At 63.9% G+C, this 165,496-nt stretch carries 137 protein-coding genes and 5 pseudogenes; 48 read left to right on the plus strand and 94 right to left on the minus strand.

The window, feature by feature from the left end; translation table 11 throughout:
• Positions 1-771: 771 nt before the first annotated feature.
• The 13 genes from ACNQPL_RS12290 to ACNQPL_RS12350 form a co-directional block, all read right to left on the minus strand.
• A complete protein-coding gene (locus ACNQPL_RS12290) occupies positions 772-3,183 on the minus strand; it encodes a TonB-dependent receptor plug domain-containing protein (RefSeq protein ID WP_416466867.1) in 2,412 nt (803 codons plus the stop codon).
• Positions 3,184-3,217: 34 nt separating this feature from the next.
• Positions 3,218-3,712, minus strand: a complete 495-nt coding sequence (locus ACNQPL_RS12295) for a RidA family protein (RefSeq protein ID WP_416466868.1) — start codon at positions 3,710-3,712, stop codon at positions 3,218-3,220.
• A 19-nt stretch (positions 3,713-3,731) separates the two neighbouring features.
• Positions 3,732-5,294: a flavin monoamine oxidase family protein gene (locus tag ACNQPL_RS12300; protein ID WP_416466869.1), complete on the minus strand. Its 1,563-nt coding sequence runs from the start codon at positions 5,292-5,294 to the stop codon at positions 3,732-3,734.
• Positions 5,295-5,673: 379 nt separating this feature from the next.
• Positions 5,674-6,774: an LLM class flavin-dependent oxidoreductase gene (locus ACNQPL_RS12305; protein ID WP_279928991.1), complete on the minus strand. Its 1,101-nt coding sequence runs from the start codon at positions 6,772-6,774 to the stop codon at positions 5,674-5,676.
• Between the two features lie 30 nt (positions 6,775-6,804).
• Entirely contained in the window at positions 6,805-8,139 is a 1,335-nt protein-coding gene (locus ACNQPL_RS12310; RefSeq protein WP_279928993.1) for an LLM class flavin-dependent oxidoreductase, read from the minus strand.
• Between the two features lie 71 nt (positions 8,140-8,210).
• Complete coding sequence (locus ACNQPL_RS12315; RefSeq protein ID WP_416466870.1) at positions 8,211-9,833, minus strand: dipeptide ABC transporter ATP-binding protein; 1,623 nt, start codon at positions 9,831-9,833, stop codon at positions 8,211-8,213.
• The gene (locus tag ACNQPL_RS12320) at positions 9,830-10,744 is read right to left on the minus strand and encodes an ABC transporter permease (RefSeq protein ID WP_416466871.1); all 915 of its coding nucleotides are present in this window, start codon (positions 10,742-10,744) and stop codon (positions 9,830-9,832) included. The genes ACNQPL_RS12315 and ACNQPL_RS12320 overlap by 4 nt, the downstream gene beginning before the upstream one ends.
• 1 nt (position 10,745) lies before the next feature.
• A complete protein-coding gene (locus ACNQPL_RS12325; protein WP_346612436.1) occupies positions 10,746-11,696 on the minus strand; it encodes an ABC transporter permease in 951 nt (316 codons plus the stop codon).
• Positions 11,693-13,312 (minus strand): ABC transporter substrate-binding protein, encoded by a 1,620-nt coding sequence (locus ACNQPL_RS12330; RefSeq protein ID WP_346612437.1) that lies wholly within the window; start codon positions 13,310-13,312, stop codon positions 11,693-11,695. Before ACNQPL_RS12330 ends, ACNQPL_RS12325 begins: the two co-directional genes overlap by 4 nt.
• A 77-nt stretch (positions 13,313-13,389) precedes the next feature.
• A complete protein-coding gene (locus tag ACNQPL_RS12335) occupies positions 13,390-14,184 on the minus strand; it encodes a class II aldolase/adducin family protein (RefSeq protein WP_346612438.1) in 795 nt (264 codons plus the stop codon).
• 17 nt (positions 14,185-14,201) lie between these two features.
• A complete protein-coding gene (locus ACNQPL_RS12340; protein ID WP_416466872.1) occupies positions 14,202-15,146 on the minus strand; it encodes a D-isomer specific 2-hydroxyacid dehydrogenase family protein in 945 nt (314 codons plus the stop codon).
• Entirely contained in the window at positions 15,143-16,276 is a 1,134-nt protein-coding gene (locus ACNQPL_RS12345; RefSeq protein ID WP_416466873.1) for an acyl-CoA dehydrogenase family protein, read from the minus strand. The genes ACNQPL_RS12340 and ACNQPL_RS12345 overlap by 4 nt, the downstream gene beginning before the upstream one ends.
• A 169-nt stretch (positions 16,277-16,445) precedes the next feature.
• The gene (locus tag ACNQPL_RS12350) at positions 16,446-17,336 is read right to left on the minus strand and encodes a LysR family transcriptional regulator (protein WP_416466874.1); all 891 of its coding nucleotides are present in this window, start codon (positions 17,334-17,336) and stop codon (positions 16,446-16,448) included.
• Between the two features lie 197 nt (positions 17,337-17,533).
• Between ACNQPL_RS12350 and ACNQPL_RS12355 the strand changes: the two genes are divergently transcribed.
• Both ACNQPL_RS12355 and ACNQPL_RS12360 read left to right on the plus strand, forming a co-directional pair.
• Positions 17,534-18,499, plus strand: coding sequence for an ABC transporter substrate-binding protein (locus tag ACNQPL_RS12355; protein ID WP_416466875.1), 966 nt, complete (start codon positions 17,534-17,536; stop codon positions 18,497-18,499).
• 16 nt (positions 18,500-18,515) lie between these two features.
• Positions 18,516-19,472: an aliphatic sulfonate ABC transporter substrate-binding protein gene (locus ACNQPL_RS12360; RefSeq protein ID WP_416466876.1), complete on the plus strand. Its 957-nt coding sequence runs from the start codon at positions 18,516-18,518 to the stop codon at positions 19,470-19,472.
• 127 nt (positions 19,473-19,599) lie between these two features.
• Here ACNQPL_RS12360 and ACNQPL_RS12365 read toward each other — a convergent pair whose 3' ends face one another.
• The 3 genes from ACNQPL_RS12365 to ACNQPL_RS12375 form a co-directional block, all read right to left on the minus strand.
• Positions 19,600-21,207 (minus strand): MFS transporter, encoded by a 1,608-nt coding sequence (locus tag ACNQPL_RS12365; protein ID WP_416466964.1) that lies wholly within the window; start codon positions 21,205-21,207, stop codon positions 19,600-19,602.
• A gap of 246 nt (positions 21,208-21,453) precedes the next feature.
• Entirely contained in the window at positions 21,454-22,176 is a 723-nt protein-coding gene (locus ACNQPL_RS12370) for a pirin family protein (RefSeq protein WP_416466877.1), read from the minus strand.
• 164 nt (positions 22,177-22,340) lie between these two features.
• Positions 22,341-22,565 (minus strand): hypothetical protein, encoded by a 225-nt coding sequence (locus tag ACNQPL_RS12375; RefSeq protein WP_346612445.1) that lies wholly within the window; start codon positions 22,563-22,565, stop codon positions 22,341-22,343.
• Between the two features lie 282 nt (positions 22,566-22,847).
• Between ACNQPL_RS12375 and ACNQPL_RS12380 the strand changes: the two genes are divergently transcribed.
• Complete coding sequence (locus ACNQPL_RS12380; RefSeq protein WP_416466878.1) at positions 22,848-24,323, plus strand: MFS transporter; 1,476 nt, start codon at positions 22,848-22,850, stop codon at positions 24,321-24,323.
• Between the two features lie 505 nt (positions 24,324-24,828).
• Here ACNQPL_RS12380 and ACNQPL_RS12385 read toward each other — a convergent pair.
• Together ACNQPL_RS12385 and ACNQPL_RS12390 are read right to left on the minus strand one after the other, a co-directional pair.
• Complete coding sequence (locus tag ACNQPL_RS12385) at positions 24,829-25,653, minus strand: hypothetical protein (protein WP_346612447.1); 825 nt, start codon at positions 25,651-25,653, stop codon at positions 24,829-24,831.
• A 543-nt stretch (positions 25,654-26,196) separates the two neighbouring features.
• Positions 26,197-26,640: a MarR family winged helix-turn-helix transcriptional regulator gene (locus ACNQPL_RS12390; protein ID WP_416466879.1), complete on the minus strand. Its 444-nt coding sequence runs from the start codon at positions 26,638-26,640 to the stop codon at positions 26,197-26,199.
• Between the two features lie 80 nt (positions 26,641-26,720).
• Between ACNQPL_RS12390 and ACNQPL_RS12395 the strand changes: the two genes are divergently transcribed.
• Positions 26,721-27,887, plus strand: a complete 1,167-nt coding sequence (locus ACNQPL_RS12395) for a PLP-dependent aminotransferase family protein (RefSeq protein ID WP_416466880.1) — start codon at positions 26,721-26,723, stop codon at positions 27,885-27,887.
• Between the two features lie 174 nt (positions 27,888-28,061).
• Here the strand turns inward: ACNQPL_RS12395 and ACNQPL_RS12400 are convergent.
• Positions 28,062-28,634: pseudogene (locus ACNQPL_RS12400) on the minus strand (DUF1214 domain-containing protein); the annotation flags it as partial.
• On the opposite strand from ACNQPL_RS12400, the pseudogene ACNQPL_RS12405 reads away from it, so the two are divergent.
• The 4 genes and pseudogenes from ACNQPL_RS12405 to ACNQPL_RS12420 all read left to right on the plus strand — a co-directional run.
• Positions 28,625-29,377: pseudogene (locus ACNQPL_RS12405) on the plus strand (transporter); the annotation flags it as partial. The pseudogenes ACNQPL_RS12400 and ACNQPL_RS12405 overlap by 10 nt on opposite strands.
• A 457-nt stretch (positions 29,378-29,834) precedes the next feature.
• Positions 29,835-31,382 carry an AMP-binding protein gene (locus ACNQPL_RS12410; protein ID WP_416466881.1) on the plus strand — a complete coding sequence of 516 codons (1,548 nt, stop codon included), beginning with the start codon at positions 29,835-29,837 and terminating at the stop codon, positions 31,380-31,382.
• Between the two features lie 15 nt (positions 31,383-31,397).
• A complete protein-coding gene (locus ACNQPL_RS12415; RefSeq protein ID WP_416466882.1) occupies positions 31,398-32,561 on the plus strand; it encodes an acyl-CoA dehydrogenase family protein in 1,164 nt (387 codons plus the stop codon).
• Positions 32,562-32,625: 64 nt separating this feature from the next.
• On the plus strand, positions 32,626-33,936 hold the full coding sequence (locus ACNQPL_RS12420; protein WP_416466883.1) for an MFS transporter: 1,311 nt from the start codon (positions 32,626-32,628) through the stop codon (positions 33,934-33,936).
• On the opposite strand, the gene ACNQPL_RS12425 is transcribed toward ACNQPL_RS12420, so the two are convergent.
• Positions 33,921-34,883: a LysR family transcriptional regulator gene (locus ACNQPL_RS12425; protein WP_197897535.1), complete on the minus strand. Its 963-nt coding sequence runs from the start codon at positions 34,881-34,883 to the stop codon at positions 33,921-33,923. The genes ACNQPL_RS12420 and ACNQPL_RS12425 overlap by 16 nt on opposite strands.
• Positions 34,884-35,033: 150 nt before the next feature.
• On the opposite strand from ACNQPL_RS12425, the gene ACNQPL_RS12430 reads away from it, so the two are divergent.
• From ACNQPL_RS12430 to ACNQPL_RS12440, 3 genes are read left to right on the plus strand one after another with little or no spacing between them, the layout of a single operon-like run.
• Positions 35,034-36,371 carry a DUF1329 domain-containing protein gene (locus ACNQPL_RS12430; RefSeq protein ID WP_416466884.1) on the plus strand — a complete coding sequence of 446 codons (1,338 nt, stop codon included), beginning with the start codon at positions 35,034-35,036 and terminating at the stop codon, positions 36,369-36,371.
• Between the two features lie 3 nt (positions 36,372-36,374).
• The gene (locus tag ACNQPL_RS12435) at positions 36,375-36,764 is read left to right on the plus strand and encodes a YidH family protein (RefSeq protein ID WP_279923554.1); all 390 of its coding nucleotides are present in this window, start codon (positions 36,375-36,377) and stop codon (positions 36,762-36,764) included.
• On the plus strand, positions 36,754-37,053 hold the full coding sequence (locus tag ACNQPL_RS12440; RefSeq protein WP_416466885.1) for a DUF202 domain-containing protein: 300 nt from the start codon (positions 36,754-36,756) through the stop codon (positions 37,051-37,053). The genes ACNQPL_RS12435 and ACNQPL_RS12440 overlap by 11 nt, the downstream gene beginning before the upstream one ends.
• An 18-nt stretch (positions 37,054-37,071) precedes the next feature.
• Here ACNQPL_RS12440 and ACNQPL_RS12445 read toward each other — a convergent pair whose 3' ends face one another.
• Together ACNQPL_RS12445 and ACNQPL_RS12450 are read right to left on the minus strand one after the other, a co-directional pair.
• Complete coding sequence (locus tag ACNQPL_RS12445; protein WP_416466887.1) at positions 37,072-39,030, minus strand: alkyl/aryl-sulfatase; 1,959 nt, start codon at positions 39,028-39,030, stop codon at positions 37,072-37,074.
• 101 nt (positions 39,031-39,131) lie between these two features.
• Positions 39,132-40,031, minus strand: a complete 900-nt coding sequence (locus tag ACNQPL_RS12450) for a LysR family transcriptional regulator (protein WP_416466888.1) — start codon at positions 40,029-40,031, stop codon at positions 39,132-39,134.
• A 67-nt stretch (positions 40,032-40,098) separates the two neighbouring features.
• Between ACNQPL_RS12450 and ACNQPL_RS12455 the strand changes: the two genes are divergently transcribed.
• The 7 genes from ACNQPL_RS12455 (at position 40,099) to ACNQPL_RS12485 (ending at position 49,375) form a co-directional block, all read left to right on the plus strand.
• Positions 40,099-41,370 (plus strand): 3-hydroxyacyl-CoA dehydrogenase NAD-binding domain-containing protein, encoded by a 1,272-nt coding sequence (locus ACNQPL_RS12455; RefSeq protein ID WP_416466889.1) that lies wholly within the window; start codon positions 40,099-40,101, stop codon positions 41,368-41,370.
• Entirely contained in the window at positions 41,367-43,154 is a 1,788-nt protein-coding gene (locus tag ACNQPL_RS12460; protein ID WP_416466890.1) for an acyl-CoA dehydrogenase C-terminal domain-containing protein, read from the plus strand. The genes ACNQPL_RS12455 and ACNQPL_RS12460 overlap by 4 nt, the downstream gene beginning before the upstream one ends.
• 43 nt (positions 43,155-43,197) lie before the next feature.
• A complete protein-coding gene (locus ACNQPL_RS12465; RefSeq protein ID WP_416466891.1) occupies positions 43,198-44,361 on the plus strand; it encodes an iron-containing alcohol dehydrogenase in 1,164 nt (387 codons plus the stop codon).
• Positions 44,362-44,363: 2 nt separating this feature from the next.
• Positions 44,364-44,798 (plus strand): acyl-CoA thioesterase, encoded by a 435-nt coding sequence (locus tag ACNQPL_RS12470; protein ID WP_258656862.1) that lies wholly within the window; start codon positions 44,364-44,366, stop codon positions 44,796-44,798.
• 21 nt (positions 44,799-44,819) lie between these two features.
• Positions 44,820-46,004, plus strand: a complete 1,185-nt coding sequence (locus ACNQPL_RS12475) for an acetyl-CoA C-acyltransferase (RefSeq protein ID WP_416466892.1) — start codon at positions 44,820-44,822, stop codon at positions 46,002-46,004.
• A 174-nt stretch (positions 46,005-46,178) separates the two neighbouring features.
• Positions 46,179-48,032: a DUF1302 domain-containing protein gene (locus tag ACNQPL_RS12480; protein WP_416466894.1), complete on the plus strand. Its 1,854-nt coding sequence runs from the start codon at positions 46,179-46,181 to the stop codon at positions 48,030-48,032.
• Positions 48,033-48,052: 20 nt separating this feature from the next.
• The gene (locus ACNQPL_RS12485) at positions 48,053-49,375 is read left to right on the plus strand and encodes a serine hydrolase domain-containing protein (protein WP_416466895.1); all 1,323 of its coding nucleotides are present in this window, start codon (positions 48,053-48,055) and stop codon (positions 49,373-49,375) included.
• Here ACNQPL_RS12485 and ACNQPL_RS12490 read toward each other — a convergent pair whose 3' ends face one another.
• On the minus strand, positions 49,376-49,540 hold the full coding sequence (locus ACNQPL_RS12490; RefSeq protein WP_416466897.1) for a hypothetical protein: 165 nt from the start codon (positions 49,538-49,540) through the stop codon (positions 49,376-49,378). It lies immediately after the preceding gene.
• A 291-nt stretch (positions 49,541-49,831) separates the two neighbouring features.
• Here ACNQPL_RS12490 and ACNQPL_RS12495 point away from each other — a divergent pair, with 291 nt between their 5' ends.
• A complete protein-coding gene (locus ACNQPL_RS12495) occupies positions 49,832-50,527 on the plus strand; it encodes a 3-oxoacid CoA-transferase subunit A (protein WP_346612465.1) in 696 nt (231 codons plus the stop codon).
• 8 nt (positions 50,528-50,535) lie between these two features.
• Positions 50,536-51,177 carry a 3-oxoacid CoA-transferase subunit B gene (locus tag ACNQPL_RS12500; protein ID WP_346612466.1) on the plus strand — a complete coding sequence of 214 codons (642 nt, stop codon included), beginning with the start codon at positions 50,536-50,538 and terminating at the stop codon, positions 51,175-51,177.
• Positions 51,178-51,417: 240 nt separating this feature from the next.
• Here the strand turns inward: ACNQPL_RS12500 and ACNQPL_RS12505 are convergent, their stop codons facing one another.
• The 11 genes from ACNQPL_RS12505 to ACNQPL_RS12555 all read right to left on the minus strand — a co-directional run bounded on the left by ACNQPL_RS12505 (position 51,418) and on the right by ACNQPL_RS12555 (position 59,760).
• A complete protein-coding gene (locus ACNQPL_RS12505) occupies positions 51,418-51,729 on the minus strand; it encodes a DUF2388 domain-containing protein (protein WP_416466898.1) in 312 nt (103 codons plus the stop codon).
• Positions 51,730-51,809: 80 nt separating this feature from the next.
• A complete protein-coding gene (locus tag ACNQPL_RS12510) occupies positions 51,810-51,995 on the minus strand; it encodes a hypothetical protein (protein ID WP_346612468.1) in 186 nt (61 codons plus the stop codon).
• 39 nt (positions 51,996-52,034) lie between these two features.
• Positions 52,035-52,391, minus strand: coding sequence for a DUF1090 family protein (locus ACNQPL_RS12515; RefSeq protein ID WP_416466899.1), 357 nt, complete (start codon positions 52,389-52,391; stop codon positions 52,035-52,037).
• Between the two features lie 318 nt (positions 52,392-52,709).
• Positions 52,710-53,102: a hypothetical protein gene (locus ACNQPL_RS12520; protein ID WP_416466901.1), complete on the minus strand. Its 393-nt coding sequence runs from the start codon at positions 53,100-53,102 to the stop codon at positions 52,710-52,712.
• A gap of 65 nt (positions 53,103-53,167) precedes the next feature.
• The gene (locus tag ACNQPL_RS12525; RefSeq protein ID WP_416466902.1) at positions 53,168-53,968 is read right to left on the minus strand and encodes a winged helix-turn-helix domain-containing protein; all 801 of its coding nucleotides are present in this window, start codon (positions 53,966-53,968) and stop codon (positions 53,168-53,170) included.
• Between the two features lie 227 nt (positions 53,969-54,195).
• Positions 54,196-54,429: a hypothetical protein gene (locus ACNQPL_RS12530; RefSeq protein WP_416466903.1), complete on the minus strand. Its 234-nt coding sequence runs from the start codon at positions 54,427-54,429 to the stop codon at positions 54,196-54,198.
• Between the two features lie 120 nt (positions 54,430-54,549).
• Positions 54,550-55,092 (minus strand): NMCC_0638 family (lipo)protein, encoded by a 543-nt coding sequence (locus ACNQPL_RS12535; RefSeq protein WP_416466904.1) that lies wholly within the window; start codon positions 55,090-55,092, stop codon positions 54,550-54,552.
• A 289-nt stretch (positions 55,093-55,381) separates the two neighbouring features.
• Positions 55,382-56,632: an aspartate aminotransferase family protein gene (locus ACNQPL_RS12540; protein WP_416466905.1), complete on the minus strand. Its 1,251-nt coding sequence runs from the start codon at positions 56,630-56,632 to the stop codon at positions 55,382-55,384.
• 61 nt (positions 56,633-56,693) lie between these two features.
• A complete protein-coding gene (locus ACNQPL_RS12545) occupies positions 56,694-57,599 on the minus strand; it encodes a LysR family transcriptional regulator (RefSeq protein WP_416466906.1) in 906 nt (301 codons plus the stop codon).
• A 91-nt stretch (positions 57,600-57,690) separates the two neighbouring features.
• Positions 57,691-58,227: a 2,4'-dihydroxyacetophenone dioxygenase family protein gene (locus ACNQPL_RS12550; protein ID WP_416466907.1), complete on the minus strand. Its 537-nt coding sequence runs from the start codon at positions 58,225-58,227 to the stop codon at positions 57,691-57,693.
• A gap of 123 nt (positions 58,228-58,350) precedes the next feature.
• On the minus strand, positions 58,351-59,760 hold the full coding sequence (locus tag ACNQPL_RS12555; protein ID WP_416466909.1) for an amino acid permease: 1,410 nt from the start codon (positions 59,758-59,760) through the stop codon (positions 58,351-58,353).
• A gap of 246 nt (positions 59,761-60,006) precedes the next feature.
• Here ACNQPL_RS12555 and ACNQPL_RS12560 point away from each other — a divergent pair, with 246 nt between their 5' ends.
• Positions 60,007-60,258 carry a hypothetical protein gene (locus ACNQPL_RS12560; RefSeq protein ID WP_346612476.1) on the plus strand — a complete coding sequence of 84 codons (252 nt, stop codon included), beginning with the start codon at positions 60,007-60,009 and terminating at the stop codon, positions 60,256-60,258.
• 205 nt (positions 60,259-60,463) lie between these two features.
• Here the strand turns inward: ACNQPL_RS12560 and ACNQPL_RS12565 are convergent, their stop codons facing one another.
• The 8 genes from ACNQPL_RS12565 to nikA form a co-directional block, all read right to left on the minus strand.
• Complete coding sequence (locus tag ACNQPL_RS12565) at positions 60,464-60,730, minus strand: hypothetical protein (protein ID WP_346612477.1); 267 nt, start codon at positions 60,728-60,730, stop codon at positions 60,464-60,466.
• 90 nt (positions 60,731-60,820) lie between these two features.
• A complete protein-coding gene (locus ACNQPL_RS12570; RefSeq protein WP_346612478.1) occupies positions 60,821-61,540 on the minus strand; it encodes a Crp/Fnr family transcriptional regulator in 720 nt (239 codons plus the stop codon).
• A 54-nt stretch (positions 61,541-61,594) separates the two neighbouring features.
• Entirely contained in the window at positions 61,595-70,228 is an 8,634-nt protein-coding gene (locus ACNQPL_RS12575) for a GH36-type glycosyl hydrolase domain-containing protein (protein ID WP_416466910.1), read from the minus strand.
• A 96-nt stretch (positions 70,229-70,324) separates the two neighbouring features.
• Positions 70,325-71,137, minus strand: coding sequence for a nickel import ATP-binding protein NikE (gene nikE / locus ACNQPL_RS12580; RefSeq protein WP_416466911.1), 813 nt, complete (start codon positions 71,135-71,137; stop codon positions 70,325-70,327).
• Positions 71,134-71,904 carry a nickel import ATP-binding protein NikD gene (gene nikD / locus ACNQPL_RS12585; protein ID WP_416466912.1) on the minus strand — a complete coding sequence of 257 codons (771 nt, stop codon included), beginning with the start codon at positions 71,902-71,904 and terminating at the stop codon, positions 71,134-71,136. The genes nikE and nikD overlap by 4 nt, the downstream gene beginning before the upstream one ends.
• Positions 71,905-72,750: a nickel ABC transporter permease subunit NikC gene (gene nikC / locus ACNQPL_RS12590; protein WP_416466913.1), complete on the minus strand. Its 846-nt coding sequence runs from the start codon at positions 72,748-72,750 to the stop codon at positions 71,905-71,907. It lies immediately after the preceding gene.
• Positions 72,747-73,688: a nickel ABC transporter permease subunit NikB gene (gene nikB / locus ACNQPL_RS12595; protein ID WP_346612483.1), complete on the minus strand. Its 942-nt coding sequence runs from the start codon at positions 73,686-73,688 to the stop codon at positions 72,747-72,749. The genes nikC and nikB overlap by 4 nt, the downstream gene beginning before the upstream one ends.
• Position 73,689: 1 nt before the next feature.
• Entirely contained in the window at positions 73,690-75,261 is a 1,572-nt protein-coding gene (nikA, locus tag ACNQPL_RS12600) for a nickel ABC transporter substrate-binding protein (protein ID WP_346612484.1), read from the minus strand.
• Between the two features lie 228 nt (positions 75,262-75,489).
• Here nikA and ACNQPL_RS12605 point away from each other — a divergent pair, with 228 nt between their 5' ends.
• Positions 75,490-76,014 carry a cupin domain-containing protein gene (locus ACNQPL_RS12605; RefSeq protein ID WP_416466914.1) on the plus strand — a complete coding sequence of 175 codons (525 nt, stop codon included), beginning with the start codon at positions 75,490-75,492 and terminating at the stop codon, positions 76,012-76,014.
• Between the two features lie 121 nt (positions 76,015-76,135).
• Complete coding sequence (locus tag ACNQPL_RS12610; RefSeq protein WP_416466916.1) at positions 76,136-76,483, plus strand: hypothetical protein; 348 nt, start codon at positions 76,136-76,138, stop codon at positions 76,481-76,483.
• Between the two features lie 50 nt (positions 76,484-76,533).
• Here ACNQPL_RS12610 and ACNQPL_RS12615 read toward each other — a convergent pair whose 3' ends face one another.
• Positions 76,534-78,279, minus strand: coding sequence for an FAD-dependent oxidoreductase (locus ACNQPL_RS12615; RefSeq protein ID WP_416466917.1), 1,746 nt, complete (start codon positions 78,277-78,279; stop codon positions 76,534-76,536).
• Positions 78,280-78,462: 183 nt separating this feature from the next.
• Between ACNQPL_RS12615 and ACNQPL_RS12620 the strand changes: the two genes are divergently transcribed.
• The 5 genes from ACNQPL_RS12620 (at position 78,463) to ACNQPL_RS12640 (ending at position 83,832) form a co-directional block, all read left to right on the plus strand.
• Complete coding sequence (locus ACNQPL_RS12620; RefSeq protein WP_416466918.1) at positions 78,463-79,239, plus strand: IclR family transcriptional regulator; 777 nt, start codon at positions 78,463-78,465, stop codon at positions 79,237-79,239.
• A gap of 136 nt (positions 79,240-79,375) precedes the next feature.
• On the plus strand, positions 79,376-80,428 hold the full coding sequence (locus ACNQPL_RS12625) for a Gfo/Idh/MocA family protein (protein WP_416466920.1): 1,053 nt from the start codon (positions 79,376-79,378) through the stop codon (positions 80,426-80,428).
• Positions 80,429-80,461: 33 nt separating this feature from the next.
• Positions 80,462-81,277, plus strand: a complete 816-nt coding sequence (locus ACNQPL_RS12630) for a sugar phosphate isomerase/epimerase family protein (protein WP_416466922.1) — start codon at positions 80,462-80,464, stop codon at positions 81,275-81,277.
• A 244-nt stretch (positions 81,278-81,521) separates the two neighbouring features.
• Positions 81,522-83,063: a gamma-glutamyltransferase family protein gene (locus tag ACNQPL_RS12635; protein ID WP_346612491.1), complete on the plus strand. Its 1,542-nt coding sequence runs from the start codon at positions 81,522-81,524 to the stop codon at positions 83,061-83,063.
• 73 nt (positions 83,064-83,136) lie between these two features.
• Positions 83,137-83,832: a GntR family transcriptional regulator gene (locus tag ACNQPL_RS12640; protein ID WP_346612492.1), complete on the plus strand. Its 696-nt coding sequence runs from the start codon at positions 83,137-83,139 to the stop codon at positions 83,830-83,832.
• Here the strand turns inward: ACNQPL_RS12640 and ACNQPL_RS12645 are convergent.
• The 4 genes from ACNQPL_RS12645 to ACNQPL_RS12660 are packed head-to-tail and all read right to left on the minus strand — an operon-like array spanning position 83,801 to position 89,585.
• Entirely contained in the window at positions 83,801-85,048 is a 1,248-nt protein-coding gene (locus ACNQPL_RS12645; RefSeq protein ID WP_416466924.1) for an amidohydrolase family protein, read from the minus strand. The genes ACNQPL_RS12640 and ACNQPL_RS12645 overlap by 32 nt on opposite strands.
• Entirely contained in the window at positions 85,045-87,531 is a 2,487-nt protein-coding gene (locus ACNQPL_RS12650) for an ATP-binding cassette domain-containing protein (RefSeq protein ID WP_416466925.1), read from the minus strand. The genes ACNQPL_RS12645 and ACNQPL_RS12650 overlap by 4 nt, the downstream gene beginning before the upstream one ends.
• Positions 87,528-88,397, minus strand: coding sequence for a branched-chain amino acid ABC transporter permease (locus ACNQPL_RS12655; protein ID WP_346612495.1), 870 nt, complete (start codon positions 88,395-88,397; stop codon positions 87,528-87,530). The genes ACNQPL_RS12650 and ACNQPL_RS12655 overlap by 4 nt, the downstream gene beginning before the upstream one ends.
• A gap of 15 nt (positions 88,398-88,412) precedes the next feature.
• Positions 88,413-89,585 carry an ABC transporter substrate-binding protein gene (locus ACNQPL_RS12660; protein ID WP_346612496.1) on the minus strand — a complete coding sequence of 391 codons (1,173 nt, stop codon included), beginning with the start codon at positions 89,583-89,585 and terminating at the stop codon, positions 88,413-88,415.
• Positions 89,586-89,770: 185 nt separating this feature from the next.
• Between ACNQPL_RS12660 and ACNQPL_RS12665 the strand changes: the two genes are divergently transcribed.
• A complete protein-coding gene (locus ACNQPL_RS12665) occupies positions 89,771-90,169 on the plus strand; it encodes a nuclear transport factor 2 family protein (protein WP_346612497.1) in 399 nt (132 codons plus the stop codon).
• Between the two features lie 44 nt (positions 90,170-90,213).
• Here the strand turns inward: ACNQPL_RS12665 and ACNQPL_RS12670 are convergent, their stop codons facing one another.
• The 4 genes from ACNQPL_RS12670 to ACNQPL_RS12685 are packed head-to-tail and all read right to left on the minus strand — an operon-like array spanning position 90,214 to position 94,763.
• Positions 90,214-91,890, minus strand: a complete 1,677-nt coding sequence (locus ACNQPL_RS12670) for an FAD-dependent oxidoreductase (protein ID WP_346612498.1) — start codon at positions 91,888-91,890, stop codon at positions 90,214-90,216.
• A gap of 20 nt (positions 91,891-91,910) precedes the next feature.
• Entirely contained in the window at positions 91,911-92,231 is a 321-nt protein-coding gene (locus ACNQPL_RS12675; protein ID WP_346612499.1) for an NIPSNAP family protein, read from the minus strand.
• Entirely contained in the window at positions 92,216-93,949 is a 1,734-nt protein-coding gene (locus ACNQPL_RS12680; protein ID WP_416466927.1) for an FAD-dependent oxidoreductase, read from the minus strand. The genes ACNQPL_RS12675 and ACNQPL_RS12680 overlap by 16 nt, the downstream gene beginning before the upstream one ends.
• 4 nt (positions 93,950-93,953) lie before the next feature.
• On the minus strand, positions 93,954-94,763 hold the full coding sequence (locus ACNQPL_RS12685; RefSeq protein ID WP_346612501.1) for a shikimate dehydrogenase: 810 nt from the start codon (positions 94,761-94,763) through the stop codon (positions 93,954-93,956).
• 299 nt (positions 94,764-95,062) lie between these two features.
• On the opposite strand from ACNQPL_RS12685, the gene ACNQPL_RS12690 reads away from it, so the two are divergent.
• Positions 95,063-95,833 carry an IclR family transcriptional regulator domain-containing protein gene (locus ACNQPL_RS12690; protein WP_346612502.1) on the plus strand — a complete coding sequence of 257 codons (771 nt, stop codon included), beginning with the start codon at positions 95,063-95,065 and terminating at the stop codon, positions 95,831-95,833.
• An 830-nt stretch (positions 95,834-96,663) separates the two neighbouring features.
• Here the strand turns inward: ACNQPL_RS12690 and ACNQPL_RS12695 are convergent.
• The gene (locus ACNQPL_RS12695) at positions 96,664-97,068 is read right to left on the minus strand and encodes a MerR family transcriptional regulator (protein WP_346612503.1); all 405 of its coding nucleotides are present in this window, start codon (positions 97,066-97,068) and stop codon (positions 96,664-96,666) included.
• 73 nt (positions 97,069-97,141) lie between these two features.
• On the opposite strand from ACNQPL_RS12695, the gene ACNQPL_RS12700 reads away from it, so the two are divergent.
• The 3 genes from ACNQPL_RS12700 (at position 97,142) to ACNQPL_RS12710 (ending at position 99,964) form a co-directional block, all read left to right on the plus strand.
• Positions 97,142-98,206, plus strand: coding sequence for an SDR family oxidoreductase (locus ACNQPL_RS12700; protein ID WP_346612504.1), 1,065 nt, complete (start codon positions 97,142-97,144; stop codon positions 98,204-98,206).
• A gap of 194 nt (positions 98,207-98,400) precedes the next feature.
• Entirely contained in the window at positions 98,401-99,207 is an 807-nt protein-coding gene (gene dapF, locus ACNQPL_RS12705; RefSeq protein ID WP_346612505.1) for a diaminopimelate epimerase, read from the plus strand.
• 130 nt (positions 99,208-99,337) lie between these two features.
• Entirely contained in the window at positions 99,338-99,964 is a 627-nt protein-coding gene (locus ACNQPL_RS12710) for a VOC family protein (RefSeq protein ID WP_346612506.1), read from the plus strand.
• 180 nt (positions 99,965-100,144) lie between these two features.
• Here ACNQPL_RS12710 and ACNQPL_RS12715 read toward each other — a convergent pair whose 3' ends face one another.
• Positions 100,145-100,684, minus strand: a complete 540-nt coding sequence (locus ACNQPL_RS12715) for an XRE family transcriptional regulator (protein WP_346612507.1) — start codon at positions 100,682-100,684, stop codon at positions 100,145-100,147.
• A 196-nt stretch (positions 100,685-100,880) separates the two neighbouring features.
• A complete protein-coding gene (locus ACNQPL_RS12720) occupies positions 100,881-102,404 on the minus strand; it encodes an MFS transporter (RefSeq protein ID WP_346612508.1) in 1,524 nt (507 codons plus the stop codon).
• A gap of 103 nt (positions 102,405-102,507) precedes the next feature.
• On the opposite strand from ACNQPL_RS12720, the gene ACNQPL_RS12725 reads away from it, so the two are divergent.
• Both ACNQPL_RS12725 and ACNQPL_RS12730 read left to right on the plus strand, forming a co-directional pair.
• Complete coding sequence (locus tag ACNQPL_RS12725; protein ID WP_346612509.1) at positions 102,508-103,410, plus strand: LysR family transcriptional regulator; 903 nt, start codon at positions 102,508-102,510, stop codon at positions 103,408-103,410.
• A 741-nt stretch (positions 103,411-104,151) separates the two neighbouring features.
• Positions 104,152-105,501, plus strand: coding sequence for a DUF4303 domain-containing protein (locus ACNQPL_RS12730; protein ID WP_346612510.1), 1,350 nt, complete (start codon positions 104,152-104,154; stop codon positions 105,499-105,501).
• Between the two features lie 313 nt (positions 105,502-105,814).
• Here the strand turns inward: ACNQPL_RS12730 and ACNQPL_RS12735 are convergent, their stop codons facing one another.
• Entirely contained in the window at positions 105,815-106,099 is a 285-nt protein-coding gene (locus tag ACNQPL_RS12735) for a hypothetical protein (protein WP_346612511.1), read from the minus strand.
• Between the two features lie 90 nt (positions 106,100-106,189).
• Between ACNQPL_RS12735 and ACNQPL_RS12740 the strand changes: the two genes are divergently transcribed.
• Entirely contained in the window at positions 106,190-107,182 is a 993-nt protein-coding gene (locus tag ACNQPL_RS12740; protein WP_346612512.1) for a hypothetical protein, read from the plus strand.
• A gap of 332 nt (positions 107,183-107,514) precedes the next feature.
• On the opposite strand, the gene ACNQPL_RS12745 is transcribed toward ACNQPL_RS12740, so the two are convergent.
• The 5 genes and pseudogenes from ACNQPL_RS12745 to ACNQPL_RS12765 form a co-directional block, all read right to left on the minus strand.
• Positions 107,515-108,027, minus strand: a complete 513-nt coding sequence (locus ACNQPL_RS12745; protein WP_346612534.1) for an IclR family transcriptional regulator — start codon at positions 108,025-108,027, stop codon at positions 107,515-107,517.
• A gap of 54 nt (positions 108,028-108,081) precedes the next feature.
• Positions 108,082-108,285: pseudogene (locus tag ACNQPL_RS12750) on the minus strand (helix-turn-helix domain-containing protein); the annotation flags it as partial.
• 135 nt (positions 108,286-108,420) lie between these two features.
• Positions 108,421-109,740, minus strand: a complete 1,320-nt coding sequence (locus ACNQPL_RS12755; protein WP_346612513.1) for an MFS transporter — start codon at positions 109,738-109,740, stop codon at positions 108,421-108,423.
• A 177-nt stretch (positions 109,741-109,917) separates the two neighbouring features.
• Positions 109,918-111,120: a CaiB/BaiF CoA-transferase family protein gene (locus ACNQPL_RS12760; RefSeq protein ID WP_346612514.1), complete on the minus strand. Its 1,203-nt coding sequence runs from the start codon at positions 111,118-111,120 to the stop codon at positions 109,918-109,920.
• The gene (locus tag ACNQPL_RS12765; RefSeq protein ID WP_346612515.1) at positions 111,117-112,058 is read right to left on the minus strand and encodes a hydroxymethylglutaryl-CoA lyase; all 942 of its coding nucleotides are present in this window, start codon (positions 112,056-112,058) and stop codon (positions 111,117-111,119) included. Before ACNQPL_RS12765 ends, ACNQPL_RS12760 begins: the two co-directional genes overlap by 4 nt.
• A gap of 391 nt (positions 112,059-112,449) precedes the next feature.
• Here ACNQPL_RS12765 and ACNQPL_RS12770 point away from each other — a divergent pair, with 391 nt between their 5' ends.
• Both ACNQPL_RS12770 and ACNQPL_RS12775 read left to right on the plus strand, forming a co-directional pair.
• Complete coding sequence (locus ACNQPL_RS12770) at positions 112,450-113,382, plus strand: SMP-30/gluconolactonase/LRE family protein (RefSeq protein ID WP_346612516.1); 933 nt, start codon at positions 112,450-112,452, stop codon at positions 113,380-113,382.
• Positions 113,383-113,487: 105 nt separating this feature from the next.
• A complete protein-coding gene (locus tag ACNQPL_RS12775; protein ID WP_346612517.1) occupies positions 113,488-114,774 on the plus strand; it encodes a citrate:proton symporter in 1,287 nt (428 codons plus the stop codon).
• A 509-nt stretch (positions 114,775-115,283) separates the two neighbouring features.
• Here the strand turns inward: ACNQPL_RS12775 and ACNQPL_RS12780 are convergent.
• From ACNQPL_RS12780 to ACNQPL_RS12805, 6 genes are all read right to left on the minus strand, one after another.
• Positions 115,284-117,770 carry a TonB-dependent siderophore receptor gene (locus ACNQPL_RS12780; RefSeq protein ID WP_416466932.1) on the minus strand — a complete coding sequence of 829 codons (2,487 nt, stop codon included), beginning with the start codon at positions 117,768-117,770 and terminating at the stop codon, positions 115,284-115,286.
• A 114-nt stretch (positions 117,771-117,884) separates the two neighbouring features.
• On the minus strand, positions 117,885-118,853 hold the full coding sequence (locus tag ACNQPL_RS12785; RefSeq protein WP_416466934.1) for a FecR domain-containing protein: 969 nt from the start codon (positions 118,851-118,853) through the stop codon (positions 117,885-117,887).
• The gene (locus tag ACNQPL_RS12790; protein ID WP_387526213.1) at positions 118,850-119,353 is read right to left on the minus strand and encodes a sigma-70 family RNA polymerase sigma factor; all 504 of its coding nucleotides are present in this window, start codon (positions 119,351-119,353) and stop codon (positions 118,850-118,852) included. The genes ACNQPL_RS12785 and ACNQPL_RS12790 overlap by 4 nt, the downstream gene beginning before the upstream one ends.
• A 568-nt stretch (positions 119,354-119,921) precedes the next feature.
• Complete coding sequence (locus ACNQPL_RS12795) at positions 119,922-120,116, minus strand: DUF1737 domain-containing protein (protein WP_416466936.1); 195 nt, start codon at positions 120,114-120,116, stop codon at positions 119,922-119,924.
• 187 nt (positions 120,117-120,303) lie between these two features.
• Positions 120,304-121,851, minus strand: a complete 1,548-nt coding sequence (locus tag ACNQPL_RS12800; RefSeq protein WP_416466938.1) for a J domain-containing protein — start codon at positions 121,849-121,851, stop codon at positions 120,304-120,306.
• Between the two features lie 3 nt (positions 121,852-121,854).
• Entirely contained in the window at positions 121,855-123,549 is a 1,695-nt protein-coding gene (locus ACNQPL_RS12805; protein ID WP_416466939.1) for an Hsp70 family protein, read from the minus strand.
• Between the two features lie 656 nt (positions 123,550-124,205).
• Between ACNQPL_RS12805 and ACNQPL_RS12810 the strand changes: the two genes are divergently transcribed.
• A complete protein-coding gene (locus ACNQPL_RS12810) occupies positions 124,206-124,928 on the plus strand; it encodes a tellurite resistance TerB family protein (RefSeq protein WP_346616056.1) in 723 nt (240 codons plus the stop codon).
• A 27-nt stretch (positions 124,929-124,955) separates the two neighbouring features.
• Here the strand turns inward: ACNQPL_RS12810 and ACNQPL_RS12815 are convergent, their stop codons facing one another.
• Complete coding sequence (locus ACNQPL_RS12815; RefSeq protein WP_346616057.1) at positions 124,956-125,264, minus strand: chorismate mutase; 309 nt, start codon at positions 125,262-125,264, stop codon at positions 124,956-124,958.
• Positions 125,265-125,390: 126 nt separating this feature from the next.
• Entirely contained in the window at positions 125,391-125,939 is a 549-nt protein-coding gene (locus ACNQPL_RS12820; RefSeq protein ID WP_346616058.1) for a YdeI/OmpD-associated family protein, read from the minus strand.
• 435 nt (positions 125,940-126,374) lie between these two features.
• On the opposite strand from ACNQPL_RS12820, the gene ACNQPL_RS12825 reads away from it, so the two are divergent.
• Positions 126,375-127,295 (plus strand): NAD-dependent epimerase/dehydratase family protein, encoded by a 921-nt coding sequence (locus ACNQPL_RS12825; protein WP_416466940.1) that lies wholly within the window; start codon positions 126,375-126,377, stop codon positions 127,293-127,295.
• A gap of 17 nt (positions 127,296-127,312) precedes the next feature.
• On the opposite strand, the gene ACNQPL_RS12830 is transcribed toward ACNQPL_RS12825, so the two are convergent.
• Positions 127,313-128,557, minus strand: coding sequence for an MFS transporter (locus tag ACNQPL_RS12830; RefSeq protein WP_416466941.1), 1,245 nt, complete (start codon positions 128,555-128,557; stop codon positions 127,313-127,315).
• 86 nt (positions 128,558-128,643) lie between these two features.
• Positions 128,644-128,892, minus strand: a complete 249-nt coding sequence (locus ACNQPL_RS12835) for a CsbD family protein (RefSeq protein WP_346616060.1) — start codon at positions 128,890-128,892, stop codon at positions 128,644-128,646.
• Between the two features lie 185 nt (positions 128,893-129,077).
• Between ACNQPL_RS12835 and ACNQPL_RS12840 the strand changes: the two genes are divergently transcribed.
• A complete protein-coding gene (locus ACNQPL_RS12840; protein WP_416466942.1) occupies positions 129,078-129,773 on the plus strand; it encodes a GntR family transcriptional regulator in 696 nt (231 codons plus the stop codon).
• Positions 129,774-129,832: 59 nt separating this feature from the next.
• Here ACNQPL_RS12840 and ACNQPL_RS12845 read toward each other — a convergent pair whose 3' ends face one another.
• The 15 genes from ACNQPL_RS12845 to ACNQPL_RS12915 form a co-directional block, all read right to left on the minus strand.
• Complete coding sequence (locus ACNQPL_RS12845; protein WP_346616062.1) at positions 129,833-130,051, minus strand: YceK/YidQ family lipoprotein; 219 nt, start codon at positions 130,049-130,051, stop codon at positions 129,833-129,835.
• 108 nt (positions 130,052-130,159) lie between these two features.
• Positions 130,160-132,631 carry an alpha/beta fold hydrolase gene (locus ACNQPL_RS12850; RefSeq protein ID WP_416466943.1) on the minus strand — a complete coding sequence of 824 codons (2,472 nt, stop codon included), beginning with the start codon at positions 132,629-132,631 and terminating at the stop codon, positions 130,160-130,162.
• A 9-nt stretch (positions 132,632-132,640) separates the two neighbouring features.
• On the minus strand, positions 132,641-134,083 hold the full coding sequence (locus tag ACNQPL_RS12855; protein ID WP_416466944.1) for a TIGR01777 family oxidoreductase: 1,443 nt from the start codon (positions 134,081-134,083) through the stop codon (positions 132,641-132,643).
• Positions 134,076-134,561 carry a cell division protein gene (locus ACNQPL_RS12860; RefSeq protein WP_416466945.1) on the minus strand — a complete coding sequence of 162 codons (486 nt, stop codon included), beginning with the start codon at positions 134,559-134,561 and terminating at the stop codon, positions 134,076-134,078. Before ACNQPL_RS12860 ends, ACNQPL_RS12855 begins: the two co-directional genes overlap by 8 nt.
• Before the next feature lie 51 nt (positions 134,562-134,612).
• The gene (gspD, locus tag ACNQPL_RS12865; RefSeq protein WP_416466965.1) at positions 134,613-136,841 is read right to left on the minus strand and encodes a type II secretion system secretin GspD; all 2,229 of its coding nucleotides are present in this window, start codon (positions 136,839-136,841) and stop codon (positions 134,613-134,615) included.
• Between the two features lie 2 nt (positions 136,842-136,843).
• On the minus strand, positions 136,844-137,356 hold the full coding sequence (locus tag ACNQPL_RS12870) for a hypothetical protein (protein WP_416466946.1): 513 nt from the start codon (positions 137,354-137,356) through the stop codon (positions 136,844-136,846).
• Positions 137,353-137,964, minus strand: a complete 612-nt coding sequence (gspM, locus tag ACNQPL_RS12875; RefSeq protein WP_416466947.1) for a type II secretion system protein GspM — start codon at positions 137,962-137,964, stop codon at positions 137,353-137,355. The genes ACNQPL_RS12870 and gspM overlap by 4 nt, the downstream gene beginning before the upstream one ends.
• Entirely contained in the window at positions 137,948-138,985 is a 1,038-nt protein-coding gene (locus ACNQPL_RS12880) for a type II secretion system protein GspL (RefSeq protein ID WP_416466948.1), read from the minus strand. The genes gspM and ACNQPL_RS12880 overlap by 17 nt, the downstream gene beginning before the upstream one ends.
• Complete coding sequence (locus ACNQPL_RS12885; RefSeq protein WP_416466949.1) at positions 138,982-139,695, minus strand: type II secretion system minor pseudopilin GspK; 714 nt, start codon at positions 139,693-139,695, stop codon at positions 138,982-138,984. The genes ACNQPL_RS12880 and ACNQPL_RS12885 overlap by 4 nt, the downstream gene beginning before the upstream one ends.
• Positions 139,692-140,297 carry a prepilin-type N-terminal cleavage/methylation domain-containing protein gene (locus tag ACNQPL_RS12890; RefSeq protein WP_416466950.1) on the minus strand — a complete coding sequence of 202 codons (606 nt, stop codon included), beginning with the start codon at positions 140,295-140,297 and terminating at the stop codon, positions 139,692-139,694. Before ACNQPL_RS12890 ends, ACNQPL_RS12885 begins: the two co-directional genes overlap by 4 nt.
• Entirely contained in the window at positions 140,294-140,656 is a 363-nt protein-coding gene (locus ACNQPL_RS12895; RefSeq protein ID WP_346616072.1) for a type II secretion system protein, read from the minus strand. The genes ACNQPL_RS12890 and ACNQPL_RS12895 overlap by 4 nt, the downstream gene beginning before the upstream one ends.
• On the minus strand, positions 140,653-141,093 hold the full coding sequence (locus ACNQPL_RS12900; protein ID WP_416466951.1) for a GspH/FimT family pseudopilin: 441 nt from the start codon (positions 141,091-141,093) through the stop codon (positions 140,653-140,655). Before ACNQPL_RS12900 ends, ACNQPL_RS12895 begins: the two co-directional genes overlap by 4 nt.
• A 2-nt stretch (positions 141,094-141,095) precedes the next feature.
• Positions 141,096-141,518 carry a type II secretion system major pseudopilin GspG gene (gene gspG, locus ACNQPL_RS12905; protein WP_346616074.1) on the minus strand — a complete coding sequence of 141 codons (423 nt, stop codon included), beginning with the start codon at positions 141,516-141,518 and terminating at the stop codon, positions 141,096-141,098.
• Positions 141,519-141,528: 10 nt separating this feature from the next.
• Positions 141,529-142,728, minus strand: coding sequence for a type II secretion system F family protein (locus ACNQPL_RS12910; protein ID WP_416466952.1), 1,200 nt, complete (start codon positions 142,726-142,728; stop codon positions 141,529-141,531).
• 1 nt (position 142,729) lies between these two features.
• Positions 142,730-144,418: a GspE/PulE family protein gene (locus ACNQPL_RS12915; protein ID WP_416466953.1), complete on the minus strand. Its 1,689-nt coding sequence runs from the start codon at positions 144,416-144,418 to the stop codon at positions 142,730-142,732.
• 283 nt (positions 144,419-144,701) lie between these two features.
• Between ACNQPL_RS12915 and ACNQPL_RS12920 the strand changes: the two genes are divergently transcribed.
• Entirely contained in the window at positions 144,702-145,142 is a 441-nt protein-coding gene (locus ACNQPL_RS12920; RefSeq protein WP_416466954.1) for a hypothetical protein, read from the plus strand.
• Between the two features lie 75 nt (positions 145,143-145,217).
• Positions 145,218-147,872: a glycoside hydrolase family 3 protein gene (locus ACNQPL_RS12925; protein ID WP_416466966.1), complete on the plus strand. Its 2,655-nt coding sequence runs from the start codon at positions 145,218-145,220 to the stop codon at positions 147,870-147,872.
• Positions 147,873-147,880: 8 nt separating this feature from the next.
• On the opposite strand, the gene ACNQPL_RS12930 is transcribed toward ACNQPL_RS12925, so the two are convergent.
• Both ACNQPL_RS12930 and ACNQPL_RS12935 read right to left on the minus strand, forming a co-directional pair.
• On the minus strand, positions 147,881-148,525 hold the full coding sequence (locus ACNQPL_RS12930; protein ID WP_416466955.1) for a TetR/AcrR family transcriptional regulator: 645 nt from the start codon (positions 148,523-148,525) through the stop codon (positions 147,881-147,883).
• 60 nt (positions 148,526-148,585) lie between these two features.
• On the minus strand, positions 148,586-149,932 hold the full coding sequence (locus ACNQPL_RS12935) for an MATE family efflux transporter (protein WP_416466956.1): 1,347 nt from the start codon (positions 149,930-149,932) through the stop codon (positions 148,586-148,588).
• 376 nt (positions 149,933-150,308) lie between these two features.
• Between ACNQPL_RS12935 and ACNQPL_RS12940 the strand changes: the two are divergent.
• Positions 150,309-150,431 (plus strand): annotated as a pseudogene (locus tag ACNQPL_RS12940) (DUF6021 family protein); the annotation flags it as partial.
• A 282-nt stretch (positions 150,432-150,713) separates the two neighbouring features.
• Here ACNQPL_RS12940 and ACNQPL_RS12945 read toward each other — a convergent pair.
• The 3 genes from ACNQPL_RS12945 to ACNQPL_RS12955 form a co-directional block, all read right to left on the minus strand.
• Positions 150,714-152,567 carry an ABC transporter ATP-binding protein gene (locus tag ACNQPL_RS12945; RefSeq protein ID WP_346616080.1) on the minus strand — a complete coding sequence of 618 codons (1,854 nt, stop codon included), beginning with the start codon at positions 152,565-152,567 and terminating at the stop codon, positions 150,714-150,716.
• A gap of 139 nt (positions 152,568-152,706) precedes the next feature.
• Positions 152,707-153,882, minus strand: a complete 1,176-nt coding sequence (locus ACNQPL_RS12950) for a M20 aminoacylase family protein (RefSeq protein ID WP_346616081.1) — start codon at positions 153,880-153,882, stop codon at positions 152,707-152,709.
• Positions 153,883-153,885: 3 nt separating this feature from the next.
• The gene (locus tag ACNQPL_RS12955; protein WP_416466957.1) at positions 153,886-155,205 is read right to left on the minus strand and encodes an MFS transporter; all 1,320 of its coding nucleotides are present in this window, start codon (positions 155,203-155,205) and stop codon (positions 153,886-153,888) included.
• 379 nt (positions 155,206-155,584) lie between these two features.
• Here ACNQPL_RS12955 and ACNQPL_RS12960 point away from each other — a divergent pair, with 379 nt between their 5' ends.
• Complete coding sequence (locus ACNQPL_RS12960) at positions 155,585-156,718, plus strand: porin (RefSeq protein WP_416466958.1); 1,134 nt, start codon at positions 155,585-155,587, stop codon at positions 156,716-156,718.
• Here the strand turns inward: ACNQPL_RS12960 and ACNQPL_RS12965 are convergent.
• Both ACNQPL_RS12965 and ACNQPL_RS12970 read right to left on the minus strand, forming a co-directional pair.
• The gene (locus tag ACNQPL_RS12965) at positions 156,715-157,614 is read right to left on the minus strand and encodes a LysR family transcriptional regulator (RefSeq protein WP_416466959.1); all 900 of its coding nucleotides are present in this window, start codon (positions 157,612-157,614) and stop codon (positions 156,715-156,717) included. The genes ACNQPL_RS12960 and ACNQPL_RS12965 overlap by 4 nt on opposite strands.
• Positions 157,615-157,688: 74 nt before the next feature.
• The gene (locus tag ACNQPL_RS12970; protein WP_416466960.1) at positions 157,689-158,180 is read right to left on the minus strand and encodes a DUF1543 domain-containing protein; all 492 of its coding nucleotides are present in this window, start codon (positions 158,178-158,180) and stop codon (positions 157,689-157,691) included.
• Between the two features lie 471 nt (positions 158,181-158,651).
• Here ACNQPL_RS12970 and ACNQPL_RS12975 point away from each other — a divergent pair, with 471 nt between their 5' ends.
• A complete protein-coding gene (locus ACNQPL_RS12975; protein ID WP_416466961.1) occupies positions 158,652-160,067 on the plus strand; it encodes an NAD(P)/FAD-dependent oxidoreductase in 1,416 nt (471 codons plus the stop codon).
• Positions 160,068-160,146: 79 nt separating this feature from the next.
• Positions 160,147-160,644, plus strand: a complete 498-nt coding sequence (locus ACNQPL_RS12980; RefSeq protein ID WP_416466962.1) for a RidA family protein — start codon at positions 160,147-160,149, stop codon at positions 160,642-160,644.
• 36 nt (positions 160,645-160,680) lie between these two features.
• On the opposite strand, the gene ACNQPL_RS12985 is transcribed toward ACNQPL_RS12980, so the two are convergent.
• A complete protein-coding gene (locus tag ACNQPL_RS12985; RefSeq protein ID WP_416466963.1) occupies positions 160,681-162,342 on the minus strand; it encodes a M24 family metallopeptidase in 1,662 nt (553 codons plus the stop codon).
• 88 nt (positions 162,343-162,430) lie between these two features.
• Between ACNQPL_RS12985 and ACNQPL_RS12990 the strand changes: the two are divergent.
• Positions 162,431-163,912, plus strand: a pseudogene (locus tag ACNQPL_RS12990) (PLP-dependent aminotransferase family protein); the annotation flags it as partial.
• Here ACNQPL_RS12990 and ACNQPL_RS12995 read toward each other — a convergent pair.
• Positions 163,913-165,139, minus strand: a complete 1,227-nt coding sequence (locus ACNQPL_RS12995; protein ID WP_346616088.1) for an MFS transporter — start codon at positions 165,137-165,139, stop codon at positions 163,913-163,915.
• Between the last annotated feature and the right edge of the window lie 357 nt (positions 165,140-165,496).

Raw genomic sequence — 165,496 nt, forward strand, 5'->3', positions numbered from 1 at the left:
CCGGCTTGCCGGCGATGAGGCCGGTACTGACTACAGGGCGTTGGCACGGTGTCCGCCATGGGGCGTTTGCGGTCATTTACGACCGGCAGCTGTCGACCCGAAGCGGTCCCTACATGCCCTGGGGTTAGTGCGGTGTTCGGATGTGTTCGCCTTGAAATCTTCAGCGTCTGTGAGATCGAGCGCCGCCCGCGCGGCGCATCGCGGATAAATCCGCTCCTGCGTTTGCTTCAGGCCAGTAACGTCAGTGACAGACGCGCGCGAACCCTTGTTTGTACGACTCGATATTGCGTCATGCACCAAGGCGGTCGCGCGCACCCCTCAGACATAATTGGCCAAAAACAAACGTAGGAGCGGATTTATCCGCGATGCGCCGCGCGGGCGGCGCTCGATCTCATAGGCGCAGACGATGTCATGGCGGACATCCGAAGGCCGGGGCTGCTTCGCGGCCCATCGCCGGCAAGCCCGGCTCCCACAGGTACTGCGCAGGCCTGGAGGCTGGTGATATCTCTGTGGGAGCCGGCTTGCCGGCGATGAGGCCGGTACTGACTACAGGGCGTTGGCACGGTGTCCGCCATGGGGCGTTTGCGGTCATTTACGACCCGAAGCGGTCCCTACATGCCCTGGGGTGAGTGCGGTGTTCGGATGTGTTCGCCTTGAAATCTTCAGCGTCTGTGAGATCGAGCGCCGCCCGCGCGGCGCATCGCGGATACATCCGCTCCTACGTTTGCTTCAGGCCAGTAACGTCAGTGACAGACGCGCGCGGACGCCGTGTCAGAAGGTGTAGGTCAGTCGCCCGAAATAATACCCGCCGGTGAAGCCATACGGCGAGTACACCCCGTACCCCTTGACCATGGTCTTGCTGGCAGGGGCCTGGCGCTCGGGGTACACGTCGAACAGGTTGCGCGCACCGATTGCCAGCTCCAGGTCCTTGGTCAGCTGGTAGCCCACATCCAGGTCGGTGATCCAGCGCGCCTTGTAGTCGCGGTCCAGCGAACGGTCGTTGGCGGCATTCACTTCGCGCCAGGAACCGTAACGGGTCAGCCCCAGGTTGACCCGGTAGCGGTCCAGGCGCCAGTTGCCCCCCAGGATCAGCTTGGTGTGCGGTTGTACCTCGGTGAGCAGGTTGCGCGCCTGGCGGTTCATCAGCTCGTACGGCGTGCCGAGAATGTTCACGCTCTGCTTGTAATCGAGAATCTCGGTGTCGTTCCAGTTGAAAGCCGCCGTCCACTTCACAGTCCCGGCGCCACCCAGGTCCTGGTCATAACTGCCCACCAGGTCCAGGCCCTTGGTGCGGGTGTTGGCGCCATTGGTGAAATACTGGCCGCCCGAAGTCGAGTCGATGCCATTGGCCAGCAGGGCCTGGGTGACCTCAGGGCCGAGCAAGGTACCGGTGAGGGTGATACGGTCGCGTACGTTGATCAGGTAGGCGTCGGCGGTGAAGGCCAGGCGCTCGCTGGGCTGCCAGGCTAGCCCCAGGCTGTAGTTGGCAGATTTTTCAGGTTTGAGCGGCTCGGCACCGAGTGCCTTGGCGGCGGCCGAATCCACCGGCAACACGCCGTAGTTGATCGACTGGTACACCCCGTCGACCACGCCGTAGGTGGTGGAGCGGGCGCTGAACAGGCTGTTGGCCAATGAGGGCGCCCGGAAGCCGTTGCTCACCGTGGCCCGCACGGCCAGTTCGGGGGTCAGCTCGTAGCGGGTGGTGAGCTTGCCACTGCGGGTCGCACCGATGCCGCGATCATAGTGTTCATAGCGCAGGGCCGCGCCCCAGTACCACTGCGGGAGCGGGTTGAAACCCACGTCCAGGTAGCCGGCGTAGCTGTTGCGGCTGGCGCTGGTGGCCTCGGCCGGGGAGATGCCGTTGGTGACCTGCGCGCCTGAAGCCGCGCAATTGCCAGGTGCCGCGCAGTAGCCGCCGTCTGCCCAGCTGGCCCAGTCGCCGGCCTGCACCTGGTAAGTATCGCGGCGCTGCTCGAGCCCCCAGGAAACGTCCAGCGGCTTGGCCAGGCCTACCTCGAAGCTGCGGCGCAGGTCGAGGTTGCTGGTCAGCTGCGAGCTGACCCAGGTGCCGGACTCGAAATGGTTGGGCGTGGCTTCGCCCAGCGACGGGTTCTGGTTGTTCCAGGTGCCCTGTTCGGCCTCGTTGCGCCCGTAGGTGCTGGACAGATCCCAGTCCCACTCGCCAGCCAGGCCCCTGGCGCCGAATGCCGCCTGGTAGTCGTACTCCTCGATGTACCAGGTGGGTGTGTAGCCGGCCGGTCGCCCGTTGGGCCCGGTGGTGATGGTGTTGACGATGGTCGGCAGGCGGAAGTTCTGGCCCTGCTCGGCCTTGCGGTACGACCAGGTGCTGAACGAGTACAGGGTCAGGTCGTCCTGCAGCGGCAGTTCGGCGTTGTAGCCCAGGGTCAGCAGGTTGATCTTCGGCGTGCCGTAGCCGCCGTAGGTGACCTTGCCGGCGCGTTCCAGCGCTTCGGCCTGGCTGTAGCCGTTGGCGCTGGCCTTGTTGTCGTCGTTCTGGCTGCGGGCGTCGAGCGCCAGCTGGAGGATGCCCTCGCGGCCGATCTCCAAGCCTTTGTTCAGGCTTTGCTGCACGGTCTGTTTCTTGCCGTCGTAGCCCTGGCCCGCAGTGGTCACGGCAGTGCCGCTGGTATCGGCCTTGAGGATCACGTTGATCACCCCGGCGATGGCGTCCGAGCCGTACTGGGCCGCTGCGCCGTCACGCAGCACTTCGACATGGTCGATGGCACTGATGGGGATCAGGTCCAGGTCGCTTGGGGCGGCGCCGGCGTTGATGCCGCTGATGTTCAGGGTGGCGCTGGTGTGGCGGCGCTTGCCGTTGACCAGCACCAGCACCTGGGCGGCGTTGAGCCCGCGCAGGTTTGGCGCGCGGGCCATGCCGCTGGCGTCCCAGCCGGTCTTTTCCGGCAGGGTCAGCGACGGCACGCTGGCGCTCAGGGCTTCCATCAGGCCCGGCTTGCCGGTTTCCTGCAGCTGCTTGGCGCTGATCACGTCGATGGGCACTGGGCTGCTGGTGACAGTACGTTTTTCACTGCCACGGTTGCCGGTGACGATCACCGTACCCAGGGCCTGGGCAGCAGGTTCGTCGGCCAGTGCCGGCGCGGTATGCAGGCCGGCGGCGAAGGCCATGGTGAATAGCGGGGCAGAGGTAAAGGCTTGCTTCATGCACGCAGTTCCTTGTGTGGCTCGGCGGGCGCGCTCAGGGCGCCTTGGCCGCGATCGCGTCGATTTCCACCAGTGCGCCCGGCAGCGGCAGCGCCACCACCTGGATGGCCGTGCGGGTCGGTGTGCGGGGCTGCTCGGCGGTGGCGAAAAATTCGCTGTAGGCCGCTTGCAGCCCGGTGAAGTCAAGGGCGCCGCCGTTGGCCGGGTCGCCGACCAGGAACACCCGTAACTGGACGATGTCGCCTAGATCCAGGCCCTGGCTTCGCAGCGCCGTGCGCAGCTTGTTCAGCACCGAACGGGTTTGGCTTTCGGTGTTGCCGAACGCCGCGATAGTGCCTTTGGGCGCCTTGGCGTCGGCCACATCCGGCAAGGTGCCGCTGACGAACGTCAGTTGGCTGCCGGCCGGCACGGTGACCAGTTGCGAGATGGGGAAGTTGGAGCCAGGCGGGGCGACCCGCTTGATGCCATCGGCATGGGCATTGAGGGTCAGCGACATGAGCACTCCGGCAAGCAGAAGAAGACGAGGCATGCTGTGGTTTCCTTGACGATCAGGCGGCTGCGCCGCGGGTGGCCTGGTTGGCATGGCGGGCGATCAGGCCGACAACCCGGCGGGCGGATTCGGCCGCGCTGTTCTGCCAGATGCCCACGCCGCCATGGGCCAGGGCATCGCTGGCCAGCCAGGTTCGGCCCTGGGGCTGGTTGAGCAGGTCGTAGCCAGGCTGGGCGACTTCGTCGTGGACGATCCACGGGGCTTCGCTGAAGGGGATCTTCGACCAGTTCACCACCACCGGCCGGCCCAGCTTGTGGCTGTGGCCCGGGTGCAGCGATTCCACCGCCTGGCGCGACGAGGCAACCTGGGCCTGCAGCGGCTTGGTGGCAAACTGCTCGGCCACCAAGCCGGTGTTGTAGGTGGCGACCAACACACCTTGGGCGCTGTTGAGGTGGTCGCTGGGGTACCACAGGGTGCGTGCTTCGTGGTTGATGTAGCTGAGGCCGCCGTAGATCTGGTAATCCGTTTCCCAGAAGCGCGGCGATTGCCAGGCGACCTTGTTGGCCTTGTCGCCTTCGGCGGTGCCGATGGCCTGCTTGAATGCCGTGCTGAAATTGTTCGGCAGCCTGGCCAGCAGGGGCAGGGGCAGGGTGACGATGGCGTAGTCGGCCTGCTCGATGTGCTGCTGCCCGCTCTTGCGGTCACGCCAGACCACCTTGGCGCCGTTGTCAGTGGTTTCCACCCCCAGCACTTCGGCGCTCAGGCGCACGCTGTCCTTGACCTGGCGGTAGAACGCCTTGGGGATCTGGTCCATGCCACCGACCGGCTGGAACATGGTCGAGGAGAACTCGGGGATCTCGTCGAACACCAGCGGCAGCAGCAGGTTGCTGTCGAGCAACTGGTCCAGGGGCACCGGCTGGCGCTGAACCGGTGTCTGGTCCCCGGCGCCGGCAAAGCGGCTATAGCCGGCGCGCACCGAGCCGCGGTATTGCTGCTGGCTGTCGAGGTCGCCGTACACCTTGAGGAAGTCCAGCAGCGCCTTGCGCTGGCCGCTGCTGAGCTCGGCATCGAGGCTGTTGCGCTTGACACTGCGCGCCAGCAGCTCGCTGAAGTGCCCGCGGGTGTCGTTGACCGCCTGGCGCAGCAGCAGCGGTGGGCGTGCCAGGTCAGGCTGGGCCAGGGCGTTGCGGCTGCTGTTGACCAGCACCTGCAGCTCCACCCCCAGTTCGCGGCAGTAACCGAGGATGGTCAGGTGATGGCTTGGCAGGCGTGCGGCGCCAGCGTTGAAGAAGTGGCCTGGGTCGAACTCGACCGTTTGCGAACTGCCGTCGTTATGCTCGATGCGGTCGCCTTGGCGCAGGGTCCAGACTCGGCCACCGACGCGCTCACGGGCCTCCAGCACGGTGACCGAGAAGCCGGCCTTGCGCAGCTCGTAGGCGGATACCAGGCCGGAAATACCGGCGCCGACAATCACTACGCGTTTGCCGTTGCCACCGTTGGCGGCCAGTTGCAGGGGCTCGAAGGTGGCGGCCAGGGCATTCTGCCCCAGCGCGCCAAGGGCCGCTGAATAGCCGCCAATGGCGGCGAGGCGGGTGATCAGATCTCTACGGGACAATCCCATGTCGCATGCTCCGAAAAGGTTGAGTTCGGATGTGCGCAACGGGCAGGCGGATCGAAAGACGGACCGACAGCGGCTGGCACAAATCCATTTGCCTCCGCCATGTCGGGGTCGGTTGAAAGAACCTAATGGACTTTCACGCGGCTGTGAAAGGTTTTTTTGTTCTAAGTTAATTATGTTTATTGCTGATAATAGGCGGCTTTATAAATGCGCAAGCGTGATTTTGATGTGGTGTTGCCTGGGCAATGAAGGGCGCATGAAAGTTCACCACAAACACCCACGCGCCGTTGCACCAGGCCCGATGTGGGCTGGTGGTCTGAATACGGGTCAGGGAGGTCCGCAGGCCCCTTCGCGGCGCTAACCGTGAAAGGGCCGGTCCAGGTCAGGCGCTGCGGGTGGTGCGGCCATCTTGTTGCTGCGCAACCAGTGCGCGGATCCGTGGAATCAGTGTTTGCCCGTAGTCCACGGCATCGCGCAACTGGTCAAAACCCCGAAACAGGAAGGTGCTCACACCCAGTTGGTAATACGCCAGCGCCGCTTCGGCCACCTGCTCAGGGGTGCCCACCAGCGAGGTGGAGTTGCCGGCGCCACCGCCCAGCGCGGCGATCTCGGTCCACAGCCGGGTGTCGTGCACCTTGCGCTGGCTTGCCAGTTGCACCAGGCGTTCGGAACCGACGTTGCTCTTGCCGAAGTTCTTCTCGCGACGGCTGCCCTGGCGGATGCCGATGCGTTGCCTGGCGTCGGCCAGGATGCGCTCGGCCCGGGCCCAGGCCTCGTCTTCGGTAGCCCCCAGGATCGGCCGAAGCGACAGGCTGAAGCGGATGTGGTTCTCCCGCCCGTAGCGAGCCGCGGCCTTGCGTACCTGGGCAATGCGTTCGCGCACCTGCTCCAGGGGCTCGCCCCACATCATGTAGACATCGGCGTGCCTGGCTGCCACCTCCACCGCCGCATCCGAAGCACCGGAGAAGTAGACCGGCAGCTTGTCCACCGGCTTGACCAGGGTCAGGTTGTCCTCTACCCGGTAGTGCTCGCCGTGGTGGTCGAACGGCGTGGTCTGCGTCCAGGTCTTGTGCAGCACTTGCAGGTATTCGTCCGTGCGTGCGTAGCGGGCATCCTTGTCGAGGAAATCACCGTCACGCTGCAGGTCGCCGCTGTCGCCGCCGGTGATCACGTTGATCGAGGCGCGGCCGCGGCTGAGCTGATCGAGGGTGGCGAACTGGCGGGCGGCGAAGGTCGGCGCCTGGAAACCGGGCCGATGCGCCACCAGCAGGCCGATGCGTTCGGTCACTGCGGCGACGTAACTGGCCAGGATCATCGCGTCCGGCGCGCTGGTATTGACCGCCAGCAGGGCCTTGTCGAACCCGGCGTATTCCTGGGCCTGGGCGAAGGCCTTGATGAAGTCCAGGTCAACCAACGGGCCACGTGGGGCTTGTGATTCGCTGCTTTCCTGAGGGCCGATGAGGCCAATGAATTCGAGGCTCATGCAGTGGAACTCCTTTTCGTCCAGGGCGGTTCAAGCGACCGCGGTCGGCTCGCGGCGCAGCGTGTTGCGGTTGGTCGGTACGCTCAGGCCGAAGCTGTCGCGCAAGGTGCGGCCGGTGTACTCGCTGCGCACCAGGCCGCGCGCTTGCAGCAGGGGCACTACCAGCTCGGTGAAGTACTGCAAACCATCGGGCAGCAGCGAATTGATGATGAAACCGTCGGCGGCGCGGTCCTCGAACCAGTCCTGCAGGGCATTGGCCACCTGTTCCGGGGTGCCGGTGAAGTCACGCCTCGGGCGCGAAAAGCGCAGTGCCAGTTGGCGCAGGGTCAGGCCCTCTTCGCGGGCCAGTTGCTTGAGCTGGTCGGCGGTACCCTTGTGGCTGTTGTCGCCGAGGGTGCCCAGGTCCGGGAATGGCGCATCCAGGTCGTGCTGGCTGAAGTCGTAGTCGTTGAACGGGCGGCCAAGGGCGACCAGGGCGTCCTCGATGCTCACCAGCTCGACGGCCTCCTGGTAACGGCGCTCTACCTCGGCCTCGTCGCGGCCGACGATGGGGCGGATGCCCGGCAGGATGAACAGCTGCTCCGGGTCGCGGCCATGGCGCGCAGCGCGCTGTTTCAGGTCTTGGTAATAGGCTCGGGCATCGCTGAACGACTCGGGGTTGACGAAGATCGCATCGGCGTTTTGCGCGGCGAAGTTGCGCCCATCCTCCGACACGCCGGCCTGGAAAATCAGCGGCTGGCCCTGGGGCGAACGCTGGATGTTCAGCGGGCCCTTGACCTTGAAAAACTCGCCCTGGTGGCCCAGCGTGTGCAGCTTGGTGGGGTCGAAGAACTCGCCGGTGCGCTTGTCGCGGGTGAAGGCGTCGTCTTCCCACGAGTCCCACAGGCCTTGGACCACATCGACATGCTCGCGGGCGATGCGGTAGCGCACGGCGTGGGGTGGGTGTTCTGCCTTGCCGAAATTGTCGGCGGTGCCCGATAGCCACGAGGTCACCACGTTCCAGCCGGCCCGCCCGCCGCTGATCAGGTCCAGCGAGGCGAACTGGCGGGCGACCTGGAACGGTTCGGTGTAGCTGACCGTGACCGTGGCTACCAGGCCGATGTGAGAGGTGACCGCCGCCAGCGCAGACAAAATGGTCAGCGGCTCGAAGCGGTTGAGGTAATGGGGGCTGGAGCGGGCGTGGATGTGCAGGCTGTCGGCGATGAAGGCGAAGTCGAACTTCGCGGCCTCGGCCAGTTGCGCCTGCTGCTTGTAGAAACCGAAGTTGACGCTGGCGTCGGCCAGCGCCTCGGGGTGGCGCCATTCGCCCCAGCCGTGACCGACACCGTGGATCATTGCGCCGAGATGGATCTGTCGTTTGCTCACGTTCAATACCTCTTGCCAGATAATGCTCAATGTCTGTTGCGCACGGCACCACGTACCGCGCGGCACAACCGTCAAACCGCCACAGGCAGCACGCTGCGTGAATGCCCGGGTATCGCCTCGATCAGCGCCCGCGTGTAGGCGCTGGCCGGGCTGCCGAACACCTGCACCGCCGGCCCTTGCTCGACCACCTGCCCGCGCCGCAGCACCAGCACGTGGTCGGCCATGCTCGCGACCACCGCCAGGTCATGGGAGACCAGCACATAGGCGATGCCCAGTTCGCGCTGCAGGTCGGCCAGCAGGGCGAGGATCTGTGCCTGCACCGATACGTCCAGCGCACTGACTGGCTCGTCGAGCAACAGCACCTCGGGCTCCAGGGCCAATGCCCGGGCGATCGCCACCCGCTGGCGCTGGCCGCCCGACAGCTCGCGCGGCAGGCGGTCGAGGAAGTGCACCGGCAGTTGCACCCGGGCGATCAGCTCGCGGGCCTTGCGCTCCAGCGCAGCGCCCTTGAGCAGGCCGAACGACACCAGCGGTTCGACGATGCTGTCGAACACCGTGAAGCGTGGGTCGAGTGCGGCGAACGGGTTCTGCTGCACCAGCTGAATACGCCGGCGCAGGGGCCGGAACTGCCGCCAACTGCAGGCGCTGACGTCGACACCGGCGAACTCCACACGCCCCTGGCTGGGCATTTCCAGCCCAAGGGCGATGCGCAGCGCGGTGCTCTTGCCCGAGCCCGATTCGCCGACGATGGCCAGGGTCTGCCCGGCATGCAGCTCGAGGTTGAGGCCCTGCAGCGCGGTAAAGTGCGCGTGCTGCCCGGGCAGCGCGAAGCGCTTGCCGACATTGCTCAGGCGTAACAGCGGTGTTTGCGCTGGCACGCCAGGCGGCCGTTTACGCGGCACGAAGGCGGGTGCTGCGTTGAGCAGGTCACGCGTATAGGGCTGCTGTGCGCCCCAGAGGATCTGCCTGGGCGAGGCATGTTCGACGAGCTCGCCCTGTTTCATCACCAGCAGGCGGTCGGCGCGGTCGCAGGCCATGCCCAGGTCATGGGTGATGATCAACAGCGAGATGCCGCGCTCGGCCACCAGCTGCTGCAGGTGGTCGAGAATGCGCCGCTGCACGGTCACGTCCAATGCGCTGGTGGGCTCGTCGGCGATGATCAGCCGGGGGTCGCCGGCCAGGGCGATGGCGATCAGCACCCGTTGGCGCATGCCGCCGGACAGCTCGTGGGGGTACTGGCGGGCGCGCAGCGGCGGCTCGTCGATGCCGACCTGCTCGAGCAGCGCCAGCACTTGTGCGTCCAGCCCCGGGTAACGCCGCCCGTCATGGGCCAGCAACAGCGCCTCGGCAATCTGCCGGCCGATACGCAGGGTGGGGTTGAGGCTGACCATCGGGTCTTGCGGCACCAAGGCGATGGTGCGGCCGCGCAGCTTACGCCTGACGCGCTCGCTGGCCTGCGCCACATCGATGCCATCGACCCTTAGCTCGCCCTGCTCGATGTTTGCGTTGGCCGGCAGCAGGCCGAGCAGGGCATTGGCCAGCGTCGATTTGCCCGAACCGGACTCGCCGACGATCGCCAGAGTTTCGCCCTGGGCCAGGCTGAACGACAACTGGCGCACGGCCTGGGTGCGTTGCCCGGCGAAGGTGTAACTGACACTCAGGTCACGCACCTGGATCAACTGTGGCTGGCTCATCGGGCATGCTCCTCGGCGCTGCGCGCCAGGTGGTTGAGGCTGAACACCACAGCCACCACGAACAGCCCCGGCAGCAGCGATACCCAAGGGGCGGTAATCAGGAAGTGCCGGCCGTTGGCGATCAGCGTGCCCCATTCCGCTGCTGGCGGTGCCGCGCCGAAACCGAGAAAGCTGAGGCCGGCGGTGGCCAGGATGGCCGCGCCAAAGTCCAGGGTGGCGAGCACCGCCACCGGGCCCCAGGCGTTGGGCAGCACATGGCGCAGCAGCGTGCGTACCCAGCTGGCGCCGCCCAGGCGGGCGGCCTCGACATAGGGCAGGGTCTTGATCCGCAGCACTTCGGCGCGGGTGGTGCGGGCAAAGCCCGGGATGATGCCGACACCCACAGCGACAGCCACCGGCACGGTGCCAAAGCCGATGGCAGTGACGATGGCCAAGGCCAGCAGCAGGCCGGGCAACGCCAGCAACACGTCGATCAGGCGCATCAACGCCGCGTCGACCCGCCCGCCGGCAAAGCCGGCCAGAACGCCCAGGCCAAGGCCGCCAACCAGGGCGATGGTCACCGCCAACAGTGCTGCCAGCACCGACAGGCGCGCGCCATACACCACCCGGGTATACAGGTCGCGGCCCAACTCGTCGGTGCCAAACCAGTGCACCACGCTGGGGGCGCTGAGTTTGTCGGCGGGCGAGGTGGCGTAAGGGTCGAAGCTGGTGAGCAACTGCGGGGCCAGTGCCGCGAACAGGGCAAACAGTACGATCAACAGGGCCAGGCTGAAGCCAGGCCGGCGTAGCAGTGGGGCCAAGGCCTGGTACGCGCGCTGCAGGCGCGTGCGACGTTTCCAGGGCGTGGCGGGAGGCGCCATACCGCTGGTGTGCTGGGTGTCGATCGGGGTCAGGGGGATGTCGATGGTCATGTCAGCTCACCTTGGCCGTGTGGGTGATGCGCGGGTCGAGGTAGGGGTAGAGCAGGTCGACGATCAGGTTGACCAGCACGAAGGCGGCGGCTGATACCGCAACGATCGCCAGCACCACCGGGATGTCCTGGCGCAGCACGGCTTCCTGGGCCAGGCGGCCAACGCCGTTACGCGAAAAGATGGTCTCCACCAGCACCGCGCCGGACACCGTGTTGCCGACCTGCAGGCCGACCAGGGTGAGCAGCGGCAAGGCCGCGTTGCGCAAGCCATGGCGCGCCTGCACCTGGGCCCGGCTCAGGCCTTTGGCGAAGGCGGTGGTGATGTAGGGCTCCTGCCACACGCCTTGAAAGCCGCGCTGCAGCACTTGGGCGTAAACCGCAGCGCTGGGGATCGCCAGGGTGATCGCCGGCAGCACAAGGCTGGCCAGGCCTTGGCTGCCGGTGGCCGGGAGCCAGCCAAGGGCGAAGGCGAACACCTGGATCAGCAGCAGGCCCATCCAGAACACGGGCACTGAAAAGCCCAGCGACGGCAGGCGCGCCAGTGCGGTCTTCAGCGGGCGCCATTGCAGGTAGGCGGTCAGGTAGGCCAGGCCGACCCCGGCCAGCAACGACAGCACAATGGCAGTACCTGCCAGCGCCAGGGTTTGCGGCAGCCGCTCGGCCAGCAGCGCGGTGACTGGCCTGCCGAGAGACAACGACTGGCCAAGGTCACCGTGCAGGGCGCGCCACAGCAGGTCGAAGTACTGCTCGAACAGCCCTTTGTCCAGCCCATAGTAGGTGCGGGCCTTGGCCAGGTCCTCGGGAGACAGGCCGTCGGCCTCCATGCCAGAGGCGCTGAGCATGATCGCCAGGGTATCGCCGGGCAGCATGTAAAGGATGAAATAGGTGACGGTATAGGCGCCCCACAACACCAACAGCGCTTGGCCGATGCGGCCGGTCAGGTAGCGCTTCATGGCTGGCCGACCTGGATGTCGCTGAACAGGGCGAAGCCTTCGGCGGTCCAGCGGAAGTCCTTGACCCGCGGCGCGGTGGCGGCCTGCCAGACGCGCTCATACAGCGGGAATGCCGAGGCCTCGTCGGTCAGCAGGTCCTGCAATTGGCCGTAAGCCTGGGCACGCTGCGGGTCGGCGGTGGCGGTGATGCCGCTGTCGAACAGCGCCTGGGCCTTGGCCAGGGTCTGCGGCTCGTAGGTGTTGGTAGCGACCGTGGCGCTGTTGGCCGCGCGTGGATCGAGGATGGTCTGCAGGATGATCGGGTCGGCGCGCGTCATGTAGGTGGACGTCAGGTCGTAGTTGCCAGCCGCGTTGCCGGCCACCCATTCGGCGCGGGTCAGCACATTCAGCTTGAGGTCGATGCCGACCTTGCGCAACTGGTCCTGCACCAGCACGTCACCGGCGCTTTCGGCGGGGGTGAGGTTGTAGCGCAGGGTCAGGCGTTGGCCGTTCTTGTGCCGGTAGCCATCCTCGCCCTTGTGCCAGCCGGCGGCGTCGAGCAGCTGCTCGGCGCCCTTGGGGTCATAGGCGAGCTTGTCGGCCTGGGGCTTGAAGTACGGCGTGGTCACGTCGTACACGCCGCTGACTACCGGGAACTCGGCGTTGTAGACGGTGTGTGCGTAGCTGGTGCGGTCGATGGCCTTTTGCAGCGCCAGGCGCACCTGGCGGTCACCCAGCAGCCGCTGGTTGCGGGTGTTGGGGTAGAGGTTCAGCGCCGGGCCTGGCAGCGAGCGGCTCTGGATGGTCGCGCCCTTGGACTGGAACAGCTTCAGGTCAACCTCCGAGAACGGGTTGCGCGGCCACAGGATGTCGGCCTTGCCCTGCAGGAACAGGCCGTTGCGCACGCTCTCCTCGGGGATGTAGCTGATGTCCACGGCATCCACATGGGCCGGGCCCTGGTTACGCATGTTGGCCGACGGCCAGGCATAGTCGGCACGCTTGACCAGGCGGGCGCCGACCTCGGGGGTGTAGTGTTCGAGGGTGAACGGGCCGGTACCGATGATCTTGCCCAGCGAGCGCTCTTGTGCGCTCAGCCGGTATGAGGCGGGCGCGAGAATCGCCAGGTTGGTGGTGGAGGTGGCCTGCAGAAAGCCTGCGTTGGGCCGCGACAGCACCAGCCGCACGGTGAAGTCGTCGAGCACCTCGGCGTGGTCGTAGCCGGCCAGGTAGGTGGCGCCAAAGGTTGCGGGCAGTTGGGTAGCGAAGGCTTTGTTGCTGTCGAAGGCGCTTTTCACGGCGTGGGCGTCAAAACGCTCGCCATTGCTGAAGGTGACGTCCTGGCGCAGGTGGAAGGTGTAGCTCAAGGCGTCGGCACTGACCTCCCAGCTTTTTGCCAGCCACGGGATGATGCGGCCGTTGTCCGGGTCCTGGTCGGTGAGCGACTCGGCGACGTTGCGCAGCAGTACCCGGTGTTCCAGCCAGTAGACCTGGAAGGGGTCGACGCTGACCAGGGTGGTGTTATCGCCCCAGAACGCGACGCTGAGGGTTTTGCCGGCGGTGCTGCCATCGTCCGGAGAGCAGGCGGTAAGGGCCAGGGCGAGGGCGCCGATGGCAAACAGGCGGTGCAGTGGGGGCATGGGGTGGTCCTTGATCGGAATGGTTTTGCCTGTACTGGCCTCTTCGCCGGCAAGCACAGGCGACAGCTGTGTTTGCTTCAGTCCTGGTAACCGCGGCCCTCACGGTCCAGCTGCCGTATCAATGCATCCCAGTGCCGCTGGATGCCTTCCCCCTTGCCATCGGAAAACCGCTTCGACTGCTCGTGCACCTTGGCAATTGCCGTCTGCGGTGCATGCAACAGCTGGTCATTGCCCCCGGCCTGGGCCGCCACCTGGATGTTGCAGGCACGCTCCAGCCCATGCAGTTCGCGGAACGCGTGTTCCACGCTGATGCCCCCGGTGAGCAGCCCGTGGTTGCGCAGGATGAGGATGTTGCTGTCGCCCAGGTTGTTCACCAGCCGCTGCTGCTCGTCCAGGTCCAGGGCCACGCCCTCGTAATCGTGGTAAACCACCCGGCTGTAGTAGGCCAGGGCGTGTTGGGAGATAGGGAGCAGGCCATCGCGCTGGGCCGATACCGCCGCACCGTCGCGGGTGTGGGTATGCAGCACGGCCTTGAGGTCGGGGCGGGCGCGGTGGATGGCGCTGTGGATCACGTAGCCGGCCTGGTTGATGCCCAGCCCCAGCGGGTCGTCGATGATCGTGCCGTCGACGTCGACCTTGACCAGGTTGGAGGCGCTGATCTCGTCGAACAGCAGGCCGAAGGCGTTGATCAGAAAGTGCTCCTCGGGGCCCGGGACGCGGGCCGAGAAGTGCGTGTAGATGTGGTCGGTCCAGCGGAACAGGGCGGCCAGGCGGTAGGCTGCGGCCAGCTTTACCCGCACCTCCCACTCTTCGGCGCTGACACGGTCGCGCACGCTAGGGGCGCTGGTGGTGACGGCAGACAGTGAACTCATGGTGTGCTCTCCGGTAATTAGTAGCCGCGTGCGGTGTCGACCAGGTTGGCCAGGGGCGCCTGCTCGCGGTAGCGGTGGAAGTTGGCGATGAAGGCTTCGAGGAAGGCCGGGTAGCCGTCTTCGGAAATGGCCGAGGTGTGCGGTGACAGGAACACCCGCGGGTGGTGATACAGCGGGTGGCCGGCGGGCAGCGGCTCGGGGTCGGTGACATCCAGGCTGGCGCGGCCGATCAGGCCGCTGTTAAGCGCCTCCAGCAACGCCTGCTGGTCGAGCAGCCCGCCACGGGCAATATTGATCAAGTGCAGGCCCGGTCGGGCATGGGCCAGCACCTCGCGGCCGACCAGGCCGCGGGTGGCAGCGGTGAGCGGGGCGGCCAGTACCAGGTGATCGCTGCCGGCGAACAGCTGTTGCAGGTCGGCGGCGCGCACCACCCCAGGCACATCGGCGATGGCCTGGCCGGGGCGGCTCAGGGCGAGCACGCGCATGCCCAGCGCCACGGCCTTGCGCGCCAGGCTCTGGCCGATGCTGCCAAAGCCGAGAATGCCCAGGGTGCGGCCGCGCAGCGGTGCCAAGGGGGTCAGGCGCCAGTCGGCATCCTTGACCCACAACCCCGGCAGTTGCTTTGCAGCGGCGAACACCAGGGCCAGGGCGAACTCGGCCACGTGCTCGGCGTTGGCGCCCTTGCCGCTGGTGACCTGCGCGCCCTGGAATACCCAAGGGGGGTAGAAGTCGATGCCCGAGGACACCAGCTGCACCCATTTCAGGCCCCACGGCCAGCCCGGCGGCGGGCTGTCGACGCGCTGCCCGCGCACATTGATCGGGCGCAGGATGAACACATCGGCAGGGGCCTGCAGGGCCAGCTGGCCGGGGGCAATGTCGATGACTTGATGGTCCGGCAGGTGATCACGCAGGTGCTGGTTGGCCTGGGCGTCGAGCTGGCTGGCAATGATCGAATGGCTCATCCCCGAGCCTCCAGCAGCGCGGCGCGGCCGACCTGGCCGAACACCACGTCGTCCTGTGGCGTGTGGATGCGGCTGCAGAGCACGTCACGGTAGTGTCGCTCCAGCGGGTTGCGCCGCGACAGCCCGGGGTTGCCGGCAGCTTCGACTGCCAGTTCCACGGCCTGGATGGCGTTGGCGCTGACCAGGTGCTTGAGCTGCCCGGCATGCTGCGGCGCGACCTGCCCGCTGGCTGCGGCATCGAGCAGGCTCTGGTTGGCGAACAGCAGGGTGTCGATGCGCCCCAGCACCTCCTGAAAGCGCGGCAGGCTGGCCAATGGCGCGCCCAGGTTGGAGGGTGCACGGTGCTTGAGAAAGCCCGCCAGCCAGTCGCGGGCAGCGCGGGCCACGCCGTCGTACACGGCCGGTAGCAGCACGGCCATCCACAACAGGCTCTCGCCATCGAGTTCGGCCTTTGGCGCGCTGGCAGGGCTGACGCTGACAGCGTGATCGAGGGGGATCAACACCTCGTCGAAACGCACTTCATGGCTGCAGGTGGCACGCATGCCCAAGTGGTCCCAATCGTCGACGATGGTGATGCCGGGCGTGTCGCGGTGCACCAGGAAGCCGCCGACCAAGGGGTCGGCGTCGTCGCTGCGGCCCCACACCAGGTACCAGCTCAAGCCATGGCTGCCGGTGGAATAGATTTTGCGCCCGCTCAGGCGCCAGCCTTCGGCCGTGCGCCGCGCCACGGTGGCAGGCAGGCCGCCGCGGGCAGGGGTGCCGAGTGCCGGCTCGACGCGCAGGGCGTTGATCAGCGCGCCGTGTTGTACGGCATCGCGGGCCACGCGTTGGCGCAGGTGTTCGGGCCAACGGGCTTCGTCCTGCAGGCGAAAGTGCTGCAGGTACTGCATGACCAGAATCAGCGCGGTGGCCGGGTCGCCCTTGCCCACCGCGCCAATGACTCGGCGCGCACTGGCGAGGTCTGCGCCAGCGCCACCGAGGGCTCGGGGCACGGTGAAGGCGAGCAGGCCGTGGCGGTGCAGCAGGTCGAAGTTGTCCTGCGGGAAGCAGGCGCTGCGGTCATAGCGCTCGGCATTGGCCGCAAGGGCCTGTGTCAGCTCGGCAAGGGCGCTGTCGGAGGGGTGACTCATGGGGTTTCATCCCTGAATGACGGTGTGTTGGCTAAGACCGTATTCGTATGGATGAAGGCTGTAAAAGTCTTTTTGGTTCTATGCTAATTATTTATTTAAAGCATCTAGTTGCTATCATGTTATGCGTAAATTGCATTTAGTGCTTGGGGCGCATGGCGCCCCGTCAGGGTCAACCCAGCAACCGATGCCCGGCAACTTCGCCAAACAGCTCCACAGGCTCCTGCAGGTTGCCCAGGAACCGCGGATGGAACAACCACAGGTCCACCTGCGGCTTGAAGTCAGTGACGTTGAGCACATCCAGCGCATCGCGATGCCGGCTTGCCTGCAGCAGCGGCTCGGGTACCAGCCCCAGCCCCTGGCCATTGGCGACCAGCCCAAGTTGCAACTCCGTGCCGAAGGTTTCCAGGTTGATCGACAGGCTCAGCCCTTGCTCGCTCAGGGCCCGCTGCAGCCCGGCGCGGAAACCGCAACCATCGGGGTTGAGCACCCAGCCACGGGTGTAGCAGTCCTTGAGTTTGTAGCTGCGCTTGGCGGCGCTGCCCTTGGCCGCCACCACCTTCAGCGGCATGCGCGCGATCGATTGGCTGGCGATGCCTTCGGGGAAGATCTTGCCCGGCGGGAACAGCGCGGCGGCGGCGTCGAGCTCGCCGTTTTCCATGCGCGCGATCAGGCTGCTGCCCCAACCGCTGCTCACCTGGGTGCGCAATTGCGGGTAGGCCTCGCGAATCTGCGCCAGGGCATCGAGCAGCACCACGTCGCCCAGGGTTTGCGGCACGCCCAGGCGCAGGGTACCCGACGGCGCACCATCGTTGGCCACCAGTTCGCGCAGCGCGTCGATCTCGCGCAAGATCGCCTTGCACTGCTCGTATACCCGTAGGCCCATGGGGGTGGGTTTGAGGGGCTTGGTGTTGCGATCGAGCAGGGTGGCGCCGAGGTCTTCCTCGAAGTTCTGCACCCGGCGGGTAATGGCCGGCTGGGTCAGTTGCAGGGCTTCGGCGGCGAGGTTGGTGGACTGGCAACGGATGACCGCGACGAAGGCGTCCATATCATCGATTTTCATAATCGGCGCTCACTGGGTGGCACGGGAACATAAGGCATTAGCATAATCGCAATGGCGAGTAATGCCATCTGCAGGGTCTGGCAAGATTAAAACGCATATTAGGTTATTCCTAAAATCAATTTAATTTATTTGACGGTTCTCGCTAGAGTCACAGACCGGGCCGCATGACGCGGCCTGCCCAGACATCGAGGAGCGCCATGTCCATCCGCACGAAGCTGTTCACCCTTGCCGCAGCACTGTTGCTGGTTGGCCAGGCCAGCGCCACGGAGCGCCTGACCCTGCGCATCGGCGACCAGAAGGGCAATATGCGCGCACAGCTGGAAGCCGCCGATGCCTTGCGCGATTTGCCCTATGACATCCACTGGGCCGAGTTCCCCGCCGCCGCACCGTTAGCCGAGGCGCTCAATGCCGGGGCGATCGATGCCGGCATCATCGGCGATGCGCCGCTGTTGTTCGTGCTGGCCTCGGGGGCACCGGTCAAGGCCATCGCCGTGGACAAGTCCGACCCCTATGGCACGGCGCTGCTGGTGCGCCCCGATGCACCGCTGCACAGCGCGGCCGACCTCAAGGGCAAGCGCATCGCCACCGGTCGCGGGTCGATCGGCCACCATCTGGCGCTCAAGGCGCTTGAACAGGCCGGGCTGAGCGAGAAGGACGTGGAATTGCGTTTTCTCGGGCCGGTGGACGCCAAGATCGCCCTGGCCAACGGTGCGGTCGATGCCTGGTCGACCTGGGAGCCCTATACCGCGTTGGCCGAGTTGAGCGGGCAGGGCCGGGTGCTGGTCAACGGCCGTGGCCTGTCCAGCGGCAACAGCTTCCTCGCTGCCACCGACAAGGCCCTGGACCAACCCGCCCGGCGCGCAGCGCTGCAGGACTACCTCAACCGGCTGGCCGGCGCGCAGGTCTGGGCCAACCAACATGTGGACAGCTATTCGAAAACCTTGGCGGCGATCATCGGCTTCCCCGAAGACGCCGCCCGCCTGCAGTTCGAGCGTCGCCAACTGCGCTGGCAGCTGATCGACCCGCAAACCGTGGCCGAACAGCAGGACACCGCCGACTTCTACCATGCCCATGGCTTGATGGCCCAACGCCTCGACGTGGCACCGACCTTCGCCAGCGGTTTCACCCTTCCCGGTGCCGCCAAGCTGGCCGCGCAACCCTGACAGCGGAGATTTTCCCATGCCAATCAAACCCCTGCGCCGGCTCGGCCTGGCGCTGCTGGCCAGCGCCTTGCTGCCGAGCCTGGCCAATGCCGAGCAGACCCTGCGCATCGGCTACCAGAAGTCCTCGACCCTGCTGACCCTGCTCAAGGCCCGAGGCAGCCTCGAACAACGCCTGCAGGCCGAGGGCATCCGCGTCAGCTGGCACGAGTTTCCAAGTGGCCTGCCGCTGCTGGAGGCTCTGAACCTGGGTAATGTCGACCTGTCGGCGGACGTTGCCGATACCGTGCCGGTGTTCACCCAGGCCGCCGGCGCCAAACTCACCTACTTTGCCCGGGAAACCCCGTCACCCACGGCCCAGGCGATCCTGGTGCCGTCGGACTCGCCACTCAAGACCCTGGCCGACCTCAAGGGCAAGCGCGTGGCGGTGACCAAGGCCGCCGGCAGCCACTACTTGCTGATCCAGGCCCTGGCCAAGGCCGGGCTGACCTTCAAGGACATCACCCCGGCCTACCTCATTCCCGCCGACGGCCGAGCCGCCTTCGAAAACCACAAGGTCGATGCCTGGGTAACCTGGGACCCTTACGTGGCCAGTGCTCAGCGCCAGCAGAACGCGCGGATTCTGGCCGATGGCAGCCAGCTGGCCAGCTACCAGCGTTACTACCTGGCTGGCAGCGACTACGCCAAGGCCCACCCCGAAGTGCTGCAGCAGGTGTACCTGGCCCTGCGCGAGGCCGGTGCCTGGACCAAGGCCAACCCGGCGCAGGCCGCGCGTATCCTTGGGCCGCTGTGGGGCAACCTGGACAGCGCCACGGTGCAGCAGGCCAACGCCCGGCGCAGTTATGACGTGCAGCCGGTGAAGCTGGAAAATCTGGCTGAACAGCAGCGCATCGCCGATGCCTTTTACCGCGAGGGGCTGCTGCCCAAGGCGGTGGATGCCAGCTCCGTGAGCCTTTTCGAGCCGGTACAGAACTAGGCATCGCAACGTCCAACATCAGCAATGAGGCATAGACAGGCTCAGTGCTGATGATGGACTTTCAACGGCATTGCGGGTGGGTACTCAGAGCGGCCCTACCGACATCGCTGCTGGAAGCTGCCGTGGTTCAGTGGCCGCCAGACCGATGAGGCTTATGTGTTTCAGCCAGCAGATGACGGATTTTCACAGGTACGCCTTCGGTCTGGAATGTGCGCACTCGAGCTTCGATCTTCAGCTCGCCACGGGTAACCCGATGGTGATGGCGCAAGTGTTCAAGCCAAGACTCTTCAAAGAAAAACTCCTGCCACAACGTCGGCTCCGAGCTGTCCTGCATCAACCCCCATGACAACGCACCGTTTCGCTTGCGCATGGCTTCCAGATCTCGAGCAGCCTGGGTGAAAGCCTCTGCTTGAGCAGGATCGATGTGGTACTCGACTGTGACCATCACAGGCCCGCGCTCCTGATCCAGCTCATCGCTGATCAATGGCGTTGGCCAGTGCAGCGAAGGCGCGAGCTCGTCGGCTTCAGTCTCAGGCAGCGCCACTTTGCAGGTAACGAGGGTCGCCAGCGCAAGACCGCCAGCAGCCAGCAGCAGGCTCAAAGTGATCGAGGCATGGCTGGCTACGGTCCCCCACAGGAGGCCACCACCCGCCATTGAACCGAAGAAGACCAGGATGTACACCGACAGTGCCCGGGCTCGTACCCACGCTGGCACAGAGGTTTGAGCGGCAACCTGCATATTGGAGAGCACCGCGATCCAAGCGGCTCCGCTAATCAGCATCGCTGGCATCAGCACATAGAAATTGCGAACCGACGCGAGCACGAGCAGGAATACGGCGTACAACAAGCTCGCAATCATTACCAAACGGTCTCGGCTGACCCGCTCACGCAGTTTAGGCAAAAGCGTTGCACCCCCTACGGCGCCTATGCCAATTGCAGCAAGCAGCAAACCGAAATCGGCCGCGGTGCCATGCATCTCGCCACGCACGATCAGTGGCAGCAATGAAGTGCCGGCACTCGCAAACAGGAAGAAGGCCAGCGCACGAATCAATACAGCTTGAAGCGGTTTGGAGCTTCGGGCGAACCGTATCCCAGTGCGCATTGCACCGATGAAGCGCTCCGCAGGCAGCAGCGGCTCTTTGACCTCGCGCTTCCACATGAACAGCACCAGGATCACACCCGCAAACGAAACTGCGTTGAGTGCGAACGTCAACCACGGGCCTACCAGGCTCACCACTACACCTGCCAAGGCAGGGCCGATCGCTCGCGAGACGTTTATGCCGACACTCGAGATCGCCACCGCATTCGACAGGTCTTCTTTCCCAACAAGCTCAGGTGTGAGGGCGCTCCACGCCGGCATCATCAACGCGGTACCAATGCCCAACGCCAAAGTGAGTACCAGAAGCAATGAAACGTTCATCAGCCCTAGCAGCGTGAGGCTTGCCAATGTCACTGCGACCGCCGACATCCAGAGTTGCACGAATAACAGGTAACGTCGTTTATCGACAATGTCAGCAGCGGCTCCGGCCGGAAGGGCCAGGAAGAACATGGGGAGCGAGCCTGCCACTTGAATCAATGCAACGTGGAGCGGGCTGGCGGAAAGGGTGGTCATCAACCATCCTGCGCCGACCTCGTGCATCCAAGTGCCGATGTTGGAAGCGATTGTTGCGATCCACAACATGCGGAAGGTGGTATTGCGCAAGGGGCTCCAAGCGCCAGGTGTTGATGTGCTCATTCCATTGCTGCCTTTGAAAAATTGGGTTCGACCCAGGTCGGTATCCTGGCGCGTCTTAGCCAAGCCATGCACGCCTAAGCAGCGAGCACGACTCATCCAGCTAGCATCGGGCCGGCCAGAATCTGTTTTTGGGGGTAGGGGGCTTGAGGGCGTGGGTGCCAAATTCTGGCATGCCTGGATCCATCAATCGGCATGCTGTCTTACCGCTCTGCGAGGCGCGGCAAGACAGTCATCCAATTGCATGGGTCAAGGCATGCTCGGCAGCTCGTTAGGCCGCAGATCAAACACCAGCACTTCTGCATCACGGCCGTTGGAAAGCTCGATCAGTTGCTCTTTCCTCATCCGCACGCCGTCACCTTCGCGCAGCAGTTGGCCATTGAGCTCGATGCGCCCACGCGCTACGTGTACATACGCATGGCGGTTGTCAGCCAGCGTCAGAGTGGCGTGCTCATCGCCGTCGAAGAGGCCCGCATAAACACGCGCGTCCTGGCGAACCTGAAGCGAACCCTGCTTGCCCTCTGGCGAAATGATCAGCCGGAGCTTGCCGCGCTTTTCATCATCACTGAAATGCTGCTGCTGATAACGGGGAGTCGCACCACGTACATCGGGCACAATCCAGATTTGCAGGAAGTGAACCGGCTGCGATTTGCTGTGGTTGAACTCACTGTGAGCGACCCCGCTGCCTGCGCTCATCAATTGCACATCACCTGGTTTGATTACCGACCCGGTGCCCAGGGTGTCTTTGTGCTCCAGGGCGCCCTCGAGGACGTAAGAGAATATCTCCATGTCACGGTGAGGATGCTGGCCGAAACCTTTGCCTGCTATCACCCGGTCATCATTGATGACCAGAAGGTCAGAAAAGCCTTGCTCGTCAGGATCCCAGTAATTGGCGAATGAGAAGGTATGAGCTGACTTCAACCAGCCATGATTGGCGCGGCCACGTTCTTCAGCGTTACGGACAGTGATCATGATTCGTCTCCTTGAGGCTTCGGCGCCTCTATGTGATGAACCCACTTTACTGTCAGAGGATGAATACAAAAATACGTGGTCAATTGAATTACTGTCACGAAAATCGGGACAATCCGCTCAGATGCCCATTTACCGAATTGGACATCTGAGCGTGGCCCCGGCGTTCAGCGCCGGGCTTTCTCGTCTGCCTCAGCCAGGCGCCGCTCGATCTGACGGGTCTGCTGCTCCTGTTCTTTGATCGAGGTTGGCGTGATGACCTTGTCCACTGCCTCGGTAGCAGGGTCGGGGCGTTCGAGCACCGGGTCTGGCTCCCGCTCACCTTGCTGGGCCTGTTCAGAAGAAAGCGGCTTGGGGACTTTGTCGCCGGTCTTGCCGTCGTTATGCTTCATGGGCGTCTCCTCGCGTTGGTAGGTGTGTGCAGAGGAGCACGGTGGCGGGCAGAAAGTTCGATCCGCTTGCATCAGCGCAACCAGCAGCGCCTGCACTGCCAGCGGGTGATCAAGGCGAGCGTTGGCCACAGCCGCGTCCATGCCTGCGTCATAGGTCCATCCTTGTATTGCACAGGTTATCGGGGAGACTGACCTGCCGAGCGGTGGACAATGTCAATCTTGAACTCCGCGCGCCTTACAGGGCTCCATCGGCTAAGCGAAACCCTCAGCGAAGGTGTTGCCATGACGACCCGAGCCTTGCAGCAGCCCAGCGGAGCCCCAGCGCAGCAGCGCCTGTACAGCACCGATATACCCGCCCGGCTGGACCGCTTGCCCTGGACCCGCTTTCATACCTTGCTGGTGTTGGCTCTGGGTATCACCTGGCTGCTCGACGGCCTGGAAGTGACCCTGGCCGGCTCGGTGTCCGGCGCATTGAAGGACAGCCCGGCATTGGCCATGAGCAATACCGAGATCGGCCTGGCGGGCGCTACCTATATTGCGGGCGCAGTGCTGGGCGCGCTGTTCTTCGGCTGGTTGACTGACCGTCTGGGGCGGCGAAAGCTGTTTTTCATTACCCTGTTTCTGTACATCGGCGCCACTGCGGCGACGGCATTTTCCTGGAACCTGTGGAGCTTCCTGTTGTTCCGTTTTCTCACAGGTGCTGGCATCGGCGGCGAGTATACGGCGATCAACTCGACTATCCAGGAGTTCACCCCGGCGCGCTACCGCGGCTGGGTCGACTTGACCATCAACGGCACCTTCTGGATCGGCGCCGCCCTCGGCGCGGCCGGTGCCGTGGTGCTGCTCGACCCGGCGGTTGCAGGTGGCGACCTGGGTTGGCGGCTGTGCTTCGGTATCGGTGCGGCGCTGGGCCTGGTGATCATGCTGATGCGCCTGTGGGTGCCGGAAAGCCCACGCTGGCTGATGATCCACAACCAGCCTGAAGAGGCCGAGCGCATCGTCGCCAACATCGAACGCCATTACCAGGCGCGCGGCATTGCGATCCCCCCTTTGCAGGCTGCGCCCATGCGCCTGCGCGCACGTGACCACACGCCGCTGCGCGAGGTGTTCCACAGCCTGTTCGTCGAGCATCGGCGCCGCGCATTGGTCGGGCTGACCTTGCTGACCTCGCAGGCCTTCTTCTACAACGCGATCTTCTTCACCTATGCGCTTGTGCTGACTGACTTCTACGGGGTGGCGTCAGCGAAGGTGGGCTGGTACATCCTGCCGTTTGCGCTTGGCAACTTCTGCGGCCCGCTGTTGCTGGGCAGGCTGTTCGATGTGATCGGCCGGCGCATCATGATCAGCGCCACCTACCTGGTCTCCGGCGTGCTGCTGACCATCAGTGGCTACCTGTTCGAGCAAGCGCTGATCGACGTCACCCAGCAGACCGTGGCGTGGATGGTCATCTTCTTCTTCGCCTCGGCTGCAGCGAGTTCCGCCTACCTCACCGTCGCCGAGACATTCCCGCTGGAAATCCGGGCGCTGGCCATCGCCGTGTTCTACGCATTCGGCACCGGCCTGGGTGGGCTGATCGGGCCAACGTTGTTTGGCGCGCTGATCGAAAGTGGCGAACGTGTCAATGTACTGTACGGCTACCTGATCGGGGCTGCCTTGATGATCATTGCCGGCCTGACCCAGGCTGTTTGGGGCGTAGCGGCCGAGCGCCGTTCCCTGGAACATGTCGCCCGGCCGCTGTCGCAGATCGGCGAAACGTGAGCCGACTTCGGTCCAGCGGATGGCACGTCAGGCCGCTCAGGCCTTGCGCTATCGAACCGTGGCGGCCATCTGAAGGCGGGGCCGCTTCGCGGCCCATCGCCGGCGAGCGCGGCTCCCACAGTTTGGACTGCGCAGGCCCGGAGGCTGGTGATATCTCTGTGGGAGCCGGCTTGCCGGCGATGAGGCCGGTACTGGCTACAGAGCGTTGGGGTGGTGTCCGCCATGGACCGTTTAGCGATCAGCCGTGAAAGGCTGCTATCGACCCATGGCGGACATCCGAAGGCCGGGGCCGCTTCGCAGCCCATCGCCGGCAAGCCCGGCTCCCACAGGTAATGCGCAGACCTGGAGGCTGGTGATATATCTGTGGGAGCCGGCTTGCCGGCGATGAGGCCGGTACTGACTACAGGGCGTTGGCACGGTGTCCGCAATGGGTCGATAGCTGCCATTGGCCAATGGCAGCTGGATCATTGCATGAGCCGCTTAGCTAGGGCTGGCTTACCTGCGGTCAGCGAATACCGAGCTGGCAACTGACCGAGGCCACATTGAAAAGTATCTCGTATTGCCGGTATTCCTGTGCCGAGATATGTCGAGGCCTTGGGCCACGGTCTAGCGTTCGGTCATAGCCGAGCAGCACATTGCACGTCACCCATTCGCCAATCTGGGTTGTGGCGTTGGCCGCCGGCCTGCGCAACTTCGCCTGTTCGTCGGCATTCTCCATGAGCACCGGAATTCTGAATGGCTGGGGAACCAAGGCCACGTGAACGCCATCGCCATCGCCTGCAAACCCCAAACTGATAGTGTGATTGCCGTCGCGTTCAATCCGCGTTATCGCTGACAGTCGCGTGGCAAATTGCTGCGTCGTCCCCAGCTGGGCAAGGGTTTGCCGCTTCAGTTTTTCCCAGTATTCATTGTTCGGTTTGTGTGCGTCATAGGGGGGCGCAGCCCGGTCGTAGGGGTTGCCCGCCTGCTTTAGTTCCAACTGACGCTGATAATAGCGATCCCGGCAGCCGACATTGGCAGACTCATCCAGCGGGCGGCCGGACTTGGCACTGTAGAGCAGTGCGGACGCACAAGTGAAGTCATAGCGACCGTTGAAGTATAGGTACAACCCGCTACCGGCCGGGCTCTTTTTCGGCATCAAGTCCAGTTCACCACCACTCGCAGCAGCAGAACCGGGTACCGCGCCGGCAGGTATCAATGAGGCCAGCGAATTTGCCGTCTCATCAGAGAAGCGAATCCTGGTTTTGCCATCGGGCATGCGCTCAGCGGTCATACAGCCGGCCATGGTCAATGCGGCCATGATTGGCAAAAGGGGTTTGAGCTTGATCATCTAGCGTCCTTACTTTAAAACCGTCCACTCGACACCGTAGGGTGCCTAACACGGCATACTGCGTGAAAAACGGTCAGTCTTATAACAAGAATCGGATGCTTTACAAAGTACCTGTCGCTGACTGCCCTCAGCCGCTGAGGTGGACCGTGGAGCGACGGGCACAGCCAATTATCATCAACGGTTGCTACTGTCAGTGACTGACGAATTGTAAATACCAAGCGCAGCGGTGTGGCGGAATGCACCGGCACCTTCCGATCCACTGCGGACACCGCCCCAACGCTGTGTAGTCAGTACCGGCCTCATCGCCAGCAAGCCGGCTCCCACAGAGATATAACCAGTCTCCAGGCCTCCGCGGTGCCTGTGGGAGCCGGGCTTGCCGGCGATGGGCCGCGAAGCGGCCCCAGCCTTCGGATGTCCGCCATGGGCCGAAATCGGAGTGGTGACCGGCTGCAGTCGATCCGTTGCGGACAATCAAATCTGCTCAGCATACGCATGTTCCTAATGAAACCGCGTCTACAGAGGCCTTCTTTCGGGTATCCGGGTTCACGTTGAATTTTGTAGCTTCCCCAATGCCGCATTGACAGCCAGCCATCCCTCTACCGCCGGCGCTCCGGCCTCACCGAATGCCCGCTCAAGCAGCTTTACTTGTTCACGTCGCAGCATTTGTTCAAGTCGCGAGCCTTCTTTGGTCAGCTGAAGCAAACGCATCCGTTTGTCGGTGTGCGATGCCGCGCTGTCCACTAATCCCATCTCTGACAATTGCCGTAGCGGTATGTTCAGCGCCTGCTTGGTCACGCCGAGCAGGGCCAGCAGCTGCTTGACGCTGAGGTGCGGGTGCCGGGCTATGAAAAAAACGATCCTCTGATGCACACGGCCCAAGCCCCTGCGCTCAAGCATCTCGTCGGCCTTGGTGGTGAACGCCTGATAGCCAAAGAAAAACGCCTCCATGGCCTGCTGCTGTGCTTCCTGGTTTTTTAGGTCAATCATGTTGACTTACTCTCGACGAGCGCTCTACTTTAGGTAAAGGAGTTTGACCTATATTGTTCGCGCTTGGCCAGAGGTGATCCATGGCATTTTCTGAACGTGTTTCGCGCCTTAAAAGCTCTTTGATTCGTGAAATTCTGGCCGCCGCGCAGCGCCCAGGGATGATGTCTTTTGCAGGGGGGCTGCCGGCAGAGGAGATGCTGCCCTCTGTGGACTGGGCTGGAATGCCCACCAGCATGGGCCAGTACGGGATGAGCGAGGGTGAGCCGATGTTGCGTGAGGCGCTGGCCAGGGAAGCCCGTGCGTTGGGAATCAAGTGCGAGGCTAGCCAAGTGCTCATTCTCAGCGGCTCGCAGCAAGCTCTGGACCTGACATCAAAACTGTATATCGACAAAGGGACGCCGGTGCTGCTGGAAGCCCCTACTTATCTGGCTGCGTTGCAAAGCTTCCAGTTCTTCGGTGCGCACTGCCTTTCGCTGCCGATGGAGCGCGATGGCCCGGATCTGGAGTCGTTGCGCGAACTGCTGAGCCAGAACCGCCCGGCGTTCATCTATCTGATTCCAACGTTTCAGAACCCGTCGGGGCTGCGCTACAGCGACAGAAAAAGGGACGAAGTCGCGGCGCTTCTCGATGAGTTCAACGTCACATTGATCGAAGATGAGCCATATCGAGAGCTGAGCTTCGACGGCGTCGCGGCCATGCCGGTTGTCAGCCGTCTGAACACCACCAGCTGGATTTATACCGGTACTGTGTCCAAGACCTTGCTGCCCGGCTTGCGGGTTGGGTACCTGATTGCCAGCCCCGACCTGTTCCCGCAATTGCTGCGGCTCAAGCAATCGGCGGACCTGCACACCAGTCGAGTTGGGCAATGGCAGGTCCTTCAATGGCTGGGGACAGAACGGCTTGAGCGTCATCTTGAAGAGTTACGCAGCTATTACCGGGGTCGTCGAGACGCTTTCCAGGCCGCATTGGAGACGCACTTCGACGACCTGGCCGAGTGGCAGATGCCAGAGGGAGGGTTGTTCTTCTGGTTGACGCTCAAGCACCCCATCGATACCCGGGCATTGCTCGAGCCGGCACTGGCCGCCAATGTGGCTTTCATGCCAGGAGAGCCCTTCTTCCCAGAGCCTGACAAACATCCAGGGCACCTGAGGCTGAACTTCAGCCATGTTGCTCCCGACAAGCTGGATGAAGGTCTGAAGCGTTTGTCGGATGTCCTGCGTCGGGCTCAGAGCGAGCAGGCGGCCTGACTATCTCTAATGGGTCGAAATCTGCGATTCACGACAGGCCGCTTTCGACCCAAAGCTGCCGTTCATTAGTGTGCAGCGGACCAGACGGATTGCGGCTCACCAAGATAGTGAGAAGCTCTGTCACTGACTTATTCGCATTGCCCCGCTTGGTAACGGGGCAGCGCAAGTTCCACCCTATTGCTTGATCAAATCACTGGGCTTCCAGCTCTGGTCGAAAAACGCCTGTTTCGGCCCGTACAGCCGCACGATCACCAGGAAGCCTTTGCCCGGTACGGTACGAATCCAGTTTTTCCCTGTACCGGGTGATTCAGGGCCGAAATGGATGTCGGTCGAGCCGTCGCTGTTCTGCGCGGGCTTGTCCATCTGGTTGAGCGACGGGAACGGCTGGCCGTTGTCCAGGCCCGAGGCTGTGAGGTTGTCATAGGCAGTCACCGACCAGAACAACGCCGCCGGCACATTTGCCGGCAGGTTGAGCTTGTAGGTGTGGGCACCGTCGAGGAACTTGCCGTCGGCATCGCGGGTAGTCGCCGGGTACTTGGCGCCGGCACCGACCATGTTCATTACCATGCCCGGGCTGTCCGAGTAGGCAGAGGTGAAGAACGCCACGCGCTGCTCAAGATTGGTGTACGTGCCGCTGGACTGGAACTCGGTGTTTTCCCCAGCGAAGGTGTTCACATACTGGCGATCCGTGTAGTACAGGCCTCCTGGCTCTTTCATCAAGAGATGACTGGTGACCACCTTGCGACACCTCGTTGCCGATCGATGGGCTGTCACTGAACGCCGACCTGTACATCCTGCGCTACGCGCGATCCTTCGGTATCGACGGGCGCAACTCTGCGATACAGGTAATCCAGCCCTATGCTGACGTGAGCGCGTCATTCGACGATGCGCGGTTTTTCGACGGTACCAAGCACAACGGCGGCATGGGTGATGTGCAGCTGGTTTTCGTGCACAACCTGTTCGGCGGGCCGGCGCTGACCCAGGAAGAATTCGCCACCTGGCAGCCCGAGACATTCCTGACCGGGGCCTTGTGGGTAACGGCGCCCACCGGCGATTACGACAAGAAGCGCATCATCTACATCGGCGCCAACTGCTGGGTGTTCAAACCGGAACTGGCGTTTGGTACACCTATCGGGCCGACCTGGCTCGAGGTCAACACCTACGTGTCCCTGTATGGCGACAATGATGATTACCTGGGCGACAACACGCTTGAGCAGAAGCCGTTGTATGCCGTCGAAGGCCACTACAGCTACAGCTTCAACCGTGCGCTTTGGGCTTCCCTCGATGCCACCTACAACAAAGGCGGAGAAACCAGGATCAACGGCGTCAACCAGGACAATCAGCAACAGAACACGTTGCTGGGTGCCAGCCTGGGCTTCATGCTATCGCCCCAGTTCGGGGGGCTGATTGCTTATTCCGATACTGTGTCCGAGCGCACAGGTTCGCCGGATGTGAACACCTGGACGTTGCGCTTGCAGTATGTGTGGTGAATGGACGGCTTGCAGTCAGTACCGGCCTCATCGCCGGCAAGCCGGCTCCCACACCGATCACGCAAGCTTGAGCAAGACAGTTGCTCCCACAGGGTATGCGGCGCGCTCGCGGGCTTTGTTCTCTGCGCGACAGCGTAGCCCGAAGGGCTGGGTAATCTCCCACAGAGGTACAACCAGTCTCCAGGCCTGCGCAGTACCCGTGGGAGCCGCGCTTGCCGGCGATGGGCCGCAAAGCGGCCCCGGCTTTCAGATGCCCGCCATCGGTCGAAATCGCTCCCTCATCAAACAAAGCTGCCACAACCAATGACTGCCACATTCCGACCGTGCACCAGCCCCAGCACCTCTGGGCATCACGCCAGCCAATAAAGTTATGGCCCACATCTGAATCTTGTATTTCATCTGCACGCGCGCAGCTGATTAGCATCGTCGATGTCTTCCTGTCGACGAGAACAACAACGTGAACCTTGGAACGATCATTACCCGAAGTGCCCGCTACTGGCCGGACCACATCGCCGTGGCGGACAGCCAGACACGCCTCACATACGCCCAGCTGGAACGCCGCAGCAACCGCCTGGCCTCAGCGCTGGGGACGCTGGGCGTGGGCGTCGGCGAGCATGTGGCGATTCTCGCCGCCAACCGCGTGGAGCTGGTCGAAGCAGAAGTGGCGCTGTACAAGGCGGCGATGGTCAAGGTGCCGATCAATGCGCGGCTGTCAGTGGATGAAGTGGTGCGGGTGCTGGAAGACTCCTGCAGCGTTGCACTGATCACCGACGCCAGTTTCGCCCAGGCGCTGGCAGCGCGGCGCACGGAGTTGCCGCTGCTGCGCCAGCTGATCGTGCTGGAAGGCGAGGGCGGTGACCTGGGTTATGCCGCGTTGCTCGAGCGCGGCAGTGAGGCCCCGCTGGGCCTGGACCCGGCCGACGATGCGCTGGCCGTGCTGCATTACACCTCCGGCAGCTCGGGCGTGCTCAAGGCTGCGATGTTGTCGTTCGGCAACCGCAAGGCGCTGGTGCGCAAGAGCATTGCCAGCCCCACACGGCGCTCCGGGCCGGGCGACGTCATGGCCCACGTGGGGCCCATCACCCATGCCAGCGGCATGCAGATCATGCCGCTGCTGGCGGTGGGCGCCTGCAACCTGCTGCTCGACCGTTATGACGACCGCCTGTTGCTGGAGACCATCCAGCGCGAACGGGTGACGCGGCTGTTCCTGGTGCCGGCGATGATCAACCGCCTGGTCAATTACCCCGGCGTCGAACGCTTCGACCTGTCCAGCCTGAAGCTGGTCATGTACGGCGCCGCGCCCATGGCACCGGCCCTGGTGAAAAAGGCCATCGAACTGTTCGGGCCGATTCTCGCGCAAGGTTACGGCGCCGGTGAAACCTGTTCGCTGGTCACCGTGCTGACCGAGCAGGACCACCTGGTGGAAGACGGCGATTATCAGCGCCTGGCCTCCTGCGGGCGGTGCTACTTCGAGACCGACCTACGGGTGGTCAACGAGGCGTTCGAGGATGTGGCCCCGGGTGAAGTCGGCGAGATCGTGGTCAAGGGCCCCGACGTGATGCAGGGCTACTGGCGCGCCCCGGCGCTCACCGCCGAAGTGATGCGCGACGGTTATTACCTTACCGGCGACCTGGCCACGGTCGATGCCCAGGGGTACGTGTTCATCGTCGATCGCAAGAAGGAAATGATCATCTCCGGCGGGTTCAACGTGTACCCCAGCGAAGTGGAGCAGGTGATCTACGGCTTCCCAGAAGTGTTCGAGGTGGCGGTGGTCGGCGTGCCCGACGCGCAGTGGGGCGAAGCGGTGCGCGCGGTGGTCGTGCTCAAGCCCGGGGCGCAACTGCAGGCCGCCGAGCTGATCGAGCGTTGCGGCCGTGCGCTGGCCGGTTTCAAGAAGCCGCGCGGCGTCGATTTTGTCAGCGAACTGCCGAAAAACCCCAATGGCAAGGTGGTGCGCCGCCTGGTCCGGGACACCTACTGGCAACACAGTGAACGTCGTATCTGACCAGGGAGCATCAGCATGTATCAACCCAGTGCAAAGGCTGCGCAGATTATCGAAGCGATCGAGGGTTTCGTCCGCGATCAGGTACGCCCGCTGGAACAGCAGGCACAGCTGGACTGGGCGCGCCCGCACCCCAAGCCGGTGCTGCGGCAGGTCTGGAAGCTTTCCAGCGAGCAGGGCCTGTACACCGTCATGCTGCCCGAAAGCATGGGCGGGGCCGGCCTGAACGTGGCCGACCTGTGCGCGGTGAAGGAGGCCACGGTGCTGACAGGCTCCATGCTCGCCTCACACGTGTTGGGCGAGCTGTCGGGGCCGCCGCGGGTCGGCCACCTGTTCAAGGTGGCCAGCCCCTACCAGGTCGAGACCTTTCTCAAGCCCGTGTGTCGCGCTGAAAAGGCCGTGTGCTTTGCCCTGACCGAAGCCGAGGCCGGCTCCGACGCTACCGCCATCACCACCCAGGCCCGCCGCGACGGCGACCACTATGTGCTCAGCGGCAGCAAGCGTTACATCTCTGGCGCCACCTACGCCGACCTGGCGGTGCTGCTGGCGGTGACCGGGCCGGGGAAGGGCGCCCAGGGCATTTCGGCGTTCTTCGTCGACCTCAACGCCCCGGGTGTGCGAATCGACAGCGATTACTCGGTGATGTCCGGTGGCGGTGCCCACGGCGACATCGTGCTTGACCAAGTGCGCGTGCCCGCGGCCAACCTGATCGGTGAAGAGGGGCAGGGGTTCAAACTGGCCATGGGGCGCATCACCCTCAACCGCCTGCTGCATTGCCCGACCCTGCTGGGGATGGCCGGCCTGGCGCTGAACCTGTCGATCGAGCATGCACGCAACCGCAAGCAGTTCGGCCAGCCGATCGCCATGTTCCAGGCGGTCAACCACATGATCGCCGACATGGCCACCGAGCTGCACGCTGCGCGCAGCATGGTCTACGCCACGGCCCAGGTGAACGACGCAGGGGGCGATATCCGCACCCAGGCGCCGATGTGCAAGCTGTTCGTCTCCGAGGCTGCCTTCCGCATCGCCGACAAGGCAGTGCAGGTGCACGGCGGCGCTGGCCTGATGCAGGGCCACCCGGTGGAGTGGATTTTCCGCGCCACGCGGATGATGCGTATCCTCACCGGTACCAGCGAGATCCAGCGCAACACCATCGCCAAAGGCGTGCTGATGCCTGCCTGAACGACGGGCCGCCCTTGCGGCGGCCTTTTTGCAACACCCCACAACAATAACAAGAGTACTCGCCATGACTGCGGATTCTTCCCTGCCCAACCCCCGTACCGCCTGGCTGGTGGCCGCGCTGCTGGCCCTGCTGATGCTGGTCAACTTTCTCGACAAGGTGGTGATCGGCCTGGTGGCGGTGCCGATGAGCGCCGAACTGGGCCTGACGGCCACCGAGTTCGGCCTGATCGGCGGCGCCTTGCATTGGTTTTTCGCGATCTCCGCCGTGGTCGGTGGCTTTATGGCCAACCGGCGCCCCACCCGCACCTTGCTGCTGGGCATGGGCCTGTTCTGGGCGCTGATCCAGCTGCCGATGCTGTTTGCCACCTCGCTGTGGGCCATCGTCGCCTGCCGGGTGCTCCTGGGCATTGGTGAGGGGCCGGCATCGCCGGTGGCCACCCATGCGCTGTACAAGTGGTTCCCCAACGACCGGCGCAACCTGCCGGTGGCCCTGCTGCATGCCGGCAGTGCCATGGGCCTGCTGGTGGCGGGGGCGATGATCCCCTGGGTCAGCCTGCATTACGGCTGGCGCACCAATTTCATCATCCTTGCGCTGATCGGCCTGGTCTGGTGCCTGCTGTGGTGGCGGCTGGGCCAGGAGGGCACCCTCGAGCGCCTGCGTGCCAGCCAGCTCAAGGCCGATGAGCCGGCTGTTCCCTATCGCAGGCTGCTGGGCGACCCCAGCGTGCTGGGCAACTACCTGTGCCACTTCGCCGCCAACTGGTCGCTGGCCCTGACCCTGACCTGGGTACCCAGTTACCTGCAGGTGGGCCTGGGTATCGACCCGCTGCAGACCGGGCGCATCTTCATCATGTTCGTGGTCGTGACCACGCCGCTGAGCCTGCTGCTGGCCTGGTTCTCCCAGCGCCTGATGCGTCGCGGCGTGACGTCACGGGTGGCACGCGGCGTGTTCGTTTCGGTGTGCCTGATACTGGGCGGGTTGTTGTCGGCGTCGCTGATGCTGCCTGGCCTGAGCACGGCCGCAAGGGTCGCCGCGCTGACGTTGAGTGGTGGCCTGGCGCTGGTGATGTATTCCGTGGGCCCGGCAATGCTTGCCGAGTTCACCCCGGCGGCCCAGCGCGGCGGCATCCTCGCCATGGGCAACGGCATCGCCTCGCTGGCCGGGCTGGCAGCGCCGGTGGTGACCGGCTTGCTGGTACAAGGTGCGGGTAGCGAACACCCGGCGGGGTATGCCCAGGGCTTCCTGGTGTGCGGCGCGGTGCTGGTGGTGGCCGGGCTGGTGGGCCTGGCCACCCTGAACCCGCAGCGCACCCAGCAGCGCCTGCGCGAGTCGGCTGCAGCTGGCGGGCAGGCGCGCGCTCAGACCGCCAGCTGAACGCCGAGCACCGACTCCAGTGGTTCGGCCTCCTTGCCGATCAGCTCGCCCCGCCAGCGGCCGCTGTTGACCAGGTCGATCAGCACGCTGCGCACCAGGTCGCGCAGGCAACCGGCAGCGAACGACAGGGGTTTGTGCTGGGAATGCGCCAAGGCGATGGTGCGGCTGATGCGCGGTTCGACGATGCGCCGCGCCGCCGTGGGTTCGAGCAGCACGCTCAGCGGCGGCCAGTTACTGATGGTCGCCGCCAGGCCGGCGCGCACCAGGCTGGCGATACCGGGTGCCGATTGCTGCTCATAGGCGGCGGCCAGGGGTACGGCGGCTTCCATGGCGGCTTGCTCGATGCGTCGGCGCAGGTGCAGCGTCCTGGGCGGCAGCACCAGCCGGGTGGCGGCGGCTTCGGCGAGGGTGATGGTGTCGGGGGTGCCAGGGGCTGATGCGCCAACCCAGTACAGCGCTTCGGTGAAGATCGGCTCGGCCTCCACATGGTCGAGTTCCTCGGCATTGGGCACCACACCGAAATCCACCTTGCCCAGCTCGATGGCCTGGCCGCCTTCACGGCTGAGGCCGTCCCATACGGTCAGCGTCACGCCGGGGAAGCGCTGTTCGGCGCGCCTGACGATTTCTGGCAGCAGCAAGTCGGCGGCCGTGGCCGGGATGGAAATGGCCACGTGGCCCTTGGGGTCGCCGCGGCTGGATTTGAGTTCATCCTTCACCGAGTCGAGTTTCTGCACCACCTGCCGGGCCACTTCGTAGAGCTGGCGCCCGGCATCGGTCAGGGCAATGCCATCGTGCTGACGGTCGAGCAGCTGCATCTCCAGCTCGCTTTCCAGCAGGCTGATCTGCCGGCTCAACGCCGGCTGGGCAATGTAGGCGCGACGTGAAGCCGAAGAGAAGCTGCCGGCTTCGACGATGGCGATCAGGTAGCGGAGCTGTTTCAGGGTCATCGGAGCGGTTCCAAGGGTATGCCGAACTGATATGGCACGTATCCGAACACGTTATTTGTGGGGTTCGAAGCGCGGCTCCTAGTATCACCCCGAAAGGGCGTGCCAAGGCAAGCCCGGCCCGGACACCACAACAACAAGAGGCCAAGCCCGATGAAACCATTCGCCTTGCTGCGCAGCTTCCTGTTCGTCAACGCCAGCCTGCTGAGCCTGTACCTGGGGGCCACGCCACTGCCGGCAGACCTGACGCCGGTGGGGGCCGAGCGCGGGCCCAGCAGCGACGGCCGCATACCGGCCTGGAACGGCGGCCTGCAGGCGGGGCAAGTGTCGCTGGCGGTCAACGGCACGCCGCTCGACCCGTACGCCGATGAGCAGCCGCTGTATGTGATCACCGCCAACAACTACACCCAGTACCGCGAGCAACTGACGGCGGGGCAGGTGGCCTTGATGCAGCGTTACCCGCAGTCGTTCCGCCTGCCGGTGTATCCCTCGCACCGCAGTGTGGCGGTGCCGCCACCCGTGGGCGAGTGGGCCCGGCACAATGCGGCCAGTGCCCGGCTGGTCAATGACGGCAACGGCGTGCAGGGCTTTGCCGGCGTAGTGGCATTCCCCAAGCCCGAGAATGGCCTGCAGGTGCTGTGGAACCACCTCACCCGCCCGCGCAACGGCAGTTACAGCCTGGCCTCGGACAGCATCACCCCGCGTGGCGATGGCCGCTTCGCGACGATGAGCCTGCAACAGAACTTCGCCCGCCCCGACGTACTGGAGGGCGGCCAAGCGGGCAACGTGCTGTATTACCTGAGTTACCGCATGACCGCGCCGTCGCGCCTGGCGGGCGATGCCGTGGTGTTGCACGAAACCCTCGACCAGGTGGCCCAGCCGCGCCTCTCGTGGCTGTACAGCAGCAGCCAGCGGCGGGTGCGGCGCGCCCCGGCGCTGGCCTATGACAGCATCACCCCGGGCACGGCCGGCCTGCGCACCGCCGACAGCCGCGACATGTTCAACGGTGCCCCGGACCTCTACCAGTGGACCCTGGTGGGCAAGAAGGCCCTGCACGTGCCGTACAACAGCTATCGCCTGGCTTCGCCGCTGCTCGGTTATGCCGCGCTGATCGGGCCGGGGCACGTCAACCCGCAACCTACCCGCTACGAGCTACACCGGGTGTGGGAAGTGGTGGGCACCCTCAAGCCTGGGGCGAAGCATTTGTACGCCAGCCGCCGGTATTACCTGGACGAGGACAGCTGGGCCATCCTCGAGGCGGACTTCTTCGACCACAAGGGCCAGCTGTGGCGCACTGCCCAGGCCCACAGCTACTACCACGTGACCGGGCAGGCGCTGGTCAACGCCATGGAGGCGATCTACGACCTGCGCAGTGGCCGCTACCAGCTGTCTGGCCTGACCAACGAGCAGCCAAGGCCGTACGCCTTCGACGTGCGCACCAGTGCTTCCTACTTCTCCCCCGGCGCATTGCGCAGCCAAGGGCTGCGTTGACACATGAATTCCGATCACCGTCATACCCCTTGGGAGCGCTGGTTGCTGGGGCAGGGCAAGGCGCCCGACCCGCGTTTTACCCTGGCCAATGAGCGCACTTTTCTTGCCTGGATCCGCACCGCCCTGGCTTTGCTCGGCGGCGCCATCGCCATCGAAACCTTCGCGGCCCATGCCTGGCCGCCGTCTGGGCGCGTGGCGATGGAGCTGGCGTTGCTGGCTACCAGCTTGCTGGTGAGCCTGGGCGCCGGCTGGCGCTGGTTGGCGGTGGAGCGCGCATTGCGCCGCGAGGCACCGCTGCCGCTGCCGCGCCTGGTGCCGCTGCTGAGCGTGGCGTGCGGGCTTGCCTGCGTGGCGCTGGTCGGCGTGCTATGGGCGCGTTGGCATGGCGGATAGCGCCAGCGACAGCGGCCTGCAGGCCGAACGCACGGTGCTGGCCTGGCGGCGCACGCAGGTGGCGTTGCTGCTGGTAGCGTGCCTCGCCTGGCGTGGCGAAATGTGGGAGGTGGCCGGCATGGCGGCGCTGCTGGCGCTGCTGGGGCGGGCCCGTGAGCGCGGGGTATACCGCCGTGGGCTGGGCATGCTGCACCGCGAGCAGGGCCACGCGGCCGTCTGCAGCGTGCTGCTCTGCGCCCTGGGGGTGGCGGGCCTGGTGCTGAGCGTGTGGTTGCGCCGCTCGCTTTAGGGCGGCGCTGTTGATCATTCAGGGTGTGACGATATTGAAGCGCCCATCCGGCTCGTCCAGCCCTGCCATGAAGCGCATGAATTTCACCCGCTCACCACTGATCTCGACATCACCCACGGTCGCCTCCTTGAGAAAGCCGGTCTGCTTCAGGGCGATGCGGTCCAGGGTAGCCTTGCTCATTTTCACCTCGACATCCGCCTGCCCGTGGCGGGTGTGGTCGCGGTGGGTGAGCACGCCGTTGCGCAGGGTCAGGGCGTAGTCTTCGTTCAGGTCGGTGAAGTGCCAGTTGATGGTCAGGTCCTGCTCGGCGGCCTTGGCAGCATCCACGCGTACGCCCAGGTAATCGAAGAACAGCGTCGGGGTCAGGGCGCGTACCAGGTCGTCCGCGCTGCCGCCTTTGCTGGCGGCCGGCGCCACACCGTTGCGCAGCTCTTGCGCACCGGTCAGGTAGGCGTTGCGCCAGGTGGCATTCTCGCTCTGGTAGCCCAGTTGCTCCAGGGCGTCGGCCTGCAGCTCGCGCGCTGCGCTGTTGTCGGGCTGGGCGAAAACCAGGTGCCGGGTGAGCTCGGCAACCCAGCGGTAATCACCGCTGCCGTAGGCCTCACGGGCCAGGGTCAGCACCCGCTCGGCGCCGCCCAGGGCCTTGACGTAATGCGTGCCGGCCTCGCTCGGCGGCAAGGGGTTGAGGGTTGCCGGGTTGCCGTCGTAAAAGCCCATGTAGCGCTGATACACCGCCCGCACGTTGTGGCTGAGCGAGCCGTAGTAGTCGCGGCTGTACCATTTGCTGGCCAGCCGTGGCGGCAAGCTGGTCAGCTCGGCGGCGATCTCGGTGGGGCCAAGGCCGCGGTTGATCAGGCGCAGGGTCTGGCTGTCGATGAAGGCGTACATGTCGCGCTGGTCAGCCAGGTAGTCGCGGATCGCCGCGCCGCCCCAGGTCGGCCAGTGGTGCTGGGCAAATACCACTTCGGCCTGCTCGCCATAGCGCAACAGCGATTGGTCGAGGTAGTGCGCCCACACCTTGGCGTCGCGCACCTGGGCGCCGCGCAGGGTCAGCACGTTGTGCTGCACGTGGGAGGCGTTCTCGGCCATGCACAGGGCCTTGAACTGGGGGAACCACAGGTTCATTTCTGCAGGCGCTTCGGTGCCAGGGGTGAGCTGGAACTCGATGTCGACACCGTCGATGCGCAGGGTTTCGAAAGGCTGTTCGATCAGCCGGGTCGGGGCAATCAGGCTAACCGTGGCATTGGCCGGCACACCCTTGCCCAGGCCGGCATCCACCTGGCCGCGTGGCCCGCGTGGCAGTGGTGCGCCGTACATGTACTGCGCCCGGCGCTTCATTGCCGGCCCGGCCAGCACGTTTTCGCTGACGGCATGTTCGAAGAAACCCTGCGGGGCGATGACCTGCACCTTGCCGGCCTTGACGTCGGCCTCGTCGATCACCCCACGCACCCCGCCGAAATGATCGACGTGCGGGTGGGTATAGATCACCGCCACCACCGGCCGCTGCGGGCGATGGCGAAAGTACATGGCCAAGCCGGCCCTGGCGGTTTCCACCGACAGCAGCGGGTCCATCACGATCAGGCCGTGCTCGCCTTCGATCAGGGTCATGTTGGCCAGGTCCAGGCCGCGCACCTGGTAGATGCCTTCGCTGACCTTGAACAACCCGGCGAGGGTGTTGAGCTGGGCAATGCGCCACAGGCTCGGGTTGACCGTGGCCGGTGCCTCGCCTTTCAGGAAGGCATAGCGCTGCAGGTCCCAGACGGTTTTGCCGTCGGCATTGACCACGGGCTGGTCGACGGCTTCGAGCAAGCCTCGGCGGGCATTGTCGAAGTCGCTGCGGTCGTCGAAGGGCAGGCGCTGCAACCATTGCTGATTGCTCTGGCGGGTGAGGTCGCTGGCGTCCTTGGCCGGCCCGTCGGCCAGCGCCGCGTAGGGCAGGGCCAGGGCCAGCAGGCAGGGCAGTGTGCGTAGGCGCATGGGGTGGTCCTTGTTGTTCTGAGGGCGAACACTCTAAGGACAGAGCTCGCTGGCGAACCAATACCACTCTTGCATGGCCACCCATGCCCAAATGCGATGGCTCAGCCGGCACCGATGTCCATGATGCGCGCCACCAGCCAGGCCAGTGCCGGGTCGTGCTGGCGATGGGCGAGGTACACCAGCTCCAGCTGGAAGGGCTCCAGAGCGAACGGCAGGTCGAATACCTGCAGCGGCAGCAGCCGAGCGAAATGGCGGGCCAGGGCGGTGGGCAGCACCACACACAGGTCGGAGCTTGCGGCCAGGTGCGCGGCCTGCAGGTAATTGGGCGTGGTGTAGACGATGCGCCGGGCCAGGCCCTGTTCCCCCAGCCATTGGTCGACCATGCCCCGGGTCTGGCCGCCGTGCACCCACAAGTGGCGCAGGGCGAGAAACGTTTGGAGGTCGAGCGTGCCATCCACGTCGGGATGGCCCTGGCGCACCGCCACGTGCAGGGTTTCGCTGCGCCAGTGGCGCCGCTCGTAGCGCGCGGGCACCTCATCGAAGCGCCCCAGCACCAGGTCGAGTTCACCGCGGTCGAGGGCTTCGGCGGGCAGATTGGGCGTCAGGTGCAGCACATCCACGCGCAAGTGCGGGGCCTGGGTTTGCAAGGTGGCCAGCAACTTTGGCATGCACAGCTGTTCGGCGAAGTCGGTGAGGGCGATACGCAGCTGGCGGTGGCTGAGCTGCGGGTCGAAGCTGTCGCCGGCGCCAAGGGTCTGTTCGATCTGTAGCAACGCCGCGCGAATCGGGCCTTCCAGGGCCAGGGCGCGCGGGGTGGGGCGCATGCGCCGGCCCACGCGCACCAGCAGCGGGTCGCCCAGCAGGTCGCGCAGGCGCGCCAGCGCATTGCTCACCGTCGGCTGGGTCAGCGCCAGGCGCTCGGCAGCGCGCGACACGTTCTGTTCACGCAGCAGCATGTCCAGGACGCGCAGCAGGTTGAGGTCGAAGTTGGCTATATTCATGCGAAAAATACATGGGATGGAAAATGAGAATTTCAAAAATAGTAGGCGCCTGACTAGGGTGAGGGCAATGCCTTCACACCTCGAATCAGGAGCGTCACCCGTGAGTACTCCCTACAACGTTCAGCAGGCGGCGGTGATCGGCGCCGGCACCATGGGCCGCGGCATCGTCATCAGCCTGGCCCGTGCAGGCCTTGCGGTGCTGTGGTTGGACAACGACCCCAGCGCCACCGAAGCGGGCCTTGCGATGATCGCGCAAACCTGGGCACAGCAGGTGGCCAAGGGCCGCATCGATCAGGCCGAGGCCGACGCTTGCCTGGCGCGGGTGCGCCAGGTAACGGCGTATGACGACCTCGCCGCAGCCGACCTAGTGATCGAAGCGGTGTACGAGAACCTGGCGCTCAAGCAGGCCATCTTCCGTACCCTGGACAGCACGCTCAAGGCCGACGCCATTCTGGCCAGCAACACCTCGGCACTGGACATCGACGCCATCGCGGCCGTCACCCGCCGGCCCGAACAGGTGCTGGGGCTGCATTTCTTCAGCCCGGCCCATGTGATGAAGCTGTTGGAAGTGGTGCGCAGCGAGCGCACTTCGCCTGCGGTGCTCGAGGCGGCTCAGGCCCTTGGGCAGCGCATGGGCAAGGAAGTCGTGGTGGCCGGCAACTGCCCGGGCTTTATCGGCAACCGCATGCTCGCCAGCTATGTGGCCGAGGCGCGCAAGCTGCTGCTCGAAGGCGCCACGCCGCGGCAGGTGGATGGGGCGCTGCAGGCGTTCGGCATGGCCATGGGGCCGTTTCGCATGTACGACGTGGTTGGCATCGACCTGGAGTGGCGTGCGCGCCAGCTGGCCGGCAAAGACATGGATGCGCCGTTGGTACAGGTCGACAATGCCCTGTGCGCGCTGGGGCGTTTCGGTCAGAAAAGCGGCCAGGGTTACTACCGGTATGCCCCTGGCAGCCGTGAAGCCGTGCACGACCCCGAGGTCGATGCGCTTGTGCTCAAAATCGCCCAGGGCCTGGGCGTGCACCGGCGCGCGATCGACGACGAGGAAATCCGCGAGCGCTGCCTGCTGGCGCTGGTCAACGAGGGCGCGAAAATTCTCGAGGAAACGGTGGCCAGCTGCAGCGCTGACATCGACCGGGTGTACCTGCATGGCTACGGCTTCCCGCACGAGGTCGGCGGGCCGATGCGCTGGGCCGACCAGCAGGGCCTGGGCTTGCTGCTGGCACGCCTGGAACGCTTGCAGGGCCTGTTCGGCGAGCACTGGCGCCCGGCCCGGTTGCTGATGCGCCTGGTGGCCGAGGGCAAACAGCTGGCCGACGTCCGCGAGGGCCGCGCATGAACTACCGAGCCCCCCAGCGTGACATGCACTTCGTGCTGCACGAACTGTTCGATGTGACGGCGCACTGTGCCCGCCTGGGCAATGAGCTGGACCGCGAAACCATCGATGGCATCCTTGAGCAGGGTGCACGCTTTGCCGGCGAAGTGGTTGCGCCGCTCAACCGCCAGGGCGATGAGCAGGGCTGCCGCCTGGAGCAGGGCAACGTGCGCACACCGGAAGGTTTTCGCCAGGCTTACCGGCAGTATGTGGAGCAGGGCTGGGGTGGCATGACCGGCCCGCTGGAACATGACGGCCAGGGCCTGCCGCAAATGGTTTCGGCCTGCTTTCACGAAATGCTGATGGGCGCGTCGCTGTCGTTTCGGATTTATTCCGGCCTGACCGAGGGCGCCGTGCTGGCCTTGCACCGGCATGGCAGCGCAGCGCTCAAGCGCGATTACCTGGGCAAGCTGGTCAGCGGCGAATGGGCCGGCACCATGTGCCTGACCGAGCCGCAGGCCGGTACCGACCTGGCGCTGCTGCGTACCCGTGCCGAGCCGCAGGGCGATGGCAGCTACCGCATCAGCGGTAGCAAGATCTTCATCAGCGGCGGCGACCAGGACCTCACCGACAACATCGTCCACCTGGTGCTGGCGCGCCTGCCGGATGCGCCGGCCGGTGTGCGCGGCATCAGCCTGTTCCTGGTACCCAAGTTCGAATGCACCGAAGGCGCAGGGCTGGGCCCGCGCAATGCGGTGGAATGCGGCGCGCTCGAGCACAAGATGGGCATCAAGGGCGCGGCGACCTGCGTGATGAATTTCGATGGCGCCCGTGGCTGGCTGGTGGGGGAGGCCAACCAGGGCCTGGCGTGCATGTTCACCATGATGAACGATGCGCGCTTCCAGGTCGGCCTGCAGGGGCTGGGCATCGCCGAGGCGGCCTTCCAGGGAGGCCTGGCCTATGCCCGCGAGCGCCTGCAGTCGCGCAGCCTGGCAGGGCCGGTGGCACCCGAGCGCAGTGCCGACCCGATCATCTGCCACCCTGACGTGCGGCGCATGCTGCTGACCCAGAAAACCCTCAGCGAAGGCTGCCGCATGCTGGCGGCCTTTGCCGCCCAAGCGCTGGACCTGGAGCACGGCGCCTTGCAGCCTGAGGTGCAGGCGGCCGCCGGGCGCCGGGCGGCGTTGCTGATCCCCATCGTCAAGGCCTTCCTCACCGATGTCGGCCAGGAGACTGCCAGCCTGGGTGTGCAGCTGTACGGCGGGCATGGCTACATCCGCGAATGGGGCATGGAGCAACTGATGCGCGACAGCCGCATCACCCAGCTGTACGAGGGCACCAACGGCATTCAGGCGTTGGACCTGATTCGCCGCAAGCTGCTTGGCGATGGCGGCGAGCAGTTGCGCCTGCTGATCGATGAGTTGCTTGAAGCGGCACGCAACTGCCGCGCAGACGCGCTGGCCGGCATGGCCCAGGCGGTTGCCCAGCGCCTGCAGGAATGGCGCAACCTGAGCGCCGAGGTGCTCGACGCCTGCCGCTGCGACCCGCAGGAAATCGGCGCGGTGTCGGTGGATTTTCTCGCCTATTCGGGCTACGTGCTGCTGGCCGCGCTGTGGCTGCGGGCGGCCGAAACCGCCAGCGCGGCCTTGGCCGCCGGCAGCCAGGACAGCGCCTTCTACCAGGCCAAGTTGCACGCTGCAGCCTTTTACTGGCGGCGGGTGTTGCCGCGCGCGAGTGCCCACTGCGAGGCCGTGCGCGGCGGCGCGCAGTGCCTGATGAGCCTGGATGAAGCGCACTTCGCCTTTTGACCTGGCCCGGCTGTTCACCCACAAGAACAAGAGGAACATGAGCATGCAGCCTTTCAGTTTTGCCACCACCCCCCATCTGCTGTGCGAACCCGGCGCCGCCGGGCGCCTGGCGCAGCTGTGCCAGCAACGCGGCGTGCGCCGCGTGCTGATCGTCACCGACCCGGGCATCGTCAACCTGGGCATGCTCGATGACTTGCTGCCAGGGTTCACCCAGGCCCGCCTGAGCGTGGCGATCTTCAGCGAGGTCAGCGCCGACCCCAGCCACGCCTGCGTGCTGTCGGCCGTCGCTCGGGCGCGGCATATCGGCGCCGAGCTGATCGTCGGCTTCGGTGGCGGCAGCTCCATGGATGTCGCCAAGCTGGTGGCGCTGCTGGCGCACCCGGCCTGTGACCAGACCCTGGAGGCGGTCTACGGCATCGACCAGGCCAAAGGCCAGCGCCTGGCGCTGATCCAGGTGCCGACCACCGCCGGGACGGGGTCGGAGGTTACACCCGTGGCCGTGATCACCACCGGCGAGGCGGCCAAGATGGCGGTGATTTCACCCCTGTTGCTGCCCGACCTGGCGTTGCTCGACGCCGAACGCACCCTCGGCCTGCCACCGGCGATCACCGCCGCCACGGGGATCGATGCCATGGTCCATGCCATCGAGGCCACCACCAGCCAGTTCAAGCGCAACCCGCTGTCCAGCCTGTTGGCCCGTGAGGCGCTGGCGCTGCTGGCCGGCAACCTCGACCAGGCGGTGCACAACGGCGGCAATCTGGCGGCGCGCCAGGCCATGCTGCTGGGCGCCTGCCTGGCCGGGCAGGCGTTTGCCAACGCGCCGGTGGCGGCGGTGCATGCGCTGGCCTACCCATTGGGGGCGCGTTACCACGTGCCGCATGGGCTGGCCAATGCGCTGGTGCTGCCCCACGTGATGCGCTTCAACCGTCGCGAAGCGTTCGCCGACTACGCCGCGTTGGCCCCGGCACTGCTTGGCGACCGGCTGGTGCCCGGCGACCCGCATGAGCTGTGCAGCCAGTTCATCGATGAGCTGGAGCAGCTGGCGCCACGCTGCGGCCTGCCCAGCCGGCTGCGAGATGTCGGGGTACCGCGGCACAGTCTGCCATTGCTGGCCGAGGATGCCCTGCAACAGCAACGGTTGCTGGTCAACAACCCGCGCAAGGTCACCCTCGACGACGCATTGGCCCTCTATCAGGCGGCGTTTTGAACATGGCCAGGGAACGCCCGCTGCGCGGCGCCTACCGCCACTTCCAGCCGATCACCACGCGCTGGCACGACAACGACCTGTATGGGCATGTGAACAACGTTGTGTATTACGGGTTTTTCGACAGTGCCGTGAATACCTGGTTGATCGAGCACGCCGGCCTCGATATCCACCACGACCCGGTGGTGGCCTACGTGGCCGGGTCCGCCTGCGACTATTTTGCCGCCGTCGCCTTCCCGCAACGCATCGAGGTGGGCATCGCCGTCGAACGGTTGGGCAACAGTTCGGTGCACTACGCCCTGGCCGTGTTCGTCGAGGGCGAGCCCGAGGCCTGCGCCGCTGGCCGTTTCACCCATGTGTTCGTCGATCGCCGCAACAACCGCCCGGTCACTATCCCCGCCAAATTGCGCAGCGCCTACGAAAGCCTGCTGCCGGTGTAATTGCCCAAGGAGAGCCGTTTCATGCAAGACGCCGTCATCGTATCCACCGCACGCACGCCCATCGCCAAGGCTTGGCGCGGCGCGTTCAACGACCTCACCACCCCCAGCATGAGCGCCATTGCCATCCGCGCCGCCGTCGAGCGCGCCGGCGTGGAGCCGGGCGAGGTCGAAGACCTGGTGCTGGGCACCGCCATGCAAAGCGGGACCGCCGCCATCAACCCGGCGCGCTTGTCGGCCCTGGCGGCCGGCTTGCCGCAGTCGGTGGCCGGGCAAACCATCGACCGCCAATGCGCTTCAGGGCTGATGGCCATTGCCATCGGCGCTCAGCAGATTCGCGGCGAGGGCATGCAGGTGGTGGTCGGCGCCGGGCAGGAGCAGATCAGCCTGGTGCAGCAGGCGCACATGCAGGCCGCCAATGCTGCCCAGGACGCCACGGTGCGGCGCCTGTGCCAGCACGCCTACATGCCCATGCTGCACACGGCCGAGCACGTCGCCAAACGCTATGGCATCAACCGCCACGCCCAGGATCGGTTCGCCTTGCTGTCGCAGCAACGCACAGCGGCAGCGCAGGAGGCCGGGCTGTTCGCTGACGAAATCGTGGCGGTCACGGCGCAACGCAAGGTCGTCGACAAGGCCACTGGCGTCCAATTCCACGAGCGCGTGCACCTGAGCCAGGACGAAGGTAACCGCCCGCACACCCGGCTGGCGGACCTTGAGGCACTGCAACCGGTGATCGAGGGCGGCTGCGTGACTGCGGGCAATGCCAGCCAGTTGTCCGACGGTGCCAGCGCCTGTGTGCTGATGAGCGGTGCCCGGGCGGCACGCGCAGGCTGCCAGCCGCTGGGGCTGTACCGGGGCATGGCGGTGGTCGGCCTGGCCCCGGAGGAAATGGGCATTGGCCCGGTGCTGGCGATACCACGCCTGTTGGCGCGCCACGCGTTGCGGGTCGAAGACATCGGCTTGTGGGAGATCAACGAGGCATTCGCCTGCCAGGTGCTCTACTGCGCCGAACACCTGGGCATCGACCCGTCGCGGCTTAACGTCAACGGTGGCGCCATCGCCATCGGCCACCCCTATGGCATGAGCGGTGCGCGCATGGTCGGGCATGCCTTGCTCGAAGGCCGCCGGCGCAAGGTTCGCTACGTGGTGGTGAGCATGTGCGTGGGCGGGGGCATGGGCGCCGCAGGCTTGTTCGAAGTGCTCTGAAGCACCGCCATCGAGCCATAACGAACCGGCATGGCATTGATCCGAAGACGCTATTTGTGAGCGTAATCAAACCTACCTGATACTGCTCGTCACCGACACCGCCGGCCTGGGCGGCCGGCGCGTCCGCGCTGAACCCATCATTTCCCTCTCTAATAAAACAACAAGAGGTTAAGAGTGAGCGCAACCCTCCTATTCTGTCGGCGCCAGGCGCCGCTGGCGGCCTTGTGCTGCCTGCTCGCCACCCCGGTTGCGGGCGTTCAATTCGACGTTGGCTCGCTGCAAGGGCGTTTCGACTCGGCGCTGTCGCTGAGTACCGCCGTCAGCACTGCCAACCCCGACAAACAGCAGTTGCAGGCAGCCAATGGCAACGACGCGCGGCGCAACTACCGCTCGGGCGATGTATTTTCGGCGATGTTCAAAGGCACCCACGACCTGGAGCTGCGCCGCGAGAACGTGGGTGTATTCCTGCGTGGCACCTATTGGTACGACACCGCGCAGCGCGACCACAGCCAGCGGGCCGTCGACATCGACGACCGCAACCGCCAGGTTTCGGCGAAAACCGCGGGGGCGGAGCTGCTCGATGCATTCGCCTATGGCCTTTACGACATTGGCGGTGAACCCGGGTCGCTGCGGGTGGGCAAACAGGTGGTCAACTGGGGGGAAAGCCTGTTCATCCAGGGCGGGCTGAACGTGATCAACCCCTTCAACCAGGCTGCGCTGCGCCGGCCAGGCTCGGAAGTGAAAGACGCCCTGGCGCCGGTCAACCTGCTGTATGTCACGCAGAACCTCAACCAGGCGCTGTCTTTCGATGCCTTCTACCAGCTGGACTGGGAGCAGACCCGGCTGGAGAACTGCGCAACGTTCTTTTCCGGCAACGACTTCATGCCCGAAGGCTGCCAGGGGCTGGATGTCGGCGGGCAGATGGTGACCAACCCGGCCGTGTCGCCGGCCCTGGCCCCGTTTGGTGTGACGCTGACGGAGGAGGGCGTGCGCGTGCCTCGGGGCGCCGACCAGGATGCACGCAACGGTGGCCAATGGGGTGTATCGCTGCACTGGTACGTGGAGCCACTGGATACCGAGTTCGGCCTGTTCGCCGCCAATTACCACAGCCGCTCGCCCTACCTGGGCACGGTCAGCAGCCGTTATTACGCCAATACGGGTTTTGCCCGTGAACTGTGCGGCAATGTCGGTGTGGCGCTGGCCAATTGCGGGGCTTTTCTGGCGTCCAGCAACGGGCAGACCCTGGCCGGGGCGCTGCGCATGGGCACCTCGCAGTACCGGGCGCAATACCCCGAAGACATCCGCCTGTACGGCCTGACCTTCGCCACCACCCTGCGCAACGGTGCCGCCGTGCAGGGCGAACTGAGCTACCGGCCGAACATGCCGGTGCAGCTCAACGGCAACGATGTGCTGCAGTCATTGCTCAATGCCCCCGGCCGCAGCCCGCTCAACGGCGCCGGCCTGCGTCCTGCTTCAGACAACACTCCCTTCGACGGTTACCGGCGCAAGGAGGTGACCCAGGCCCAGGTATCGGCCGTGCAGGCGTTCAGCCAGGTCATGGGCGCCAACCAGCTGCTGCTGATGGGGGAGGTGGGCGCCACCTATGTCGGCGGGCTGGAGGGGCGTTTCGGGCCGCGTTATGGCCGCTCCGGTGCCTATGGCAACGGCGAGCTGGCCGACAACAGCCTGTGCCTGGCGATCTCGAAAAGCCCAGGCGACTGCAACGACGAGGGCTTTGTCACACCCTTTTCCTGGGGCTACCGCCTGCGCGCGACCTGGAGCTATCCCAACCTGATCCAAGGCCTGGACATTCGCCCAGGCCTGGCCTGGGCCCATGACGTCAAGGGTTACTCACCGGCGGACAGCTCGGCCTTCAACGAAGGCTCGCGCTCGATCAGCCTGGGCGTGGACGTCAGCCTGGCCAGCCAGTACTGGGCAAGCCTTGCCTACACCGATTACCTCGACGGCGATTACGGCACCCGCGGCGACCGCGATTATGTGGCGTTCAGCGTGGGCGCCAACTTCTAGTGCAACCAAGGAGCAAGACCATGTCCAAGCGCAGCATGCAGCCTTCATCCGCCAACCTGACGAGTATCGCCCTGGTGCTGGCCGGTGCCTTGGCCCCAACGCTGGCGGTCGGTGCACCGACCGGGCAGGGTGTGATGCAGGGGTTCCCTCCGGCGCCGGAGCTGCGGGTCAACCAGGCCAATGCCTTTCAGCCACCGTACTTGCGCTGGTCAATGCGCCACGCCCGTGAGGTGTCGCCCACCCGGGGCATCGGCCGCGCAGCCACACCGCTGGCCTTGGCCGAAGGCCGCGCGGCGGCGCTCGACCAACTGGCTTTCAGCGCCGGCGACCAGCCGTTGACCGTGGCCGGCTACCTGCAGCAAACCAGCACCGACGGGCTGATCGTGCTGCACCGGGGCAAGGTGGTGTACGAGCGTTACATGGACGGCTTCCAACCCGGCCAGCCCCATATCTGGGCGTCGATGACCAAGTCGGTCACCGGCCTGATCGCCGCCCAGCTGATCGCTGAAGGTGCACTGGACCCGCAGCGTACGCTGGCGCATTACGTGCCGGAACTGCGCGGCACGCCGTTTGGCGAGGCGACGGTGCAGGCCAACCTGGACATGCAGGTGGCGGTGCAGTACCCCGCGCAGATGCCGCCGGACCTCGGCCTGTTTGCCGCCACCGGCCTGATACCGCGGAGCGAGGGCATGCCGGGGGATATCTACAGCTTCCTGCGGCAGGTGCAGCAGGCGCCGAACCCCGCTGGCCAAGCGCCGTTCTTCTACCAGAACGGCTCGCCGGAAGCGCTGGCCTGGGCGTTGCGGCGCATCACCGGGCTGAACTGGGCGCAGTTGGTCGAACAGCGGTTGTGGTCACGCTTCGCCGAGGACGATGCCTATGTGCAAGTCGACCCGCTCGGTACCGAAATGGCCAGTGGCGGCATCAGCTGCAATTTGCGCGACACCGCCCGCTTCGCCGAACTGGTGCGCCGCGAACTGGCGCGTGATGCCAAGGGCGACAGCTTCAACCAGGCGGTGCACAGCACGTTCCAGCCTGCGGACCCGGCAGTGTTCGCCCAGGGCAGCCTCGGCCCCGGCCGCCCTGGGTACAGCTACCGCAATTACTGGTACCAGAAAAACGACGGTGACGGTTCGTTCGAGGCCAGCGGGCGCTTCGGGCAGAAAATCTTCATCAACCCCCGCCGCGAACTGGTGATCGTCAAGCTCTCAGCCACCGCCGACCAGGCCCGTCGCGCCACGCGTGCTGACGGCGAGGCAAACGCCCCCGCGCGCGTGGTGGACTCGCCGGCTACGTTCAATAGCATGGTCGGTGCGGTGCTGGCGGCGCTGCCACGCTCATGATCAGCTCGCAGCGCCAGCAAGCAGCTTCAACAACGCATCAGCGTCGACTTTTGCACTGACCTCGCCACCCTCGAGCAGGCCGTCGGCCAAGTCGCGCTTGCGGGCATGCAGGGCGACGATCTGTTCTTCGAGGGTGTTCTCGGCCACCAGCCGGTAAAGGGTCACCGGGCGCTGCTGGCCAATGCGATGGGCACGGTCACTGGCTTTAGCTGCGCGGTCTTGCCTTTGTAACGATGCGTATTAAACGGTGGGCACACCCGACCGAAAATCGCACAATCGTTCGGTAACCGCACATATTCCCGCATCCCCCCCTCTACTGTTGCCGCGTCTTGCGGCACGCTATAGCCATATCAGCAAAACAACGCCAATCGCTGAGAGGCCCAGTAATTCTCCCATGGCTTGGCGGCTGACCACTGACCAGATAAACCCTACTCCAGGAACCACCAGGAGCTCGCCTTGATCAACAAAACGTTTGAGTCCATCGCCAGCGCGGTAGAAGACATCATCGACGGTTCGACCATCATGGTCGGTGGCTTTGGTACGGCCGGTATGCCGTCCGAGCTCATCGACGGGCTGATCGCCACCGGTGCCCGCGACCTGACCATCATCAGCAACAATGCCGGCAACGGCGAGATCGGCCTGGCCGCGCTGCTCAAGGCGGGCTGCGTGCGCAAGGTAGTCTGCTCGTTCCCGCGGCAGTCCGACTCGTACGTGTTCGACGAACTGTACCGCGCCGGCAAGATCGAGCTGGAAGTGGTGCCGCAAGGCAACCTGGCCGAGCGCATCCGCGCCGCAGGCTCCGGCATCGGCGCGTTCTTCTCGCCGACCGGCTACGGTACCCTGCTGGCCGAAGGCAAGGAAACCCGTGAGATCGATGGCCGCATGTATGTGCTGGAAATGCCGCTGCACGCTGACTTCGCGCTGATCAAAGCGCACCAGGGCGACCGCTGGGGCAACCTGATCTACCGCAAGGGCGCGCGCAACTTCGGCCCGATCATGGCCATGGCCGCCAAGACTGCCATCGCTCAAGTCGACCAGGTTGTCGAGCTCGGCGTGCTTGACCCGGAGCACATCGTCACCCCGGGTATCTTCGTCCAGCGCGTGGTTGCCGTCCCCGGCGCTACCGCTTCCTTGATCGCCAACGCTGTCTGAGGCCTGCCATGACCATCACCAAAAAGCTCTCCCGTACCGAGATGGCCCAACGCGTGGCCGCAGACATCCAGGAAGGCGCCTACGTTAACCTGGGTATCGGCGCCCCGACGTTGGTGGCCAACTTCCTGGGTGACAAGGAAGTCTTCCTGCACAGCGAGAACGGCCTGCTGGGCATGGGCCCGAGCCCGGCGCCGGGCGAGGAAGACGATGATCTGATCAACGCCGGTAAGCAGCATGTGACCATGCTTCCTGGCGGCGCGTTCTTCCACCACGCCGACTCGTTCTCGATGATGCGCGGCGGCCATCTGGACATTGCCGTGTTAGGCGCTTTCCAGGTGTCGGTCAAAGGCGACCTGGCCAACTGGCACACCGGTGCCGAAGGTTCGATCCCCGCCGTAGGCGGCGCGATGGACCTTGCTACTGGCGCCCGCCAGGTGTTCGTGATGATGGACCACCTGACCAAGTCCGGCGAAAGCAAGCTGGTGCCTGAGTGCACCTACCCGCTGACCGGCTTCGGTTGCGTCAGCCGCATCTACACCGACCTGGCCGTCCTGGATGTGACCTCTGATGGGCTGCGGGTGGTCGAGATCTATGCGGATATCGACTTCGAGCAGTTGCAGGCGCTGAGTGGCGTACCACTGATCCAGTGATCGGCGCAGCACGCATCGCCACTGCGTTCCACGAGGGGCTGCTATCGACTCATGGCGGACACCATCCCACCGCCCTGAAGTCAGTACCGGCCTCATCGCCGGCAAGCCGGCTCCCACAGATCAAACGCCAACTTACTGATTTGGCGGGGATCCTGTAGGAGCGTAACCAGTCTCCGGGCTTGCGCAGTATCCGTGGGAGCCGCGCTTGCCGGCGATGGGCCGCGAAGCGGCCCCGGCCTTTTACTGGGCTACACCCCTGGCCAGTATGGATTGCGCCAACTCCATATCACTGATCTCCATTTCAGGGTGGGATGTTCGAAATTTTTCCATCGCAGCTTCCAGATAGACGCCCTTGATGCCGCCATTACTTGCAACGAAGGTGCTTGCATCATCTTGTGTGCCGACGATCAGTTTTTTATCTCGGGATGTTAAATAGGTGGTGGCCGTGCTCGTGCTGGAGATCAGGGTTTCAGCCCAGAAATCATTAATCGCCATTGCAGGGCTGGAAAGAACCATCAGGCAGTAAGCTGATGGGATACATAGGTAGCGCATGGAGAAAACCTGAAGGTAGACCACTGGCAGTGGTTTATGATAATGCCCGAGAAGTAAAACCTTTATTTGCAGTGCTCAACTCACTTTCTCGCTTTAATCCGCTCGGCAGCATCATTGGCGCGCTTCAAGCGCGCAGTCCGCTGGGATTTATTGTAATCATCACGCCCCTGCATCACGCCGCCCGCGATCTCAATCCAATCATTCGCGGTGCAGCCAGAAACAAGCGCACAAAATAAAAACGGGGCCATAGACATCAACGGCTTCATTGCACACCTCTATCAACCAGGCTCAAACTTAAGCTATAACTAACTTTCTTGCGCTGAAATACGGCGCAACCTTTCGCGCGCTTGTTCCAGTTTTTGCTTGTACCTTTCTACCATTCTGGGTGAGCCGGACGCTATTGCAGCATCCAACTGATCCTCCCTCCGTTGGACATCCTGCAGCGCCCGAGACAACCGGTCCTCCCGTTGGCTTGGCACATCGTCGCGGCAGTACCGCTCAACCCGATATAACGCCGACTCCAAGCCTCGCTGCTTGTATATATTGCCCGATCGTATCGCCTGATCCCTTTCGTAAATAATTTCATCTTTCTGCTGTTGGCAGGGCTTTCCGCTGTCGGCGTACGACTGATCACACCCTATGATAAAAGCAACCATGCCCATTAAACATGCCCTTGGCACTGACACCTCACCTTTTGCTGCTGCTTCAACCTTGAATGTTCCACAGCGCACAGCAACGCGAACTTCGCGTTCGTTTCAGGCCTGTGGCTACGTTGTGCGAGCAGGTCATCGAAGAACCCTGCTCAACTCGAGCTCCACAGTACCTGGCGAGAATACGACGGGCTTTACTTCGGCCCTACGTGGCCTTACTTATCTTTCCATGGGGCGGGATGGCTCTTACTTTTTCTTACCCAACGTGGCGCACGGGCGGCCCTGCGCCGGAGTCACCGGCGATTGCGGGTTCCAGGCGTGTGACATTGACTAACGCGGCACATGGCACACACCCACAACCAGGTTGTTCACATTGAAGTAGTATTCGAAATCGGAAAACGCATTGAAGGTCATCACACCCCCTTGAAACCCACGTGCCATGAAGGGGATGTTGCCTCCCGCCGTATCGCCATCGAAGATTGAAACGCTGCGGGTTTTGAAAAGGTACCGCGAGGTATCCAGGTGCGTCATCGATAACTCGAACCGTCGGTCGTACAGGTATTTCACGCCGTGCGGTGTTACCACTTGGTAGTAGACATAAATGGCCCCTTCATTGGGGTCGATCGTCATATCCCCCACGCCGCGCCAAAGCCCCTCTCCATCCTCCACGTGGACGAAGTCAATGGAGGCGCTGCACGGTGCCCGGGGGATATCTTTGTACACGGATATTGCGTACTTGCCTATCAAAGTTCCAAAGGTCACTATTGAAACCAGGGAGGTAAGGCCAATCACTTTTTTCCAACGCGTAGATAGTTTACGCACAACGCCTCCCCGTGGCTTTCTGGTTTGACACAGCTGATCAGTAGTTGGCTGAGAGGCTTGCGTATATAAAAGTTGCTGTCTTTCAAAGCCAGCGGTGGCTCGAATCCCGTCATCGCCGTCAACACGTCATCCTTTGACATGCGTTCACTGGCTTCCGCATATAGCGTTGCATCTTCACTGGCCCATACACGCTTCCACGCTTCCAGGTCAGGGGGCTTGTGAAACATAAGGTAGGCATAAACAGCCGGCAACAAAGCGCCAAGAATGACGAGGCTTGGCAAGAACAAGTGGCTATTTCTGCGTATCCACCCGTCACGCAACGGCAGGGGCGCCGTAACTGAGTTTGTCTTTTTGTCGGCACAGTCGTTGTGCGGACTGCCATTGCCAGGGGTATCTTCACTGTCGACAACTGACGCACCAGCGCTATCTGGGGCAGTGTGCAATGGCATATTGCGTTCAACTGCAGGGTCCGCAGAGATCAGGGTGATTTCGCAAAGCAGTATCAAACCTCGTTTAGGCAACGTCTTCAAACTGTCACGAGGTACGCCAATATCAACCAGCTTTGAACGAAGCGCATGCACGGTTTTATAATAACTGCTGTCCGAGACAATCAACCCCCGCCCACCCCAAACCCGGGCGATGATCGCTTCTTTATCGGTAATGCCTGCTATTAGCGCGAGCAACATGTCACTTTCATTGCTGCCGAGCGTGGTTGTTAACTGATCGCAACTCAGCGTCATCCGCTCAGCGTCGTAACAGACCTCCATCCATACTCCTTTCTGTGGTGCAAATGCGTTTCATCCAGCGCCTAGGCACACCGTCAACTTTGCGGGTGCCCAGCCTGCACTCAAGACAGTCGCGCTGGGTTCTGCATACTATCATGCCCACATGGCGATCCAGATCAGGGCCGTCCGAGTGACCGGTGTGCCAGGCCCACTCGGGTGCACACTATGAGCGGGCGGTGGCCTGGGGATTTGGCCGCATGACGTGAACCCTAGCTGTCGCTGTCCTGCACAGTGACCCTCACGCCCGTCGCTACGATCTCGTATTCGCGTTCGGAAATCTTGTTTACGGCACCCCCAAACTGCATTTCAAAATGCTTTAAGCCGGGATGTCGAATCATGCCATTGGGCGAGCGCTCCACTGTCTCATCCTGATAGATGTTAATGACGTAATTCACATTATCCGTGCCAACTCCGACTATTTTTCCAACATATTTATCGGCCATGTCCGCACTCCTTGAGTGAAACTTCAAGGTAGCCGCAACGGATGGATCAAGCCACAGCAATCAGCGATTTACCGTGACCGGCCATCCTGCGGGCTGGGGTGTGCACGCTTGTTGCGGATTTTATTCGGTTACGAATGCTGCCGAACCCAGCACTTGAAGCCGTGCGAATTGAGACTTGGCTGTTGTGAGGGTGAACAGCATTTTTGTTCGCTCACCAGGAAGTGACCACGTGTAGGCAAGGGTGTGAGTTTCTCCGGCAGGGGTTTGCCCACGCTCGTCCTGTACCTGGACTGAAATCAACGGAGGAGGCGCCGTTGCAACCAGCTTGGTGAACAGCTTGACTGTCGCCTCCGTGTCGGCCCTGCGGCCAGATATGAAACAGGTGTTCTTTTCTCGGGAAATTGCCAGCAAGAACGTTCCGTGTTTGTCTGGAACAGGCCAGATGTCGGCAGTGCGGCCGCTCACAAAAGGCTCGGCTTGTTCGGGAGGGAGGGTTGGCAGCGGCCGTAGCAATATTCGAAGTGCTTCCAGATTTGTGACGTGCCTCATGCAAAGCCTAAGGTAAAGATTGGCAAATGAGTTGGCTTGATCTTCACCAACGCTGGCGAGGCAGGCGTTGGTACTCAGCACCATCATGAGTAAAGCGGCGAATAGTCTGAGCACGCATACTTCCCTGGAGACATTGCGATAGAGCCGGGCAGGAATGCCTCGAGCCGATCGCTGATTCAAGTGATCGGCCGAGCCTAGAACGCTCACATCGCGCCCGCAACGGAAAATGGCCGGCACGCTTGTGTTTGGGAAATGGACTACACGCAAGAGTGGAAGCCTGATTGCCTTCCACCCCAGTCTCACTGCCGCCCCGTGCGAGTCGCCCCTGATGTCGTAGCGGGCCATTTGGATGGTGGCTGCGAAGCTGCTCAGGCTTCCAGAAAAATGCTGACCCCGTGGCTCATCAATTCCTATCGGCAAAACGCGGCGCCAGCTGCACAGCAGCTGCTTCGAACGCGCGCGTCATCTGCTCCACGATTGCATCGCTGTGCTCGAACGACAGGTAGATCCGCCCGTACTGCGACGGCATCACCAGCAGCCCCTGCGCACGCAGCGCCAGGTGCAGGGCCTGGCTGAAGCCTGCATCGCCGAACGCAGCCGCTTCTGCATAGGTGGACGGCGCACGCGCGGATGGCCAGATGGCGAACACGTTGCCGTAGCCGCTGGTGCTGATGGTGATGCCCTGGGCCTTGAAGATCGCTTGTACGGCCTGGCGCAGCTGCTCGCCGCGTGCGATCAGCTGTGGGTAGTCGGCAGCGTCCAGTTGCTCCAGCGTGGCGAGCACCGCCGCGCAGGCCAGGGGGTTGCCGCTGAAGGTGCCGCCGCGCAGTACCTTGCCTTGCTCGAAGCCCGCGAGGATATGCGGCTTGCCGACGATGGCCGACACCGGCACGCCGTTGCCGATGGCCTTGCCGACGCTGGCGATGTCCGGGTCCAGGCCGGCGTGCAGGCTGGCAAGCCCGGGATGCAGGCGAAACCCCATCAGCACTTCGTCACTGATCACCAGCGCACCGTGGCGGTGAGCCACCGCCTGCACGTGCTGCAGGTAGCCTGGCGCGGGCATGATGCAGCCGGCATTGGCGAGCATGGGTTCGAGGATCACCGCAGCGATGTCCTGGTCTTCGTCGAACAACCGCTCGACGTCGTCGAAGTCGTTGAAGCGCAGCAGCGTGGTGCGCGCCGTGGCGGGGCGCTCGCCATCGGCGAACGCGGCTTCGGGTGAGCCGACGTTACCGAAGCTGACATCGTCGAACCAGCCGTCGAAGCCGGCCGCCATCTTGGCGATGCGGCCGCGCCCGGTATAGGCGCGCGCCGCACGGCAGGCAAGGTGCACCGCTTCGCTGCCGGAATTGGTGAAGATCACCCGGCTGAGGGCGCCAGTATGGGCCGCCAACGCGGTGGCGGCGGCGTGCTCGCGCACGTGGGCCCAGGAAGGCGAAGCGGAGTCGGCCAGGGCCTCGGCCACCTGCGCGTTGACGCTGGCGTTGGCATGGCCGAGCAGCACGGCGCCGAAGCCCAGTGCGGTGTCGATGTACTGGCGGCCCTGGTCGTCCCACAGGTGCGGGCCTTTGCCGTTACGGATGAACAGGGCCTGGCCGTCGAGTGCCGGGAGGATGCGAGCGGCGCTGGAAACATCGCCTACGAGATTGCGCATGTGTACCTCTGTGTTGTTGTGCGGTACAGGGCTGGCGGTGCGCCTGGCCCTGTTCTGTGCCTCAGCGGGTGTTCCATGGGCTGCTCGCGAGCTTCTGTTCGAGAAAGTCGCGGAACACCCGGATGCGTGGGCTGAGGTGTTTGCGGTTGGTGTAGATCATGTAGATCGGTTCGACGCTGTCCTGGGCATACCGTTGCAGCAGCGGCACCAGGCGGCCTTCCTGGATGTCCTGGCCGATGTGAAATTCGGCCAGGCGCACGATGCCGGCGCCGCTGAGTGCCAAGTCGCGCAGCAAGTCGCCCTGGGCGAAGGTGGCCTTGGGCACCACGGGAACGGTGACGGCCTGGCCATCGACCACGAACCCCCAGGTGTTCCACACGCTGCTGAAGCCGAAGGAAAAACAGCTGTGCTGCAGCAGCTGCCCCGGGTGTTCAGGCGTGCCGTGCGCGGCCAGGTAACTGGGCGATGCACAGATGACCCAGCGGCTTTGGCCGATCTTGCGGGCGATGCGCGACGAGTCGGGCAGCACGCCGCTGTGGATGGCCACGTCCAGCCCCTGGTCGAACTGGTCGCTGAACTGCGCACCCACCTGGATATCCACGGTCAGCCCCGGGTAGGCAGCGAGGAATTCCGGCAGCCAAGGGATGATCTGGTGCTTGGCGAAGGTGGTCATGGTGTGCACCCGCAACGTGCCGCTGACGCGGGTGGGGAAGGCCTCGGCCAGCGAATCGGCTTCGGCCATGGCATTGCTCACCGCGCGGGCGCTGACCAGGTAGGCGGCGCCTTCCTCGGTCAGGGTCAGGCTGCGGGTGCCGCGCTGGAACAGGCGCACGTGCAGGCGGTCCTCCAGGCGCGAAATCAGCTTGCTGATGGCCGACGGGGTCATGCCACAAGCACGCGCCGCAGCAGAAAAGTTGCCGTGCTCGGCGGCGCCGAGGAAGGCCAGCAGTTGTGAGTAGTTGTCCATGTTCTGCCTCCATCAATCAGCAGGATGCTGGCAGCGCCGCGTCGGGGTGGCAACCGGCGTAGCGGTGGCTACGCCAGTGGGGTGAGGCAGCTCAGCGAATGAACTGCTCGATGTAGTCGTCGGGCAACCCCAGCGTCTTGTAGTGAGCGCGGGCGGTTTCCAGCTTGGTGAACACGTCCTCGTAGCCCACGGCGACGCCCTGCGGGTCCACATAGGTATAGCCGCCTTGCACGTGGAACCAGGTGATCATCTCTTCGACGTCTTCCGGCACGAACAGGGTGTGGGTTTCACCTGGCGGCTCGAAGGCGAACGAGCCTTCTTCGGCGATCCAGTCATGCTCCAGGTAGTACCAGCGGCCTTTGAGCACCAGCGCATGCACCCCGCCAGTGTGGCGGTGGCGCGACAGCACACCGCTCTGACGCACCCGCAGCAGGTTGATGTAGTAGCCGCCAGAGACGCTCAGCAGCAGCGGCTTGAATGACACCGAAGCGGTGACCGGCACCCACAGCTGGTCGTCTTCGAGCCACTTGCCGAGTACCCCGGGGTGCACCATGTCGGGGGACATGAACGGCACTTGCGGCAGTTGATAAGGGATGGCCAGTTCGTCGGGTTTTGGCGCAATGCTCATGAAGGGCTTCCACAGTTTGATTTGTTGGATTGCCCGGCCCGCTGTGGGCCGGGGTACAGCCAGGTTAGGGCTGCGTTACAGAAGGCAAAAGAGCGTGCGCGGCACAGCCGCTGTGACGGCGCGTCACGGCGTGCTGGCTTCGAACTGCAACGCGCTGCGCTGCGCCGACAGCGCCGGCTGGCGCTTTTGCAGGTAGGTGCCGATGGCGACCAGCACGGCGGTCAGCCCCAGGGTGCTGAGCAGCTCGGCCCGTTGCCCGGGGAACGCCGCCATGATCGCGAACACGCTGACGATCAGCACGATGGTGAACAGCGTCAGCCACGGGAACAGCCACATGCGCACCTCCAGCTGCTTGCCCAGCGCCACCAGTTTGCGGCGCATGCACAGCTGGGTAATGGCGATCACCAGGTACATCAGCAGGGCCAACGCGCCGCTGGTGGCCAGCAGAAACTGGAACACCTGGGCCGGCAGCAGGTAGTTGGCTGCCAGTGCCGCCAGCGCAGCGGCTGAGGTGAGGGCAACGGCCAGCAGTGGCACACCCTTGGCAGTGGTGCGTGAAACCGCCTCGGGTGCATCGCCGCGGCGTGCCAGCGAGTAGGCCATGCGCGAGGCCGTGTAGATGGCCGAGTTCAGGCAACTGGTGACCGCCACCAGCACCACGATGCTCATGATGCCCGGCGCCCAGGGGATGTTCATCGCGGTCAGTACCGCCTGGTACGAGCCCTGCGCCAACCCCGGTGCGTTCCACGGCACCAGGCACACCACCACGAACATCGAGCCGAGGTAGAACAGGCCCAGGCGCCATACCACAGCGCGGATGGCCTTCTTGATATTGGCTTTCGGGTCACGCGACTCAGCGGCGGCGATGGTCACCACCTCGCTGCCCTGAAAGCTGAACATGGCCGTCAGCAGTGCGGCGACGATGGCCACGTTGCCGTTGGGGGCGAACCCGCCGTTGGCGTACAGGTTGCTGATGCCGCTGGTGGCCGAGCCCGGCAGCAGGCCGAAGATCGCCAGCACGCCGAGGCCGATGAAGCTGACGATCGACACCACCTTGAACAGCGACAGCCAGTATTCCAGCGTGCCGAACGACCCGACGCTGAGGCTGTTGCAGAAGATCAGCACCAGGGTCATGGCAAAGGCCGTGAACCAGTGCGGCAAGCCTAACCAGTCACCGAGGATGTTGCCCGCGACGATGGCTTCGATGGCGATTACCAGCACGTAGAACCACCAGTACAGCCAGCCGATGGAAAACCCCGCCCAGCGCCCGATGGCCTGGTCGGCGTAAGAGGAAAACGAGCCCGTGTCCGGCCGCGCCGTGGCCATTTCGCCAAGCATCTGCATGACCAGCACCACGATTGCCGCGGCGATCACGTACGCCACCAGCACCGCTGGCCCGGCGGCGGCGATGGCATTGCTGGAGCCTACGAACAGCCCGGCGCCAATCACACCGCCGATCGAGATCATCGTGACCTGCCTGCCTTTCAAGCCAGTCCCCAGCTTGTTGTTAGTCTTTTCTTGATCGCCACGCATCGGCTTGCACCTCGGTTGCACGCTTGTTGTTGTCATGGGCCGCCAGCTGCACGGCCTTGCAGGGCTACCTTAAGCGGCAAAGGCACACGGGATTAGCTGGCACAGCGTCATACCGGGTGTGACGGCAGTTCACAGGTGGGTGAAGCAGGTGCAGGCAGTGGGCTGTTGGTCCGATATAAACCCTTTGCCAAGCGCGAAGGCGCACACTCAAGAAAGCTCAGGACTTCTGAGCATCGAGAGGTGTGTATGACCATTGGCAAGAGCTTCACCGATATCGACGCCCCAGGTGGCAACCCCGATGAGGAAGCAGACTGGCCAACCGGCGAAGACGAAGAGGGCAGTGAAGAAGGCGAGGGCTCGAATGCGCAAGATCATGATGATCACGGGGATGAGCAGGCGCGCAAGGAAAGCGTGAAGGGCTCTGGCCGCCCAGACCCTTCGCGAGCCTCGGAGGCGGAGCGGTACAGCTACCAGCCGTGGCAGAAAATGAAGCCGTGAGTAACTGAGGCTGCGCGCTCCCACTTCAACGGCATCGGCCCCAAGCCCTATGCAGGACCTGTGGGAGATTACCCAGCCCTTCGGGCTGCGCTGCCGCGCTGAGAACAAAGCCCGCGAGCGCGCCGCAGAACCTGTGGGAGCTGGCTTGCCAGCGATGAGGCCCGCCCAGGCAACTCAAGGAAGTTGCTGCCACGGGCGTTCGCCGTCAGTGCTTGTCGAGGTAGTGGTGTGGATACAGCGCCTTGTCTTTCTCCAGCTTTTCAGCATCCCCCACGCGCTTGCGAACTTCCGCATAGAACTGCTGGCTCTGGTTCTGAAACCTGACGTAATCCCGGGTGCAGACCTTGAGCGCACAACTGAGCTGCTCACCGCTCAGGCCTTCTGCCCGCTTTTGCGATGCGAGGTACGCCTGCCAGCTGTTCTCCACCTGCAACAGCCCCTGCGCGAACGCAGTTGTCTCGATTGTCGCCATTGCTGCACCCTCGTTGAGCCGCCCGAGCGACGAATGAGCCTTCGAAGTACCGAGCGTAGCCTGTTTTGCCTGGCACGCCTGCGCGGGCTGCTAAACGGGCGGCAGGTAGGGCAGCAGCCGGTCGGTCTCTTTCTTCACCACCGCGTAGCATTCGCAGCTGAGCTGCTCCAGGCGTGCCCTGTCGAGCACCCGGATATGGCCGCGGTTGTACTCGATCACCCCCAACCGCTGCAGTTTGCCGGCGGCATCGGTCACACCCTCGCGGCGCACACCGAGCATGTTGGCAATCAACTCCTGGGTCATGCGCAGCTGGTCACCCGGCAGGCGGTCCAGCGACAGCAGCAGCCAGCGGCACAGTTGCTGGTCGATGGCATGGTGCCGGTTGCACACCGCCGTCTGTGCCATCTGGGTGATCAGTGCCTGGGTGTAGCGCAGCATCAGCATCATCAGTTCGCCATGGCGATTGAACTCCTCCTTGAGCTGTTCGCCCGGCAGGCGGTAGCCATGCCCTGCGCTTTGCACGATGGCGCGGCTGGGCGTGCTTTCACCGCCCATGAACACTGCAATGCCCACCAGCCCTTCATTGCCCACCACCGAAATTTCCGCCGACGCGCCGTTTTCCATGACGTACAGCAGCGAGACGATCGCATCGGCGGGGAAATACACATGGCGCAGGGTATCGCCCGATTCGTACAGTGATTTGCCCAACGGCAGGCTGACGCGCTCCAGGTGCGGCTCAAGCCTGCTGAACGTCTGCGCCGACAAGGCCGCGAGCAGGTAATTCTGTTTGGGGTTGAACACCGATTGCATGCGTGGGACCGTCGCGGGCAGCTGTTGTGGCAACAAGCCTAGTCCAGGGGAGGCTCAGGCTGTGGGCAAGGGCGACGGTTGGCACTGGGCGATCACGTGGTGCTGGCCGCCATCATCCTGCAAGGGCAGCGTGGCCTGGTCGAGCAACTGGCCATCCAGGCTCAGGGTCAATTCGGCGCCGGCACCGTTGCGCACTTCGATGCGGTAGAGGGTGCTGCCAAACCGATAGTGCAGGGTGAAGCCGGGCCAATGGGCCGGCAGCAGCGGCTGGATGCGCAAGCTGTCACCGCGGCGTTGCAGGCCCAGCAGGTGCTCGACGATAAACCGGTACATCCAGCCTGCGGAACCGGTGTACCAGCTCCAGCCGCCACGCCCGATGTGCGGTGCCAGGGCGTAGACATCGGCGGCCATCACATAGGGTTCGACCTTGTAGGTGTCGATCAGCTCATCACTGCCCTGGCGCACCGGGTTGATCAGGCGCAGCAGCTCCCAGGCCTTGGCGGCATTGCCCAACTGCGCATAGGCCATGCCGGCCCAGATCGCCGCGTGCGTGTACTGCCCGCCGTTTTCGCGCACGCCCGGCAGGTAACCCTTGATGTAGCCAGGGTCCAGGCTGCCACGGTCGAAGGGCGGGTCGAGCAGTTTGACCACACCCAGGTCGCGGCGTACCAGGTGGTGCTCGAGCGCGGTCATGGCGGCGCGTGCGCGCTCGGGCGAAGCAACCCCGGAAAGTACCGCCCAGCTCTGGGTCAGCGAGTCGATCCGGCATTCCTGGTTGCTCGCCGACCCCAGCACCTGGCCATCGTCGAACCAGGCCCGGCAATACCAGTTGCCGTCCCAGGCATGCCGTTCGAGGTTTTCCGCCAGGGCGGCGGCCTGCGTCGTGCAGTGCAGGGCAAAGCTGCTGTCGCCGTGGTGCAGGGCCACGCTGCCGAACGCGCGCAGCACTTCATGGCCGAAAAAGCCCAGCCACACGCTTTCACCACGGCCTTGCTCGCCGACGCGGTTCATGCCGTCATTCCAGTCGCCGCTGCCCATCAGCGGCAGGCCGTGAACGCCGCACTGCAGCCCGTGCTGGAGGGCGCGCTGGCAGTGCTGATACAGGCTTTCGACCAGGCTCGCGTGGGCGGGCAGGTCGTAATACGACTCTTCACCGGCATTCAGCGCACGCCCGGCCAGGTAGCCGACCGGTTCATCCAGTACCGTGTAATCGCCGGTGATCGCCACATAGCGGCTGGTCGCCAATGGCAGCCAGAGCATGTCGTCCGAACAGCGGGTACGCACGCCACGTTGCATCGGAGGGTGCCACCAATGCTGCACATCACCTTCGACATATTGGTGCGCCGCGCAGCTCAGCAGGTGCTGGCGCGCTACGGCCGGCGCTGCGTGGAGCATGGCCATGCTGTCCTGCAACTGGTCGCGGAAACCGAAGGCGCCACCCGACTGGTAAAAGCCGCTGCGTGCCCAGAAGCGGCAGGCAATCACCTGGTACATCAACCAGCCGTTGGCCAATACATCCAGTGCAGGTTCTGGTGTTTCGATCTGTACGCTATCGAGGGTTTCGCGCCAGTAGCGCTGCACCTTGTCCAATTCGTCCATGGCTGTGCGAAGCCCGCGATACTGTTGCACGCAACGGCTGGCGGCCGTGGCATCGCGCTCGGCGCCGAGGCGGAACACCACTTCCAGGCTGTCGCCAGGCGCCAACAGCAGGCCGACCTGCAACGCCGCGCAAGGGTCGAGCCCGCCGCCCATGCGCCCAGACAGCCGCGCCTGGCGCAGGCCGGCGGGCGACGGGTAATCACCGTTGCGCCCAAGGAATTCGCTGCGATCACAGGTAATGCCTTGCGACGGCAGGTCGCAATCAAGAAACGCCACATGCCCGGAAAACTCGATGTTGAACGCGTTACGGGCGAACAGCGCGCCACTGACCGGGTCGGCCTCGCTGACCACATGCAGCGCCGATTTGCTGCGCAGGTCACCCAGCACCCATTCCACGAAGCAGGTCACCGACAAGCGCCGCGCCCGCGCGGCGCGGTTGTGCAACTTGAGCCGGCTGAACTTGACCGGTGCATCCAGCGCCACGTGCACCCAGAGTTCGCTGTCCAGCTCATCATCGGCATACTCGAACACGCTGTAGCCAAAGCCATGCCGGGTGCGATAGCGGCCAGGGCCGGGGCAGGGCTGCGGGGTAGGCGACCAACAGCGGCCGCTGTCCTCGTCGCGCAGGTAGAACGCTTCGCCGCCAGGGTCGGCAACCGGGTCGTTGTGCCAGGGCGTCAGGCGGTATTCGTGGGCGTTTTCGTACCAGCTGTAGGCACTGCCGGCTTCCGACACCACGCTGCCAAACCGCGGGTTGGCCAGTACGTTGACCCACGGCGCCGGTGGTGGCGCGCCGGGGCTATGGGCAATGACGTACTCGCGGCCATCAGCGTTGAAGCCGCCATACCGGTTGGCGAGCTGCAATGCAGGGGCAGCCGGCAGCGAGCGGCTGGCGGGCATGGGCCGGGCGTTGGCCAGCGTGGGCGCGAAGGCGGCAGGCGCCGCTGGAGGGCGGCGGTGATGCAGTTGCTCGGCCAGCGTGCCCTGGCTGTCGCTGAGCACCATCCGCGCCACCGACAGCGTCAGTACGCGGTCTTCTTCGGACAACTGCTGCGCCGGGCGCACGAAGATGCCACCGGGGCGGTCGAGCAGCGCCGCTTCGCTGCCAGAGGTGACGATGCCGACGATCATTTCCTGCAGTTGCTGGCGGTAGCCGGCCTGGTCCTCGTTCCAGATCACCAGGTCCAGTGCCAGGCCTTTCTGCCGCCAATAGGCATGGGCAAGCACCATCTGCTTGACCAGCTCGATATTGGCGAGGTCGCCGATCTGCACCAGCACGATCGGCAGGTCCCCCGACAGCCCCTGGCCCCACAGGCCAGACTGGCTGCGCCGGTTGCTGGCCAGCAGCGCTGTACTGGCGCGCATCAGCGCATTGGGGTAAATGATCGATGCCGCCATCTGTTCGAACAAGCGGGCATCGTTCAGCGACCCGTTGAGCTGGCGCAACAGCACCTGGCTGTGCGGCCAGGCCAGGTCGAAGACCCGGTCGGCCAGGTGCCGGTCGCGGTATCGGGCGACCTGTTGCAGGCACGCATCGCGGCTGTCGGCCACGCCGGTGGCCAGGTCGACCGTGGCGGCTTGGCCAGGCGCCAGGGTGATGCGGCAGCGGATCGCGACGATAGGGTCGAGCACCGGCCCGGCGCTGCCGGACAGCGCCTCGGTGTGCCGGTCCAGGGCTGCCGGGGCGCGCAGGGTGCGGCCGCGGCCGATGAAACGGGCGCGGTCGGTTTCATAGGAAATGGCGTCGATATCCACACCATGCACCGCCAGCACATGGCACATCCAGGGCGTTGCATCGAGCAGCGAGCGCGGCCGCCGGGTACAGAGGATGGCCTGCAGCGGGCGGATCAGCTCGGTCTGCACGAACAGCTTGCTGAAGGCTGGGTGCAGCGCGTCGCTCAGCGCCGGCGCCAGCACCACTTCGGCGTAGCTGGTCAGCTCCAGCGTGCGGCGCTGGTCGCCGTGGTTGGTCAGGTGCAGGCGCCGCAGCTCGATGTCGTCTTCGGGCGAGACGGCAATCTCGGTATGGCAGTCGCAGTCCCGTTCGCGCACGCGAAACTCCGCCCGGCCATCGCTGAAGATCGCTTCCTGGTTGTGGCCGCGGTGCTGCGTCGGCTGGTAGGTGGTGGACCAATACGCACCGCTGGCGACGTCGCGCAGGTAGCAGAAGCTGCCCAGCTCGTCGCGCGTGGCGTCCTCGCGCCAACGGGTGACGGCCAGGTTGTTGTGGTGGCTGTAGCCACTGCCGACGTGGTTGACCATGACGTGGTAGTGGCCGTTGGAGAGTAACTGCACGGCGGGGTGGCGCCGGTTGGGCTCGGTAAATACGCGCAGCCGCGCTTCACCGTTGTCCCTTGCGCCGTCGACGGCCGGTGACTGCAGGGTATGCAGGTACGGGGCCGCGGTTTTCGGTACGCGTTCCTGAAGCAGCAGCATGCTGGCCTGGAACTGTGGGTCGCAGGCGAAGCGCCGTTGCATGGGCTGGTCCAGCAGCACTGCGGTGAGGGCCAGAAAACTCATGCCCTGGTGATGCGCCATGAACGAACGGATCACCACCGCCTCTTGCCTGGGCGGCAGCCGTGCTTCGCTGTAGTCCACGGCTTCGTACAGCCCGAAGCGGCCCGCCATACCGAGTGCGCTCAGGCGCTGCAGGTTGTGGCAGGCGGCGCTGGGCGCCACCATCAACGCCAGTGTGCTGGCGTAGGGCGCGACCACCCGCTCTTCGCCCAGGCCGCGCTTGAGGCCCAGCCCCGGCACGCCGAACGCCCGGTACTGGTAATTGAAGTGGGTGTCCAGCGCGTTGTAGGCCGACTCCGAAACGCCCCACGGGATACCCAACAGGTGGCCATGCTCGATCTGCCGGCTGACGGCGGCCTGGCAGGTCTGGTCGAGCAGGGTGCCCTCGTAGTTGGGCATCACCAGCAGCGGCATCAGGTACTCGAACATCGAACCGGACCACGACAGCAGCACCGGCACGCCGGCATTGCTGGTCAGCAGCCGGCCCAACGCGAACCAGCTGGCCTGGGGGGCCTGGCCCTGGGCGATGAGGACGAAATTGGTCAGGCGCATTTCCGATGCCAGCAGGTCATAGAAAGACGCGTCCAGGCGATGCTCGTCAGCGTTGTAGCCGATGGCGAACAGGTCGCGGTCGTTGTCGTAGAGGAAGCTGAAGTCCATGTCGGCCAGCGCAGGGATGCGCGCCGCCAGCCGCTGCGCCTGGGCGATGCGCTGCAGGGCGAAGGTACGCACTTGCCTCACTGCGGCCTGATCGGCGCTTGGCCACTGGCCTGGGTCCAGGTTTGCCAGTTGTTGCCAGCTCAGGGTGCCAGGCAACCCCGGATCATGACTGCCCGGTAGCTGCACAGCTTGCAGCTCGCTGGCCAGGTCCAGGCACTGCTCCAGCATCATCTGCAGCCAGAACCCGCACTCATCGCCCTGCGTGTCATCGGCTGCGAGCAGGGCGTACTTGCTCAACAGGCCTTGCAATTGGCCGGCAAGCAGCGCCATCAGTGCGGCTGGCGGCGGCTGCGCAAGCGCATGGGCTTGCGCGACCTCGCGGCGCAACGCCTGCAATTCTGCGACCTCGCGGCCTGCCTGGGCGAACGCCTCGAGCAGTATGTCGAGGGTATCCAGCAGCCCTTGGGTCACGCGCGGGTGCGGTACCGGGGTGTCGGCCATCGCCAGCAGCCCGGGCCTCAACGTCAGCAGCAGCGCGGCCAGGTTGCCGCTGTCTACCGAGGACACATACAGCGGCGGCAGCGGCTTGAGGGTGTGGGTGTCGTACCAGTTGTAGAAGTGCCCTTTGTAGCGCTCCAGGCCGTCCAGGGTGTCGAATAGGTGGCCCAGGCGTTCGAACAGGCGACCGGCAGACAAATAGCCAAAATCATGGGCCGCCAGGTGCGACAGCACGGCCATGCCGATGTTGGTGGGTGAAGTGCGATGGGCGATGCTGGGGAAGGGCGGCTCCTGCAGGTTGTCAGGCGGCAGCCAGTGGTCAGCGGGGCCGACATGGCAGTCGAAGAACGCCCAGTTGCGCCGCGCCAGCCGATGCAGAAAGCGCAGGTCGCCGGCCGAGGGGGCAAACGCGGTGCGCACCCGCGCGCGGCTAAGCCACCAGGCCAGTGCCGGGCCGAGTAGCCAAAGGGTGAGGATTGGCGAGGCCAGCAACAGGGTGCCTGGCTGCAGCGCCAATGCGCCGGTCAAGGCCAGCGCCAGGGCCGGTTGCAGCCACTGCTCGCGGTACACCGCCTGCAAGGTATCGGCGCTGCTGCGTTCCTCTGTTTGCGAGGGGTTCCATTGCAGCAGGCGGCGTTTGCTCACGGCCAGCCGCCACAGGGTGCGGGCGATGGCCCCCAGGCTGTAGCTGGCTTCGAAAGGTAGCCAGGCCAGGAACAGCCCGGCTCGCACAAAGTAGATGCCCGAGGTTCGCAGGGCTGCCAGGAGGTGCTCGGCCAGCAGCACGTCAGTGGTCTTGTGCAGCACCTCCAACAGCGCATCCAGCAACGGGCGCACCAGTAGCAATCCCAGCAACGCCATGGTCCAGAACAGGGGCGAGGCGCTGGCCAGCCAGCCCCACAGCAACACCGTCAGCAGGGCTGCGGGCTCCAGGCTGCGGCGCAGGTTGTCGAAGATCTTCCAGCGCGACAGCGCACTCAGCGGGCTCCGGTCGCCACTGCGCTGGCCTAGCAACAGCCACGGCAGCAATTGCCAGTCACCGCGGATCCAGCGGTGACGCCGTTTGGCATCGGCGCTGTAGCGCGCCGGGTAACCTTCGAACAACTGCACGTCGCTGAGCAGGCCGGAGTGCGCATAGCAGCCCTCGATCAGGTCATGGCTGAGTATTCGGTTGTCGGCAAAGCGCCCCTCCAGGGCCTGCTCGAAGGCATCCACCGCGTAGATGCCCTTGCCGATGAACGAGCCGCTGAGGAACAGGTCCTGATACACGTCCGAAACCGCCTGGGTGTAGGGGTCGACCCCCGCATCGGCAGCGAACAGGCGCGCATAGGCCGAGCGCGAAACACTGGGCAGGCTGATGCCCACCCGCGGTTGCAATATCGCGTATCCCGAGCGCATGCGGCCGGTCTGGGGGTCGAAACGCGGGCGGTTGAGCGGGTGTTGCATGGCGCCGACGAACTTCTGCGCCGTGTCGCGCGGCAGCAGGGTGTCGGTGTCCAGGGTGATGACATAGCGCACATCGCCCAGCGTGTGTACATCGCCAACGGTAAGCATGAAGCAATCGGCACCGTGCCCGCGCAGCAGGGCGTTGAGCTCGGCGAGCTTGCCGCGCTTGCGTTCACGGCCCATCCAGCAGCGTTCGGTGGCGTTCCACACCCTGGGCCGATGCATCAGAAAAAACCGCGCGCAGCCCGGGTTCGGGTACTTGCCATTGAGGGCCTGGATGCCGTCGCTGGCGAGGTCGAGCAGGGCCTGGTCGCCTGGGCAGGTCTGTTGCTGGGCGTCGACGAAATCACTCAACAGCGCAAAATGCAGGTGCGCGTCACGGTTGGCCAGAAAGCGCACTTCAAGGCCTTCGACAAGCGCCTCGACATCACCGGCACTGCCCAGCATGCAGGGCACGGCCACCAGCGTGCGCGCGTCGGCCGGGATGCCCAGGGTGTAATCCAGGCGTGGCAGGAACGACGGCTTGACGGTCAGGGTGACCAGCCAGTTCACCAGGCCAACGGCCAGGCGGCTGGTGGCAAGCAGCAGGGGGATGGCCATGAGCGCCGCAACCCAGGCCGGCCAGCCCTCGCCGACAATCGTGCCGAGAAAGCCCCAGGCCAGCAGGCCTGACAGCAGCACCACCGGCACCAGGTAGAACGCCAGCGGCGCCCGGTGCAACAGGCGTTGCCAACGGTCGGCGAGCGCAAGCCGTGCACCAAGCTGGCGTTCCAGCGCAGGCAGGCCCTCGCCGGCCAGGAAGTAGCCGACATGCCTGGCCAGGTCATCTGCCCCGGCGCCTGCGGCCTGGGCAAGCGCGATGGCCGCGTGTGCGACCTGTACTTCGGCAAATGCGCTATGCCGCGCCAGGCGTTCGACAATGTGCCGGTAGTGGTCGCGGCTGGCAAAGTCCATGGCCGGGTAGACGGCGGCCGGGTCCTGGCTGAGCACCTGTTCCACATGACTCAGGTGCTCGACGAACAGCCGCCAGTCGATGGTCGACAGCAGGCGCAGGCTGCCGATGCTGTTGCTGATGGACAACTGGTCGACGGCCTGCTGTTGCGCATCGAGTTGCACACTGCGCTCGATGCTCAGCGCCGACTCGCCAAGCATCTGCTCGATCCACGCCAGCGGTTGGGTCAGGGTGCTGCCGTGGCCTTGTAGGCGCCTGGCCAGTTCGGCGACGAAGGCCGGGGTCATCGGCGGGGCCGAGCGGGCCATGTCGGCCACCACCAGCACCACGCTTTTGGCATCGCGTTCGGCGGTTTCGCTGAGCTTGTCGGCCCAGCCATTGGCCAGGTCGCGGTCTGCCCAGTTCGCCATTACCCGGGCCGCCACCCGCCGCAGGTTTTCGATCAGCGCCAGGCGCAGCATGATCGGGATCGCCCACAGCTCGCCCAGGGTCAGCGGGGCGGTGTGCTGATAGGCTTCGACAAAGCGGCTGAGGCTGTCGCCATCGACCCGGCCATCACCGTGGGAGATGGTTTCCAGCGCGATGTCATAGACCCGCGGCAGGCCGCTGGAGGGGCCGTTGTCCAGGCGCGGCAGCTGCAGGCTGTAATCGGACGGCAGATGGCGCTTGGCGATGCGGATATGGGTTTCGACCAGGTAAAAGTTGTCGAGCAACCATTGCGCGGCCGGCAATGCCGGGCGGGCCCCGGGCAGGCTGGCGGCCAGGGCAGAACAGCTGGTATAGAGCATGCGCTCGTTATCGGCCAGGCGATCGAGCAGCGAGTCGTCGGCAGGCAGCTGGCTCAAGCGATGCTGGCTGGCCAGCCAGATGCCGTGGTCGGCCAACTGCTTGGCGCTGTAGAGCTCCGAGCGCAGCAGGCTCTCGTAGGTGAACCTGTGCCGCGGCGTGCGCCAGCCCCGGGCACGGCTGGCCAGGCGTTGGAGGTAGGCGAGGGGGCGAAGCCAAGGGGCGTCCATGGTGTCGGGGTTACCGCGAGCTGGCCGGTCAGACCCTCAGTCTGCACGGCCGGCGCGAGGCCGGTCTGTTCGGTAGCGAACAGACAGCAGCGGGTGTCAGCCGGTGCGCAGGTTTGCCGCCTCCGGCTTGAATGGCCGTGCCGGCAGCATGGCGGCTTGCAGCTGCTTGCCTACTTCATGATCGAAGCTCAGGTTACCGTCCACCGGGCGGTCCTCGACGATACGACCAGCGTCCAGCAGCAGCACCCGCTGGCAGAAGTAACGCACCAGGCTCAGGTCATGGGTGATCAGCACGAACGCGGTACCGCTTTCGCGGCGCAGGGCTTCCAGCCGTTGCAGCAGCTGCAACTGCAGCACCCGGTCGAGGTTCGACAGGGCCTCGTCGAGCACCACCAGCTGGGGCGAAAGCGCCAGCGCCCGGGCGATATTGGCGCGTTGCAGCTGCCCGCCACTGAGCTGGTGGGGCAGGCGCTGGGCATGTTCCTCACCTAAGCCCATTTGCTGCAGCAGGGTCAGCACACGCTGTTCACGCCCTGCTCTGTCGAGGTCACTGAGGTGGCGCAGTGGCTCGGCGATGCTCCAGCCGATGCTGCGCTGCGGGTTGAACGCGCCGGGGGCATCCTGAAACACCAGTTGCACGGCGCTTTGGAAGGCGTGCGCCTGGCGCCCGCGCAAGCGGCTGACATCCTGGCCGGCGAAAGTCACCTGGCCATGGGCGGGTGTTTCCAGCCCCAGCAGCAACCTTGCAAGGGTGCTCTTGCCACTGCCGCTGCTGCCAAGCAGCCCGACCGACTCGCCAGCCTTGAACTCAAGCTGGATGCCGTCGAGCACCTGCAGCCAGCCCCGCCTGCCCAGCAGCCCTCCAGTGCGGAAGCCGTGGCTGATGTCATCGACGTGCAGCAGGGTCATGGCGTGCCCCCGGCAAGGGTCTGGTGGGCGTCGAGCAGGGTGCGGGAGGCCACACTGGCCGGGCGCTCGAACAGGCCATGGACCGTTTGCCGCTCGACAATGCGGCCGGCGTCCATCACCGCAACGTGATCAGCGCAGCGGGCGACCACGCCCATGTCGTGAGTGACCAGCAGCACCCCAAGCCCATGCTGCTGCACCAGCTCCATCAACAGGTCGAGAAAGCGCGCCTGGCTCAAGGCGTCAAGGTCACTGGTGGGCTCGTCTGCCAGCAAGAACGGGGTTTGCGCCATCAGCGCCAAGGCGATCATCATGCGCTGGAGCATGCCGCCGCTCAGCTGAAAGGCGAAGGCCTGCAGCACCCGCTCGCGGTCCTCAAGGCCCACGGCTTCCAGGCACTGCGCCATGCGCGCGCGGGCAGCGGCGCCGCCGATACCGCGCAGCTTCAAGGTTTCCTGGGCATGGCTGGCCATGTTGCGCACCGGGTTGAATGCGCTGCGCGGGTTTTGCAGGACCAGGCTGGCGACCCGGCCGCGAACCTGTGCTGCCGGCAACGCTTGGCCATCCAGCAGCAACTGGCCGTGGGTGCGGGCCAGGCCTGCTGGCAGCAGGTCGAGCGCGCCCAGGCAGGTGAGGGATTTGCCTGAGCCGCTGCTGCCGACCAACGCGCAGACTTGGCCGCGGCGCAGTTGCAGATCGACGTCCTCGACCAGCACGCCCGCCCGCCCTTCGATACGCAAGCCCTGCAGCTCAAGTGTCGAATGCTCCATTCAGTGCACCTCCCGGGTAGGGTCCAGGCGGTCGCGCAGCGCATCGCCCAGCAGGTTGAAGGCCATCACCGAGAAAAAGATCATCAACCCGGGCAACAGCAACAGTTGCGGGTGGGTCCAGATGAATTCCTTGGCATCGTTGATCATCACCCCCCACTCGGCGGCAGGCGGGGTAACGCCTAGGCCGAGGAAGGACAGGCCTGAGACGTGCAGCATCATGTGCCCGATATCCATGGTCGCCAGCACCAGCAAAGGGCCGGCGATGTTCGGCAGCACGTGCTGGCGCAACCGCGCCCAGCGTGAAGCACCGGCCAGGCGCGATGCCAGCACGTATTCGCGGCCGCGTTGGGCGATGACCAAGCCGCGTACCATGCGCGCATACCAGGCCCAGTGCGACAGGGCGATGGCGATGACTACATTGCTCAGGCCGGTGCCCAGCAGGGTGACGAAGAAAAACGCCAGCACCAGGGTGGGGAAGGTCATGAACATGTCGCACAGGCGCATCAGCAGCAGGTCGACCTTGCCGCCAAGAAAGCCGGACACGCCGCCCACCAGCAGGCCGAGCAACAGCACCAGGGCCAGGGTCAGCATCACACTGCCCAGCGACAGCTGGGTACCGACGATCAACCGCGAAAGCAGGTCGCGGCCCAGGTGATCGGTGCCCAGCCAGTGGCTGCTGTCAGGGGGTAGCAAACGCTGGCCGAGGTCGACCAGGTCGGGGTCATGCGGGGCGAGCCATTGGCCGAAAACGGCCAGCAGGGCCAGCAGGCTGACCAGCACCAGCCCGATCATCAGGCTGTTTTGACCGGCCAACGCCGGGCGGCGGAGCAGGGCCACGACACTCATGCGCTGACCCCTTCCAGGCGGCTGCGTGGGTCGAGCCAGGCATAGCACACGTCCACCACCAGGTTGCAGACCATCAGCAAGCCGGTGAGCAGCAGGGTGAAACACTGCATCACCGGGAAATCCCGGTTGAGCACCGCCGACACGGCAAAGCGCCCCACGCCGGGCCAGGCGAAGATGGTTTCGATCACCAGTGCGCCACCGATCAATTCGCCGATGTGCATGCCCGTGGCGGTGACCAGGGGCAGCCAGGCGTTGCGCAGTACATGGCTGCCCCAGACCTGGCGCGCCGGCAGGCCGCGTGCGCGGGCATAGGTGACATGGCGCTGGCCGCTGGCCTCCAGCAGGCTGGCGCGCAGCAGGCGGGCATTGATCGACATCGACATCAGCGCGATCGCCAGCACCGGCATCACCAGGTGCCCGGCGCCGCCACGCCCCAGTGGCGGCAGCCAGCCCAGCCACAGCGAGAACAGCGCAATCAGCAGAAACGCCAGCCAGAAGTTGGGCATCGACACGCCGAGGAACGTTACCGCCCGGACCGCGTGATCGGGCCAGCGCCCTTGCCAACGCGCCGCCACAAGCCCCAACGGGATTGACAGCAGCAGCGTGCAGGCCAGGGCCAGCCCGCCCAGCTGCAAGGTAGCGGGCAGGTAGTAGAGCAGGTCATCGAACACCGGCCGGCCGGTCAGGTAGGAGGTGCCAAAGTCCAGCTGCAGGGCCTTCCACAGCCAGCTCAGGTATTGCGCATACAGTGGCCGATCCAGGCCCAGGGCATGGCGCACTTCGGCGATGGCGGCGTCGGTGGGTGGGATGTGCGACAGGCGCAGGTAGTCCAACGCCGGGTCTGTGCTGCCCAGGTGCAGCAGCACGAACACCAGCAACGACACGCCGAGCATCACCGGCACCAGCAGCACCAGCCGCAAGAGGATATAGCGCAGCATGTCAGGGCTCCTGTTGCGGCGTCATGGTTTCGAACGGCACGTCGAACAGCGTGCTGCCGAACTGCACGTGGGCCACCGAAGCACGCCGCACGCTGATGGCAGTGAGGTAGGAAATGGGCAAGTACACCGCCTGCTGGTGCAGGGTGGTGAGGATGAACCGGTAGTGCTCAGCGCGTTGCTGCTCATCGGTGCTGGCCAGCACCTGGCCGATGCGCTGGTCGAGTTGGTCCTTGATCGGCAGGCCACGTTGCGCCATGTAGTCGGCATGCCCGGCATAGCGCATGGAGCTGACGAAGGAGTGCGGGTCGTAGGGCGCGCCCCAGGTGTCGGCGAAGATCATGCCGAAGTCGCCGTCACGCTGGCGGCGCACCAGCGCACCTTCTTCCACGGCGCGCAGCTCGATGTGCATGCCGGCCTTGGCCAGCTCGCCTTGCAGCACCTCGGCCAGGCTCTTCTGCAGGGCGCTGGTGCCGAGGAACACCAGCTCGATCGACAGCGGCTCGCCACCCTTGCTGCGCACCGTATTGCCCGGCGCCAGGCGCCAGCCGGCGGCGTCGAGTTGGCGGGCGGCGAGGGCCGGGTCGTAGGCGTAGGGCTCAAGGCCCAGGTCGGCATAGGGCATGTTGGGGGCGAACAGCGTATCGGCGCGGGGCTCCAGGCCATAGAGGATCTTGTCGATGATCGCCTGCTTGTTCACCGCCTGGTTGATCGCCTGGCGCACCGCAAGGTCGCGGGTGGCGCCACGGCCGGTGTTCATGGCCACACTGCGGGTAGCCAGCGGCGCCGAGAGCGCGGTGGCGAAACCTTGGTCGCGCAGGCGCACGAAGGTGCTGGCGGTGATCTCGCCTGCTGCGCCCTGAATCAGCTGCAGTTCCCCGGTTTGCAGGGCCAGGGCGCGGCTGTTGGGGTCGGGGATGACCTTGACCAGCACCTCGCCGTAGGCCGGTGTCGGGCCCCAGTACAGAGGGTTGCGGGCAAAGCGGTCGTATTCGCCCAGGCGTGAGTCGATACGCATCCACGGCCCGGTACCGGCAGGTTCACCCGGCTTGGCCTGCGGCGACCCGAACCGCAGCGGGCGCACCTGCGCAAGCTCCATCAGGGTCGGGTAGTAGGGGTGTTTGAGCACCAGGCGCAAGGTGAGCCGGTCGGGGGCCTCGACGTGGTCGAGGGTGGTGACCAGTTCCATCCAGCGGTGGCGCTGGCTGTTGGCCAGGACGGCGTCCAGGTTGGCTTTGGCGGCCGCTGCATCGAACGCTGTGCCGTCACTGAAACGCACCCCGTCGCGCAGGGTGAAGGTGTAGACCTTGCCATCGTCGGACACCTGCCAGGCCGTCGCCAGCCAGGGCTCGATGGTGCCGGATGCGCTGTAGCGTACAAGCGGCTCATACACCATCGCCTGGGCGTACATCTGGTTGGGCGCGTAGCCACGCGGGTCCAGCGGGCCTGCATTGACCGGCCAGGAGTACACCAGCGTCGGTGCGTTCTGGGGGGCATCGTCAGCGTTGGCAAAGGTGCTTGCGGCAAGCAGGAGGAGGCCCCACAGGGCACGCTTTCGATTACCTGGTTGCTGCATCACACGGGGTCCCCCATTTCAACGGAGGCGGTAGGCTAAAGAGGCTCGTGGGTGATGTCCATGTAAAATCATCCGGCTGGAAGTTACAAAATGCGACAGATGCCCTGGCGCTTCACACGTGCTCGACGCTGACCTCGATAGCCGCCACTTGCGCCTTGGTCGGCCGGCAGGAACCTCTTCAATCGTCCACGGTTCACAGGGGAATCACTCACTTTCAGGGGGCTGATCATGCCTGGCGACGACGCGACCGACCTTTCAAAAACACTTGCGCAACGCCTGCGCTTTGATGACGACGGGGCAACGCCGAACAGCCGACTGCCGGTGTTGCTGTACCGGCTGACGTTCGACCCTGCAGCCGACAAGGCCGCGCTGTTCGAAGCGATGTTCGCTGAACATCGCTGGACGCCACTGTGGCGCGACGGGATTTTCGACTATCACCACTTCCACCCCAACGCCCATGAAGCCCTTGGCATCGCCCGCGGGCAGGCCAGGGTGACCTTGGGCGGCGAAGCGGGCCAGACGCTGACGGTCAAGGCCGGCGACGTGCTGGTACTGCCGGCAGGCACTGGCCACCGTTGCGTGGAGCACAGCAGTGATTTTCTGGTTGTCGGCGCCTACCCGCACGGGCAGGAACATTACGCCATCCAGCGGCCCGACTCACGCCTGCACAGCCAGGCGCTGGCACGAATCGCCGAGGTGGCGGTGCCTGAACACGACCCGGTGACGGGGCTGCAGCTGCCTGGCTGGCACTGATTGATAGCCCCTTGCCAGTTGTCTGATTCAGTTCGCTTTTTCGACCTGCAGGGTTGCAGCCCTACCGCCGTCGGCTAGCTTTTTAACCTACGGTATAAGACTAAAGTCGTAGGAGGGCGGCATGCGGATTCGCGGTGATCTGTTCTGGGCCTGGGCTGACCCGATGCTTCATCATCGGACTCACGACGAAACATTGAGCGACGGCACGTTCATCGACGTTCAGGTGAGGCTGTCGCGCACGGGTAACACGCAAATGTTCATTGGCGTCTATGCGGCGGGCGGCATGGCGTTGCACGAAGAGGTGTTCGACTCCAGGCCCGGCGAGTCGATGACGCGCGCCATGGCCTGGGGCGTCGGCCGGGCCCGGCGGATTGCGCTGGATGGGCCTGGCGCAGTGGGCGCCAGGCCCGCTGCGAGGCCGTCCGCGCAGGTGGCTGACGCGCAAGCCCGCCCTCCCACGGGTGGGTAAACCGCAGTTGCCTCGGCGCCGTCCGGCCCGTACCGCCCGCTGATCCCGCGTTAGATGGCCACCTTGTTCTGCTGAGGGCTCGCTGCTTCATCAGCCCGGTGGCCGGCGATGTGCCGGCCGGCCACGTAGCCGAAGGTCAGCGCCGGGCCCAGGTTGATCCCCCCGGAGGGGTACCAGCCGCCGAACACGCTGGCCATGTCGGTGCCTGCTGCATACAGGCCGGCGATGGGCTGGCCGTGGCTGTCCAGCACGCGCGCATCGCCGTCGGTGCGCAGGCCGGCGAAGGTGCCGAAGCAGCCGGGCTGTACCTTCACCGCGTAGAACGGCCCGTGCTCGATGGGCGCGACGCAGGGGTTGGGGCCCTTGTGCTGTGGGTCGCCCTGCTTGCGGTTGAACGGCGTCGAGCCGCGGCCGAATGCAGGGTCCTGGCCGAGGCGTGCATGGTGGTTGTAGTCAGCGACCGTGGCGCTCAGGCCGGCAGGGTCGATGCCGCAGGCCTTGGCCAGCTGTTCCAGGCTGCCGCCACGCTTCAGGTAACCGCTGCGCAGGTGTGGCCAGGCCGGCAGCGGGGCAGGGCGGGCGTGGCCGAGGCCGTAGCGGCGCAGAAAACGGTGGTCGCAGATTAGCCACGAGCAGGCCTCTTTGCCCTCCGGTACTGCCTTGAGCATGGCCGAAACATAATCGTAGTAGCCGTGCGCTTCGTTGACGAAGCGCTTGCCGCTGGCCAGCACGCCGATGATGCCGGGCTTGCCGCGCTCGATGATGTGCGGGAAGTGGCCGACGCTGCCGTCGCGGTGCGGCACCTTGGACACCGGTGCCCAGGCCACGGGCGATTTCAGGTCGGTGGCGACGACACCGCCGGCCGCTTCGCCCAGGCGCAGGCCGTCGCCCGAACACGACAGTGGCGGCAGGGCCAGGTTGTCATGGCCGCTGGGGTCACGGGGGAACAGCTGGCGACGGCGGGCGGGGTCGTTGGGGAAACCACCGGCAGCCAGCACCACGGCCTTGGCCCTGACGCTCACATCGCCTTGCGCCGTGCCGATGACGGCGCCGCGCACCTGGCCGCCTTCCATCAGCAGGCGCTTGGCTGGCGCCGATTCGACCAGCTTCACGCCGAGGTCTTCGGCGGACTTGGCCAGGCGTGCCACCAGCGCCACGCCGTTGACCAGGTGCATGGCCCGGCCATGGCGGGCGAGGTGGTACAGGTGGCGGCCAAAGCGCTTGCACACATGCAGCAAAGCGCGCGGCGAGCGGGTCATGTTGAGGAAGGCGGCCAGGTCGGCGCCGGCCATGATCGGCATGCCCATGAACGAGGTTTCGCGCAGGGTCTTGCGCAGGCGTGGCAACAGCGCGCCGAGTTCTCGCGCATCGTATGGGGCAGCGATGACCTGATGGCCGCCCGTTGCAGCGCCGGGCGTATCGCCATGCATGTCGGGGATGGCGTTGCCATCGACGAACTGCAGCGCAGTGTGCTGTTCGAAAAACGCGACCATGTGCGGGCAGGCTTGCAGGAACGCCTTGACCCGTTTTTCGTCGAAATGTGTGCCCAGTTCATTGCGCAGGTAGGTGAGCGGTTGCTCGATGTCTTCGACGATGCCGGCCCGCTGCGCCAACGGGTTGCGCGGCACCCAGGCCCAGCCACCGGACCAGGCGGTGGCACCGCCGAACACCGGGTCTTTCTCCACCAGGGTAACCCGCAGCCCATGCCAGGCGGCCGTCACTGCGGCGGCCAGCCCGGCGGCGCCGGAGCCTATGACCAGTACGTCGCATTCGGCTTGCAAGCTGTCGGTGGGCATCGTGGCGTCTCCAGTATTATTATTGGAACAAGGTTCCACATTCTTCGTGGTTGCCCGGTCGCGATGCAAGCCGCGCCGCCAAGTACTGGTCGATAACCGGACACTTCCACGCGGCCCGGCTGCGATCACCCACAACGATATGGAATCATCTTCCACAATCCGCCACATTTCAGGGTCCTAACCATGGCCGGTAGTCAGATCGAACGCGCCTTCAGTCTTGTAGACAGCCTTGCCGCCGAGCCCCAAGGGCTTGGGCTGCAAACACTGGCCGAGCGCCTGGAGATACCCAAGAGCGCGGCCCATCGCATGCTCACCGAGCTGGTCCGGCTGGGTTACGTGCGCCAGAACCGCGACACCAGCCGTTATCAGTTGTCCGCCAAACTGGTGGCGCTGGGCTTTCGCTACCTGTCCAGCAGCGGTGCCGACATCATCCAGCCGATCCTCGACCGGCTGGCCCAGGACAGTGGCGAGCTGGTGCGCCTTGGCGTGATCGACGGTGGCCGGCAAACCTGGATCGCCAAATCGCAGGGCGCCCGTTCCGGCCTGCGTTACGACCCCGACATGGGCCGCGATGCACCGCTGTTCTACACCGCCTCCGGCCATGCCTGGCTGGCCAGCCTTAGTGATGACGAGGCGCTGCAGAGGGTCTTGCGCCAGGGCATCGCCGACCCGGAACAGTTTGGCCCGAACGCCCCGCGCTCCCCTGAAGACCTCCTGGCCTACCTATCCAGCGCCCGTGAGCGCGGTTATGCCTGGGTCGAGCAAACCTCGGCAGTCGGTACCTCGGCCTTGGCCGCCGTGGTGCGCAGGCCGCAAGGTAGTGACGTGATCGGCGTGCTGAGCATCGCCGGCCCCAGCGCACGCCTTTCGCCGGCGCGCCTGCCAGACCTGGCGCCGCTGTTGTTGGCCGCAGCGCAAGAGCTGTCGGCTGCCAGCCAGGCAAGCGAACTGTTCGCCTGAAATTAGCGGTCGATAACCGCACACTCTGTGCTCAATGTCCTAGTGCAAAGCGGACCGCAGTTCTAAATTGTCGATGGCTGAATGTGGAACACAGTTCCGAAATAGCTAAAAACAACAAAGACAAGAGGACTGCCCGTTGAACGCACCCCTTCGTATTGCCCTGGTTGGCGCCGGCATCATGGGCCGCCAGCATTATCAGCACCTCTGCCTGGTCCCGGAGGCGCAGTTGTGCGCGGTTGCCGACCCTGGCCCGCAAGCCGAAGCCTTTGCCAGTGAATGCGGCGTGCCGTATTACGCCGACCACCGGCAGATGCTGGCGCAGGTTCGCCCCGAGGCGGTAATCGTCGCCAACCCGAACAACCTGCATGTGGCCACGGCGCTGGACTGCGTCGAGGCCGGTGTGCCGGTGCTGGTGGAAAAGCCGGTCGGGGTGCAGCTGGATGAAGTCCGCGCGCTGGTCGAGGCATCGCGGCGCCGTGGCGTGCCGGTGCTGGTCGGCCATCACCGTCGGCACAACCCGCTGATCGCCAGCGCGCGCGGGATGATCGCCGATGGTGCCCTGGGCCGGCTGATCAACGTCACTGCGCTGTGGCAGCTGCAAAAACCCGACAGCTATTTCGATACCCCCTGGCGCCGCGAGCCGGGCGCGGGGTTTTTGCTGACCAACCTGATCCACGACCTGGACTTGCTGCGCTACCTGTGTGGCGAGGTAGTGCGGGTGCAAGCGTTCACCCGCAACGACGTGCGCGGTTTCGCCAACGAGGACAGTGCGGCTGTGCTGCTGGAATTCGCCAACGGCGCACTGGGCAGCCTGACCGGCTCCGATGCGGTGGCGGCGCCGTGGAGCTGGGAGCTGAGCTCGGGTGAAAGCCCGATCTATCCGCGCCAGGCAGACCAGCCCTGCTACCTGCTGGCCGGCACCCGGGGCGCGCTGAGCATTCCGCAGCTCAAGCACTGGCAATACGCCGAGGCCAACTCGGGGTGGCACACGCCGCTGCTGCAGGGTGAGGCAGGCATCCCTGCCGGCGCGGCGTTGACCCTGCAGTTGCAGCACTTCGTGCGTGTCGCCCGAGGTGAAGAGGCGCCACTCACCGATGCCGCCGACGCTGGCCGCACCCTGGCGCTGATCGAAGCGATCCGCCAGGCCGCCGCCAGCGGCCGTGCTTGCGCCCCCGAACCCATTGCCTGACGCGTAAACCCGACCCTTCCTCAGGAAACAACCATGACCGACCGAATCTTTTCCCTGGCCGCCTTGACGGTACTCGAGCTGTCCCCACCCGCAATGATCGAAGCGGCCGCCCGCGCCGGCTATAGCCACGTGGGCCTGCGCCTGGTCCCGGCCACCCTCGAAGAACAGCACTTCCCACTGGCGAGCGACCCCGAGCTGCGCCGGCAGACCCAGGCGCGGCTGCGTGACACCGGCATCAAGGTGCTCGACCTGGAAATCCTGCGCCTGAAGCCCGACACCCGCGTTGCCGATTTCGAACCGATCCTGGCAGTGGGCGCTGAACTGGGTGGCACCGAACTACTGGTGGCGGGCAACGACCCCAGCGAAGCACGCCTCACCGAGCGCTTCGCCGAACTGTGCGACCTGGCGGCTGACTACGGCATTCACCCGCATCTGGAGTTCATGCCCTGGACGGATGTGCCTGACTTGCACCAGGCCATGCGCGTCGTGGGCAACGCAGGCCGCCCGAATGGATGTGTGCTGGTGGACGCCTTCCATTTCAACCGCTCGCAATCGTCGCTGGACGACTTGGCGCGGCTGGCGCCGCAGCGCATGCGCTACGCGCAGCTGTGTGACGTTGCCGGCCCGGTGCCTGCCGATATGGATGAAATCCTGCGCCAGGCCCGCAACGAGCGGCGTTTCCCGGGGGAGGGGGATGCCGACCTGATTGGGCTGTTGCGCCAGTTGCCGGCGACCGTGCCCTTGAGCCTGGAGATACCCACCCGACAGCTGCTGGAGCAGGGGGTAAGTGGCGAACAGCGGGCGCGGATGGCGCTGGAGAAGGCCAGAGCTGTACTGGCGCTGGTTTGAATAACTTGCGGCCCATCGCCCTCAAGACGTGCGCCGTGTAGGAGCTGGCTTGCCGGCGATGGGCTGCGCAGCAGCCCCCTATCACCCCTGCAAAGCGCCCAACCCAGCGCATAGCAGCAGTTAAAGGGCAGCTTGCAGCCCATCGCCGGCAAGCCCGCGCCTACATCCCACGGTAATTACCTGCGTCGCCACCACCGGGAACGATCCTTGCTGATTGCTAGCAATATCCCTGAAGGAGCTAGCAATGAACAACCCTCTGACTGCCCATTCCCGCGGCGGCGTGCTGTGCACCCCACACCCCTTGGCAAGCGCGGCAGGCCTTGAAGTGTTGGACGGCGGCGGTACCGCCATCGACGCGATGCTCGCTGCCAGTGCGGTGCTGGCGGCGGTCTACCCGCACATGACCGGCCTTGGCGGCGATGCACTGTGGTTGGTCCACGACGACCAGGTACGCACCATCATCGGGATCGGCCAGGCGGGCAGGCGCCTGCCGGAAGCGGGTGCGATCAGCCTGCGCGGCCCCGCCTCGGTGGCGACCACGGCCGGGGCCATGGCCAGTTGGGGGAGGGCCAAGGTGCTCAGTGAGCAGTGGGGCTCGCGGTTGAGCTGGGCCGACCTGCTCAGCGGTGCCGCGGTATTGGCCCGTGATGGCGTGGAGGTGTCGCCTTCGCAGCTGTTCTGGCAGGCACACCGCGCCAGCCTCATCGAAACCCTGCCCAGCCTGCAGCCCTTGTGCACGCGCGCGGGTGGCCGCTTGCGCCAACCCGCCCTGGCCAACAGCCTGGAGCAACTGGCACGGCGCGGGCCGGGGGACTTCTACCACGGCGAACTGGCTGAGGCCTTTGGCGTGGCGTTCGATGCCCTGGGCTGCGGCCTGACCGTCGATGACCTGCGCGCCACAAACGCCCACCTGGCAGCGCCGATCTCGGTGCGTTACCGCAATGGCCGGCTGTACAACGTCGCGCCGCCCACCCAGGGGCTTTACACATTGCGCGCCATGGCGGCCCTGCAAGCCCTGGACCTGGGTGCAAACGGCTCACCGCGCTATTACCACCTGCTGGTCGAGGCCATCAAGCAGGGCCTGCTGCAACGCAACCAGCAACTGCACGACCCGCTCGCCAGTGGTTGGGCCTTCGAAAACGCCCTTGCCCAGCCTGCCGCCATGCTCGATCAGCAGCAGGCGACCCCCTGGGCCGAACCCGGACAACCCGCCGACACCGTGTGGATGGCCGCCACTGACCGCGCAGGGCGCAGCGCCTGCCTGATCCAGAGCCTGTTCCACGACTTTGGCTCCGGCTGCATCCTCGGCGACACCGGCATCCTCTGGCACAACCGCGCGGCAGGTTTCAATCCGCAGCCGGGGCACTGCAATGCCTGGGCACCTGGCAAGCGGCCGGCGCATACGCTCAACCCTTCGGCGTACCTGGCCGACGATGGGCGGCGCTGGTTCTTCGGCACCCAGGGTGGCGATGGCCAGCCGCAGACGCAGATGGTGCTTGCCACCCAACTGATCGACTACCAGCAGTGCGCCGAAGCGGCATTGCGGGCACCGCGCTTTTTGCTGGGCCGAAGCTTCTTCGACAGCACCGACAACCTCAAGCTGGAAGCCGATGTCGGCGCATCGGTGCTGGAAGGGTTGGCAGAACGTGGCCATGCCCTTGAAACCACGCCCGCGCTCAGCCCGTTGATGGGCCTGGCCGGGGTGATCGCCATCGATGCTGACGGCAACCGCAGCGCCGCCTACGACCCTCGCAGCCAGGGCTGTGCCCTCGGCCAGCAGGCCTGAAGCGCACGATTGCCGCGGCGCATGGGCCGGCGGATAATGCCGGCCGAATGCGTTTGCAGGTTTTGAGGTCTGGATGAAAGGCAAGGTGGTCAGCAGCAAGCAACAGGAAGTCCAGCGCATCGCCGAGATGCTCGCCAATGCCATCGCCCAGCACCGGCTGCGCCCTGGCGTGCGGCTGGTCGAGGCGCAGATCGTCGAGACCTTGCAGGCCAACCGCAACCATGTGCAGGCTGCGCTGCAGCGCCTGGCCATGCAGCGTATCGTCGACATCGAGCCCAACCGTGGTGCGACGGTGGCCCAACCCAGCGCCCGCGAAGCGCGGGAAATCTTCGCCGCCCGCCGCGCGGTGGAGCGGGCCATCGTCGAGGCCATCACCCCGGCGCATATCGCCGAGCAGCAGGCGCGCATCGAGCAGCACATGCACAACGAACGCACCGCGACCGCCAGCACTGACCGGCGCGCCATCGTCCGTGAGTTGAGCGCATTCCACCTGTTGCTGGGGGACGTGTGCGGCAACCAGGTGCTGGCCCAGATCCTCGGCAACCTGATGGTGCGCAGCTCGCTGATCGTCGCCCTCTACCAGCGTGGCGACAGCCCGCCCTGCGCCTCGGATGAGCACCAGGCGATCATCGAGGCGCTGCGCGCCGGTGACACGCAGGCCGCCGTGGCCGAAATGATCGAGCACCTGGACGAGCTCGAGGGCCAGTTGGCCCTCGAAGAAGTGGACGCGCCTGAGGTCAACCTGCGTCAGGCACTGTCTGGGCTGTGAGCTGCTTGGGGAACAGCTCTGCCGGTGGCCGGCTGAAAGTCTGCCGACCCTGTTTGAAGCCCATCAGCGGCGCGGCGATGCGCCCGATCACTTCGGCAGGCGAGGGGGCGTCGAACACCACGAAGTCGGCCCTGCAGCCAGGCTCAAGGCCATAGTCGGCAAGGCGTAGCAGGCGCGCCGACTGCCGCGAAATCCAGCCCAGGCACAGCAGCAGCTCCTGCGGTGTGCCCAGTTGGGCGACGTTGGCGTACAGGTTGGCCTGACGCACAAGCGATGCATCCCCATAGGGCGTGAAAGGGTTGCCGATATTGTTGCTCGACAACGAGCAGGTCACCCCGCAGGCATGCAACTGTGCCAGTGGCGCCACGCCCCTGGGCTTGTTGTGGAAGCGGTCACGGCCAGTGAGGAACAGGTCGGTCGCGGGCAGGCAGGTCACTTGTACGCCGGCTTCAGCCAGGGCGCGGGCCATGCTGATCAATTCGGGCTGCGGTAGCGCCGAGAGCTTGGTCACATGCCCCACGGTGACCCGGCCTTGCCAGCCATGCTGGTGGGTGCAGCGGATCACCTCACCGAGGGTCATGCCAGCGACCTGAAGGTCAAAGTCCAGGTGCAGGTCCAGGTCGCGGTCGTAGGCCACCGCCAATTCGAACAGGCGGCGGATCTGGGCGTGCGGGTCGGCGTCGGTGTAGGGGCAGCCGCCGAGTACCTCGGCACCCTCGTCCAGGGCCTGGCACAGCAGGGCCTCGGTGCCAGGGTTGTCGAGCATGCCTTCTTGCGGGAATACGCAGATCTGCAGGGTTACGGCCCAGGCATAGTCGGCTTGCAGGCGGCGGATTGCACGCAGGCCGGTCAAGCCGATGCCGGGGTCGATCTCGACATGCGTGCGCATGTGCGTGGTGCCCTGGACGATGGCCTGCTCCAGCACCGCAGCGCCGCGTGCATAGACGTCGGCCTCGGTGAAGTCCGCCTTGGCCAGGCGGGTTTGGGCGATGGCTTCGGCCAGGGTGCCTTCACGTAGCTGGCAGCGCGAGAGGATGCAGGCCTTGTCGAGGTGGATGTGGGTCTCGATCAGGCCCGGCAGCACCAGCCGGCCACCCAGGTCGAGCTTTGGGGCTGGCCGGCTCAGGTGCGAGACGAAACGGCCATCTTCGATCAGCAGCTGGCTTAGCGCCGGGCCAGCACCCAGGCGGACGTTGATCAATTCCAGTCGGCTCATGCGGCAGCTCCTGCGCCCAGGTAGGCGGCTTCCAGTTGCGGGTCGCCGCGCAATTGCTCGGCGCTGCCCTGTTTGACGATACGGCCGGTTTCCAGCACGTAGGCGCGGTCGGCCACCTGCAGCGCCAGATTGGCCATCTGGTCGACCAGCAGCAGGGTGACGCCTTCGTCGCGCAGGGCGGCGAGGGCGTCGTACAGTTCGCCGATCATTGCCGGGGACAGGCCCAGGGACGGTTCGTCCAGTAGCAGGATGCGCGGCTTGGCCATCAGCCCGCGGCCAATCGCGACCATCTGCTGTTCACCGCCCGACAGCAGCCCAGCGGGGCTGTCGATGCGCTCGCGCAGGCGCGGGAAGCGGGTGAGGATGGCGGCAATTTCGGCATCGGCATCGACGCTGTCCTGGCGCACATTGGCCCCCAGCAGCAGGTTTTCACGCACGCTCAGCTGACCGAACAATTGCCGGCCTTCGGGCACCAGGGCCAGGCCAAGGCGGGCAATTTGACTGGCATCGAGGCTTTCGATGCTGTGGTTGTCCAGCACGATGCTGCCGCCGCGTGGCCGGTGCAGGCCGGCGAGGGCCTGCAGGATGCTTGACTTGCCGGCACCGTTGGCACCCAGGATGGCGATCAGCTCACCGGGGTTGACCACCAGGTCGACCCCTTCGACCACGGGCGCGGCGCCATAGTCGATGCACAGGTCGCGCACGTGCAGCACGGCATCGCGCGAACCGGCCCAGGCCTGCGCGCGCGGCTGCGCCTGGTACTCGGTGCCGCCCAGGTAGGCCGCGATCACCCGTGGGTTGCAGCGCACCTGCTCAGGCGTGCCCCAGGCAATCGGCTTGCCAGCGTCGAGTACCAGCAGCCGTTGCGACACGGCCATCACCAGCGGCATGTCGTGCTCGACCAGGATGATCGCCAGGTTGAATGCAGCCAGGCGTTGCAGCAGGGTGGCCAGGTGGTCGGTGTCCTGGCGGCCGAGGCCGGCGGCAGGCTCGTCCAGCAGCAGCACCTGCGGCCGGCTGGCCAGCGCCCGGGCGATCTCGACCAGGCGGCGGTCGACGTGGGGCAGGTCATCGGCCGCGACGTGCAGGTTGCCACGGTAGCCGACCAGCGCCAGCAACTGGGTCGCCAAGGCCTTGCGGCTGGCCTGCTGACGCGGCCACGGCCGTTCGATGGCGCCTTGCTGGAAGGCCACCAGCAGGTTTTCCAGCACGCTCAGTTCGCCGAACAGTTGGGTGGTCTGGTAGGTGCGGGCGATGCCGGCGCGGGCAATGCGCCAGGCGGGTTGCCCGGCCAGTTCGCGGCCCAGCTGGATGGAGCCGCTGTCGGTGCGGTAGAAACCACTGATCAGGTTGAGCACGGTGGATTTGCCCGCACCGTTGGGCCCGATCAGGCTGGTGATGCTGCCAGGCAAGGCCTGCAGGCTGACCTGCTGCGCGGCTTGCACGCCGCCAAAGCGGATGCCGATGCCCTCGACGCTCAGCCCGTTCTGCGCGCCACCGGCAAAGAACCCCTGCAGCACGCTGTTATCGGGCTGCTCCATGACCGGCTCGTGCCGCGGCCGCCAGAAGCGCCGCCCAAGGCTGCCCAGCACACCGCGCGGCGCCGCCCACAGCACCGCCAGCAGCAACACCGAAAACGCCAGCAGCCGATACTCGGCAAAATCCGCCAGCAACTCCGGCAGCAGCACGATCACCAGCGCGCCGAGCACTGGCCCGAACAGCATGCCGGCGCCGCCGACGATCACCGCCAGGACGAACAGGATCGACTGCGAGAATGGAAACGCCGCCGGGTTGATGAACATCAGGACCGGGGCCACCAGCGCACCCGCCGCGCCCGCCAGGCCTGCCGAAAGTGCAAAGGCCAAGGTGCGTGTCTGCACCGGGTTGACGCCAAGCGAGCGCGCAGCAATTTCCGAAGCCTTCACCGCCCGCATTGCCAGGCCCCAGCCGCTGCCCTGCAGGCTCCAGTAGAACAGCAGCGCCGCGAGCATCAGCAGCACGGCGCCCAGCGCCAGCGGCAACGCTGGGTCCAGCGTACCCACCTGCGGCAGCGGGATGCCCATCAGGCCATTGGCCCCACCGGTCACGCTGCGCCACTCGATCAAGCCGTTGTGCACGACCAGGGCAAAGGCAATGGTGATCATCGCCAGGTACGGCCCGCTGACCCGCAGCGCCGGGATCGCCAACAAACCGCCGAGCAGCGCACAGCCAAGGCCGGCCAAGGGCAATGCAGCTGCCAGGGGCAGGCCGGCAAGCGTCAGCAGCGCCGACAGGTAGGCGCCGATGGCATAGAAGGCGATGTGGCCGAAGGACATCTGCCCGGACAAGCCGATCAGGATATTCAGGCCCACGCCGACGGTGACCGCCAGTGCGTACAAGGTCAGGATCAACAGCCAGTAGCTGTCCAGGCCCAATGCCAGGCCAAGGCTGGCGACCCCGAACAGGGCCAGGCCAAGGGGGGCGAGTCGTTCGCGCATGGTCATACCTTCACCCAGAGTTTGCGGCCGAACAGGCCGTCAGGACGTGCCGCGAGCACCACGATCACCAGTGCAAAGCACAGCAACTGGGTGAACGCAGAGCCGAAATACAGCGTGACCAGCGCTTCGAGCAGGCCAAACAGCAAGCCGGCGGCAAACACCCCGCCGGCACTGGCGATACCGCCGAGGATGGCCACGGCGAATGCCTTCAGGCCGAACAACGTGCCCATGTCGGCATGCACGCTGTAGAGCGGCGCGATCAGCAAGCCGGCCAACGCGGCGAACACCGTGGACAGGGCGAACGCCGCTGCCACCACCCGGTTTACTTCGATGCCCATCAACCGTGCCGCCCTCGGGTTCTGCACGCAGGCTTCAAGGCGCAGGCCCAGTTGCGTGCGCCGGCGCACCCAGAACAGCGTTGCCGCCACCCCGGCACCGGCCAGCGGGATTGCCAGCTGCACGGCATTCAGGCTGCTGTCGCCCAGGTCCAGGCGCAGGCTGGCCAGGGCGCTGCCGAACTGCCGTGGTTCCTTGCCGAAAGTGAACATCGCCAGGTTGTCCAGCAATAACCCGCCCGCCACTGTCGCCATCAACCAGGCGTCCGAACCGCGAGCGTGGAAGGGCCGGACCAGGAAGCGCTCGATCGCCAGCCCCAGCACCGCGCACAGCACCAGGGTGGTCGGCAGTGCCAGCCACAGCGGCCAGCCCCAGGTCACCGCCAAGCTGTAGCCGAGTACGGCGCCAACCATCATCGCGCTGCCCTGGGCAAAGTTGACCGTGCGCGACACGGCGTAGGTGAGGTGAAAGCCCAGGGCCAGCAGCGCGTACATGCTGCCCAGGCCCAGGCCGCTGACCAGTGCGGTAGTAATCATCTCGAAGGCCTCTGCTCAGGGCGTCACGGGCACGATGGTGTCGCCATCGAAGCGGCTGAAAACATAGTCGTCAGGGCCCAGCGCATCGTGGCGGTCAGCGGTGAAGGGCTGCTGGTAGTGCTTGATCAGCCCGGGGTATTCGCTGATGGCGTAGAAGCCGTCGCGCACCTTCACGCCCTGGGTGTCCTGGGCCTTGTCGATCGCCAGGCCCACCAGGTGCATGGCGTCGTAGGCGTTGGCGATGCCCACGGCTGGGGTCACGTCGGCCAATGTCTTGACCTGCGGGTAACGCTGTTTGAGGGCAGCCAGCAAGGCATCGCCGCGGGCGCTGTTGTGCGCGCTGAACACGAAGGTCTGGACGAAGTGCACGCGGCCGGCACCAGGCCCCGCCAGCTCGCCAAAGCGCCCACCGGCCGGGCCCCAGTGCGACACCACCGGTACGTTCCAGCCCATCTGCTCCAGGGACTTGACCACCTGCGCCGAAGGCCCGACGTTGCCGACCAGCAGCAGCGTGTCGACGCCCGCGTTTTTCAGGCGGGTGAGCTGCGGCACCATGTCCAGGTCGCTGTCTTCAAAGCGCTCGGCCGGCGCTTGGGCCATGTTGCGGCGGGCCAGGGCGGCGTGAAGCCCTGCCAGGTTCGATTCACCCCAAGGGTTGTTGGCCAGGATCAGCCCCGGCTGCTTCATGCCTTGGCGCAGGCCATAGGCAACCAGCGCCTCGTCGACCTGTTCATCCACTGCCGAGACGCGGAACACGTAGTTATCTTTCGCGCCGTTCTCGGTGATCTTGGTGCCGGCCGCCCAAATGCCCATGAACGGCGTTTTCAGCTGGTTGGCCAGCGGCACGATGGCCAGCGAGACCGGGGTATCGAGGCCGCCGAACAGCACGCTGACTTTCTCCCGCTGGATCAGCTCGCGCGCCGCGAGCATGCCTTTGGCCGGGTTGCTTTCGTCGTCGCGGCGCACCAGCTCCACGGGCCGGCCAAGCAGCCCGCCCTTGGCGTTGATCTCATCGATGGCCAGGGTCAGGCCGCGGGTGAGGGCCTCGCCAGACTTGGCGGACTGCCCCGAGAGCGCGGCGACCAGGCCCACTTTGATCGGCTCGGCGGCTTGTACGAAGCCTGTGCAGCAGGCCAGGGAAAGGGCTGCACAGGGCAACCAGCGACGCAGCAAGGAACGGGTGAACATGGCGTGAACTCCTGATTGCTAGCAATTTATAAAAATGTGCTAGCAAAACAGGTGCCATCTGGAAAATACTCTGGACACCCCGTGGTTTGGGGCTTGCGCCACTCGGTTCAGCGCCCCCTGTGTGCACTGGATCAAGGCATCGCTGGGGGCAGACGCCCCATTCTGGACAACCTCGGAGACTTGAAATGACCGACAGCAACAGCGCCGTACAGCTCGTCCGCGACTTCCTCGCCGCTTCCATGGCACCCGACCCGGTGCGCGCCGCCACGTTCATGAGCGACGACGTGCGCATTACCTTCACCGGCGGCCGGGCGATGCCCACGCCGACCGACATCACCGCCTTCAACGGCGCGCGTTATACCTGGGTGAAAAAGCAGCTCGGGCAATTCGATTGGTGCGAACGCGATGACCATACGGTGGTGTATTCCAACGGTACGCTCTATGGCCAATGGCCGGATGGCCGTAGTTTTTCAGGCAACCGGTACCTTGATCGGTTCGAAGTGAAGGCGGGCAAGATCGTGCGCATGGATGTGTGGAACGACAGCGCGGAGTGGATGCTGGTGCCCGAGATCGGCAAGGCGTAAGCCAAAGTCGGCAGGCGCATGTGCCGACCTTGCAGCCAGGCAGGTCAATGCAGCCCACACAACCTCAAGCCCGCCAGATACCCGAACGTCATGCCCGGCCCAAGCGTGATCCCGCCACTGGGATAATGCCCGCCCATGATGCTGTGCATGTCGTTGCCCACCGCAAACAACCCGGGTATCGGCTGGCCCGTTTCACCCAGCACCTGCGCCGACGCATCGGTGGCCAGCCCGGCAAACGTCCCGAGGCTGCCCGGCAGCAGCTGCACTGCATGGAACGGCCCGCGCAGCAGTGGCCGCAACGCAGGGTTGGGCGCGTGCTTCGGCTCACCTTGCGCCTGGTTGTAGGCCGAGGCGCCTCGCTGAAAAGCCGGGTCCTCGCCCAGCGCCGCATGCTGGTTGAAAGCCGCCACGGTGCGCTCGAGCTGCTGGGCATCGATGCCACAACGCGCTGCCAGTTGCCCCAGGTCTTTACCGCTGAACAGGTAGCCACGGCGTTGGTAAAACCAGGTAGGGAAGGGGAAGGGCTTGGCCCAGCCGATGCCGTAACGCCGTTGCGCAGCGTGATCGCAGATCAGCCAGGCCTGCGCTGGCTCACCCTCGGGTGTGGCGGCGAACAGCGCATTCATGAAGTCGTGGTAGCAGTCGGCTTCGTTGACGAAGCGCCGACCGTCACGGCGCACGGCGATGAAACCGGGTTTGGCGCGGTCGATCAGGTGTGGGAAATGCCCCACGCTGCCATCGCCACGCAGCACCCGTGAAACCGGTGCCCAGGCGCCCGCATGTGCCAGTACCGTGCCGACCTGCGCGCCTGCCTGCTCACCCAGGCGCAGGCCGTCGCCGGTGTTTTCCGGTGGGGCCGCAGAGTAATGGCCGGCACCCTGCGGCGCGTGCGGCATCCATTGGGCGATACGCTGACGATCATGGGCGAAGCCACCGCAGGCCAGCACCACGCCACGCCGCGCATGGACCTGCTGGCCATCGCCAAACTGCGCACCCTTGATGCGCCCCTCGCCCAGCAAGCGCACGGCGGGTTTGTCGGTGAGCAGCGTCACGCCCAGGTCCAGCGCGCTGCGTAGCAGGCGCGCCACCAGCGCATTGCCATTGACCAGCTGCAACCCGCGCCGATGCAGCAGCAGGTCGCGGCCGTGGCGCAGCAGGCGCTTGCCCACATGCCAGGCCGCGCTTGGCGAGCGGCTGGCGTTGAAGAAAGCGGCCATGTCCGCACCCCCGGCGATGCCCATGCCGCCCAGGCTGACGATGTCCAGCGGTGGCCGCAGCTTGTGTATCCAGGGCCCTAGCCGGCGCCCGTCGAACGGCAGCGCACACAGCGCTCGCCCACCCCGTGCGCTGCCATCGCCCTCGCGCATGTCGGGCAGTTTGCTGCCCGCCTGAAACTGCACGGCGGTGTGCTGCTGAAAGAACGCCACCATTTCCGGGCCATGGCGCAGAAACGCGCGCTGGCGTGGGCACAGCTCGGCGACGTGGGTTTGCGCGCGCAGGTAGCGCTCTGGTGCGTCGCCGTGCTCCAGCATGCCTTCGGCGACCGCCAGCGGGTTGCGCGGCACCCACAACCAGCCACCCGACCACGCGCTGGTGCCGCCCAACTGGCCGGCCTTTTCCGCGACGATCACCTTCAGGCCGTGGTGCGCGGCGGTGACCGCCGCGGCCAGGCCAGAGGCGCCGGAGCCGATGACCAATACGTCACACTCAAGAGGTTGCATGAGGCGCTCCGGTCCAGGTTTCACTGCAGCGGCGAGAAGCCGGTGGGGCGTAGCAGGCGTGATTGCAGCCGCAGCACGGCGCCCAGCTCACGGTTGCGCCGCGAGAATTCCGCCCAGCGTGGGTCTGCCGCCATCGCCGCGCGGCGCTCGGCGCGCTGGTCAAGGCTGGTGTAGCCCCACAGGTGGACCACCTGGTTGACCTCTCCGAATTCACTGGTGAAGAAGCCCACCAGGTTGCCCAGGTGCTCTGTCTGCACGGCCAGTGCATGGCTTTGATACAGGGCCAGCCAGTCGGCCATTTTCAGCGGGTCGAGGGTGTAGGTTCTCAGTTCGTAGTACATGCGGTGGTCTCCATGTGTGGGGTGGGGGCTTGCAGCCGTTCTGCGATATGGCTGGCGGCGATCCAGCCGAAAGTCAGGGCGGGGCCGAGGGTGATGCCGGGGCCTGGGTACGTGCCGTTCATGAGCGAGTTCATGTCATTGCCGGTGGCATACAACCCGGCGATCGGCGTGCCGGCATGGTTGAGCACATTGGCGTTGGCATCGGTCACCAGGCCGCGCGCCGAACCGAGGTCGCCGGTGTGCAGGCGAATGGCATAGAACGGCGCCTTGGTCAGCGGCGCCAGGCAAGGGTTGGGCGTGTGTTGCGGGTCGCCCATGTAGCGGTTGTAGCTGTTGCCGCCCTTGTCGAACTGCCGGTCGATGCCATTGCGGGCGTCAGTGTTGAAGCGCTCCAGCGTCTGCTGCAGTGCCTGCGGGTCGACACCGATGGCGTTGGCCAGGGCCTGCGCAGAGTCGGCGCGGTACAGGTAACCCGACTGGATCAGAGCCGTGTTGTCGACAGGCTTCGGCCGCGCCAACCCCAGGCCGTAGCGGTTCATGGCCTCGGCGTCGCAAAGCAGCCAACACGTGCTCAGGCCATTGGCGAACATGGTCTGCACGAAGTGGTGATACGAGTTGGACTCGTTGACGAAGCGGCGCCCGCCAGGGTCGATCGCGATCACCCCGGGTTTGGCGCGGTCGGTGACCAGGTGCGGAAAGCGCTCGCGTTCGCCGTCGGCATGGCGCCGCTCGGACACCGGCGCCCAGAAGAAATTGGCGGCCAGGCCTTCGCCGTTGGCGGCATCCACGGCCTGGCCGAGGCGCAATGCAGCACCGTCGTTACCACTGGGTGACATGGTCAGGTGGGGCGCGGCAGGGGCCGGGCGGTAGGCCGCCGCCAGGGCGCCCGCCGCGAAGCCGCCCATGGCGCAGACCACGCCACCGCGGGCGACCACACGCTCGCGGCGGCCCTCGCGCAGCACCATTACCCCGGTAACCACACCGTGCTCGACGATCAGCTCCTGTGCTTCGCTGCGCAGCCACAGCTGGGTGCCCTTGGCAAACGCGCTGCTGGCCAGCCGGGCGATCAGCGCGTTGCCGGTGGTCAGGCGTGTGCCCCGGTGATGGCGCAGGCGGTCCAGCCCATAGCGCGTCATCAGTTTCAGGCAATGCCACAGCGACCCAGGTGAGCGGCGCAGGCTGAGGAAGTGCTGGATATCCACGCGGTTGACCATCATCCCGCCGAACAGCAGCATGCCCGGTGGCGGCATTTTCAAGTCCTTGAACCGCGCGCCGAGGCGACGCCCGTCGTACTCGACCATTTCCAGCGCACGGCCGAACTGCGTGGCGCCGGGCTCGTCGGGGTAATAATCCGGCGAGTGCGGGCGCAGGGCGTAGCGCAGTTCGGTGTTGTGCTCCAGCCAGCGCAGCGCCTGGTGCCCGCGGGCGATGAAGGCGTCCACCAGTTGGGCGTTGTAGCCGGCACCGATGATGGTTTTCAGGTAGGTGCGCATGGCCTGCGGTGAATCCTGCGCACCTGCGGCACGGGCTTGGTCGGTGCCATACACCCACGCCGCACCGCCCGAGATCGCCGAGGTGCCGCCAAAGCGGTCGGCCTTTTCCACCACCAGTACGTTCAGGCCAAGGCAGGAGGCCGTGGCTGCGGCAGCCAAACCACCGGCGCCGCTGCCGAGGACCACCAAGTCGTACTCATGCTGTGTGTGCTCGATTGAAGGCATGCGGTCAGATCTCCAGCGGCGTGACGCCCATGAAGGCGCCGAGGTGGCCGAGTTGCGCAAAGGCCATTTCCGGCCCGGTCTGGATCGAGCAGCCATGCTGGCGCGCACGCTGCAGAAGCGGCGTGATCTCCGGCGAGGTGACGACATCGGCCACATGCGTGGACGGCTGCAGCGTGGCCAGCATGGCTGCTGGCAGTGGCAGCTCGCCGGTCCCGCCCATGCCGACGGGCGAGGCGTTTACCAGCAGGTCGAAGCCTTCCAGTGCAGCGAACTCGATCGCGATGGCAAGGGCAGGGAAGGCCTTGCCGAGCAGTTCGCCAAGCGCCCCGGCACGCGCTGCGTCAGGGTCGCTGAGGGTGACCTGAGCGGCACCCGCTTCACCCAGCGCATAGGCAATCGCGCTGCCCACACCACCACAGCCGATCACCAGCGCACGCTTGCCTGCCGGGTCAAAGCCATGCTTGCGCGCGGCCCCCAGAAAACCTGCACCGTCGACGTTGTCGCCGACCAGGCGACCGTCGCTTTCGCGGCGCACCACGTTGACTGAGGCCAACGCCGAAGCACGTTCGCTCAGGCCATCCAGGCGCGTGGCGAACGCCTGTTTGTACGGCACGGTGACCACGCAACCGCGCAGGTTGCGCCAGCCGCGCAGGCTGCCAAGAAAGGCATCCAGCGCGGTGGGGTACAGGTCGATGGGCAGCATCGCCAGGTTGCGGCCGTTGTTGCTGAACCAGGTGTTGAAGTTTTCCGGCGATTTCACTTGGGCGATGGGCGAGCCGACGATGGCGACCAGCTCTGTCGAACCTTTGATCATGATGACCTCTGTTTTTTGCTGTTGTTGTGGAGGAGAGGGTGACTCGGCTGTGGGGGCGCAACAATGCGCTTATCGATGGTTTACTGCGATAATCGCAGTGCTGTAGCGGTAATCGCGAGAATGGGGCTTTTCTGTCAGGCATAATCCCGTAGCAGCGGGCTTGCCCCGCGAAGACGCCAGCCGGAGCAACCGAGGTGTATGGCCAGGGCGTTGCCCTGGTTCGCGGGGCGAGCCCGCCCCCACACGCTTTGGCCAGGCTTGAGTGACCTGGATTTGAATGGGAAGCCTGGACTGAAAGCATGGACAAACACGAGATACACCCCCGTGACCTGATCGCGGGCTTGCAGAAAGGCCTGGCGCTGATGCAGCTGTTCAGCGCCGATCAACCGCGCCTGAGCGTTCCCCAGGCGGCCAGGCAGTCCGGCCTCACGCCCAGCGCCGCACGGCGTTTTCTACTGACCCTGGTGCACGAAGGCTTCGCCGAAACCGACAACCGCCACTACTGGCTCACCCCCAAGGCCCTGCGCATCGGCCAGGCGTACGTGGATTCCGCGCAGTTGCCGCGCATGCTGCGCCCCATCGTCGAGCAGGTGGCCCGGCAGACCCAGGAGCATGTGTCGGTGGGCACCCGCGACGATGACGAAATCATCCACCTGGTGCGCAGCCGCTACAGCCACATCGCGTCGCTGTCGATCCGCCCCGGTTCGCGGGTGCCGATGTACTGCACCGCCGGCGGGCGGGTGTGGCTGGCAGCGCTCGGCCAGGCCCAGCGCGATGACTATTTTGCGCGCAACCCGTTACGCGCGCTGACACCCTACACGGTGACCGACCGGCCGGCGCTGGAGGAAGAGCTCGAACGGGTGAGCGAGCAGGGCTACTGCATCGTTGACCAGGAATATGAAATTGGCATGCGCGTGGTTGGCGTGCCGTTGCTGGACCGGGCAGGCCGGTTGCAGGCAACGCTGACGATCACGACGCATGCGTCGAGGTTGAGCGTTGATGAGATACGGCTGCGCTACCTGGCACCGCTTTATGAGGCGCAGGCGCTCTTGAGACCGGTGTTTGATTGAGCATGGGCAGGAGGAAGGGGATAGCTGATATCGACCTGATACAGATAGTCATGGCGTTGGGGTCGGGGACGTTTAGGGCGCTTGATCTGACAGACGCTTAAAAAAGATAACAACTTTATGCTCTACAGCTACTGTCGGGTTTGGTTCGAAAGTGCCTGGTCACCACTGACCGCTTTTGACCCATGGCGGACATCGAAGGCCGGGGCCGCTTCGCGGCCCATCGCCGGCAAGCCCGGCTCCCACAAGTACTGCACAGGCCCGGAGACTGGTTACATCTCTGTGGGAGCCGGCTTGCCGGCGATGAGGCCGGTACTGACTACAGGGCGTTGGCACGGTGTCCGCCATGGGGCGTTTGCGGTCATTTACGACCGGCAGCTGTCGACCCGAAGCGGTCCCTGTATGCCCTGGGGTTAGTGCGGTGTTCGGATGTGTTCGCCTTGAAATCTTCAGCGCCTGTGAGATCGAGCGCCGCCCGCGCGGGGCATCGCGGATAAATCCGCTCCTACGTTTGCTTCAGGCCAGTAACGTCAGTGACAGACGCGCGCGAACCCTTGTTTGTACGACTCGATATTGCGTCATGCACCAAGGCGGTCGCGCGCACCCCTCCGACATAATTGGCCAAAAACAAACGTAGGAGCGGATTTATCCGCGATGCCCCGCGCGGGCGGCGCTCGATCTCATAGGCGCAGACGATGTCATGGCGAAAGTCCGCAATGGGTCGAAAGCGGCCGCTCGTGAGGGACAGCTTCGACCCTTAACAGCCATTACGCATCGGCAGTAATCGGCCAGCCGCCAGGGGGAGGGGCCACGTTAAACGGTTAAGCCGGGTACTATTGCGTTGCGGCATGCCCATTTACAGCAAGGTGAGGAATGGTCTGTCCGAGGGCTACGGCACTGGCTTCAAGCTTCACACGCTCTGCTTCCAGAAAAACATACGTGGCTTGCAAGGTGGTGATCTTCGTCTTGATTTCGGCCATCTTGCTGGCGACCAAGGCCGCGCCTTGCGCGCAATTGATCATATTACCCCGCCTGGCTGCAAGAATGTCGCCAATCTCGGCGAGTGAAAAGCCCACGCCCTGAGCACTCTGAATGAAGGCCAGATCAACAACGGTCTGATCGCTGTAGCTACGATAGTTGTTGGCCTGTCGATGGGCCACGATAAGCCCGAGTTGTTCGTAGTAGCGCAATGCATGGCGTCCAATTCCACTGCGGCGCTCCAGCTCTCCAATGTTCACATTAAAAATTCCTTGACCGTAGAGCAGGCTCTACACCTTAGCCTGCGCCCATCACCCAAACAAGGATTCAGGCATGAGCGTGGAATGCTTCGTCACAGGCGGCAGTGGGTTTGTAGGTCAACATTTGCTGGCCCATCTTACCCTGACAGGGCACAAGACCTGGGTGCTTATGCGCACCCCAGCAAACATCGAGCACCTTAGGGAGCAGGTAGGCCAATTGGGCGGTAACCCTGCCTGTATCCATGCCGTTGAGGGCGATATCAGCAAAGAGGGGCTTGGGCTCAGCGAGACAGACAAGCAGCGCGTGTCTTCCACCGCTGTGGCCTTTCACCTCGCGGCGGAATTTTCCTGGGGGCTGACAATGGAGCGCGCCCGCGAAGTCAATGTGCAAGGGGCGCTGAGAGTCGCCAGGCTTGCGGCGAGCCAGCGCATCCGCTTGCTGATGGTGGGCGGCTACATGCTGCAAAACCTTAGCCACCTGGCCAGTATCGGGGTTGACCATGAGTGCCCTGAAAACACGAACTGGCCCGCCGTCTACCGCCGTGCAGGTGGCTACGAAGGCAGCAAGCTCGAGTCCCATTTTGCGGTCATCCGTTACATGCAGGAAGCGGGCGCGGAGTACACGATCGTTCATCCTGCTACGGTGTGTGGCCACAGCGAGAGTGGGCACATTCTGGAAGGACAACCTCTGGCTGAAGTCATTCGAAATCTGGCACAAGGCCGGTTCAAAGCTGTCCCCGGCTCCACCAGGCACTGGTTGCCATTAGTCAGCGTCGATTACCTCGTGACAATGATTATTTGCGCGGCGTTCGACCCCGTGATGGCCAACCAGCAGGTTCTGGCACTCGATGAGCACACACCCAATTTGCAGGGACTGCTAGAGCAGATAGCGAAAACGCTGAATATCAATGCACCCCGCCGCCATGTAGCGATAGGGTTTCTGAGATGGATTTTGACAATTCCCGGACTGGCGGCCCGATTCGCGATCAGCGCCGAGTCGTTGAACTTTATCCAGACGCAACGCTTCGACATGAGTCATAGCCGGCAACTGGAACTGAAGTATCATTTGTCACATCCCGATATGGCGCGAACTTTGGAAAGAACAGCGCGCTACGTCAAAGGTTACTTGACCCACTGAAGCAACCACATTCGGCAATAGGCTGGGCCACGCCATGCCATAACGCTTGGCTTGACATACTCTTGTTCGAGGGTGCCAATTGCGGCCGATGGCTGCTTTTCACGAAGGGCAGCAGTGGCTCGAAAGCGGCCGTGTGCTATGTTTACAACTCCATTCATTATTCCCCGTCCCCAAGCGTCTTGGTCTCACAACTCATGCAGTTCATAAAATATCACGCGGCTGGCAACGACTATCTCGTCTACCACGACAAAACGCCATTCGGTTGCTCTCCGCTGGCCATCTCGGTGATATGCGACCGGCATAGAGGGCTAGGCAGTGACGGCATCTTGGTTCCTGTCATCGAGCCAGACAAGATGCTCTCAGTGCAGATTCTCAATACCGATGGCTCCGAGGCAGAAAAGAGTGGCAATGGATTGCGAATCCTATGTCGCTACCTTTGGGATCAGGGCATCGTATCGCACGAACCCTTCGAGTTGTTAACTAAAGGCGGTAAGGTTCGTTGCCAGGTACTTGACGACGGCCGACGCATTTCCATTGCCATGGGTATGGCTATATTCCCCGAGAACGAACGACACTCAATGGAAGTCGATGGCATGCGCCTGCACCTGAACCTTGTGTCGATGGGCAACCCGCATTGCGTGGTGTTTGTCGATCAGACAACTGAGGCACTTGCACGCCAGCTTGGGCCAACCATCGAGCAATTGCCGCTCTTCCCAAACAGAACCAACGTGCAATTCGTGAACGTTGTCGATCGCCGAAACCTGATGGTGCAGATCTGGGAGCGTGGCGTCGGCTATACCCTATCTTCAGGCACCAGCAGCTGTGCCGCTGCGGCAGTCTCACGACGACTCGGGTTTGTTGACGATCATGTGACAGTGCACATGCCTGGCGGTCAGATCACCATCGAACTCGATGAGGATAACCACGTACTCATGAAGGGCCCGGTGTGCAAAATTGGGAGGTACTGGTTGGACCCGGAGTGTCTGGCACAGATCGGCTGAATACGTGGCACCTCTGTATTCGCCGTTATCGCGTGAACTGATCAAGCGTAGGTAAGTGGAATTAAGATCGAGAGTGCTGGATGAAGAGTAGGTAACATACGAGATTCATTGATCAGGGAGATAAAAGACCATGAGGCGTTCAACCTTGGATCATCTGGTCATTGTTTCACCGACCCTTCCGTTGGGGGCGCAATTTATTGAGCGTCAGCTTGGAGTACGGTTGCAGCCAGGGGGTGAGCATCCGCGCATGAGCACTCACAACCTGCTGCTGCGGTTAGGGGAGTCTTTCTATCTTGAAGTGATAGCTCCGGACAGTAAGGCGCCCTTACCCACCAGGCCTAGGTGGTTTGGTCTGGATGGACTGAGCGCGCAAGCGTCGCCATATCTAGCCCACTGGGTCGTGCGTACAGAGCATCTGGATACCGCAGACGGAGTATTCCGGGATGTTTTTGGCGAGATTGAACCGATGAGCAGGGGAGCGCTTTCGTGGAAAATCACCATTCAGCCTGATGGGCATCTACCTCTGAATGGGGCAGTCCCGAGCTTGATCGATTGGGGCGAATCGGAGCATCCGGCTCAGAGGCTCGGTGATCAAGGCTGCGAATTGGAACGCTTGGAAATTGCTGTACCGGATCCCCGTTTGGTGGAACGCCAACTGGAGTCTATCGGTTTTACTGGCCCGGTGAGTGTGTTACGCAGCGAGCGATATGCATTGAAAGCTTATATCAATACACCGAATGGCCTGGTCATCCTGTGACCTGCAACCTGTCTTTATGGTGGAGGAGACCGATGATGGCGAGTCACGAGCTTGCGGCATGCGACAGGCAGCTTTTGCCCAGTGTCCTCAAATCATCGACAACCGGTCTGGGGCGGTTCGCGCCTCTGGATCGGGCTGACCATCCTTGTCGTCCTCGCATCAGATCGGGCTACCGCCCACTCAAGGGTGCTCGATCACCATCACCGCCGTTGTGTCTGTCGCGAAGGCTTCGAACACGTGGGGCAGGTGCGCCGAATAACTGATGTAGTCGCCCGCATGCAGCAAAACGGGAGCGCTAGCCGGGCCCACGTTTGCGCTGCCAGTGCACAGCACCACGTGCTCGACCGTGCCAGGGGGGTGGGGTTGCGAAAAACGCGCCTCGCCGGGCTGCACCTTCAATCGGTATATATCGCGTTGCACGCCGGCTGGGCAGTCGGCCAGCAGGGTCGCAGCGTAGTTGGAGGCTTCGGCGTAGGCCGTTATGCCCTCGTTGGCTCGGATCACGCGCAGATGCTGCTGGGGCTGTTCGAAAAACTTCGTCACCTGCAAGCCCATGGCTATGGCCAGCGACCATAGGGTCTCGATGCTGGGGTTGCCGATACCCGATTCGAGCTGTGACAAGGTCGACTTGGCAACGCTGGCGCGCTTGGCCAGTTCGGTCGATTGGCTTGCCTTCAGCCATCCCCTCGGCGTGCTGCAAATGGCCGGTGCTGCCGCCATCCTGCTCGCTGCGGCAGGCATGAACTTCGGCTGGACGCTGACGCGTGCGAAGGGTCAGGAAGCGGCTTGACACCTGATGCAGCGCGCTGGGCCTGTTGATCACTGCGAGTAGCATGATCAGCCATGGGCATGGTCGCTTGTTTCGATGAACAATTAGGGGCAAAAGAAAGCGGGCTGCTAGGCCGGCAAGGGGCCATTACCGGCCAGTGCGTGGCGCGGCATGGGGTGTCGACGAGGGTGCGCGGTCGCGCAGCGCCCAGCGGCTGATCAGCGCTGCGCTCAATGTCAGCGCGGCCAGCCCGTAGCACAGGGCCTTGAAAGCTTGGGAGTACAGGCTCATCAGGCCTGCGGGGCTGAGGGGCTGGGCACTCGACTGGGCTGCGGCAAAGTTACCGGTGGCCAACTCGGCTGCGACCCTGGCGGCGTTTTCCCCAGGCAGCGCACCCGCCAGCTGGCCTTGCATCAGGCTGTTGAGCACAGACAGCGCTGCGGCAACGCAGATCGCCTCACCGCAGGCGCGCATGGTAGTGAAGATGCCGGTAGCCATGCCCGCTCGCTCGACCGATACGACCTTGATCGACAGGTCGTCCATCAGTCCCCAGGGGATTGCCGAACCGACGCCAATGAGTAACATCGGCCAGCAGAACGCGAGCCAGTCACTGCCCACCTCTACAGACGCGAGCCAGATCAGCCCCAGACCGGCCAGCAACAAACCGGTACAGCAGAGATTGGCGGCGGCGAGATGGCGGGCGAGCATCGCCGAGAGGAAGGGCACCATGAGCATTGGCAGGGACAGCGACATCATCAGCAAACCGGCCTGGCCGGTGCCTAGGGTCTCGACCCCGACGAAACGCAGCGGCAGCAGGATCAGCAATACGATGAAGCTCAACGCAGTGGCGATGGGCAGCAACTGAACGCCGATGAAGCGTCGGTCGCCGAACAGCGAGAGATCGAGCATGGGGCGTTGCTGGTGCTGCTCGATGCGGATGAACAGCGCAAACAGCAAGACGCTGGCGCCGAGCAGGGCAAGGACGCTGACGCTGCGCCAGCCATGGGCGGGAATCTGCATGATGGCGAAGGTTAGCAGCACCAGCATGGCACTGAAGGCCAGCACGCCGGCCCAGTCCAGTTGACGGGCGCCGGGATCGCGGGTTTCGTGCATCCGCGCCGCTGCCAGCAGCCAGGCCAGCGCCCCGAACAGAGCACCCAGCAGGAAAATCGCACGCCAGTTGAGGAATTCGACCAGGGCCCCCGAGATAACCGGCCCGAATGCCAGGCCGAGGCCGAACGCGGTGCCCAGCAGGCCGAATGCCTTGGTCCTGGCATGGCCCTCGAACTCTTGCGCCAGGGTTGCCGCCCCCCCGGCCATGGTCAGTGCCGCTGCGATGCCTTGAAGGCCTCGCATCACGTCGAGGAAAATCACATCCAGGGCGCAACTGACGATGACCGAAAGGATCGTGAAACTGCCGATGCCCCAGCAGAACATGCGTTTGCGCCCGTAGAGGTCGGCCAGCGTGCCGGCCGCCATGATCGAGCTGCCGAAGCTTAGGGCGAACGCATTGACTACCCAGGCCAGGGCGATCGCGCTGCCGCCCAGGTCGCTGCCGATCGCTGAAAGGGCCATTGCCGGGCCCGTGTACTCGAGGGGCAATATCAAACCGGCCATACACACTGCCAGTAACACCGGTGCACGCCGCTTGGATTCGTTCCGGGCCGCCATTCCTTGGTTCCTTACCTTGTCTGATTCCTGGACTTGACGATGCTATTCGAGGGATAAATGCACTTGAAGAGGACAATATCCAAAAGAGAATTGCGGTTCGTGCATGAATGATGACATTTCGCTATGGCGCTTGTTTTTCCGCATTGTCGAACGCGGCAGCCTGACCAAGGCTGCTGATGACCTGGGCTTGGAACCCTCGTCGGTGAGCCGACGGATCGCTTCACTGGAAAAGCGCCTGAATGTTCGGCTGCTCAACCGCACCACAAGGCAGGTCACGCTTTCAGAGGCGGGGGCCAGGGCGTATGAGCAGATGAGGCCCCTGATTGAGGAGATGGAACGGGTAATCGCCGACCTCGACGGCACAGCGCCGCAGATCGCCGGGGCTATCCGCATGACGGCGCCGGTCAACTTCGGTGAACGGCACCTGGTTCCGTGGCTGACCGCGTTCCAGCAACTGCATCCCCAGGTGGTCGTAGACCTGGTGCTGTCCGATTACAGGCTGGACCTGAGTGGCGAGGCCATCGACTTGGCGCTGCGGGTGGGCGACTTGCCCGTCTCCGACATGGTCGCCCGCAAGATAGGCCACATGCCCAACGTGCTGTGTGCCAGTCGCAGCTATGTGCAGGCGCACGGGCTGCCTACCAGGCCACAGGACCTGGTTGGCCACCGGGCGATCCTCTATTCCCTGGGCCAAGAGCGGCACCGAACCCGCTTGCGCTTGTGTCGCAACGGCAAGGAAATGTCAGTCGAGCTGCGTGGGGTGTTCTACCTCAACAATGCCGGGGCAATCCTCCAGGCGGTGCGGCAGGGCGCCGGCATTCATCCTGGGCCGCGCTGGCTGTTCGAGGAAGGCATTCGTGCCGGTGAGTTGGTCGAGCTGCTGCCGGACTGGGGGCTGGTGGGGCTGCCTGTGCACCTGCTGCGCTTGAACAATCGCTACGAAGCCCCTCGTGTCAGGGCATTGGGTGACTGGATTGAAAAGTGCTGGGCTGAGCAGATGCACTGAGCCTCTCATATCGGATCGAGTCACCCATGAGCCAAACCGCATCATCAAGACGCGTCTGCACAAAGACTTGACTCGTCATGAACATCGTCGCAAACCATAGCCGTGAGCCTGGGAACAAAGGGAAATCGGTGGGCAGAAAGCCCCGCCACGACTGAGAAAAAAGAGCAGCTAACGGCCATGGCGGACATCCAGGCCGGGGCCGCTTCGCGGCCCATCGCCGGCAAGCGCGGCTCCCACAAGTACTGCACAGGCCCGGTGTGGGAGATTACCCAGCCCTTCGGGCTGCGCTGTCGCGCAGAGAAACGCCCGCGAGCGCGCCGCATACCCTGTATGAGCGGCTTCAACCGCGAAGCAGGCGCCGCGGTGGATGGCACCGGCTTCGCCGGTTTTCGTGGCTGAAGCCGCGCCCACAGGATCCCCGCCAAATCAGTACGCCAAGTGCGCCCGCCGAGGGAGCTTTCGCTGTTCTGCACGCTACTGAGAAGGGCGAACCGTTATGAGCAAAGCGGTTGGGCTGGAACGACGAAAATGGCAAAATCCAATACTTTGCAGTGACTATTGTCGACCCTTTGCGCAGGTACACTCATGAGCGACATTGAAGTACTGTCCCTGTCTCCTGGTTAAGCCCGACCCGGGTCGAACTCAAGCTGCGCAAATACCCCGGCCATCTCGCACCTCGGGGGCTCAATGTGATTATTGAGTGTGCGCTGCGTATCGCTGAGTGTGGCGATGGTACGCACATTGAACTGGCTCGCCTGGAAAGCACCCTTGAGGGGATGCTCGATCTGCTCGACTGAGCTTGTTTGTCAGCAAGGACCTGAATTGATGAATTGGAAAGCTCTGGAGCAAGCGCTGTTCGAGGCTGCTAGAAAGCCGCTGCAAACGCTGCTCGATGAGGGCGGTAGCCCTTTATATGCCGCAGCGTTTCATGCCAGCTACCGGGAAGAAGAGGCGGTTTTATCGCTGCCCAACTTTGCCGCCAACAGCCTTGAAGCACTCAGCGAAGACTTCCCCGACGAGGAAGACGAAAGCTTCAGTTCGGTCAAGTGGAACCCGGTGGACTGGCGCTGGGATTGGGAAATCTGCTCTGGTGAGCCGCTCACGCGGCTCGATGATGAGCTGCAAGCGCACGCCAACCGGCTTGGCCCGCGCCAATGGCACGCGGCTGAGCAACGCTTGCTGGTCACCGTAAGCCGTGCCGCCAGGTCGCTGGGCCGGCATTTCAGTCAGCATCCTGGTGTGACGCCTGGTTTCGTTGTGATTTTTCATGACTTTGCAGGCTACATGCCCTTGGCCAAGCGCAGCATGACCCGCCAGCAGTTCGAGAATAATTTCCCTGTCGAGCTGGCCATTGAAAACACCCTGCGCGATGTCGCTGCTCTGCCGCTCACCGAGCAGGTCGCGTTCTACGTCAGCAGCTTGCATTGTTCGGAAGGCATTTCGAGGGAGGACGCAGAGCGCTGGCTGATTGCCAACGGCCGTTGCGCACAGGCAGCGCTTATCGATCAGCTCAACGGGGATAGAGAGCCTACCGCTGCCGCGCGTATCCTCGGGCTGGCCGGCTTGGCTGATGGGCCCGTCATCCAGGCCCTGCGCCGGCAGGCGATTGAGGCCTGTGAGCAGCCGACCCGCAACTGGTGCACAAAAGCCCTGGGTTACCTTAAGGATTTCGACTGGCTGATGCAGCAAGCGCCCGATGTCGCTGTCGCGGGTATTTGCGCCAACTTCGACGGTTTCCGCTGGCGGGGCGTGGAGCCACCGGTACTGGACTACACGCCCGTTGAGCGTTTGCTTGATCAGCGCCCTGAGCTTCAGACTGCTGTTGAAGCAGCCCTGGAAGAACTCAACGGCCAGATCGATACCACCACTGCCGATGTCAGCGAAGCGTTACGCGGGATTGTTTCACCTCAGGCAGCCATTCGTCGTCATGCTGTGAGTGGATTGAACAACCGTGGCCTGCTGCCCGGTGACGCGCTTCGAGCCATCGATGGGCTACACCTGGCAACAGAGGATACCGATGAGCAGGTGAGACACCTAGCGGGTCTAGGCCTGAAAGCTATGAGTCCCAGCTTTGGTCATCGTCCCTGCTGAGTGCACCTGAGCCTGGATTGAGGTTAACTGACTTCCTCAGGGCGTGAAGCGGACTTTCCAGCCCAGGCGATATTCCAACAGGCTCACCAACTTCCTGGCACATCCCAGGCAATCCGGCCGTTCGAGCATCTTCCCCAAAGGTGTTTACCTGACAGGCTCCATTGCAGTTGCGCAAGACCACTGCATTTGGCGTCGTCGGTTTTCAGTGCCAGCGATCGCCCACTTTGCCGGTTTCATGCAGATTGCCTCCTTGGCAGTGTGGCGGTGCGGGCTCGCTCCTTGTCGAGACTGCTCAACCGAAGATATGAACGGGTTAGAAGAATGGAATTAATGTGGCAACTGCCGCACCGGATTGAACCAAGAGCATTACCGAGAGCCATTTGGGCTCCCGCCGGATAAACCAGTAAACCCCGTTGAATATCATTGAAATCAGGTTGGTGAGCCCTAGGATGACAAATGCAATGGCGCCCGAGATATTGACGGGTGAAGTGGTTGGCGATTGCAGCACGTAGAGCGCCAGGATCGGGCCCAGGATGACTGTTGTGATCGAAAGGCCAGCGACCGTACGGGTAAGGAGTAAAGCCTCGTCGGGCGTCATGCTGGGGATTTCCTTCTCTGATCGGGATTGGGGCATCACTGCCAATGGGTCTATTCTGCGGCGTTCACATAAGGGTTAACAAGGACGTCCATGATTCCCGTCGATATGCCGGTCATGTTGCTCGGCTACATGATCTACATTTTTTCCGAGGTTTTTCTCTGGCTTTTCATCGTCGGCCTGATCGCCTTGCTGGTGCCGCGAAGCCGTCGTTTCATGGTAGCTCGGCGCTGGAGGTTCGGCTTGTTGCTGATGTTGCTGGCAGTCGGGAGCGTGCCTTACATCGAGTCCAGCTACAGGCTCTGGCAGGATTGGCGTGCGCACAATCCTCGCCTCGAACACGAGGAGGTGCTCGGTGACCTGGTGCTTCCGGCTGGTACGCGGGTCCATCTGCAAGACCTGGAGCCTTTTAACGACCTGTCCGGCGATCCCGTGCCCTATGGCATGCAGAGCCTGGATCATGCTGATTTCGACCGCACGCCAGGTCACATCATGGGCATGCCTGTGCGTCGTCTGAAACTGGCGCAGGGCCATGGTTTCGCTACGGTCGAGACCCTGTCGGCCCATGACCTGGCAGGATGGAAATGTGAGCCTGGGGAGATCGAGTTCGATTTTCCGTTCGGTGCTCATTTCAAGTTTTCCGAATGGAAGATGAGTCGATGCACCCTGGCGCCCGGTACCGAGCTGGGCGGCATCATTTGGCCTGGGCCGGTAAGGGTATCCTCCAACACTACTGGTTGGCTGGCCGAATCAGAAGAGAGCCCGGTCAAAGTACTGGGGATCGAAATGCGCTCGCTGATCATGTTCCTGGATCGCCCATATGGGGAGGGGCGCTGGTGGCAAGGCCACGCGAACCAGCCCTTCGACTTCGGCCCTATTCACTATCCGGCCGACATCCAGGTCAGCCTTGATCAAGGTCAGATGCTGTTCAGTCTGCCACCGGACGCACAAGCCCAGGATCGACGTACCGGAGCGCCCATAGAGGGCGGTCAGACAGTGGTCCAGAGCATGGCCGGTCAGGTGTTACGAATACGCACCAACCGCTCCATGGGTGTTTATTTTCCTGACGACATCATAGTGCGCTGATGCTCGATGAGCTGAGGCGGGCAGCAGTGTCGGCAATGGGTCGACATCTGCCGGTCGTAAACGACCGCAAACGACCCACTGCGGACACCGCCGCAACGCTTTGAGTCAGTACTGTCCTCATCGCCGGCAAGCCGGCTCCCACAGAGATATAACCAGTCTCCGGGCCTGTGCAGTACTTGTAGGAGCCGCGCTTGCCGGCGATGGGCCGCGAAGCGGCCCCGGCCTTCGGATGTCCGCCATGGGCGAAATAGGTCAATGGTGACCGGCTGCTCTCGACCCATAGCTGTCATTGGCGAATGAAAGCAACCGACTCAATGCAGAATTCTGCAAGCCTATTTTTCACCAGTATTTTGTAATGCGGCGAGTAACTCTTGATTGCTTCCCCCGAGCAGACTTGTCGCCTGGGCTGCGCGCTTTAGCAGCATCAGGCGAGCCGCTTGCAGCTGATCCTTGTTGAAACGCTCGGAAGGGCCTGACAGCGTGAGAGCACCTTTAAACTCGTGGGCGACGCCAAACACAGGGGCCGAGATCGATGATGTATCCGGGTCACGCTCCCCGAACGAAGTTGCCCAGAACTGTTCCCGCACCTCAGCTAAAGCGCGATCAGCCGGCGGGCCAAATGCTCTGAGGATCTTCCCGGAGGCTCCAGCATGCAGCGGGAATCGGTCCCCCTCGTGAATGCTGAAGCGCACCGCGCGCTTGGGTTCGACCCTGAAGAGTACTACTCGGATATCGTTCTCGATCACGTAGAACGAAGAGGTCTCCCCACTCTCTTCAGTCAGTGCCTCAAGCACTGGATAGATCGCATCGCGTAGGCGGAATGAGGATTGGTAAATCTGAGCCAATCGCAGGGGCTCATGACCCACAGCGTACTGCCCGTCAGTCAGTCGCCTGATAAACCCAGCCCTCTCCAGAGAGCTCATGAGCCGAAGGATGGTGCTCTTGTACAAACCAGTGCGACGAGCGATCTCAGCTAGCGGGAGAGTGCTTCGATCAGGTTCGAAAGCCCCGAGAATTGCGAAGGCTCGATCAACAGCTGCCACCCCTCCGTCAGCATTGTTCTTGGAAGCTTCGGCTACCGCAGGCTCATTTTTTGGCGACATCGGACTTGTTCTCGGCGCAATCGTGAGAAAGCGGCCCCTTGAAGGGGCCGTTCAGATGGCTGATACCTTACCTGTGAGTAGGGTTAGCAGCCAGTCCATTGTCCAGACAACGTTCTGCATTACCGACACCAGATGTCAGGCATCACGCATAAACAGTCGCAGGGACAATGCCATCACGGCGGCGAAGAACAGGATGCATCCCATGACCATCAGGCCCGTTGTGAAAGATTGGGTGTAGTCCTTCAGGAAGCCCATCAGGTAAGGCCCGACGAACCCGCCAAATGCACCGATGGAGTTGATCAGAGCAATACCCCCAGCAGCAGCTTGACCACTCAGGAACTTCGCCGGCAACGTATAGAAGATGGTTTTCGCCGAGATTGTTCCCACCAGGGCAAGGGTGATCCCTGCCAGCGCTGGAATCAGGGCGTTCATGTTCACCGCAAAGATCAAAGCAAGACCGGCCAGTACCAGCGCAATGATCAGGTTCAAGATCCCACGTCCGCTCCGGTCGACATGCTTGGCCCAGAACAACAGGCCGATGGTTGAGAAGAAGTACGGAACTGCAGCGATCCATCCAATCAAGCTTATTTCAACACCCTGCGCCTTCAGCATTTGCGGCAGCCAGATACCGATACCGTAGGTGCCGATGGTGAAGCTGAAGGTGATTGAGCTCAGGATCCATACTCGCGGATCCTTCAATGCTGCTGTGAAACCGTGGCTTTTCTGGGTATTCGCCTTTTCCTTCTCCAGCATGCCAGTGAGAGCGTCCTTCTCTTCTTGGGACAACCACTTGGCCTCACTAGGCCGGTTGGCAAGCACCTTCAAAGTGATGAGACCCAGGACGCAAGCTGGCAAACCCTCAATGATGAACATCCACTGCCAACCCGCGAGCCCCCAAGCACCGTGCATTTGAAGCAGGTAGATGGAAAGCGGCCCACCTACAAGGAAAGAGATCGGCGTTGCCACCGTGAACCAAGCCAGTACCCGGGTACGGTATTGAGCTGGGAACCAGAGGGTGAGGAAGAAGATTACACCAGGAAAGAAGCCGGCCTCGGCAACCCCCAAAAGAAAGCGAATAACATAGAAACTATAAGGGCCGATAACGAATGCCGTAGCTGCTGCCGCAAGCCCCCAGGTGATCATGATTCGAGCCATCCACAGGCGTGCGCCGAACCGGTACATAGCCAGGTTACTGGGGACTTCACAGAGGCAATAGCCCACGAACATGATCCCTGCACCCAGGCCAAACTGAGCGGCAGTCAGCCCTAGCTGGTCAGTCATCTGCAGGGCTGCATAACCGACACTGGTGCGATCCAGGTAGTTGAAGAAATAAGCCAGTGCCAGCAATGGGATTAGGCGCCAAGCGGCCTTTTTCATTGCTCTTTGCTGCAACGCAGATGTGACTTCAGGCTGCGGCATGGACAAATGGGTATCCGGGGTCGTGACATTAGCCATGACTGTATCCTCGGTTTTGTTGTTATGAATACCGTGGCTGGATGGGCCATCGGAGAGCGCAGACCGGCGGTACGTCCCGTACCTTTAGTGCTGCTGATTTCGCCCGAGAGTCATTTCGAGCTCGACGTAAAATTTCACCTGGAGCGGGCAGTCAAAGGAGGCCCGCCCCAATCTGGATCAAACGGTCTTAATCGCGCCGGTAGACTCGAGCTGAGCGATCTCGTCGTCTCCGTAACCCAGCTGTACAAGCAGCTCTCTAGAGTGGCTGCCTAGGGGCGGGACATTGATACGAGCACCAAAACGTTGGCCGTTCATTTCAATAGGCAGCATCGGCACCTTCACCTGCTCACCGTCTGGCAACGTCAGCTCTGCCATACCGCCAGACTGATTAAGGTGCTCATCCGCAAACATGTCTTCCGGTCGCTGAATGGGGGAAAACGGCAGGCCAGCTTTCTCACAGAGTGTCATCACGGTCTGCTTATCCATGGCAGACAAGCGCTCTCGCACCCTAGGAATTATTCGGTCTCGAGCCTGAACGCGCTGGTTGTTCCGACTCAGTTCGGTGTCATTTCCAAATTCAGGGAAGTCGAAGGTTTCGCAGAAAGAGACCCACTGGCTGTCGCTGACGACGCCCATAAAGACTTGCTCACCTTCCTGGGCAGTCTCGAACACGTCATAGATGGCCCAAGCCGAAATCCGGCTTGGCATTGGTGCCGCCGCTTTACCCGTTACGACTTTCTGCATCATGTGCTGAGCGACCAGGAAGGCCGAGTTTTCAAACAGACCGGTCTGCACGAACTGACCACGCCCCGTTTCTTTGCGCTGCAGCAGGGCGGCAAGAATCGAGACAGTGCTGAACATACCGCCCATCACATCGTTGACAGAGGCTCCGGCGCGCAACGGACGCCCGACTGGCCCCGTCATGTAGGCCAAGCCCGTCATCATCTGTACGACCTCATCCAGCGCCGTGCGCTTCTCATAGGGCCCTGGCAGGAAGCCCTTCATCGAGCTGTAAATGATGTCCGGCTTGATGGCCTTGACCTGCTCATAGCCCAGGCCCAATTTCTCCATGGCGCCAGGGCGGAAGTTTTCGGTGACGACATCTGCCGTGGCGAGCAATTTCTTCACCGCAGCCATACCCTCTTCAGACTTGATGTCTACCGCAAAACTCTTCTTGTTGCGGTTGTAGGTCATCCAGTAGCCGGCGCCAGATCCCATCAGACGGCGAGTATTGTCACCCTCTGGAACGGGTTCTACCTTGATGACCTCAGCACCGAGATCGGCAAGCAGCAACCCGCAGGTTGGGCCCATCACCATGTGGACAAACTCCACCACGCGAATGCCTGCCAGAGGCAGAGACTTCTCTTCTTGCTGGCTCATACAGCCTCCTTCGCATAGGTGAAGTTCTTGCCAACCCCGGCATCTGGGATGAACCCGTATACAGGCTCGCCAGGTAGCCCACGACGAAGTACTTCACGCGCCGCAACGAGGCGATCGATGTCTACGCCGGTTTTCAGGCCCATAGACTCGAGGAGATACACCAGGTCTTCGGTGACGATGTTGCCCGAAGCACCCGGCGCGTATGGACAGCCGCCCAAGCCGCCTTGGGAACCATCGAACGTCTTCACGCCTGCTTCCAGTGCCGCGACGACGTTGGCCAGACCCTGGCCGCGAGTGTTGTGGAAGTGGGCGCTGCCTGCGAGCGCGCCGAGCTCTCGGAACAGGCGAGTGAACAGTCGACGCACTTGAGCGGGGTTGGCGTAGCCAACCGTGTCTGAAAGGCCGACCTCGTCCACCCCCAGCTCCGCCATTTTCAAGGCAATCGCCATGGTCTCGTCGTCCGTCACGACGCCTTGAAGCGTGCATCCGAAGGCTGTCGAAACGCCGGCTTCGATCAGGACATTCGGGAAGCGTTCATTACGCAAGGCAACGACCGCCTGAACCTCATCGAAGACTTGAGCGTGTGTCTTGCGGATGTTTGAGATCGAGTGCTGTTCGCTCACGGAAATCGGCAGCGTGATCTTGTGCACACCGGCGTTGAAAGCGGCTTCGGCACCCTTGAGATTCGGCACCAGGGCAGTGACGAAAAGATCGGGCAGAGTCAGGGCGTGGGCTACTACCTGGGCGGTATCTGCCATCTGCGGCAGCAGCTTTGGCGATACAAACGAGCCGACCTCAATCTCTTTCAGACCGGCATTCGCCAGAGCCGAAATCCACTCCAGCTTCAGCTCGGTGGGCATTGTGGCCTTGACGCTCTGTAAGCCATCCCTAGGCCCAACTTCACTGACGAGGATGTCGATATCTGTCGCTTCTTTCATGGAGGTTCTCCTGTAGCTGGGGAGAGCCTGCCCGAACATTCATGCAGTGCAGCTTCGATGGGGAGCGCTGTTTTTATGATTGTTCTGTCAGGCAGAATTAAGTTCTGTTCTAGTATCTACCCACATTTTTGCACCTGTCAATGAGGCTAACGATGAGCGGATGTCATTGGCTTTCATCTGGCTGATAGAGAGAGATGGAGAGTTTCCAACGGGACTTGACAGCATTGAAAATAGCTTGGAAAGTGTTCCGTCAAGAGCAATGACGTTCTGCTCAACAGAACATACGCTCGAAACAACAAGATATCCCAGGCAACGTACACTGATGAGATCGGCCCAGACCCTGCCGTTTGAGCCTCAGCGTCGCGCGTCTGTTTTCACATGGAGATTTGCCATGAGCCTGTATGCCCCTCCCGAGGAACGCCCAACCGAAGTCTTCAGCAGACTGCCGAAAGAGTTTTGGCGCGATGGGGACTCCGACTGGGTCAGAGCCAACAAACCAGGCCAGCAAGTGGCGAGCTTCCTGGAAGGGCCCTCTTTCGACCAGGCCGGTAACCTCTATGTCACGGATATCCCATATGGCCGAATCTTTCGCATTTCCCCTCAGGGAGAATGGGAACTGGTTGTTGAATACGACGGTTGGCCTAACGGCTTGAAAATCCATCGTGACGGGCGGATTTTCATTGCCGACTACAAGAACGGGATCCTCGTTCTCGACCCGATCAGCAACAGCATCGAGCCGTTCCTGACACATCGCCGAAGTGAAAGCTTCAAGGGTGTGAATGACCTGTTCTTTGACCAACAGGGGCACCTCTTCTTCACCGATCAAGGCCAGACAGGCATGCACGATCCAACGGGTCGAGTTTTCCGCTACGACCTGGAGCAACAACGGCTGGATTGTTTGCTGGATAACGGCCCTAGCCCTAATGGCCTGGTGATGGATCTTGAAGAGAAAGCGCTGCTGGTAGCCATGACTCGCGCAAACGCAGTATGGCGACTCCCGCTACAACCTGATGGCACTACTTCCAAGGTGGGTGTCTTCACCGCCATGGCCGGGGGCGTGAGTGGCGCCGACGGTATGGCCCTGGATGATTCAGGAAACCTGTATGTCTGCGATGCAGGCAATGGATGCGTGTGGGCATTCGACTCCCATGCCGTACCGCTCTATCGATTCAAGTCATGCACCGAAGGCCGCACGCTTACCAATCTCGCCTTTGGTGGCGAAGGTAATCGCGGTCTGTTCATCACCGACTCGGCGACAGGACACATCTTGAGGGCTGACCCCGGCCACTCAGGAAAGCCATTGTTCTCGCACGCTCCAGCCTAACGACTTCGTAGTACAGCCCTGTGCACATGGCGCACGGGCTTTGCTCGGCCAGAAAACGGCCAGCGAAAATTATTACTCATACAAAACAGATAATAAGAGGGCAGCATGCTCACTCTTTTGAGCTACACAATGATCGTGTGCTTCATGTACCTCGTCATGAGCAAACGCCTGTCACCACTGGTGGCCCTGATTCTAGTGCCGGTTGCATTCGCAAGCCTGGGTGGGTTTGCAACCCAGCTCGGGCCCATGATGTTCGATGGCGTAAAGATGCTGGCCCCGACAGGGATCATGCTGACCTTCGCGATCCTCTACTTCTGCATGATGACCGATGCAGGCTTGTTCAACCCGCTGATCAAACTGATCCTCAAGTGTGTGAAAGGCGATCCGCTGAAGATTGTCATCGGCACCGCTGTGCTCGGAATGTGCGTGGGCCTGGATGGGGACGGTGCCACGACCTACATCATCACCACCGCAGCACTCCTTCCGCTATACCGACGTACAGGGATGAGCCTGCAAGTTCTGGCCACCGTTCTGTTGCTAACTAACGGGGTGATGAACATCCTCCCTTGGGCCGGGCCCTTCTCGCGTGCGGCAAGCGCCATGCACGTAGATATCACTGAACTGTTCATCGAGATGCTGCCGCTGATGATCGCGGGAGCGGGCTGGGTGATTTTCGCGGCCTTCTATCTTGGTAGTCGGGAGCGCCGTCGTCTGGGTGTCGTGCAACTCGATCACGATGAGGTCATGAGCCACTTCACCGAGTTCAAACTGACCGACTGGCGCTTCCTCTTCAACGCTGTGCTCACCCTCACACTGATAACCATGATGATGCTGAGCCTCATGCCCCTCCCGATTCTCTTCATGCTGGCCTTCGGCCTGGGCGTCTTGGTTAACTTCCCGAGCGTCAAAGACCAAAAGGACGTCATCGGAAAATATGCCGACAACGTCATGGCGGTAACCCTGCTGATCTTCGCCGCGGGCATCTTCGTCGGGATCATGTCCGGGACAGGGATGATCAAGGCGATCTCGGAAAGCCTGATCCATGTAATTCCTGAATCCGCTGGCCATTTCATGTCGGTCATCACGGCGTTCCTCAGCATGCCTTTCACCTACGTGCTCACCAACGACGCGTTCTACTTCGGGATCCTCCCTATCCTGGCCGAAACTGCGAGCCATTACGGCATCGGCGCTACGGAGATGGCCATCGCCGGCCTGATCGGGCAGCCAGTCCATCTGCTCAGCCCCCTGGTTGCTTCGACCTATCTGCTCTGTGGACTGCTCGATTTGGACTACGGCGACAACCAGCGAGCGTCCATCGGCTGGAGCATCGGTACGTGCTTGGTGATGTTCGTTGCGGCTATCGCGCTTGGAACCATCGACGTTTTCAACTGAGGGCTTTCTTCTACCGAGCAATGCCACGAACGCCGGGCACTTGGCAGGCTTCGACTACGTGACAAAGCCTTCCCTGACATTGATGACACGGCGCAAATCAGCATCCGAAGCTATCGCTGAACGGCTGCTTTTGGTCAGATATTGCTCAAATCACTGGCAGCTATGGGTCGAAAGCAGCCGGTCTCCATTGACCTATTTCGCCCATGGCGGACATCCGAAGGTCGGGGCCGCTTCGCGGCCCATCGCCGGCAAGCCCGGCTCCCACAGGTACTGCGCAGGCCCGGAGACTGGTTATATGTCTGTGGGAGCCGGCTTGCCGGCGATGAGGCCGGTACTGACTACACAGCGTTGGGGCGGTGTCCGCCATGGGTCGAAAGAACAGCCATTCACAATGGGCCGCTATCGACCCGAAGTGGACATTCGGATGCCGACTTATGCGTACGCCAATCCTGCGAGAGCCTGTAAGTACCATGCTGCTCACAGAGGGTTTAGATCTCGACCGAATCGGCTCAGAACGTTCCGCGTAGCGTCAACATATAGTTGCGAGGCGCGCCGTACCAGTTGCCGCCAGCAGTGGAGTCGACCGTCTGGTAATAGGTTTTGTCGAACAGGTTGTTGCCATTGAGTTGCGCGGTCCAATGCTGATCGATCTTGTACTCGACCAAGCCATTCCACACCGCATAGCCTGACTGTTCGAACGCATAAGCCTCGGCGCTGCTCAGGCCACCGTCAGGCAAGCGCTGCTGCACGGTACCACTTTTGTAGCTATCGCTCTGGATCGTCGCGCCGACCCCCACCTTCCACCGCTCGAAATTCCCCGGTAGCTGGTACGTGGTGAAAAACTTGAACAGATGCTTGGGTGTCTGTGAGCTGGTCGGTTTGCCGTTATTGCTGGTTGTATTTCCCGAGCGCTGTTCGTTGAAGTTCAGCGTGTAGCCCACCATGGCCTGCCAGCCCGGCGCCAGTTCGCCGGAGATTTCACTGTCCAGGCCCTTGCTGATGGCTTCGCCAGAGGCCGTGTAGAAACCGTTACCTGTGCTGACAGCTTCGTTCATGCGCTGGGTGTAATACAGCGCAGACGAGACGTTCAACCGACCGCCGAACAGTTCGCCTTTGGTCCCTAACTCATAAGTCTCGCCTTCGATCGGATCGAGCGGCGAACCGCTGAGGCTCTTGTAGGCTGTCTGGGGCTGGTAGATCTCAGCGTAGCTGGTGTAAAGCGACCATTGCTCGCTTACATCCAGCACCAGCGAGCCGAATGGGGTGATGACCCCGCGGTTACTCTCCTTCACCGGGGTGTCCATGTTGAAGCTAGGCACCACCGTGCGCACATAGTCACGGTAGTCGGAATAGCGGGCGCCAAGGGTCAGGTGCAGTGGCTCTGCCAGCTGTGCTTTGAACGTGGTGTAGGCGCCGGATTTGCGCTGGTTCCAGTCCGGGTTGTAGTAATAGATCCCAGGTTTGGCCGGTTTGGGCATGGAGCCGGCGTCATCGGTGGCCGGGTCGAACGGCACATTGATGTCGCTGGCGGTCCTCAAGTCGGTGTGGTCCGAATAGGTGCGTTTAACTTCCGAGTAGTCAGCCCCTATCAACCATTCGTGCTGCAGGCCGTACGCATCGAATTTGCCCGCGAGGTTGATATCGAACAGATCCTGGTCGTTGGTGTAGCCGCGAATGAAGCGCGAGAACGTTCCTCCATTGGCAACACCCTGGGTGATCGAAGATTTCACCTCACCGATGTCCTGGGTGGAATCGAACCTGGTCTTGGTGTAGCTGCTGTTCAACTTCCAGTTTTCGTCGAATGCGTGCTCGACCTTGGCAAAATAGTCGGTGCGTTTGTAGTTGTTGGAGGACCAGTCGGCGGCCAGTGATGTGCTGCGCGAAGCGTTCAACGGCGTACCGTCCTTGTAGCGGACTAGCCCTCTGTCCCAATAACCGTCCATGTCTCGCCACTCGTAGGTACCGCCTGCTGTCAGCAGGGTATCGGGCGTCAGGTCCGCTTCCAGGGTGCCGAAGATCACGTGCTTTTCGCTGTCGGCATTGTCATAGAAGTACTGCTTGTCCTCATACGACATGGCCACTCGACCACGCAGAGCGCCCTCGAAGGCCAGCGGCCCGGTGAGGTCGATCTCGCTGCGGTAGTTGTTCCAGCTGCCGGCGGACTGGCTGATCTTCAACTGGTTGTACGGTAGCGCACGCTTGCGCACCAGGTTGATGCTGCCTCCCGGGTCACCCGTTCCGCCAAAAAGGCCGTCGGACCCGCGCAGCACTTCGACGTGATCGAAGGCTGTCATATCTGGCAGGCTGTCATACGCCTCGTTGCGCAGCATGGGCGCCCCACCATCAACCTGGATACTGCGGATGAGAAAGCCGCGGGAGTAAATCTCGTTTTTCGAGTCGTTCCCACCGACTACCGTGATGCCGGTGGTTTGGTCGAGCACCTGGGTCAGGCTGTTAAGGTTCTGATCTTCCATGCGTTGCTTGGTCATGATCGTGACCGATTGCGGCGTTTCACGCAGGGTTCTCTGGGTCTTGCCGCCGACGCTGGCGGTGCCGGTGGTGTATGAGCCTGTACCCTCTGTGGTGGCCCCGAGCCCGATGCCCACCACACTGGTCGGGTCCAGCGCCACGGTACCCGCCGCAAGGTTATCCGGGGCCATTATCAGGCGGTAGCCACCGTCCGGCTGCAACACGGCCTGCAGGCCGCTGCCGGTCAGTAATCGCTGAAGCGCCTGGGCGCTGCTGAAGCGGCCTTGCAGCCCAGGCGTGTACTTACCGGCCAGATCGCCAGGAGCGAACGCGATGTTCAGGCCTGTGCTGCGGCTTAATGCGGTGAGCGCGGCATCCAGCGAGCCGGCAGGCAGTGCCAGGTCATGTACCTGGTCGCTGTAACCGGCTGTGGCCGCCTGGGCGAGGCAGGGAATGCTACCAAGGCCAAGGCTGGCACAGATCAGGGCACGGTGGATGGTGATGCGAAGTGGCGACTGATGGGGCACGTGAAGGTCTCGTTGGCAAATGAGTTGTTCTGATGTGTATGCCGGGCGAAAAACAAAACCCCTTCACAAACCGCTCATTTTTTTCTCACCTGCCGAAGTCGAGGTGTAACGAGATCAAACGCCAAGGCGAACCCAGTATTGAGTCATGGACCGCAGGCGCAGGCCATGCGTCTGGGCGATGAAAGCCAGCGTCCCGTAGGTGTCTTCGAGATTGAAATTGCCGCTGATCCTGCGCTGGGCAATCCGTGACTCGCATCCAAGGTAACCGTTGCGGTAGCGGCCTAGTTCAGCGAGCACGTCGGCCAGGGGCATCTCACGTGCAACCAACACGCCGTCGCGCCAAGCTGCCGCATCCTCGGCATTGCCAGGCATGCGCTGCACGCTGCTGGCCGTCATCGCCCAAGTCTCCCCGGCTTGGGCAACGGCGGCCTCACCGGCCAGCGGTTGCAACTTTACCGCGCCCTCGGTTACGCCCAACAGGCAGCTTTGCTGGAGCCTGCGTACGCTGAACCGGGTACCCAAGGCTTCAAACGCACCGAATGCTGTCGACACCTGCAGTGGCCGGTGCCGCGTGCTGGAGCGATCGGCACCGGTGGCCAGGTACAGCTCACCACGCAGCAGCTCCACCACACGTGCATCGACGTCGAAGCGCAGGCGCACAGCACTGTCAGTATTGAGCTCCAGCAGGCTGCCATCGCTCAGTACCCATCTTCGATGCTCGCCAACGCCGGTGCTGTGATCAGCGACCAGACGTTGCCAGGAAAACTCATCGCGACCGGCCCATGCAAACGTTGCCGATACCCCCCCTAGTGCGAGCAGATTGAGCACCTGACGGCGCTGCAGCCGCGCCTCTGGCAGCTTGCCCAGCGCCTGACGTGCCAGCCCCGCAGGCATGTTGCTGAAGTGACTGCTCAGGCTCTGCAAGCGCGCCCAAGCCATCCGATGCGACACATCATTGGCCAGCCAAGCCTCAAAGGCGTTGCGAGTGGCCGCGTCGGGTTCGTTATAGGTAATACGAATGGACCACTGGATGGCCTGCTCGAGCGCCTGTTCCGGCAGGCTTTGCAGCCCGGCGTCTTTCAAACCGGTGCCTCGAACATCAGGTGATAGCAATGGCGCAAAGCCTTGGCCAGATCACGTTCGACGGTCGACAGCGAAATCCCCAAGTGTTCGGCAATGCGCGGGCAAGGCAATCCGTCGAGCTGGGCCATCAGGAAGATGCTGCGCATGCGCTCAGGCAATGTGTCCAGCATGCGGTCGATGCTGACCAATGCCTCAATGGCCAACGCACTGACTTCCGGTGACGGCACTTGCACCTCCGGCAGCCCGGCCAAGGTTTCCAGCCAGGCCTGTTCTATGTCCCGATGCCGCCAAAGGTCTATCACCAGGCCCCGTGCGATGGTACGTAGATAGGCGCGTGGCTCCAGCACAGCGGGAACCTGACGGCGCTGCAATATGCGCAGGAATGTGTCATGAGCCAGGTCTGCGGCATCAGCTGCATTGTTCAAGCGTGTGCGCAGCCAGCTTTGCAGCCAGCCGTGGTGCTCGACGTAGAGGTGTTGCAGGGAGTGCGGAGCGGACATGCCGAAAGATTCCATGTCGGTGTTATTGCTAATCAGTCGCATTATTGCCTGGGATGGGCGATGCTTGCCAGATGCGTTTTGAGGCTCGGAGGAAAATGGTAAGGGTCTGGTGGGCGCACCCCTCAGACATAATTGGCCAAAAACAAACGTAGGAGCGGATTTATCCGCGATGCGCCGCGCGGGCGGCGCTCGATCTCATAGGCGCAGACGATGTCATGGCGGCCACCCGAAGGCCGGGGCCGCTTCGCGGCCCATCGCCGGCAAGCCCGGCTCCCACAGGTACTGCGCAGGCCCGGGGACTGGTTATATCTCTGTGGGAGATTGCCCAGGCCTTCGGGCTGCGTTGTCGCGCAGAGAACAAAGCACGCGAGTGCGCCGCATACCCTGTGGGAGCGGCTTCAGCCGCGAAGCGCGCGCCGCGGTGGATGGCACCGGCTTTGCCGGTGTTCGCGGCTGAAGCCGCTCCTGCAGGATCCCCGCCAAATCAGTAAGTTAGCGTTTGTTCTGTGGGAGCCGGCTTGCCGGCGATGAGGCCGGTACTGACTACACAGCGTTGGGGCGGTAGCCGTCAGTGACCAGCGGCCTGCCCAGACCAAACAACGGCCTGCGCCACGATCACATCCTGGCCATTGAACGTGAGCGAAGGCCCGCCATGCAGTCGGTAGCCGAGTTCCAAAGCCTCACTGACCCGCCGGCAAAAGCCAGCGTCATCGGGGCCCGTCAGCACGCGGTAGATCGGTAGTCCATTCGGAGGTTGGGTCATCTTTAGCTTCCTTGAGTTGTTTCGCCAACAAGCAGCGCTGTGACGCCGCTGTGCAGCCACGGCAAAGTATCGCGCTTCGGCGCGTTGCTCCAGCTCGACACAGCCGTGTTCCTGCAACCCTTGCAGCGCGGTCTTACCTTTGCCAGGAAAGGTCGTTCGGGAGTGCAGGCTTGGGTGTCAAAGGCCATCAGGATACCAATCGCACCCAACCGATCACCACCACCATCACGCTGCAAAGCAGCCACTGCACGCCACTGAGCCCGGCAATCCGATACACCGCCTGCAGCGGCCTGCGCCAGCGGTAGTCGCGGGCCTGCGGCCCCCAATCGGCTGGTTGCAGCAGGCCGATGATGCCAATTAGCACGTAGGTGCCCAGGCCAAGCGGCCCCAGCCAGTGCCATAACAGCAGGGCCAGCCCCAGCAACGGCCCTGCGTTGCGTATGACCAGGTGGCGGCGGTCACGGGTGATGCGCTTGCTGACGCACCAGGCGCTGACGCGTTGATCGATGTCCTGAAGGCTGGCGGCAATCTGTGCCCAGTGGCCGAACAGCCACTGGCCCATCTTCGCTGCAAGCAGCCCACCCGCCGCGTAAAGCGGGAGCATGATCAACGTGGTGACAGGGTCCAGCTTGGGCAGGCCATTGAGCGCCAGGGCCAGTGTGATCACAGCGGCGGCGCGCTTGACGCCATGGGGCGGGTCGCGGGGCTCGACCAGCGTTTTCCAGAACCAGGCGTCATGGTTGGGGAACATCCCCAACAGGTCGGGGTAGCGCGCTGCGAACGCCTCTGACAGGCGCTCGCAGGCTTGCCAGTCGGCCTCGACGAAGGCGGCGGCCAATGCCTTTTGCCGCTCAGGTTGGGGCGCCAACAGAAACAGCGCGGCGGCGTTGGCATCGGGGCTGGCTTGCGCCTCGCGTCGATCCGCCAGGCTGCGAAGGTGGCTCAGCCAGGCTCGCTGCTGGTAACGCCTGCGCAGGGTTTGCCAGTGCTCGTCCGCAATCGGTGGCTCGGCACCTGATGCGTTCCAGGCGAATATCTGGCACAGGTGCTCGAACAGCTCGGGCGGCCAGCCTTCATCGTCCAGCAACAGGTTCAGCACGTGCACTTGAAGCGCTTGGCGACGCTCCAGGTCCGCTAGCCAGCCTTGGCGACTGGCCCGCTCGAGCATGCCGCTGAAGCGCTCATGCTCGCCTGCGGCCAGTGATTGTTCGAGCGCGTTGTAGAGGGTGACAGCGAGTATGAGCGCCAGGCGCTGCTGTTCGGCGTCCGAGGCGGGAAACTGCTGCCAAGGGGTGAGCCACTGACGCTGTTCGATGCCCCAGTGCAGGGTATGGGAATGGGCCGACGCTGCGCGCAGGCAACGCTCGAACAACAGGCGTTCGAAGACGCCCTCGATGCCTTTTGCTTGCGCTTCGGGCCAGACCTGTTCGATGGCCGAGTCGACGAACCCGTCAAGCAATGCAACGGCTTGCTCATGGGCTGAGCGCGCGTGAAGCGTACGGCTGGCGGGTGGTGTGTCGGGCGGTGGCGCGCGTTCGGTAACTTGAGCATCCGTGCGCTCCCCCTGCAGCGCCTGCAGCGCCTGTTCATAGGCGTCGCGCAGCTGCTGGAACGCGGCCGGGTCTTCGTCTGGTCGCGTGACCTTGAGCAGCTTGGCGTACTGGCGCTTGAGGCTTCGCTCGTCGCACGCGGATGCAAGCTCCAGCACTTGCCAGCAATCGGAAACTGAGTTCATCGGTCAGCGTCCGTCGCTGCTTTCGAATGATGCCATGCGCGCGCCCAGCTCATGGCGCGCCTGGCCAATGACACGTTCATCCTGGCTGGCAAGCGCCTCTTGGAACCGCGTGGCCCAAAGGTCTACCAGCTCGCGACGCTCGCCCAGGCTTTCTTGGTACAGGCGCTCCAGGCGGGCGACCAGCAGGGTGTTGACCTGCTGGTCGCGTGGGTGCACTTTCAACGCTTCGAGCTTGTGCAGGCGTTCGGCAATGTCCTCGGCACTGAGCACGCCGGGGTTGTTCTCGATGACCAGCGCGAACTGCTCGCCAGTGATGGGGATGCTGACCTGGCATTCGAGCAGGCCGTTGCTGTCGTAGGTGAAGCGCACATCGAGGTCAACCACGCCCTTGTTCGGCGGCACCGGGATTTCCAGTTCGCCCAGGGGGATGTTGTCACGTACCAGGCGGCTCTCGCCTTGGTAGATCTGCACCTGCACGATCTCTTGCGCTTCATGCACTGTGCACACGGTTTTCACTCGGCTGACCGGGACGGTGGAATTGCGCTCGATGATCGGCAGATAGTGCCCACTCTCATGTTCGTTGCCCACCCGGCGCGATGTCGCGATGCCAAGGGTATAGGGGCAGACGTCGGTCAGCACCACTTCTTCCAGGGCCGCGTGCCGTGCCTTCAAGGCGGCCTGCACCGCAGCGCCGAGCGCCACGGTTTCGTCCGGGTTCAGCTGCACCGAAGGGAAGCGGCCGAACAGGCTGGCAGCCAGCTTGCGTACCAGCGGCATGCGCGTGGCGCCGCCCACCAGCAGCACCTGGTCCAACTCGTCGCTGCGTATGCGGGCATCACGCAGGGCGCGTTCCACAGGGTTGCGCAGCCGCTCAAGCAGGGGCTCGAACAGCGTGGCCATGGCCTGCTGGGTGAAGGTGTGCTGCCAGCGTCGCGCACCGACCTGCAGCACGAAATCGCTGGTGGGCGAGTGGCCCAGTGCGATGCGTACCCGCTCGGCCTCGCGCTGCAGTAGCGGGCTGATCGACGCGCTATCCGGGAAGTGCGGATCTTCCGCGTGGGCCTGGATAAACTGCCTGGCCAGCAACTGATCGAAGTCCTCGCCACCCAGGTAGTTGTCGCCTGCGCTGGCACGGACCTCCATCACGCCGTCGAACAGCTCGAGGATCGACACGTCGAAGGTACCACCGCCCAGGTCGAACACCAGAAACGACGACTCACTGCCCTGCTGGGGGAGGCCGTAGGCGAGCGCCGCGGCGGTCGGCTCATTGACCAGCTTGTCGACTTTCAGCCCGGCCAGCTCACCGGCGATGCGGGTCGCCTTGCGCTGGGCATCGCTAAAGTAGGCCGGCACGCTGATCACCGCTTCGGTGACTGTCTCGCCATACGTGCGCTCGACATCTTCCTTGAGGCTTCTGAGCAGCATCGCCGACAGCTCTTCGGGGCGAAACGGCGTTGCGCCCAGTTGCAGCGTGCGGGCACTGCCCATATGCCGTTTGAATAGCGCCGCGGTCAGCGACGGGTGTGTGCACAAGCGTTCGCGGGCAGCCTGGCCGACCAGTATCCGGCCTTCGTCGTCGAGCCCGACCACAGACGGGGTCAGCAATTGCCCCAGAGCATTGGGCACAAGTTCACTGGTGTGTTCGTTCCATACCGCGACCAGGCTGTTGGTCGTACCGAGGTCAATCCCGACAATCATGGCGAATTCCTATTCGTTGCGAATGCAAGTTTACGGTGCTGTCACCGAGGCAGAATGCGAAACCTACCGCAAAAATGCAAAAAGGCAGGGCCTGCTTGAACTTCATCGACTATTGAGGCTCTTGGATACCGCTCCCGGCTGATGGCAATGTGTCAGCAGCTGAGCGCCCTGGGACAAGACAAGGATGAAGACAGTGCAAGCAAGCAGGGTATGGCTAGGACTGCTGAAGCGCGTTTGACGATGTGATCAACGACCTGAACTCCACGAGCTGCAGCTGAGCCATTGTGGCGACTGCGCAATGGGTCGGTAGCTGCCGTTCACCAGCGGCCGCTTTCCAGCTCTGATTTGGCGGCGATCCTGTAGGAGCGGCTTCAGCCGCGAACACCGGCGAAGCCGGTGCCATCCAACGCGGCGCCTGCTACAGGGTATTCGTCGCGCTCGCGGGCTTGACATAACTCGCAGCCCAGCTTACCGACCGCTCAAGTTAGCGTTTGTTCTGTGAGAGCCGCGCCTGCCGGCGATGGGCTGCGAAGCGGCCAGGGCCTGCAGATGTCCGCCCACCTACCGGCTTACGTCGGCCAAACGGTCATGGCGGATTACCTTGACGGGACTATCGTTGCTTGTCGGGGCAAACACTACCGACCGAGGGCGGTGCCATGAACACTAGCGATCTGCTTGAACAGTTGCTTCGAGCCGGGCAGGGCGCGCAAGCGCAGCAACGGAGCGGTGGCCCATCATCGCAAGGCGGGTTGGGCGGCGGGTTGGGCGGCTTGCTGGGCGGTTTGCTTGGCGGCGGTGGTGCAACGGGTGGCGGTGGTGGCCTTGGTGGTTTACTGGGCGGCATTCTGGGGGGCGGCCGCAGCGCTGACGGCTATGCCCAGGGGCGCACTGCGGGGGGCGTCAATTACGCGGCTTTGGCATCGTTGGGCATGATGGCGTTCCAGGCCTATCAAAACTGGCAGCGCAGCCAGGCGGCAGCGCCGCAACCGGCCATGCGTACCGTCGACCAGCTGTCCGGCGCCGAGGCCGAGGGCCACAGCCATGCCATCTTGCGCGCGCTGATTGCGGCCGCCAAGGCTGACGGTCGCATCGACGCCCAGGAAGAGCAATTGATCTACAGCGAAATCAAACGCCACACCGACGACCCGCAACTGCAGCAATGGCTGGATGACGAGGTCAGCAAACCACTCGATGCTGCCGAAGTGGCACAGTCGGCCCGGGACCCGGCAATGGCGGCAGAAATGTACCTGGCCAGCGTGATGCTGGTGGATGACCAGCAGGCCGCAGAGCGGGCTTACCTTGACGAGCTGGCCAGCGCCCTGCAAATCGACCCGACCTTGCAGGTGCACCTGGAACAGCAGGCCAAGGGTGCAGCCTGAGCGGGCCCGATGAGCCGCGCTTTGTCATCAGGATGCAGAGTGCTCGCTGGCTAGCTGCGCATGGGTGCTCAGCTCTTCAGCGATGAAGGCCGAGATCATCGCCCGGTAGACTTGCTCCACCACCTGGGCCGAGGCACCGGTTTCATCCGCCATTTGACGAACCTTGCTGATGACTTGCTCGACCCGCGCAGGTGCACGCACATCATCGGTGGTTTTCTTGAAGCCCGCCGCTTGCGTCACGAGCCTTCCGCGTTTGGCGAGAAGAGAAACGATGCTGCGGTCGATCTCATCGATGCGTTGGCGGACTTCGTCCAGGGAGTTGCAACGTACATCCATTATCTGACTTCCTTTTCATGTGCTTTTGAGGGCGGATCAGGCCTGGATTGTAGCCCTCAGTGAATGCCGCTCTCGTTGAGCAATTTGCACGCCTTCCCAGGCATATCCAACGAAAACCATCACTCGCTATTGCACCTCTGGCGCACGGAAGGCCTTGCTGTAGTAGCCAGACGGATCGAAACAGCACACATGCTTCTTGCCGGATGCAAGCATGTCGCATGCATTGGCAATGCGTTTTGCGCGCGTCGCGGGCTGTTTGGCTGAGGTCATCCAGTGTATCCAGTCCACTCGCGCGAGGGTTGTCGTACTGTTCCAGACCTCCCGCGCTTCAGGGGCGTTTGCCAATGCGTTCTCCAAATCCGCTGGAACCTCGGGTTCGGGCTCCTTCTTCACAGGGGCCAACTCCAGCGCAACGGTGTCGCCAATGGCCGCGTTGGCGGCTTGGAGTAACGCAGGACTGATCTGCAGCCAATGGCTCAACTGACCATCCGGCTCAAGGGTTGCCTTGAAAGGCTGCCCATTGATTGTCCCATCAACGGTTGTTCTTCCGCGTCTTGGAAGTTGTGCACTCACGGCCTTTGGCAACACCACGAATGCCCATGCCGCATCAGTTTCAGGTTTTGCCGGACGAAGCAGCTTTGCTTCGAATCGGGATTTCACATTGGTTGTTGTCATTTCGAGGCCTCCAGTCCCGGCGCCAGGTTCAGCCGCCAGATGAGGATGCTGGCGGAGCCGCGCACGCTGTATTAAAGGTCGAAACCTGCGCTTGCCAATCGGGCCTCATCGCCGGCAAGCCGGCTCCCACAGGTACCCCGCAGTGCCGTGGGTTATCTTGTACCTGTGGGCGCTGGCTTGCCAGCGAAGAGGCCCGGTCAAGCGACGGAGATTCCCGCGATACAATGACCCACAGACAACAAAACAACCGTCGGCAGAACCACTGCCAGGATGCCCATGAGCACCCCTTGCGGCATTCACCACGCTTATAAACCGAGATTTGCGCCTGAAGAAGCCCTGGCAATGCTTGACCTTGAACCTTACTTCAACCCTAAGGTATGAACACTGGCGCCGCCTGAGGCAATCCGGCCCGCCGTCCAGTTTCGAGGAAATCGCATGCAAACCATCTTGGGCGCCACCGGGCAAATTGCCGTGGAACTGGCGCGTGAACTGAACCGTTCTTTCACCCAGGAGCTGCGGCTGGTCAGCCGCCGTCCACGCAAGGTCAACGACGCCGACAGCCTCATGCCCGCCGACCTGCTCGATGCGGCGCAGGCCGCCAAGGCCGTGGAGGGCAGCAGCATCGTCTACTTCACGGCGGGCCTGCCGCCAGACACCCAGCTGTGGGAAACGCAGTTCCCGGTGATGCTGAAGAACGCCCTGGACGCAACGCGTGCGGCAGGGGCCAAATTCGTCTACTTCGACAATACCTACATGTACCCGCAGGACGACCGCCTGCTGACCGAAGCGACCGAGTTCGCGCCAGTCGGCCGCAAGGGCAGGGTACGTGCAGCCATGGCGACCATGGTGCTGGAGGAAATGGCCCGGGGCGAGATCCCTGTGCTCATCGGACGTGCCCCTGAGTTTTACGGCCCGGACAAAACCCAAAGCATCACCAATAGCCTGGTCATCGACAAGCTCAAAGCTGGCAAGACACCGCGGGTACCGGTGCGCGATGACACGCTGCGCACGCTCATCTGGACGCCCGATGCCAGCCGTGCGCTGGCGGCGCTGGGCAACGCGCCGGATGCGTTCGGGCAAACGTGGCATTTGCCCTGCGACGACGACCGCCTCACTTACCGGCAATTCGTGGCCCTGGCCGCCGAGGTGGGCGGTCGCAAGGCGGATTATCGGGTGCTCGGCAAGTGGCTACTGACGGCTGCCGCCCTGGTATCGCCACAGGTCCGTGAGCTGCGGGAGCTTCTACCGCGCTACGCGCAGGACAACCTGTTCGATTCCTCCAAGTTCAAGCAGCGCTTTACGGCCTTTGAAGTGACGCGTTATCGCCAGGGGCTTGAGCACCTCCTGGCGGGCTGACACAAGCTGCGTGATACCTAGAACGGCGCAGGCAACGGCGCGTTGGCATCACCGGCATATCGCGTTTCCGGCATGGCCACCAGCAGCAGCAGAAATGCTGCCCCGGCAATGCCCGCCAAGGTCAGAAATGCAGCACTGTACCCCGCTGATTGCACCACCAACCCGGCAACCCCCGGGCTCAGTGCCGCGCCCAGACCGAACAGTGCCGACAGGGCCCCAAGGCTGGCGTTGAAACGCCCCGTGCCTTGGGTCAGGTCCTTGACCACGACCGGGAAAAGCGCCCCGAATACACCCGCGCCGATGCCATCGAGCAGTTGCACCGCCACCAGCCAGAACGGGTCATCGGACAGCACGTAGAGCACACCTCGCAGCGGCAGTATCAGGAACCCGGCCAGCAGCAGTGGCTTGCGCCCCCAGGCGTCGGCCTTGGCGCCCACCAGCATGGCCACGGGCACCATTACCAGTTGAGCCGCCACGATGCAGGCGCTGGTCAGCGGGGTGGCCAGTTGCAGGTTGGCCTGGGCGAGCTTCTGGCTGACCAGCGGCAGCATGGCCGCGTTGGCCAGGTGAAACAGCGCGCAGCACACCGCGAATACCAGCAGTGGTCGGTTGTGCAGCAGAACGCGCATGCCCACCGGTTGGGCATGTTCACCCAGCGTGCCGTGGTTGAGCCCACGCGCCTGTTCGTGGTCGATGGCATCGGCCGGGACCCGTCGTGTGGCGATCATGCTGGCCACGGTCATGGCGGCCATCAGATAGAACACCACCACGGGGCCGAAGAGGTACGCCAGCCCACCGGCTAGCAACGCCGAGCAGGCATTGCCCGCGTGGTTGAAGGTTTCATTACGCCCCATGCGTCGTGTAAACGCCTTCGGCCCGCTGATGCCGAGCGAGATGGCGGCAATCGCAGGGGCAAACACCGAGCCTGCGATGGCGCCAACAGCCTGGGTCAGGGCCACCAGTCCGAACGACGATATCCATGGCAGTACCAGGCAGCTGCCGGTTACCAGCAAAGCGGCAATCGCGACCACCGCCCGTTTTGAAGGGGTTCTGTCTATCAGGGCGCCGGCCGGGGCTTGGGTGAGCAGCGCACAGACGCCCGCCAAGGTCATCACCAAGCCGATGCTCGCCGGCTCCCATTTATGCACGGCGAGCAGGTAGATCGCCAGGTAAGGGCCCAGCCCATCGCGGACATCGGCCAGGAAAAAGTTCAGCCAATCGAGCGCCGGGTCAGATGTGCCGGTGCGCACGCGAGGGTTCAATTGCCACGCTCCCTAAAATGGCCGAGCTGAGGTGAAGGCTGCAGAATGGCGCAGCAGGGGCCTTCTGCGCCACTCAAGCCTGATGATCAGCGGCGCAGCAGGCGGGATACAACCAGCGTGATGGCTGCACCAATCGCCAGGGCGGTGATCGGTTTTTCTCTGACGAAAGTGGAGACGTTGTTCAGGGCATCACCATAGCTTTTGGTGAGCTGGCCGGCTGCCTGGCGCCCGTCGCCCTCGGCCTCCAGTGCCGGGTCCTCGATAAAGCGGCCTACCGCACTCTGCGCTTTACCTGCGATTTTCTCTGCAACACCTTCAACCTGTTCGCGCTTCATAGTGATCCTTCCAAATGAGTGTCAGTGGGCTTGTTGCACAGGGTTAGGGAGTTGGGGAATCTGATTAGTTCAATGCGCATTGCGACAGCTTGCCTCGGCCACCGGCGCTGAACCGCGCCGATTGCCGCGCCGCATGGGCCGGCGGATAATGCCGGCCGAATGCGTTTCAGGGTTTTGGGGTTGCAATGAAAGACAAGCCGGTCAGCAGCAAGCAGCAGGAAGTCCAGCGTATCGCCGAGGTGCTCGCCAAGGCCATCGCCCAGCATCGGCTGCGGCCCGGTGTGCGGCTGGTCGAGGCGCATATCGTCGAGATCATGCAAGCCAACCGCAACCACGTACAGGCAGCGCTGCAGCGCCTGGCCATGCAGCGTATCGTCGACATCGAGCCCAACCGCGGCGCCACCGTAGCCCAGCCCAGCGCCCGTGAAGCGCGCGAAATCTTCGCCGCCCGCCGTGCGGTGGAGCGGGCGATCGTCGAGGCCATCACCCCGGCGCGTATCGCCGAGCATCAGGCGCGCATCGAACAGCACATGCACGACGAACGTGCCGCGACCGCCAGCACCGACCGCCGCGCGATCGTGCGGGAGCTCTGCGAGTTTCACCTGCTGCTGGGGGAGGTGAGCGGCAACCAGGTGCTGGCCGACATCCTCGACAACCTGATGGTGCGCAGCTCGTTGATCGTCGCCCTCTACCAGCGGGGCGACAGCCCGCCCTGCGCGTCGCACGAGCACCAGGCGATCATCGATGCGTTGCGCGCCGGTGATACCCAGGCCGCCGTGGGCCAGATGATCGAGCACCTGGACGAACTCGAGGGGCAGTTGGCCATCGAGGAGGTAGACGCTGCAGACGTCAACCTGCATCAGGCGCTGTCAGGGCTTTGACCTGCGAGCAAATCCCGGGCGTGTTGCTTGGGATGATCCGGGCCTGGTGCAAGGGGCTGCTACATCACGTGGAGCGAGCCCCCGAGATCGCATTCCTTGTCATCGCCACCCATGCCCTGGGGTAGAAATGCGGTGAGGTCATAGGGCAGTAGCACGGTATCCAGTGCGAAAGAAAACGGCACATCCACCAGCGCGATCCAGGCCCCGCTGTTCTCGGTGGCGAAGTTCCAACCGAAGCGCGTGCCCGGGTAGACGCAACGCTGCCCATCCAAATGCATGAACGTGCTCCAGCAGCCGCTCAGCGTGAGTGGCAACACCAGACCCAGTTGGGTCAGCAATATTTTTCGAACAGGTAGCATAAGGGTTGTCTTACAGTCCTTTGTCGTTCAGGAGGCCCGTGGTGTGGCGAGGCCCGCGCCATGTGCCGCTACCAAGCGCAGTTCACCGTCATGCAAAAGCACCTCGCACCCCAGCCACTCGCTGCCCACCTGCGGGAGTACCGCGGACGGCTTGCGCAGTTCGCGCAGCAAGGTGGAACCATGGGACAGGCGCCCACCCATGCGCGCGATGACGGCGCGGGCGGCTTGATACTCAGCATGGCGGCCGGGGTCCAGGCTGTCTTCGAGGAGGATGTCCTGGCCCAGAATGCCTTGCACCTGGCCGGGGTAGATCATGAAGCCTGTGGCCTGTTCGCTGCCCTGGCTACCGTCCTGCCAGAAGCTGCCATCGCGGCTGCGCACCTGCGGGTGAGGGCCGAACCAGTGCGCCCGCTGCGCTTCGGGCATGGCATGGTGCAGGCGGAAGAAAATCCGCATCAGGTTGTCCCGGTACCACTCGCGTACCTGCAGGTAATAGCCGCGCAGGCCGGGCAGGCCGAGCCTGTGTGCCAGCGTGATGGAGGCCGGCCACGCCGGTAGCGGCTGCAGCGGCAGGTCGGTCAGGGCAGGGCGCGGGGTGCCGGGGTCTGTCTCCCAAGGCAGGCGGTGTGGGCTGTTCTGCAGGTTGTCGTAGGCGGTAGGCGGCCTCCCCAGCAGCGCGCCGCCACTGCTGGCCAGCGCCGTGGCGATGCACAGGTTGCCTTGGACTACGAAGACGTAGAAGCGACAGAACCAGTCGGCCAATTGTTGGCCATCGGCACCGTCGGCGCGCAGTTGCGCCAGCTCCTGGTCGAAACGTTGCAGCCCGGGTGCCAGGTTTTGCAGGTGAGCACGGGCACTGCGCTGCATGCGCCACAGCCGTGGCAGTGACCGCAGCAGACGCAGCGGGCGCCACGGCAGGGCCGGGGTTGCACCGCCGACTTCACCCGAATAGTTGGCGGCCGAGATGCCCCAGTCGGATAAACGCGCGAGGAACAAATCGTTATTGATGTACGAGGCACCGCCGAAAACGGCAGTGAAAGGCTCGTTGTCTTGCAGCACACGGCTGTCCCAGCGCGCCATGATCGCCGGGATGCTGGCGGCGGCGCGGCGTTGGCCATACTCGACGAAGCGGCTGGGCTGTGGCGGCAGAATTTCTGCGATGTTGGCCGAGGTCAGGTGGCGACGCCAGCCATGCTCGCTGATCGGCCGGTATTGCAGCAGCCACAGCTGCTGGCCGTCCCACGCCCACTCGACATCGCCCGGCACGTAGTGGAATGCCTTGAGCACACCCTGCAAAAAGCGCCACAGTGCGGTTGCTGTCAAACCCTGCAGGGCTTGGAACTCACCGCTGCGCCAGGCAGGGCCGAGGCGCGAAAGCGTGGCCCGCTGTGGCGTCGCCTGGCCGTCGGCCAGGGCTTCCAGATGGCCTTCCAGCCATTCCACCTCCACGGCCAAGTGGCGAACGAAGGCGATGCCGGAAACCAGCGGGGTGATGAAGCGCTGCACCACCACTTCCTCAACCCCCTCGCTGCGTAATTGCCTGACGCGTGCCGCGACCTGGTCGCTGGGTACACGCAAGTAAGTGGTGCTAAGGCCTGCGTTGGCGGCATCGGCCTGGTCTTCGCCATAGCTGGATGAACGCACGGCCCATAACGCGTTGGGGGCCGAAGCCAGGAGTGGGGGCAGGCGCGGGTCGGCGCTGTCAGCCAAGGTCAAGGCCTTGGGCACCGGCTGCCCGGCAAGCTCGGCCAGGCGCAGGCGGCCACCTTTGGTGTGGGCGACGAAGCCTTCAGGGCCGGACTCCAGCCAGGCGGCGAACGTGGCCGGTGCGTCGATCCACGGGTAGTGCCCCCAGCCAGCCTGCAAGCTGATGCGCAGGTCGGCGCGGGCGAGTATCGCCGACCACGCTGCAGCCTGCGCGATACCCAGCACCTGGTCCTGGTCGCCCCATACCAGCTCGACCGGGTCGGTTATCCATTCCAGCAGCGGCAACGCGGTGTCGGCACGCAGCTGGTCCCAGTAGGGCACAAAGGCCCTGCAACGGCGGTAGCCTTCGCCCATGCGGCGGTATTGCGCAGGTGTCCAGCGCTGCACGGAAAACTTGTGGGCGAACCAGTGCGGCTTATGGCTGAGCAGCCAATGGATGCCTTTGCGCAGGGGCAGCGGCGACATCAGCGCCGGCAGGCGACGTTGCCACAGGAATGCGCCGACCGGTGCCAGCAGTACGCTGCGGCTGAAATGCCCCGGGCGGCGCTGCAGTGCATGCAGCACGATCAACGCGTTGACGCCGACCGCCAGGATTGCCTGGCCAGGGCGGGTAAGGCGCAGCAGCGCTTGCGCATAGTCGGCCAGGTCTGCGCAGGGCGGTTCTGGATTGTCACCGAACCCCGGCAACTCCAAGGCTTGAACCTGGTAGTGCTGAAAGTGCGGGATGGCATCCTCCCACCAGTCGGCGGCGCTACCATTGCCCGCCAGCAGGTACAACAAGGGCTTGCTCATGATTGCTCCTCAGGCCAGGTCACGCAGCGCGCTATCGAGCGTCGGGTAGTTGAAGCGGTAGCCCGACTGCTCAAGGCGAGCCGGCAACACGCGCTGGCCATCGAAGAACAGTTCGGCCATTTCGCCGGCCAGGGCACGCACCGGCGCTGCCGGAACATGCAGCCAGACGGGGCGCTTGAGCAGCTTGCCAGCGGTGGCAGCAAACTCGGCCTGGCTGACGGGCTCGGGTGCGACCATGTTGTAGGTGCCTTGCATCGAGGGGTCAGCCATCGCACGCGCCATGACCTGCAGCACATCGTCACGGTGCACCCAGCTGATGATCTGCTGGCCATCCCCCATGCGCCCGCCCATGCCCAGGCGCAACGGCATCAGCAAGGGCGTCAAGGCACCCCCAGGGCCGAATACCACGCCCAGGCGCAGGACTACCTGGCGAGTACCGAACTGGTTGGCAGGGCTGGCCGCCGCTTCCCAGCGTGCGCACAGCTCAGCCATGAACCCGGCACCTTTGTCGGACGTTTCGTCCAGGCGCTGGCTGCTTTCGCGCACGCCGTAATAGCCAATGGCAGAGGCTTGAATCCACAGCGCCGGCTTGTGCCTGGCCTGTTGCATCCAGCGCAGCAACGCCTCGGTGGTGCCCACTCGGCTGGCCAGTAGCTGAGCCTGGCGGCGGGCGGTCCAGCGTGGCCCGGCGACCGGCGCCCCGGCCAGGTTGATGACCACATCAAAACGCTCGTCGTGGCCGAGCTTGTCGAGGTTGCGCAGGCAGCGGGCGCGGCCGTCGAACAGATACGCAGCGCGCAGTGGGTCGCGGGCGAGGACACTGACGGTATGCCCCGCATCAAGCAATTGGTTGACCAGGGTCTCTCCGATAAAACCGGTACCACCGGTCACCAGCACCTGCTGGTAGGCACCGCCTGCAAAAGGGTTGGCCGGCAACCCTCTGCGTTGCATGCGCAGAGTGGCCAGTGCATCGCGGACACCCGAAGCCGTCACGCCAACGGCGAACAGCGTCAGCAACCAGCCGCGCCAGCCGAGGTCGAGTGCAGCCAGGCCAGTGGGCAGGCTGGACCACTGCAGCAGTTGCAAGCCGTACAGGGCGAAGAAGGCCCCTGCGTTGATGGCCAGCACGGTGTGCATGATGCGCTCGATGGCCGGCAGCTTGCGGCTGCGGTCCTCGACCACGAAGTCCCACAGGGTCAGGCCTATTTCCAGGGTGAACACGACGGCCACGATAACCGCCCAGACCCCTTGGAAGGCCACATGGGCGATGCCCAGAAACAGCACGCCGTAGCAGCAGGAGCGCACCGCGTGGATGGCCAGCTCCAGCCGTGCACTGTGGCGTCGGGGCAAAGCAACGGTCAGTTCATGGTGGTAAAGCGTGTCGAGGGCACCGAGCACCCCTTGTATCAGCAGCAGGTTGATGGCCCAGGTCAGGATCGGCAGATCAGCCACGTTCAAGTCCTTTCAAAGTGGTGGTGGGGCGGTCATGGCGGTAAAGCCACAGCAAAGGGGGCAGCAGGGCGAGCAACGCCAGGGCATCGATGACCAGGTGCGACCACATCCCGGCCTGCAGCGACACCAGCACGTCCTGGGGCGCCCATAGCACGATGCCGAACGCCAGCCACGCCCAGGCGCTGTGGCTGCGCAGGCGGTTGCCCAGGTGAATGAGACCGAGCATGTACAGTGAGTAACTTTGCAGGGTGGCGCCAAACAGGGCGAGCCACCAGACCTGCTGGTGGCGAGCCGCTGCCGGAGCGGCCTGGCCCCAGAACGCCTGCTCGATACTCAGTTGATAGGTGCCAAGCAGCGCGGTATTGCCGGCCCAGGTCAGGCCCAGGCCTACCAGCAAGTGCAGCAGCGCGGCCGCTTGCAGCCAGCGCACCAGTGCACGGCGCACACGGGCCTTGTGTGTAGATGAGGGGGGTAGCATTCCTTGTCCTGTCGGCTTCCATGGCGCCGGCCAGTTTACCCCAAGCCTGCCTCAGTGAGCGCCTGCCGATTGCAGCTTGAGCAGTTGCATCTGCTGACGGTAGTCAGCCGTCACCTGCCGCGACTGTTCGGGGTTGTTCACCACCTTGGGCGTGATCAGCACGATCAACTCGGTGCGGTCACGGCTTTTAGAGGTGCTGCCGAACAGCCAGCCCAGGCCGGGAATGCTCGAAAGGCCGGGCACGCGAGTATCGGACTGGCCGTTGTCCTGCTTGATCAGGCCGCCGAGCAGCACGGTCTGGCCGCTCTGCACGGCCACCTGGGTCGAGACGGCGCGGCTGGAAATGCGCGGGTTGGGCTGGGTGGTGGTGACGGCGCTGTCGTCGGCGTCGCTGACCTGCTGCTGGATGTCCATGTACACCAGGCCACCGGGGTTGATCCGTGGCACCACGTCAAGGATCACGCCGGTCTGCACGTACTCGACGCTGCTCAGGGTGGTGTCGGAGGTGCTGGTGTTGACGGTGGTCTGGCTGATCGGGATGTTGTCGCCGACCTGGATCTGCGCCTGCTGGTTGTTCAGTACCACCAGTGACGGTGCCGAGAGCACCTGGGTCAGGCCGCGGGTTTCCAGGGCGCGCAAGGCGACCTGCAGGTTGTTGCTGACAAAGGAGTAGAACATCGAGCTGCTGCCCAGTGCGACGCCACCGGCACCCAGTGCGCCTTGGCTGCCGCTTTCGTTGGCGACGGTGGTGCTGGACGAGTTGCCGGCCAGGCGGCCCAGGTACCACTGCACGCCGAGGTCGAGGTCGCCGGTGAGCTTCACTTCAAGAATGCGCGTCTCGATCTGTACTTGCAGCGGCGGGCTGTCCAGGCGCTTGATCGCTGACTCGATCTCTTTCCATTGGGCCGGACGGGTCCGTACCAGCAGCTGGTTGCTGCTTTTCTGCGCGGTGATGCGTACCGATTCCTCAAGGCTCTTGGCCGAGGCGTCGCCGGGCTCGACGCTGCTGGTGTCGGTTTGTTCAGCGTCGTCGTACGCGTCGCCCGAGGTGTCTTCGCTGTTGTTCTCCTGGCTGCCCATGCCGCCCAGGCCTTGCGAGGACTGGCCAGCGCTACCGTTGAGCGAAGTCAGGCTAGTGGTTTTCAGCCCTGGCGCAACCTTCGCTGCCTTGTCGTCGGCGATCTGCCCCGAGCCGTAGATCTGGCGCAGGTAACGCGCCAGGTCGGCGGCTTTCATGTTGCGCACGTCGTACACGAACAGCTGCGGTTCGTTGCCGCCACCCTCGTCGATGGTCCTGATCCAGTCGCCGACCTCCTGCAAGTATTCCGGTTGTGCGGAGATGGCGACGATCGAGTTGGTGCGCTCGTTGGGCATGAACCTGACCATGTCCGACAACGGCATGCCGCTGTCGGGGCCGAACAGCTTCTGCAGCTGCGGCATGAGTTCCGCTACCGAGGCGCGTTGCAAGCCATAAACGCCGATCGACATGCCTTTGAGCCAGTCGACGTCGAAGGTGTCGATGGTGTCCTGGTAGTTCGCCAGTTCATCCGGGGTGCCTGCCAGGCTGATCACATTGCGTGCAGGGTCCACCAGCAGGAAGGCGTTCTCGCGCACGAACGGTTTGAGCAGTTTCTGCATTTCGCTGGCGCCGATGTAGCGCAGCGGGTAGAGCCTGGCGGCCAAACCGCTGGCCGGCTGGGCGACCGTGGTTTCGGGCACCAGCTTGCCGGCGACGGCCTTGTCTGCAGGCAGGATCACGTAGCGGTCACCCTGGCGGATCATGGCGTTGTCGGTCCACGATAGCAGCGTTTCCAGGATCGCCAGCGCCTGCTGTTTGGTCACCGGCTTGGAGGTAGAGAAGCTCACGCTGCCTTTGACGCCTTGGCTGATGCTGTAGTTTTCGTGCAGCAGGTCGCCCATGACGCTGTTGATCACCGCCTCGATGGGCTGGTCGGTGAAGTTGAAGACGATGTCGCCTTGTTCGGCCTGGGCCTTTGATGCTGCGGGGGAGGCGGGCCGGATGAACCGCTGGTTGCCCTTGATGATCTGCCGGCCAGGCGCCGTGCGCGGGGTGGCTGCGGCAGGTGCGTCGGCGCTGCCTGCGGCGGGCATTTCGGCGCTGGCAGCGGGGGCAGGGTCGCCGGCGCCGTTCAAGGCTTGCTGCATCAGCGCCGGGTCGGTTTGCATGTCGCGCGGCGAAGTGGCGCATCCGGCCAAGGCAACAGCGACGCTCAGGCCGAGCAACGGGGTGAGCAGAGGGTTACGAGAAGCAAGTGGCATGGTCATGGGGTTTCAATACGCGGAAGGGTAATGGCGGAGGCCTTGGACGGCGGCGGCAGGCGCAGCACGGGCATGCTCAGGGTCTGGTTTTGCCCGGCACGGGTGAAGGTGGCGGTCAGCGGGGTCAGCTGGGTCAGGGCCCAGCCGCTGGCCAGCGTTGTGCCCAGTGCGACCTTGCTGGCGGGCTTGTTGCCCTCGCGCAGGAAGGCCCAGCGGGCCTGCCCGTCGAGCACCACACCGGTCAGGGTCAGGTTGGCCAGCGCAACGCTGTGCTGGCCTGGCGTGTGGGGGTCGGGCTGGCGGTCGACACTGAAGATGGGCTGGGCCCATGTGGCGGCGCGCACCGGCTGCGCCAGTTCAGCCAGCGCTGCCGGCGGCAGCCGGGCAGGTAGGGGTGCAGGCGGGTGCGCGGGCAGCCATTGGGGAGGGTTGGGGGCAAGCAGCAGCCAGGCACTGGCCAGCAGTGCACCCAGGTTGATGGTCAGCAGCACCAGGGTTGATCTGCGCAGCTTCATGAGGCGCTGCCCTCTGCCGTTGGGGCGCGCAGGTAACCGCGTATCAGCAGGTGCACCTCCAGGCGCCCAGCGGGGCCTTTGGCCGGCGCCGCGGAGCTGCGACGGATGCTCAGTTGGTCGATGAACAGGCTCGGCTGGCCGTACTCCAGCGCATGCAGCAGGGCGGCCAGTGGCTCGATGGCGCAGGTCAGCGTCAGGCTCACTTTTACCGGGCGATAAGGCTCGGCTTGTTCCTGCTCGGCCGGGGCGATGGGCATGCGCTGGGTGATGTCGCAACCCGGCCCACGTTGCGCCTGGGCCTTGACCTGGTCGACCGCGTGCTGCATCAGGTCGGCGGCGACGGCGTTGGGGTCGTCGCCCGGCAGCAGGCTGTTGCGCTGGGCGGGGTCATTCTGGCTGCGCTTGAGTTGCGCCTGCAGGCCAGGCTGCTCGAGCATCAGGCTGGCGTAGCGGCGCTGCTGTTCGCGCAGGGCCTGGGCTTGTGCATCCAGGCTGCGCAATGGGCCGAGCCACAGGCATTCGAATAGTACGTACCACGATACCCACACCAGCAGGCCAAGCAGGCCGAGCGCAGCAATCTTGCGTTCACGGTTAGTGAGCGGGCGCATTCGCCACCTCCTGTCTGAGCTGCGCGGTGATGGAAAAGCGCTCGCGGCCGGTGGCCTTGTCCGCCTGGATGACGCCCTGGAACTGCGCATGCTCAAGCGTTGTGCAAGCCTTCACCTGGGCCAGCAAGGCGCTGGCGTGTGCGCTCTGGCCAGTGAACGTGACATGCGTACCATCGCGTACTTCCAGTTGCTCCACCCAGGTGTCACTGCCCAGGCAGGCAGTCAGGTCGGCCAGCAGCGCAGTGAGCGTTGGGCGTTGCGCCTTGAGGCTGGTCAGGTAGGTTGAGGCGCCCAGGGTGCTGTCGAGGGTTTGGCGCAACTGCTGCACCTGCTGGGTGGCCTGCCGCTGTACGGCAACCTCGCGCTGCATGGCCTCGACTTCGCCCTGGCGGCGGTCGAGCCATGCCGCTGCCAACAAGACCGTGCAGGCGCAGCAGCCGAGCCAGAGCCAGCGATTGAGCCTGCCGCGGCGGGCGAGCGCGCCGGCACTGCCGATGGGCAGCAGGTCGATTGACAGGCGTTGGCCATGCGGGCCGAGGGCATCGATGCCGGCCAGTTGCACGCCCTGTTCGCCACAGGCCGCGAGCATGTCATCCAAGGCACTGCGGGCGATGGCCACCAGCTCGACCTGGGCCAGTGGTGCCCGGCGATGCACCACGCGGGCGACAAAATGCACCTGTTCGGCGGTGTATGGGGTGTACCGATCAATCTCGTAGGCCAGTACCTGCAGGAGGTTGCCGGTGGCCGCCAGCGGCAAGTCGATGCGCTGCGCCAGCACCTGCGACGCATCCAGCAGCAGCACCGCAGGGCCCTGTTCGCAGTGTGCGGGCAACGGCCACGGCAGTACCCGGGGCGTATTGCCAGTGGCCAGGCGTGAAGCCAGCGCAGGCGGCAGCATGCCCTGCAACTCGGCCAGCCAGGCAGCCAGCCAGCGCGAGGCAAGGCTGGCTTGCCAGCGTGCCTGGTACACCTGCCACTGGCTGCGCCACTGCGCCGCACAACGGGCGGCTACGCGGATCAATCCTGCCACCGCAACACCCGGTACGGCTTGCCGCCGGCATAGCCGGGCAGCAGCACGAAGGTGGCCTTGAGGCGTGAAGCAAAGCCGCTGGGCAGGGTGGCGGTGCTGGTGACGGTCAGAATCTGCCCGGCATCCAGCGCTGGCCCACGGTAGCGCGGCAGGCCGAGTGCTTTTGCCAGGGCCGGTGCGGCCAGGCTCGGGTCGGGTTGGGCAGTGCCCGACCAGACGGTGATGAAGGGCAGGGCGCGGTCATAGAGGGCATAGGACATGCCGGGCAGTTCGCGAAATTCTTCAAGCATTCGCAGGGGTACCTTGTTGCGCCTCTTCCTTAAAGCCTGAGTGATGGTTCTGGAGCGTTCGTCGCTGGCACCACTGGCGCGCAGCAATTGTTCCACTGAGGTGGCCGGTGCTGCGTTGAGGTCCAGCTTGCCGCGCTCGCTGACCACGCTGAGGAGCAGGGTGCTGTCAGCGAACCGCAGGGCGTGGTCGCTACCGTCGGCGAGCCAGCGCGCAGGCCCATCGGCGAGCAGGTTGGCCACGGCCAGGTTGAAACCTGCCTGGGCGGCGAACGCGGCTTGGGTCTGGTTGCCTTGCCAGCGCGCCTGGCGCTGCTGCAACTGCACCGAAACCGCCAACCCGCCCAGCAGCACGCTCAGCAAACCGACCACCCAGAGCACCAGCAGCAGGGCCGCGCCGCGCTGCCGGCTCATGGCCGGCCACCGTCGCCGGACAGGTCGAGCAGCAGGTTGACCTGCAGCAGCGGCCACGCCTGGCTGCCCTGCAGCTGCACCGCCACCCGTATGGCCTGGGGCAAGCGCTCTGGCCAGGGCCACTGCGGTTGCCAGCCGGTGAGCTTGCCCAGCGGCGAGTAGCCGCGGTAGCTCAGCTGCAGCCCCTTGACCCCATCGAGCAAGCGTTGCGGTTCGCCCCAGGCCTGTAGCCGTTGGCCCTGAAGCCTGGCCAGCTGGACCTCCAGGCGCCCGTCACGCAGCGCCAGGCGCTGGCGGTAAATACCGCCGCCCACCGAGCTGGGCAGGGTGGCAAAAAACACCACGCTGTCGTCTTTGCCCTCGAACGTCGTGGTGTGGGCGCCGTTGCCGGTGGCTGCAGCCAATGGCAGTACCTGGCTCAGCGACTGGCGCACAAAGCGTTGCGTGGCGCGCAGTTCGTCGAGCCTGGCGCTGGCGCTCTCGGCCTTGGCCACGGCGCGGTTGGCCGCCACCAGTGCGCCGCCGACCAGCCCGAGCAGCAACCCCAGCAGGCTGATCACCACCAGCACTTCGAGCAGGGTAAAACCGGCCTGGCGCTTCATTTATGGGCCCCGGCTACGCGAGCGCGCAGGGTGCTGTAGTGCGACGTGCGCCCGTTATCGCTCAGGGTGAGGTCCAGTTGGTAGAGCGCCAGGCGCGATGTGGCTGCCGGTACCTGGTTAACGTCGAGCACCCATTCGATGCCCTGCCAGCTGCCGCGTTGCTGGCCCACCGCGAGCTCACCGAGGTCGAAGTCGTCCATCAGCGAACGCGCCGCCGCGTTGTGTCGATCGCTGTTCTGCACCTGCACCAGCGCGCGGCTGCTCTGGGCGAATGCACCCAGCAGGATGGACGACGCCACCACCAGCAGGGTGATGGCCGCCAGCATTTCCAGCAGGGTGAAACCGCGTTGCCGGGTCATGGCAGTGCCCGCAACTGCACGCTGCCGGTCAGCCAGCTCACATCGATACGCCAACGCGCCTGGCCACGGCTGACCAGAATGTTGCCGCCGCTGGCTGCTCCGTCGGGGTAAAAGTCGAACGCCGCGCCCAGGCCGCGAGCGGTTTGCAGGCGCACGGTAAAGTCTTCAGGCCAGCCCTCTGGCTTGCGACCGGGTGCCTGCACCTGCCGGCGCTGCAGGTCGAACCGCGCCCTTACTGGGTGCCCGCTGGCAATGGCTTGCACCCGGGCGCTGCGCAGGGCCGAAACCATGTGCGCCAGCGCGCTGCGCTCGCTGGCCGCGTGCATGCCCCGGCCAATGCCCAGCGCCAGGACCGATGTGGCAACGCCGACCAGCACGATCACGATAAGCACTTCGAACAAGGTAAACCCGTGTTCGCGGGGCGGGCGGGATGTCACGGTTACTCCCAGTTGCCCAGGTCGGCCTTGTACCCTTCACCACCCGATGCGCCATCCTGGCCCAGGAAGATCAGGTCGAAACTGCCGTGGCTGCCGGGGTAGTGGTAGGCGAATGGGTGGCCGAACGGGTCGAGCAGGTCCGAAGGTTTGGCATACGGCCCAGCCCAGCGGCTGGCGGTGGCAGGCTTGTTCAGCAACTGTTCGAGGTTGGCCGGTGGCGCGCCGACATCCAGGGCATAGCTTTCGATCTTCATGCTCAGGCTGGCCAGTTGCGCTTTGCCGGCGCCGTACTTGCCCTTGTCGACGTTGCCACCGACCTGACGCACGACGATGGTCGCGACGATACCCAGCAGTACGATCACGGCGAGCATTTCGAGCAGGGTGAAGCCCGCTTGACGGGCGTTGGGGCGTTGCTTGGAGCGCATGGGCAGGTTCCTAGATATTGCTGGTCAGGCTCATCAGCGGCAGCATGATGGCGAGCATGATTGCCGCCACCATCACCGCCATGACGATGGTCAGGGTCGGCACCAGCGCCGCCAGCAGGCGGTCGATGGTGCGTTTGGCTTCAAGGTCGTAGACATCGGCGACTTTCAGCAGCATGGCGCCGAGGGTGCCGGACTGTTCGCCGACTTCGATCATCTGCAGGGCAAGTTCCGGCAGCAGGGCGTCCGCCGTCAGCGCCAGGGTCAGGCTGCTGCCTTGCCTGACCTGCTCGGTGGTTACGGCAATGTGCTCACGCAGGGCATGGTTGGCACTGACTTCGCGGCCGATGGCCAGCGCGCCGAGCAGGCTGACGCTGTTACTCAGCAGCGTGCCCAGGGTGCGCGCCAGGCGCGCGGTTTCCAGGCGCAGCAGCAGCGGGCCGAACACACGGTTGCGCCATAGGCGCCGGTCCTGCGTGATGCGCCGCTGCGGGTTGCGGCGTGCGGCCAGGCCAAGCCATGTGGCGCCGAGCAATGTCAGCAGGCTGGCCAGGCCCCAGGCATTGACGAATTCGCCCAGCGCCAGCACGGCGCGGGTAACCCATGGGATGGGCACGCCCAGGTCCTGGAAGATGGGGACGAACTGCGGCACCACATAGGCCAGCAGCAGCGCCAGCGAACCGACCACCCCGATGACCAGAAATGCCGGGTAGATCAGCGCGTTGATCACTTCGCCGCGCAGCTTGTGGCTTTGCTCCAGGTAGCCATTGAGCTGCCCGAGGGTCACGTCCAGCACGCCGCCAGCCTCACCGGCCCGCACCAGGCTGGTATAGAACGGCGAGAAACTGCCGGGGTGTTCTTCGAGGGCCTCGGACAGCGGCACGCCTGCTTTTACCTGGTCGCGCACCCGTTCCAGCACCGCCCGCGCAGCGGGCCTGCGGACGTTCTTGACGACGGTGCCGAGCGCTTTGTCCAGCGGCTGGCCCGCGCTGATCAAGGTGGTGAGTTGTTGCGTGAGGGTGATCAGTTCGACCGGTTTGAACACGCTGCGCGCCTTGCCCGGGCGCAGCAGGCGGCTGCCTGGCTTGAGGCTCAGAATCAGCAGGCCGCGGCGCTGCAACTGCTGCGCGGCGCTGGCGCGGTCGCCGGCATCCACCTCGCCATGCTGCTTGCGGCCTTCGCTGTCGAGTGCGCTGTAGGAAAAAATCGGCACCTCAATCACCCCCCGTGACGCGCAGCACTTCTTCGAGCGAGGTGATGCCCGCCAAGGCTTGGCGCAGGCCATCCTGGTAAAGCGTTACCAAGCCGTTCTGGCGCGCATGGGCCTCCAGGGTGGCGGCATCGGTCTGGCGCATGAGCATGCCGCGCAGGCCTTCGTCCATGACCAGCAGCTCGGTGATCGCACTGCGGCCGTGGTAGCCACCGCCGGGTGCCTGTTCGTCGGGGCGGTACAGCATGATCGGCCGCTGCTGCGTATAGCGCGCCAATTGATGGCGCTCGATCAGCTCGGCCGGGGCCTCGAACGCAATACGCGTGGCCGGGTCGAGCCGGCGTACCAGGCGCTGGGCCAGAATGCCCTGCAGGGTGGAGGCGAGCAGGTAGCCTTCGACGCCCATGTCCAGCAAGCGGGTAATGCTGGCCGCGGCGCTGTTGGTGTGCAGCGTCGACAGCACCAGGTGGCCGGTCAGCGATGACTGGATGGCGATGCGGCAGGTTTCGAGATCGCGCATTTCGCCGATCATGATCACGTCCGGGTCCTGGCGCACGATCGACCGCAGCGCTGTGGCGAAGCCCAGGCCGATGGCGGGTTTGACCTGGATCTGGTTGATGCCGGTGAGCTGGTATTCGACCGGGTCTTCGACTGTGATGATCTTGCGCTCGGCCGTGTTCAGGCCTGCCAGCGCGGTGTACAGGGTGGTGGTCTTGCCCGAACCGGTCGGCCCGGTGACCAGGAAGATGCCATGCGGGCGGGCCAGCAGTTGCTCGACCCGGTGCAGCGTTGGCCCATGGATGCCCAGGCTTGCGAAGTCGAAGCTGACGGTTTGCCGGTCCAGCAAACGCATCACCACCGACTCGCCGAAACTGGTCGGTACCGTCGAAACCCGCAAGTCCAGCTCGCGGCCCTGGATGCGCAGCATGATCCGCCCATCCTGTGGCAGCCGGCGCTCGGCGATATCCAGCCGGGCCATGATCTTCAAGCGCGAGATGACCGCCGCCGCGTAGCCGGCGGGCGGGGCTTCGCCTTCGACCAGTACGCCGTCGATGCGGTAACGCACTTTCAGCTGTGTCTCGAACGGTTCCACGTGGATGTCCGAAGCGCGGCGGTCCACCGCGTGCTGCAGCATCAGGTTGACCAGGCGGATGACCGGCGCCTCGGAGGCCATGTCCTTGAGTTGCTCGATATCGCCTTCGTCGATGCTGTCGTCGTCCAGCGTCTGGATCAGCGCGCCCATCGCCGAGCGACCTTCGCCATAGGCCTGTTCGATCAGTGCCGTGACCTCATCAAGGGTGGCGACCACCAGCTCGATGGGCTTTGCGGCCTGATAACCAAGTGCGTGCAGGGCGTACGCCGAAAGTGGCACCGCCGCAGCGACCCGCAGGTGGCTGGCGCTTTCGCCCAGGGCAATCACACCATGGTGGCGGGCGAAGCGCTCGGTGGCCACGGGTGGGGCTTCGACGCTTTCCCCGTTGAGCCGTGGGGCGCTCAGCAACTCGGCATAGGCGGTAGCCATTTGCTGTTCTTTTACTGCCCCCAGGCGCAGCAACGTGCGCAACTTGTCATGTTCGCCAATACCCTGAGCTGCGCCCAGCCGAGTGACACGGTGCATATCGGCAGGTTGCAATGCGCCAGCATCGAGCAGCCACTCACATATGGCGTCAGCAGTAGGGATAATTGATTTCATAATGATGGCTTAGTTCAAGTGCTGGCTATATAGCGGCACTTTACTAGTTTCAGGACTGGAGGTGGCCGGGAGAATACTGCGGAAATTTATCCCGCGCAACAGAGTAAAGTTTGGCAAATTCCTTATAGGACAAATGGCTATTCGCACGGGCTTCGATAGCTTATCAGTTTCGTAAACCTAATAGCAACTAGGTTTAGCTGGCGATGAACTATTGCTGTAAACGTCGCAAAAAAGCAATAAAAAGTAAGTTCTATTAGTTATATCTTAATACAGATTGCGCAAAGTGACGATTGTTGTGTTGGTGTTGTGCTGTTGCATATTGTTTTTAACACCCAATATCCACGTTTTTTCTAGTAATTCCCTCACGCTGGCCAGCCTGTTCTCATCACGGCTTGAACTTTTTATTGAAGTGCCCAGACTTACGCGCCGGCTCACCCTGTTCGGTCCGCCAATTCCTGTATTCCTTTTCGAGAACTATTCGATGAATAGACTATTGCTGTCATTCGCGTGTTCGGCACTGCTCGCCTCGCCGCTGTCTGCACTTGCAGATTCAACGGCCACCTCGACCGACTCAGCGGCTTATCAAGCACGCGAACAACTGGAAAGCCAGCGTGAACAACTTTCAGGTGTCGACGGTGTTGCCCAGCGCAGCCCTGAGGCCAATGCGTTCGTCGATGCGCCGGTAGACACCGACGATGCGCCGGCGCTGGTCAGCCAGCCCTGATCCGCTCGCAACCCAGTTCCCATTCCGTTCTCAAGGTCCCTATCCGTGAAACATTTCAAACAGGCCCTGAGCCTGATGGCGCTTGGCGTCATGCAGGCATCGGGTGTACTCGCTGGCGCGCCAGCCACTGGCAACGAGGTGGAAGCCCGCGTCAGCTCCATCCTCGACAACATGAACCAGGCCGAGAAGATCAACTTCACCCGGGTAAACGACGGCCACATGATCCCGTCGTTGCTCAAGTGGGGCATCAAGGGCACGGTGGCCTACGACTCGTCCATGGGCGTGCACGTCAACAACGCCACGTTCGGCGCCCAATACCCCTCGCAGTCGGCACTGGCAGCGACCTGGAGCATCAACCGCGCCAAAGAGTTCGGCCTGGCCATTGCCTATGAGACGCGTATTTCTGGCGGGCAGCAGATGCTCTCGCCGGGGGTCAACCTGTACCGCACCCCTTACAACGGGCGTTCGGCCGAGTACGTCAGTGGCGAGGATCCGTTCCTCGGCGCCGTGTTGGCGCCGGCCATCGTCAACGGCATCCAGGCTCAAGGTATTCAGGCCAGTGGCAAGCATTACCTGGCCAATGAACAGGAAGCCAACCGCCAGGCGGTCAACGTGGTGGCCGATGAGCGCACCCTGCGTGAGCTGTACCTGCCGGGCTTCGAGTCGATGGTCAAGAACGCCAATGTGGCCTCGATCATGTGCGGGTTCAACAAGGTCAATGGCGACTACGCCTGCGAAAACCACCACCTGATCACCGAGGTGCTCAAAGGCGAGTGGGGCTACCAAGGCACCGTGATCAGTGACTTCAATGCCATTCACGACGCCTTCAAGGGCGCTTGGGCCGGTACCGACCTGGACATGCCGTCCGGCCTGCAGTTCACCGAGGCCAACCTGCTGCCCTACCTGTGGAGCGGCCAGCTGACCCAGAACGTCATCGACGACAAGGTCAAGCGCAACCTGCGGGCGGTGGTCAGCTACGACTTCCAGGAACACCTCAACACCGCGCAGACGCTTGAGCACACCGAGTACGGCCAGCGCGCATCGCTGAACGCCGCGCGTGAAGGCATCGTGCTGTTGCGCAACGCCGACACGGCTGCCGGCAAACCGTTGCTGCCACTGGCGCGCACGGCCAAGGTCGCGGTGATCGGCGACTGGGCCAACCAGGCACCTGCCTCGCCGTTCGGTACCGCCAACTCGCCACCTGACAGCTACGTGACCGAGCTGAGCGGGCTGCAGCAACTGGCCTCCAACAGTGCCAACGTCACCTACCTGTCGGCACTGAGCCTGAACCCGAAGGCCGCCGTCTGGTACCAGCCCGGCTCGGACAAGGGCAGCGTGAGCAATGCCGGGGTAAAAGCCGAGTACTTCAGCAACACCAGCCTCAGCGGCGACCCTGTGCTGACCCGGGTTGAACCTGGCGTGAACCTGAACTGGACCACCAGCACCAACGAGACCAACACCGGTACCACCGCCGTGTCCGGTTTCAGCCCGACTGCCGGCGCGTTCTCGGCGCGCTTCACGGCCACCATCAAACCGACCGTTTCCGGTGCCCATGTATTCAAGGTGCGTGCCGACGGCCCTTACAAACTCTGGGTCGATGGCAAGCTGGTGGTTGAAAGCGACGGCGTGCCGTACTCCTCGGACGTGGTCAACGCGTTGACGACCTCGGGCAAGAGCGCTGCGCTGGTGGCAGGCAAGTCCTACACCGTCAAGCTGGAGTACCGCCGCGTACAGGGTAACTTCACCCCGGCACTGGGCGGCCTGGCTGGCGTGCAGATGAGCTGGGCTTCGCTGCGGCCACCGAAAGACATCGCCAACTACGATGCCGTGGTGATCGCTGCAGGCACCAACTATGAAAACGAAGGCGAGGGCTCCGACCACGGTTATGCGCTGCCGGACCAGCAGGCAGAGCTGATCAGCTTCGTCACCAAGGCCAACCCCAACACCATCGTCGTCACCCATGGCGGTGGCGTGGCCGATATGCAGCCGTGGGCCAAGAAGGTCGGCGCCGCGTTGCACGCGTGGTTCCCAGGGCAGCAGGGTGGCCAGGCACTGGCCGAGATCCTTTATGGCAAGGTCAACCCGTCGGGCAAGCTGCCGGTGACCATCGACAAGAAGATCGAAGACAACCCAAGCTACGCCTCCTACCCGGACCCTGCGGCCTACCGGGGTGACAACGCACTGACCGAGATCAACTACAGCGAAGGGCTGTACATGGGCTACCGTGGCTACGACAAGCGCCACGCCAAACCGCTGTACCCGTTTGGCTTCGGCTTGTCGTACACCACCTTCGGCTACTCGGACCTCAAGCTCTCGAGCAACGTCATGACCCCAGGCAACACCGTCGACGTCACGTTCACCTTGACCAACACCGGGGACAAGGCGGGCTTCGAGGTCGCTCAGCTGTACATTCAGCCGATCGACCCACACGTCGACCGCCCGAAGAAAGAGCTCAAGGGCTTTACCAAGGTGTACCTGGAGCCCGGCCAGAGCAAGACCGTGAGCCTGCCGATCGACTCGCGTTCGCTGGCGTACTTCGTGCAAAACACTGACAGCTGGGACGTCGATGCTGGCAAGTTCAAGGTCTGGGTCGGCCCGGATTCGGAAAACCTGACGTTGCAGCGCACCCTGGTAACCCTGATGCCGCAACACCTGACCACCCGTGACAGCAACCCGCTACCGGCACCGCTGCAAACGGCTGTGCAGGTCAGCGCCAGCCAGGCTTACTGACGGGCGCTCTACGCCTTGATGTAACAGGCAAGGCGTGACAGGTAGGCGTCGAACACCGCTTCGACGTCTACCTGGTCCGGGGCGCGTAGCCACTGGATCTGCAGGCCGTCCATGACGGCGAAGATTTCTGTCGCCAACAGCTTCACATCAATGTCCCCACGAATCTCACCCTGTTCGGCCAGCGCCGACAGGTGCGCCTGTGCGTGCGCATGGGTGAGGGCGAATTTCTCCTTGTACCACGGCCACGCCGGGTGCTGATCGGACAGGCTTTCGACGCTGATCATCATCGACGCCTGGCATTCGGGCAGGTTGTGCACACTCAGATGCATGCTCAAGCGCACGAACGCCAGGAAGTTATCCAGCGTGGGCGCCATCTCCAGTTCGGCGAACTGCTCGGTGACCCGGCGATCACGGCGGTCGAGCAAGGCCTGCAGCAACGCTACCTTGTTGGGGAAGTGATGCAACAGCCCGACCGTGGTAATGCCGGCGATCTCGGCAACATCGCGCATCGACGCCGCCGCGTACCCGTCCTTGGCGAATACCACCGTGGCCGCATCCAGCAGTGCAGCGCGGCGCATCTCGCCCTTGGGCGCGCGGCGACGCTTGGTGGTAGGTGTGCTGGACGCTGCGGTATCGTGATCCTGACCTGACATAAACCAACTTCAAGCTGTGGTGAGTGGCGTGCCGGCTACGTTGAGCCGGCGAGACGGTGATTATGGCAAAACTTGCAGCGTTGGTGCGGGCTGCCTGTTGACCCACAGGGCCGTGGCGATCGAGGCCAGGGCCACCAAGGCATTGCCAACCCACAGGCCGAGCATGACCCCGCTGGCCCCCTGCAGCGCTGCCCCCGCAGCCACGAAGGGCAGCGTACCAAGGGTTGCGCGCAGCCAGGCGTAAAAGGCGACCCAGCCGACCTGGCCACGGCAGATGAACACCGAGATGGCGATGAAGTCCAGGCCCAGGATGACCCACAGCCCCGGGCCGTAGCGGCACAGGTCGTGGATCAGCGCCTGGCCAGGCCCTGACAAGCCGAAAGCATGGCTTAACCACGGGCTGGCAATCAACAGCACTGCCCAGGCCGCCAGGCCGTACATCACCACCAGCTTGGCGGCACTGTAAAGCGCGGCCCGGGAACGGGCGCTGCGGTGCGCCCCCAGGTTTTGCGCAAGGATCGGCACCAGTGCGCCGGGCAAGGCGAAGTACACGCAGTAAGTGATCTGCAGCACCCGGTCCATCACCGCCATGCCAGCCATCGCCGACACGCCGAACAGCGCCAGCTGCGCCATGGTGTAGGTCAAGGCAACCGGCATCGCCAGGTTGGCGACGGTAAACGGCAAGGCGATGCGCGCCATGCGTGCGCCGTGCAACCACAACAGCCGCATGCGCACCCGCGCCATCAGGCCCACGTGGCGCTTGACCTGGTGCAGGCCTAGCAAACAGCCGAGCATGCCCGCCACCAGGCACGACACCCCGGCGCCAAACAGCTTGAGGTCGAAGCCAAAGATCAACACCGGGTCGACGACTGCCAGGCACCCTGCGCTGCCGAGCACCACCGCCATGGCGCGCCCGCTGTAGCCATGTGCCCTCAGCGCCTGCGCGGTTGCCTGGGTCAGCACCATCAGCACCGAAGCGACCAGCGTCATGGCGATGAATTGCCTGGCAAGCGGGGAGGAGGGTGCATGGGCGCCCAGCAGGCTGGCAAAGAAGTCCAGGCAGTACCACTGCAGTGCTGACACGCAGGCCGAGAGCAGCCCGGCGAGGACCAGCATGTGCGTGGCCAGGGCAGGCAGCGCGGCGCGTGAACCCTGGCCGACCCTGCGTGAAATCAGCGTGCCGGCCGCGACGACGACGCCCGCGACCAGGCTTGAATTGAAGAAGGCCAGTGTCTTGGCAATGCCGACGGCGGCAACCAGGGTTTCGTCATGCAGCATCGCGACGTAGCTGAGCGTCAGGATGTCGGTGAGAAACAGGGCGAGCAGGCTGAGCCCGCTGGTGAATGCCATCACCCGGACGTGATGGTCCAGGGACCCCTGGGTGAAGGTGGCTGCAGGCTTGATCATCGGTTTACCGCGGTGGTCTTTGCGTGGGCGCGGTGCCGAGAGGGCGAGGGCGCAGCGTAGTTTAAAGGAAAACTGCGGCGGGTTCATGGCCGCACAGCGGCTCGTGCCGGTGGTAAGTCGGCCGCTATCGCCTTGCCATCCATCCACCCGCCGCATGCGCGTGTGAACTTTGCCGGTGCCCAGGCTTCCTCTGCTAGAGCGGCCGGTTCATCGGGCCGATATCGGCTGACCACGCAAAGGGCTTGGAGAAATCATGAAACCAGAAGACAAAGTGCCATCGAACACGGGTGAACAAGAGCGTGACAACGATGCGCATCGGCCGGACGGTTCGGCCGGCACGTCGCACGACTCCACTGCGCAGAAAACCGCCCGCGGCAAGGGGCCGCATTCGTCTGAACATGCGAGCACCGCAGATGACCCGGGGTTCGACCCGGATTCGCCCGACCTGGACGACCCGCAGGTCGATCCACAGGGGCCGGCCAAGGCGCCCAGGGACTGAAAAGCTCTCATGAGAAGGTCTTGCCTGCGATCGGCTGCTGTAGGAGCTGGCTTGCCTGCGATCGGCTGCGCAGCAGTCGTAAATGCTGTATCCGCATTCCGTCTGGCACTGCGCAGATACCGATTTTACGACTGCTGCGCAGCCGATCGCAGGCAAGCCAGCTCCTACACAGCAGCCGGGGCGCCGGACCGATCGCGAGGGGCCGTTAAGAGGCCCCAATATAGGCGATGCATAACTCGAAAGAACATCATGAAAGGGTAGCTGTAGCACTGAGGTGACGGGTCACTCCATCGCCTCGGCCACCCCTTGATCTTCACCCAGAAACCCACCGCTCTGGTGCTGCCACAGCCGGGCATAGGTGCCGTTCCTGGCGAGCAATTCGCTATGCGTCCCTTGCTCGACGATGCGCCCCTCATCCATGACGATCAGCCGGTCCATCGCTGCGATCGTCGACAGCCGATGGGCGATGGCGATCACGGTCTTGCCTTGCATCATTTCATTCAGGCTTTCCTGAATGGCGACTTCGACTTCCGAGTCCAGCGCGCTGGTGGCTTCGTCCAGCAGCAGGATCGGGGCGTTCTTGAGCATCACCCGGGCAATGGCAATGCGTTGCCGTTGGCCCCCGGACAGCTTGATGCCGCGTTCACCCACCAGGGTGTCATAGCCGCTGTGGCCTTGGCGGTCGCTGAGCTGATTGATGAACCCGTCGGCCTGGGCATTGGCCGCAGCGCGGTGGATTTGCGCCTCGGTGGCATCCGGGCGGCCGTAGGCGATGTTGTCGCGGATGGAGCGGTGCAGCAGCGACGTATCCTGGGTGACCATGCCGATGGCGCTGCGCAGGCTGTCCTGGGTGACCTTGGCGATGTTCTGCCCATCGATGCGAATTTCGCCGCTGTCGACATCGTAAAAGCGCAGCAGCAGGTTGATCAGGGTCGATTTACCGGCACCCGAACGGCCCACCAGGCCGACCTTTTCGCCGGCACGGATGTTCAGGGTCAGGCCATCGAGCACCTGGCGTTCGCCGTTGTAGTTGAAGCTGACATTGTCGAAGGCTACTGCGCCGCCGCGGGTTTCCAGCACGCCGGCGTTCGGCGCATCCTGCACCTTGGGGCCACGGGTCAGGGTGTCCATGCCGTCCTGCAGGGTGCCGATGTTTTCGAACAGCGACGTCATCTGCCACATGATCCAGTGCGACATGCCGTTGATACGCAGGGCCATGGCGGTGATCGCCGCCACCGCACCGGTGCCGACTTCGCCCTGGTGCCACAGCCACAGGGCATAGCCGCCTGCGCCCATGATCAAGCCGACCACCAGCGCCTGGTTGACGATCTCGAACTGGCTCACCAAACGCATCTGGCGAAAGCCGGTCTGCTTGAAATCTTCCATGGCCGCGCGCGCGAAGTGCGCTTCGCGCTTGGAGTGGGAGAACAGCTTGACCGTGGTGATGTTGGTATAGGCGTCCGAAACCCGGCCGGTCATCGACGAGCGCGCATGGGCCTGCTCCTGGCCCACCTTGCCCAGGCGCGGCACGAAGTACAGCATGGCCAGCCCGAACAAGGCGACCCAGGCAATGAATGGCAGCATCAGCTTCAGGTCGAAACCGCCAGCCAGGGCGATGATCGCAATGAAATACACGCCAATGCCTGGTGCGATCTCGATGACGGTGAACAACACCTCGCGTACCGCCAGCGCGGTTTGCATCACCTTGGTGGTGACCCGGCCGGAAAATTCGTCAGAGAAGAACGACAGGCTTTGCCGCAGCATCAGGCGGTGGAAGTCCCAGCGCAGGCGCAGCGGCAGGTTGATCGCCAGCACCTGGTGCTGGACCATCGTGCGCAGCGCCACCAGCCCGATGCTGGTCAGCAGTACGATGCCGATGCCCCACAACACCCGGCTTTCCTGGCCATCGGCAGCGCCGCCGGCTTGCCAGGCAGAGAGCAGGTCGACCACCTGGCCCAGGAACGAAAACAGCCAGGCTTCGTAAATCGAAACGCCGGCGCTGAGCAGCGCAAGCGCCAGGATGTAGCCGCGCGCGCCCCGGGTGCAGGCCCACAGAAAGCGCAGCAGGCCGACAGGGGGTGGGGGCGCCTCATCGGGCGGGAAAGGGTCGAGCCGTTGTTCAAAGGCGCGAAGCATGCTGGTCTCCGAATGCAAGGGTGAGGTCGGCCCAGCTGGCCGACCGTACTGATTCACCTGGGGTTAGGCCACGGCAGGAGGATAGCCGTTCCATCCCGCGTCAGGTGAGCATTCAAAGCGCCAAGCCTGCAGCCACGGCTCAAACCAGATAATCACTCACCAGCTTGACCCAGCAATCCGCCCCCAGACCAATCAGGTCGTCATTGAAATCGTAATGAGGGTTGTGCACCGAGCACCCATGAAACTCACCCTCGCCGTTACCCAGCATGAAATAGCACCCCGGCACTTCGGCCAGCATCCAGGCAAAATCTTCCGTGCCCATGACCTTTGGGCCGCGGCTGTGCAGGTGCCCGGCCGCGAACAATGGCGCCAGGCTTTGGCGCACCTGCTCTGTCGCTGCGCGATGGTTGATCAGGGCAGGGGCCAGTTGCGTGATGCTCAAGGCAATGCTCACACCGAACGCCTGCTCATGGCCGCTGACGATCTCGGCCAGCCGCTGGTTGATCTTCTGTTGGGTCTGCGGGGTGTCGGTGCGCACGCTGATCAGCATGCTGGCTTCATCCGGGATGATGTTGTACACGCTGCCGGCCTGCAGCATGCCGATGCTGACCACGGCGTATTCTTCAGGGCCAAGGTTGCGCGACTTGATGGTCTGGATGGCATTGATCAGGCTGGCCACCACCGGCAGCGGGTCCACCGCCAGTTCCGGCATGGCGCCATGGCCACCCTTGCCGGTGATGTGCAGCTGCACCCGTTCGGAGGAAGCCATGGTGGGCCCGGCTTGCACCACCGCAGTGCCCACGGGCGCGCCAGGCATGTTGTGCAAGGCAAAGATCGCATCGCACGGGAAGCGCTGGAACAGGCCGTCGTCGATCATCGCCTTGGCCCCGCACAGGCCTTCTTCGTCCGGTTGGAAGATCAGGTTCAGGGTGCCGTTGAACGCGCACGTCGCCAAGCGAGACGCCGCTGCAAGCAAGATCGCCGTGTGGCCATCGTGGCCGCAGGCATGCATGCGGCCGGGTATCTGGCTGGCATGGGCGAAGGCGTTTTTTTCTTGCATGGGCAGTGCGTCCATGTCGGCGCGCAGGCCGATACGACGCGCGCCGTGGCCCTTCTGCAATACGCCGACCAGGCCATGGCCGCCCACCCCGCGGTGCACCTGATAGCCCCATTGCTGCAGCTTGGCAGCCACCAGTTCAGCGGTGTTCGGGGTGTCGCCGCCAAGCTCCGGTGCCGCATGAATCTGGCGGCGCAGGGCCCTGAACGCAAGCAGTTCGGTGTCGCTCAAGGCATTGTGGTGTTGTCGAGTGTCCATGGTTCAGGCCCTTCCGGTGTTTTCAGGGAACAGTTTCAGGCAGACCAGGCTGATCGCCCCGCCGGCCAGCAGGTAAAAGGCGGGTGCCAGCGGGTCGTCGAGGGCCGATGTCAGCCAGGTGGCGATCAGCGGCGAGAAGCCTCCGAACAGGGTGACGCCGAAGCTGTAGCTGACCGACGTACCCAACGCGCGCTGTGGCTTGGCGAACCCCTCCATGATCATCGCGAAGAACGCCCCCGAGCCCACGCACCCTGGCAGTACCAGCAGCGCCACGATCAGCATGGCGGCGTACAGGTCTGTGGTGTGCGACAGCAGCCAGAAGGCAGGCCATGCACTGATGACAGGCAACGCAACGGTCCACACCAGCAGTTTCTTGCGCAGGCGATGGCGGTCGGCGTAGCGCCCGGCAATCGGGCTGATGACCGCCAGGCACGCGGCTGCGACACAGGCGATGGCCATCGCGCTGCGCTGCGGGTAGTGCAGCGTGGTGATCAGGTACGAGGGCATATAGAAGATGAACAGGTACATGCCGATGGTGGCGCTGGCCATCAACCCGGTAGCCAGCAGGGTGTTGCGCAGGTCGATCACACTGCGCCAGTCAGGCTTGGCAAGGGCAGGGCCAGGCTTGCGGGGGGCTGGCTGCTCGAGGGTTTCGGGCATGCAGCGGCGGATGTACAAGCCCACCGGGCCGATCAGCAGCCCGATCAGAAACGGCACGCGCCAGCCCCAATCCTCGAGGTCCGGGGTGCTCAGGATGCTGCTCAGCAACAGGCCGATGCCAGCCCCCACCAGGGCCGCGTAGCCCTGGCTGGCGGCTTGCCAGCTGACGCTCGCGCAGCGGCTGCGTGGGGTGGTGGATTCCATCAGCAGTACCGATGCCGTGCCGATTTCACCGCCGGCGGAAAACCCTTGGGTGAGGCGCCCGATCACCAGCATCACGGTGCCGTAGACGCCGGCTTGCTGGTAGGTGGGTGCAAAGGCGATCAGCGCGGTGCCCAGGGTCATGAGCAGGATGGTCAGGGTCAGGGCCGCCTTGCGGCCTTTTCGGTCGGCCAGCCGGCCTATCACCATGGCCCCCACCGGGCGCATCAGGAACCCCACGCCGAACGCGGTCAGCGACATCAACAACGAGGCGACTGGCGATTGCGCCGGGAAGAAGTTCTTCGCGATCACCACGGCAAAAAAGCTGTAGATGGTGAAATCATACATCTCGAGGGCGTTGCCTAACGCGCACGCCACAGTGGCGCGCCGGGAGCCGACGGCAGGTTGCTCGACGGCTATCGCGTCGTTCGCCAGTCGGGTGTCCGAGTGCAGGGTAGTCATGGGCTCTCTCCGAGTCATTCGTGTTGTGAACGAACTATCGGGTAACCCGGGCCGTGAATCACTTGCGCTTTTTGCAAGCACATTACCGTTGGTTAATAAGGTCCCCGTTTGCAGGCCGCTAGCGCACCAAGCGCGTGCGCCAACGGCGCATCTGCTCATTCCATGCACACATTGCTGGCCCTTGCTAGGCGGCAAATTGCGCAACACACCGTGAGCGGGCGGTTGTTTGCGGCGTTTTCAGCAGGCGCCTGACGTGTTTTCCCCGATTCACGAGCAGCCAATTAACAAAAAGGCATAGCCCTATCAAATTGGCGATTTCCGGGCGTTTTTATTTTCGTGGAGGCTGCGAACCCGTACCCACTTCCACGGAGAGTCTGCAATGGGGGCGTTCGCTGCGCGTACTGGATCACTGGCCGCCATGCTCGTCGGGCTCGGGCTGCCGCTGGCAAGCGAGGCTGAGGGCTTCCCCGCGATTGGGCGGGTGGCATCAGGCTTTGGTTACTACAACGTGGACAAGGGTTACGACGACACATTCAAGCTGTATGGCACGCTCGATGCCTTCGTGAACTACCAGGATTCTGGCCATTACTCGGGCTACAAGCTTGCCGGTGGCGGTGCCTGGACCAACAAGCTGGGGCTGTACATGCGCAAGGCACTCGGCCCGGACACGGTGCTCGAAGTGGACGTGGAGGAGGGCTTCAACGTCAACGGCCAAGCGTTTTCGCAGCACTGGAAACAGATCGGCGGGTTGCGCCTGGCAGTGGTCGCACTGCGTTCGCGCGACTACGGCAAACTGGAGTTCGGCAAGACCTACGGCATGGGAACACCCACTTACGCCGACCCTTTCCTGGCCACCTACGGTTCGCCCTACACCTACCTGACGAGCCCACCCGCGGGCAACGGCGCGTTTTACCTGGACATGCGGCCCAAGCATACCCTGGCCTACACCACTCCCAAGTTTGCAGGTTTCAGCGTGGGCAGCGCGTTGAGCTTCGGCTTCAACGACACCGCCAGCTCAGGCAAGACGGTGCGTGGCAAGGGTGTGAGCGTGCAATATGGCAATGCCCGGTGGATTCTGCTGGGGTCGTTCAATGATTACCTCAGCGACCCTTGGGGCGCTGACAACCGCCAGACCCACAACTACTTCAAGAGCGCTTCGGTGTTCCATGACTTCGGCCCGGTGGCGGGCAGCCTGACCTGGCAGCGCCAGGACGTGGCCAACCGCGCCACCCCCAGCATGCAGGCATGGACCGTTGGCTTGAGTGCGCCGGTGGGCAAGGCCGATGTGGCGCGGCTGGCGCTGGTCAAGCGCGATATCGAGTTCGGCGACAAGGACGCCTACGGGATGATGCTCGGCTATGACCACTTCCTGCGCCCGCAGTGGGCGATCTACGGGCGGCTGGCACTGATCGCCAACCGCCCCGGCTCCGCCATCAGCTATGCCGGCATCCCGCTCGAACAGGTGGGCGACGACCCGCAGAACGTCGCCATCGGCATGTATTACCACTTCTAGCGCTGCAGCCGGGTTCGCAGGCTGTGGAACAGTTCTTTGGCCGGCGAGGTCAGTGCGTGCCGATCGACACAGACCAGGTAGATGGGGTATTCGGGGATGATTTCCTCGACGGCGACCCGGGTCAGCTTCGCCGCCTGCCCCGCAGTGAGGGTATTGGCGGCGGCAAAATCACTGAGGGTCATGAACGCATTGGCGTTTTCCATCAAGCCCAATGCCAGCAGCAAGGATGAGCATTCGATGACGTTCTGCGGTGGGTTGACATCATTGACCTCGAACATCTGATAGAACTGCGAGGAACGGTCGGCGACCGCATCCAGGCTGATCCAGTTGGCGTACTGCAACTGGCGCAACGAGCGTGAATGGCGCAGCGGGTGGGTAGGGCTGCAGAACACATTGCCCTCGATACGCTGCACGGCTTCCCAGTCCAGGTTCAGCCGTTGGGTGTTCTGTTGTGACGTCAGGGCAAAGTCCAGCGAACCATCGCGCAGCCGTTGCACGATCTGGCTTGGGCGCTGCTCGGTGAGCTTCAGTTGCACGCGCGGGTTTTTCGCCTGGAAGTCACTGACGCACTGCCCAAAGCCTGGCAGCACCGCCGTCAGCGAGGTGACGCCGACGGCCACTTCACCGACCGCGGTGTCATGGATGTTGTCGGCCTCGATTTGCAGGCGGCGCATGCTTTCGACCGCCATCTGCGCGTGGCGCAGGATGCGCCGGCCTTCATCGGTCAGCGACATGCCCTTGTAGGTGCGCTGCATCAGCGTCAGCCCCAGTTCACGCTCAAGCTCCTTGATCGAGCGGCTCAGCGCCGGTTGAGTGACATGCAGCCGCTGCGACGCTTCATTGATGCTGCCACATTGATCGACCGCTACCAGCGCTTTGATTTGATGAAATTTCACGCGACCCGACTCGTTATTGTTGGTTGACCAGGGCCTGCAAGATACCCGCCAGCGAGCGGGCTGTGCCATACGCGCTAAATCAGGATGTAGTCACTGCGTTGCACGATCCCCTGATGGTCACCTTCGACCAGTTGCACGTAGCGCCCGGCCACGAGGTCGATCGGCAGGCAATCGTCGACATCCAGCACCGCGTCGGTATGCGGTTTCAACCAGCCCGCGGCCATTCGCTGCTTGCCCAGTCGTTTGGCGGCGGCCTTGTCGGTGGCAGCCACCAGCAGGTAGCGGTGGGCCTCGCCGAACACCTGGCGCTCGTACCCACCCAGGTTCAGGAAGAACAGGCGCATGGCCCCGGGGTGCGGCGCGGCCTGGGTGAATTCGATGCGATAACCGTCCACCCCATGCACCTCCAGCCAGGAGTCGATGTGCAGCCCGCCCGGGCTGCCGAACCAGGCGTTGCGCAATTGCGCGTAGGTGTGTTCCAGCGCGTCGGCCTGGGCGAACACCACATCGTGGACCTCGATGCTGGCGCGGGGGTGGCGCCCGCCAAGCATGACAACGTAGAGCATGGGTAATCCTTGGGTTGGGTGGGTGGGGCTACCGGGAGCCTGGCTTGGTTCTCGCGGTGATGCATAAACCGAGCGCCGCCGGCGCGGCGCATCGCGGCTAAAGCCGCTCCTACATTTGTTGCAACGCGCCGTTCCAGTTAGGCCATGGTTGTCCGCCTTGGCGCATGACTGAAGACAGATGGGGCGCCGGCAGCGCCAGCCGAGAAATTGCGTCGTGCCAACAAGGCTGGCAACTATGGCCTCACAGGCCATGGCACGTTGCAACAAATGTAGGAGCGGGCTTGCCCGCGATGCGCCGCGCGGGCGGCGCTCGATCTCATAGGCGCTGAACATACCCTGCCGAGCCACTGTGTGAAAGTTACGAAATGCCTGAACTAAGTATTTGCCCCCAGCGATTCTTTCCACCCAGGCCCGTCACCAGAATGGCCGCCTCTGAATCAGCTAGAACGCATGCAAGGAAAGGGAAGTGTCATGGGAATGACCAGGCGGAAGTTTTTGATTGGTGGCGGCGTGGTGGCTGCTGCAGGCGCGGCGGGGGTACTGACACCGTTGCTGACGCGCGAGGGCAGGCTGATCCCGGGCACACCCAGGTTTGGTTTTGTGCAAGGCACCGAAGGCGCGCTCCCCAAGCAGGCAGACGTCGTCGTGGTCGGCGCCGGTATCCTGGGGCTGATGACAGCGATCAATTTGGTCGAGCGTGGCCTCTCGGTCGTTGTTGTTGAAAAAGGTGAGATTGCCGGCGAACAGTCCTGCAGGTTTTATGGCCAGGTCATGACCTACAAAATGCCGGATGCGACTTTCCAGTTGCACCACCTTGCCAAGCAACGGTGGCGCGAAATGAATGCCAGAGTGGGCGCCGATACCAGTTACCGCACGCAAGGGCGGGTGGAAGTGCCCTTTGACGAAGAGGACCTGGAAGGCGTCAGAAAGTGGATCGACCTGAAAACCCGTGAAGTGGGTGCGGATATTCCCTTCAAGACGCGCATCATCCAGGGCAGTGAACTTCAGCAGCGTCTGCGCGGCGCCTCATCCAGCTGGAGCGTTGCCGGCTTCGAGGAAGACTCCGGTAGCCTGGATGCCGAGCGCGCCTCCTATGTAATGGCCGACTATGCCAAGAAGATGGGCGTGCGGATCTACACCCACTGCGCCGCAAGGGGCCTGGAAACCCAGGCAGGCGCGATCTCCGATGTGGTGACCGAGAAAGGCGCAATCCGCACGGCGCGTGTGGTCGTGGCCGGCGGTGCGTGGTCCAGGTTGTTCATGCAGAACCTGGGCGTGGATGTGCCTACCTTGCCCGCTTACCAGTCCCAGCAGATCATCAGCGCGGCGCCCCATGCACCGGGCGGTAACGTTGCGCTGCCGGGCAACATCTACTTCCGCGAACAGGCCGATGGCACCTACGCCACCTCGCCCCGCGTGGTCGTGGCCCCGGTGGTCAAAGAATCCTTGATGTATGGCTACAAGTACCTGCCGCTGTTGGCGATTCCCGACTTCCCGGTGCACATCGCGCTGAACAGGCAACTGATCGACTCGTTCATGCAGCCCACACACTGGAAGCTGGATGAAGTCTCGCCCTTCGAGAAAAACCGGCTGATGACGGCGGCCCCGGATATTCCGGAGCTGGATGCCTCATTGGCAAAACTCAAGGTCGAGTTCCCTGCCTTCGGCGAGGCCAAGTTGATCGACCAATGGGGCGGTGCCATGGCGATCGCCCCCGATGAGAACCCGATCATTTCGCCGGTAAACGAGTACCCGGGCCTGGTCCTCAATACCGCTACCGGTTGGGGCATGACAGAAAGCCCGGTGTCGTCCGAACTCACCGCAGACCTGCTGCTGGGCAGTTCGCCGGTGCTGGACCCGAAGCCTTTCAGCCTGTATCGCTTCTAAGCCCACTTAACAATGGATTGACCCTGTGCACGCTTCGAAAATGTGTGCACACCCCCTAGGCAGTTTTCAGGAGAAACGTATGAAAGTCGCAGTTGAGACCGTCGCCGCATTGGCCCTGACCCTGGCTGGCGCCGGTGCCGTCCACGCACAGGACGTTGTGCGCCACGGTGCAGGCAGCTTCCCGATTTCCTCGGCGGTGGAAGTGCCCGCCGGTAAAACGATGGTCTACCTCAGCGGTTCGGTGCCGTCGGCCATTCACCCTGATGCACCCAAGGATTCGCTGGAATCCTTTGGCGATACCAAGGCCCAAACCATCAATGTGCTTGAAAACATCCAGCAACAGCTGAAGGACCTTGGCCTGGGGCTCAAGGATGTGGTGAAGATGCAAGTCTTCCTGGTCGGCGGCCCGGAGAACGGCGGCAAGATGGACTTCGACGGCTTCATGGCGGGCTATACGCAGTTCTTCGGGCCTGCCGCCAAGCAGCCGATCCTGCCTGCGCGTTCCGCGTTCCAGATCGCCGGCCTGGCGCACCCAGCCTGGCGAGTCGAGATCGAAGTGACCGCCGTGCGTCCCTGAGTGGGCGTCGCTGTTGGGTGCTGACAGCTTGCCGGGCTAGGCCCCGACCAGGATGTCCTCGAAAAACGCCCCGACCGGTTCTGTGGGGTGGCACAGCTGAACCTCCAGCACCCAGACCATTTCGCTCGGTATGATTTCCAGTTCGGCCAGTTTCTCCTGGCCGAACAGGGCGTGCGGAAAGTCGGTGACGCGATGCCCGGCCAGGTTGCGCTCGAGCTGCCAGCCTTTGCCCAGGGCGCTGCGCTCGGCCACATCGTACAGCTGGCGGCCGGTCAACCCGGTGCGCCAGGCTTGGCGCGTTTCTTCGAACACTTCGTGCAGCGCCTTGACGCAGGCGTGATGCAGGGGGTGCTCGCCGAAGACGAAGGTATCGCCGTAATCGCCTTCATAGCCATCCCATACCGGGCCGAGGTCGACCACAGCGATATCGCTGGGGCGCAGCCTGCGCTGCGGGTCGATGCCTTGGCGCGGTGTGCGCACGGTGTCGTCACCGAAGCGGATGTAGGTCGGGTGCCAGGTGTGCGACGCCCCCATTGCCTTTAACGTCTTATCGGCCATCTTCAGGGCCTGGGCGGTGGTCATGCCGACTTTCAACTGGCTGGCGATTGCGGCCAGGGCCCGTACCGTCTGTTCACGGGCTGCGAGCATGCCGTCCAGTGAATAGCGCGGGCCGACTTTTTCCAGCACGGGGTCGAAAGCGTTGGCCACCGCAGTGGCCGGCGCCACTGCGCCGCTGGGCACGAAGGCCTCGGCGACAAACCGATGCGCCGGCACACCGGCTGCCAGGCACTGTTCGCGAGCCTGGCTGATCATCGCAGCATTACCGCAGGCATAGACCTGGCTGGCGGCCCAGTCGTGGGCATGGGCCAGTGCTTGCTGCTGTACGCGGGCGTGCGCCGACAATACCCGGTGCCAGCGAAAACGCGAGTAGCGCAGGCTGGCCTGGTCAAGAAACTCACTGTCGTAGAGGTCGCTCAGCGATGCGCCGCCCCAATACAGGGTGACCTCGGCCTGGCGCGCCAGGGCCGTCAGCAGCAACGGCTTGATGCCGGCATAGCCGGTGCCGGTGGCGAACAGCACCACGGGGCGCTGATCGTCGTGCTGCCAGGTGCAGGCACCCACCGGCCCTTCGAGCATCAGCGCATCGCCCGCTTGCAGCGCCGGCAGGATGCCTTCGGAAAACAGCCCACCGCTGACCTTGCGAATATGAAACACCAGCCGCCCCTGGTCCTGTGCGGGCAGGTTGGCGATGGAGAAACAGCGGCTGTCGCCATTGCCGAGGCGCAACCTCACGTATTGGCCGGGCCGTACATCGACGGGCTGCGCGGGTTGCAGCACAAGTTCGACGATATCCGTACTCAGGTCGCGTTTGCTCGACACCGTCGCCTTGATTTCAAGGGTCGGTGTATCCACCGACCAGCCGGGGATCTCCAGGCGCATGTCACTGCAGGCATGGCTCTGGCACAGCAGCATCTCGTTGCTGGCAAGCGGGTAGGAGGGCGCCGGAGTATCGCCTGTGCACTGCTTGGCGCGGTACTCGCCCGAAACCACTGTGACCTTGCACGAGCCGCAGGCGCCGCGGCGGCACGAGAAGGGCACCGACAGGCCGCTGGCGAGCATGGCGTCGAGCAGCAGTTCATCGGCGGCTTCGAACGACTTGTCTGAGGGCGACAACTGGATGACGTGGCGATTGGGCATACACACCTCGGGCTGAAATCGGGGCAGGAGAGGTGTGATTGTTGCGATAGACTAGGACCATAAGAACCTCCAGTTCTGGATAATTCACATGGTCCAGCTTCGCAAGTGGCGGCCGCTGCTCAAACTCGATGGGGCACAGCCGCAGGCTTCCTACAGAAAGATCGTCGAAGGCCTGGTAAGCGCCATCACCGAAGGGCGCCTGCGCCCCGGCACGTTGCTGCCCGGCACGCGGGAAATGGCCCAGTTGCTCAACGTCAACCGCAAGACAGTGATACTCGCCTACGAGGAGGCCGTCACCAAAGGCTGGTTGGAGAGCGTGCAGCGCCGGGGCACGTTCGTCAGCCATCAGCTTTCGATCGAGGCGGTGCCGGCCCGTGGTGCGCCGCCGGCGTTTGCCTTGCCGCTGCACGAGGCGCCGGCCGTGGCCTATTTCACGCCGGGCGAACAGGCCAGCGCGCTGCAGCACCAGCCGGGTGCGCTGTTTTTCGACAACGGTGCCTGTGACCATCGCCTGCTGCCACAGGCCGTGCTTCATCGCTATTACCGCAAGGCCTTGCGCCACAGTTTTACCACCAACACCGTGCGCCACGGCTGCGAGAGCAGCAGCCAGTACCTGCGCAGCGCGCTGGCGGACATGTTGCGCCATAACCGCAGCCTCAACGTCGGGCCCGAGCACATCTGCCTCACTCAAGGGGTGCAGATGTCGCTGTACCTGGCGGCCAGCGCGTTGCTCAAGCCCGGTGATGTGGTGCTGGTGGAACGCCTGAGCTATCCGCCGGCGTGGGAGATTTTCCGCAAGCTCGGCGCGCGGCTGGTGACCGTCGAGCTGGACGAGGAGGGCTGCCGGGTCGACCAGATCGATGCACTGTGCCAGCTGCACGACGTGCGCATGATGTACCTCACCCCCCACCACCAGTTCCCGACCACGGTCAGCCTGCATGCTGCACGCAGGCAGCAGTTGCTGGAGCTGGCGCGGCTGCACGACTTTTGCGTGATCGAGGAAGACTACGACCATGAATATCACTTTGCCGGCCGGCCGTATCTGCCCCTGGCCAGTGACCGGTTGCAGCGCCATGTGATCTACATCGGTTCGCTGTCCAAGTCGCTGGGCAGTACCTTCCGCTGCAGCTTCATCGTTGCGCCGCCGAACGTGATCGAGGTGTTGGAGCGTACCGCGGTGCTGACCCTGGGGCAGGGCGATGCGGTGATGCAGCGGATGCTCGCGGACCTGATCAATGACGGCGAGCTGAAAAAGCACCTGCGCCGGGTGTCTGGCGAGTATCGTCGCCGTCGGCAAACCCTGCTGAGCTGCCTGCACGAGGCCTTTGGCGATCAGATATCGGTGCAGGAGCCGGAAGGCGGGCTGGCGCTGTGGGTGAAGTTTGCCGCGTCTATCGACGTCGAGCAGTTGGCCGCCAACGCACTGGCGCTTGGCCTGGTGGTGCGCGGCGGCCGGCAGTTCTCACCCGATGGGCACCCGGAGAATGCCTTGCGCCTGGGCTTCGCCTCGCTGGATACCGGCGAAATTCGCCATGCCATCCAGCGCCTGGCCCAGGCGGCCACAGGCCTGTCAGCCGGGTTGGGCTGCCAGGCTGTTGCTGACGTTACGCCCCAGCACCAGCACGGTGACAAAGCCGCAGCCCACCAGGGCCGTGGCCAGGCTCAACAGCACCGGGCTGCCCAGCTGGTCGACGATCTGCCCGCCGAAGAACGAGCCTAAGGCAATGATCACCTGGAACATGGCGACGAACAGCGGCATGCCGCGCTCGACGTCCTTGGGCGCCACCACGAACATCCAGATGCTGGCGCACGCCGGGAAGGCGCCGAAGGCAAAGCCCCACAGCGCGATCAACATCACAGCGCCGGTCATGCCCGTGGCGAAGTAGGGGAACAGGGCAGTGCTGGTGGCGATCAGCAGTGCCACCAGCAACAGGGTGTGACGCACACTTTTGTTGGCGGCGAAACCGGCGAACACATTACCCATGACCCCGGCCACGCCATAGAGCAGCAGCAGCGAACTGATGGTCTGCCCATCGAAGCCGGCGTTCTGTTTGAAGAAGGGGGCGACGTAGGTATACGCGGCAAAGTGCGCCAGGCCGATCAGCAACACGGCGATCAAGCCAACCCGGGCTTGCGGGTTGATGAACAGCGCCGGCAGGTCACTGATGCGAATGGCCTTGTCGGGGTTGAGCCGCGGCAGCAGCAGAACCTGCGCCAGCAATACCGGCACGCCCAGCAGCGCGGTAGCCAGGAAAGTCATGCGCCAGCCCATCAAGCCACTCAACCAGGTGCCCACAGGCACGCCCAGCACGGTGGCCAGCGTCACCCCGACCATGATGATCGAGGTAGCCTGCGCAACGCCCACACCTTTGGGCGCCAGGCGGCCGCTGAGGGCGATCGCAGTGGCCCAGAAGCCGCCGATGCTGATGCCCAGCAGCACGCGCCCGAACAGCAGCAGGTTGAAATCGCTGGCGTAGGCCACCACCGCGTTGGCGATGATCATGATCAGCGTCAGGCTGATCAGCAGGTAGCGACGGTCCAGGGCGCCGATGCCCACCGACAGCAACGGGGCGGCGAGGGCAGCCATGATGCCGGGCAGGGTGACCATCAGGCCGGCGTGGCCGGCGCTGATGCCCAGGTCGCTGGCGACATCGTTGAGCACCCCCACCGGGAGAAACTCACTGGTCACCAGGGCGAAGGCGCCCACCGCGACCGAAAGAATCGCCAGCCACTGCTGCTTGACGCTTTGTTGATTGTGTTCGGGTGGGCCGTCATGGGCCTGGTTGGGGCTTGGCATGGGGTTGGGTTCCAAGGGGAAGGCGCCTGCGGTAGGCGGGGGAAGGGGGAAAATTGAAGGGGATTATACGAGGAGGATTCGGCGGGCAAACAAGCAGGACGCTTGATAGTAATCATCAGCGGGATCGATGAGACGTGCTGGGTAGAGCCTTGGCCAGGGATCGGCTGGGCATTTTCATCGTGATCGAGACCGAGCGCCGCCTGCGGGGCGCATCGCGAAGCGCTTGCCTTGAGATCTTTAGCGCCTTTGAGATCGAGCGCCGCCCGCGCGGCGCATCGCGGGCAAGCCCGCTCCTACATTTGTTGCAACGTGCCGTTCCAGCCAGGCCATGGTTGTTCGCCTTGGCGCATGGCTGAA

The sequence above is a fragment of the Pseudomonas sp. LFS044 genome, assembly GCF_047978245.1.
In the GTDB taxonomy this organism is placed as follows: Bacteria; Pseudomonadota; Gammaproteobacteria; order Pseudomonadales; family Pseudomonadaceae; genus Aquipseudomonas.

Coding starts and splice junctions, on each gene's coding strand:
- ACNQPL_RS12290 (WP_416466867.1), bottom strand. CDS start 3,183: ATGAAGCAAGCCTTTACCTCTGCCCCGCTATTCACCATGGCCTTCGCC.
- ACNQPL_RS12295 (WP_416466868.1), bottom strand. CDS start 3,712: ATGCCTCGTCTTCTTCTGCTTGCCGGAGTGCTCATGTCGCTGACCCTC.
- ACNQPL_RS12300 (WP_416466869.1), bottom strand. CDS start 5,294: ATGGGATTGTCCCGTAGAGATCTGATCACCCGCCTCGCCGCCATTGGC.
- ACNQPL_RS12305 (WP_279928991.1), bottom strand. CDS start 6,774: ATGAGCCTCGAATTCATTGGCCTCATCGGCCCTCAGGAAAGCAGCGAA.
- ACNQPL_RS12315 (WP_416466870.1), bottom strand. CDS start 9,833: ATGAGCCAGCCACAGTTGATCCAGGTGCGTGACCTGAGTGTCAGTTAC.
- ACNQPL_RS12320 (WP_416466871.1), bottom strand. CDS start 10,744: ATGACCATCGACATCCCCCTGACCCCGATCGACACCCAGCACACCAGC.
- ACNQPL_RS12325 (WP_346612436.1), bottom strand. CDS start 11,696: ATGAAGCGCTACCTGACCGGCCGCATCGGCCAAGCGCTGTTGGTGTTG.
- ACNQPL_RS12330 (WP_346612437.1), bottom strand. CDS start 13,312: ATGCCCCCACTGCACCGCCTGTTTGCCATCGGCGCCCTCGCCCTGGCC.
- ACNQPL_RS12335 (WP_346612438.1), bottom strand. CDS start 14,184: ATGAGTTCACTGTCTGCCGTCACCACCAGCGCCCCTAGCGTGCGCGAC.
- ACNQPL_RS12340 (WP_416466872.1), bottom strand. CDS start 15,146: ATGAGCCATTCGATCATTGCCAGCCAGCTCGACGCCCAGGCCAACCAG.
- ACNQPL_RS12345 (WP_416466873.1), bottom strand. CDS start 16,276: ATGAGTCACCCCTCCGACAGCGCCCTTGCCGAGCTGACACAGGCCCTT.
- ACNQPL_RS12350 (WP_416466874.1), bottom strand. CDS start 17,336: ATGAAAATCGATGATATGGACGCCTTCGTCGCGGTCATCCGTTGCCAG.
- ACNQPL_RS12355 (WP_416466875.1), top strand. CDS start 17,534: ATGTCCATCCGCACGAAGCTGTTCACCCTTGCCGCAGCACTGTTGCTG.
- ACNQPL_RS12360 (WP_416466876.1), top strand. CDS start 18,516: ATGCCAATCAAACCCCTGCGCCGGCTCGGCCTGGCGCTGCTGGCCAGC.
- ACNQPL_RS12365 (WP_416466964.1), bottom strand. CDS start 21,207: ATGAGCACATCAACACCTGGCGCTTGGAGCCCCTTGCGCAATACCACC.
- ACNQPL_RS12370 (WP_416466877.1), bottom strand. CDS start 22,176: ATGATCACTGTCCGTAACGCTGAAGAACGTGGCCGCGCCAATCATGGC.
- ACNQPL_RS12375 (WP_346612445.1), bottom strand. CDS start 22,565: ATGAAGCATAACGACGGCAAGACCGGCGACAAAGTCCCCAAGCCGCTT.
- ACNQPL_RS12380 (WP_416466878.1), top strand. CDS start 22,848: ATGACGACCCGAGCCTTGCAGCAGCCCAGCGGAGCCCCAGCGCAGCAG.
- ACNQPL_RS12385 (WP_346612447.1), bottom strand. CDS start 25,653: ATGATCAAGCTCAAACCCCTTTTGCCAATCATGGCCGCATTGACCATG.
- ACNQPL_RS12390 (WP_416466879.1), bottom strand. CDS start 26,640: ATGATTGACCTAAAAAACCAGGAAGCACAGCAGCAGGCCATGGAGGCG.
- ACNQPL_RS12395 (WP_416466880.1), top strand. CDS start 26,721: ATGGCATTTTCTGAACGTGTTTCGCGCCTTAAAAGCTCTTTGATTCGT.
- ACNQPL_RS12415 (WP_416466882.1), top strand. CDS start 31,398: ATGTATCAACCCAGTGCAAAGGCTGCGCAGATTATCGAAGCGATCGAG.
- ACNQPL_RS12420 (WP_416466883.1), top strand. CDS start 32,626: ATGACTGCGGATTCTTCCCTGCCCAACCCCCGTACCGCCTGGCTGGTG.
- ACNQPL_RS12425 (WP_197897535.1), bottom strand. CDS start 34,883: ATGACCCTGAAACAGCTCCGCTACCTGATCGCCATCGTCGAAGCCGGC.
- ACNQPL_RS12430 (WP_416466884.1), top strand. CDS start 35,034: ATGAAACCATTCGCCTTGCTGCGCAGCTTCCTGTTCGTCAACGCCAGC.
- ACNQPL_RS12435 (WP_279923554.1), top strand. CDS start 36,375: ATGAATTCCGATCACCGTCATACCCCTTGGGAGCGCTGGTTGCTGGGG.
- ACNQPL_RS12440 (WP_416466885.1), top strand. CDS start 36,754: ATGGCGGATAGCGCCAGCGACAGCGGCCTGCAGGCCGAACGCACGGTG.
- ACNQPL_RS12445 (WP_416466887.1), bottom strand. CDS start 39,030: ATGCGCCTACGCACACTGCCCTGCCTGCTGGCCCTGGCCCTGCCCTAC.
- ACNQPL_RS12450 (WP_416466888.1), bottom strand. CDS start 40,031: ATGAATATAGCCAACTTCGACCTCAACCTGCTGCGCGTCCTGGACATG.
- ACNQPL_RS12455 (WP_416466889.1), top strand. CDS start 40,099: ATGCCTTCACACCTCGAATCAGGAGCGTCACCCGTGAGTACTCCCTAC.
- ACNQPL_RS12460 (WP_416466890.1), top strand. CDS start 41,367: ATGAACTACCGAGCCCCCCAGCGTGACATGCACTTCGTGCTGCACGAA.
- ACNQPL_RS12465 (WP_416466891.1), top strand. CDS start 43,198: ATGCAGCCTTTCAGTTTTGCCACCACCCCCCATCTGCTGTGCGAACCC.
- ACNQPL_RS12470 (WP_258656862.1), top strand. CDS start 44,364: ATGGCCAGGGAACGCCCGCTGCGCGGCGCCTACCGCCACTTCCAGCCG.
- ACNQPL_RS12475 (WP_416466892.1), top strand. CDS start 44,820: ATGCAAGACGCCGTCATCGTATCCACCGCACGCACGCCCATCGCCAAG.
- ACNQPL_RS12485 (WP_416466895.1), top strand. CDS start 48,053: ATGTCCAAGCGCAGCATGCAGCCTTCATCCGCCAACCTGACGAGTATC.
- ACNQPL_RS12500 (WP_346612466.1), top strand. CDS start 50,536: ATGACCATCACCAAAAAGCTCTCCCGTACCGAGATGGCCCAACGCGTG.
- ACNQPL_RS12505 (WP_416466898.1), bottom strand. CDS start 51,729: ATGCGCTACCTATGTATCCCATCAGCTTACTGCCTGATGGTTCTTTCC.
- ACNQPL_RS12510 (WP_346612468.1), bottom strand. CDS start 51,995: ATGAAGCCGTTGATGTCTATGGCCCCGTTTTTATTTTGTGCGCTTGTT.
- ACNQPL_RS12515 (WP_416466899.1), bottom strand. CDS start 52,391: ATGGGCATGGTTGCTTTTATCATAGGGTGTGATCAGTCGTACGCCGAC.
- ACNQPL_RS12525 (WP_416466902.1), bottom strand. CDS start 53,968: ATGGAGGTCTGTTACGACGCTGAGCGGATGACGCTGAGTTGCGATCAG.
- ACNQPL_RS12530 (WP_416466903.1), bottom strand. CDS start 54,429: ATGGCCGATAAATATGTTGGAAAAATAGTCGGAGTTGGCACGGATAAT.
- ACNQPL_RS12540 (WP_416466905.1), bottom strand. CDS start 56,632: ATGCGCAATCTCGTAGGCGATGTTTCCAGCGCCGCTCGCATCCTCCCG.
- ACNQPL_RS12545 (WP_416466906.1), bottom strand. CDS start 57,599: ATGGACAACTACTCACAACTGCTGGCCTTCCTCGGCGCCGCCGAGCAC.
- ACNQPL_RS12550 (WP_416466907.1), bottom strand. CDS start 58,227: ATGAGCATTGCGCCAAAACCCGACGAACTGGCCATCCCTTATCAACTG.
- ACNQPL_RS12555 (WP_416466909.1), bottom strand. CDS start 59,760: ATGCGTGGCGATCAAGAAAAGACTAACAACAAGCTGGGGACTGGCTTG.
- ACNQPL_RS12560 (WP_346612476.1), top strand. CDS start 60,007: ATGACCATTGGCAAGAGCTTCACCGATATCGACGCCCCAGGTGGCAAC.
- ACNQPL_RS12565 (WP_346612477.1), bottom strand. CDS start 60,730: ATGGCGACAATCGAGACAACTGCGTTCGCGCAGGGGCTGTTGCAGGTG.
- ACNQPL_RS12570 (WP_346612478.1), bottom strand. CDS start 61,540: ATGCAATCGGTGTTCAACCCCAAACAGAATTACCTGCTCGCGGCCTTG.
- ACNQPL_RS12575 (WP_416466910.1), bottom strand. CDS start 70,228: ATGGACGCCCCTTGGCTTCGCCCCCTCGCCTACCTCCAACGCCTGGCC.
- nikE (WP_416466911.1), bottom strand. CDS start 71,137: ATGACCCTGCTGCACGTCGATGACATCAGCCACGGCTTCCGCACTGGA.
- nikD (WP_416466912.1), bottom strand. CDS start 71,904: ATGGAGCATTCGACACTTGAGCTGCAGGGCTTGCGTATCGAAGGGCGG.
- nikC (WP_416466913.1), bottom strand. CDS start 72,750: ATGAGTGTCGTGGCCCTGCTCCGCCGCCCGGCGTTGGCCGGTCAAAAC.
- nikB (WP_346612483.1), bottom strand. CDS start 73,688: ATGCTGCGCTATATCCTCTTGCGGCTGGTGCTGCTGGTGCCGGTGATG.
- nikA (WP_346612484.1), bottom strand. CDS start 75,261: ATGCAGCAACCAGGTAATCGAAAGCGTGCCCTGTGGGGCCTCCTCCTG.
- ACNQPL_RS12605 (WP_416466914.1), top strand. CDS start 75,490: ATGCCTGGCGACGACGCGACCGACCTTTCAAAAACACTTGCGCAACGC.
- ACNQPL_RS12610 (WP_416466916.1), top strand. CDS start 76,136: ATGCGGATTCGCGGTGATCTGTTCTGGGCCTGGGCTGACCCGATGCTT.
- ACNQPL_RS12615 (WP_416466917.1), bottom strand. CDS start 78,279: ATGCCCACCGACAGCTTGCAAGCCGAATGCGACGTACTGGTCATAGGC.
- ACNQPL_RS12620 (WP_416466918.1), top strand. CDS start 78,463: ATGGCCGGTAGTCAGATCGAACGCGCCTTCAGTCTTGTAGACAGCCTT.
- ACNQPL_RS12630 (WP_416466922.1), top strand. CDS start 80,462: ATGACCGACCGAATCTTTTCCCTGGCCGCCTTGACGGTACTCGAGCTG.
- ACNQPL_RS12635 (WP_346612491.1), top strand. CDS start 81,522: ATGAACAACCCTCTGACTGCCCATTCCCGCGGCGGCGTGCTGTGCACC.
- ACNQPL_RS12640 (WP_346612492.1), top strand. CDS start 83,137: ATGAAAGGCAAGGTGGTCAGCAGCAAGCAACAGGAAGTCCAGCGCATC.
- ACNQPL_RS12645 (WP_416466924.1), bottom strand. CDS start 85,048: ATGAGCCGACTGGAATTGATCAACGTCCGCCTGGGTGCTGGCCCGGCG.
- ACNQPL_RS12650 (WP_416466925.1), bottom strand. CDS start 87,531: ATGACCATGCGCGAACGACTCGCCCCCCTTGGCCTGGCCCTGTTCGGG.
- ACNQPL_RS12655 (WP_346612495.1), bottom strand. CDS start 88,397: ATGATTACTACCGCACTGGTCAGCGGCCTGGGCCTGGGCAGCATGTAC.
- ACNQPL_RS12660 (WP_346612496.1), bottom strand. CDS start 89,585: ATGTTCACCCGTTCCTTGCTGCGTCGCTGGTTGCCCTGTGCAGCCCTT.
- ACNQPL_RS12665 (WP_346612497.1), top strand. CDS start 89,771: ATGACCGACAGCAACAGCGCCGTACAGCTCGTCCGCGACTTCCTCGCC.
- ACNQPL_RS12670 (WP_346612498.1), bottom strand. CDS start 91,890: ATGCAACCTCTTGAGTGTGACGTATTGGTCATCGGCTCCGGCGCCTCT.
- ACNQPL_RS12675 (WP_346612499.1), bottom strand. CDS start 92,231: ATGTACTACGAACTGAGAACCTACACCCTCGACCCGCTGAAAATGGCC.
- ACNQPL_RS12680 (WP_416466927.1), bottom strand. CDS start 93,949: ATGCCTTCAATCGAGCACACACAGCATGAGTACGACTTGGTGGTCCTC.
- ACNQPL_RS12685 (WP_346612501.1), bottom strand. CDS start 94,763: ATGATCAAAGGTTCGACAGAGCTGGTCGCCATCGTCGGCTCGCCCATC.
- ACNQPL_RS12690 (WP_346612502.1), top strand. CDS start 95,063: ATGGACAAACACGAGATACACCCCCGTGACCTGATCGCGGGCTTGCAG.
- ACNQPL_RS12700 (WP_346612504.1), top strand. CDS start 97,142: ATGAGCGTGGAATGCTTCGTCACAGGCGGCAGTGGGTTTGTAGGTCAA.
- dapF (WP_346612505.1), top strand. CDS start 98,401: ATGCAGTTCATAAAATATCACGCGGCTGGCAACGACTATCTCGTCTAC.
- ACNQPL_RS12710 (WP_346612506.1), top strand. CDS start 99,338: ATGAGGCGTTCAACCTTGGATCATCTGGTCATTGTTTCACCGACCCTT.
- ACNQPL_RS12715 (WP_346612507.1), bottom strand. CDS start 100,684: ATGGCGGCAGCACCGGCCATTTGCAGCACGCCGAGGGGATGGCTGAAG.
- ACNQPL_RS12720 (WP_346612508.1), bottom strand. CDS start 102,404: ATGGCGGCCCGGAACGAATCCAAGCGGCGTGCACCGGTGTTACTGGCA.
- ACNQPL_RS12725 (WP_346612509.1), top strand. CDS start 102,508: ATGAATGATGACATTTCGCTATGGCGCTTGTTTTTCCGCATTGTCGAA.
- ACNQPL_RS12735 (WP_346612511.1), bottom strand. CDS start 106,099: ATGACGCCCGACGAGGCTTTACTCCTTACCCGTACGGTCGCTGGCCTT.
- ACNQPL_RS12740 (WP_346612512.1), top strand. CDS start 106,190: ATGATTCCCGTCGATATGCCGGTCATGTTGCTCGGCTACATGATCTAC.
- ACNQPL_RS12755 (WP_346612513.1), bottom strand. CDS start 109,740: ATGGCTAATGTCACGACCCCGGATACCCATTTGTCCATGCCGCAGCCT.
- ACNQPL_RS12760 (WP_346612514.1), bottom strand. CDS start 111,120: ATGAGCCAGCAAGAAGAGAAGTCTCTGCCTCTGGCAGGCATTCGCGTG.
- ACNQPL_RS12765 (WP_346612515.1), bottom strand. CDS start 112,058: ATGAAAGAAGCGACAGATATCGACATCCTCGTCAGTGAAGTTGGGCCT.
- ACNQPL_RS12770 (WP_346612516.1), top strand. CDS start 112,450: ATGAGCCTGTATGCCCCTCCCGAGGAACGCCCAACCGAAGTCTTCAGC.
- ACNQPL_RS12775 (WP_346612517.1), top strand. CDS start 113,488: ATGCTCACTCTTTTGAGCTACACAATGATCGTGTGCTTCATGTACCTC.
- ACNQPL_RS12790 (WP_387526213.1), bottom strand. CDS start 119,353: ATGTCCGCTCCGCACTCCCTGCAACACCTCTACGTCGAGCACCACGGC.
- ACNQPL_RS12795 (WP_416466936.1), bottom strand. CDS start 120,116: ATGACCCAACCTCCGAATGGACTACCGATCTACCGCGTGCTGACGGGC.
- ACNQPL_RS12800 (WP_416466938.1), bottom strand. CDS start 121,851: ATGAACTCAGTTTCCGATTGCTGGCAAGTGCTGGAGCTTGCATCCGCG.
- ACNQPL_RS12805 (WP_416466939.1), bottom strand. CDS start 123,549: ATGATTGTCGGGATTGACCTCGGTACGACCAACAGCCTGGTCGCGGTA.
- ACNQPL_RS12810 (WP_346616056.1), top strand. CDS start 124,206: ATGAACACTAGCGATCTGCTTGAACAGTTGCTTCGAGCCGGGCAGGGC.
- ACNQPL_RS12815 (WP_346616057.1), bottom strand. CDS start 125,264: ATGGATGTACGTTGCAACTCCCTGGACGAAGTCCGCCAACGCATCGAT.
- ACNQPL_RS12820 (WP_346616058.1), bottom strand. CDS start 125,939: ATGACAACAACCAATGTGAAATCCCGATTCGAAGCAAAGCTGCTTCGT.
- ACNQPL_RS12825 (WP_416466940.1), top strand. CDS start 126,375: ATGCAAACCATCTTGGGCGCCACCGGGCAAATTGCCGTGGAACTGGCG.
- ACNQPL_RS12835 (WP_346616060.1), bottom strand. CDS start 128,892: ATGAAGCGCGAACAGGTTGAAGGTGTTGCAGAGAAAATCGCAGGTAAA.
- ACNQPL_RS12840 (WP_416466942.1), top strand. CDS start 129,078: ATGAAAGACAAGCCGGTCAGCAGCAAGCAGCAGGAAGTCCAGCGTATC.
- ACNQPL_RS12845 (WP_346616062.1), bottom strand. CDS start 130,051: ATGCATTTGGATGGGCAGCGTTGCGTCTACCCGGGCACGCGCTTCGGT.
- ACNQPL_RS12850 (WP_416466943.1), bottom strand. CDS start 132,631: ATGAGCAAGCCCTTGTTGTACCTGCTGGCGGGCAATGGTAGCGCCGCC.
- ACNQPL_RS12860 (WP_416466945.1), bottom strand. CDS start 134,561: ATGCTACCCCCCTCATCTACACACAAGGCCCGTGTGCGCCGTGCACTG.
- gspD (WP_416466965.1), bottom strand. CDS start 136,841: ATGCCACTTGCTTCTCGTAACCCTCTGCTCACCCCGTTGCTCGGCCTG.
- ACNQPL_RS12870 (WP_416466946.1), bottom strand. CDS start 137,356: ATGAAGCTGCGCAGATCAACCCTGGTGCTGCTGACCATCAACCTGGGT.
- gspM (WP_416466947.1), bottom strand. CDS start 137,964: ATGCGCCCGCTCACTAACCGTGAACGCAAGATTGCTGCGCTCGGCCTG.
- ACNQPL_RS12885 (WP_416466949.1), bottom strand. CDS start 139,695: ATGAGCCGGCAGCGCGGCGCGGCCCTGCTGCTGGTGCTCTGGGTGGTC.
- ACNQPL_RS12890 (WP_416466950.1), bottom strand. CDS start 140,297: ATGAAGCGCCAGGCCGGTTTTACCCTGCTCGAAGTGCTGGTGGTGATC.
- ACNQPL_RS12895 (WP_346616072.1), bottom strand. CDS start 140,656: ATGACCCGGCAACGCGGTTTCACCCTGCTGGAAATGCTGGCGGCCATC.
- gspG (WP_346616074.1), bottom strand. CDS start 141,518: ATGCGCTCCAAGCAACGCCCCAACGCCCGTCAAGCGGGCTTCACCCTG.
- ACNQPL_RS12915 (WP_416466953.1), bottom strand. CDS start 144,418: ATGAAATCAATTATCCCTACTGCTGACGCCATATGTGAGTGGCTGCTC.
- ACNQPL_RS12925 (WP_416466966.1), top strand. CDS start 145,218: ATGGCGCTTGGCGTCATGCAGGCATCGGGTGTACTCGCTGGCGCGCCA.
- ACNQPL_RS12930 (WP_416466955.1), bottom strand. CDS start 148,525: ATGTCAGGTCAGGATCACGATACCGCAGCGTCCAGCACACCTACCACC.
- ACNQPL_RS12935 (WP_416466956.1), bottom strand. CDS start 149,932: ATGATCAAGCCTGCAGCCACCTTCACCCAGGGGTCCCTGGACCATCAC.
- ACNQPL_RS12945 (WP_346616080.1), bottom strand. CDS start 152,567: ATGCTTCGCGCCTTTGAACAACGGCTCGACCCTTTCCCGCCCGATGAG.
- ACNQPL_RS12950 (WP_346616081.1), bottom strand. CDS start 153,882: ATGGACACTCGACAACACCACAATGCCTTGAGCGACACCGAACTGCTT.
- ACNQPL_RS12955 (WP_416466957.1), bottom strand. CDS start 155,205: ATGACTACCCTGCACTCGGACACCCGACTGGCGAACGACGCGATAGCC.
- ACNQPL_RS12960 (WP_416466958.1), top strand. CDS start 155,585: ATGGGGGCGTTCGCTGCGCGTACTGGATCACTGGCCGCCATGCTCGTC.
- ACNQPL_RS12970 (WP_416466960.1), bottom strand. CDS start 158,180: ATGCTCTACGTTGTCATGCTTGGCGGGCGCCACCCCCGCGCCAGCATC.
- ACNQPL_RS12975 (WP_416466961.1), top strand. CDS start 158,652: ATGGGAATGACCAGGCGGAAGTTTTTGATTGGTGGCGGCGTGGTGGCT.
- ACNQPL_RS12980 (WP_416466962.1), top strand. CDS start 160,147: ATGAAAGTCGCAGTTGAGACCGTCGCCGCATTGGCCCTGACCCTGGCT.
- ACNQPL_RS12985 (WP_416466963.1), bottom strand. CDS start 162,342: ATGCCCAATCGCCACGTCATCCAGTTGTCGCCCTCAGACAAGTCGTTC.
- ACNQPL_RS12995 (WP_346616088.1), bottom strand. CDS start 165,139: ATGCCAAGCCCCAACCAGGCCCATGACGGCCCACCCGAACACAATCAA.